Here is a 225,714-nt window from a genome sequence, read left to right as displayed (position 1 = left end):
AATTACGGCAACTGACACAACGGCCTATGGGGCGAAATCCCATGTTACCGTAACCGCCAATTTCAATGACGGCACCCAGCAGGTAATACTGGATACCTTCCTCTGATTATATTCAATTTTTTCAGGTGTAAGAAATCCCGGTTCGGAGAATTTCCCCGACAGCACGTTTACACTGACGGTTCTCTTCTCTCAATTGTTCATTCCGGTAGTATAACGGATCGCACCCATCACAAGGGTTTTTCCGGTTCGGGATAATAGCCGATTTCACAAAAATATAATCAGTGTGGTTTCCTCATCCGGTATGCGAACTCCTGATGTTACATAGATACGGGGTTGTTCAATCCAGGCTTGTAAATAGGATCGGTTATCCGTCGTAGGGGAATTTTATTTGATAGAGTAATATAAAAAATTCCAACAATTAAAAAAACCAAAAAAATACACCGATTTTTCATACGGATTCATTTGTAAAGCATAGTTAACATCTCCATTCAATTACAAACCTTAATATACATGCATTACAATTAGGTTAATTGTACATTGTCATGTCCGGATAGGGACATTTATTAGGTGTTTGACAAAATGACGTTTACAAAAAAGAATGACGAGGCAGTATCACCGGTCATTGGTGTGATCTTGATGGTCGCAATCACGGTGATCCTCGCGGCCGTTATCGCCGCGTTCGTGTTCGGCATGGCAGGAAACATCAGCAAGACCAAGGTTATCGCGGCAACGGCACAGAAACCGACTGCGACGGTAATTTCTGTCACCTACCAGGGTGGACAGGATGCAACATCATTCATGGGTGCCAACGTCACGGTAACTGATTCGGCTGCTACACCAGGAACAATAACATACTCCGTTGCCAAAAACAGTATGGGTTGGTTATCGCCCTCTGTTGGCAATTCAATTACGGCAACTGACACAACGGCCTATGGGGCGAAATCCCATGTTACCGTAACCGCCAATTTCAATGACGGCACCCAGCAGGTAATACTGGATACCTTCCTCTGATTATATTCAATTTTTTTAAGAGTATTGTTCGTTTTTGTAAGATTTGACGTAATCTCACTTATTTCACGAGATGAAATCTTGTTTTTATAGCTGGAAAGATTTTTTTATAATTCACAGGAACTGAAAATTTTTTATATAGCACGTCATCAGGAACGAAATTTTTTCCTGTTCCTCAATTTTCATGAAATTTTTTTAACAACGATCAAAACCATACGTTTCCTGTATAGATTTATATATAAGTTTTTTTGTACAGAGATATATGAAGTCAGTGATGAAATACTGATTCGTGAGCAGGAATCCTCAAATGCGATCAAAGGAAACTGAGGGGGGTGTATCTCCGGTTATCGGCACGATGCTGATGCTGGCAGTCACGGTGATTCTCGCGGCCGTTATCGCCGCGTTCGTGTTCGGTATGGCAGGGGCCGTCCAGAAACAAAAATCCGTGGCAGTGACGGTTTCAAAACCAGATGGAAGTCATATTTATGTAACCTATGCCGGCGGACAGGATGCCCCACTCTGCAATGCAGTGAATGTAACCGTAACTTCGGGTTCAGGAAACCCCGTCACGTACAATCCTTCTCTTAACGGACTCGGATATATGAATTCCGGAGGAGATGTGCTTGTGGTTGGCACTGAGGTTGTTGCAACATCAAGTATGGGATTTGCCGGGAAGAATAACCGCGTAGTGGCCGTAGGAAATTTTAACGAAGGAACCCAGCAGGTGCTATTGGATACGTATGTCTGATAGTGGTGAACCCGATGCACCCATCAAAATAACCACATTTTCTGGAATGAAATGACGGTCAAATTCACAATGCTCAATATGCTTGTCCACCCTATATTTTTCTATCATGGACAAATTCAAACTCTCACCGATCCTTCAATTCCTTCTCCTGTTGATACCTGTTGATATTTATGTCATCGGGGAATGGGTTGGATCTGGCATACAATGGGTATTATTCCGGTATATCGTGGTCGATAATCAATCGGCGCTCATCGTTCTTCCGAGCGAAGTCGTTCTTGTCCTGAATGGGACAATCAATGGCCAACGAACAGTTTTTTCTGAAATATTCTGGTTTTTTGGTGCCTGCCTTCTGCTCCTGGCTTTCCTTAGTATAGCGTTTTCTTATGTAAAACGAGAAAATAAACTCTTGAAACAAGGGGCTTTAATCGATGCGGGTGCCGGTATCTTTTTTCTGATCGCCCTCTTCATTCAGTATGGTTTTGCCCTTCACGGACCTGCCGGTTTTGTAATCCCGATCGGGTTGCCCATCCTTTTCATTATCGCATACTGGCTCTACCGGGAATCGGGTCGCAGTGATGATGAAGAAACCGCTCATGAAAAAGAATCGGAAATGATATCATAGAATGATTTTCACCGTTTTACCTCCATTCTTGCATTACCCGGCTCGACCCGGTAGAAATCCAAATTAACCTTTTTATAACCGGACTCTTGCCCGAAAAACAGACAAGCGTCTCCTTCAATCCCAACTTCTATGAGTTTTGACACCTAACGGGATCTGATCCTCCTATGCCCGACAGAAAGAATGAACCCCTCGCAGGCCGGGTCCTCGACCCGAAAGAGCTCATTGCCTACCAGGACGGCTCAGTGGTCAGCCGCATGCTCGTCTACAAAAAGACCGGCATCATCACGCTCTTTGCCTTCGATGCCGGTGAAGGCCTTTCCGAACACACGGCCCCGTTCGATGCGATTGCCACCATCATCGACGGGGAAGCAGAGATCACCATTGATAAAAATACGTTCGTGCTCAACGAGGGCCAGCTGATCATCATGCCCGCGAATATCCCCCACGCACTCAAGGCGGGGAAACGGTTCAAGATGATCCTGACCATGATTCACGAGTAACGATGCGTGGAGCAGGATTCGAACCTGCGAACGCCTGCGCGACGGGACCCTAAATCCCGCTCCTTTGGCCGGTCTCGGATATCCACGCCCACTATCACTGGGAGCGGGTACCATATTTTCTTTGTGCAGATGTCAGGCAGGGCAGAATATCCGGCATGTGCTGGGGGAGACTCAGGGATAGTAAAGAATCATCATCCGGAGGTGAAGGAACAGGTTCGTGCCCGTTTCTCCGGAACAATTGTTTATATCCCGGACCGTGAGCAGATCTTCCGTGGGGAATAAACACCCCGGGATCACATATCCACGCGTGTCACGACGCCGTGGATCTTGTCCGAGGGGAGTTTGTAGAACTGGACCATCGAAGGCGACACCCGCTTGAGGACAGCAAACAGCCGCCAGATGAAATGTGTGGTGACAATATCCTCCATGCCATAGAAGATGGTCTTCTCATCGATCTCGGCCTCTTTTAAGATGTTCCCGATATCGACAATCTCCATGTACCCGAGATAGATCTCGAAGATAGAGAGACCTTTTGTCAACTCCCGCGTCACGCCCCACGTCACCCCGAAGGGCTGCTCCGTCCGGATGATGGAGATGATGATGTTATCATCATAGACGATAGTGTTCGTGAACATGATCCGCGGGATATACTGGGGGAGACGCCGGAAATCCCGGGCAAAGAACAGGGCCGAGCCCGATATGCGGTTGGTCGAGGCATACACTTCGTTGAACTTCGGGAGGAAGTCTTCGAGCGGGATCGGTCTTAACGCATTGGCGAGTTTCTTCTGGCCATTGACATAGATCATGATGATACAGAACGGGATGAACGCGATAAGGAGAGAGATGTACCCGCCATAGGGGATCTTGTGAAGGTTGGCGATAAGGAAGACGAAATTCACCAGCAACACTACCGCGGCAATAAGACTCTTGACAATGGACCCCCGGAGGAGGAAGATCCACAGGATCATGATGCCGGTGATGGCCATCGTCCCGCTGACCGCAAGGCCATAGGCATGGGTAAGGTTATTGGACGACCTGAATATGATGATGATCATGAGGACCGCGAACAGCAGACACCAGTTCACGATATCGATATAGATCTGTGAACGGAGTTGCGGCGAGGTATATTCAACGCGGAAGAGCGGCAGGATGTGGGTGGTGATCCCCTGGTAGACAATGGAAAAAATCCCGGAGATCATCGCCTGCGATGCAATAACCGATGCAGCAATACTCAGGAGCAGGAACGGGATATACAGCATCTTCATTTCAGAATACATCATTTCAAAAAGAATATTCTGGGAACCGGGGTGGGCGATCAGGAATGCACCCTGTCCGAAGTAATTGATCGCAAGTGCAATGAAGACCAGGTACCACGCCCGGATGATCGGTTCCCGGCCAAGGTGCCCCATATCAGCATAGAGTGCCTCCCCGCCGGTTGCACAGAGGATCACGGAAGAGAGGATGAGAAAACCGGCCAGACCATTATGCAGGAGGTAATCAATCCCGTACATCGGGCTCAGTGCGAAAAGCACCTGGGGAGCTTCGACGAGTGCAATACCTCCCCCGATGGCAAGAGTGAGGAACCAGATGACCATCACCGGGCCGAATGCCCATGCAACTTTCTCGGAACCCCGAGCCTGGATGGAGAAAAGAATGATCGCAATGATACCGGCAACGAGCATCAGTGAGGCCTGGGCGGTATTCTCAAATCCGGGTATCAGGAGTACACCTTCAACAGCCGAGAGGATGGTGATCGCGGGGGTGATGACACAGTCCCCGATGAAAAGCGATATACCGACAATGGCAAGAAGGGATACGAACGCGATCTGGTTACCGGATTTGAGGAGGGGCAGGAGGATCTCCTTCAGCACGATCGTCCCGCCTTCACCTTTCTTACCCAGATGCATCGCGAGGTACGTGTATTCAACCGTGACCAGGAGGGTAAGGGTCCAGATGATCAGGGAAAGGATCCCCATGACATTCCCGGGAGTGGGGGGGATGAGGAGGAAGATCGCGGTGAGCGTATAAATCGGACTTGTACCGATGTCACCGAATACCAGTCCCATCGATTTAACGATACCTGGTGTAGTAAAATAGTCCCCGAGCATTCTTCCAATACTCTCATCAGAAACAGGGATAATGTTTTCCTTTCAAAGCCGGGTTCTGAAATCCTGTCTCACGCTACTCTGCAGCGGGTGGGAAATCAGCGCGATCTTTCCGGTCCTGGATATACATCCGGTAACTGGTGATGAGGAGGACAACGAGTACGGGTCCAAGGACAAACCCGGCCAGGCCCATGGTAAGGAGCCCCCCGATGATACCGACAAACATGATGACCGGGTTGATCTTGACGCGCCGGCCGACAAGCACCGGCCGGATAAAAATCTCCGGCATGCAGGATACGACAATATACCCAAGGAAAAACAGGATCATGACGCCCGGCAGGTCACCAATGGCAAGGGCATATGCCCCGACGAGAAGGAATGCGACCGATGATCCGAGAACGGGCACAAGTTCGCAGAAGGCTGCAAAAAATGAATAAAAGAAAATATTCCCGTATCCCAGCAGGTAAAAGACCGGGATCGCGATGAAAAATGTGAGGACCGCGATGGCAACCTGGACAACATAAATCGCGTACAGCGTATCGACGGTCACATCGGTCAGCCTGTTCACGAAAAAACTGAGGTGGACCGGCATCCGGTCCATGATCCGCTTTTTCAGTTCCTCGCCGTGAAGAAGAAGCACCACGAGCGTAAAGAAAAAGATGAAGGCCTTGAAGGCAATGAGGGTCAGGTTGGTGATGAGTGTGTCCTGGTAATCGACAAAAATGGTATTCCCGGTAGTGAGGAGGCTGGTGAAACTGGCCTTATTGAGAGGTACACCGAAGGCAACCGGGGTTGTCGAGGAACTGTTGATCCAGGTGCCGATGGTGGTGAACATCCCGGAGAGGGTCGGGGCATTCGAAGAAAAAATGGTGAGGGTGAACCAGACCACGACCCCGGACGCACCGATGATCCCGGCGGTAACGAGGACCGCTGAAATAAGGGGACGGGTATGCTGCGACAGGCGGTCGTGGAGGGGGAGAAGAACGATCGCCAGGGACGCTCCCAAAAGGACCATATCCATAATAGACCAGAACAGGATAATTCCGGCTACACTCAGGATGACCATGAGGATGAACGGGAACTGGTCGTTACGGAACATATACATAAGATTACCTAATGTTCGGGGCCCGGAATTAAAAGGGTGATTGTGGTTAAAACACGGAACAATACCCATAACAATATAACAATTCTAATCAGCTTGGTTATCTGATGAAGCGGTTTGAGCACATTGCGATGATCGCGCATGATATGGGGCTCATTTTCGAGTTCCTCGGCATCGTCTCCTTCCTGCCGTTTCTTGTCCTGGTGATCTTCGGGGAATGGAACCTCATCCTGCCCATGGCAACCGCACCGGTAACATTCCTTGTCATGGGTTTTTTGATTGCTCACGTCCCTTACGAGGATCTCGAGCCCTCCTTTTCGGTGACACTTTCGGCAGTAGCCTTATCCTGGCTGGCGATTGCATTCGTCGGTGCACTCCCCTTCATATTCGGCATGCACATGTCCTCTACCGACAGCATCTTTGAGGCCATGTCCGGCTGGACAGGAACGGCGTTTTCCATGATCCCCTCCCTGGACCAGACCCCGAAAACAATCCTGTTCTGGCGCTCGTTCATGCAATGGATTGGCGGAGTAGGTATCATCGTGTTTGGGGTCTCCCTGCACAGCAAGACCCGTGTCTCCCTCTTCCGGCTCTATCGCGCAGAAGGAAGGGAGGCGGAGCTGGTATCATCGTCCGCCTCGACCAGCCGGAGGATATGGATGATTTACCTTGTCCTGACCCTGGGGTTCACCGGTCTTGTCATGCTTGCAGGAATTCCCGTATGGGATTCCCTGAATCTCGTCATGACCACGATCGCCACCGGGGGGTTCACCATCCATACCGGCGGCCTGTCCTATTACAACAACCCGGTTCTTGAAATGCTCTTAATCCCCGTCATGCTTGCCGGCGCAATCCCGTTCAAGGTCTTTTTCTTCCTGTATAGGGGGAAGATCGGCGGGATGCTCCGGGACCGGACGGTCCGGATCCTGCTCTTTATCGCATTCGTGGGGTCGGTTATTGTCTCGAGCGATCTGTTTATTTTCGGGAATCTCTCCCTGGCTTCAGCATTCCGGCAGGGAACGTTTACGGCAATTTCAGGCCTCTGCACGTGCGGGTTGCAGAATTCGGATCCCCACTACTGGGCATCCATTCCCCTTGCCATCGTGACCATGATGGTTTTTATCGGGGGTGCCATGGGGAGTACTGCCGGGGGTGTCAAGGTAAACCGCCTGGTACTCGTGTATGACGGTGTCAAATGGTGGTTCCGCAGGTTTTTTGTCAGCAGCCGTGTCCTTATTCCCCTGCGGGTTGGCGGCAGGTCGCACTCAAAAGAGATCTCTGACCTGGCAATATCGAAGAACCTGCTCGTCATCGTCATCTATGTGCTGACGATCTTTTTCGCCACCATCATCTCACTTCATATTTATATCACGTCATTCCGGTTGGACGAGGTGGTTTTCGAGATCGTTTCCGCGTTGAGTAATGCAGGACTGACCGTTGGCTTCATCAGCGGGGCAAGTCCCCTTGCCATCAAGTGGATGTTCATTATCCTGATGTGGCTTGGCCGGCTCGAGATCGTCCCGGTGATCATCATCGCCATGGGGATTGTGAAGGCGATCCGGGTTGATATCGCATCCGATCAGGATAGCGGGGGTGTGAAAAGAACCAGATAACCGGAAAAATACATCATGGCCCATGTCTGTTACGGTAAACGGACAGGCCGGCATAGACAAGTATACAGATGATGATTAAAGCGGCGAAAAGAAGGCTGTTCTTCAATGCGTTGTCAGCGACCCACTGGATCATCCCGAAGAAGATCGATACGGCCGTTGACGGGGGTTGTGCGGGTGCCTGCCGGGCTATCGCGGCGGCAGGAGTTTTTACAGCGGCCGTAGCAACGGTTTGCGCTGCGGCTTTTGAGAAAAGGGCAAAACAGCAGAAATTATTCACCTCGGCAGTAACAATCCCCGTCTTCGCATCGAAACTGCTCGGGAGATCCTGCCAGGTACCGGATGTATGATCAAATTCCCTGATGGCATATTCCCTCCCCCATTGGGCCTCCGGGACCGTGAACGAAAGGGTGATTGCCGGTGAAAACGTAGCCCCGTTGGGGCTGAGTTCGTACGCCTTCCCGGCAAAGGATACTGCCTGCCCGGCAGGCAATGACGGAACATCTGCCTGAGGGATCGAGGCAATACTGATCGAAGATACCGGGTTGCCGGTCCCGTCCTTCGCCAAAACACCCTGCCCGATCGTCACCGTGGCAAGGTTGTCGGTTGACTTCAGGTTCGTTTCCTGGGTTATCATGCCGTTTGCGTTGGAATAGAGCGATGCTGTCTTGCCGGGGTCGGGGAGTTCAGCTGGCGCCTTCATTTCGGGATTGTTCTGGTTCTGCACTGCATGCACGGCTGCACCTTTTCCGCCGCCGGTACCCGGGCTGCCTGAATCAGAAATGCTCCCGGAATTGGAAGGTGCCGAAAGAGCCTCGGGTGCCGGAGGGCTGATATAGCTGGTAATAGTGAGGGTGATCAGCTGGAACGGGTTGCCGGAACCGGAGAGCAGAGTAAGAGCGAAGGTCGAGGTTCCATGGGGGGAATCAGCCGCAAAGTAGTCCAGGTTCTTTACGGAATCATTGTACAGGAATGTTGTATTAAGGACTTCCCCGGTCGAACCACCATCAGCAATACGTTCGATAAACGTCTGGTTCCGGCCGCCCGGGCCTCCGATCCAGCTGGAGTTGACACTCATATTGATATGAGCGGTAGTGCCGGCGGGGAAACCGGTTTTCGTGATCTTTGTGGTGTACGCAAGATCGGATACCCCGAGAAAGTTCGACAGCGTCGCAATTTTCTGGAACAGCGTCATATCACTGGCAAGTGCACCCTCCCATACCCGGGTATTCACTGTTCCTCCGACCGGGTACGTCGGGGATCTGATAACATAGTTGATTACAAGAGAATCTCCCGTCCGTTTCGAAAATCCTGAAGGTTTGATATCTTCGGTCTGAAGGATCACGCCGCTGATGTTCCCCGTGATATCAGTGCCGGAAACGGTAAAACCGATGCCGTCATTGGAGAGGAACGTAATATTCTGGAAACCGTGGGATAATAATGCCGGATCAGTGCAGATGAGCGCGGTACCGGAAATACCGGAAAGGGTAGTGGTGTTAAATGTCACGAACTGCGGCCCGTACTGGCTCGAAATTGAAATTCCGTGAATGGTTGTGTCGGCATTTTTATTTGCACCGGTCAGGACCTGGATTGTTTTTTGCGCACTCGATGAACCCCAGGTGTTGTTGACATTGAGCGTCGCTGTATAGGTTCCTGCTGCAGTGTACGTATTGGTTGCATTTTTTTGCAGGGGATCGGTTGTGTTGAACCATGTCCCGTCACCGAATGACCAGTTCCAGGTAGTGGCGGAGATCGATGTATCGTTGAACTGTACCGGGAGGGGAGCAAAACCCGAGCTGACATTGGTCACGAAGGAGGGGACCGGATTGGAGCCGATACTGATCTCATACGTGGAACTGATGGGTGTTTCATTCCGGCAATAGGGATTATTTACGGTAAGCCTGACATCGTATATTCCCGGGATCGTATAGGTCCAGGAAGGGCTTGCCGGGTCAACGGACCGGTTCCCGTCGCCATATTCCCATACCCGGTGGGAAACGGGGGTTGATTCTCCTGAGGTGGCATCGGTGAAATTGATGGTATAGGGCACAGCACCTCCCTGCGAGGACATGGTGAAGTCCGCTACCGGGCAGGTCTCGGTGGCATTGATCGTATAGAGGTAAATGTCCCCCTTGCCATCTCTCCAGTCAGTCCAGACGACCCGGTTATCGTAGATGGCGGGACCAAACATGGTATAGCCGTTTGCATCAGGTACGGTAGAAATGATGGATGCATTGGTGCCGGTAAGGCGGGTATTCTGGCCAACCGAGGTGTCATTCAGGTAAAGATCATAGGGACCATTGGCCGCGCGATTTCGGCTGTCGAACCAGACTATTTTTGTGCCATATATCGCGGGACGATCTTTCTTATAATTAGTTGAACCGGAATCGATCCTCGAGTACGTCAAAGTCCTTGTATCAGTCTCATTGATAATCCCTTTGGAGGAAAGGATCTCATCCCTCCACACAACCTTTGACCCGTATATTGCTGGTTTAGACTGGCTGGATGCAAGCGTGCCCGGCGTCAGGTTATACAATGTGTTCGAAGATGTATCATTCATAAAAATGTCTGTTTTTCCTGCGGGATTGTTCCGGTAATCCTGCCACACGATGAGATTTCCGGAAATCGCAGGGTACTTTTTGTCAATGCCCGGGGCACCGGGCGAGATGAGGGTCTCTTTCGATGTTGTAAGATTACGCCGGTAGATATCAAAATACCCGTTCCGGTAATCCTGCCACACGATATTATTACCGTCAATTGCGGGGGCAGAGTGCTCGTAGGCACCCTTGGTGATCCGTTTTTCTGTATGATTCGAGAGATTGTTCAGGTAGATATCGTAATTCCCGTTCCGGTAATCCTGCCACACGACCCAATTCCCGGATATGGCGGGAACATGGGCGACAGCGCCTGCACTCGCAGGGGTAATCCGGCGTTCTTCGCCGGAACTGATATTGTACCCATAGATATCCCACCCCCCGTTCCGGGCATCCTCCCAGACGATCCAGTTGCCGTAAATTGCCGGGGCGAACTGGTTGGAGTCCGTTGTATTGAGAGTGATAAGAGTTTCCGTGCCGGCACTGACATGAGGGATAAAAACCGGAGTGATCAGGAGGATGACGAGTATCCCTGCCAGGAGTTCGGGATTCTGCAGCATGGTGTTCACGTGATCATCTCCGCTTTTCTGATATCCCCGGTCTCACCGGATAATTTCTTGTTTTTCCGCGAATCCTTGAATGAAAGGAATAAGGTAAAAATCTATACCCACCCTAAACCCCGGAAATACAGGCCGAATTTATCAAATCTCATTGCGAATACACCGTCCTGCAATATATAATTGGCAATGGGACAATTTTTGATACTGGGATCCGGTATCCACAATGGACCAAATCCGGAAATATTCAGAGTTGCATCAAGGAATTTGGCAGCGGCCATTGAATTGACAACAGTTCTTATCTGTCCCCAGGGGTTTCGCAATAAGATGTAGTTGGTACCGTTCTGGATATAAGAGCCCAGAACAGAATATGAATGGCTGGCAACGAACAGATCGCTGTTATAGGCAACACCGGAACTTTTTGGTGCAGGATACGTAAACTGGCATGGCGTCCCTTCCTGAGGTGATGTGACAAGCGGATCCTGTGTGTCATACGTGAAAGCGACGGTGGTGTATGTTGTCGGGCGGAATATATTCGGGGCATTCAACGTATAGCAATTTTTATTATATAACCAGTCCCATAATGTGCCCTGCGGGGCTGGTGCTGGCAGGGGTGTATTTACCTGGAGGAGTGTCAGGGGGGCATCATCGGCACTCCATTTAAAATTATTTATATTGTTAGCCGGATAATCGGCTGTTTTATTGGTAAATTGTTTGAAGTTGTTGTCACCTTTCAACAGGTAGAGCGCATAGAGAGGACTTCCCGGACCGAAACAAGTACAGATATTTGGTTGCACTCCCTGATCGGGTACGCTCGCCGGATAGAGCATACGCATTGCAAAAGCCCGCTCTAACATGGGTACCCACATATCAAGGTATTTCGAATGCGACCAGGCAAAATTCGTGCTGGTTGGGAGATTACCCGTTTTTAACGGGAGACCGTTATCAGGATAAATAAAGGAATTGTCCAGATTGGTTGCCGGATCGCTGTTCGGATCATCGAGGAGTACGAATATACCATCAGCATTTGTCGGCTCGAAAAATGTTCTGTCAGTCCATGCAATGGAACTCATGGCAGCAAGCAGCCAGCAGTTACTCCCTGTTCCCTGGATAGGGGCATCATACGTTGGCGGATGGTTCACCCAATTTACCTGAGATTGTACGTAATTCGGGTTCTGGTAACAGGCCTGATCCTGGGCACCGCCCGCGGTATGGACATCGGTTCCAAATGGCGGTGCATGACTTTGCACTGTTCTCCATATCGCTTTTTGGATTGCGTCTTTGGAAGCAAAAATTAACGATTTATACGCAGGATCGAAACACTGTTCAAAAGGCAATGGAGTCCCCGATGGACTCACGTTATTCGCGATCAAGGTCTTGAGTTCCCTTATTTTCATATCTGTTGTTGTCCAGTTTGTGATTACCTGATGTTGGATAGCCTGGTTCCGGTTGACAATCGCGTAAGGATTTTTTGCACCAATAATTACATCTCCGAATCTCCTCCGGTACCCGGGTTCCAGGTAGTGGCTTTGATAGGATGGCAGATCCCGCGAGAATTCTCCTGATTGTGTTTTTGTTGTGGGCTTAAACGGGGGGACTGGTTGAATACGGTCCCCCTGTTCAACGATATTCACCATATTTTCTTTAACGATCCCTGTCACCGCACTTGTTTTATCCGGTACTATTTTTTTCATCGGCATTTGCATCCACCCTCACAATGCCAGCCCAGACGGATCCTCTATGACGATCCACAATTACCGCACCAGCACTGAGTGAATACTCATATCGCTATATCATAAAGGTTATTAATCAAAGGTAAATTTAGTATTTATAATATCAATGTATCGTAAAGAGATTTAACCCGAAAATCGAAATTCCTGACAATTCACAGATAATTTTGTTCCCCATATAAAAAAGAATTTTTATTTAAAGTTATTTAAAGTAATTCATAGGTATACACAAGTGATCCTCATTAATTATGTATCCATACAGAACATGGCGGGAGAAAAGCACGGATTGCCTGCACGTCGTGGTTACCCTTAACTGCACGATTTCGATATCTTGAACGGTCAATCGCGGTTGCGCATCCTTATCGCGACCACAACCCCAACCGGAAAAATGCACAGTACCCCCCACCCCTTAATGACCCTGCAGCGCCAATACTTGGGGAACAACGGTGATGAATGGCAGAGATCAAAATAATCGGTACCGCACACGTCTCCCAATCAAGCGTGGACGAGGTCAGGACCGCAATCGATGAATATCAACCGGACGTTATAGCAATAGAACTTGACCCTTCACGTTTTGCCGCATTAAAAAAACTGGCACGCGACCCAACCGTCGACGACGTGCTTGAGATCAAGAATTTCAACACCCTTCTCGTCCAGTGGCTCCTGGCCTACCTCCAGCGCAAGATCGGGTTCGACGTGGGCGTTGAACCCGGCGCAGAGATGAAGGCCGCGATCGAAGAAGCCGACAAGCGGGGCATACCGATAGGCCTCGTAGACCGGGATATCCGGGTTACGCTCCTGCGGTTCTGGAACTCCCTGGGTTTTTTTGAAAAGATCAGGATGTTCTGGGCCCTGATCGTCTCCATCGTAGAGATCGACAGCGGGGAGGAGATCGATATCGAGGCGCTCAAGGACCAGGACGTGATCGACGTGGTCATGGAGGAGTTCCGCAGGTTCTCCCCCAATGGATCGCGGGCGCTCATCGATGAACGGGACGCCTTCATCGCACACCAGCTCGTCCTCCTCAAGGCCCAGCGTCCTGAAGGAAAGATCCTCGCGGTCATCGGTGCCGGTCACCGGAAGGGTATCTCGGCATTCCTTGAGAATCCCGCCACCCTCCCTCCCTTCGATGCGCTCACCCGGGAGCCAAAACCCTTCCCCTGGGCAAAGGTATTCGGCTTTATCGTGACGTTCCTCTTCTTCTTCCTGCTCGCCGCCATCGCGTTCTCAGGGGTCGGGTGGACTGTCCTCCTCTATGCCTTCCTCTTCTGGGTGGTCATCCACGGAGCGATTTCCGCGTTTTTCGTCCTGCTGGCCGGCGGCCACCCGTACTCGGCAGCGACCTGTTTCGGGGTGGCATGGATGACCTCCCTCAACCCGATGCTCCATGCCGGGTGGATCGGTGCGTACGTGGAAGCGCGGGTGCGCAAGCCCCCCATCTCGGACTTCCGGAAGATCTACCAGACAGAATCCCTCTCGGAGATGGCCAGGATCCCCCTCTTCAAGGTCGTGCTCGTCGCAGCGCTCGGGAATCTCGGGAGCCTGATTGGGACCGTCCTGTATTTCATCTTCGTCTTCCCGGTCCTCGGGATTGACCCGGTGGTTGTCATATCCACCGGTATCCACAATATGGGGGCATGGGTAACCGGGATCATCTGATCACCCGGTTTTCCCCTCCTCACCATCAGCGGCCATGCTGCAGGTCCGCAATTTCCTTATCAATCCAGTCCTGGACTACGAGTTTCATCCGGTCCCGGGACATGCCGTCGTGGTACCGGAAACGGATCTCTGCTTCGAGCATATCGAGAACGGGGGTCACGAGGGTAAAATAGGATGCGGTGCAGGTAAATCCGCCGGATCTCTCAAGATGGAGCATGACCAGTTCGTTCAGGTGCTCAAGTTCGCCGGTCAGGCTGATGATGCTCTCAAGCGTCATGCCGACCGGCACTTCTGAGCTGAACGCGTCCCCGTCGTCAACCGCCCCATCGGATAGGCAATACTCTTTTTCCGGCGTATCTCCGGCACTCTGGTCAGTCATGGAAACCTGCAGGGTTTAAGGGCAATGTTCTCCGTCCCTCAACAGAGGAGTGGATAAAGAGGTTCATCCCTGCCGGGATTTATGGTTTGTGCGTTGGCCGGCCAAAAAGGTTATTCAGTACCGGCACATTCTCCTCCTGTAAGCAGTGTCCTGAAGTTTCTCGTGTGGTACCATGTCAAGCACAGCACTCCTCGTTATCGAAGGCCTCTGGTGGACCCCGGAACAAAAACCGAAACGCCCCTCGGTCCTCCTGTTCCTCGAAGGCCTTGAAAATTTTCGGGGCGATTTCAATATCTATTACGCGAACTTTTACGAAAAGATCGGCTTCCGCAGGGCCCTCGAGGACGACCTGACCAACACGCGGGAAGACCGTCTCTTCCTCTATGTCGCCGCTCACGGCACCGGAAAACGGATTGGGGGCTTAAAAGCGAAGACCGGCATGAAACTGCCGGCCATGTTCAAGGTAGTGAAGAGTGCGGCAAACTACTCCAATATCGAAGGCGTGCTGATCGGCTCCTGCAGCGTGGGCAATAACATCGACGATTTCATCTCGACAACAAAAAATTCCCATATCGCATGGATCTTCGGCTATACCTGCGAGATTGGCTGGATGGCGAGTACGCTCATCGATGTCTCCATCTTCGAGCACCTGATGAAACTCAAAAAAAGCGATCTCAAAAGCAGGAAAAAGATCCTTGATGCGTTTGTCAGGGCCCTTAACCGGTTCAACGGCAATTATGTCCTCTGCAAAGAAAAAGGGAGGAATATCTTCCTGAAAAATGCGATCACTCTCGTTGTCCAGCCACGCAGCCCGGGGGCAAAAGCGCAGGACGAGACCAGATACCTGACGGAAAAACTGGGCTGGAATAAATAATCTGGTATTCAGACCGACTTGACCTTCACTTCCGGCTTGGGCAGGTAGGGGATGAGGGAAGCGGCGAGTTTTGCGATATCCATGGACTGGAGTACGACTTTTCCCGGGCCGGTGAGGGTGGTGACAAACAGCCCTTCCCCTCCCAGGAGTGCCGTCGTGATTCCCCCGGCAAGCGTGATATCGTAGCTCACCGTGTGGTCGAACCCGACGACCAGCCCGGTCTGCACTTTCACGACCTCCCCGGGCTCCAGGGTCATCTCGATGATGTCCCCGCAGCAGTGGAGAAAGGCGGTTCCCTGCCCTGCTATGCACTGGAGGATGAACCCCTCCCCGCCGAACAGCCCTGCCCGGATCCTGTCCGTAACAGCGATATCCAGCTCCACGCCCTCATCGCAGCAGAGGAACGACTCTTTCCGCGCAATGAACTCCTTGTCCGGGCCAACCATCACCGGAAAGATCTTGCCGGGCATGGTACCGGCAAAGGAGACGAACCCGGTATGGTCGCCCGCAGTGAACCGGGTCAGGAACACGCTCTCGCCGGTCACGGCGCGTTTCAGGCCGGAGATGATGCCCCCTTTCAGCTGGCTCTCCATCGTAAATGTTCCGGTCATGTTCACCATCGAGCCGGCCTCCGCAAAGATCCCTTCCCCCGGCTGGAGATCAATCTTTACCATCTGCAGGTTATTGCCAATAATCTCGTGCTTCATAGCATTCCTGACAGAAGTTTTGCGGAAGAGGAGAAATGTGTTGCGGGACGGGGGATGCGTGCCGACTGACAAGATATTATAATTCTATACTGTATAATATTCATGGTACCGCAGGAGCATTTCCTGATCTTCACTCCCGGAAACGATGCACCGGCGCTTTTTACCGCGGCACTCCGTTCCGATGGAGGAATCACCCGCTCGTTTGCTCTCGTGGAACTTGGCGTAACGTCCGACACCCCGGGCGATTCACTGGCGGAACGGGAGCAAAAACAGGGCTTCAGAACCAGTCTCTCGAGGGTGAAGGAACTCGCAGCATCGCTTGGCATCCCGCACCTCACCCTTTACATCGATCCGCCCACACCCGATACCGTTACTGCAACGGTGCTCGGCATCTGCCGGGACCATCCCGGCGCACAGTACTCAGTCCTCCTTGCCGGTGCCTCGGTTCCTGTTACCACCGGCCTGTTCCGGATGGCCGCATGGCTTGGTGCGGATATCTCCTCTGCAGGCAGGAAAGCCGCGGTGCAGCCGCTCACCCTCCCGCAGTTCCGGGTGAATGACCTCGTAGCAAACCCGAATTACGGGGCGATACTGACCCTCCTGCACAGCAAGCCAGCGGTGAAGGATGGCGCACCATCCGGTATCCCCCGCCGGCAGCTCTTCGGGTCCATGAAAGATCTGTACCTGCCTGTCCGTACCCTGGCGGGCAGGCCGGCGCACCGCGGGCTGACACCGGGCAACTTTTCACAGATGCTCGCAACACTGATCGGGTGGGGTCTTGTTGCGGAACAAAAAAATTCAGCAGGGGTCAAAGGCCGGCTGTACGGGATCACGCCCGATGGGGAGCTCGTGTTTTCCCTGCTTTCGTCCGCCTCTCGCTGACGTGAGGATGTCTGCTATGGTGCAGATATTCTGTAATGTTACAGAATTTTTGCATGGTTACGAAGGATGAAGATCGCGTTTGAAAATTTCTGGGCAGGGGCTGAGAGGGTGATTGAAAAAGCCGCTCCCAAGTGGCTGCTGAAACTGCATCGCAGTTTCAGACATTTTCAGGCAGGGTATGAGTGAATAAACCCTTCCATAGGATCCAAATTTGTCCGGGTTACGATGAACCATCGCAAGGGTCATCGACTCTCCCCCGTTAAAACAATCATTAATACCTTAATGCAACCAAACTTGTGCAGATGAACGGGACAAAACTTGCCGGTGGTCCGACCCAGGACGAGATCATGGCGGTCTCCCTCTTCAAACTGGGACTGCTCCGCACCGATACCATCCTTGAGATCGGCTGCGGTACCGGTAAGGTCTCGGTCGCGATGGCGAAGACCGTAAAAAAAGTGTACTCTCTGGATAAACGTCCGGACGCGGTCTCGCTTGCCACGGAAAACGCACGACATGCGGGAGTGCAGAACATCGAATTTTTCTGCACGGACGCGGTGGGTTTTCTCAAAGGAGACCGGGTGTTCGACTGTGCATTCCTTGGCGGTACCCAGAACCTTGCGGAGATCCTCCCGGTGCTTGCAAAGAAGGTAAAGCGGACGATCGTGATCAACGCAGTATTGGTGGGCACGCTCGAACAGGCGATGAATGCCCTGAAGGAACTCGGGATCTTTACCGAGGTCGTGCAGGTGCAGGTCTCACGGTCGCACGATATCGCCGGCAGTATCATGTTCCGGCCGATTGACCCGGTCTGGATTATCGTGGGAAGGGGCACCGCATGCTCGTAGGCCTTGGCCTCGGGCCGGGAAACCCCGAACTCCTCACGCTCCGTGCGGTCCGCCTCCTCAGGGAAGCCGATGCCGTCTTTGTCCCCGGAAGGATCGCAAAGGACCTGGTCGCCCCGTACCGCGATGCTGTCGTACTCGAATTTCCCATGACGGATGACGAGGCAAGGATCCGGCGATGCCTTGAAGAGAATGCAGAGAAGATCGCACCCGTGGCAGAGAAGGGCCTCGCCATCTTCGGGATCCTGGGCGACCCGAACTTCTTCTCGACCTTCTCGCGCCTCTGTGCCGTACTCGCAGAGGAACACCCGGCGATTGAGTGCCGGACGGAACCTGGGATCAGCGCCATCACCGCCTTCGCTGCCGCTGCCGGCATTCCGGTCAACGAAGGCTTCTGCGTTTCGGACGGCACAATGTCGGATACGAAGATCCTGCTGAAGGTACGAAAACCGAAGGAGAGGGCAGCCTCCCTGATCGCCGAGGGTTACCGGGAGTTCGTGCTGGTCGAGCGGATGTTTTTCGATGACATGAAGATCTACCGGAACAAAGAGCTCCCGGAGAAGAGCGATTACATGAGCGTGATGTATGCCCGGAAATGACGAGGCGAATGTGATCTGGTTTGTCGGTGCCGGCCCCGGCGACCCGGAGCTGATCACCGTAAAGGGCAGGGCCCTGCTCGACACAGCGGACGTGCTGGTCTATGCCGGTTCGCTCGTCAACCCCGCCTTGGTAGAGAGCAGCCCGGCAGCGGAGAAAGTGGACAGCTGGGACAGGAAACTCGACGAGATGGTCGCACTCATGATCGACCGGGCCCGCAGGGGAAAGCGCGTGGTCAGGCTCCACTCCGGAGACCCGGCAATCTACGGGTCGATCGTTGAGCAGATCGCGGAACTGGAGAAGGCCGGCCTGTCCGTTGCCATCGTCCCCGGTGTCTCATCAGCCTTTGCTGCGGCAGCCGCCCTTGGCACCGAGTTCACGCCCAAGGGGGTTTCCGACACCCTGATCATCACCCGCCCGGCCGGGAAGACCCTGGAGAAGGATTACATTACCGAGCTCTCGCAGGTACCGGCAACGATGGCATTCTTCCTCGGCAGTGAGCATTTTGCCGATATCACGGCAAAACTCTCCTGTCCCCGCGACACGCCTGCCGTGGTGATCTACCACGCCTCGTGGCCCGACCAGAAGATTGTCCGGGGCACGGTTGCCGATATCGCGGGGAAGGCTCAATCCGCCGGCATCACGCGGTCGGCCCTGCTCATCGTCGGGTATGCCGTGCTGGGAACCGCCTCTGACTACATGCGATCGCATCTCTATTCATGACCGATACCATCGTAATTGCCCTCCCGTTTTTCATGAGGGAGGCAGAACGCGTTGCCGCATTTCTTGGAGCCGAAGCGGAGGAATATTCGGCGGATCTGTTTTCCCGGGCTGTCAGTGAGAAGCACCGCATCGTTGCCCTCATGTCGATGGGCATCGTGGTCCGGAAGATCGCCCCGCTCCTGACGGACAAATGGAACGATCCGGCAATTGTTGTTATCAGCCCGGACATGCGATACGCGATCCCGCTGATCGGCGGCCACCATGGTGCGAACCAGCTGGCAAAGGAACTGGAAGGCCTGGGTCTGATTCCCGTCATCACCACGGCAACCGAATCCATGGGCCGCGACTCCGTCGAACAGATCGCGGAACGGAGTGGCACCGACATCCTGAACCGTGACTCGACCCGCAGCGTGAATGCTGCGCTGCTTGAGTCCGATCTGCCGGTCCACGCGGTACATGGACCCTCCCTTGTGATCGCGGGGCCGGATGTCTCCATTCTCGTAAAAAAGGGTGAATACTCGATCGGCATCGGGTGCCGGAAAGGTATCAATACCGATGAAGTAACAACGGCGATCGATCGTGCGCTGGAAGAAGCCAACATTGCAGAACAGGACGTGCTGGTGTACGCGACAACGGTAAAAAAGATGCATGAGTCAGGCCTGACGGATGCCGTCTCTGCACGTTCCGGGAATTTAATATTCCTTGCAGATGATACCATAAACGCACAGTCTGGCCTCTCGCCATCGCGGGCATCCCGGATCGGCCTTCGCGGTGTCGCGGAGCCCTGCGCCCTTGCCGTGTCGAAGAGAAAAGAACTGGTCGCAAAGAAGAAAGTATACGGGAGAGTCACGATTGCCATCGCACGCTGAGCCCGGAAAAGGAAGTCTTGCCATCGTCGGCCTCGGGCCGGGGCGGCGGGAGTACATGACCCCCCGCGCCCTCAAGGCAGTTGCCCATGCTGATTATGTGCTTGGCCACTCCACCTACCTCGAACCGCTGGAACCGCTCCTCAAGGGTAAGACCGTGATCAGCAGTTCCATGGGAAAAGAGGTGGACCGGGCAGAGCAGGCAATCGATCTGGCCAAAAACCACGCGGTCGCGATCGTTTCCGGAGGTGATGCCGGCGTGTACGGAATGGCAAGCATCGTCCTTGAGGTGCTGGAACACCGTGGTGTGGTGATCCCGGTTGAAGTGATACCGGGCGTGACGGCGGCCACTGCGGCGGCCTCCCGGGTCGGATCCCCCCTCTCCGGGGATTTTGCCGTGATCAGCCTCTCCGATCTTCTTACGCCGCTCGATGTGATCGAGACACGCCTCGATGCGGTCTTCGCGCTCGGGATACCGGTTGTCCTGTATAACCCGAAGAGCCGGGGCCGGCCGCACAACTTTGCCCTTGCCGTGGAGCATGCGCGGAAACATCTCGGCCAAACGACCCCCATTGCCATTGTGAAAAATGCGCTGCGCGAGGATGAAGAGACCGTCATCACGACACTGGGGGAGATCGAAGAGCATGAACCTGCCGTTGACATGCACACGACCGTGATCATCGGAGGAACGGAGAGCAGGATCTGGAGGATGGGAAACGATGTCAAAGGAATCATCACGCCACGGGGATACCACCGGAAATACCTATATTGATCCCGGTGCCGACACGAAGGAAGGCTACGCGATCTCGAAAAAGTCCCGGGCGCTCGCACGAAAAGCGCTCGGTAACGAGACCCCCGAGGACCGCGTGAAGCAGCGGTGCTCCATTGCAGTCGGTGATTTTGCAATGGCGGAGCTGATGCGGTTCCGGCATGACCCGATCCCCGCGGTCCTCGAAGCCCTGCGACAGGGTGCACCGATCATCACGGACATCCGTATGGTCCAGATCGGTATCCAGAAAAATGGGCATGCGAGCGAGGTATTGTGCGCGCTTGACTTCGGTGCCGATATCGTCCACGAGAAGGAGATAACGCGGAGCTCCGCAGGTTTCCTTGCCCTCAAAGAGAAACTGCCCGGGTCCATCGTTGTGATCGGCAATTCGCCATCGGCACTTCTCTCTCTCTGCTCGATGGTCCGGGACGGGATACGACCGGCCGCGATCATCGGTGCACCGGTCGGTTTTGTCAATGCCGCAGAGTCCAAAGTCGAGCTGCGGACGCTCGATATCCCGTCCATCTCCTCGGAAGGGACGCGGGGCGGCACACCGGTCGCCGTTGCGGCAGTCAACGAGTGCATCACCATGTATATCGAGGACCCGAACCATGCGCGATCCGGTCACCGGCTTTGAATACCCGGATACGTGGGTGGAGCGGTGCCAGGATCCCGGAAAACTGCTGCTCGCGGAAAAAGGCCTCGCCGTCCTGACTTCAACGGGAACAGTCCTCGTGCGGGGTTTTACCACCGGCACAACTGCCGCCGCGGCCTGCAAGGCAGCCGTCCTCTCGCTTGCAGGAGGAGTCGTCACGTCTGTCACGATCACGATCCCCTGCGGCCTGACCATTGAAGTTCCCGTTGATGGTGATGCCGGGCGGGCTTCTGCAAAAAAGTTTGCCGGTGATTATCCCGGCGATGTCACGGCCGGCCTCCTCTTTGCAGCACAGGCGATCCCCCGCGAAGGCGGTATTCACCTGTCCTTCGGAGACGGCATCGGCAGGTTTTCCCGTGATACCCCGCGGTTCAAGGCCGGCACGCCGGCGGTCAGCCCCCCGGCAATGGCCTGTATCCATTCGTCTGTCCAGGAAGCACTCGGAAAAACCGGTCTTGCGGGGATCGAAGTGCAGCTCCACATCCCGCAGGGGAGGGAGATTGCACAGAAGACCTTAAACCCCCGCATGGGTGTCATGGGGGGTGTCTCGATTCTTGGCACCACCGGCCTTGTCGAACCCTGGGACGATCACCTTACGGAATCCACTCTCGAACGGATCTCGGCTGCGGAACGGCCGGTCCTCACGACCGGACGTACCGGCCTCCGGTTTGCCCGGCTGATGTATCCCGACCGTGAGGTGATCCTCATCGGCGGGAAGATCGAACGGGCTGTTGCAGCGGTCCGGGGCGGGGCGATCCTTTTTGGCCTCCCCGCGCTCATCCTCCGGTATATCAACCCGCAGATCCTGGAAGGGACCGGATCTGCCACCGTGGAGGAACTGTCGGTCACCCCGGCCTTTCCCGCTATCGTGGAGAAGAACCTTGCTGCGTTCAGGCAGCAGTATCCCGCAATCAGCATCGTACTGGTGAACCGGGAAGGACAGGTCATGGGAGAGAGTGCATGAAGATCATCGGTGTCGGCTGCGGCCCGGGGCTGCTCACGGAACAGGCAATCCGGGAACTCAAAACAGCCCGGAACGTGTACGGATCGGAACGGGCGATCGAGCTGGCGCGGCCCTATCTCCCCGCGTCCTGCCGGGTTAGATCCATTGACGATTTCAAGAGCCTCAGCCGGCTCCCGCAGGACTCCGTGATCCTCTCGACCGGTGATCCCATGCTCGCCGGCCTCGGATACCTCCCGGGCGAGGTCATCCCGGGCATATCCTCGCTCCAGATCGCAACCGCCCGCCTCCATATCCCCCTGTCAAGGGTATCGGTGGTTGTTGCCCATGGGCTGGGCCATGAGAAGGGCATGACAGATACCGTCGACGAGCTAAAACGGGGGAAGATCGTCTTCCTCCTTGCGGACCCGAAATTCGATGTGGAAGAGCTGTATTCCCGGATCCAGCGGCTGTCCATTCCCCTCCGGATTGCGGTCTGCGAGAACCTCGGGTACCCGAAGGAAAAAATCGACGTCGGCCCCGTTGGATCACCCCCCGGGACCACCGCAGACCTCTATTCCCTCGTTATCGGGAATTTTTAAGCGCAGGGAGGTGCAGGAATTTTACCGGCAACCGGGTAAACGACAACAAAGCTTTTTTCCGTGCGGTCTAAATTACTGCTGGGAAGGTAGTATTTTCATGGATAAGGCAACAAAAACACAGTTCAGCATAGGGTTATTTGTCCTCGGTTTTGCCATGATCGCAGTCCAGGACTTAAAGAGGCTCGATACCATCAACCTCGGGTTTACCTGGCCGTTCGCTATCATGTTCTATCTCGGACTCATCTTCATGGCGGTCGGGTATTACCTGAAGTAGCACCGGAACCAAACCCTGCCGGAAGAGATTCATCACTTCTTTTTAGTATCAGTAACCAGCTCGCCTGCTTTCTCGATCTTGATCTCGCACTGGCGGTCGCCCGTGCACATCGTCCTGACAAAACGGGCGGAATATTTGTTATTAAGGAGCGGAACTGCCGTCAGGGTAAATGCCATGCATCGCCGGAAGACCGGGTTTCCTGCGCTGCCGGAAGTGGCTGCCTGCTCTATGAGCGGGCACTGTTTTACGAGAATCACCGACTTGTCCGGAGAAACTTTGAGGGCTTCTTTCCTGAACCCGGGACCGAACAGGATCACCATGACGATCCGCATCGTTTCTGCAAGATCCTGTGCAGTTTCCGTCGGCAGGGAAAGATCCCGTGCGATGGCAAACGCTGTGCGCGAGAGTTCCATCCAGACCTCCTGTTCGATTTCGTCATACCGTTCGCCTATGACAGGGCGGAATGCAGCATCATACAGAAAGGGCAGATATGCTGCGAAGTCCGCAGCAAACCGCCACCGGGTCTCTCCAGGAATATCCCTGATGTCCGTCATAGACGTGACTCCTTGTCCTGATCGTTGTATGGCAAACCCCACTTATCAAATGTTGGATGGTCACACCAGGACGGCCAGACCCATATCGCTGATTGCCCCCCATGGTCCACATCAGGAAACCAGCATAATCTTCTTTCCGGCCTTCCGGATAAATCCCTCTTCCTCAAGCCCGGCAAGGATCTTCAGGACACGGTCCCTGTCTTTCCCCAGTTCCCTGATGATTGCCGCAGAGGCCATCTCTCCCCGGGAAACGAGCAGTTTCAGTACCTGCCCGCGGAGCCTGCGATCCGAGCCTTCGAATGCGGACTGCTTTGTATAGTGCACGCTCCTCCGGTTCGGGTTGGGGACGCTCTTTTTCAACGAGGCGCCCAGATCCATGAGCGCCCAGTACCAGACCCGCGGGTTCTTCCGGTACAGCGCCTGATCAACGAGCGGGAGGATCTCGTCGTCCCTGACGGGATCCTTATTCCTGAAGAAATAATGGATGAAGACCCTGCGGATATTCGTCTCGATAAAGGCCACCGGAAGGTTGAAGGCAAAAGCGGCGATCGATGAGGCGGTGGCATAGCCGATGCCCGGGAATGTTGCGAGGGTGTCCACGTCCCGGGGAAGGATGCCCCCGTATTCACCGGTGACCCGGATGGCACATTTCTGCAGCGCGATCGCCCGGCGATTGTATCCCATCCCCTGCCAGACCCGGAGGATATTCGCAAGTGGTGCGCCGGCAAGGGCGGTGAAATCCGGGAAGGCGGCGATGAACTCCGGGTATTTCAGGGTAACCCGTTCTACCTGTGTCTGCTGGAGCATGATCTCCGAGACGAGGATGTGGTACGGGTCGGTGGTATGGCGCCAGGGCATGTCATGCCGGCCGGATCGTTCATAATATGAGAGTACCGTCCGCTGGAACTCAGAAATACTTGGCCGGACCATCTCTGCCGGGACATACTGTTCAGCAGACAGGATGAGCGTTTCCTGTACGGTATCTTGCTTTTTCTTATAGCCGGGCATTTTTCGTACTCACAGGTAATATGCCAAATAGTATAACTCTGAAGCTAAAGGCAACAGCGGTTCTGCGTCAATAACAAATATCAGTGACTTATGATTCAGAATGTGATGAGGGGTCTGGTACCATTGACATAACGATGAACGCCGCCGCCCCCGATGGGGCGCCCCGCGGCGGATCAGTGACTAATGACAAATTTAAAGACACTTCCTTGCCCCGCCGTGCCTCGAAGAGGCCCTGAGGCGGGGAAGCATCGCATCATCATCCCAGAACGTAGCGACGTGTGGAAGTTTATAACGGTCCTTCAGGACCGTTTAAACATCCGGAGGAGTTTATAGCGAACCATCAGGACCATTTAAACATCCGAAGGAGTTTATAAAGATCCGTCAGGATCTTTTAAACATACTGTCGAGGTCCGCTTTCGAGAACCGGATCATGGTCGGGCGGCCATGGGGGCAGGTGAAGGGGTTTTTCGTGAACCGGAGCTGGTCGGCCACACGCTGGCACTGCTCCTGTGTGCAGACCGTCCCGGCCTTGATCGCTCCACGGCACGCAACGATGCGGGTGATCCGCTCCCGGTTGTCGACCCGCTGGCCCCGTTCAGTGCTTGTCAGGTCGCTGATGATATCCTCGAGGAGCGAAGTGTCTTCGAGTTTCCCGAGGACCACCGGGATGGCACGGACAACGAACGTATCCCTGCCGAACTCCTCGATGTGAAAACCTTCATCTGCAAGCGCCGACAGGAGTTCCGACAGGATCGCGCTCTCGCGGGGTGTCCGGTGGAGGATTACGGGGGCGATCAGTTCCTGGACGCGCTTCTCACGCTCATCTTTCCGTCCCGCAAGTTCGTAGAGGATCCGCTCATGTGCGGCATGCTGGTCGATGACCATGAGTTCCCCGGTCTCCGTTGTCGCAAGGATATAGATCCCACCGAACTCCCCGATGACCCGGAGGGGAGGGATGGAACTTGCCGGAAGAGGTTCCGGTGCCAGCGCAGTCCGACGGAGCTGGCGGTCGGTGCCGACTGTGCCCATATGCGTGGGTTCGCTGACAACCCCGGGCGGGACTGCATCATGCAGGTAGGGTCGGGAGTGTCCCGGTCCAAAGGAGGTATCGACAGTGATGGCATGCGCTGGCCCCGGTGGCCGTATGTCGGGTATGAGATCGTGACCGGCAAGAGCCCGGTGCACGGCGTCGCTGACGGCCCGGGCGATCTCCGGTTCCCGGGAGAGCCGGACCAGTTTCTTGGTCGGGTGGACATTGACATCCACAAGCCCCGGATCGATATCGAGCGAGAGGAACGCCACCGGAAACCGGTCCTTCGGGAGCAGGGTACCGTATCCTTCCTTGATTGCGTTGGTGATCGCGGGAGAGGAGACATACCTCTGGTTGATCGCGATAAAGATCCGGGCATGGTCCTTGCGGGAGAGCGAGGGACGGGAGATGTGGCCCGCGATCCTCACGAGAGGGCTCTGTACTGATACCGGCACCAGGTCCCGTATCAGCCCGGCGCCATAGATCCGGGCAATGGTATCGAGCTGGGAGGTGCCCCTCTCAGTAACCAGTTGTTCCGTTCCGTTGTACGTGAGCCGGAACGCAATATGGGGGTGAGCGAGGAAGACACCTTCAAGCATATCGTGGACATGGGCGAGTTCGGTCTGCCTGCTTCTCTGGAATTTCTTCCGCGCCGGGGTGTTATAGAAGATATCCTCGACAAGCACGCTCGTCCCGCCGGGAGCACCGACAGGTACATTCTCCACGACTTCGCCACCCATGATGACGATCTTTGTTCCGGGCGCAAGGTCATCGTCCCGGGGCCGGGTGATGAGCGTGACACGGGAGACAGCCGCGATGCTAGCCAGTGCCTCGCCGCGGAAACCAAGGGTGCTGATCGTGTCCAGATCGGTGATACCGGCGATCTTGCTGGTCGCATGGGGAGTGAAGGCGAGGAGTGCATTCCCGGCGGACATGCCGGTACCGTCATCGGTGATCCGGATGGATGGTATATCAGTTCCGGACGAAAGGATCTCGATCCTGATCGTCCGTGCACCGGCATCGATCGCGTTCTCAACGAGCTCCTTGACGACCGAGGCCGGCCGCTCCACCACTTCGCCGGCCGCGATCTGGTTGACCGTTGCCTGATCGAGGAGATGAATGTCCGGGGGGGTGCTTCCGCGTTTCATCTGTTCCCCCCCCCGTTGTCCTCAAGCTTCCGCTTCAGTTCGGTAATCTTCGAGAGCGCCTGGAGGGGTGTCATCTCGTCCGGGTTCATGCTCCCCAGTTCTTCCAGCACCGGGTGGACCGTGCCGGCAGGAGCATCGACCCGTTCGTCCATGAGGAGGATCTGGGTATAGCGCTGGGGGCGGGTGCTGCCCGCGACCCGCCCGTTCATGTTCTCGTCGAGGAGGGCCTCGGCACGCTCGGTCACTCTCTTCGGGATGCCGGCTAGCCGTGCGACGTGGATACCATAACTCTTGTCCGTTGCGCCGGGTATGATCTTACGGAGAAAGATCACTTCGTCTTTTGTTTCTTTCACCGCAAAGTGGTAGTTTTTTACCCGTTTGAGGTGCTCTTCCATGGTGATGAGTTCGTGGAAATGGGTGGCAAAGAGTGTTTTTGGGCCGGCCCCGGATTTCCCGTGCAGGTATTCGAGCACGGAGCGGGCGATCGACGACCCGTCCGCAGTGCTTGTCCCCCGGCCGATCTCATCGAGGATGACCAAGCTCTTCGGGGTGACGTTGTTAAGGATATTTGCGAGCTCCAGCATCTCGACAAAGAAGGTACTCTGCCCGCTTGCCAGGTCATCGAATGCGCCGACCCGCGTGAAGATCCGGTCGAGAATGCCGACACGCGCGTGCCGGGCCGGGACAAAGCTGCCTGCCTGCGCCATAATGCAGATGAGCGCGGCGGCCCGCATGTAGGTGGACTTCCCGGCCATGTTCGCGCCCGTGATGATCATGATCTGGGTGCCGCTGCCAGAGAGTTCCGTATCGTTCGGGACAAACCCTCCCGCAACTCCCTGTTCGACCACCGGGTGCCGCCCGTCACGGATGACGATCGCATCGCTGTCATCCATCTGCGGGCGGACGTAATGCCGGACCTGTGCCACCTCCGCGAGGGTAGAGGCAACATCGAGCGCGGCAATCCCGTTTGCTATGGACTGGAATGCATGAGTACTCTCGCGCAGGGTTTCGAGGAGTTTGGTGTACATTTCCCGTTCGAGCGCGAGCACGCGTTCATCGGCATTCGTGATGAGGGCCTCTTTCTCCCGCAGCTCGGGGATCGTGTACCGTTCCCCGGTTGCTGTTGTCTGCTTGCGCTCGTACCGGGCCGGGACGAGCGGGACATTGGGCTTTGTGACCTCGATGTAATACCCGAAGATGCGGTTGTACCCGATCCTGAGCGATTTGATGCCGGTTGCTTCCCGTTCCTGTGCCTGGAGCTCGGCAATCCAGTCCTTTCCCGAGTGCAGGACGCCGCTGATTGCATCGAGTTCCGGGTTATAACCGGCGCGGATGACCCCGCCGTTCCGTGCTATGGCAGGAGGATCATCGGTGATTGCCCTCCGGATGAGATCGATGACTTCGGGCAGATCCCTTATCCCGGTCAGGGCGTCCGACACCAGGTCTGGCAGGGCACAGTGGGTTTCTGTAAGGCACTGCTTCAGCCCCGGGAGGGCAGAAAGGGTTTCCGCCAGCGCGACCAGATCGCGGGGACCGGCGTTCCCGTACGCGATCCGGGCAGCGATCCGTTCGATGTCACCACACGACCTGAGCTGGTCTCTCAGGGAGAGTCGTGCAGCGGTCTTCCCTGCAAGGAATTCCACCGCATCCAGCCGGCGATTGATCGCCGCGATGTCGTTCAGGGGTCGCGTGAGGTGGCGGTTTAAGAGCCGGCTGCCCATCGGGGTCCGCGTCAGGTCGAGCGAGGAGAAGAGGGTCGCCCCTTTGGTCCCGGCGCGGATGCTCTCCCGGACTTCAAGGTTGCGCAGGGTGACGGCATCCAGCTGCATGGACTGGGTGGAACTGCGCATCGAGAGGGAACTGATGTGGGGGAGTGCCGCATGCTGCGTCTCCTGGGCATAGGCAAGCGCAGCGCCGGCAGCACTGACCGCGCAGGAACCGTCGTCAAACCCGAACCCGGCAAGCGATGCCACATGGAAATGCCCGCAGAGGAGTTGCCGTGCACGGCCTTCATTGAATACTTCATCCCGGCAGGTTGTTACAACAACACCGGAGTCACGGATGCGCTGCCGGACCGGCTCCGGAACAGATGCAGGGACCATGCATTCGGCAGGACGGTACCGCGCAATCTCCGATCGCAATTCTTCAAGCGCGGGATCGTGTGCAATGACAGCGGCAAAGAATTCTCCCGTGGAGATGTCGAGGAGTGCAATACCCCATTCCTGCTGCTTTGCATCCGGGGAGACAGCCATCAGGTACGTGGCCGCAACCGAGGGGACGAGCGTGGAATCGATGACCGTTCCGGGGGTGATGACCCGCACGATCTCGCGTTTCACGATCCCCTTGCTGTTCTTTGCATCCCCGATCTGATCGCAGACTGCCACTTTGTAGCCTTTGCCGATCAGTTTTGCGATGTACCCGTCAGCCGCGTGATAGGGGACGCCCGCGAGAGGGATCCGGTTGTCCCCGCTCCGGGACCGGGAGGTCAGGACGATCTCCAGTTCCCGGGATACCAGTTCTGCATCCGCATCGAAGGTCTCGTAAAAATCGCCGATGCGGAAGAAGAGGATCGTATCCGGGTGCTGCTCCTTCATCTCCCGGTACTGCCGCATGACCGGCGTTGAGCGGGGGCTGTTGTCGTCTTCTGTCCTGCCATCAGGTCCGGCTTCACGCACCATGAGTGCAGATAGGTATCCCTCCGGATCCATTAATACCGATCTGATCGATCCTGAGGATACCTACGGCCGGTGGGTATATACATACCATGCCAGGGAGGGAATCGATACCACCAGCGCAATCAGGCCGAATGTGAGGCCCAGTGCAAAACCCATCCCAAGGACATTGGTTATTTCCCAGAGAATGCTCACGGCCCAGGGTATCGCGCTTATGAAGATAAGCAGCCCGCAGAGCACGATCAGGACAATGCCGATCGCCGCATTCCTGACATCCTGTGCGCTGGGGGCAACCGAGAGGACGAGGCTGAGCGTGAGGTAGAGATAGAGCAGGAACCAGGGATGGAAGTCTGCAAAGAGGTTCTGCGTGAACAGCTCGAGGATACTGGTGGCAAGGCTGTGCAGGGCTCCTGTCGAATCGATGGATACCGGGAAGGCCGGGAAGGTGCAGCCAAGGAACCGGGAGAAGCACCACATCAACCCGGTGAGGACGAGCGGTATGCAGAACAGTGGTGCCGAACTGATAATGACATCGCCGAGCACCGGGATCTTCGGACGCGTGTACGTGACCGAACCGCCATCTTTGGAGAAGAATACCATGTTCGTTATTGCCGCACCGGTGAGGAGGCAGCCGAGGATATGCGAGCATTCGTGGACGATCACGCCGGGCGCCCGTATCGCGTAATAGAAGATCCGCAGGGGCAATACCTGCGCCCAGAGATGATCCAGCATCGTGGAGATGAGCATCATGACGATGCCGGTCGCAATGACGATGAGAAAGGAAAGCGTCTCCATACCGATCAGGACTTACCCAGGATCATTTAGGCACGGGGCACATAAGCACAGCGACAGGAGATCCAGGATGCCACGTCCATCACGCTACATCCCACCCGTCCCGGTTCGTTATTGCCGGGGCCTGCTGCTGGTACGTGTGAAAGACTGATATGGTCCCACGCCTCATGTGCGGGTATGGAACGGGATCTTCCGGCCGAAACAGGAAACGGTCACACGGTGACCCGTTTTTCCAACCGGCTGATCCACGAGAAGAGCCCCTACCTGCTCCAGCACGCTGCAAACCCGGTCGACTGGTACCCGTGGGGAGAAGAGGCCTTTGACCGTGCAGCGCGTGAAGATAAGCCGGTGTTTCTCTCCATTGGATATGCGACCTGCCACTGGTGTCACGTGATGGCGCACGAGTCGTTTGAGGACCCCGACGTGGCAGACCTGCTGAACCGGGATTTCATCTCCATCAAGGTGGACCGCGAGGAACGCCCCGACATCGACAGCATCTACATGAGCGTCTGCCAGATGGTCACCGGACAGGGTGGCTGGCCACTCACCATAATCATGACTCCGGATAAAAAACCGTTCTTTGCCGCTACATACCTCCCGAAAGAACGCCGCTTCTCCATCTCTGGCCTCCTCGAGATCCTGCCCCGGATTGTACAGGCATGGCACCACCAGCGGCCCGAGCTCCTCCGGTCTTCAGAAAAGATCATCAGTGTGCTTCAGGGCCGACGACCGGACTCTCCCGGTCAGGTGCCGGATGCCACGCTTCTCGATGACGGGTACGAGGAACTGGTCCTGCGATTCGATCCCGAGTACGGGGGGTTCGGAGATGCCCCTAAATTCCCGACGCCTCATGTCCTGCTCTTCCTTCTCCGGTACTGGAAACGGACCGGGAAGAAACGGGCCCTTGAGATGGCCGTAAAAACACTGGATGCGTTGCGGGACGGCGGGATCTGCGATCAGCTCGGCGGGGGATTTCACCGGTACTCCACCGACGCACAATGGCGCGTGCCGCATTTCGAGAAGATGCTGTACGACCAGGCACTCCTCCTGATGGCGTATACCGAAGCGTTCCACGCAACGGGGTATGACCGGTACCGTCATACTGCAGAGGAGATCATTGCCTATGTCCTCCGCGATCTCCCATCACCTGAAGGTGCGTTCATTTCGGCGGAGGATGCGGATAGTCCCGGCGGGGAAGGTGCGTTTTATCTCTGGACGTATGCGGAACTGGAAGCGGTGCTCGGACCGGAAGATAGTACACTCGCCGCTCGACTCTTCAGTGTAGCGCCTTCCGGGAATTGGTCGGGCTTTGGCCACGGTGACCGCACAAACATCCTTTACCGGTCAGTGCCGCAGAGCAATCTCGCCACTTCTCTGGGTATGGTCGAGCCAGAGCTCAGTGCCCGACTGGATTCTCTACGCTCCCGGCTGTTTGCTGCACGGGAGAAACGGCCGCGCCCTTCCCGCGATGACAAGGTGCTGGCTGACGGGAACGGGCTTTTTATCGCGGCGCTGGCGAAGGCGGCACGTGTACTGGGGAATGCGCAGTACCTTTCTGCAGCTGAGAGGGCAATGACCTTCCTGCTCAGGGATATGCGCACGGGGGGAGGTAGTCTCCTGCACCGGTACCGTGACGGTGAAGCAGCAATCCCGGCCTTTGCCGATGATTATGCCTTTGTCATCCTTGGACTCATAGAATTGTACGAGACCACGTTTGATACGCATTACCTGTCGGATGCACTCGCCCTCAACATGCTCTTCCAGGCGCATTTCCTCGATCCGCAACAGGGGGGATATTTTTCCGTATCCGATAAAGCCGAGGTGCTTTTTGCCCGGAAGAAAGAGATTTATGACGGGGCCATCCCGTCGGCAAATTCGGTGTCCTGCGAAAACCTCATCCGACTCTTCCGGCTGACCGGAGACCCGGCACATGAGGAACATGCCCATTCCCTCGCACGCCATTTCGGGAGCCGGGTAACGGATAATCCCGCAGCCTATGGGTGGTTCCTTTGTGCTATCGATTGGGCATCATGGTATTCACAGGAGATCGTTATTGCCGGGGATACCGGTGCACCAGATACGGAACGCATGATCGCTGCCGTGCGTTCACGGTATCTCCCCAACTGCACGGTCCTTTTCCGCTCCACTTCAGCACCGGCAACGGCTCTTCCCACTCTTGCGCCATTCACAAAAGATCTGGTCAGGAAGGAAGGGAAAGCAACCGTTTATGTCTGCTCCGCGCATACGTGTTCCATCCCCATCACCGATGCAGATGCACTTGAAGAAGTTTTCAGCCGTTAAAAAAGTGATCAGAGGTTCTTCAGCGACACGATGTCTTTGACCCCGACAAGTTTCCAGACAATGGAACGATCCTCCTCAGCAATGGCTACCGGTGGATCGAAGGGGGAATGGCCGAGGGCGGCAAGGATGTTGCAGGAAAGGTTGCGCTCAACAATCAGGTCGACAAATTTGTCCCGAATGATCTTCTTCTCAATCGAGTCATGCACCTCTTCCAGGTATCCCTGGAGCGTGACGAACGTGTAGGATGAGAGGTCCTTGGTGAACTTCTCGATCTCAACAGACGCATAGGGGCTTTTCCGGAAATATTCGATCTTCTTGCCATATTTTGTCGAGAGGAAATAGAGGAACGAACCGTCGAAGACATACAGGAACGGGGCAATATAGGGATATTTTTCCCCCTGGAACGCGATCCGGCAGATATACCCTTTCTCGATCAGTTTGTCATATTCAACTTTGTCCACCCGCGGGATCTTTATGATATCCATAGACTCTCAAACGTGATTCCCAACAGGAGTAGATAAATCTTTTCAATTGGCGCTTATACAAAAATTATCGCTCGGTTTTGAACCCTGCCTGTTTCCACGCGGTCATCCCGCCAATGACATTCGTGATAGTGCGGTAGTTGTTGCGGGCAAGGATGCTTGCGGCCAGGCTTCCTTTGAACCCGGCATCGCAATAGACCACAACAGGCTCGTTCTTCGGGATTTCCGAAAGGTGTTGTGGGAGTTCCCCGACATAGACATGGTGCGCACCACGGATGTGGCCGACAGCGCGCCAGTTTTTGATATCCCGGACATCCAGCAGGAACGGGGATTCTTTTTCAAGACGTTCCTTCAACTGCCAGACAGAGCAGGTCTGGATGGCTGCAATCTCCTGCGCCGCTTTTGTCCATGCGGGAAAGCCCCCGGCAAGGACACCGGCAAGGTTGTCATACCCGAGCCGGATAAAATGCCGGGCAATCTGGTCGAGGTCAAGGTTGAAATCGTCAACAAGAATGACCGGTTTCTCATAGTCGAGGACCCAGCCCATGAACGAGGCAAGTCCCTCGCGCCAGATGGAGAGGCTTTCCGGGATGTGGCTGGCGCCGAAACTGGTCGGGGAGCGGATATCAACGATCTGGCATCCGGCTCTCCGGTACTCGTTTACTTCGGCAATCCTGAGGTCCTTCGGGAACGGATTACGGACAAGGAGAGGCGCCCCGTCTTTGTTGTACCTCTCCATCTGCCGGAAATAGGGGGGGAGATACGGAGATTCGGTGACCCGCTGTGCAATAAATGCATCGCGGCCCATCCTGATCAGGGGATTTGTCTGCCGTTCATACCCGATAGTCGTGAACGGGTGGTCTGCGATAGTGCCGCCGCAGATTGATCCTGCGCCATGGGCCGGGCAGACGATAACCCCGTCGCCGAGCGGGAGGATCTTTCCCGTGATGGAATCGAATATTTTACCGGCCATTTCGGCCTTTCGCTCCTGGCCGAAAAAGTCCGTGCGTGCAATATCGCCGGCAAAGAGCGTATCGCCGCAGAAGATCATATAAGGCTCGTCTGCAACCTCCCGATCCCTCACTACAAGCGTGATACTCTCCTCCGTGTGGCCGGGAGTTTCAAGCACTTCGATTCCCAGCGAGCCAAGGGTAAACTGGTCTTTGTCCTTGACAGGTTTCCCGTACAGGAACGGCATATGTGCCCCATGCCAGATCTCTGCGCCGCACTGGTTCGAGAGTTCACGAGAGCCGATCACATAATCCTCATTCCGGTGCGTTTCGAAGATGTCTCTGATGACGAGATGGTTCCGGCGCGCAATGTCGAGGTAGACCCTGCAGTCACGGCGGGGGTCGATGACTGCCCCCTCGTCACCCGATCCAATAAGGTACGAGTTATGGGCAAGGCCCTCTGCCACTATCCGTTCAAACAGCATCGGATGTTCACCTTTACGGTGGATGTATCCGGCATATCGTAAATACGTTGTGAAGGAGGACCCTGGATGGTCTGCGCTCATTCCGTATAGGGATAATTGAGGAGGATCGGTTGGGTGTTTCCGGTAGTCATGCGGTACTGGATAAGGGACCAGGTATCCGCGAGACTGACCGGTGCATACCCCGCCACTTCCGTACTGACGTTGATCCGGCGGTGTTCAAAATCGATGAACGGGTAATGGCGGAGATCGTTGTTATGGTGGTGGCCGTGTACCACCCAGCCGTCAAACGTGGCAGGGGCCATCGCAGGATCATGAATGAGAAGGAATTGCATTCCCATATATTCAATAAGGGCTGAAGAAAGGGTCGCCGGGTCAGGTGCATCGTGATTCCCGGCAATGAAGGTGATAGTTCCTTTAAGTTGTTTCCGGTATTCTTTCGCAGGAGGAACATTTTTGCCATAGCAAAGGTCCCCGAGATGGTAGATCCGTGTAGCGGGAGAGACGACGGTATTCCAGTTGGCGATCAGAACCCGGTCCATCTCGCCGGGATCGGAAACGCTGAACGGGCGTGAACAGTAGCGGATGATATTTGCATGGCCGAGATGGAGATCGGCAATAAGGAGGATGTCGCCGGCACCGTGCGGGCATGGTTCCTTACGCTCAAATCCAGCATGTTTCCGGAACCGTGCAAGAGTCTCCTGCCACGATCTGCCGTCATGCCGGTGATCTTCATAAACCCAGCGTTTTTCAAGGAGATCATACTCGGCAAGGATCTGTTCCCCGTGCATGACCGTGATCCTCAGCCCGTCCTCGTCAAGAAGGATGGGACGGATGAGATGGTCCTTTTCGGGAAAAAGGCATGTGCGGATAGGGTAGAGGATACGGGCGAGGACTCCCCGTCGCTGCGCTGGCGGATTGTCCGTGCTGTCAGGTCCCGGCAGAGCCGAGAATATCGCAGACGCCTTCGTGAGATCGAGGCGATTGGCGACCGTTATGTGAAACCATTTCTGTTCCGGCCGGGCATCCCATGCATTGTGGCTCCGGGTGATGGGCAGTAATGCCTCGGCGATCTCTGCAGCCAGCTTTTTCAGGCTGCCGGAAGGCCGGACGGAAAAGGCGATGACACCGCCATGCATGCCTTCACGTTTCTCAAAACGGTCAAGAGTGAACGGGACGGGATCATACTGTACCGCTATGGCTGCGATCGCATCGAGGACCTGCTGGTGGCTGATACCATCCTTCAGCTCCATCGGCCCGTAGAGCGTGACGTGCGGGTGCCGTTCCATATACGGTTCAATGCCGAACGTCAGGGCAATGGCGAAGATGGTCTGTTTAACCCTCCATTTGGTCCTGCCGAGCCGGATCTCGATAAGGTACACGTCATCCATAAGGAGTGATCCACACAATTACTTTTTTATTGGCGGTCTTCAGGGTTATATTTTAATCCGGTTGGTTTTGGGAAAAATGCACGGGAAAACGGAAGAAACAAGCGGGTTACCTTATTTTTTCCCGGTGCCATACCTGAGATCATCTCCCATGACCACCGAGACGACCTTATGGTTCATGGAAAAGAACACAATCCCCGGAATGATGAAAGACCCGGAGAACTTTGATACATCGCTTGTCCCATCCAAGGGACCGGACTGCCCGGAGTATGATGGCGGCTGGTGCATTCACCTTTCCCAAGGAGGATTGTAGAGGGGAAGTAACGTACAGCAACCATGATAGGAGGATCCGCTATTTATCATCGCATGAATCAACAATCATTCATCACAGGGAGATTGAAATGAGCGTTTTCCATTATGCAGACAAACACTCCGCTCCGACAATGGAACAGCGCGAGCGGTATATGATAGGGGAGATCGAAGAGCGACACTTCGGTCCCGGAGGTCAGATCGTGCTCATCGAATATCCCGAGGCCGCGTACCTCAAAGATGATAGTGATAATATCCGCATCCTCTTCACCGGGTACAAGGACAAACAGAAGGCCTATGAAGAGGTGAAACGACTGGCAGATCATTATGAGCATAAAGCACCCAACAAAATGCTCTTCATGGAGAGGCGAGAGGCTGACGATAGTGTAACGCCATCTGATCGCAAATCCCGATGATTACCCTATTCCTGTTGGCGGACCTCATGCCCGATGGGTGAATATATCCCCATGGCGAAAGGAGGGTCATGTTGGTCGAGGGTATGCGATTGCTCATTACCTCAAACGATCACATTTTAGCGAACCGGGAATGATAGTACTCTGTGACTCAAGATTCGGGGGTGGGGAGAATTTGTCAAAAACCTGTCTCTGCATTATTATTTGATATGGACAACACCCTCTTCGATCTCGTCGGTGCACAGATCGCGTCCTGCCAGGAGATCGTGCGGTTTCTCGGGTATAAAGATGGTGAGGAATTGTTCTCGTATTTCCTCAAGCCCGTGCACGGATTCGAGTCGCACGAAAATATCCGGCAGTACATGGAAGAGCGCAGCATCCCGATCGATGGCATGTATGAAAAAGCCTGCAGGATCTATGAAACGGAAAAACTCCGGCACATCTCGCCCTATCCCGGCGTTGCAGAGACCCTGAAATACCTGCATGACCGGGGATATCCGATGTGTATTGTCACTGACGCACATTCCCGGGATGCCACCCTGCGCCTTGAAAAGATCGGTCTTTTGCCCTTCTTCTCCGGCATGGTCGCATACGATATGGTGAATGTAAAGAAACCGGCTCCGGAACCATTCCTTGCAGCTCTTGAGATGATGCGGGCTCCTGCGGGTGATGCACTCCTCATTGGCGATAGCATCCGGCGTGACATCGAACCCTGCGCCCGGCTGGGCATCCGGACCGTGTATGCCCGGTATGGCGACCGGTTCGCTGCCGGCCATCAGGATTCCGGTGCGGATTTTATCATTGACGGAATGGACGAGCTTCCGGAAATTCTCGATAAGTTCAACAAGATCTGAATATTTTTATCCTTTTCCGGGTAAAAACCGACAATGTTAATGGGCGCGATCGAAAAACCTGTTGAGAAAAAGACGAGAATCCTTGTTTTTTGTCCCATAATGACAAAAAATTAAAAACGAGTCGGGTATAATAAGAGTTATGTACGTTCCGACAGAGATCTTTTTCACCAAGGGCGTTGGTGTCCATAAAGATCGTCTTGCCTCTTTTGAGCTTGCATTGCGGAAGGCTGGTATCGAGAAATGCAACCTCGTTTATGTCTCGAGCATCTTCCCCCCGAAATGCAAACAGATCACCCGTTCTGCGGGGCTCCGGAAACTCGAACCCGGCGCGATAACCTTCTGTGTCATGGCACGGAATGACACCAACGAGCCGAACCGACTCGTCTCATCGGCAATCGGGCTTGCCCTCCCGAGCGATTCGGAAGAGTACGGGTACCTGTCGGAACACCACGCGTACGGGGAGACCGAGAAGAAGACTGGTGAATATGCCGAGGATCTCGCGGCGACCATGCTCGCAACGACGCTCGGTATCGAATTCGATGTCAATGCAGCCTGGTCAGAACGTGAACAGACCTACAAGGCGAGCGGCAAGATCATCAAGACCAAGAACACCTGCCAGTCTGCGGAGGGGGACAAGAATGGTCTCTGGACGACGACAATCGCAGTGGCGATGTTCATCTGATTCTCTTCCTTTTTCTAATTAGTTTTTAGAAAAATTTTTGCAACACGTTTTTTTAAGATAATTACGATGGCTCCCTGCCTCAGGGCCCCTATGAGGCACGGCTGGCCTGATTATCTGCGTTGTTGATTATTCGTAATCGATCCGCCGCGTGGAGACAATCGTCGTATCAGCGACGATTGGCTTGAGAAGAATCCGAAAGATTCTTCGATTGCATCCCGTCGGGGGCAGCGGCACCTATCGTAATTTATCAGGAATAGTAGTTTTATGCAGTATCGTGTTTAACGATCTCATCAATTATTTTCTCGCCATCGCCCGGATCTTCACCGCAAGCTCCCGGACAGCAGTCCGGGCAGGAGATCCCTCCGGGATCAGGGATACCGGTGTTGCTGCGAGATCCGCTTTCTCTACGGCAGGATCTTCAGGGATAATAGCAATCGGCGATTCATCGCCGATATCGACCGGAGCGGTACCGGTTTTGTACTGGTTGAATACCACGTGGATCTTCTCTTTTTCAAGACCGAGCTGGGTGGCAATCTGACGGATCCGGGCAACCGTCCGCAGCCCCCGGGCGCCGGGATCGCTGACAATGAGGAGCATGTCGGGTTTCCCGATCGTGCCCCTGCTGATATGCTCCATACCGGCTTCGGTATCGATGACGATGAAATGGTAGTCGCGTTCCAGCTGAAGCATGCATTCCGAGAGGAGATCGTTGGCGAAACAGTAACACCCGCTCCCCTCCGGCCGGCCCATTGCCACCAGGTCGAACCCCTCCGCTTCGATTAACGCCTGACGGAACCGGAACCGTACGTAGTCATGCCGGTTCATGCCGGGGGGGATAGTGCGGGAGAAGGCCTCTTCCCGCATACTGCCGAGAGTTTCGTGCACGGTGACGCCCAGTGCCTCGTGGAGGTTTGCGTTCGGGTCGGCATCAACGGCAAGGACCGGTGCCTCCCCGAGCCTGATAAACGACCGTATGAGAAGGGAACTGATGGTAGTCTTACCGGTCCCGCCCTTGCCGGAGACTGCAATCGTGAACGGGTGCGCTGACATAGCCTCTTTATCCCCTATGTGTGGGCGTCTGCCTCACCGGATCGGATGCGCCGGGAGATCTCCGCGGCCGCTTCCATGATTACTAGCGACCCGTCCCGGTCGGCGAACCGGATACCGCAGCTGGGTGTAACGAGCGACTGTGCATCGAAGAGTTTTTCCGGCATACGGGAGCAGAGCTGGGAGCGTATCGCGAGATACTTACTGTAGAGCGAGTCCACGGATTCCGTGGCAAAGATCCTGTATTCGGCGGGCACGATCCCCCACGCGACAACCCCACCTTTCTCCATGTAAGGGACGATGGAATCCGCATAAAGGAGGAACTCCTTTGCCGTCGCATAGGCATCCAGGGAGATGACCGATGGGGAGAGGCCGATCACAAATTCCCAGTCCGTGTTGGAACAGCAGTGGATGCCCAGACCGCCTTCGACAAGCGACGAGATATCTTCCCATCCTGCCCGGACCGTTTCGCGGTTTACCGGGACCACCGATGATCCGAGCGAGGCAAGGTAGGGCTCGTTGAGTACGACCAGCGTTTCCGTAACCCCGGTACGCTCCCGCATTGCCTGTTCGCACCAGCAGGCCTTGAGGGCAATCATCTTCGAGAGGACATCCGCGAGCTGGGCATCGTAATAGATGGGCCGCTTGTTTGCATCCACCACCTGCATCCCGAACGTCACCGGGCCGGTCACCTGGCACTTCAGGACGCTTCTTTTGGCGATCTTCCGGGACATCATCTCGACGAATGCCGATGCATATTCCCGGTGGAGGCCATAGTCGGCAAAATTCCCCTCCACGAAATCCATGTAGACTTTTTCCATCGCGGCAGTCTGGTCACGCGTGCTGTCAAAGAGGAGCCGGTCCTCCCGGATCAGGCGGCCCGGGAGCTGTTCGGAATCGTTGAAGACGATGCCTTCGAGCTGGCTACGGTCCGGGAGGGTCGGGATGTAGGGAAAGTCCGGGAAGATGGAGAGGACGTCGTCGCAGGCCTGTTTCGGGTCCGTGTGGGGCAGTGCGCCGACGCCGGTTGCGAGCGAGTGGGGTGACGGGATCATCGTTGCCATGAGGTTCACTCCCTTCGGATCCGACACGATTCCAGCAGCTTCTGGACCATCGGGAAGAGCGAGAGGTCCGTGTGCGGCAGAAATGTGCTGCCGGTATATTCGTCCATGAAGGAACTCTCGGCATTCAGTTCAATATAAGCAATCTTGTATGCGATGTCATCGAGTTTCTTGCGCGCCCTGCGGTTGATGAGTGCGATATTTGCGCCGGCCACAGCGCCGTTCCCGATGTTCTTGATCTGCTCGATCTCAATCTCCGGGATGAGGCCAATGATGGTTGCATTTTTCTTGTCAAGGTAATTGCCGAACGCCCCCGCGAAATAGATCGTCGTGATCTCGTGGCGGGTCACTCCCGCCTCCTTCATGAGGGTGATGCAGGCCGCATGGACCGAGGCCTTGCTCATGATCAGGTTCTTGATGTCGTTTTCCGTGATGACAATGTCCTTGCCGATATCAGTCTCTTTTGCCCACGCAATGACATACTCCGGGAAGTGTGCGTTTTTACGGATCCGGGGATTGTTGATCTCCGTATTGATCCGCCCGGTCCGGTCGATTACGCAGGAGCAGAGAAGTTCGGCGAGCAGGTCGATCAGGCCTGATCCGCAGATTCCCCGGGGCCGGATCCCGTTGATGGTTGAGTACTTCGGGTTCAGGGTAACCGGGTCGATCGTGATCTCCTCGATGGCACCGGGGTTTGCCCGCATGCCGAAGAGGACCTCCCCGCCCTCCAGTGCAGGACCGGCAGCACCGGCGCAGGAGAACATCCATTCTTTGTTGCCGAGCACGACTTCGAAGTTCGTGCCGATATCGACAAGGAGCGAGATCTCCTCCTTCTCGCTCATGCCGCAGGCAAGGATGTCGGCAATAATGTCACCTCCTATGAAGTCGCTGACGGCCGGGAAAATGAACAGGCCACCGTTCGGGTTGCAGGTGATGCCGATGCGTCCGGCTGCAACGGACAGCGCCCGCCGGACGACCGGAACGTAGGGTTCGGCGATCATGTATGCGGGGTCGATGCCAAGGAGCATGTGCGTCATCACCGTATTACCTGCCACCACGACTTCGTAGATGTCCTCACGGTCAATCCCCGCCGTGTTGGATGCGGAGGTGATCGCCTGGTTGATACTTTCTGCAGCAAGGGACTGGAGCTTGGTAAGGCCGTTCTTGCGGGCAAAGTTTACCCGGGCAAGGATGTCCTCCCCGCAGCTGATCTGCTTGTTGTAATTTGAGGCAACGCTGACGACCTTGCCGGTGACGAGGTCCCAGAGGTAGACCACAATCGTTGTCGACCCGAGATCGACCGCGGCACCGAACACGCGCTTTGATGTGTCGTTCTCCTGGAGATCGAGAAGACGATATCCTCCGGGCACGAGGCCGATGGTCCCGGTTACCTTCCATTCGCTGTGGCGCAGGATCGCCGGGATCTCGCGGAGCACTTCAAGCGGGGCGTACATCTTCTCTGCCACCGGCCCGCCGCTTTTCTGGATTCCCCACAGCAGACGGGAGAGATCGGGAGAGGGATCAGCGAGGCTGGGCGGCTGGAGTTCGACATAGTATTTCCGGACAGAAGGGCGAAAATCGATCGCCTGATCCAGTCCCTCCACGAGGATCTTCTGTTCCTGGATGAGAGTGCTCTCGGGGACTAGGATATGGAGGTCGCCCTGCACCGTGGACTCACAGGCAAGGCACGCCCCCTTCTGCAGTTCGGCATCCGTGAAGAACCGGCCGTACTTCTGTTTGTCAAAGTCTACCCTTCCCGACTGGATGTAGACCACGCATTTGCCGCATTTCCCCTGGCCGCCGCAGACCACGTTCACGTTCAGACCGGCCCGCTGGGCGGCATCGAGGAGGGTTGTCCCCCGCTCCACATCGATCTTGCGGTAACTGGGAAGGAAGGTAACGGTCCGCATTTATCTCTTCCACTCCTCGTGCAGGAATTCCCCGATCTCGGCCGCGTCACGGGGACCGACGAGGACTTTCCAGCCGGTCGCCTCCTCGATCCGCCCGGAGAGCGGTGAGGCATACCCGGGGATGATCAGTTTCCGGTGCAAGACTTCATCCTCAACACCGAATTTTTTTATCGCGTCCCGAACTAAGGTCTCGCTCAGCTTACCTGCGGCAACGGCGGTCAGGACCGACAGCCCTTCGGTATCAACGATCAGCATGAAGCAGGGGACACGGCTGGATTCGAGATAGCCCTGGAGCGTGAAGAAAGTGAGCGAGAAGTTCACCGTCATCAGTACCGGTGCGTCCTTGTCCGGCGTCCCGACTCGGTACAGGCCGGGGTTCATCTGGATGGGCTTCTGGGGATCCGTATAGAGGTTCTGGCGGAGCGTGAGGGCGGCCTTTGTCGACCCGACTGACAACGGATCAGTGACAATGACCGATGCATATTTCACGATGCCCAGCGCGATCGCTGCGTCCTGCTGCCCGGTGGCGGTGGCATCAAGATAAACAGGATACCCGATCTCAGGGACTGAACGCGTGATCGCGAGCTGCCGTATCTGGGTGGAACGGGTGATGAACGCACCTAGTGTGTCCGGTGCCGGGTCAAGCACAAGATCCTGTATCCCCTCGGCTGTGCAGTCCTTCACCAGCTGGACAAGCCCGTCGAGCGTTGCAGCCCTGACAACCAGCGGGCAGCCGTACTGCCGGGCAAGCGCACACATTTCCTTATGGTTTTCCCCGGTCGCTGCATGGAGGAGCGGCCGGTAGGAGCCGCAGTGGACAAGGGCTGCCTTGAGCGCTGCAGGATCCTTTGCAATGAGCACCGGGGGCAGGTGCGCCTGTTCCTGCTCGACTGCCGCAACCGCACTGGCAAAGGTTTCCGCCGACCCGCTGGTATTCTCGATGGCAATGCCACTGAACCGGAGATCGGCTCCTACCCGGGTGAAGGTCTCGTCCCGCACCCGGAGGGTGACTGACGCAATCTCCGAAGCTGTCTGCGTATCCCTGACGCGGAAGACGATGCCCGGCGGGTGGTAAAACGTTTTCTCGTGCCGGTACAGGACCGTCTCTTCCCCGACCTTGAAGAACCGCTCGCCAACCCCGACCCTTACGAGCCGTATGGGGGGCCGCGTGCTCGCCCCGAGAATGGCTTTTGCCTCGTCGCTCAGGTACGGGCAGAGCTCGACATCCGCTTTCCCCCCGGCAAGTTTCATGGCGAACGTGAGGCAGGTCGGGTCGCCGCACTCCTTGCAGTTCTTCTTGGGGAGGAGCTTGTAGATGTCCAGTGCCTTGAGTGCCATCTTATCGCAACTCCGCGGGTGCTTTTTGTTTTTTCATGTCGGCGAATGCCTTCCTGAGAAGGGGGATGGTGCCAGGGTGGCGGATGCAGATGATCTCTGCGCCGGCCGCTGCTGCTGCGATATTGGTGTAGAACTCCCACTGGATCGCCATCTCGTCCTGCACTTTAGGTTCCGCTTCCCGCACTTCCTTGATTGTAAGCGTATCGATCGCGGAGCAGCACATCGGCATGGCGAGATCGGCATCGCCTTTGAGGGCGGAGAACCGGATCCGCTCCATGGCCGAATAGGAATATTCGAAGCCGTAGCCGAGGGCCCCGGTGTACGGGTCGATCACGATGTGGTCCCGCGGGACACCAATCTCTTTCAAGAGGATATTGAGCTGTTTTGCAAGGTTGATGTCGATAGGTGACTGTGCGATGATGGAGTGGTTGTAGGCAAGTGCGGCAGCCGCGATGCTGCGGTACCTCCCCGCCTCTGCAGTGCCGAGGAGGAGCCGCTCTCCCTGTGCCACTTCCCCGCATGTCTGGAATACCTCGCTGTCGATCTTCGGCTCATTGCTCCCATCGATGATCAGCGGGAGGCTGGATGCCAAAAGCACGTCTTGAACACATTTTCCGACCGAAGGAATGTCCGTAAAATTTCGCTGGCGCGTGCTGGTGAGGTAGAGCCGGATGAGATCGGCACCATAGGAAGCATCGGCAGCTTTTGCCCACTCGCTGACATTGTTGACCAAATCCCCGCAGTAGTTCTTAACGATCGGCGACCAGAATGCAGGATCATTGCAGATCTCAAGGGCGATGAGGGGGGAGGGGGAGTCCATACGGCTCTCGAGGAACGGAAGTGTTGTCCCGCCACCGATGCGGTACGAGAGCCTCCGTGTGCCCCCGTCTGCTTTCGTTGCGCCGAGCACTACTTCCCCGATGGTTGTGGTCCAGCCGAAATTGAGGTCGAATGCCATGGTTTTCTCACACCAGCGGTTTCATGCCCAGGGCTGGATGACCGACACGTTCAAGGAATACCATGAGGTCTTCGATCGTTGCTGCGGTTGTCTCATCCGCAATCTTTGCAAAGAAGCCGGCCAGCTTCCGTTCCTCCAGCTTCTTCTCCAGCCGCTCTTTTAATTCCTCCCTGAGCGCTGCCGGCATCCAGACCAGCCGCTCGATCCCGCCATCGCCCTGGAGGAACCGGTCTGAAAGGATGTAATTCTTGGAGATCCCGGCAAACCCGGGTGTCTGCGCCCCGCCGCCAATGGTGCCGGCGAGCGTGGAGAATGTCATACCGGAGGGGGTCATGCCCTTATACTCACGGTTGACTACCATGATCCCGTTCACTTCCGGCAGCATCAGGGCGATCGCCTCGAAACAGCCGCAGCAGGTCATCGGGAATTCCATGACACTATAGAGGGAGCAACGTTCGATCTCGCCGTGGCTGGCTTTTTTCACGAACCGGTTGACCCCCTCAAATTCACCGTTCTGGGCATTGATCACCGCCCCTTTCTCCACCGGCTGGTTGGCGCCGGAGGGGGATATCTCGCAGGCAATCTTCCCGTCAAGCCAGCTGATCGCTCCGCAGAGGGCGAGGCGCTCCGGGGTGATGATGCAGACATGGTTGGGGGCAAAGGTCTGGCAAAGCGTGCACGAGTAATAGGTACTCACGTCGCTGTCACGCATCCCCTTGATGCGGGCATCCCGCTCATCGTAGACCCGCTCCGCTTCGGCTTTTGCCTCGAGGACTTTTGTGCTGTCCGTAATCAGGGTGACTGCGACCGCGTCGAGCAGCCGGGGAAAGTCCATGCGGAACTTGCTTGCCAGGAGCTTTCCGATGTGCTCGATCCTGACTCCTTTTGCAACTGCTTCCTTCGAGATCCTCACCCAGATGAGGTCCCGTTGCGCAACATGCCAGGAACCTTCGCCGTAATTGACGAAGTTGTGGATCCGCCGCTCGAGTACCGGCTCGTAATCCTTCTTCATCGTCTTCCCGGCAACTTCGATGATGATGCCCAGCGGGTTGGCCGATCCCTCTTTCATCGATTCGATCTCGGGGCCGATGACCGTAACCTTCCCGTCCTCAATTTCTGAGGGCTGGCGCATCTTGAGCAGCTCGAAGGCCGGCGATCTGCCGCCGCCGAACTCCACGTACATCTCTTCCTTCCTTATGCTCTTTCCCTCGAATGCAGGAGAACACCCCATGGGAATCGGGATGGCGGTGACATTGACCCGGATGCCCTTTTGATCCAGCCCCTGCCGGACCACGTCTTCGGGAGTGGCATGGATCCACGTCCCCCCCTCGTATCCCCCAAGTGAAAGGATGGGGAAGCCGAGCACTCTCATGCCATCCACAAGGGCGATCTCTTCATCGGACAAACCGGGAAAGACGATCACGATGGCCTTGGCACGTTCGGCTGCATACGTGAGCAGGCGATGGGCGTCACCGGGAGTGACACCTCCAAACATCATGGCGACGCGGGCGATGATGTCAACGAAATGGATGCCGTGGAACGGTGCAGAGCCGAGGGGGATAAGACGGTATTCAAGGCCCAGCCGGACACCCGCCCCGGATAAGGAAGGGACAACCTTTCCGGCAAGAAACGTGAGCATATATTTTTCCTGCAGTTCACGGCAGATGCCTGCAGCACTCCCCTCGCTCGGGGGGGTGCCTACGACGAGTGCAAGGCCAAGGATACTTCCGTCGACAAGAGAATACCCGAGTTTGCGGATGACCGTGTCGCTGATAAAACCGGTATAGGGTACCGGCTCTTTGCCGGAGACTGCGGTCTGCTCTGCAAGGAGGCACTCGGATGCAACAATTGGGTTGTTCCCCATCTTCCCGAACACTTCCAAAGCCGCTTTCTGGTCATGGACCGCAATACCGGTCAGTGCGTAGGATATCGGAAGGTGATAGGCTGTATCTTCATAGGAAAACGACTGCCGGATGGCAGAAATTCTCGTTTTCAGCAGGTCTTCGCCATGTTTTTTGGCCAACTCAACGTCGGTCATTGTCCATTTCCCTCGCATCAAGGGTTACCCGGTAAAATAGATATAGTTTCGTTATAGGGTAAGAAGAAATCCTCTTATAACCTGCGTTTTAAGCAAAAATCTTACAATAAAGAAAATATATACGTTTAAGTTATATTCTTTATAAAGAGAGGCATAGCATGGGTAAAATACAAATCAGCAGAATTATTTCATCCCTTGTCCTGCTCGCAGCTGTTGCCATCTGTCTGCAGCCGGTTCTTGCAGAGAATAATACGTTATCCATCGCGTATCGCGGTGCCGGGGGATATTACATTGGTGATACCATTATCTTCGACGGGTACAACAGGGCGGGGAATGTTACGGTCCTGAAACTCAACGGCCCGGGACTGCCCGCTGGCGGGGTCCCGGTCTATGATCTCAACGGTAAGGAGGGGACCGGTAATCCCATTGAGGTGAAGGATGACAGCTCATGGCGATTTATCTGGTACACCTCAAATATCCAGGGAATCGACAAGATGCAGACTGCACGGTATTACATCACTGCTCTTGACTTTGGCGATCCGACACAGACTGCCACAACTTCAGTGATGATGAAAAAACCGGATTTTTACGTGGTCCCAACCCCGAACCCGCTTGAAACCGGCAATTACATCCAGCTATTAGGTACTGCTGAACAGGGGACTAAGGACATCCGCATTCAGATCAGCGATGTGAACGGGACCATCTTCCATACCTATGATACTTCAGCAACTGTATCGGGATATTTCACGTATGCTTTCCATGTGGATATGCAGCCGGGTGAATATTACGTGACTGTAACCAGTCCGTCAGTAAAAAACCCGTTCCGTACAACAATCACCGTCATCCCCCCTCAGCCTTCCCCTCCTGAGGGAAACGCCACGCCAGGTGCCGGGGGTCAATCCGGAACGACTCCGGTATTGTCATCATCACCGGTTACCGGGCTGACACAAAATCCACAGACCTCCTCCACACCAACCGGTACGTTATCCGTCTCATCAACACCATCTGGTGCACCCGTTTACGTTGATTCCGTGCCCAAGGGAATAACTCCCATTACCCTCGGAAATCTTACAACGGGCAACCACCTTGTGGAGATCAAATCTCCCGGCTATCTTACCTACTCCGTTCAGGCAACGGTACAGACCGGTGAAACGAAATCTATTTCACCGACCCTCATCAAAAACCCGCTCTCCCTTCCGGTATCACCTGTAACCGCTCTTGCGGGAGTTATCATCGCAGGAGTATTGTTCCTCGCTCTTTCAACACGACGGAAAAATACTTAATTTTTTAGTGTATCGTATCTGTCCTCGCACGTCGTCGGACATCCAAGACCATAATCTATATCGACGTCCGGGAATAATGGTGTACCCACAATCGGTGGATTATGGGGAAATATTCTTTTGTTGCTCATATGCCGGATGAACCCGGTTCACTTCACCGGGCTGCCGAGATTATTAAAAAATACAAGGGGAATATCAACCGTATCCAATTTGATCGCCGCATCGATCCCGGGACGGTTTTTTATGAGGTGACCGCATCGGAAGATGACTACCGGAAGATCACCGAAGACCTTGCCGGGATCGGATACCTGCAGACCTCGCTGAAATCGCTTGACTTCCTGAAGTTCTGCGTTTACCTCCCCCACCAGCCCGGGGCGCTCCATGAATTCCTTGGATATATTACCTCAGCCGGAGCGAACATCGCATTGATCGATTTTGATGATAATGGAAGGCATCCCGATCGTCTGACCGTCAGCCTCAACCTTGAGCAGAGCAGGGAAATTGACCGTCTGCTTGACCAACTCAAATCGCGGTACCGTCTCGAGATTGTTGAATATGACAAGACCGGAAAACATCTCGACGATACAGTCTTTTATGTCCGGTATGCTCAGGAGGTCCGCGAACTCATCGGGGAATCCGAAGATGCATTCCTGTTATCGTTCCTTGCCGATACCAACCACATCGCGCAGGAACTTATGGACCGGGGATGCAATCCTCATCAGGTTTTTGACAGTGTACTTGCGACGGGTCGTACCCTGAACACGACATTCGGAAATAATTTTTATGCATCTGTGCAGCGGTTTGCCATAACGTCCGATATCACGCTGTACTGCTTCCAGCCGCCCTGTGGTGGGAGCGTGTTCCTCATCAGAACACCGAAAGAACTGGTGATGATCGACACCGGCTATGGTATCTACCATACCGATGTCATGGCAATGGTGGCCCGGTATGGAATGGGCGGCATGAAAAACCTGTCACGTATCATCGTCACGCATGCAGATGCAGATCACTGCGGAGCAGCGGGCCACTTCTCCGTGCCCGTCTTCATGCATAAGAATACCCTTGAGATTATCCGGACCAACAACCGCGCCTACGGTTCGCGGAGCCAGGGATCGGTGCTTGAAGAGTTCTATACCAAGATGATCAACCTGTTCTCACAGTTTGCCATTCCTTCGGATATCCACTGTTTTTCAAGGCCGACAAGTGTCATGAGAGGGATCTTCCCGGTCATCGGAACGGTCACGATCGGGGGGCTGGAACTGGATGTGCTGGACGGGCTCGGGGGACATACCTGCGGGCAGGTGTTCCTCTATTCCAAGACGCACGGCCTGCTGTTTGCTGCCGACAGCGTGATCAATTTTGGAAGCCTGACAAAGGAGCGGGCGGATTACAGTTCGCTTGCGGCATTCCTCGTTACTTCAGTCAATGTCGACAGCGAACGTGCGAGACAGGAGCGTGTCGCCCTGATAGCACTCGCGGAAGAAACAGATCGTTCGCTCGCATCATCCGGCCGGCGCTGCCTTATCTGCGGAGGTCACGGAGCGGTGTCGGTTCTTGAGAACAGGAAGCTTGTTCCCGCTGGCGATCTTGAGCGGTACGAAGCCGGAACAAAAGGGTGAAAAATTCCGGTAACCGTTATATTGGAGTTTTTCAGGGATTTTGGTTTTACGCCGGTTTTATTTAATGTGGAGACAAGTAACGATAGCGGTTACTTCAGGAACAGATACCAGACTTCCACGATTACGATGCATAACACAACTCCTATCCCTATCACCGTCATATAACTGATTTCCGCTGGCTCTTCCGCCATGTGAAACTCACGACAGCGGCCAGATAGCCACGAAAATTAAGCCTCGGTCATATGCTGTATAAACGTATGCATCATCCCACTGAAACCCGCTGTCCCGGTCGCTACATTGAAAAAATCAGGGAGCAGTAAAAGCCCCTACACAATGAGAGAGATCAGGTCATGCTTGGTGATGACGCCCCGCACGACCCGTCCCTCGACTACGAGGACTGCATGGTTCTGCTGCAGGATATTGACTACGGTCTCAACATCCATATCTGGTGGCACCGTGGGAAAACCCGGTTCCATGAAATCCCGGACAAAGAACAGGTGAGTCTTGTGCAACCGCTGCTGCTCAATCGCCTTCACAATGACGGATTCGGATATGCATCCGACCGGGACGCCCCGTTCGATCACCGGCAATTGTGAAATATTATTCTTTTCGAAGATCTCGACGGCACGGCTGATCGCATCCTGGGGCTGCACTGACAGGACGGGCGTATGCATGATCTGGACTGCCCGGATCTTTCGTGGTTCCGCGCTGTTGAGGACGACAATGATCTTGTTGAGCGTGCTGACCCGCGGATCCACGTTACCCGCTTCGATCCGCGCCACCATGGACTGGCTGATCCCGGCGCGTCGGGCCAGCTCGGTCTGCTTCAGGCCGAGCGCTTCGCGGCGCGTGCGGAGTTCCTCCGGTGTTGGGATGTGCATTATTCATTACTGATAGTGATAGTAAGTTATCAACCTTATCCTAATGTCGAGTTAGGTTGATTTTTCGTCATCGCCAGTAAGTATCCTGAAGCGCTGAGAGGGAGAAAATGTTTGTGAAGGTACCCCTCTTTTATGATCGGCAGTTATTTTTTTTACAGGTTTTGTCATCTATTTTCTGCCCCAGTGCAAAATTCTTTTAAAGCTCTGATCGTATAGCTGATAACGATAATCCAATGAGCATGATGTTGGATTAGTGTTCTCTATGAATGAGTTCCCAGAAAGTGACGATGACGAAGAGAACCATCGGGTATTCTCTTCCCTTTTTACAGCACCTGATGGCATTCTCTGGCATAGGGGGAGACTGCCCTTGTATCCGACGGAAGCCGGCCATGTTCCTTCCATTACAAATATTGGGATTTCTTACCTGTTCTTCCAGTACAGGCAATACTGCGGGCTGAGTACCCCATGAACGATCGATGGGGTGAAACCCCTATTGATATGAGCCGGAAGGTTCTCGGAGACGTCCAGTCCTGTGTCCCACTTGTCCCTCATATAATACAAGATACCTCCGCAAAGACCTTACAGAATCTTCAATCCCAGAAAAAACAGAATCACCGTAGCGCGATACGGCGGGAAACCTGTATCCCCCGCGACACGCTTTTTACCGTCTGCCGCAACAACACCTATCATATTATCAGCGAGAACTATTCCTACAAGACCGAATCGTATTATTCTATCCTCCGGCATGAAATGGATGGTATCCCGGTACAGCCGTCAAGCGCTGCCGTGCTCGACGCGTATATAGTACCAGTCTGCCTGGAGCGGGCGCACCTTGCCGGCATCCCGGTTTGCGAATGGGGGATATCCCAGGGTTATGCGCCACTGCCGTCAATCCTCTACGGACTGAACTATTTTGCCACAACATCGGACTATTCAGTTGTCAGCGACAACGACATGGCAAAAGAGATCATCAAGCACATCACCAACAAGGGAAAGTATCCATTCTGCTACCAGAAACTGGACGACGGTGCAGAGATCGAGTCCTGCAGGGCAATCTTCGGGAAAACTGCGGGAAGCTGCCACAGTTCCGCGGATATTGCACGGCGTGTTTACGATCTCTTTGCTATTCCGCTTGTCACTATTAATTTCGTGAAATACAGCAACCGCTGCCTCCTCTCCTCTCTCTCTCCAACAAAATATTCCCAGCTCGCCGGAGAAGAGCGCACGCTCCTCTCGGCATACCTCTCACACCAGGAGTTCATATGAGCCGGCTCGGTATTTTCGTTGACCGTAAGACGCTCTCAAACTCGGAGCAACTCAACGCCCTGATCCGGTGCCGGGACGTGGCCGAGAACAAGGGACACGAAGTGGACTTTATTTTCCCGGTGGATATCAGGAAGATCACGAAAGTGGATGCGCTCTTCATCCGCGCCCGGACCGACCCGATGAACGTTACGTACGTGGCCGCACGGATGGCGAGTTTCCACGGTATCCCGGTGATCGACGACCCTCAGTCCATCCAGATCTGCTCGGATAAAATCAATATGTACTCGCACCTGATCAAAAACCACATCTCGCTCCCGAAAACCGTCTTCCTGTCCAAACAGGATCTGACCGTTGAAAGCGTCACCCGCCTGTTCGATGAACTGGGCTCCCCGCTCATTGTCAAGGAACCCTCAACATCGTTCTCGCTCCGTGTGGAAAAGGTGAACGATATTGCAGACTTTTTCCGGGTTGCCCATCGGTTTATCCGGCTCTCCGACTGGATCGTTGTCCAGCAGTATATCGAGAGCAAATATGACTGGAGAGTTGGCGTCCTTGACGGGAATCTCCTGTATGTCTGCAAGTATACCATCCCTTCAGTCACGTTTAAGATCCAGGCCTCGGTCAATGGACATATTGTCTATTGCGGGGTCGAGAGTGTGCCGGAAAAGGATGTCCCCCCTCACGTGGTCAGGCTCGGTATCGAAGCGGCAAACGCGATCGGAAATGGCCTGTACGGAGTGGACATAAAGAATAATAACGGCGATGCGTACGTTATTGAAGTGAATGATAACCCCTCTCTTGAAAGCGGTGAGGACACACATTACCCCCGGGTCTACGAACATATCGTTGACCACCTGTTCGCGAAGTGAGACCATGGATCAAGACTGGCTGATTCGTGCCGAGACTATCTGTTTGCGCTGCAGTGGACAGTGCTGTAACGATGCGCATCCCCCGATATCTGAACACTGTTACCGCAGGCTCCTTGCTGAAGGTGTACCGGGAGATGCCTTTGAGCGGAAGGGGTACCGCTATCTCAGGACCCGCAGGGATGGCACCTGCACGTTCCGGACGGGGGGCAAATGCGCGATCCATACCATCAAACCCGAGACCTGCCGGGCAGGTCCGTTCACGTTTGACGTAAAGGGTGATGTGATCGAAATCTTCCTGAAATTTGAGAAGATATGTCCGATTGTCCGCCTTTTCAAAGAAGTTCCTGATGCCTATGAGCAGCAGTATACCCTCGCAGTAAAAAACATCACCCATCTCGTTTCAAACCTGACCGACGAGGAAATTAATGTGATCTGCAGGATCGAAGAGCCGGAGACTGAAAAGGTAGCGGAAATCCCAAGGATATACAGTGTGTCCCATGACCATCGGGACTGAACACGAATTCTCCATCAACGACCGGCAATTCCATGCCCTACCGGTTTCCGACAAGATCCTCAGGGAGATCTGCGGGAGATACGAAAGCGAGATCCTGTTCGGGGACGTGAAACTGGGTAAGGAACTCCAGAAGACCGTGCTCGAGATGGTCCCACGCTCCCCTGCAGAGGATCTCGCGTCACTGGAGGCACAGCTGATGAAAGGGCTGGCAAAATTCAACCATGTTTTTTCTGACCGCTACTATCTTCTTGGCCTTGGCATGCACCCCACTGCCCATATAAATGAAATTCCGGTCTGGGATCACGATGAGGGGGAGTATTACGAAGTGTACGACCGGCTCTTCAACATCCACCAGCACGGCTGGCTGAATATCCAAGCCCTCCAGATCAACCTCGCTTACCAGAGCAGCAGGGAACTCGTGATCTTGTACAACAAGATTCGCACCCTCATTCCCTGGCTTGTTGCCGTGACCGCATCCTCCCCCATGGTCGAAGGTAAGCTGACCGGAACCTGTGACAACCGCCTCGTATATTACCGGGAGAACCAGAAAGAGATCCCACGTATCTGCAACAGGATCGTGCCGGAGAAGATCCGGTCGGTTGCAGATTACCACATTCAGCAGGAGGAAATTTTTTCAGAGCTCCTCTCCCGTGACGCCGGGATTCTCTGCGAGGAATGGGTCAATTCCAGCGGGGTCATCATCCGCTTCTCGCGCAGGTGCCTTGAGATCAAGGCGCTCGACGAGCAGGAATCAATCCGGTCCGATATGGCGGTGTGTGCCTTTGTCCGGTCTCTCCTGCGTTGCCGCTCCCTCCCGGTTGAAACGGACCATGAGGCACTGCTGGCACTGACGGAAGATGCCATCCGGAACGGAACCGCCGGACTAAAACAGGAACTCGGGCATCTTTACGATGCCGCATGGCAGCGTGCAACTGCGGATGAACGGTGCTACCTGCCCATCGTAAAAGAGAGGATTCACAACGGAAGTCTTGCAGAACGAATGGTTGACCGCATCTCCCACGGCGAGGAGATTACCCCGGTCGTATCTGATATGGCACGGTGCCTTAAAACGAACCGCTCCTACGGGCTTTAATCTGGAACTTCTGCTTATTATGACTCTGGAGGTAAATCGAAGAACGCTATTGCGTTCTTCTCCAGTCTGCCCTTTCTTATGGAACGGCAGACATCATTAAGAACGGTACCAGACCACACTCTCTCAGGACCGGTTGCGATGACAAGGACGTTACTTTCCGAAGCAGAAGGATATTTACTACTGGCAGGCGCCGATATTCCAGTACCGCACTATCATGTTGCCACTACGCAGGACGATGCTGCCCGTGCTGCCGATTCCATAGGATATCCGGTTGTCATGAAGGTGATCTCACCGGATATCGTCCACAAGAGTGATGCCGGAGGTGTCGTCACGGGCATACGTTCTACCGCGGAAGCACGGTTGGCATTCGATCATATTGCCCGGAATGTTCAGGCCCACAGTTCCGGCGCGAAGATCACCGGTATCATGGTAGAGCAGCAGATGGCACAAGGGCTTGAACTGATCGTCGGGGGGAAAACCGATCCGGCATTCGGCAAGGTCATCACCATCGGGTTCGGCGGGAAGATGGTCGAGCTGCTGAGGGATATCTCCATCCGCGTTCTTCCCATCGATGAGAGTGAGATCCGAACCATGGTCAGGGAGCTGAGGAGCTACCCGCTGATCGCCGGTTATCGTGACGAACCGGCGCTGGACGAAGCGTCCCTTGTGAAGATCATCGGTTCTGTTGCCGGGATGTTCCTGTCCGATCCCCGTATCAGCGAATTCGATATCAACCCCCTGATCCTGTACGAAACGGGAGGGTGCGCGGTAGATGCACGGTTTTACCGGGATGATACACCTCCGACCGTTGACACTATCGCAGCCCGGGAAATGCCCGTCAGCCTTCTCGATATTCATTCCATAGCTGTCGTAGGGGCATCGCAGGACCCGAACAAGGTCGGGTACGCGATCTGCCGGAACCTGCTCGTGTTCCCCGGTACTCTCTACCCGGTCAACCCGAAGAGCCCCACGATCCTCGGGCACACTGCATACCCGGACCTTGCATCCATACCGGAAAAGGTCGATCTCGCGGTGATTGCGATCCCGGCACCCGGCGTTCCCAAAGTTATCAACGAGGCAGGACTGAAAGGGGTGCCTCTTTCCATCATCATTTCATCAGGATTCCGTGAAAGCGGAAATGTTGGGCGGCAGCTTGAAGACGAGATCCTATCGACTGCACAGCGCCATAGCATGCGGATCATGGGCCCCAACTGCCTTGGGCTCATGCTCCCGTATCAAGGGATCAACACGACGTTTGATCCGGTCTCCCCGAAACCCGGAAGGATCGCCTTCATTTCCCAGAGCGGCGCGATCATTACGACCATCATCGACTGGAGCCTGCCGGAGGAGATCGGTTTTTCTGCGGTTATCAGTGTCGGTAACCAGTCCGATCTCACCTTTGAGGACTTCATCCGGTTTGCCGGGAGCGATCCTGCCACTCGGGCGATCATCCTCTATATCGAACAGATCCGGTCCGGCCCGCGTTTCATGGAGACTGTCCGGAAGGTATCCCCGACAAAACCGGTTGTTGCCATAAAATCCGGATCCTCGCGGATCGGACAGAAAGCCGCTTCGTCCCATACGGGCTCCCTGGCCGGGAGTTTTGAAGTATACATGGCAGCCTTCCACCAGGCCGGGGTTATCCCGGTCAGTTCCATCCGGGAAGCCTTCCAGGCAGCCGAGCTGCTCTCTTCCGAGGGATACCCGAGGGGAACCCGTGCCGTCGTCATCACCAATGCCGGGGGGTTTGCTGTCCTGTCGTCCGATTATGCCGAGAGGTTCGGAATCGAAATGATCGAATTCTCGTCCGAACTTACCGGCGAACTAAATGCCGTGCTGCCGGTAAACTGGAGCCGCGAGAACCCCATTGATATGGTTGGCGACTCCAGTGCAGACCAGTTCGCCCGCACGTTCGATATCATGATCCGTCATCAGGACATCTGGGACATCGCGTTTGTGATCGCGGTACCCACAGCCATCTCCGATCCGATCCGGGTGGCAAACGAGATCGTCCGTTTTTCCAAAAATACGCACAAAATGATCGTCGGCTGTATGATAGGCGGCGACAGCATGAAAACGCCGCTGCGCATCCTGCACGATTCACAGATCCCCAACTTCCCGGACCTCGAGGATGCCTTCAGGGCAGTAGGCAATATCTGCCGGCACAAGTGCAGTTCCGGCTTGCCGGAATGCCGGCATGAGTAAAAAAAATGCCCGGTTCAGAGAGTGATCTTTTTCAGGATCCGGCCCTCCCTGAAGACCGTAATCCCCCCGCCGCTCTGCGACACGACAATACCGACAGCATGGGTAACCTGCGTGATGGCGGCAACCGAGTTGTGGCGGGTTCCCATCCCGGGGGGAAGGGAGACGTTGCTCGTGTCCACCGTGATATAACGGCCCACAGATTCAACAAACCCGTCACCTGAGATGACGAATGCACCATCGAGCTGTGCGAGGGCCTTGATATTCTCCTTGAGATCAGGGTTTGTGACAATGCGCAGCTCCGGCCGGTGGCCCTCAAACGGGTTCAGGATAATCTGGCGGGATTTTTCCAGCACGTTCCTCGTATCCCCGATCAGGAACGTGGTGCCGACCGGTTTTCCTTCCCGGCCTTCAATCGAGATCTCGGTACAGATGTGGAAGACCGCGTCGAACACTTCCTCTTTCACATCCGTGTCCGCGACAACCATATCTTTCCAGGTATCGGTGCTGATCCGTACTTCCCCCCCGCGTTTGCGGTCCGTGATATCGTTGCCGATACAAAGGATTTCGATGATCCTGCCCTGTTCATCCCGGATCGCCTTGTTGATCCATGCGATCCAGACGCGATCGCCGTTACGCCGGACATTCTCGCTGACATTGACCGCATAGCCTTCGGCATTGAACCCGATGTCGTTTGCCATCATCGAGAGCCCGTGCTGGACGCGGGCTTTCTCGGGAACGATCGTTCCCACGACATTTTTTCCGATCACCTCTTCCGACGTGTAATCAAAAAAAGTCAGGGCATAATTGTTGAAGAATGTGATATTCCCCTGCGTATCCATCCGGATGATAATGCTCTGGGTGTTCTGCATCATGTCGCGGTATTTTGCCTCGCTCTCCCGTAGTGCATCAGTGATCTTCTGCTTTTCCGAGTTGTCGGTGACGACAAAAGTCCCGCCCTTTGTGATATCACCGGGATCAAGCGGCTGCACCTGGAGGTGGCAGGGAACGGATGAGCCGTCTTTTTTGATGAGCCGGCAGTCTGCATGCCCGAGGCCCTGGGTATCCTTCCGGATCAGGAATTCACGGCAGATCTGTTCGAACTCCTCACGAGTCTTCAGCAGCGTGCGTAACTCCCTGCCAACCAGTGCCGTTTCCGTATACCCAAGCATGGAAACAAAGGGTCGGTTCACCCATTCGAGTATGCCGTTGCGCATCTGGAATATTCCGAGAGGAGTTGCGGAAAGGATCGTTGCCAGCTGCTCGTTCTGGACCTTAAGCTCGCGCTCAGCTTTTTTCCTGAGCGTCGTCTGCTTGATCAGGTTGACCATTTCCATAAACTGCGGGCGGATATCCCCGGATTTAGGAAGAGTGATCTCCGTCCCGTTGTTCACTTCCTCAAGGGCGAGCCTGTTCGAACTTCTCCGGCAGAGGAGGATAACCGGCGTCGCATTTCCCTGGGTCTTGAGGTATTTCAGGAAATCTATCCCGTTCATATCCGGCACGAATTCGATCCCGTTCACATCGGGCATCTGCTCGTAGGAGACAATAACGTCAAAGGTCCTGCCGCGGAGTTTTTCTATTGCCTGTTTTATGGAATGGGCCTGCTCAACCCTGATCTCCCCGGTCTTCTCAAGAAACGTGCGGATCTGGGCAAGAAGATCGGTATTGTCATCAATAAACAAAACAGAGATCATCGTGCATCATCCGGTAAAACCACGTGGAATTAACTATTATCAGGTGGATGGTTGAGCGATAAATAGTTGTTGAAAACGGGATATTTTTCAAAAAACAGGGGAAAAATCAAAATATTTCAGTTCTGAGTCTGGAGGATTATTCCAGAATTTTCTGTCAAACCCAATCGAATAAACCCTCAAAAAAATCTCCGAAAAAGAATGCCAGGGCGAAAGGAGTAAAAAGAGTGCTTAGTCTTCCGTATGGGAGACGATCGCGAGTTGGTACATCCAGTCCATCAGCGGGTGACATTCCTCGACAATACATTCGAGATCGCACCCGATACAGGGTATCAACTCATCGCCAGCCATCAGGTCGGACGGGTTGACCGGCATCTGTTTTGCCCGCAGAAGATAGGTCTTGATCCCGTCTTTTTTGAACTCCTCCCGAACGATGAGCCCGCTCTCCTCCAGTTTTTTGACAATTCTGGAGCACTTCCGGCTGTCAACGCCGAGCTCCTTCCAGAGCTCGCTCTGGAGCACGCCCTCCGGTTTCGACTGAATCAGTTTCAGTCCTTCATCAGCAGGATCTCCCACAGTATCCACCTTTTATCAGATCAGATTACCGGTGCGATGGTGAGGATGTTATTCCCCCGGATCACGACGGTCCCGAGGCTTCTTCCCCGCTGGTTGTCGACGAATTCAAGGGTCTCTTCCATGTGGATGTTCAGATATTCATCCACCGCAACGAGGCGCCCCTGCAGTTTCCGGCCTTCGTCTTTGATCTCGACTGAAATTTTCGAATCCACCAGCGCAAACACTTTTTTTATTGGCAAAACAATTCCGTTAACCATCTGCCCTAATTTGGGATGTAAGATAATTAAAGTTTGCCCATACACCACAGAATTGCCACGTTCCCACTGTTTCCGGGGGACTGCCTCCATCAGTCCCGCATCCGTACAATCACAAAAGAGAAAAATTATTCCTGGGGCAGGGGTTCCCAGCGCTTTTTCAGTTCTTTCTCAACACCCGGAAGCGTGGTGTACTCCATCTCTCCAAGCGAGAGCCGGTGGGGCTCGAACGGGCCCTGGGCCCGGATTATGTCGGCAAGCTCGTTGCACCGGTTACGGACGCGATCGAAAGCCGGGTCATCGAACATATCCGCAGGGCCGATCAGTTCGCCGTTGCAGAGCTGGAACCCGAAGCAGATGACCCTTGGGGGTCCGTCAAACCGGGTGCAGTTCGCTTCGGAAAGGCCGACCGGCATGAACGGGCCGTGATGGGAGCCGCGCATCCAGCCGGCAACCAGTACCGGTATACAGAACGGTTCGATCACTTCTCCGACCGCTGGGAAACCGCTCTGGGACCTGACGATCATCACCGGGTCGTCCTTGCCGACATATTTACCTGCCAAGAGGCTCAGCCGCTGGGTGCTGGTCGAGGCAGCGATCTCCCCGTCCCGCTTGAAGACATGCTTGATCACGTACCGCGACGGTGCACCGATGTAGACCAGCAGGCTGTAAATCTCCTCGGGGCAGTTGAACAGAATTTTGCGCTTCTCGACGAGGTCATGGACTTCGAAGACGAACCCCTTATGCATCGAGGGGTCGATGACGAGGCCCGCGGTATTGAACGGGTCGGCAAAGATCTTGTACAGGAAGAAGTTCCAGGCTCCTGGCTCGGTCTTGTCCGCCATGAAGACGAGAATAGGATCCGACCCTCGCTCCTCGAACTCCATCTCGGCAACGCCAGGGCCCATCCCCTTGACATTGCCAGAGAAGGCGTCGGCGAGCATATCCTGACCGGCACCGTAAAGCTTGAGGCCCTTTGCAATCTTCGTGCACTCCATGAAGACATCCCAGGCAAGTTTGTGGACCTTGGTATTATCCACGCCATGGGTATGGGTCATGATCAGTTCGAGATCGTCACCGCAGTGCGTGACGAAGGAGTCGATCAGGAGTTTACCTTCCTGTTCCTTGAGAAGCTTCTGTGCCTTCTCCAGAAGTTTCGGGTGGATGCGGGAGTGTCCAGGGTAACTTCCCACATCCGCCTTAATCACGGAAATCGTGGTTTTCGGCATGAGACTTCACAGTATGAGATCTCTTTCGGATACTAAAAGATTGCGGGGGTTATTATTTGAGGGATTTCCGCACGAGCGATGCCGATCCGTATGCACCGAATGCCCGGAAGAAGACGAGGCTTTCGGCATATGCCATCGACTGTATCGCGTGCTCGGTCCCTTCTTCAAGGGAATAGAGGTCTTTGAAGAATTCCTTTATTGCCATCTTGCAGTTCCCGTCGAATATCTGGCGGTCGGATTTCCCGGGGTTTGCGGGCCGGTATTTCTCCAGCGTCCAGTCCTGGATGCTCTTGTAGAGCGAGGGTTCGTACACTTTCAGGGTGCTGAACACTACATCCTGCCAGAAGGTGCCGACATTACCCTTGATGATATCCCCCTTCGGGAAATGGAGGTTGATCAGGTCCCGGGGAGTGCCGGTGATCCCGTGCTGCGCGATCCCGACCTTAAGCTTGTTGTCCCGTAGGGCTTTTGCGATCGCCTTCGTCTGGGGGATATCGATGGAGAGCTGTTCGACAACATTCCCGTTTGCATCGTACACATGGCCGTGCGTGCTGCCGTTTGCTATGGCGAGCACGTGGGGAAACACATCATTCTCATTGAGCGCCCGGATGAACGTAACGGCCTCCTCGGGTTTTGTCAGGACAAGCCCACTTCCGTCCTTTCTGCCGATCTCTCCCACTTCAACTTCGAGACCATACTCCCTTCCATTCATTCCTTTTTTGATATAATGGGCGAGGTCAGAGGTAATCCGGATATTCGGGTCAAGCTCGTCCTGGACATTCTTTCCTTCGAAGTTGAAGAGGTGGGAGGCGTCGATCGCAAATGAGGTATAGCCGGCAGCAATCTGTGCATCGATCAGCTGTTTGGTGCTGTCAACCTCCCCGGCATCACCTTTCTTGATGGTGATGTGATCCGCGTGGAGGGCCCACGCGTCAAACCCGATGGCTTGTGCGGCCTCGTTCATCCTTTTTGAGAAATCCTGCGGGGTGAGTCCTGTATATCCACCCTTGAGGTCGCACTCCGACCGGGCAAGTTCCATGAAGACTGCTGAGTCTGTATCTTTGGCTGCCCTGAAAATGCCTTGTGCTACCGATGCTATCCGGACGTTCGCCGCCATGACAATCGCCTTGTGGCCGGAGACTGCGTTGAGGATTGTCGAGCCGGGGATAGGACCAAAATCATTCTTCTTCATACTGCATCAATCCTGTTTATTCACCCTTCATGCATAAATTTTTCAATCAGTGCGATCTCTTTTTTGCCGCCTACATAGATAGGTGTGATCTCATCGATGGCACGGGGGGTAATGTCGAGAATATCAGTGTTCCCATTGCTGATCGCCCCGCCGGCCTCGTGGATGATCTTTCCCATCGGATTTGCCTCGTAGAGAAGGCGCAGTTTTCCCCTCTCTTTTCCCTTGAATCCGGGGTAGGAGAAGACGCCCCCCTTGTGGAGAATCTGGTGCACATCGGCGACAAAACAGCCGCTGAACCGGAGTTTGTATCCTGCCTGCTCGAGATCCCCGATCCACCGGGCATGGGCGGGGAGATAATCCTTTCGGAGGGCGCCGGGGGCATAGATCCTTCCTTCCGGGATCCTGATGTCCCGGTGCCTCAGGACGAATTCGCCGGACTCGTCCATGACAAATTCGTGGACTCCCTTTCCCGTCGTGAAGGCCATGATGGTGAGCGGGCCGTAGAGCATGTACAGGGCGGCAACCATCGTTGCACCCTTGCCAAGCACATGCCCCGGATAGATCCCGATGATGGATCCGGTGCAGAGATTTACGTCAATGAGCGAGGACCCGTCAAGCGGGTCGATGACGACCCCGAAGTCGTTCTTCGGGTTCTCAACCTCGATGACCTGCTCCTGTTCTTCAGTTGCGATATACCTTACGAGACGAGAAGATTTGAGTCCTGAAATGAACACCCCGTCAGCATACTTGTCAAGGGGCATCTGCTCTTCGCCATATACGTTCCGGGTTTTCTCATCCACCGAATCTTTCATGCAGGTGCAGAGAAAACCCTTCCTGACACCATGGGCCTGGTCGCTCAGGAAGAGAATTAACTCCGCCAGGTTCTTTTCTGTTCCCTCGCTGACAAGGAAATCTTTGAGTTTCATGTCTTACCACTTTCCTCTACCACAAAGAGCATGCAACCATGGGATATCCACCCGGATGTGAGTAGTTGTTTGATGCCGATGTTTATCAGGATTATTATCTTGTTGTACCGGCTTACCTGCCTCAGTTTGGGTCAAAGGGAGGAGCCATCAACACACATGTTCCGATCTCCCGTTTCAGCAGATCTGGCAGGTGTCATAGGAATGACTGAAAATTTTTTCCCGGACCGTGATCCCATTTTTTGGAGAAACACAAATCCGCTCTAAAAAATCCTGTCGAGAGAGAAAATCATCAGAATTTTTCGTGTGTGTCCATTCAGGAACGGCGGCGTTCATCGTAACTGGGGGTATGATCGACAAGGATAAAAAAAGAAAATTCAGTTCGTGCCAGGAACCGTTGTACCAGCCGGAAGGTTCCCGAAGGTCACTTCCAGTATACCATTTTTGAACGATCTCTGCATCGATCCCGCATCCACCAAGGGCAGAGATGCAGTCGTGTGGTAGTGATGATCCGCATCCCTTGCATCGATGACGAGCGTGCTTCCCGTTATCTCAAGCTGTATCATGTCATCCTTTGCTCCGGGAAGTTCGATAATCACTTTGATCTCATTCCCGATCTGATGGACTTCGGTAACGGGTTCCCGGGTGGCTCGGGGCGGGATAGCCGGGATTTCTGCCATCCCGGCGGATGTTCCGCCGTTGCGGAAGACGATCCGGTAACCGTAAACCTGCGGGGTACCGGGCGAACATATCGTCCATCTGTTCAAACATATCCATAGAGTCTTCAGTCATTGTCATCACCTCGTTTTCGGTATTATGCTTTCCCCAGTTTCTTTTCCAGAGACTCTGTCAGCGTTGTGATCTCTGCAAAGTCCTTATTTCGTGCATGGACCGCTGAACGGAGCTTGCCGGCCAGCTTATCATCGATCTTCTTGTGAGCCATGCCGGCCCGGGAGATCAGCAGCGAAGCCTTGTCAAGGATGGTACGCTGCTCTTGGTTGTACAGCATCTCCCATGCATGCCGTTCGGACTGATCGATCGCATCCTGGTCAAGAGATCCCTTCGCTTTGAGCAGAGCTGCATTGAAGTGGGCCTTTGTCAGCATCACGTTATTGATCGCGTCCTTGCGCTCCTGTTCGTTCCTGCCGCCCATCTGGATGATGAAGTTACGCATCGCCTCCATCTTTGCCTCGCGGACAAGCGCCTCGATATCTGCGCCAACATAACCATCGGTCTGTTTCACCAGTACATCGACATCGACATCCTCTGCAAGGATGTTACCGGTCTCACCACCGAGGTAGACCTCGAAGATCTTCTTCCTGCTCTCCTCGTCGGGCGCAGGTACGTAGATGTGGCGTTCGAGGCGGCCCGGACGGAGCAGGGCATCGTCCAGCATGTCCGGCCGGTTGGTAGCCGCAAGGATGGTAACATTTTTAAGTTCTTCAATCCCGTCAAGCTCGGTAAGGATCTGGGAGACCACGCTTTCCGTTACATGGGATGACCCCTGGAAGCTGCCCCGCTTGGGCACCAGCGCATCGATCTCGTCGAAGAATATGATCGAAGGGGATGCCTGCCGGGCCTTACGGAAGATCTCCCGGATACCCTTTTCTGATTCTCCGACCCACTTTGAGAGCAGTTCGGGTCCTTTCACCGCGATGAAGTTACACTCGCTCTCGTTGGCCACGGCCTTTGCGAGCAGCGTCTTACCGGTACCGGGAGGGCCGAACATCAGGATCCCCTTGGGGGCCTTGGTCTGGAGCCGTTCGAACACATCCGGATATTTGAGCGGCCACTCCACGGCTTCCCTGAGTTCCTGTTTCACATCCTCAAGCCCACCGACCTGCTTCCAGGTGATATCCGGCATCTCGACGAGCACCTCGCGCATGGCAGAAGGTTCGACATTCCTGCGCGCCTCAGAAAAGTCGTCGTTGGTCACCCTGAGTTTGTCGAGCACCTCGGAAGGGATCTCCTCGTCGATCTTGATCTGCGGGATCACCTTGCGGAGCGCATGCATCGCCGCCTCCTTGACCAGCAGCGCAATGTCTGCCCCGACAAAGCCGTGGGTGATGTTAGCGAACTCCTCGATCTTCACATCGTCCGCCAGAGGTACCCCCCGGGTGTGCACCTGGAAGATCTCCAACCGGCCTTTCTTGTCCGGAATACCGATCTCGATCTCCCGGTCGAACCGCCCGCCGCGCCGGAGTGCGGGGTCTAGGGAGTCCGGCAGGTTGGTCGCCGCGATGACGATGACCTGCCCGCGTCCCTTGAGGCCGTCCATGAGGGCCAGGAGCTGGGCGACGATGCGCCGCTCGACTTCCCCCTGCACTTCCGCACGCTTCGGCGCGATTGAATCGATCTCGTCGATGAAGATGATCGCGGGTGCATTCTGCTCCGCCTCTTCGAACTTCACGCGGAGTCCCTTCTCGCTTTCACCGTAATACTTGCTCATGATCTCGGGGCCGGAGAGCGAGATGAAGTGGGCATCCACCTCGTTTGCCACCGCTTTTGCAATCAGGGTTTTGCCGGTGCCCGGGGGGCCGTAGAGCAGTACCCCCTTGGGCGGCTGGATCCCGAGGCGCTCGAAGATCTCCGGGTGGCGGAGCGGGAGCTCGATCATCTCTCGCACGAGCTGCAGTTCTCGGCCAAGACCCCCGATATCCTCGTAATGGATATCGGACAATTCGGGTTTGCCCTCTTCGGCTTTGTAGGCCTCTTCCTTCAGTTCGATGTCGGTGTCATCGGTGACGATCACCATGCCCTTGGGGGCCACCTTCGTAATTATGAGGGTAATGGAGTTGCCGATCACATCGACACGGACAGACTGTCCTTCGATCACAGGCCGCCCACGCAATACCCGGGAAAGATACTGTTCACCCCCGACAAGGCGTATCGGCTGGGTAGGCTGGACCACGATCTTCTTGGCATATTCGGCCTCAGATTTTCGGATCCTGACCTTCTCATCAATACCGGTGCCCGCATTCCCCCGGATGTTCCCATCAATGAGGAGCGTGGCAAACCCGGTATCCTGGGCAAACCCCGGCCAGATGATTGCAGCGGCCTTCTTCTTGCCCTGGATCTCGATTACATCTCCGGAGACCAGGCCGAGTTTTTTCATCACCTCGATACTGAGCCGTGCAATACCCCGGCCGGCATCGTCGTGGGCTGCTTCCTTTACCGTAACTTCAAAATAATCCTTTTCTTTCATCGTAAAACACCTCGTACATTGAAGGTTTACCATTAGTTAGTGCTACACACTATATAAATACTCTGCCATTATCAAACCCCCCTTTTGCCGGGCAATACGAGGGAGTATCCACATTCATGATAGAAAGCGGCGATTTTTAACACAAAAAATTCTGTGTTATTCCAATTCAACTTTACTTGTTAACTTAACAAGCCAGATTTAGTCCAGAATTGAAAAACCGAGCCTTTATCTGGTCTTTACTGCTACCTGTATGGTATGAGTATTGTCGCAGATGCCAAGCGCGGCATCGTAACTGAAGAGATGAGAGAAGTCGCCGCACAGGAAGGAGTCACCGAAGACTTCGTCCGCCGCGGGGTTGCCGAAGGGCATATCGTTATCCCGGTCTCCCCCTATCGCAAGGTGAAGATCTGTGGGATCGGGGAAGGGCTCCGCACCAAGGTGAATGCCTCGATCGGAACATCCACGGACATTGTGGATATTGGCATGGAGATCGAAAAGGCAAAACAAGCCGAGCTCGCCGGGGCAGACACGCTCATGGAGCTCTCGACCGGCGGAGACTTTATGGAGATCCGCCGGCAGATCATCGCCAATACCAAACTCAGTGTCGGGTGTGTCCCCCTGTACCAGGCATTCATTGAAGCGGCGATAAAGGACGGGGCAGTCGTGAACATGAAAGAGGATGACCTGTTCAGGATCACGGCCGAACAGGCAAAACTCGGCACTAACTTCATGGCCATCCATACCGGCATCAACTTTGAGACAGTAAAGCGCCTGAAAAACCAGGGCCGTCACTGCGGACTCGTCTCCCGGGGCGGGGCATTCATGACCGCGTGGATGCTCCATAACGAGAAGGAGAACCCTCTCTACTCGGAGTTTGACTACCTGCTTGAGATCATGAAGGAGCACGAGGTCACGCTCTCGATGGGAAACGGCATGCGGGCTGGCGCTATCCACGATGCTACAGACCGGGCGGGTATCCAGGAACTGCTCATCAATGCGGAACTCGCGGACAAGGCGCATGCGCAGGACGTCCAAGTGATCGTTGAAGGTCCGGGCCATGTACCGATTGATGAGATCGCGACTAATGTCCAGCTTATGAAGAGAGTCACCAACAACAAACCATTCTACATGCTCGGCCCCATCGTCACCGACATTGCCCCGGGCTACGATGACCGCGTTGCCGCTATCGGTGCCGCCATCTCCTCATCGCTTGGAGCGGACTTTATCTGCTATGTAACCCCGGCCGAGCACCTCGCCCTCCCGACCCCTGAAGAGGTGTACGAAGGCGTGATCAGCTCGCGGATCGCCGCCCATGTCGGGGATATGATCAAACTCAAGAAGACCCGGGACCTGGACCTCGAGATGGGCCATGCCCGCCGCGATCTTGACTGGGAGCGCCAGTTTGCCGTAGCCATGAACCCGAAGCGGGCACGGGATATACGGAAAGAGCGCATGCCCGCTGATACCGACGGGTGCACGATGTGCGGCGATTACTGTGCAATCAAGATCGTCAACCGCCATTTCAAATTCTGATCCTGCACCCTCTTTTTTGCCACGCACTTTTTTTGATGTTATCTCAAGAATTATGGAATACGGACATCGTCCACTGCAGAAAGGATCCCGTTGGTTGCTGGTTCTTAACTCAAATACACTCAAATAACCACGGGAATAAAATAATCCGGCACGGTGATCCTATCAGACTGAACTTTGGGGGCTTTATCCCCATCTCGACGATCGATTGGCGTGGGAGGGCGGTTTGTACGCTGTTTTTGCGGGGGTGCCCCCTGCGGTGTTCCTACTGCCAGAACGAGGGTATCCAGTCCGGAGAGGATTACCGGGATCTCGAAGAGATTACGGAAATGATAAAAACTTCATCACCCTTCATCAGCGGAGTTGTTATTTCCGGCGGGGAACCCACGCTCCAGAAAGAGGCCCTTATAGAGCTTGCCGGCTATGCAAAAAAAATGGGACTGGTGGTTGGGATCCAGACCAACGGCCTTTTTCCAGGTACGCTGGAAACTCTCATTCAGCAAAACCTGGTGGACAGGATCGCCATTGATTACAAAACACAGTGGGAAGGGTTTTCCGGCCTGCCGGGAGGCTACAGCGCAGTGCCTGCCGATAATTATGAGAAGAACCTGCAGAGATCTATAAGCATCTGTAAAAAGGCATCCCGGGAAAATATCCTAGCAGAATTCGAGATTGTCATCACCGTTTTTTACGAGAACGCGGATTATATCGGGAAAATTTCTGCAGAGATCGGCAATGCCCCTCTCGTGCTCCAGCAGGGTGAGCACAAGATCGTCCGGATGCGCGAAACAGCACCTGATATGACCAATGGGGAATATATCTGTAAACGACGAACCCTTCAGGAGAACCATCCACCCCTGACACTGGCAGAGTTGAAAACGATCGCAGATGACCTGGGAAGGACAGTCCGGATACGGACACGGGAGATTGGAGAGATATCCTATGAAAGTGATTGGCGTCGTCGGCATGCCCGCAAGCGGAAAAGGTGAATTCTCCCGCATCGCGCAGGAGATGGGTATTCCGGTCATTGTCATGGGCGACATGGTACGGAAAGCCGTGCGGGAAGCGGGGCTTGAGCCGAACGACACGAATTTTGGTGCAACTGCAAACCGGCTCCGGGCTGAACAGGGCATGGACGCGATTGCCCGGCTCTGCGTTCCCGAGATCCAGCACCAGTCCGCCCCCCTCGTCCTCGTGGATGGAATTCGGGGAGATACGGAAGTATCCCTCTTCCGGCGGAATTTTCCGGGTTTTACCCTGATCAGCATCGAGTCCTCATTTGAAAAACGCCTCGCACGGATAGCCGTACGGGCGCGATCGGATGATTTCATGACTGCCGATGCCCTGCACAACCGGGACGAGCGGGAACGGGGCTGGGGCCTCGGCAATGCCCTGCGCGAGGCGGATATCCATCTGAAGAACGAAGGGACACTGGCAGATTTCTCCGATGCCGTCCAGCTCCTTCTGGCACAGTTGCGGGGAGACCCATGAGCCTCTCTCCCTATTTCTCCTCTTCGGCAAAGGTATGGGACGACATCGCATGGGTCTATGGTATAGAGGAGGCCGGGTATGCCGGATGGGAGATCGTAAGTGACGGAAATTACCGCTTGGAGAACCCGGACTGCTTCCACAAGGTTGAGGATATGCTCGCGACTACCCGGCTCGGTGCTTCCGTACATGCGCCGTACGGCGACCTGAATATCGCCACCCTCAACGATCCCATCTGGAGGGAATCGATCCGCCAGCTCTGCAGTTGTATTGAACATGCCGCACCGCTGACCGATCGGATCACCATCCACCCGGGCTACATATCACCTGTTGGCAAGATGATGCCCCAGAAAGTCTGGGAACTTCAGAAAGAGGCGCTCCGGCAGATCGGCAGGTGTGCATCCGAACACGGGGTGCTTGCCTGTCTCGAGAATATGATCAGTTTCAAGGAGTTCCTCTGCCGTCTCCCGGAAGAATTGATTGGTATGACTGAAGGCATTGACGGTATCGGAATGACGTTCGATTTCGGGCACGCGAATACCATCGGCAAAGTCGGTGAATTCCTTCGGTATGTCCACAAGGCCAATCACATCCATATCCATGATAACCACGGCGTCTCGGATGAACACCTCCCGCTCGGTGAGGGCACAATCGCGTGGGAGACGGTGGGAAGGGAAGTTGCTTCCCGGTACACAGGAGGACGGATCGTGATTGAAGGACGCTCGGTAGAAGAGGCAAAGAAGAGCCTTGCCGTATTCCGAAGGAATTTCATATGAACCGTGAGCGAGAACGAACCGATAGAGCAGCATCCCGGGGGGATTGTGCATGAACGACGAGGATAAGCGAGGAGTTGTAGGAAAATCACGGAGTGATTTTCCGTGAGCGGCGAGACTCTGCATGTCTATTTCCTTGGTACCGCAGGTGCCCTCCCCACACCGACACGCAACCCGCCCTGCATCATGATCCGCAGGGGATCCGATACCCTGCTGTTCGACTGCGGTGAAGGTGCACAGCAGCAGATGATGCGGGCACGGTGCGGGTTCACCATCAATGCGATCTTTGTCTCCCACTGGCATGCCGACCATTTCCTGGGCATATTCGGCCTAGTCCAGACCATGTCATTCAATGGCCGTACAGAACTCCTCACGATATACGGCCCAGAATGGGTGCACGAGTTTGTCGACACGCTCCGGCACGTTGCCCGGTTCAACCTGAAATTCCCCATGGAATCCGTGGAACTCTCCCACGGATCGTGGGTACGGTTTGACGGTTATACGGTAACGGCATTTAGCGCAAACCACGGTCTTCCGTCTCTTGGATTTATTCTTGAAGAGGACCCACGCCCGGGACGGTTCAACCGCGAACAGGCAGTTGCTCTCGGCGTCCCCGCCGGCCCGCTGTTTGGCAGGCTCCAGCGGGGAGAGACCGTGACGGTTGGTATCGGGGATGCAAGTGTCACGATCGGGCCGGAACAGGTCATGGGACACCCCCGGCCAGGACGCAAGATCGTCTATACTGGTGATACCCGCACCGTCCACCCCTCAATCATGGATATTGCTCACGATGCAGACCTCCTGATCCACGATGCAACCTACGATGAGTCAGAAGCTGCCCGTGCAGCAGAATTCTACCATGCAACAGCGTCACAAGCGGGAGAAGCCGCAACTGCGCTCAATGCGGGGACCCTCGTTCTCGTTCATACCAGTTCGCGCTACACGGATGTCCAGGCACACGTCAGCGATGCACAAAAGAAATATTCCGGCCGGATTCTCGTTCCGAATGACCTGGATATGGTGGAATTGGCATTCCGTGACTAAAGTCACTGAACAGATACGGATGCTCCCCCCTTTTGCAGATAACAAGTAAATTAAACATTCAGGCACCCATTGATGATCATACAGAGCATCGTATATCCGCGGAGCGTTGACGATACCAGATACTATATCGCAACAATATCCCGTACGCTGTGTGTGGTGAGAGAGAAATATGCAGAATACCAGTGAAGATGATGTCCTCGTCTACCGGCTTGGTACAGGGTGTGACCTTGCTGACATCGAGGAAGGGAATGTATATCAGGGAAAGGTACAGGGTTTTGCCAATTTCGGGATGTTTGTCCAGCTGAACGACCGGATCAAGGGCCTTGTCCACAAAAGCAACATCAAGGCCGATCACAAGGAACGTGATTCGATTCTCGTGCGGGTCCGGCAGATCCGGCCGAACGGTAACATCGATCTCGAAGAGATCCAGATACAGGTCTACCAGGTGCAGAACATTGAACGGAAGTCAACAACCGTACGAATCGCTGATCTGAGCACCAAAGTGGGAAAAACGGTAGCCATCGAAGGGGAAGTCGCCCAGATCAAGCAGACCAGCGGTCCGACTATCTTTACGGTTGTTGACGAGACCGGTACCCAGAACGCTGCCGCCTTTGTCGAGGCGGGCGTTCGGGCGTACCCGGAAGTCGAGTTGGAAAATATCGTCAAGGTCATTGGCGAAGTGATGATGCGCAACAACCAGCTCCAGATCGAGGTCGATGCGATAACCGTGATGACAGGAGATGATTCGGTCGCAGTCAAGGCAAGGATCGAGAAAGCCCTTGATGCCCGTTCCGAGCCGGAGGACATCCCCCTCCTTGTTAAAAGCGAGGTCATGGAGAAACTCCGTCCCGAGATGAAGAAGGTCGCGAAGATCATCAGGAAAGCGGTCTTCACGTCTCAGCCCATCATCCTCCGCCACCATGCAGATGCCGACGGCATCTGTTCCGCTGTCGCCATCGAACAGGCAGTTGTGTCCCTGATCCGGGAATCGGGAGGGGACTTCGATGCAGATTACTACCTCTTTAAGCGTGCGCCCTCGAAAGCCCCGTTCTATGAGATCGAGGATATCACCCGCGACCTCGATTTTTCACTTAAGGACCATATCCGGTTCGGGCAGAAGATGCCTCTTGTCATCCTCACCGACAATGGTTCCACCGAGGAGGATGAACCCTCGTACAAGATCGCGAGTGTTTACGACATTCCCTTTATTGTCATCGACCACCACCACCCTGATGCAACCATCGACAAGTACCTGCTCGCCCATGTCAACCCCTATCATGTCGGAGGCGATTTCGGGATCACTGCCGGCATGCTCGGCACGGAGGTTGCCCGTCTGATCAATCCCAAGGTCGAATCTCTGATCCGCCACCTGCCGGCCGTTGCCGGTGTCGGGGACCGGAGCGAGGCACCGGAACGTGCCCTCTTCCTGTCCCTTGTCCGGGATCAATTTGCGGAAGAGGCCTGCAAGGATATTGCCCTCGCTCTCGACTACGAACAATTCTGGCTCCGGTTTAATGACGGCCGCGAGATCATTAAGGATATCCTGAACTTGACCGGAAAACCCGAACGCCATAAAAAATTGGTGGCGCTGCTGGTGGACGGCGCCAATACCATGATCGAGGACCAGATGAGCGCCTGCATGCCCCATGTCGTTCCCCGTGTCCTTGCCAACGATGCACTTCTCTTCCTTATCGATGTGGAGATCCATGCCCATAAGTTTACGTTCCCGCCTCCCGGCAAGACAAGTGGCGAAGTTCACGACCGTCTCTGCCGCCAGAATGCAGGAAAACCGGTAGTCACTATCGGGTTTGGCCCGGATTTTGCCGTCCTGAGGTCACGGGGTGTACTCATGAATATCCCCCGTATGGTCCGGGAACTCCGGGTCGAGATCCCGGGTGGCGGGATCAGTGGCGGCGGCCACCTTGTTGTTGGCAGCATAAAATTCGTGGAAGGCATGCGCGATGTGGTGCTCGAAGCCCTCATCAAAAAGATTGCCGATGCTCAGGTTCAGCAGCAGAATTAAACCAAAAAAATTTCCGAATTCCGCTGATTTCGACCCGGAAACGCCCGGAACACATGGTAATTATGTTCATGGAAAACTACGCATCCGGTGGGCGAGATATAATTTTTCTGGTCGAAATATCGGCCGGGAAAAAAAAATAAGACTGGATTTTTCGCAGGATTATTAGATATTTATATATAGCAGTTGATCTATATGAGTTTTTAATGCTGAGGCACAACATGTCAACAACTAAAAAATTACGTGAGACGTACAATGAGACCCAGCACAAGATCGTTTTGTATCTCAATTCTGGCATAACCAAGGGCAAGCACTATTTCAAATCCAAATATATTGCAAAAGACCTTGGTCTCTCGCCAAAAGAGGTGGGAACAAACATGGCAATTCTTGCCGAGATCTGTAAGGAACTGGATATTATCCGGTGGAGTTATTCGAACAGCACAACGTGGATGGTCACCCCGCGTGCCATCTGAATATCCCCACAGCCATTCTTCTTTTTATCATGACGAAAGTTCTGGAATTTGAATCAGAGGTAGAATTTGTTGCAAACATCAACGACCACAAGGACTGCCTGATGTCACAGGATCCCACACAGGATCATCCGGAAGCACTCTGGTTTAATATCGACATCCCGAAAGGTCATAACCTGAAAGCCGGTGACCGAGTACGCGTCACCATTGAAAAACTCTAGCCCTGAATACGGTTCCGGGACAGGGCACACTGTTACCGGGCCCCGAACAACCGGAATTACGAGGCACTGCTCATGAACACATCACACATGTTCCTGCCGGTTTTCCGGGAGATTTAAACGAATCCGACAGTTGCATTGGACTGCGGATCGCAATCACAACAAGAACCTTTTTCCCAGTCTGTGCTAAAAAACCGCCAATATTAAGGCAGGATGTCATTTTACCCGGACTTCCCTCATGATGGGAAAAAGCAATGACCGTTATGCTATCACATGAAGGCGAATTTAATGAGCGATGGTATGATCGGGTATGTTTTGTTTTCGGGATTGCATTATTGGGTTTTTGGAATAATATGCCTGGATTATTCTTCTTTTTTATGCAGGAACCCCGGGATTGTTGCCAACCTGCATGGATTTATGAAAGTGCAGGCAGAAATGGCAATAGATGGCTGGAACGTTTTCGTCCATAGAGACTCGTCAACTAAAACACAAACAGGAGAGTTTCCCAACAGGATTTTATGGTTGCACGGTTTTACATCTGGTTAATGTCCCAAGCTGTGTATCCGGTCTTTGCCGGTGTACTGGTGCTGGTCATGATCTCCTTCTGTACCGGATGCATTTCTACCGGTGTGGGGAATACATGGTACAGCAGCAATTCCGTCATGGTGAATATCAGCCATACTGGTGATCCAGCTGATGTCGGTGTTCAGGTAACGGTATACCGGATAGCAAACCTGACGCAGGAAAGGTATACCATAGTGAATACTCCAGCAACGCTCGTAAATGGGCAAAATATCGTCGCTGTCCCTGTCAGGCTTGAACCCGGCAGTTACAAACTGTATATCTATGTGCTCAGCAATAATGACCGTAAGACCGCAGTGATCCGCGATATTGTAGTGTGATTTTTTTATGGCCCATTTCTCAAAAACAATGATAGATGCAGCCAGGGGGCTGGAACCGGCGGATGTGGTCTTTGAGAATGCTTCCGTCTTCAACCCGTTCACCTGTTTATGGGATGAAGGGTCGCTAGCGATTAAGAACGGGCATGTTCTCGGTATCGGGGATTATTCCGGGAAAATGGTGCAGGATTGTACCGGCCAGTATATTGTGCCGGGCCTGATTGATGCCCATGTCCACATCGAAAGTTCGCTACTCACGCCCACCGAATATGCCCGCCTCGTTGCCCTTCACGGGACGACAACGGTAATCGCCGACCCCCACGAGATCGCCAACGTTGCCGGCTCTACCGGGATGGCATACATGCTCACTGCACATGAGAGGGCCGCAATTGATATCCTGTACCTGCTCCCGTCCTGTGTGCCCGCGACACCGGCAGATGTCGGAGGGGCCGTGCTCGAGGCTGATGACCTGCGCCGTTTTAACGGGGATGATGGGATCCTCGGGCTCGGCGAGATGATGAATGTGCCGGGTGTGCTTGCGGCGGACCCCGGCATTGCAGCAAAACTCCATCTCTCATGCATACGCGACGGGCACGCCCCGGGTCTTACCGGCAAGGACCTCAATGCCTACATCCTCGCCGGTCTCCAGAGCGATCACGAATGTACCACGTTTGCTGAGGCGGAAGAGAAGCTGAAAAAAGGGATGTATATTTTCATCCGCGAGGGTTCCACGGAACAGAATATTGAGGAACTCATCCCGCTTGTCACGCCCGCAACGGTGTCCCGATGCTGCTTTGCCACCGACGACTGCCATGCCGATTTGCTGATGGACGCGGGGCACATCGACCGCTGTATCCGGAGGGCTGTTGCTCATGGGCTTTCACCGGAACTTGCCATACGCATGGCCACACTCTCCCCGGCTGAACGGTTCGGCCTTAGTGACAGGGGCGCACTCGCTCCCGGGCGGAGGGCGGACTTCTGTATTGTCGACGACCCGGAGACGTTCGTTGTCCGGCAGGTCTTCCGCAACGGGACTGAGATAAAAGCATCATCACATGTACCGCAGGTCCCGTTCCCTCCCTCTGTTCACTGCTCTGTCCCGTCACGGGAAGCCATCAGTATCTCCGGCAACGGGAGCGCCCGGGTAATCGGCCTTGTCCCGGACCAGATCGTGACCACATCACTCCGCTATGACTGCTCTGCAGAGGACATACCTGATCTGGACCGGGATATCCTGAAGGTAGTAGTCTGCAACCGGTACCGTGATGCTCCCTGCGGCATCGGGCTCGCCCATGGCTTTGCATTCCGGGAAGGTTCCATCGCGTGCAGCATCTCACACGATGCCCACAATATTATTGCTGTCGGGACGAGCGATGACGCGATCCTCCAGGCCATTCACCAGGTAATCCGTGCACAGGGGGCCATGGTAGCGGTTCTCGGCATGGAAACCGTCATACTGCCACTCGATTGTGCCGGCCTTATGTCGACCCTGCCCTACCCGGAAGTTGCCCGACGGTTGAAAGTCCTGCATGATGTCGCAAGAAAGATGGGGGGGATCGAAAACCCTTTCATGTACCTCTCGTTCCTCGCACTGACAGTAATCCCGTCGCTGCGTGTCACCGATAGGGGCGTCTTTGATGGTGAAAGCTTCCGGGACGTGCCATTGTTCCTGGACTGATTGTGAAATGATGCGGGCATTGACGGTCTTTATGGGTATTATGTGAGGGGCAGGATAAGGACGACACCGAATACCATCAGGACTGCACCGGATATGCGTCGCAGGATCTCTTTTTCCCGGGGATCTCCCGAAGTGTCCCAAATCCTTGTGAGACAGACTGCCCGATCCCCAGATAATCCGGAATACGGAGATTGGTCCTGAATTTTCCCAGGAATACCATCACATTTTCGCAATCGATCTGTTCCCGTCTGAACCGGACATGTGCCGTGCAGGAGAGAGGTTCAGCGGGAGTATAATCGAGGGATTTTGCAAGCGTATTCAGGTGGGCGGTCAGGATCTTCTGCATGAATCCGTCCCGTGCAGGTTTTCCGTGCAGGTCATAGAATTTTTTTGCATGCTGCTGGTTCAGGGCAAGCCATGGTGTGAGAAATTCATATTCATGCATCCCGCCGGTTATCCCGAATTCCTCATCGCGGATTTCCCTGTCCCGCGAAGCGATGGTGCAGCGGTTGTTTCCCATCGTGATCTCCGGATCTCCTTCCGCCATCTGCAAAAGGATGCCTGCTCCCTGGAAGATGCCGATCAGCATCAGCTCGCCTTTGACCTGCTTGCACTGGATCGCAGGATAACGATAGATAAACCGTTCGGGAGGACTTCTGCGAAGTGCTGGTGCAGGATACTCCGCAAGCTGGCGGGCAAGAGACGACCGGAACTCCGTCAGGGAGAACTGCAGCGGATTTGCCGGTTTGAGGATAAGGGTGAAGATGCGAAGGATCATGGGAGTGCTCACATACAACAGAGGGGGTCTGGAGAAATAAGGGATTACCTCTTCCCACGAGTACCTCTCTCCGGAATCCGGGAGTTATGGTGACAACACGGCGAACCGCTTGATTGCAGAAACATTGCGTTCTGTGTCTGTAATCCCGATAAAAAATTCACCGGTCGCTTGGATTTCGCCCATCGCGCTCCACGTGTTGGTACCGCAGCTTCCTTCCTGCACGATGGTTGTGAAGGATCCTTCCGGGTTAATGGAGAGTGCCGGCTCCGGGGACAGGATGGAGAAGATGGTGTAATTCAGTTCGTGACCAGCCGGAAGGTTTGTGGTACCCATGATTGCGAACGGGCGGGCGACATACTGGTCGACGATTGGATCGATCTTAATCCAGGGGGTCGTGTTTGAAGCATTGTCCGTGGGGCAGGCTGTTGGGGCCAGGGTTGCGACAGGCAGTGCCCGGATCAGGATCTCGCGTTCAATCCCACAGTCGTGCACGATCCGGTAGCGGCTTGGGTCCCAGCCGGTAGTGACAAACCGGTACACCTGCGTGGACTTGCCGGGCTCCAGAGAGGATTTTGTCGTTTCATTCGGTTTTTCTGTCCCCATCCGTGTTACCCAGACCCCGTTGATTCCCTGGAATTTCACGGAGAATGACGGTGGATTGCCCGCACAGTCAAGCGTTCCCGAACCGTCATTGGTAACCGTGAATTCGACGACTTCGCCGATGTTGTAGATATCGGTGTCCATCTTTATGTAATCGGACTGAGCGACGGGTTGGTGAAGGGTGACCCGGTAGGAAGCTGCGGACTGCCCGGGGGTTTGTGAAGTGTTGACACTCAGGTTCTTTTCGTCTGTGAGGGATGTGCAGCCGGCAGTAAGTACGAGACTGATCATCAGGATGAGCAGGATGCCAGTTGTGCGGAGGATGGTCATTGGGTCACCGTGCAAATAAAACTTCCAAGAATCTGGTTGTTAATGATCAGAAAAAGTCAGTTCAATCAGGTAAATATCTTGTGAACGGTTACTGAAAACACGAATACTCATGTATACATCAGCATACATCATCATCGCACTTGGTTCTTATGAAACCGGGGAGTCATACCCGTCAGCGCCCCTCATGAAAAGATCGCACCTGCACCCTTGCTGACCCCATCAAATCCGGCTCGGGCCAGTACGTACCGGCATGCGGTTTTCCGACATAAAGTTTGACGATGCAGGAGGTCAGCAGGGACGGGGGGGTCGCCAAGGTCACGTGGCCGGGTGCGAAAGGGGGGCAAAACCCACGATCGCTTTACAGCACCTTTGTATTGGTAACCGCGGCAAGCATGAGGATGATCATTGGCTGGTGCACCAGGTAGATCACGAGCGAGTGCCGGCCAAGGAACGAGAGCGGCGCGACAATAAAGTTCGGCAGTCGCGGCGCCGTGAAGTGGCGTACCCCTTCCCCATACAGGAATTCCCCGATGCCCATACCGATCAGCACCATGCCGAACCACGGGAAGAGCGGGGTGTAGTCAACCGACCAGAACGCCGGCGCATGGATGCCGAGCGGGAGAAGGAGGAGCGGGAGGATCATCCCCGCAGTACTCCATGAGATCAGGGACGTATAATTCACCGACCACGACTCTGCTGCCTGTATTCCAAAGAACTGGAGGTATACCGGACCCATCTGGCTGATCACTAACAACCCAATCAGTATGCATACAATCCCAAGTATGATGTTGTATTTTTTAAAACGAAAAAAAAGCGGCGATAATATCACCGAGATCCCGATCAGGTGCAGGATGCCAAAGATGATAAAACCCTCGCGGAGATAGAGCCACGTGGCAAGGGTGACGAGAAGCCCGAGCGCGAAGATACCCGCACCGCGAAGGAAGAATTTTTTCGCAAGCGAAAAACCGGACAACCTCGTTGAGGCCCGGGCGTAGCTGACAACCAGCGACACTCCAACAACGAGCAGGAAGAACGTTGCGGTGGCATACGCAAAATATCTCCAGAAACCAGCCTCTACATTAACCTGCCCGATCCCAAAAAAACTGATGTCAAAGAGAGTATGGAACAGCACCATCATGAGGATCGCGATCCCACGGCAGATATCGATCTCCGTAAACCGTAAAACCTCACCCATGAAGAATTATCATCGTTGTTCAACATATGTGTTATCCCTGTTTCGCACGTACCATCTTTTACCGATATGCCATATTCCTTAAATTCCGAAAACGATAGTGTGGTACGTGAGGATACTTCATGGCGCATGACAGGGACGAACATATCATTGAAGCGATTGGCAGGTGTAGGATCGTCATCCGTAACGGAAAGGTCGTGGAAGTCGGCGAGGCACGGATAATGGACTGTCCGCTTGCCAAACGGTTTGCATACCCGATCCCGGATATCAGTGCAGACTCCGTAAAGTCGAATATCGAGCACCGGATCAGGGCATTCGGCATGTGCACTCCCGACCGGGACGTCCTTGACAACCGGGAGTTCGTCGGATTCGGTGCTTCGGAACTGTTGAGCTTTGGCCTCCACGCCGGACTCATTGACGCCGCTGTGCTTGCCTGTGACGGGGCCGGGACCGTTGTCGTGACGCGGCCTGCGATGGCCCAGGGTGTTGGTGGCAGGATGTCCGGTCTTTTCTCAACCTGTCCCTATCCACAGGTCATCGACCGGATCGAGAACGGAGGAGGGCATGTCCTTGACCGGGAACATGCCATGATCGACCAGCTGGCCGGAGTCGCGCTTGCCGCCAAGAAAGGGTTCCGGAAGATCGCGGTCACGGTGGCACGGCCGGAGACTGCCGAGACCATCCGCAGGATCCATCCGGATACCCTCATATTCGGCGTCCATGTCACCGGGCTTACGAAGGAGGAGGCAGAAAGGCTTGTGTCAGCATCCGACCTCGTGACCTCGTGTGCGTCGAAAACCATCCGGGAAGCCGCCGGTCCAAAGGCGCTTGTGCAGGCAGGTATCACCATTCCCATTTTTGCCATGACAAAAAAAGGAAAGGAACTCATCATCGAAAAGATGCGGCAGACCAGCGAACAGGTCTTAATCAAGCCAACAAAACTGCCGTCGCTGGGAGACCAGCAGCCCAAACCGCTTGTGTAGCTGCAGGAGAGATCCCTCTCGCTTTTTCGTCAGTTTTTCAAAAGGCTGTTCACTATTTGCCACACTCACCCAAACTATAATCAGTATTAACATCACCGTTCATATCAGGAGACGGGTTTTCCCGTTCCGGGTTCTGTTAAGGTGATTTCTGATGGTTGAAAAGAAAATCGGTGACGCTGAAAAGGTTCTTGAAGGCGGAATTGGTGCTCTGGGAAAGGGAACTATGGGATTTAAACAGGAATTCATGGAGTTCCTCCAGAAGTACCAGGTCATCGGTCTTGCCGTCGCAGTCGTCATAGGTACTGCTGCAACAAAACTGGTCACTTCGACCGTGGCTGACGTTATCATGCCGATTATTGCAGTTATTACCCCGAACGGTAACTGGAGGGAATCAATATTACAGGTTGGTCCGATCAAATTCCTTTTTGGAGATTTCATTGGGGCAATCATTGATTTCGTGATTATTGCACTCGTGATCTTCATAACGGTAAAGTACGTCATGAAAGGCGATGTTTCGAAGAAAATCTGATTTTTTTCTGTTATAGGATACGGTATCCTTTTACAAGTCGAAGAAAACCTTGCGGTTTTCTTCTCCTGCTCCAGGACTGATGTCCTGTCGCATCTGCAATCTTCATTTCCCTGTACAGCGAATATTTATCCACATGGAAACGGCAATTATCGATATCCTCATATTCCTTGCGGCGGGCATTTTTGCCGCCGTTGTTGTCCATTTTGTCTTCGTCTTTCTCAAGAAGCAGGCCGAAAAGACCAAAATGATAATGGATGATCTCGCGGTGCACTCCAACCAATTTCTTTAAGGTGCTGAAGAGGAAATCAGAACAGATACAAAGGGAAACATCCCCCTGCCCCGCTCTCGCGGACATCATCCCGGGTGAACCATGAAGCACCTTGCACACATCCTCCTGCTCTTTGCACTTATCGGTTTTACCATCCTGCCGGTTTCCGTAGCAGCGGACCCGGGAAATGAATCCGGGCAAGGTTACATCACTGTAACCAACCCACCGGTTGCTGATTTTTTTACCAGCACCCGCTACGGCCCTGCCCCGTTTACGGTCAGTTTCTCCGATTCGTCGCGGGGATATACCCCGATGACGTACCGGTGGGAATTCGGTGACGGGACCGGATCCGACTGGCAGAACCCTACGCACACGTACCGTTCTGACGGGGAGTACACGATCCGGCTCACGGTCACCAACCCCTACGGCTCGGACACACAGACCGCGACCGCATTCATCGGCGTAGGCAATCCCCCGGAGGCGGATTTTTCAGCAACCCTCCGCAAGGGATTGCTCCCGCTGACGGTGACGTTCGCGGACACCTCGAAGAACAAGCCGATCTCATGGCACTGGGACTTCGGTGACGGCACATCTTCAACGGAACAGAACCCGTCGCATACCTACACGCAGCCCGGCACCTATTCAGTCAGGCTGAAAGTGACCAGCCATTTCGGCAGCGATGCCCTCATGCAGACCAGTTTCATTAATGCGAGCAGCCCAACCCCGTTCCCTGCAACGGTACCGTCGATCCCGGTTAAAGAGCGGCCCGAAGGCATCATCGGCCTGATACAGGAAGCAAAAGGAACAACTGAAAAGAACCTGCCGACAACCGCGTTCATCCCGCCGCAGTTCATGGCGCTTGCCGCGATACTGACGAGTCTCGGCGTCGTCGTTCTCCAGATCCTGATCGCCAATATCGGTGCGCTCTCGCAGCTCGGGTTCAAGGCCGCAAAGTTCCTCGCCGATCTCGTTGGCGGGCATGCGGTCGAGAAGATCAGCGAGAAAGAGATTGAGGCGCGGGGCATCGCGGCCCGGAAGATGGAGCAGCATTTCTTCGGCCTGTCCGCAAGCGAGGTGCTCATTGTTGAAGCCGCCGTGATCATGGTGGCACTCGCGTTCCTGCTTGCGGACCGGGCCGAACTTACCCTGCAAATGGTGCTCATCTATATGCTCGTCGGGGCGGTCTCGGTCGTACTCCACGATTTCGCGCACCGGTATTTTGCCACGAAACACGGCTATGACACCGATATCCAGTTCTGGAGCCTTGGGACAGTCATCATGTTCCTGACCGCGTGGCTCTATGGCAATGCGTTTGCACAGCCCTATCGGAACCTCGTGAACCGCGAGGATGGATCGGACGATGTCCGTGAGATGGGCACCGAGATGATCGCCGGCCCGATCGTGAGTATCATCCTCATGGTACTCTTCCTTGCCATGGTGCAGTTCGGAGGGCTCTGGGCAGTTGCCGGCGGTGTCGGGTTTACCATCAATATCATCACTGCAGTCTACAGCCTGATGCCCATCTCGACCATGGACGGCGGGGCGATCTGGAAATGGAACCGCACGATATACCTCGCACTGTTTATCCCGATGATCGCGTTCTATATCTTCACATTCATGCTGGTATAAGCTGCCCGTCTTCATTTTTCCTTCAATGCCCGGGTCTCTGGAATAATTTCTAATGGACCACATCTCATAAAAACGGTTTCATCCAGATAATGAACCCCGGAAGAGAACGCTGGAAAGGAAAAATTACCAGAAAACAGAATGCGAGGAGCCGGATTCGAACCGGCGAACCCCTGCGGGAATAGGCCCTGAACCTATCGCCTTTGACCTGGCTCGGCGATCCTCGCGCTTTTATAGATTACCCGCCCGATTAAATAAATGTAAGGTAAAAGAGAGACTCACGCCTTCTTTCCGTTACTCATCTCATTTTTGAAATTTTTCAGCTCATGGTCGCGTAACTCATTGCGCCGGATCTTGCCGGAGATGGTCTTAGGGAGGGTTTCCACGAACTCGATAGCACGCGGGTACTTATAGGGAGCCGTAACCTTCTTGACATGGTTCTGGATCTCGCGGACGAGCCCTTCAGAGGGTTTGACATCCGGCTTGAGGATGATGAATGCCTTGACAATAAGCCCACGGATATCATCCGGTGAACCGACCACCGCGGCTTCCTGCACTGCCGGGTGCTCCAACAGGGCGCTTTCGACTTCAAACGGCCCGATCCGGTATCCTGATGACTTGATCACGTCATCGTCCCTCCCGATGAACCAGAAGTAGCCATCCTCATCCTGGTATGCCTTGTCACCAGTGTAATACCAGTCACCGACAAAGGATTTTTTATTCTCCTCCGCGTTGTTGAGGTACTCACGAAGCATGCCGACCGGGCGAGGATTTGTTTTGATTGCAATCCTGCCTTCTTCATGCAAAGCTACGTTCTTGCCATGATCGTCATGTAACTCGATCTGCCAGCCGGGCGATGGTTTCCCCATGGAACCGAACTTGGGTTGCATGCCAGGGAATGTCCCTATACAGAGCACGGTCTCAGTCTGCCCGTACCCTTCATAAATGGTCAGACCGGTCGCATCCTTCCAGGCTTTGATCACTTCAGGGTTGAGTGGTTCGCCGGCACTCACACAGTGCCGCAGTTCGGAGAAATCGAACTTGTCGAGATCCGCGAGGATAAGCATCCGGTAGATGGTCGGAGGTACGCAGAACGTGTTGATGCCGTATTTCTCGATGAGCGGCAGGATCTCTGTGGCATTGAACCTGCTCCGGATATCGTATACGAAGATTGCGGCCCCTTCTATCCACTGGCCGTAGAACTTACCCCACGCGCTCTTGGCCCACCCGGTATCGGATTGCGTGTAGTGGAGGTCGGTTGTCCGGATGTCATGCCAGAACCGCGCCGTAACGATATGTCCCAGGGGGTAACTGTGCTCATGGAGCACCATCTTGGGTTCACCCGTAGTACCGGAGGTGAAGAAGATCACGAGGGGGTCGGTGCTCCGGGTCTTCTTCATCCCCGGAAGGTTGACGAGTTTTGCCGAGACCGGGGCTGGGTAGTCCAACTCCACCGGGTAACTGATCCAGCCTTCGCGCTTGCCGTCAACCAGCATCCTGCAGCTCAGGGATGGGCACTCCTTTGCGATTGCATCGATCTTGCCGGCATGCTCCTTATTGGTGATCACCATCTTGATTTCGGCAAGGTTGATCCGGTATTTCAGGTCTTTTTCCGTGAGCATAGTAGGAGCAGGGCAATAGACTGCACCACGCTTGATCAGGCCGATTGTGAACGTCCACCATTCAGGAACGCGGGGGAGCATGATCAGGACGCGATCTCCCTTGTTAACCCCATACTTGATCAGCATGTTCACGATCTGGTTGGAGAGTCGCATCAGGTCCCAGAACGTGAATTTTTTCTCCACGCCTTCCTGGTTCAACCAGATCATCGCCAGTTTGTTCCGGTCCTTATGCGCCCAGGCATCGATAACGTCAAATCCGAAATTGAAATACTCGGGAACATCGATATGGAAATTACGATATACGGTATCGTAGTCCTCCATATTGTGATGATCCGGCCCGAACACAGGCCCTGCTGACGGAAGGGTTGTCGTGCTGACCGGGCCTGCAGTAGGAGATGATGAGAGCCGGGTCGCACACGCCTCACTGATCCATTCGGATCGGGACATGTTTTTCTTTTCGGCAGACTTATCGATCGTTTCTGCCAGAGTTTTATCCATTGTAACGGAGTATCGCACCATAGAGATCCATTTAGTGGTGCACTTATTACATTTTTCGATTGCTTGTGCACCACATCACAGTTGCTGTATGCATGTAATACCAACCGTTTCCGGTGAGAGTCGCCGTGTGGTGCACAAGGTTTGATAAGCCTGAAAAAATGAGGTGCAGTTATTTAGGGCCGAGATATTTTTTCAGTTCGGCAGCCCGTAGATCGCTGCGTTTGATCTTGCCGGAGATGGTCTTGGGAAGCTCTTTGACAAATTCAATTTCACGGGGATATTTATACGGTGCGGTGATACGTTTGACATACGTCTTGATCTCCCGGACAAGCGATTCCGACGGGTCGTACCCGTTATTCAGAACAACAAACGCCTTGACGATCACGCCACGGATACGATCGGGTGATCCGACCACTGCCGCTTCCTGCACCGCGGGGTGCTCCAGCAGGGCACTCTCGACTTCAAACGGGCCGATCCGGTAACCGGAACTCTTGATCACGTCATCGTCACGCCCGACAAACCAGAAATACCCGTCATCATCGTAGTAGACCTTGTCACCGGTATAATACCAGCCGTTCACAAACGATTTTTTGTTCTCTTCAGGATTATCGAGGTATTCAACGAACAGGCCGGGAGGACGGGGTTTGCAGCTGATAGCGAGCCGGCCCTCCTCATGGACGCCCACCGGTTTCCCGTTGTCATCATGCACCTGGATCTTCCATCCCGGGGAGGGTTTTCCCATCGAGCCGGGCCGTGGTTCGATCATCGGGAATGCGGCAACACAGCAGGCGGTTTCAGATTGTCCATATCCTTCACAGATGGTGAGACCGGTCCCTTCCTTCCAGACCCGGATCACCTCGGGATTGAGAGGTTCCCCGGCACTGGTGCAGTGGCGCAGGGAGGACAGGTCGAATTTCTCCAGATCGGCCAGGATCAGCATCCGGTAGATTGTAGGCGGGCAGCAGAAGGTGGTGATCTGGTATTTTTCCAGCAGGGGGAGGACTTCGGTTGCCTGGAATTTCCCGGTGAAATTGTAGACAAAGATACAGGCCCCTTCGATCCACTGGCCGAAGATCTTGCCCCATGCACATTTCGCCCAGCCGGTATCGGAAACCGTGAAATGCAGGTCATTGTGCCGGATATCCTGCCAAAGACGAGCGGTCACGATATGCCCCAGCGGGTACCCGTGGTTGTGCAGCACCATCTTGGGCTCACCGGTGGTACCGGAGGTAAAATAGATCAGCATCGGGTCGGTGCTTTTTGTTTTCAGGTCATCCGGGATGCTTACTGAGCGGTGGGAGACCGGTGCCGGGTAGAGCAGCTCGTAGGGAAAACTCGCCCATCCCGCCAGTTCGCCATCAGCAAGGAAGCGCGAGGTTAAGGTCGGGCACTCGTTGCAGATCTCCTCCACTTTTGAGGAATTATCCAGGTCCGTGATGATCATCCGGAACTTTCCCTTGTTGACCCGGTACTTGATGTCACGGGGAGTGAGCATGGTCGGGCAGGGTGCGAATACCGCCCCGAGCTTGATTAATGCGATGGCAAAGATCCACCACTCCGGGATCCGCGGGAGCATGACAAGGACCCGGTCTCCCTTGTTGATGCCGTATTTCAGGAGGATATTTGCCGCCTTGTTGGAGAGGTTGGCAAGGTCAAGAAAACTGTATTTCTTCTCTTTACCCTGCTGGTTTACCCAGATCAGTGCGAGTTTGTTGCGATCCTTCTTTGCCCACGCGTCAATCACATCAAACCCGAAGTTGTAATATTCCGGGACCTCGATAGCGAAACGTTCGCACATCTTCTCGTAACTGTCCGTCCCATACACGGTCTTTTTCATAGAATCGGAAACAATGTTTTATCCGGACCTTTTTCAATCTGCGCTTTTTGTCCGGCCCGTCCCATTTTATCCAGACGTGAGCTGCAGGAAGTTGCAAGAGGGCGTCAGATCCGTCCGCAGGAATATAGGGGACTGCACGGTTTCATGAAGGGTATTCCGTCGGAATAGGGGGCGGGAGCGTGGGAACATAAAGGTTCTCCATTAGTATTATGATTCAGGGCACAGCATAGTATAGTGGATGGCTGATAAAAAGTACGCTTCATTAAAAATTGAGAACATCGTAGCTTCCGGCGTCATCGCCAATTCCATTAACCTTGCTGATGTATCCAGCAAGATAAAGAGCTGCGAACTCAACACAAAACGGTTTCCGGGAGCGGTCTACCGCATCGAGAACCCGAAGATCGCATCCCTGATCTTTTCATCGGGTAAGGTTGTGCTGACCGGTATCCGTGATAAGAAGGCGCTCGCTGACGGCCTTGCGATCATCATCAAGTCCCTCAAGGGAGCCGGTGTGGACACCCTCAAGGAGCCCAAAGTGGCAGTCACCAATATTGTCTGTTCGTACGATATCGGCAAATACATCAACCTCAACAAGGTGGTTATCACCCTGAATCTTGAGAACATCGAATACGAGCCGGAACAATTCCCGGGCCTTGTCTACCGCATCAAGGACCCCAAGATCGTCGCACTTCTCTTCTCTTCCGGAAAGATCATCCTCACGGGTGGCAAGACCGTTGAGGATATCAAGAAAGGCCTCGACTTTCTCGAGCAGAAGCTCGAGAGTATAATGTAATCCCCATCCGGATTTTTCTTTTTTGTCAGCATTCCCCCAAGATCTCTAAGCCCAGTAGCGGTGGGTCTGGACAAAGGTCCGTTCGGCCTTGAGGATCTCGCGATAGAACGCATCCCCTTCGGTCAGCGTGGCAAGGATGCGCGAGGCGTTCTCGGGCCCGACACCACGGGCCGAGAGAGCAATAACTGCCTTCTTCCCGCTCGACAGCACAATATTGGCGTTGCGCAGGAGACGCTGCTCGATCGCCCGCTCCCCTGCAGTCTTCCGCTGTTTTTTCATGAGTGCATACTGCTCCTCTTCATAAGGTTTAAGAGCCGCGATAAGACGCGCACCGCACTTCGGGCACTGCGGGTGCTCATCCACCCGCGAGACGACCGTCCGGCTCTTCCAGTTCCGGCAGTTCATGCAGGCCAATAGCACATCATCCTGGTTGAGCCTGCGTTTCAGGGTGGCAAGCACTGCTCCGTCCGCTGTCGGGGGCGGGATCTGGTCACGGGAGGAGAGGAGACCTCCTGCCCCGATCAGTGAGTGCGGGCCAAGTGCCACATGGATGGTCCCTTTGCGGATGAGGCTGACAATCGCCGCGGCAGTATCGATATCCATATATTCCGAGAGTAGTTCCCGGTATGCCTCATGCTGGACAACGGTGTTGTCAAAGAACTCAAGCAGGCGCTGGATACTGATCCTTTCGTAATCGGCATCCGGATCGATTGCCCCGAACTTCTTTGCGATCTGGACCAGTTTCCACTTAAAAAGCGCCGTCCGTTTAAGGGCAAGACGGAGAACGCCGGGCATGCAGGCGGGGTCAAGCGAGAGGAGGATGTCCCTCACGTCCGCAGCACGGATGGATGATGGGAGGCGCAGGAACATGCGGTAGGCATCCAGTTCGAGCCCGACCGTTGTCCCGTAGCGGGCGGAGATGAGGATCGAGAGGACACGCCCAAGCGCTTCGTTCGCCTTGTGGCCGGCACAGACATTGCAGACAACACCGTCTTTAATATTTTCGAGCGTGATGAGCTCATCGGTGGGAACGAGAGCACGGTTCTTGTCCATTTCACGGAGAAATGTTTCGGCGTACGTGATGCTGACCTTTTCATGAGTATAATCAGCGATGGTCCGTGTCCTGCGCATCCCGCCGACTTCCCGTGCAACGGAAAACGGCACCGGGATCTGCTCCCCTTCCCAGGAGGGAAGTTCACCGACTGCCTTTTTCGCAGGCTCAACTGTGAGCCGGCCATCAGCAATCTCCAGGACACGCCAGAGCTGACCCTTGGTGATGAAGACAACACCGGTGTGCACCCAGCCCACGACAAAGGATTCATCGAGCGTGCCGACGTTGCGCCGGGAGACCATGTCAAAGATCGGCACCTTTCGCTCATCATGGATCATCGAGAGGTTCCCGGCCAGGTAACGACGTGCGCGTGCGGTTGTGATGATCCGGCTCCCGTCGATACGTATCAGGCGGTGTTCCTCCAGCTGGTGGCAGACATCGTCAAGGAGCGCACCACAGGCAGGAAACAACGATGTCCGCTCGCAGATCTCCTGTATCTTTGTCCGTTCGATCTCCCCATATTCAACCGCAATTGCCGCCACCTGGTTCGCAAGGACATCCGCTGCATGCCGGTGAGGAACAACACGCTCGATCTCGTTGGCACGGGCCTTTCTTGCGATGACGAGCGATTCAAGGAGGTCATCGAACCCGGTGGCGAGGATAGTGCCCCGGGAGATCGTATTCAGCTGGTGACCAGCCCGGCCCACCCGCTGGACAAGGCGTGCAACCTCCCGGGGGGAGCCAAACTGGATGACGTGATCGACCCGGCCGATATCAATGCCCAGTTCCATCGATGAAGTACAGATAAGGGTCCGGATCTCTCCGCGCTTGAAGCGCTCTTCCGCATCGATCCTGACTTCCTTCGACAGCGACCCGTGGTGCACCTCAACATCCCCGTGTGAGAAGAGAGCGTGCCCCAGTGCTTCAGCCGTCACGCGGGTGTTGACAAAGACGAGGGTTGATCCTTTTCGTTTCAGGAGTCTTGCGAGGACTTCGGTCTGGTGCCGGAAGTCGTCCCCGACATACTGGACTGATAACTCCAGCTGTTTTGCCACCGGGACCTGCACGATGGCAAACGGCCGGGACCCGCAGAGGTACGCCGCGATATCTTCCGGGTTTCCCACGGTTGCAGAGAGGCCGATCCTCTGGAAATCGCCTGCGTAAACATGGAGCCGCTCCAGCCCGACCGCGAGCTGAGCGCCGCGCTTGCTGCCGGCAAGTTCATGGATCTCATCGACAATAACGTACCGTACATGGGCAAGATGCTTGCGGAGCCGTTTTCCCATGAACAATGCCTGGAAGGTTTCGGGCGTCGTGATCAGGAGGTCCGGAGGGGACAAGGCCTGTTTCCGCCGTTCAGCCATTGAAGTGTCTCCATGCCGTACGCCCACCGTAAGACCGAGTTCAGCGCACCACCACTGCATACGGGAGAGAATGTCACGGTTCAGCGATCGGAGGGGCGTGATGTAGATCGCCTTGAAACCGCCCCCGGCCGGGAGTGAGAGCAGGCCATTGAAGACCGGAAACATCGCACTCTCGGTCTTGCCGGTACCTGTCGGCGCGATGAGGATGATATGGTTCCCTCCAAGGAGGAGGGGAATCGCCTGTTGCTGGGCATCGGACAGCGCTGTAAACCCGCGCTTCCTGATACATGCCCTGACCCGGGGATCGAGGAGTTCAATCGTCTTCATCGTGATCGAGTGAGCTCAGGGGGCCGATATACGTCCCGTCGGCAAGGATGATCTCTGCTTCTTCCGCATTCATGTACCGCGAGAGGGGTGAAAAGGGGTTTTTGACAATCTGAGTGATGTCATACCCGGCCAGTTCGTTGAATGCCGGCATGAACAATAACCGGGTAGAGCCTTCCGGCGCCGGGGATTCCTGCGTCACCCGTGCTCCGCTGTCCAGACCGGCCCGGATGTATGCCGGTTCCTGCAGTGCGCATCCGACTTCGTCCCTGAGGGAGAGGAGGGGGTGGTGGTGCCCGATGACGATGAGATGCCCGTAGAGGTCCGGTGAGGGATACATATGCCCGTGCAGGTAGCCTACCCCATCGATAACTGCTCCGTCCCGGGGCCGGAGTTCGGAAGCACGGACAAAACGCTCAATACCGACGTCATGATTCCCGGGAAAAACAATAAGGGGCACCCGGGATCGCAGGGTTTCAATGATGCCGGGCATTTCATAATACTCCTGGCGGGTGAGCGACGGGATACTGTGCTTGATATCCCCCAGAAGAACGAGCGCGTCCGGGTCGGCACCCTCAATAACTCTCATCAGCCGTTCAAGTCGTTCCGCGCTACGGCTCCTGAAATGCAGCCCGTGGGCAGCAAGGTCCGCCTCGATCCCGAAATGCAGGTCGGCAACGATGAGCAGGCGCTGTTTCCCTTCAATCACGAACGCCGGGCCATCACGAATGAATTCCAGGTTCATAATGGCTTGACATATCCTTTCTGGGGCTGGTAGCACTCGTCATCGCGGATGAGCGATTCAAGTGCCGCAAGTACGTCTTCCTTCCGCAGGCCCCTGATCGACAACAGTTCGATAATCTCCTCGATTGCAACTCCCCGTGGTCCGCTCGCATTCTGCAAATGTTCCAGCACAACAGAGCGCACATCCGGTTTTTCCGCAGGTAACGGGGACTCCTGAGAGCGGACGCTCTGCACCGCACCTTCCACCATGCGGGCAAGTTCAAGGACCCGCGGTTTGGTCATTGAGTAATGACGGGTGGCGCGGAGGATCTGGTTGTCTGAACAGGCACCCTCAAGAGCAAGGCGTACCTGCTCAAGGCGGCGCAGGGTGTATTCAGCGGCAATGAGGACTATTTGATCGCGAACTGCCCGATCCAGTACCTGCACATGCTCCGGGCGAACAGAGAGCACCACGCTCCCGTTTTTCCGGTACATCTGGGCATATCCGTTAATTCCTACAAATGAAGGAACAGGAATTTTCCGGAATGTTTGTACAAGTGTGGCATTCCTGCCACCTGCCACAACATCGAATGCACCGGTGGGATCGGCGATCCGGCAGCGGAGCATGTCCCCGTTCTCCACGGTCTCGGTCAATGCGCCGGCAAGATACATCTGCCGGCACCAGGCTCCACCGGGAGTGACCACATATCCCGGAGTACCGGGTTCTTCTGCAGCAACTAAGAGCGTAGACTGGCCAAATTCCCCGGCAAACACCCTGGCTGCACCTTCCATGATCCTTTATACAATTGTTAAGTGGAGATATTCAAGATATAGTCAGGAACAAAAAGGGATCTCATCCGCAGGTTGTCCGGAATTGAGTGTGCACCGCCGGATACAGGAACCGGCTGGCAGGTTCTTCATTAAAGATGAGAACCGTGAAAATGATTTGAAATTTATTTTTTCCTGAAACCGGCAAAGAGACCGATGACAGTTCCCAGTGCTGCAAGCACCGGCAGGATGGAAAGCGGGGACTTCGTTGTGGGTGAAACAGGGATATCTCCACTCAGATCCGGTGGGACGAGGGTATTGTCAAGTGAGTGGGCGTTGTCATAGGCAGTTTTAGCTTCGCTGATTCTCCCAAGGGCCCTGAGTGCATTGCCTTTATTGTACCACGCAATGGAATGAACGGTCGTCAGGTTCCCTTCCACGGCGATCGCGGCATCGGCGGCGGTGATCGCCTCGTTATTGCGGTTCAGCATCACGAGGATTCCCGCGCGGTTGGACTGGATGAGACCGGTCAACGACGTGACGTTCATTGCAAGGGCTTCGTCCGTGGCATTGAGGGCTTCCTGGTATTTTCCCTCATTTGCCAGATCAACGCTTTTCGTGTATAACGCACCGGCTGAATTGATCGGCTCGGTGGAGTCCGCAGCAAGGGCCGGCAGGACGAGTATGAGCATAATGAACAATAATGCAAGAATTCTGCGGAATTTCATACAGATCTCCAGACTTGATATGCGGCTCTTTCCCTATAAAACGGTGTGAAAAAAGAGTACGATTAAAGGAGATTACGATCTCGATCGTGCAACACAGATCAGGGCAATCAACAGACCAATGACGGCGATCCATTCCGGCAGTGGCGCGTATGTCGTCTTAGTGGCAACGGGTGCAGTTGTCGGCATGGTTGATACTGATTCGGTCACTGAAGGTTGGGCGGTTATCGGTAAGGTTGTGACGTTTCCCTGCTGGAGCGTTGGTGCCGGAGTCAATACTGGCGGCGGCAGGAACATGACGCTTGCCGATGAGGTAGTCTTTCCGTTAGAACCGCTGACACCAGCCGATGTATACGAATCCTGCATGTGATCGAGGTTCTGGGTTAGAGTGAATGTATAGATTCCTGGCGGATAGAGAAAACTGCCGCTGGCATCACGGGAAAGGTGGTTCCAGTCATTCATGTTTTTCCCGAGATAGGTCGGAGTAGTGATGAACGGAGTGCTGTCAAAGATGAGGATCTGCGTACTTGCCGCACCGACACTGCTGGTATAAATATTAGAGATCTGTTTGCCGTAGGGATCCGTCAGCTGGATGGTAAAAAAGCCATCGGCAGGAGTCAGGTCCGTCCGATTATAATAGCCCAATGCCTGGTACAGATTCGTATCAACCCGATACGTCACATTTGTCGAAACAGGCACAGAAAGTCCGCTGACATCCTTGTTATTATCGACATCCCACACTTTGATAGATAGTTGAGGTTCAAGTACCGTTAAAACAACAAAGGTTGGTTTCTTGTCCTCACAGTACCAGTTGCCGGTGTAACCGTCAAAGATCTGGGGGCTGACATTGAAGTGAGTGATCAGGTCATTCGCTTCGTTCAACCGTTTGACCGTTAGGTTTGTTGCTGCAGGTCCGGACATATTGCCCTCATCGGGCCACCAGGCAATCACATGACAGTCACCTATTGCCGATGCGATATTGAGGTTGTTCTCACCGACAAAGACCGGAGCACCGGCGGCAATCTTGTTGGTTATAGCCGCCGCGGGCATGCAGACCAGAAGAATTACGACAAAAGCGGATAAAATATATTTTCCTTGCATGAAAAGTAATTTCAGAACCATTATGATAAACGTTATGACATTCATTAGTCAAAGCAGATAATTCTGGCTGTACGTACAAGAGTTCTCATGGTTATGGAGACCAATACTATCCACACAAGAATAAGAATCCTCTCTGGCATCGGGATGATAAAACATGGATGAGACCCACACGATCTGGATCGAGAAATACCGGCCGCAAAAACTTGCTGATATCGTTGGACAGGACGAGATAGTCGAAAGGTTGTCATCCTATGTCAGAAGCGGCAATCTCCCCCACCTCCTTTTTACCGGCAGTGCCGGGGTAGGCAAGACCACTGCCGCAGTAACCCTTGCCCGTGAATTCTTTAAGGATTCCTGGCAGATGAATTTCCGCGAGCTGAACGCCTCGGACGAGCGGGGGATTGACGTGGTGCGCAACCAGATCAAGCAGTTTGCCCGGACGACGCCTCTCGGGGATGCAACGTTCAAGATCCTCTTCCTCGATGAAGCAGATGCCCTCACTACAGACGCACAGGCTGCACTCCGGCGCACGATGGAAAGCTATGCACAGACCTGCCGGTTCATCCTTTCCTGCAATTATTCCTCAAAAATTATTGATCCCATCCAGAGCCGGTGTGCCATATACCGGTTCAAGCCTCTTGGGCCGGATGCAATCAGGGAAGAGATCCGCCGCATCGCAAACCGGGAAGGGCTCACGATCACCAATGAAGCCATGGAGGCGATTGTCTACATCGCGCAGGGTGATATGCGCAAGGCAATCAACGCAGTGCAGGGTGCTGCCATTATCAGTCCCACCATTGACGAGAAGAGAGTCTATTCGATCACCTCTACTGCACGACCTGACGAGATCAATGAACTGCTCTCCCTGTCACTCAAAGGAGATTTTGACGGGGCTGAATTTCTCCTCACGCACCTCCTCCATGAGCGGGGGATCGCTCCCAACGAGCTGATCAACCAGTGTTACCGTGCTCTCGTAAAACGGGATATGGAGCGAGGGCTTAAGGTGAAACTGATCGATCATCTGGGAGAAGCGGATTTCCGGCTTTCAGAAGGGGCGAACAGCGATATCCAGATGGAAGCACTGATCGCACGGTTTGTGCTCTCCTCGCAGAATGACCGGTAACGGGGGGGAACATGGACACGGGATCTGATCTTCATGAGAGTGACAAGACCGGGGACTGGAGCCGGTTGCTCAAAAGCAAATATAAAAAAGAACTGGGGGAACTGTCCCGTGAATACCCCCACAAGCGATCGCTCTACATCGACTACCGGGATGTCGAGCGGTTCGGTAAGGCAGGTATCGCGCTTGCCGACGAGCTCCTGGAAAACCCCGGAAAGGTGCTTGAGGATGTCTGGGACGCGGTAAAGAACAGCCAGCTGGTCCGGACCAAGGACGGGAAAGAACCCAGGGGCATCAACATCCGGTTTACCAATCTCCCACGGAAGACCGGGATCCGCAATATCAGGTCTGAGGATATGAACCAGTTCGTTTCCGTGGAGGGCATCCTCCGTAAGACAACGGAAGTCAGGCCCCGGATCGTGGACGCGGTGTTCCGCTGTCCTGCAGGCCACTTTACCGTAAAACAGCAGAAGTACGGGAAATTCATCGAACCGGACGGATGTGCTACGGATGGCTGCACCTTCAAGAAGCTTGATCTCATGCCCAAGAGATCAAAATTCGTGGATTCGCAGAAACTGAGGATACAGGAGTCCCCGGAGGGCCTGCGCGGGGGCGAGCAGCCACAGACGCTTGATATCGATGTTACTGACGACCTTTCCGGCAAGGTGGCACCCGGTGACCGCGTCATCATCAATGGCATTCTGCGCTCGATGCAGCGGATCGTCAAAGGCGAGAAGAGCACCGTTTTTGACATTTTCCTTGAATGCAATTCTATTGAGATAGCAGAGAAGGAATTCGAGGAGGTCGAGATCGATGAGAAGGCAGAGGACGAGATCCGGAGACTGAGCAAAGACCCGATGATCTACCGGATGATCACCCATTCGATCGCCCCCACCATTTACGGCAGCGAGGATGTGAAGCAGGCAATCGCGCTGCAGCTGTTCGGCGGGATTTCAAAAGAGATGCCGGACGGCACTCACCTCAGGGGCGATATCCACGTCCTGCTTATAGGGGACCCGGGTATCGCAAAAAGCCAGTTGCTGCGGTATGTCGTGAAACTCTCCCCCCGTGCGATCTATACGAGCGGCCAGTCTTCGACCGCTGCCGGGCTGACCGCTACCGCAGTCAAGGACGAGTTCGGGGAAGGCCGGTGGACACTCGAAGCCGGTGCGCTTGTTCTCGCCGACATGGGAGTTGCGGCGGTTGACGAGATGGACAAGATGGAGAAAGGGGACCGGTCCGCCCTGCACGAAGCAATGGAACAACAATCGATCAGCGTTGCAAAGGCGGGGATCACGGCGACCCTCAAGTCAAGGTGCGCCCTGCTCGGCGCGGCAAACCCGAAGTACGGCCGGTTTGACATGTTCGGGGACATCTCCGACCAGATCAACATGCCCCCCTCGCTGCTCTCGCGGTTTGACCTGATCTTCATCATGACCGACCAGCCGGAACAGAAACGGGACCTGGCCATCGCGGAGCACATCCTCAAGGCGCACAGCACGGGGGAACTGATCGCGCAGCACAAGAAGACCCCCAGTCCCGGCGTTACGGACGAATATATCCAGCAACAGCTCGCACCGGTCATGCCGGATATCGATCCCAGCCTCTTCCGGAAATACGTGGCGTATGCAAAACGTTCCTGTTTCCCGATGCTTTCTTCAGAAGCGAGGGAAGCAATTGTCGGGTATTACCTGAAACTCAGAGGTATTGCAGCGCCCAACAAACCGGTGCCGGTGACCGCCCGTCAGCTCGAAGCACTCGTCCGGCTCGCGGAGGCAAGTGCGCGTATCCGCCTCTCGGATACGATCGAGGTCAGCGATGCGGAGCGTGTTATCCATATTGTCGATGCCTGCCTGCGGCAGATTGCGTACGATGCAAAGACCGGCACCTTCGATATCGACAAGGTCGTCACCGGCATCTCCAAGGAGAAACGCGATATCGTGCGGGTCATCAAGGATGCGATCCGGGATATCGGCGGGGAAGGCCGCCGGGCCGGCATTGACCAGGTGATCGATGCAGTCAGCGCAAAAGGGTTCGCGCGGGACAAGGTAAAAGAAGGGGTCGACATGCTCCTCCGTCACGGGGAAGCCATGGAACCGAAATCGGGGATCATCCAGTTGATCTAGGTAGGGGATTATGACAAGCGACCGGGAACAGGTAGTGTTTGAAGCCGGGATCAAGCTCGGTGCACTCTACCACCAGTGGGTGGGGACTCCCATCTCCCGGGTATCCGCGGGGAGTGTCGAGACGGCAATTGAGCGGGCGGTCATCCTCCAGCCGTTCGTTGAAGAGATCACCGTCAGGTTTGATCGCAGCCTGATGACGGAGAACAGGTTCGGGTACAGCGAACTGTCCGGCATGATGTTCGATGTGGAGATCGTGACCCGGGTCGGGTTTGCCTACTGCCGGGCGCGCCTCGCACCGGAACAGGGATACCCCCTGATGAAAATTGTGGAATGCCATGAAATCCAGAACCTATCCCGTGACCGATGATCATATCCATATCGATCCGGTCAACGGCCGCGGCATCGAAGCCGTAAAGGACTTTTCCCGGGCCGGGGGCACGCATCTGTTCCTGGTTTCAAAACCGTCCTGGTCATTGTCCGTCAACCCTTCATCCGGTGCAGATTATGCCAAGGTATTCGACGAGACGATCCGTATCGCCGCGCTGATCGCGGAGACGGGGGTAGTCGCATTTCCCGTGCTTGGCGTCCATCCCGCCGAGATTACCCGGCTTACGGAACGCATGCCGCTCATGGATGCTGTCGAGATTATGAAAGGCGGAATCGATTGTGCCGCCCGGTATGTCCAGGAAGGAAAAGCCGTTGCCCTGAAAAGCGGGCGGCCGCATTATGACGTGAGTCCGGCACTGCTGGCCGCATCGAACGACATACTCATGCATGCCCTCACCCGTGCCGCAGACTGCGGGTGCGCCCTCCAGGTGCATGCCGAGACCGGGCCCTGCAGTGACATTGCAGACATGGCCCGTCATGCCAAAGTCCCGGTTGAAAGGGTCGTCAAACACTACGGGTCTCCTGATACGCCGCTGCACCCGTCGCTGATTGCACGGCATGAAGCAATCCCGGATCTGGTGCGCAGGGGAAGACCCTTCACCATGGAGAGTGACTACATGGATGAAAATACCCGGCCGGGTGCCGTGATCGGCCCGAAATCAGTGCCCCGGTATACCAACAAGCTCGTTTTATCCGGCCGGATTACTGAACAAGACTGCTTCCGGATCCACGCAGAGACCATCCAGAAAGTCTATGGCGTAACAATCACACTCTTCTGATTTGTATACTGGTACAGACTCACCTTTTTTTATTCCTGCCCGCCAATGAGTGATCAATGTTTCTGAAGATTCACCGTTCCCCGGGCTCGGGGGATGTCGTGGCAGTCTGCGATCGCGAGCTGATCAATACGACGATAAGCCATGAAAAGATCACGGTCACTATCACCGACGCGTTCTATGGCAGCTCCCCTGCAACAGAAGCAGATGTCAGGGCGGCGCTGAAAAATGCCGGAAATATCAACCTGATGGGAGAACGGAGCGTTAACCTCGCTCTCGACATGGGGCTTGTTGAACGATCCAACTGCATTATGATTGGAAAAATTCCCCACGTACAGATCTACCGGTTATGAGTATTCGTGATAATTTCTGTCCGAAATGCGGGAAGCCCTCCGATACAGAGGGGCTCTGCATGCAGTGCAGGATCGGGAGTACCCCGTGGTTCACCTGCGACGGCCGCATCAAGAACGTCCAGTGCCCCAGCTGCGGCGCAACAAAACAGGTCAACACGTGGACCGACAGCACACGCAGCCGGGACGAACTGGGACCGGAACTTGCAAAGTCGGCCGTGCATTTCCACCCGGATGTCAAAAAGCCGGTGATCGACGTAACCGTTCAGGACGTGACCGTGAACCGGTCGCGTGCCTCCCTTGTCATCCACGGTACCCTGTACAAAACACCGGTCGAGGGGACCTGCACGGTCGAGATCATCTGGAACAAGGAGCAGTGCGATCGCTGCAACCGGATCAGCGGGAGCTATTATGAAGGAGTGGTGCAGGTCCGCGCGGATGACAGGATCCCCAGCACCTATGAAGTCCAGATGTCGGCATCGATCGCGCAGCAGATCGAGGATACCCTGCAGGCCGGGGGGGAACGCCTCTCGTTCATATCCGACATGAACGAGATCCATGACGGCCTTGATATCATCATCGGTTCCCAGCATATCGGCCTGATGATATCGCAGGGAATTGTCGCCCAGCTCGGGGGACGGTATACGACACACCCGAAACTGATGGGAGAGAAGAACGGCCGGCAGCTGTTCCGGATCACCTACTCGGTGCGCCTTCCCCGTTTCCAGAAACATGATGTCGTCGTTGTCAGGAACCGCTATTACGAGATCGAACGCGTGGAATCCCACCATGTGCGTGCCTTGGATCTCAAAGATGGCACATCGAAGTCATTGCGGGACGATGACATTGAACGCATCATCGGGAATTCCCGGAATGCGGAGTCTGCGCTTGTGGCATTTTCCGACAGTTCCGGCATCGGCATCCTCGACCCGCTTTCAAGCAGGACGATCGATTTCGGAAAACCTGCATGGATGGACATCCGGGCCGGCGAACAGGTCAACATCCTGCGGGACGGTGACCAGCTCATTATCGTCAGGTAAACGATGCAGGCAAGGAAGATCGCAAAGGAACACCTCAGCACAATCAACGACGCAGAATGGGTCGATCATTCACGGAGCCCGTATGTGGAAGGCGATGCTGCGTGGGTACCGGTTAAACCGCACGAGCCATATGATGCGGAGATCCGTAAACGTCCGCGATACACGGGCAGGCGCTATTTTATGATGGGTGACGTTGCCGTCATGCATGGAGAGAAACCATCAGCTGCTGCGCTTGAAGAACTCATCCGGTTCCGCCACCCGCGCGGCATCGTCTGGATTGAATCCTTTCTGGATGTAACCCGGACACCACAGACGGAGATCCTTTGGGGTACGGCAGGAGAGGTGCACCATAAAGAAAGCGGGTATACATACATCCTTGACCCGCAGAAGGTCATGTTCTCGATGGGCAACCGGAACGAGAAGATGCGTATTGCCGGCATGATCCATGCCGGTGCCGAGTGCGAGCGCGTGGCGGACATGTTTGCCGGTATCGGATACTTTACCATACCTATGGCAGGTGCAGGCGCCCGGGTTCACGCTATGGAGATCAATCCCGTGGCATTCGGGTACCTGGAGCGGAACATCAGCGGGAACCGGCTCTCCGATCAAGTTACTGCCACACTCGGGGATTGCCGCACATCACTGGCCGGTACGTACGATCGGATTGTGATGGGGCATTTCGATGCAGTTGACATGCTATCCGCTTCCCTTGAACATGTTAAAACCGGCAGTATCATCCACCTCCACAGTATTGGCACGGCAGAGGATCAGATCCGGGAACAGGTTGAAGGCGCAGGTTTTTCTGCTACCATCCAGGTACATAAAGTGAAGAAATACCGGCCGCATGCATGGCATGTGGTGCAGGACGTGACCATTACATGACACCCGTACAGACCCTTGCCGGAAAACAGGTGGTTGTTGCTGTAACGGGAAGTATCGCTGCCGTGGAGGCAGTGAAACTTATCCACGCATTGCGGAGGCGGGGGGCCGTTGTGCAGGTAGTAATGAGCAATGCTGCGACCGGCATCATTACCCCCGATGCCCTTACTTATGCCAGCGGCAGGCCGGTCATCACCCGCATTTCCGGCCTCGTCGAGCACGTGACATACTGCGGGGATGGCGGAAGTGCCGACCTCCTGCTAATAGCTCCCTGTACGGCAAATACCCTGAGCAAGATTGCCTGCGGGATTGACGATACCCCCGTGACGACATGTGCCACCACGGCGCTCGGGAGCGGTATTCCCGTGCTTATCGTCCCGGCAATGCACCACAGCATGTTCCGGCACCCTGCACTGGTTGAAAACATCACGAAACTCAGGGGTTGGGGGTGCGGGATCCTGGCTCCCCGCATTGAAGAGGGCAAGGCAAAAATTGCCGATATTGATGAGATTCTTCTCTGGTCTGAGCGGGCAGTAATGGGAAGGCCACTGAAAGGAAAACGTGTACTCATCACCAGCGGTCCCTGCCGCGAACCGGTTGACGATGTCAGGGTCCTGACAACCCGGTCCAGCGGACAGATGGGGAGAGAACTTGCCCTGCAGGCATTCCGGCTTGGCGCAGCAGTCACGGTTGTTCACCGGGATATTTTCCCCTGCATCGACAACCTCTCTGCGGATACGGCTGACGAAATGCGAGATGCTGTACTCCAGCACCTTGCAAAACACGGAGGCACTGATATATACGTCAGCGCAGCCGCAATCTCGGATTTTGCCCCTCGTAAAAAAGAGGGCAAGATCTCCAGCGGAAAACCCGTCAGCCTTGAATTGTTACCACTCCCGAAACTGCTGGATAATGTGGTGAAATCCTACGCGCCATTCACGGTTGCCTTTAAAATAGAGAGGAGCCCGGAAACAAAGGCAAAGTCCCTGATCCGCCAGGGTGCTTCGATAGTCCTGATGAATGATCCCAAAACCATGGGGAGCCGCGATGGGGAGTATGAACTGCTCCGTAAAGGAGGTTCTTTCCGGATTGCCGGAACCAAAGAGGAAATTGCCGAAAAAATCTGGAAGGAGGTAGTACTCACCTTTGAGCGTACTTCCTAAGGTATTTTTTAAAGCCTCAAATCCTGATGAGGTAATGCCCATTTTACATTTTTTGTCGAGATTTTGGATATCCACCATGATGGAATCCCCGGAATCCTTTGGAAATTTTTATATGGTGTATTTGTAAATACTGATCCATGCCAACCATGAAGAGAACGGAAGGAACAGTATCGCAGGGCGGCTTTTCTTTTCAGATACCCATTTTTTACAAGCTGATGGTGAGTATGCTCTTTGTTGCCACGATACCGATGATCCTCCTTGGTATCGTCTCCATGGGAGGAACAACGAGCATTATTGCCAACATCGGTCTCTCAAACAGCATCTTTATCATCACGCTGATCACCCTGTCCGTTGTGGTCATGTGGAGTTTCTTCCTTGCAAATAGTATTACCAACCCCATTGTCAGGCTCTCCAAGATCGCGACCAGCATGAGTACCGGGGAACTCAAGGATCCTGAAATCGAACTGCTCAGCAACGATGAAATCGGGGAGCTCCAGACTGCGTTCAACCGGATGGTCAACACCTACAAGATCCTCGACACCCTGGCAAAAGAAGACAATGAATAAACCTGCCGATTCGCAGAGAACCGAGTCCGGTGCAGGTTATTATCACGAGACAGATTCGTTCACCGGTAAGGACGCGATGATCAAGGCAGCAGCGGGAAAGCAGGATCGTATGCAGGCAAAGCTACAAGAACCGGATAATCACGGGGGTTATGGATGCTCAAAGAAATCCTGAATAAATTCCTCATCATCAAAGACGTCCTCGCGGCAGTTGTCATAGAGGAAAATGGCGAGATCATCGAGAGTATTAAATCCGGTATCGTCATTGATAAAAACCTTGAAGACGTTATTTCCACGGTCATGCTTGATTCCAAAACAACAGCTGCACATTTGGGTAACGCCGCACTCTCCATGGTATTTGTTGAATATTCCGACAACTTCCTCATCCTCGGACCCCTTGCAGAAGAATTCTTCCTGATCATTATCGCGAAAAACAGTGTAAACATCGGTCAGATCACGTACGAGATGAAAAAGAATCAGGATGCTATTGTCTCATGCCTATGATCGAACTCATACCTGATGGAAAAAGTATCGGCTGGATGCAGGCTCCCCCACAGTGGATATTTACCCATACGGTACGGTTTATCGGCGTGGTTCGCGTGGTGATTAAGGATGGGGAAGGATTCATCCTGATCAGGAAAGGAAAACCCCTTTCCTATTATTTCAGGCATGGCCGGATTGAACTCAAGGGACATGCAGCTCTTGACTATTTCAATTCGCAATCGACAATTGAATTCAACCTCTGCAAGTACACGCCGGAAGAATTTGCCCAGGCACTGAAAATCTGTAACGTTGAGGATCAGGTACCGGATAATACCGCAGGATCTGCATTGCCTGCACCAGATAAATCTCCCTTTGCCGGGGTATCCACACCTTTTCCGGAACCAGCCCCGGTTGCGGAAGAACCAGGAGCACAACGCGTACCCAGGCCAGTCGTTGCCAGACCGAAAACCAGCGTACACACTGAAAGAGATCCCGTGATCCCCCCCCAGATAATTCTTGATGAAAAAGATATCAGAATTATCGGCCAGATCAAAAAATTAAACGGGATCGTTGCAATATCCGTCTTTGACGAAGAACAGAATATCATCCTGATGGGAGATGTGGAGATTGAACCCCTCTTAAAAATTGCGAGAAGCCTGCTTTCGACAACAGATAAGATTACTCCTCTCCTTGAATGGGGCTCCTTTGTACATATGACCCTTCAGATTCCCGAGGGCAATATCATTATCGCACCCTACAACGACTACTACCTCTGCCTGCTCACCACCCGCACCATCAATATCGGACATATTCGCAGGATCCTGCGGGATCTCCAGCAGGACGGAGAACATGTCTGATTACTCATTTTCCCATGGATAATTCTGTCGTGAGAGCAGTGCTTTTCATCAGGATTCCTTAAAAACCGGAAACACCCAACTGGTATTGGACAATGGGGCATCCATGAAACCTGGTACGGTCACTGCTTTTTGCCCGGGTCACATATCCGGCTATTTCAGGCGCGTCAACGGTACAACGAGGGCCGGTACCGGCAGTATCGGAGCGGGTATTGTCATAGACAAAGGTGTCACTGCAACCGTAACAAGGGCTGACAGGACTACGATCTGTGTAAACCGCGTAGATGCATGGGGAAAAAAAAGAGAACAGTATCACGATTCGCCGCCATTATCAACGGTCATGGGCCGACTTGGCGTTACCGCATCGGTTGTCACGGAATGCGTTCTCCCGATCGGAGCCGGGTTCGGTCTTTCTGCCGCAGCCCTCCTGGCTGCGATGACTGCTCTGAACCGGTTATATGGCCTGGATATGACGGAACACGATATCGCCCTGTACGCTCATGAAGCAGAGGTTATGCACCGTACGGGCCTCGGGGATGTCGCCGCATGCCAGGCCGGGGGACGCGTTGTCCGCAAAGGCCCGGGTATTGATGCTGTGATAGAGAGGCGGTATGATCTTACCCAGCCGTTATACGCAGTCAGTTTCGGGCCGATCCACACACCCTCCGTCCTTGGATCGCAGCAACAGATGGAGCGTGTGTCCTCTGCATTTCCCCGCACATCCCCAAAGAACGTGGAGGATTTTTTCCGGCTCTCCCAACAATTTGCTTTTGCCAGCGGGCTTGTTACACCTGAAGTCCGGCAGGTATTGCGTCACTGTACTGCGCATCAGGTCCCCGCGAGCATGACCATGCTGGGAAATGGCGTTTTTGCCTATGGACGGGACGCCCGCGACCTGCTGGGGCACTTCGGTGAAGTGTATGAATGTGGCATGGCCCGCATGGGTGCCCGGATAACAGGAGAGAAGCGATGATCCCTCCTGACCACCCCCGGTACCGATCCCTTGTTACCCGCGAGCGCCTTGCGGGATGTGCAAAAAAAGGGATTGTTGCCATGGAAGGCCTTACCGCGCACGGGCGGGGGGAGGCCTTTGATTACCTGATTGGCGAACGGACGACAATAAGTGGCCTCCTTGCCGAACAGACAGCGGCAGCGATGCTCATATCAGCCCGCCACCCGGTGATCTCAGTAAACGGTAATACGGCAGCACTTGCAGCACATGAAATCGCGGCCCTCCAGGAAGCCTGCGGTGCGCTTGTGGAAGTCAACCTTTTCCACAGGACAGAAAAACGCGTTGCCCAGATCGAGGATCTTCTCAGGAATGCCGGGGCTGATGTTTATTCAGGAGAGGCCGAGCGACTTCTCCCCCTTTCCCACGACCGTGCCTGGTGCCGCAGGGGGGGAATGTTCTCTGCTGATGTCGTCCTTGTTCCTCTCGAAGATGGAGACCGGTGTGAGGCGCTGGTTTCCTTGGGAAAGACCGTCATCGCAATCGACCTCAATCCTCTCTCCCGCACAGCACGACACGCCACTCTCACCATTGTTGACGAACTTACCCGCGCTCTTCCCGCAATCTCCCGTGCCTGCCGGGAACTTTCGGCTGCCGACCGGGACCGGCTTCTTTCGACGGTTGATAATCATTATCTTTTGTCAGAGGCAATACATGAGATGACTGCGAGGCTCTCCCATGCTCTGGATTGAGAAATACCGGCCCGGTTCATCACAGGAAATTGTAGGGCAGGATCCGGTGATCCGCCACCTCACCTCATTTGCCGGATCCGGAACCGTACCTCACCTGATTCTCACCGGACCGCATGGCACGGGAAAAAGTGTTGCGATAGAATGTTTTGCAAAGGACCTGTACAAGGAGAACTGGGAACAGAACACCACGGTTTTTCAGACCGCCGATATCTTCCTCCAGGGCAAAACCATGCTCGAGCAGGACGAGCGGTATGCTCACCTGTACCAGAAAAACCAGTCGCTCATCACCAATTTCAAGTATATCATCAAGTGGTACGCCTCGCTGCGCCCTCTTGATGCGGAGTTCAAGCTCCTGGTTTTTGAGGATGCACATGCACTGACCCGCGAGGCCCAGCAGGCGCTGCGGCGGATCATGGAGCGGACCAGCAGCACCTGCCGTTTCATTTTTTCCACTACCAACCAGAGTGCGATCATCCCCGCGATCACGTCGCGCTGCCTGCCGTTGTTCTTTGCACCGGTAGAACAGGGGGTCATGCTCAGATACCTCCGGATGATAATGGAGCATGAAAAGCCGGACAGCAGTTCATGCAGCGATGACGACCTGGACCTGATTGTGCAGACTGCGTCAGGGGACATGCGGCGTGCAATCCTGCTGATGCAGGTTGCACTTGTTACAGGAAGATGCCAGGATCTTTTTGGTATCGCACAATCGGACACAGCAACTATTGCTGCATCTGCCATCACCGCACTCAAAGAGGGAGATGTGAGAAGTGCCACCCGTCGCTTTGAATCGCTGATGATCGATTACGGTCTTTCCGGCAGCGAGGTCCTTTTCGAGATCCGCACGATCCTGCAGCGCGAATACAATCACCCGGCACTCGCCATCGCCATTGCTGATGCAGAATACCGCATGCGGCATGCACATAACGAGTACGTCCAGATGGGGGCACTGACCGCAGAGATACAGGAAATTTTTACATGACGAGCACCCAACAGGAGAAGATCCGCCAGCATTACGATACTGTTGCAGATACCTACGATCACCATTACGATCACTACCGTGGCAGGAACTACCATACCCACATCAGCAATTTTCTGATCAAGGCCCTTCCGGAAAAAGGAGAACTGCTTGATATCGGGTGCGGGACCGGCCTCTTTGTCGAGAAGTATATCAGGCACGGGGGGAAAGCGGCCGGTCTTGATATCAGTCAGAAGATGGTGGAACAGGCACGCCGCCGGTGTCCCGGATGCGAATTTACCGTTGGCAATGGAGAGAATCTCCCCTTTTGCGACAATTCATTTGATTCCGTATCCAGTCTCCTGGTATTCAGTTATGTCAAACAGCCGGAAACCATGCTGAGAGAAACATACCGGGTGCTGAGACCCGGGGGCGCAATTGCCATCTGCACCCTGGGAAAGAAACTCCTGACACGGGGCATCCCTGCATTGTACCAGATCAGCGAGAAGATGAAGGTAAAGCACGTGGTCATGAAGGATTTCGGGGAATACTATTACGACGAGGATGAGATGCAGGTCCTTTTCAGCAATGCAGGGTTTACCGATATCGCGATCAAGTGGTGCTCGTTTGCCCATATCGACATGATCGATCCGCTGTTTAATCTCGCCAGCAAGATCGAACCATTTGTGGAAAAAAGGGTTCCCCAACTGGCCTATAATATCGTCGTGAGCGCCCGGAAACCGGAGTGAAGTGGAAAACATTTTTCGACTATAATCGAGTGGCGGTTTGACGCTCTTGGGGGCTCCGAAATCGAAGAATTCTGACAAAAATACACAATCAACTCTGAATATCAAAAAATTTAATTTTTATTCTTCGAATTTTGGGAAAAAAGAAGGTCATATTGTGGTATCCATAATAACTTCGGTTTCCCCGCCAGTAAAATGCCCGGTTACAACGATATGATTACTATTATCGTTTAAATTTGTTACATAGAATGTCTTAGATGTTCCAACGGGCAATGAGGTTTGCCCATTTTCAGGACGGATATCCCCTAGATTAACACCATTGAATGATACTGCAAGAAATTGTAAATATGCGGCATCTAGACCGCCCTGATATATAATAATAAGCATCGGAGAAGGATTGCTAGGTACAGTACAGACACCGTTAACATAATTAGCACAACTGTAACCCCCTCCGGATAACTGTGCCGTAGTTGCAATTACGTAAGTTCTCTCTGGGGTTTCTGATTGGGGGGATTATAATTCTGCGCGGGATTGGAATTTGTCATTACTTTAGTAGGTGATTCTGATGGAACTTCATTTCCTATTTGTCCGGGGGTTTGTACAGGAGTACCCGGATTTGGAACGCGGACCTCAATCCAATACGATTTAACATTCCTTGCATTGATTGTGAACTGGTAATCATTCCCTCCTTCATAATATTTCTGAATCCATGGACGGGGATCTCCCGAGCGCTGCCAGAGCGTCGCATCCAATCCGCCCGGAGGTTCCACGGTATCGAGAACGTTACCGTATTTCATATCGGTAATCGTGATGGACATGGCGGGAAATACTGCAGAATTCGAACCTGACGCCGAATGAGAATCTTGTCCCCCCACATTCAATGGATCGGCAGTATACCAGAGTTCCCAGTAGCCGGAGGGGATGGTGATGATCTTTGAGCTCGCACCCGATCCACCGACAATCGTTCCGATGGTTGTTAAACGTGGGTCCTCGCGAATAGGTCCAACTGTCTTTACCGGTAGAGGGGTTACCTTGGCAGTTGGAATAACCGTTGGGACTGACGACACCTGTGGTGCGCTCCATTCCATAGGTTTCATTCCGAAAAGAGCAAGGATCGTATTTGAATATGCGACCAGCCTATTCGCGCACTCATTGAGCCAGCTCTGGTATTCATACATCGATTCCTTTGACCCCAGTACAGCTGTGCCTGTTGTCGGGATTTCGAGCGGAACCTGCGAAATATTTTTTAAAAGTCCCTGATTGATTTCATCTGCCGCAACCGGCATGCAACAACTCATGAGAATTGCCAAGACGATAAAAAGAAAAACGAGTCTCATCTACCCCTCATCTATACAAGATGAATCATCATGATGAGAGGATAATCTGTTAATAAGATTAAATCTTCTTAATTAAAGTTCTGTTGCGTTAGAATCTCGAATCTTTGTGAGATTTTTTAAAAATGGCGTTTAGTCACTGATCCGCCGCGGGGGCGCCCCGCCGGGGGCGGCGGGGTCCATCACAATTTCCTCCGGAGATTTCCGATTCCAATAAAAGAGGGGTAGCTATCCCACCTGCTAAGGGAGGGGTCTCCGGGTAACCCCCCCCTCCACGTTCCGGCTTGATGGGGGGTATCCCCTCCCAAAAACCAAAGAGGCAGGGGGGGTATGCCGGATACCCCCCTCCTCAAAAATGAGAACTGTGCAATATTGCACGTGTCCCGGGCCTGTCAACCGCATAAGGTTTCAGACGGAGCAGCCATTTCCGGAGGCAACTCATTTCTGATAAGGGGGGGGTCTGATCCGGCCAAAGGGGGGGAGGGGTCTGCCGGATACCTCCCCCCCATGGGGGTGGGGGGGTCTCCACAAAATAAAAATAAATCGGTAGGGGGGTATGCCGGATACCCCCCCTTCCGCGGATCCCCGAAAATATTTTTTTAAATTACTTCTTCCCCCTCAGCCGCTTAAGCACCCTCTCCTTCTTCTGTATCGCTGCCTCCGATGCCCGGAGCACCCCTTCTTTCATCTCCTCAAAGTCCCGCATCTCCGTATCCGCCACCTTTTTCACCGGAGTGTAGGCCGATTCACGGAACCTAGGGGTAAAGTCATGCTCCTTCCCGTCTTTTACCAGCACGGATTCAGACTTTCCTTTCTCCACATGCCCGATCTGTTTCATGACCACGTCCGCAGACCTGACCACCCGGCAGATTTCATCCGCAGCTTCACGCGGTGCGACGACAAGAAGGGCATCAAGGGAAACGCCGAGGTAGTCAATCTGCAACTTCCCGAGCATGGCCATGACGTGCGGTTCGACCAGGCTGCCGATGGCGGATTCATCGATCAATATCCTGCAGCCGGCGGTCTCGGCCATCTCGAATGCATCGCCCCGGAGTCCCCCGTTCGTCACATCGGTCATGGCATGGATCTGCGGGAACACCCCGCTCTTCATCAGGGTCTCGCACGCCATCAGGAAATTCAGGTTGATGGTCTGTTCGACGACTTCCGGAAATCCCGAATAGATCGCGGCAGTCGCAATCGTGCCTCCTCCGGCACCTTCCGTCATCAACAGGACATCCCCGGGCTGCGTGGATTTCCGGGCGGTAAGGTGTTCGGCCACTCCTACAGCGCCAACGCATCCGGTAAGGCGGCTGCCCAGTACCATGTCGCCGCCGATACGCAGCGTCGATCCGGTGACAAGGGGCACGTCCATCGCTTCGCCAACCGTCGTGATACCGGCAGTGTAATCGAAGATCTTCGCAACATCCCCGTCATCAGCAACATGGATATCCGAAAAGAGCATGACGGGTTTTGCGCCCATCACATACACGTCACGGAGCGTCGCACGGGTTACATGAAACCCTGCAAGATACGGGTAATCGGAAAGGCGCGAGTGCATACCGTCGACCGTGCAGATGATGTACTTTCCCCCGGCACAGACTGCACCGGCATCATCCATCTCATCGACTCCAACGGAAGCAGAGGTCTTCCCGATGATGCGGGCAATCTGGCGGTGGGCAAAAAAATCCCCTTTTCCCCTTGAGCCGACACCAAACTCACCCATCCGGACACCGGCCGGAACGAAGGTAAAAAAGTCACCGGACAGCCCCTGGGTATTCTTTACTTCTTCTATCACTGCGCGGGCGAACGCGGATGCATAGGAGGGGCTGGTGTTTTTCATCCGGACAATATGATCAGCAAGGTTTTTTTGCAGGGTTTTCTCATCGGTTCCTTCCGCAATTCCCCTGCGGGCATACTCCTCAACATCCATAATTTCCTGTACGTGAAACAGGCATAAAAAGGCGGAGTATCCATTCGGCCGTGCGCCCGGCTCGGCAGTTACCTGAGCAGGACGCCGAAGACATCGGAAAAGCAGCGGAGGGCATCATCAAATTTCCCGATTTTCAGAAGCGACATACCTTTGACCACACGCGTGCGGACATCTTTCACATCAATGTAATATGCCTTGTCGAAGGCACGTGCAGATTCTTCGAGCTTTCCGATCATGAAGCATGAATTGCTCATCACTACCCATGCATCTGCAATAGAGGGATCAATCTCAAGGGCATTCTCGAGACAGCGGATTGCCTCGGGATGCCTTCCCAGCACAGAGAGTGCAAGACCTTTCCGATAGAGCGCTTTTGCGTTTTCGGGTTCAATCGCGAGCGCACGGTCCAGCACCTCGATGGCCTCATCATACTCTTTCAGGTGGATCAATGCGATTCCCTTTTTAATCAGGGCAGACTGGAAAAACGGGTAAATCCTGAGTGCACGGTCATAACATGCGATCTCATCTTCGTACCGTTTGAGCTTCCCGCCTGCAAATCCTTTGTTTACCCACGCGGAGAGGTACCGTGGCCGGATTTCAAGGGCACGGTCGCAACAGCGGATCTCCGCTTCAAATTTCCCGAGCATCCCCAGGGCAACGCCCTTGTTGTTCCAGGCCGTTGCATTCTCCGGATCGATCTGCAATGCCCGTTCACAACACTTGACTTTGTCCTCGAACAGGTCGAGCATACCAAAGGCAAATCCCTTGTTATTCCAGGCATCAACGCAATAGGGATCGAGCTGGATTGCCTTGTCACAGCATTCGATCTCTTCTTCATACCGGCCCAGTTTTCCTAAAGCAAAACCCCTGCCTACCCAGGCAAGGGCGAAATTGGGATCGACCGCCAGGGCAAGGGAAAAAGAAGTGAGCGCGTCCTCATGCCTGCCCTCCCGTCCAAGTGCAAGACCTTCAAGATATATCTCCCTGCCTTTATGGCGGGAATCAGTACTTTCTGGCATGTCCGACGTTAAGACCATTGGATGCAATCCCGGAGATATGGCGATAATTCTAACCAGTGCTTAGTGCGCGTGATATTTATGTTAACGGATTTTGCACAATGGTGAAAAAATCCCGACGGCCGGTATCAAAAATGGATCGATGAGGCAGTCTTCAGTATAAAGGTTATGTGCATTTTTGTTTTTAGATAAAATAACTAATATTATATATATTAAAAATAACATCTTATTTATTGTCCCCTCATTCGAAGGATTGCGCGAACTCTAACACGATGGGGGTCATGTTAGTGCTCGCGATCACCATCGTCCTTGCAACACTTGTACTGCTCATGGTCCTCCAGCTGCCGAACCTGTGGTATGATCCGATAGTACCGACAGTTTTTGAGATCACGAAAATCAGGGATACAAATAAAAATGGCGTGCTTGATTACGATAGTTACATGGTAGTAAAAAACAGTGGAAAAATCCCTTACGATAACAGAAATTTATATGCAAAAACCTACAGGAACGGAGTTCCCCTTCCCTGCGATATTCCAACCATGAACGGAAATGATTTTCTCCCAACACACCATGACGGAATCCAGACCTTGGGAGGATTTGGTTCTCACGATTTTTTATGGTACCCTGAAGCGACGATTTCCATTAATTACGCAAAGGGAACCTTCCATCCCGGTGACATCGTGCAATTCGAAGTATATGACAAGGCAACCAGCCAGATCATCTCGCGCGATACCTGGCCGCACACCGATGGAATTCAGGAAAGATGCATGAAAATGTATCTCAATCATTGAGACGCCTGAACACGCCTTTCTTCACTTTGAGGATCTTGCATTCGGGACAACGCCAGGTATCCGGAAGATCCTCAAATGCGGTCCCGGGCGGGATACCGTTTTTGGGATCGCCTTTTGCGGGATCGTAGATGTAGTGGCATTCAAGACATACCCATCGTGCAAGTTTAACAACCTGTGTCAATATAAAACAACTCCGTAAATCCGGGATATAAATGCAGTGATCACATTTTTCCTGTCGTTATATGAAATCACCGTTCCGGGCAATACTCCGCCCGGTCTCGTGTGCTGCCCGGGGGGTGAGTGAAACCGGAAATATTCCGGGCACAGAGCCGGGCCACCCGAAGGGGTTCGGGAATCCTGCCTTCAAGGGTGAAATCATCGCAGAAGCGCGCCGCGTCATCGTGAGGAAGTCCCCAGGCCCGGATATAGATCGTCTGGCCGGTATGCAGCCGGGCAGGAATGCGTTCACCCAGCTGCTGGTATGCAGTAATGCGGGCAGTATCATCCGGGAAATGATGGCGGATATCCTCGGTAAGTCCGTCAGAATCCTCATACGTGACGCAGATGACCGGGATACCGGATTCCTTCCTGATCCGTGAAGGATCGATCACGTTGAACCAGGCAATCACGCAGCCCGAGAGCAGGATGGCATTCAGGTCCCTGCGCTGCAGATCCTGTATCATCCGCAGGATTGTTTCCGTTCCATCCATCCCGCCAACGGTCACCGTCCCGGACGTGAACCCGTCGATGCGGAGGTCTTTTCTCATCACAACCCCGGCAAGGGTCGAACGCGTCCTGCCGGTATAACTTTCCGCAATGCCAAGTGCCCGCAGCCCTTTTTTGGGCAGATGCATAGAAGCACTTATGATAACCGATTAAAAATACTATACCAATGAAATTCAACAAGGATGAGGTCTGCATCTTAATCCCTACGCTGAACGAAGGCCCGACGATTGGCAATGTTGTCAAAGAGTTCAAGGCCCTCGGCTATAACCATATGCTCGTCGTTGACGGTAAGAGTACTGACAATACCGTTAAAATTGCCCGCGAGGCCGGTGCCAATGTCCGGACGCAGTCCGGAAAAGGGAAGGGGAATGCGATCATCGAGGCATTTGAGGTGATCGAGCAGCAGTATATCCTCATGCTCGATGGTGATGGCACGTATTCGGCTAAAGACGCAGAGAAAATGCTGACTCCCCTGTTCCTCGGGTTCGACCAGGTGATCGGTGACCGCCTCATCAATGCAGAGGAGGGATCATTCTCCCGGTTGAATCTCTTCGGCAACCATATGCTCAACCTCCTCTTCAAGGTTGCCCATAGCAGAGACCTGCACGATATCCTTTCCGGGTACCGCGCATTCACAAAGCTTGCTGTCCATCAGCTGCTCCTGAAAGAGACAGGGTTTGAGATCGAGACGGAGATCTCCGTTGAGGCAGTACGGAATGGCCAGCGGATCATGGTTGTCCCCATCAGGTATTCCCGAAGGCCGGGAACTGCCACGAAGTTGTCACCATTCCACGATGGGATCAAGATCGTCAGCACCATCTACCGGCTCGCCCGGGTAAATAACCCGATGTTCTACTTCGGCATGATGGGCATTTTTACGTCGATACTTGGGATGCTCACCGGCGTCTATGTTCTCCTTGAATGGCTCCACCACGTCGATCACATCCCGCTTACCATCCTCACCGTGCTCCTCATTGTTGTGGGTATCGAGATCTTCATGTTCGGCATGGTCAGCGATATGCTGCTTGTCTTCCACCGGGAGATTATCCGGGAGATCCAGCTCCTGCAACCGCCGAGACCACCGAAGTAATCTTTTCTGCCGTGACCTGAAAATTTTTTTTAATATCGCACTGTTGACGGTACATACCTTGAGAAATAACCGGAATGATGGTAAGGCCGGGCTGAACCCACCTGTCCCGTATGGAGCGCGTGGGAACCAGGAATATAAAAAGCAACACAGGTGAAAAAATTCATCGGCTGCATCCTTCCTGCACGCCCTTATCCATACCGGAGAGCGCCGGTTATGCGGGATAAAGCGAGGGGATTTTAATGTGGTCGTTTTTCAGAGAGAGGAAAGAACAATTTCCGAATCAGGATTTTTTCCGAAAACCTTTTTCATGTATTTCCTCAAGAATTACTTATGCAGTCGATAGATGGGTATATCGGGTATACGCGTCGGGAATATTGTAATGATGTGAGGTGCCCGATACAATTGCTCCTGAATAACGAAGCAGAAAAATCTCCCAGATATGAAGAAATCCGGGCGATTTGTGCATCCAATTGTCTCCACAGCACCCATGAATTTCACCACTGGCTGACAGGGAAGGGGTACCTCGTTGTCAGACCGGAGCATAAATAACCCCAGTTTTTTATACAAGCGTGTATCACTTATTCTCGTGAAGTGTCCCCATGGTAAATGCATATCTTGATACTGGAATCCAGAGCCGGATGAACCGGATAATCAATCCGAAAGATAACCGGGTAGTGATGCTTGCGATAGACCATCCCTATTTCCAGGGACCGACAACCGGCCTGCGCACCATGAGTAACACCATAACAACACTCCTCCCCTATTGCGATTGCCTGATGACGACACGCGGGGCAGTGCGGAGCAATATTGCGCCCGAAAATGTCGGGACAAAACCCATCATGTTACGGGTTACCGGGGGAAACAGCATCTTAAATGAAGAATTGAGTGATGAAAAGCTCACGGTTACGATGAAAGAAGCCATCCGGATGGATGCAGCCGGTGTCGCGGTCAGTGTGTATATAGGCTCTGCCAACCAGCAACAGACGATTCTCAATCTCACCGACATGATCAACCAGGCCGGCGAATACGGAATTCCCGTTCTGGCAGTAACAGCCGTGGGGAAAAACATGGCCCGGGATTTGCGCTATCTGGCGCTTGCATCCCGTATCTGCCAGGATGCCGGGGCCCGGATTATCAAGACCTATTATTGTGAGGAATTTTCCAAACTGGTCGACTGGGTTTCCCCGACTGCTGTCGTGGTTGCAGGAGGGAAGTATTCAAGTCCTCCTGACGCTCTCCAGATGGCCTTCGACTCTGTCCAGGCCGGTGCCATGGGAGTTGATTTCGGACGAAATATTTTCCAGGATGACAACCCTGTCGGCATGATCAAAGCCATTGGGTCAATTGTCCATGGGAATCATACCGTAAAGGAGGCCCTGGATATCTACAATGCGTGCTTACCCGGTGCATGCAAGCTCGACTGATTTTTTTTATCCCGTATACAGTTACTCTCCATTCGTGAACAGGAATGAAAGCAGCAGTCTATTATAAGAACAGTGACATCCGCACCGAGGATGTTGAAGATCCAACTGTCGGACCGGGAGAGATCAAGGTCAGGATAATGGCGTGCGGGGTGTGTGGGTCGGATGTCATGGAATGGTACCGGATCAAGCGTGCGGGAAGGCCCGGCGGGATCGGGGCCTTCGGGCATGAATGCACGGGAATCATTGCAGAAACCGGTTCTAACGTGGATCCGAAATGGAAGGTGGGAGACCGGGTCGTGGTCACCCATCATGTACCATGCAATACGTGTAATGCCTGTATACGCGGGCATACGACCGCATGTGACACGCTGCAAAAAACCAAATTCAAGAATGCGTACGGGGCGTTTGCGGAATATGTGGTGCTACCCGCAATCAACGTGGACCGGGGTATGTTACGCCTTCCCGGATCGGTCTCTTTTGATGCGGGAACCTTTGTCGAACCCCTGGGATGTGTGGTGCGCGGGCAGCAACTGGCTCCGACCTCGGATGGCCGGTCGATCCTGATCATCGGCGCCGGGATCACCGGACTGCTGCATGTCCAGGCGGCCCGGCTGAACGGTGCGGGATTTATTGCTGTTTCCAACCCGAGTCCCGATCGGTTAAAGGCCGCCCGGAAATTCGGTGCCGATGCAACCATTTCCGCTACGGAAGATGTTCCCGGAAGGTTTAAAGAATTAAATGGCGGCCGGGGCGCAGATACCGTCATCATGACCGCACCGGTTCCCGTCTGCGTGAAACAGTCGCTTGACGCAGTCGGACCCGGGGGTACAATCTTATTTTTTGCCCCCACAAATCCTGAGATCCAGTCCGAAATCAATCTCTGGAGCCTGTGGCAGAAGGAGGTTACGATCACCCATTCCTATGCTGCCGATCTCCATAACCTGACAACGGCCCTGAAATGGATCCAGTATGACAGGATCAATGTGGCCGATATGATAACCCATGTCTTTCCCCTAAAAGAAACGGCTGAAGGTTTTCTCTTAACTGCCCGGCACCAGGACGGGAGCCTGAAAGTTATCATTCACCCGCAGGAATAAGATTTTAGTAATTGTAAAACATCCGCCCCCAAAAAGATAATGGGAAAATCCAATACTCGATCAATTGAAGTTAAAAGATTCAAAAGCATGAAGAATTCGCTTTCGGGGGCTGTCGCCCCCGCCGCTCGGGCCCCCCCTTGCGATAGTGCTGTATTACCTGTTCTGGTGCTATCACAATGCGCCCCGTCCCCCGGGGGGACTGGTGGCGTAAGAGGGAGGCTACAAGGACACTCAAAAACGCTTTTCTACCGAGTAAAATATACAATTTTCACCACATTGGGCGCTGATTGTTGATGATCACCCTTTTTAATAATACCCTGTTGACCGGGGATTCATCGAGATCAAAATGAGTTTTAGAGTATCTTCTTCCCGGCATCGGCGCCGGGCTTCACGTGGTAGACCTCGGCGACATTCATGACGACCGCGGACTTCGGTGCGAGGTGGGGCCTGACTTCCTTCATCCACGCCACATCCTGCCGGAAGATCTCGTCGTTTGTGTGGAGGGTCACCGGCCCCTTGATCTGGAAGCCGCCCTTCTCTCCCCACCAGGAGAGGGCCACCACCGGGTTCTCCGCCAGGTTCTGCAGGGTCTTCTGGAAGTACTGGTCCGATATGAGCAGGGTTTCGCCGTCGAGGAGCTTGAATGCCCCGATCGGGACGACATTCGGCACGCGGTTCTTCGATGACGTGGCCAGGAACACGGTCTTTGTGCCGGCCAGCGACTCCCGGATCTCCGTTGTCAGTGCGACCATTGCTATCTTCTCCGGATAAGTATTCCTCGACAAGGGGTATTAAGAATTGCAGTATTCTTTCTGGAACGAACCAGATACTTGTGGATAAACAGGTCTAACTTTTTTAAAAAATCCAGTTATCAGATGTCGGAACGACCCTGTTGTGCAACGAAATTCTGTTTCATGGCAAGCACCTGGCAGGAATGCTCTGCAAGCGACGTATACACGTATGCTTCATCAAGGGTCCTGCCGGCAGCAAAGGTACCGTGGCCCCGCACGATGACCAGGTTTGAAGACGAGAGTGCACGGGCCACATTATCCGCGATCTCCTGGGAACCCGGCATACCGCCGACGACCGGAATACGCGGACAGAACATCGTCCCCTCGCTGTCCTCCGGCACGATAGTGTCCATGACGAGCGAGGCTGCAATCGCCGCGGGAGGATGGGCATGGACAACTGCCCTGTACGGGGTGTTCCGGTAAATCTCCCGGTGGACACGGAACTCGCTCGAGGCATGTTCCGGAACAGGGCCGTCGAGTGGCACGAAGAGCGGTTCTGACAGAACATCGAGACATTCCCCGGTCAGCGTGACGAAAAAACCCTCGTCACCCTTCCGCACACTGATATTGCCGAAGTTGCCCCCCACGAGATGCTCGGCAAAGAGCCGTTTTCCTATCCGTTCGAATTCATGAGCATACATGCATCGCACCTCTTCCTTCCACAGAACTCTTTTGCATATTCAACGATATGTGCATGGGTCTGGCGGCAGGCCTCGTTATCCTCCGGGAGCACGGATTCGAACAACTGCTTCAGCCGGTTGCGGGGTTCGGGCACACCGGCGCAGCGGACTATCCGCTCGGTGTAGGCGTCGATGACAAAACTCGGGCGGGAAAACGCGTAACAGAGGATACTGTCGGCAGTCTCCTCGCCGATCCCGTGCACTCCCAGCAGGCCGGCGCGGAGCGTGCCGGTAGGGATATCCTTCATCCGTTGCACGCCCCCGCAGGTCTCTTCCACAAACGCTGCAAGGGCTTTCAGCCTTCCCGCCTTGATCCGGTAAAAACCGGTACACCGTATCGCCTCTTCAATGTCCCGTACATCCGCAAGCCGGATCGCCGACATGCTGCAGAGCCCTCTCCGGCGAAGGTCCGCAAGGGCCCGTTCGACATTCTCCCACCGGGTCTGCTGCGTGAGGATCGCACCGATCATCACCTCATCGCAGTCCCCGGGCCACCATGGGATCCTGCCGTATTTCTTTGCCAGGGCCCGGACAATGCGCCGTATTTTAACGGAACTGGATGCCGACATCCTTCATCTTGTTGTACCGCGCGATATTGAGCAGGAGCGGGGTCAGTGCTTCGACCATGCAGGAGACTGAGAGAGGACCGGCATCGAAGGCCTGGAGCCGGGACACCTTGTTGACAATCGCCATGACCTCTTTTTTTGCCTCTGCATCATCACTGCAGACCGGCACGGAGTAATCGAGTTCTTCGTCAAGGGCTTTCCATTTGTTCGCGGCAATCGTATTGAACGCCGAGCAGATCCGGGCTTCTTTCGGCAGCATCCGTTTGATCATGAGCGCTGCCGATCCTTCGACGGGTGGCACGAAGACGAAATGATCCTGTTTCTCCATCGGGTTGACCGGACTGACCACAATCTTATCTTCAAAGCCATGAAGGGTCTCAAGCGTACCGACAAGGTGCCTGAAGGGAATCGCGAGGATCACGATATCCGCTGCATCGATTGCTGCCTGGTTGGAAACGCCGGTCAGCGAGCATTCCTTTCCCCGTTTTTTCAGCAGTTCGCGGCTCATGGTGCAGGTCGCTTCAGCCTTGTCCTGCTCCCGTGATCCCACGACCACATCAAACAACGGTGAAAGGCGCATTGCCATGCCTTCTCCGATGTCACCGGTCCCGCCCACAATACCGATCTTCACTTAACCCACCAGCGGCGTTAAGAGCTTTTCAAGCGTGGCTGCATCCGTGACGCCTTCCAGGGACTGGACAATCTTCCCGTCCTTCTCGATGATCAGGGTCGGGACAACACGGATCCCGTATTTTTCCGCAAGATCCATATGCTGGTCCACATCAATCTTCCGGATCTCAACGGAATCCCCCATTTTTTTTGCCAGTTCCTCAACAATGGGGGTCTGCATTTTACACGGACCGCACCAGGTGGCAAAAAAATCAAACAAAACCGGTTTGCTCATTCGAACGTACCCGGTAGAGTTGTCGATGAAAAAAAAGATAAATCTATGGTATTGTTACTTGGAGAGGGTTTCCATGATGATCTTACCGTACGCCGGCCGGGTTATGATGACACCGACAAGGACACCGAGGATGGTAATGATGGCAAAGCCCTTGAGCGTGGATAAGTCCATCAGGGCCAACGGCAGCATCGCGATAACGACAGTGGCCGCGGCGATAACGATAATCCCCAGGGCCCGGGCGAGCCGCTTGAGATAGAGATTTGGCGAAGGCACCCTTCCTTCGTGTAAGATCTCATCAGTGATGATCACCAGCTGGTCGATACCAGTCCCCATGACTGCAATCAGACCGGCAATCGTTGGCAGATCCATCTGGAACTTGATGAGGGCAATGAATCCCAGCAGGATCAGAACCTCCGATGCATTGATCAGGATCATCGGGAGGACAATGCTGGGTTCCCGGTACCGGTAATAAATAACGAACCCGACCGTGATCAGGGCAATGATCCCGGCAAGAAGGGCCATTTCCTTGTACCGTTCCCCAAGGGGTGCAGAAGTCCCGCCGGAACCGGCAACACTGACATCAACGGGTAATGCCCCGGCATGGAGATGGATTTCGAGGTTTGTTGCCTGCTGGGACCCGGATGTTCCGGATCCGGTCGTTGCAACCAGCTGGGTGACCGGCTGGGTCTTAAGCGACGTGGCGAGGGCCGTACTCAGAGGTGCGGAATAGACGGTCTTGTTATCAAGGAGCATGATCAGGTAGTGTTTGTCTGGATCGTCCGTGGCGCCATACTTGATCGCAGCATCCTGGAATGCTGTTGCACCTGCCTGGCTCATGGTAAACTGAACACCCCAGATATTGCTTCCTGCCGGGACCTGCGTGGGCGTCTGGACACTGGTGATATCGTCGCCAAAAATAACGTGCTCCGTCGCGTTGCCCGTGGTCTGTACCCGGATCTCGAACTTGCCCTGCTTGCCGACAATCTGCTGGGCCTCGTTCATGTCAACACCGGCAAGCTCGACGCGGACATACCGTGCCACATTGTTCAGGCCCGTGAGGGTATTGACCTTGGCATCCTTTGTGCCGAGCGTATTGATCTTGTTTTCAAGGATGGATTTAACATCATCGGCAGTGGTCTTGGAGACACCCTGCTGGTAATTGGTGAGCGTTCCGCCGGCATCGCTGAACTTCGTTTCCAGTTCCTGCTGGGTAAAGGATTTCCGGATCTCAAGATGGTTTGCATCAACCTGTTCAACGTTCGTATCAAGGCTCTGGGACAGGTTGCTGATGAAGTCGCTGACTGGCCGATCGGTGGTAAAACCGACCACTTCAGCATGGAGTTCGAGCTGGATCCATGCGCCCTGCTGGAGGTCAAGCCCGTACTGCAGGTTGGTGGCAACGTGGCCGTTCTGGTCGATGTGAGGATATATCGCTATAACAGACAGGACTATGAGGATAATGAGGGCGGCAACTCTCCAGTCCGTAACGAGGGCTTTTATCTCCTTGGCGTTCATTTCCCGCCTCCTTTAAGGACATACCACTTGAGAATTCCGACATTGGTGAGCCAGGTGTTGATGATATCGGCAACGAGCCCGATGAGGAGCACTGCGGAAATTTCGATGAGGATCTGGATCGACCCGAACCACGACACGATGAACAGTGCAGTTGCGGCAGCAAAGGTTGTGGAGGTCATGATGATACCGGTATGGAACGCCCCGGTAAGTTTGTCATTCAGTTTTCCCTGGCGTTTCAGTACGCGGTTGGTGAGCAGGATATCGCTGTCCACCGAATAACCGATGAGCATGAGGAGTGCCGCGGTCGTTCCCAGGGTGAGGGTTATTCCGATAATATTCATCACCGCGGCAGTCATGACCATGTCTGCAAATGCTGACAATACGACGGCGATGGAGGGGACAAAGGTACGGAATGATAAAAAGATCACAATCGCCATGCCGATAAAGGAGAAGATCATGGCGATGATGGCCTGGTATTGCAGCGATTTCCCGAATGTTTCGCTGATCTGGCTGATACTTGCATCCGGATATTTCTGGCTGACCAGGGTGGACAGCGACCGGTATTTGGCATCATCCATGGTGCCGAATTTTAAAAATTTTGCGTCATTCATATCGCTGATATCGCTCAGCGGATAATCGGCAAATACGGTCTGCAGCTGTTCATGACTGTCGGTTGTCCTGATGGTGACCGCAGTACCTCCTGAAAAATCCAGGCCGGGTGTGACCGGCATCCCCGTTGTCGCCATATTGAGAGCAAGCAGAACCAGGGAGATTACAAGAAGTACGAGCGGGATTACTACCAACTGTTGCGGCGAGTACTTCTCGATATTATAGTTGATCAATCCCATAACGTATTCATCTGTCAATGTACGATTAAATAGTTATCAGACCGTGGTTTTTCCACGATGCAATCGGTGCCGCCGGGATCGGATACGCGCAGGAGGGGATTTTCCGGGTTTCGCAGAAAATTTTTCTTCCTTTTTTAAATGGCCGAATTTTCCATTGGGGATTTAAAATCGCACAAAATCAAAAAATATATATACAGAGACCTTTGACACTAAACGTATGAGATCTCCTTCAGAGATCAGGAGAGTCGTTGAGGGTCGGTTACGATTGTACCTGTCGCGCGACAGGACCGGAATCCGGCGCGAAGTTCTCAGACTCTTTGTAAAGACCAAATCGATCACGATCGCTGAACTGGTGGCAGAACTGCAGAAACAGTTCACCGTTACCTTTCACGCGATTGCCTCCATGGTCGGTATCATTGCTTCCCGGATCGGCATCCTCCGTGCGACACGGAATACCGATGGGGTGAACAAGTACGAGCTCAAGGAAAAGTATGTCGACATTGTGATCCGGATCGTCGGGGCTGCATAATACAGCCCCCTTTTCCTGATCCATAACGGTTTTTACTCCATCATTCCTATGATATTAGCATCATGTACACTCATCCTCATGGCAGCGCTGACTTAAGCGATGTCACCATTGATCCCGAAGTGATCGCATATATCAATAAACGTGACTGTGATTTCAGGATCTGTACTTCCTGCGGTGGCCCGATATTATTGCCTCTCCGCGTCAAACTCCCGAAAAAGACTGACCTCCTCTTAAAAGCCGGCAACCATACCATCTACGTTTCCATCCACCAGGCCCGGTTCCTCAACAGTATCCATATGGATATGATCCCGTTTTTTGACGACAACGATCTGATCGGGTACGAACACGGATGAGTTTTACGGAATTGCCCCACACGGCAGATGTGAAGATCCGGGCACGTGCCCCAACCCTTGAGGCCCTCTTTTCCGAGGCATTCAATGCATTGATGCAGGTCATGTACGGGAAAGACCGGAAGGGCAGGGTCTCACGGGAACTTACCCTTGAATCCGCCGATAACGAAGCACTCCTTACCGATTTCCTCTCCGAAGTACTGTTTATCTCTGAAGTTGACGGGCTGGTCTTTTCCCATGCGAGTATCAGGATCAACGATGGCACACTGCATGCGGTTCTTGAAGGGGAACCGTTCGATCAGGGACGACACGCGAGCGGCAGTGAAGTGAAAGGGATCTCCTATTCAGGCATGTCCATTACGCACGATACGAACGGATATATGCTGGACATCATATTTGATGTATAAAAGAAACAGGGCAGGGTGAGCAGATGATTGATGGCGTAAAACGGATCGGTGAAAACGAATGGGAGGTGCCGGAGGGATTTGTTCCCGGCATGCGGGTCCCGGCAAGGTTTTTTCTTTCGGAGTCACTTGGCCGCAGCCTCGAACCCGGTGCACTGCAGCAACTTGCCAATGTCGCCACGATGCCGGGCATAATAAAAAATGCACTCGCCATGCCGGATATCCACTGGGGATACGGGTTCCCCATCGGGGGAGTTGCTGCATTCTCATTAGAGAACGGGGTCATCTCGCCCGGGGGCGTGGGCTTTGATATCAACTGCGGCGTGAGACTGATCTCGACTCCCCTTTCCCTCAAGGATATCAGCGGCCGGCGGGACCTGATCGATCTGCTGTTCAATGCGGTACCGACCGGGGTTGGTGCAAAAAGCTCCCGGAAGATGTCATCGCGTTCTGTCGATGAGATGATGGTAAAAGGTGCACGCTGGGCAGTCGAGAACGGGTACGGCGTTGCCCGGGATCTCGTCCGTTGTGAAGAAAGCGGTTGCATGAAAGGTGCCGATACCAGAACCGTATCGGCAAAAGCACGGCAACGGGGCATACCGCAGGGGGGTACCCTTGGATCCGGGAATCACTTCCTCGAAATGCAGGTGGTCCGGGAGATCTATGACCCGGTTGCAGCGGAGGCATTTGGGATCCGGGAAGGCCAGGTATGCTGCATGATCCACTGCGGTTCGCGCGGACTCGGTCACCAGGTATGTACCGATCACCTGAAACTCCTGGAAGCCGCGACAAAAAAATACCAGATCACGCTTCCCGATCGCCAGCTCGCCTGCGCACCGCTCACGTCTCCGGAGGGGAAAGCGTATCTCAGTGCCATGGCAGCGTCGGCAAATTATGCCTGGGCAAACCGGCAGATGATTACGCACACGACCCGGCAGGTGCTTTCAAAGATGTTCGGGATCGATTACGAGGATATGCCGCTGGTCTATGATGTCGCCCACAATGTGGCAAAGATTGAAGACCACATTATCGATGGAAAGCACATGAGGGTCTGTGTCCATCGCAAGGGAGCCACCCGGGCATTCGGGCCGGGTTCGGCAGATATTCCCTCAGACCTCTCCTCCATCGGCCAGCCGGTGATCATTCCCGGCAGCATGGGAACCTCGTCCTATGTACTCCGCGGGACCGCGACTGCCATGGAGAGGACATTCGGCAGTACCTGTCATGGGGCAGGACGGATCATGAGCCGCTCCCAGGCAAAGAAGAGATTGAACGGGAAGGAAGTTACGGAGAACCTGTTGAAGCAGGGGATCATTGTCCGAGCTCCCCATGATAATGCGATCGCCGATGAAGCCCCGGAAGTCTACAAGCCCAGCGACGAGGTAGTCAGGGTTGTGCATGATGTCGGCATCTCACGGCTCGTGGCGCGTCTCGCTCCTGTCGGAGTGATCAAGGGATGAGTTGCCGTGCAGGATTTGTCTGGGACTCCCCCCAGTACTTCAGCCGCCTGATCGAGGACTGCGGGATTGCCTGCGAAATTGTCACTCCCCAGATGCTTGCAGCCCCGTTTTTCCGGGGTTTGTTCAACTGCCTGATCGTGCCGACCGGGTTCGGCAACCCCCGCTATTCGAACCTGCTCCCCGCACTCCGTGCTTCTTCATCGAGAATTGAAAAATTCGTAGAACAGGGAGGAAATCTCCTGGTCTTCGGAGCCGCAGACAACAGAACCGATGCCTACGACTGGCTTCCGTTTCCGGTAATCTACCGGCATGACTGCCATCCACGGAGTATCACCTGTTCTGGCGGATCTGTTGCCACGACGATTCTCGATGATTATGATCCCGGGAACATTGAATGTGACGGCTCGTTCCCGACCCATGAGGGAATGTGCATCGGGGCAGCTGAATCCTCTGATGTCATCATTGAACATACCTGTGGAAAGGGTACGATTGTCGTGACAAGTGTTCATGAGTTCCCGTCGCGGAACTTCCTCAAAAAATTCTGCTGCGAAGGGGAGCAGGTAACGTTTTGAGATTCTGGTATGATGACGGAGGGGACAGTGCCTGTCCCCCCGGACCGCCCCTGCGCATTGCGATGATGCGGGTATTACCTTTCCGTACATCTCGCTACGATGCACGCCGCCGCCCCCGATGGGGCGCTCCCGCGGCGGATCAATAACTAAAAAATATTCTCTAAAGAAAACCTCCTGCCCCGCCGTGACTCGAAGTTCATTCAACCTTCTCGACCTCCTTCGTCGGTCCCCATAGGGGCCCTGATACGGGGAGCCCTCATAAAATATTCACTAACAATTTGCGCCAGTTATTCGTAAGAATACATTTCGCGGTGATTGGCCGTCATGGTTTTGCCAGCCGAAGCAGAGCCTCTGTTCCGAACGTAATCTTCTTCTAGATAAAGAATGACCAGAGTATTGAGGTAATTCCTTGGACCAGTATATGTTATCCTGCAGTGCAGAGGCACACGATCTCGAACCCATTGTCCTCGCAGTCCATGAACTGATCCACCGCCTTCCGGTAACGGCAAAATCCCGGGACAGGGACGGGATCCGGGTAGAGGACGGCAGGATCATCGATCGCCACTACAACGGTCCGATTCTTCTCGAGGCGATCGCTAAAAACCAGCAGATACAGGTGACGCCATCAACCGGGCCATACAAGGGAGTCCCGGTGAGAGTCACTCCCTTACGCGATGGTCGCGGAAATGCAATCGGGGCCATTGGTATTGTCGATATCACGGGTATATTTGATCTCGCTACGCTCATGGAACACCAGTCCGCGATCCTCAAGCAGGTGTGCGGCAAAGACCCCTGCCCCCTTGAATCAGAGCAGATCGATTCCAAGCGGTGATACCATGCCGGATTCTGCATTTAAAGTACTTGAGATTCTCGAACGTGCACAGGGCCCCCTCTCCGGTGAGACGATCAGCAATGAGCTGGGGATTACCCGCTCTGCAGTATGGAAACACATCAACGAACTCCGCATGATGGGGTATGACATCTCATCATCCCAGAAACAGGGATACCGGCTCACCCATCCCAGCAACAAACTGCTTCCCTATGAAATTCACAAGAAACTCCAGACCCGGTTTATCGGCAAGAAGATACGGTACCTGGAAAACACCCCCTCGACCATCTGGGTCGGGAAGCAGCTCTGTTCAGATGGCGATGTGGAGAAGATGCACGGCATGGTCATCATTGCTGAAGAGCAGACCGGAGGGATCGGCAGGATGGGACGGGCATGGGTCTCTCCCAGCGGGGGGATCTGGATCACCATCGTCCTCAAACCCCATGTCCCTGTCGATCATGTCTTCATGATCACGATGGCCGGTTCGATCGCGGTAGCGCGGGCCATCCGGAAAGAGTTCAACCTCGGGGCCCTGATCAAATGGCCCAATGACATCTTCATTGGCAACAAAAAAGTGGCAGGGCTGCTGCTCGAACTTTCGGCAGAATCGGATGTTGTGCATCACAGTCTCCTCTCCATCGGCATTGACGTAAACGTGTCTATCACCAATTTTTCACCGGATCTCCGGAACCAGATCACCTCTATCTGTGCCGAAGTGGGCCATACGGTTGACCGCGCCTCATTCCTTGCACGCATTCTCAAGGAGTTCGAGAGCAGGTATCTGCTGATTGAAAGCGGTGAGTACGACTCGATCATCCAGGAATGGAAGAGCATCTCCTGCACTCTCGACAACCGGGTCCAGATCCGGACCCTTAAAAACAGTTTTGAAGGGGAAGCCGTAGACATCGATGAATTTGGCGCACTGATCATACGAAAGGACAACGGGAAACTCGAACGCGTTATCGCCGGCGATTGTTATCACCAGTGACAGGGTACATTTTTATCGTCAACCATCGTTTTTTTAATGGTTGACGATGTTTGGCGACCTGCAACGATCAAGACTGATTGCATACTCTGCCGCATTTATTGGTCTCATTTCCTTGGGAAGCTGGATCTCCATTCCCTGTATCCCGGTACCATTCACCCTCCAGACCCTCTTTGTATTACTCGCCGGGACAGTAATGAGAAGGCAGGCAGTTATTCCGGTTACAGCCTTCATCGTAATGGGGGCACTCGGTCTCCCGGTATTCCACAATGGCATGGCTGGGCCGGGCGTGCTTCTGGGCCCAACGGGCGGTTATCTCATCGGGTTTGTCTTCGCGGCTCTTGTTGTCGGTCTGGCGTATGAGAGAAAATCCCGGTATTTCCATATTGGCGGGCTTGTTGCCGGGACGGTAATCATCTGGCTCTTTGGAATGGCATGGCTGATGTATTCCCTTGGGATGGGGCGTGTCCCCGCATTTTCTGCCGGCGTCCTGCCATTTATGATCGGCGACGCGATCAAGGCCGGTGCGGCTTACGCGATCGCCGGGCGACTCGTATGATCTCGATACGCTACCTCCGTCATCAGGTGCTCGATATCGGTTCACTGGACATTCTGCCGGGGATTACTTCGATCATCGGCCCGAATGGCAGCGGAAAAACGACCCTCTTGAAGATCTGTGCCGGGATCACCGAACCGGATGCGGGAACGGTGCTGGTTGATGACCTGCCCCCGCGCAAAACGGAGATTGGATGGGTGAATGAATTCCCTGACCGTAACATCCTTTTCGATACAGTCGTGGATGAGATTGCCTCCCCCCTGCGCTTCCAACGCATTCCCTGTCGTGAGATTTCTGATCGTGTCGACAGCCATCTGGAGTTTATGGGCATCATGCCCCTGCGGGACAGGGGGATGCGGGAACTCTCCGGGGGAGAGAAGATCCTTGTTGCTCTCGCTGCATCACTTATCCATCACCCGCAGGTGCTCGTTCTCGATGAATATGACTCGCATCTCGATGAAACCCGGGCCATGGAGATTGATCACCTGGTCAGAAAGAGCGGTGTTCCCTACGTGATCCGGTGCACCCAGCAGATGGAATCCGCCACACGTGGGGACAGGCTTATCTGGCTCGAAAACGGCAGGGCCGGGTATAACGGTTCCCCCCGGGAGGTCTTTGCCGCCCTGTCCGGCACCCCGTTCTACCCCCTTTCTTTGAGGTGCGGGATATGAGGGTTACTCTCAATGCCACCTGCATAACCCGGGAAAAATGGTCATTGTCTGCCCACGGCAGATTCACGGAAGGCATCCACCTGGTCAGCGGCGATATCGGCAGCGGGAAGACAACACTTGCACTTATCCTCGCAGGTTTGTTGCAGCCTTCCGCAGGTACAGTTGACCGTGAACACGTTTCTTCCCTGATGGTCTCGTTCCAGTTTCCGGAATACCATGTCACGGGTTCTACCGTCATGGACGAATGTACCTCGTGGGGTATTGATCCCTCTGCAACGGTGAAGGCAGCGAATCTTTCCGGCAAAGAAGACCTCTCACCCCTGCGGTTGAGCAGGGGCGAGTTGAAGCGTCTCCATCTCGCCTGTGTTATGGCCAGAGATTACGATCTTCTGGTACTTGATGAACCCTTCAGTTCCCTTGACTGCCGGGAAAAAGAGCGTTATTGTGCGGATATCTCCCGGCGCACAAAGGGGATAACGGTCATCTTCACGCATGAGCAGATGATATTCCCGCGCGTGGATTTTATCTGGGAGATCTCGGGCGGCGTACTTCATTGCCGGGGACGCGTTCCGGAGGCACTTGCGGGATGGGAACACGCGCCACAGCTGGTAAAACAGCTCCTTGCCCGGGGAAAAATTCCCCACAACATCACGCCAGCCGATCTCCTGGAGGCCGCATGCAGGACATAAGGTTGCGCACCGGGACTGCAGTCCTTCTCTGTATCTCGGCTTTCATCAGTATCCCGGGAGCGGCGGCGGCATGCATATGGTGGATCGTATTTACCGGCCGTTTCTCCCGGGCACAAATCCGGGTGATTATTCCCGTTGCAGCCATGATCGCATTTTTCAGTATCGTCCTTGCGTTGACCGGAGGCGACGGGGTCTCCTATTTTATTCGTATGATGGTAATAATTCTCATCGGGTTCTGGATGTATGCCGAGCAGAAGAGCGGAGAATTCCTCAAACTCGGCGTATGGCTCATGGGAGACCGTGTGGGATTCGAACTCGGCATGCTTGCCGATATGGGGTTGCAGACGATGCACCTGCTGGTCAGCGATTTCAACCAGATCCGGATTGCAGAAACACTTAAAGGTATACGACCGGGGTGGAAGACGCTTGTTCCCGCCGGTTTCGTCCTGGTGAATGGTGCACTCTCCCGGGCGGAAAATACTGCGGAACTCATGGCTGTGCGGGGGTACCGTGACGGGGGTATGCTCTGCCCTGAGTTTACGACACCGGGAAGGGATATACTCTCCAGCCTGTCTGCACTATGCGTGCTCATCATCGCTTTCATTCCTGTTAGTGAATTTTTTATACTATACCGATGAAGTTTTGAGAGGCTGAATATCATCCTGCTGCCCGGCAGAGGTCTCCTTCATGCACGCCGCGTCCACAAAAAAAGTCCTGATCACCGATACCACCCTCCGTGACGCCCACCAGTCACTCATTGCCACACGTCTCCGGACGGAAGACATGCTTCCTCTCGCACGTGAGATCGATCACTGCGGTTTTTTTTCCGTTGAAGCATGGGGCGGTGCAACGTTTGATACCTGCATACGGTTTTTAAATGACGATCCATGGGACCGGCTGAAGGCACTCAAGGAAGAACTCACGCATACCCCCATCCAGATGCTCCTGAGGGGACAGAACCTGGTCGGGTACCGCCATTACCCGGACGATGTGGTCGACAGGTTTGTCGATGCCTCGCACAAGAACGGAGTCGATATCTTCCGCGTCTTCGATGCGCTGAACGATATCAGGAATATGAAGAGGTCGATGCAGCGGGTCAAAGCCGTGGGGGCCCACCTGCAGAGCACAATATGCTATACTACCAGCCCCGTCCACAGCACCCGGACATTCATCGAGATGGCAAAAGAGCTGTACGCACTCGATTGCGATTCCATCTGCATCAAGGATATGGCCGGCCTCATCATGCCGGAAGCGGCACGGGAACTGATCACCGGCATTAAAAAGGCAGTCGACGTCAAGGTCTGCCTTCACAGCCACTCCACGAGTGGGATCGCGCCCATGAGTTACCAGGCGGCCATTGAAGCCGGGGTGGACATTCTCGATACTGCGATGTCCCCCTTTTCCATGGGGACATCCCAGCCGCCGACAGAAAGTATTGTCGCGTCCCTGATCGGTACACCCCGCGATACCGGTATCGATTTAATCAAACTCAGGGCCGTCCGCAACCTGTGCCTGCAGATCCGGGAAAAATACGGCGGGCTGCTCAACCCGATATCAGAACGGGTGGACAGCGATGTCCTCATCTACCAGCTGCCCGGGGGCATGATCTCCAATATCGTATCGCAGCTGCAGGAACAGGATGCTCTCGACCGCTGGGATGAAGTGCTTGCGGAGATCCCACGGGTACGAAAGGATCTCGGCTACCCGCCCCTCGTAACACCTACAAGCCAGATTGTCGGGACCCAGGCCGTGCTCAACGTACTGGTAAACGGCCAGCGGTACCGGAATGTGACGAAGGAAGTCAAGGATTATGTGCGGGGCCTCTATGGCAAATCCCCCGGCCCGGTAAGCGATGAGATCCGGACACTGATCATCGGTGATGAGGAAGTGATCACGGTCAGGCCAGCCGATCTCCTCGAACCTGCCTACGAGAACATGAGGGAAGAGGCAATAAAGGCCGGGCTCGTAAAAAAAGAGGAGGACGTCCTGACCTATATCCTCTATCCCGCCATCGCACCCTCCTTCCTCAGGGGAGAACGGACCATGGAAGATATCCCGAAAAAGCAATCGGCCCCGAAACCGTCCGGCGACATCCCCAGCCAGATGGAGGTCGAAGTCGACGGGGAAGTCTTCTCGGTCAAGATCGTCTCCGTCGGGGGAAGCAAAGTCGAAGTGACCGGTGTCGCACCCCGAAAGGCCCCCCGCGGTGAATTTGCCGGAGGTATCAAGAGCAATATGCAGGGCATGGTCCTCCAGGTGCTCGTCAGCCGGGGTTCGGTGGTAAAGAAAGGTGATACCCTTATCGTCCTTGAAGCGATGAAGATGGAGAACCCCATCCACAGTCCCTCAGATGGAAAGGTCACCGAGATCTTTGTTGATACCGGCGATGTCGTCCAGAACGGCGATGTCCTGCTGGTGGTGCAATGAAATTTTTTGAAAAACTCCTGATCGCCAACCGCGGCGAAATTGCCATCCGGGTGATGCGGGCATGCCGCGAGCTCGACATCGAGACCGTGGCCATCTATTCTGATGCGGACAGGAATGCCCTCCATGTGAAATACGCGGACGAGGCATTCCATGTCGGCGAGGCGCCCCCCTCCAGAAGTTATCTCAACATGGAACGCATCATCGACATTGCCAAAAAGAGCGGCGCGGAGGCTATTCATCCCGGGTATGGGTTCCTTGCAGAGAACTACCGTTTTGCCAAACTCTGTCTTGACGAAAATGTCATTTTTATTGGCCCGCGATGGAAGACCATCAAGGCGATGGGCTCCAAGATCGGCAGCAAGCAGATGATGAAAGAAGCCGGAGTCCCTGTTATTCCGGGCACTGACAGTGGCATCACGAATATCGATGATGCAAAAGAAGTTGCTGCCGGGATCGGCTACCCGGTCATCGTCAAGGCAAGTGCCGGTGGCGGTGGCATCGGCATGCAGATCGTTGACAGTGAGAACTCTCTCGAAGAAGCAATCACGGCGAGCCAGCGTATTGCCCAGTCCGCGTTCGGAGACGCGACGGTCTTCATCGAGAAATATCTCATCAAACCGCGGCATATCGAGTTCCAGGTGCTGGCCGATGAACAGGGGAATGCAGTTCACTTGTACGATCGCGAGTGCTCCATCCAGCGCCGCCACCAGAAACTTATCGAGGAGGCACCCTGCCCGATCATGACACCCGAACTGCGGGAGAGAATGTCGCAATCCGCGCTGATGGTCACGAAAGCCTCGGATTATTCCAATGCCGGGTCTGTCGAGTTCCTGTACAGCCAGGGAAATTATTACTTCATGGAGATGAATACCCGTCTCCAGGTCGAACATACGATCACGGAGATTATTACGGGAATTGATCTGGTCAAACAGCAGATTGCCATTGCAGCCGGTGAATCGCTCCCGTTCGGACAGGAGGATCTCTCCATCCGCGGGCATGCGATCGAATGCCGTATCAATGCCGAAGACCCACTCAATAATTTCGCCGCCGATCCGGGTAAGATCATACGGTACCGCTCCCCGGGCGGTCCCGGCATACGGGTCGACAGCGGCATCCATATGGGATATACAATCCCTGCAAATTACGATTCGATGATCGCAAAACTCTGTGCCTGGGACAGCACCCGCATCGAGGCGATCAAGCGGATGCGGCGGGCCATCTCTGAATATATCATACTCGGTATCAGGACAACAATACCGCTCCATTATGCGATCATGAACAACCAGCAGTTCATGGAGGGAAATACTCATACGCACTTTTTACAGGAAGAGCATATCCTGAGCACGCTCGACCGGTACACACGCGACGAAGAGGCCCGCATGCAGACGCTTGCAGGGTCCTTTGACCAGGGAAAAAAAGTCGCAGCAATCACCGCAGCGGTCAACATGTACCTCCAGCAGAAAAAGGACTGACGCGGGTTATAAGAACCTTTAATAGTTTTTACGGCGTTTTTATTATGCACTTTTGTGCTGCGGTGGCCTAGCTGGTTAGGGCGCCAGACTCATAGGGTTGTTGAACTCATCTTCGCGGCTTCGAGAGATCTGGAGATCGGGGGATCGTAACCCTCCCGCAGCATTTTTCTGATTTTTTCCTGATTTCAGGAATGGATTTTTTTAAATTTTTGAGTGGGAGATTTGACGCTCTTGGGGGTGTCGAATCTCATCAGAGATGAGACAGGAGAAGAGCCATCGGGCTCTTCGACTTTGGTACTCCGCAGTCGAAGAATCCTTACGGATTCTTCTCCAGTCAATCCTCCCTGTGTGACGAAGGAACACGAGAAGAGAGCCATAAGGCTCTCTTCGCTGATGCGACGATTGCCTCCCCGCCACGTGGGCATCCCCGCATTGCGATGCTGCGGGAATTACCTGTCCGGGAGTTGTCACTTCCAAGTTTACCCCGTCATCAGGATTGTGACAAAAAACTGATTTTTTAAATAAAACGCATTGCCCCGCCGTACTTCGAAGAACCTGATGGTTCTTCTCGATTTCGTGGTTCTGATGAACCACTCAATCCCCGGAGAGGCCCTGATGCGGGGAGACCTCATAAAAGATATTGATAACTTTTACGATTAAAGCGGAAGATTGAACAGTCGCCGTTATACCCCGTTCTGATTGATCGTCCAAATCAGGCTGGCAAACCCTTCCATCTCCATGGCGAGCACCTGGTCGCGGGTCATCCCCATACTGGTCTCGGCATCGGCAGTCAGCTGCTCAGGCCCCCGGATCACAACACGATCGATACCATCGCGTGACAGGATCTCCTGCGCCTCAGCATCGTGCACGAAAACCCGGCCGGGAATGATGACAACCGGTTCGAGCGCCCTGAGATCGAGACTACGGAGATCATCAGCAGTGATCAGACAGGCGATCTCCTTCTTTACCGGGACGACCGGCACCTCCGAACCGCAGGCAGAGAGTATTGTGTCAATGAATGGCGTGGCGATGCTCCCGCTGATCACGCTCGCCCGTTTTGTGACCCGGGGGAGTTTTGCGAGCAGGTCCGGTTCGTAGCGGATAACGAATGGCGACCCAATCTCCGGGTCCCAGAGCGGCGTGCCGGAAATTTTCATCGCGAACTTCTTACTCAGGTCCGTGATCAGGTCGCGGAACGATTCCACGCTCTGGATCTTCTGCTTTCCCATGACCGGGCCGTTGCCGAGGATGAGACCCTGGTCGGCATTGTTTGCAAACCGCATCAGGATCAGGCCTTTTGCCCCCCGGTCTTGAAGCCACTGGCAGGTCTCCTCCAGCACCTTGCCGTCATTCACGCCCGGGAGGACGACCGTTGCGGCATATACATCAACCGCACCGCAGAGCTTTTCGAGGATCGCGAGCGAGGCCTCCGGGGTCGGGTCGTGCATGTACTTCTTCCGGAGTTTCGGGTCGGTGGCAAAGACCGTGAAGGAGATCTCGGAAAGCCCGTTCTCGATCAGGAGGTCGGCGATTGCCGGGTCGTCCCACCCCTTCCCGCTCGTGTACCCGATATGGAGCGGGGCTTGTGTGCTGCCGAGCAGCTCGATGAGGTCCGCAAACTGCGGGTAACAGCTCGGATCACCCCCACCGCTGATCGTAATCCGCTCGACATCACCCTGCTTTGACTGGAGGGCTGCGAGCGTCTCGTCCGCGATGCTCCGGAGATCCTTGAACCCGGCGTACTCCTCCTTCACACCCCGGGTGCAGTAGTCGCAGCCCTTCTTGAACGGCAGGCAGTAACGGCATCCGAGGGGCTGAACCCCCCGGACTTTCTTGAAATAACAGTATTCGCAGAAACCGCGGCAGCCGACACCCGGGCTGCCCCCGATATCCACGGTCAGTTGGGCCATCTGTATAACTACGTCTGTGCCGGTGGGTATAAGGCATTTGCATTATTTCTTGTACTTCCGGATTCTGCCGGTAATTCACTTTCCTGCGGGTTACTGTCGGGCCGGGCACCATCTTTTTTACTATCCAGCGTCAAAATACTATAGCGCCTCAGTGGCTTAGTTGGCAGAGCGGCTGACTTGTAATCAGCAGGTCCCGTGTTCAAATCACGGCTGAGGCTTGGGCTCAAATTTGAGTTATTTTTTGATTTAGAGCTTATTTTAAGGTTTTTCTTGGCATTTATGGCTTTTTAGAGATTTGAACATTAATTATCTATTTAAAACGTCAGGACACGCATTAAGAGAGTTGTCATGCAGTCGTGAGTCACTTAGATTTCACCACTACATAACGATTAGCATTTCGCTTAGGGCACCGTTGGCACCGGATCATCGCGACAAGGAAGGAACGTCATCGTACCAAAAAGGGCGATCCCGCGAAAGCAAGGGTGAATATGTGAGCGAGCAGAATAGAGGAAAGTGTAGCGAGCGGGAATGCCGCGGAAACGGTTTGCCACCGACCGCGTCGCATTCTTCGTACAGCTCCGCCGTGCTCGCCCCTGCTCCGCGACCGTCTTATATCGTAGTTTCAGAGCAGCCGGGAATCTTTTCCTTTGCCGGTCGTTAACATCTTTACCACCATCACCCGGAACACCGCTTTGCTTTCATTTATCCAGGTATGAGCAATCATGGCGGGACTCTCAACCACGGAATCCTTACCGACAGTCTGCCGTTCGTCACCAATTTCGACAATTCCGGTTCCTTCGAGTACATAGAAAAAAACATTGACAGGCGTAACATGTTTCTTGAGTGATTCACCGGGTTTAAGGGTAATTACAACAGCAGCGGTATCCGGGGATTCGAAAATCTTACGCACATCAACATTGTGCGGATTCTTGATTGACGCTATTTTTGCAACTTCAGTAATCTTCATACTCATTTCACCTTTTCAAGAGGAATGTATGGAATCAGCGAAAGCAATTCCGATTTCACCAAGTCAATACCAATGCGTTCTATGAAGCGAGCGGTTCGTTCGTGCGGTTTTGCATGGCTCCCGTAATACTGGGCAAGACGCTGCGCACAATCCACCACCTCGTCGGCAGAGAGATCCCGTGCGATGAGATCTCCGAACCGGGGCCGGGTACCAGCGTTCCCTCCGAAAAAGACGGTCCAGCCATTTGGGGTTGCTACAATTCCAATATCCCGCGTATGACTTTCACTACAACAGCGCGGGCAGCCTGAGACCCCAATCTTAATCTTTGCCGGGAAGGTCTGGTCTTTGAACTTTTCATCAATGGCGCGGGCAAGCCCGATTGAGTCCTGTTTGCCGTACTTGCACCAGTCAGTACCAAGGCATGCCTGGACAAACTTAACGCAGGGAGCACACTCGGGTTTTGCAAGCGGACCCAGATCATTGATGATGTTCTGCATATCTTCGGGCTCAAGACCAGCAAACAGAACACGCTGGCCTGAAGTAATCTTCAGAATCGGAACATTGAACTTCCTCCCTACTCTGGCAATTGTTTCCAGTTGATCCGGCGTAATAATACCGGCAGGTATTCGCGTAGTGACCGCATATGTCCGGCCGTCCCGCTGGAGAATTGCTCCTTCTGTGGAATTTGTCATAGTCCTCACGACTCCTTAGTTGAACGTTTTCGATGAGATTTTTTTCCGGTCTTGTTTGTGCTTTCCCTTGTGCTCTCCACGTTGCCGGTAATTTCATGCGCTTCTTCGATCATTCGGGAGAACAAAATGCTCTGGACACAGGTAATAAAGGGGAGCGTGATAATGACCGCCATTCGTTTCCCGTTCTGTGAGTAGATAAGCATTGATTCCTGATCATCGGCAATAAAAATACACTCAAGTTCGAAGAGTGCACCTTCTCTGCGAATTGGTGCGGAGAATATTTTTCCGAAAACATTCACACCAAAGAAATCCTTGAGGATTCCGGCTTCAAAGTACCTGACGCCATCCAGGGGTGCGATCCCCTCTGCAGAACCTTCCGGGAACAGGATTTTTGCCGCATGATCCTTTGCGATAGACAAGATAGGCTCCTGGAATTTTACCAGTGTCTCCTTGTTGAAACAAAGAATGATGAGTTCACGGGTAACCCCTTCAACCAGCACCTCAAGATTCCGCTGGATAGTCCAGTCTGAATGAACATACCATATCGGCGAATAATCCTGCTGGGCATCGAGCGAGAGAGCCTCCAGGGTCTTTACACTTTCCGATGCAGCAGTATCGAGATCTTTTTTTAAGAAAGATACGACAATATCCGGCCGGACCGCATAATACATCAACGGACTTCCCTGCCGTATCTCGATGAATCCCTTTTCATCGAGTGCATGAAGAACATCGTACACGCGGGGGCGCGGGACACCACTAACTTCATGGATTCTGCGGACATTTGTTTCACCAAGGCCGACGAGAGCGACATAGATCTTGGCCTCATATTCTTTGAGTCCCAGCTGGACTAGGTTTTCCACTGCTGAATCCATTTGTTACTTTGTTAGGGACAACAAAATTATATAGTTATCTGCCAAGCATACTGCATGACTCAGACACGAACAGAGAATGCAAATATCGCAATTGTCCGGAAATTTTTCGAGGTGGGACCGTCAAAAGGCGACCTTGCGACAGCCGGCGCACTGCTTCATCCCGAATTTTCCCTGCACACACCGCTGCCGACACCCGGACCCGGCATAGAGGAGATGAACAATGTGATCACAACCTGCCGGGCTGCCTTTGCCGGATTGTATGTGACCATTGACGACATCATGGCTGACGGGGATCGGGTAATTGCCCGTTTCACGGCACGCGGCACACACAACGGGGAATTCATGGGCGTTCCACCTACGGGAAAAGCAATTACCCTGACGGCCATTGAGATTTTTCGTATCAAGGACGGGAAGATCGCCGAGTTGTGGGGCGAGGTCAACCTGATGGGACTGATGCAGCAGCTGGGCATGTTGCCCGGTTCAGCATAACCAGGAAGAGATAAGGGGGGATTGTATGGTGGAATTCAAATTAGAAAATCCGGATAAGCACGACAAGAAGCGCGAGGAACTGAAAGGAAAGATCATCACTCTTCCGGAGCTTGTGGACTATGCGGAGGGCACGGTCGCGAGCCGGATGATCATCAACAACAAGGCAGGGAGTATCACCGTCTTTTCCTTCGATGAGAATGAGGGACTCTCCGAGCACACGGCCCCGTATGACGCTGTGGTTACTATCCTCGAAGGTGAGTGTGAGGTTTGGGTTGCCGGTGCTACCCTCCAGATGAAAGCGGGCCAGACCATCATCTTTCCGGCAAATGCTCCCCACGCACTTAGTGCCATCACGAAATTCAAGATGACGCTGACCATGATACGGGGGTAACAAATGGGCGGGAATGATCAGGACGGATACTATTGCACCATCTGCGGAGGTATCCCCCCGGACAAGATTAACATCAAACAGATTCTCGTAGACGGGAAAGGAACGGGAATTGACAAACTGGACTGGATTATCGCAGAGGTAAGGAAACTGAATCTTTCCGATGACACCGTCATTACCGAGGAACTGCTCACACGGACGAAGGCGCTCAACTATGTCCCTACTAAAAAAACAAAGGAGTATGGCGAAGCGTTGTTGTTGGAATATAAAAAACCAGGAGGGTAACCGGTGCTTGACCATTGTCCCGGAGCTGCCAACCTCAGGACCCCAACGCTCTCGATAAAAAAGTGCCCGCAGTGCGGTAACGAAGTCGAGATCTTCTCAAATGATGTCAAAGTGGCCTGTGACAACTGCGGCTTTATCATCTATAACGATATTCTCTCGTGTGTCCAGTGGTGTAGTATGCAAAGGAGTGTGTGGGTGAGGAGACGTATCGGAAACTCATAGAGATGAAAGAGGGATGATGGGAAGTTCACAATATCAGGTGAAGTTCTCTGACCAGAAAATAATCAACACCGGTCGAATAAAGAGCCAAACGCTCTGCTCAGAAATTTGAATGAAACTAAATAAAAGTGAAAGTCTATGCCACCACATTGCGATACAAGAGATGGGCCCGTTGTGAAAGCTGCGATGAAAGCGCTGGAAACGGGGAATCTTAATTATGTACTGATCTGGATACCGAAAGAGTCCGAGACAGAACTCAAAGGTATCTTCGAGAAAACCCTGCGTACGAGGAAAGCCGGAAAGGATGCGATGGAAGTTGCCGATGACTGGTTCTTCGAAAATACTATCCGGCTCCACCGCGCCGGTGAGGGAGCAGCATATACCGGCATGAAACCCGCCGGTCTCAGCGAAGGTCCGGTTGTCCCAAGAGCGGAGAAAGCCATCGAGACCGGGGATCCCAAGGAATCGATCGGGTTTATTCTCAAGACCGTTGAAGACGATCTGACCCATCGCTTCCATCACGTTATGGCAAAGAAAAAGTATGACGTGAACGATGTGGCTGCCGGCCGGGAATACATAGAGGCATTCATCGGCTGGGTCGTTTATTCCCATCATCTCTGGCAGTCAGTGACAACTGCAGCCGGACATGGTGAGAAGCATGAGGAGAAAGCCGGGTGCGGGCACCATTGACACACTAACTCAAGAGAAAATATGGCGACAGAAATAACAGCTCATATGGCGTCTTACGAGTGTCTGGTTTGCGGATATATCTATGACCCGAAGAAAGGAGATCCCAAAGCGGGAATTCAACCCGGTATGGAATTTAATGCATTACCAGATGATTGGATCTGCCCGGAGTGTGGGGTAGAAAAAGATCAGTTTGCGAAAGTACAATAATAATTCAGTAACATCGGGTTGAGAATAATACCTACTGACCGTAGCCGGATATCAAATTCAGGGAACTTCACTATGTCTCAGGATACTGAAAAAACAATCAAAAGAATGACTACTCAGTTATTTCGGTATCCTATCGATGATTATCTGTCATCGGGAAATATTTCAGAGTTCTGCAGGGAACATGATTTGAGCGATGCCTGGAAAGAAAAACTGGAATCTTCCCGGGACCGGCCGGATTTATACGGTCGCGATGTGATGAAAAACGCTTTGGTTTTATTTTTGCACCATATTTCTCATTGCCGGCCGGATGAATTCCTTGCATTGTTCACCCGGATTCTGGCGGGGTTCTCTCAGGCGGGTTCTCTGATATTACCTCTCGATGACCTGAAAAGGGAGTTACTGTTGCTTGGGTATTCCGATGATGACATAGATCACGAATTTACAAACCTGAAGACGAGCCGAGTGAAGTAATGCAAGCAGTATTACAGAATCCCTGTCGAACCTATGACCAGAATCAATAGGGAAGAGGCGGAGAAATGTCGTGAAAGTAATAATTGATCGTTCGACATGCGTCAGTTGCGGATCCTGCTGGGATACCTGCCCGGGCTTTTTCGAACAGAATCCCGATGATTCGTTCAGCTAGGTAATTGAGAAATTCAGGCTCAACGGGGATATTGCACAGGGTACGCCTCCGGCGGATCTGAACGATTGCGCGCGGGATGCTGCGGATCTTTGCCCTGTGCAGATCATCAGGATTGAGGAAAACTGAAGGGATTCAAGGGGAGATCTGCTCCGCGACCGGCTTCCAGGAATATGTCCGATCAAGTGGGGAAGCCCACGCGGCAAGGGGCCTGGACCCCGTTGAGCGTAACCCCCGAAATCAAGATTTTTCCGACGAAAATCTGTGCGTCACTTTTGGGTGCTTTACAGAAATGAGCGAATTTTTAAAGAGGAATAACCAATTACTTCTCAGTAAGAGCATAATTCCAAAAATTTTCTAAAAAGTCTGAAAAAATGATAGAATCGAACATAAAGTCTCGGTTCTTGGCTGAGGCTTACTTTTTTAGTTTATTTTCAGACATCATCATATCAGCATCATCCCCTCACCCCATCGTCACCTTTTTCCCCAACCACTAACACCGGTACAAGAGATGACAACCAGGATTGTATATTTCTCGTGGAAAGGGCATACGGAAAAAACTGCTACCGCCCTTGCGAAACTGCTGGATGCGGAACTGGTCCGGATCGAGCCGGCCCAAGATGTTCGCGTGGCTGGGGGTGCGATGAAGGCGTTCTTTGGAATGAAATCGTCCATCAAACCCACGAAGTCCGATCTCACCGGCATCGACACGCTCGTCATCGCAAGCCCGGTCTGGGCCGGGAAGGTTCCGCCGTACGTGAACGCGTACCTCGACTCGGTGATGGGCGGCGCCGGGAAACCGTTCCACGTGCTGATCGAGATGGGCGGCCGGGGCGACAAGTCTGCTGTCGCGGTTGTGAGGAAAGCGCTGGAGAACAAGGGAATGACGTTCGTCTCGTCCGCATCGACCATCGAGAAAGATGTTGAGAGTGGATCCTTCACCGGAACTCTGGAAAATTTTGCAGCCGGGATCCGGAAACAATAAGCTCGAAAGTATGAGAACTTTTCCCGATTATTTCCGGAAAATTCTCGGAGTTATGGCAGTGCATATCCCTAGTAACATGAGCTTGCCGGATATTCTGTGTATCCCATTAATGTGGAGACTTCATCCCCTTCAGGGTTAAAATAAGCCTGTATAGGGCTCCGTTTGCCGGTGCCGGATTCTGGTGAACACCGGATCCGGAGGCGGATGTCCACCACCCGGAAACATTTCAGGATATTCGGAGAGAATTCCTCAGGACCGGAACAGAATAGTGTTCCCCTTTGGTGGTGTTCCGGAAGACCTGTTTTTGGCACAATTTACACCTTGTAGAACGGCCAAACCCCGTACTGGACGAGGCTATGACAGAATTTTTCGGCATTGCGGGGCAAAAAATGATGATTATCGGTAAGTTCTCATCACCGGTAATAAAGAAGATCCAGACGGTTCCCGTTTTGTTCCGGCCGGGATCTGAAAAATTTGCTCCATAGAAATTCTCAGAAAATTTTCTTAACGCTGCTATGGATATCTGATATCCATGAGTCCCTGTTACCAGATAGTGATGAATACTCTTGGGGGCTCACTCTTTAACAGAGAAGCTGCTTTTAATTTTCAATCTCTCTCCAGAATGTAAGGTTTTCAATAAACTGAAAATAATTCATTTTTCGTTCGGTTCAATTATCTGACTATCCTGTTTCGCTATTTGTTATTACTAGTCGACCTGTTGTACCGATTATACCAGGAATCCTGCGATGGCAGGAACATTTCTCCCGGCCCGTTCACATCCGCCAGTAAAAACGCCAGACCAAAATAATTTAACGGCATAACAGCAAATTAACTGAAAAACCGGAGTAAAATCTTGAGATATCTGCTTGTGGGCTTGGGAAGCATCGGGAAAAGACACTTGGCAAATATCAGGAAAACCGATCCACAGGGATCCGTCACGATCTGGCATACCCATACGCAAAAAAGCGGAAGCAGCGACGGGAGCACTGCCGGAGCACGGGTCGTTTATTCATTTGATGAGGCCATACAGCCGAGACCGGACATCGCTCTCATCACGAGCCCTTCCTCAACGCATATCCCGATTGCAAAAAAGTTTGTCTCTGAAAAGATCGATCTCTTTATCGAGAAACCGCTCTCCATTGACCTTGACGGCACAAGCGAACTCCTGGCGCTTGCAACAGCAAATGACGTCAGGATCATCGTGGGATACAATTTCCGGTACCACCGCCCCCTCCAGATCCTGAAGCAGTGCATTGACGAGGGAAAAATCGGGAGAATTATCAGTATTCACGCGGAAGTCGGTCAGTATCTTCCCGAATGGCGCCCGGGAACGGATTACCGCACATCGGTGAGTGCCCGGAGGGCACTGGGCGGCGGTGCAGTGCTGGAACTCAGCCATGAACTTGATTACGTCCGCTGGTTTGCCGGAGAGGTGACAACGGTCACGGCCGTGACGGACCATATCAGCAGTCTTGAGATCGATGTCGAGGACACCGCTGAGATCATCCTCCGGTTCGAAAACGGGGCGATGGGGAGCGTTCACCTGGACATGGTCCAGCGTGTTCCCCACCGGCACTGCCGCGTGATCGGCTCGAAGGGGACCATCACGTGGGACGGCAACACCGATGCGGTGATGCTCTATACGGCAGCCGAAGGGAAATGGACAGCGGTCCACCAAACAGAGAAGCTCGACAGGAACGTGATGTATATCGAAGAACTGCAGCAGGCGGTCCGCTGTGTCCGGGAACGGGGCACTCCGGTTGTCAGCGGCGAAGACGGGAGACGCGTCCTCGAGATCGCCCTTGCCGCGCTGCAGTCGTCCCGTGAACAGAGGTGTATCCAGTTATGAGCACCGATGCCGTAGGATTCGTTTTCGCCCGCGGGGGATCCAAAGGTGTCCCGCGAAAGAACATCCGCATACTTGCAGGAAAACCCCTGATCGCCTGGTCAATCGAGACCGCCAGGAAGAGCAGGTTCATCCGCCGGGTCGTCATCTCAACCGATGATAAAGAGATCGCGGATGTTGCACAGCGGTTCGGGGCGGATGTCCCCTTCATGCGGCCCGCGGAACTCGCCACGGACAAGGCATCCGAATGGCTCGCGTGGCAGCACGCGATCACCGAAGTGCAGAAACATGATACCGGGGCGTTCGATGTCTTTGTCAGCATCCCGGCAACATCCCCCCTGCGATCCACTGCCGATGTTGACGCGTGCATCACACGGCTGCTGGGGACGGATGCGGATATCGTCATCACGGTGAGAAAATCGGACCGCAGCCCCTATTTCAACATGGTGAAGCTGGATGACAAGGGGTACGCGAGCATCGTCATCAGCAACGTTGGCAATGTACCGGTACGGCGCCAGGACGTCCCGCAGGTCTATGACGTCACGACCGTTGCATACGCCGCACGGCCGGACTTCATCCTGCACGCACGCGGGCTCTTCGAGGGGAAGGTCCAGGTCGTGGAGATCCCTCCCGAGCGGGCCCTCGATATCGACACCGAGCTGGACTTCCGGGTAGCGGAATGCCTCATGAAAGAGAGGGAGAAACAGAAATAAGCAGGTGAACCTATGAGAAAGACAAAAGAACTGATGGACTTAAAAGACCGTGTCGCCATTGTCACCGGCGGGGCAGGACACATTGGATCGACAATCTGCGATACCTGTGCCGAACATGGCGCACGCGTCGTGATCATCGATTTCAACAAGGAGGCATGTGACGAGCGGTGCGAAGCGATCTCGCAGGAGTACGGAACGGATGCGTTCCCGATCGTCATGGACCTGACCGATGAGAAGAAGCTGCGGAAAGTCCCGGATAAAGTGTTGAAAAAATTCGGATCGATTGACATCCTCGTGAACAGTGCGATGCTCATCGAGAGGGAGCCCCTGAAAGGGTGGTGCGTGGACTTCGTGGACCAGAACTCCGGCACCTGGCGGCGGGAACTGGAGATCAACCTCACGGTCCCGTTCATTCTGGCGCAGGTCTGCACAAACGCCCTGGTTGAATCGCATCACGGCTCGGTGATTAACATCAGTTCGATCTACGGGATCTGCGGCCCGGACCTACGGCTCTACGAAGGGACGGAGATGGGAAACTCCGCCGCCTATGCCGCAAGCAAGGGAGGGCTCGTCCAGCTTACCCGCTGGATGGCGACCGTCCTTGCACCCCGGGTAAGGGTCAATGCGATCACGCTCGGCGGGGTCGAGCGGGGACAGCCCGAGTCGTTCCATACGAGATACGTATACAAGACCCCCATGCAGCGGATGGCAACGGAAGAGGATGTCAAGGGCGCAGCGCTCTTCCTAGCAAGTGATCTGTCCGCTTACGTGACCGGCCATAACCTCGTCGTGGATGGTGGGTTTTCCACTTGGTAATACCGGCACAGATCCCGGCGGTCTGCGATGGCGGGTACGCAAATCCTTTATTTTATCAGGGAGATAGTGGGTACGAGAATGCGCAATTGCGGTTTATTTATTGAGGTAATCTGAAAAACGGGTGTTTTTTATGTCAGATGTTCACGCATGTAGGGTACAGGTAGGACCGGAAAAACCCTGTTTCATCATTGCTGAAGCCGGGGTAAACCATAACGGGGATATCAGTCTCGCGAAAAAACTCATCGATGTCGCCAGCGAAGCGGGTGCCAGTGCAGTAAAATTCCAGACATTTATTGCGGAAAATGTCGTCACCCGGGTTGCTGAAAAGGCAGCATACCAGAAGGTTACCACTGGGGAAGAGGAATCCCAGTATTCCATGATCAAGAAACTCGAGTTATCATTCGATCAGTTCCGGGAACTGAAAAAATATGCCGAAAAACGCAATATTCTCTTTTTATCCACGCCGGCCGATAACGAGTGTGCGGATTTCCTGGACCGGCTGGGCGTACCGCTCTTCAAGATCTCATCGGGAGAGGTCACCAACTATCCGCTGCTGAAACACCTGGCTGCCAAAAAGAAGCCTGTGATCCTCTCCACCGGGATGTCAACGCTGGGGGAGATCGAAGAGGCCGTGCGGATCCTTGAATCGGGAGGCATAACCAACATCACCATCCTCCACTGCATCACGAACTACCCGTCACGCATAGAAGATGCGAACCTGAGGGTTATGGATACGCTCCGGTCGGCATTCAAATACCCGGTGGGTTTTTCCGATCACACCGAGGGGATCATCACGTCCCTTGCGGCGGTCGCTATGGGTGCATGCGTGGTTGAGAAGCATTTCACGCTCGATAAATCCCTGCCGGGACCGGATCACAGCGCATCGCTCGACCCGGGCGAACTGAAGGAGCTCGTCAAAGGCATACGCCAGATCGAATCGGCCATGGGCACGGGCGAGAGGAGATTGTCACCTGCCGAGGCAGAGATCAAAAAGGTTGCCCGGAGGAGTATTATTGCCGGCAAGGATATCCCAAAAGGCACCATGATTACGGAAGATATGCTGGTGCTAAAGAGACCGGGGACCGGGCTGCACCCGGATTTCCTGCCGCATATTATCGGGTCGAGGAGCAGGGCTGCCGTCAGGAGAGACCAGCTTATCCGGCTGAACGACATTGATTTCAGTGATCACAGGTAAGGGGGATACCGGATGTCATGGAATACAGACTGGGACGACATTTTCGAGAAGAACGAATGGGGGAAATATCCGCCGGAAGATCTGATCCGCTTCGTCGCAAGGAATTATTACAAGGCAAAGGACCGGGGCCAGGTCCGGATCCTTGAGGTAGGGTGCGGGCCGGGTGCAAACGTCTGGTACATGGCGCAGGAAGGCTTTTCCGCTTACGGTATCGACGGGAGCAGGGTTGCAATAGATCGGGCAAAACAGCGTTTTGCAAAAGAGCACCTCACAGGCCATTTTACTGTCGGGGATATCCTGTCCCTTCCCTTTGAGGATAGTTTCTTTGATGCCGTCATCGACATCGAGTGCATCTACACCAACTCCCTTGCGGATACAAGGAAGATCTTCAGCGAGATCATCAGGGTCCTAAAACCTAACGGAAAATTCTATAGCAAGGCCTTCATGGTCGGTACTGCCGGGGAGGGGAAGGGTTCCGAAGGTACCGGCGAGCCGAACACCTACCGGAATATCCGGGACGGCCCCCTGAGTAATTTTGCGGGCACCCAACGGTTTATTTCAAAAGAGGATATCTATCGCCTTTACTCCCCGTTCACCATCGACAGCATCGATTACGTCATCCGGAGCGACAACAACGGGCAGCACGAGATCCGGGAACACCTGATCTGCTGCAGCAAAAAGAGGGGTTAGGCGGGGAGTCCCAAATGGAATTCGGGGGATTTTACGAACTGCCGGAATTCCCGTGCTGCGACAGCACGAGGTCTGCATTTTCCTGGCTCACCTCCGGGGACAAAGGTACTGCGGTTTTTGTCAATGACGGTAGGACCGCGATAAAGGCGGTGCTGGAGAACCTTGAGGAGAAGTACCGCAGGGAGGTCCATGTCCCGTCATACCTCTGTTATGCGGTCCTCCAGCCGTTCGAGGAACTCCTCCTTCCCATCACCCTGTATCCCCATGAACATCCCCTGAAGCCCGTGATACCCGGCACGCTCCGGAAAGCGATCATCCTTATTATCGATTATTTCGGGGCGGAACCGGTCTCCAATGAACAGATTGCGGAGTACCTGGATCAGGACAACATCGTCATCGTCGACAACACGCACTCGCTGTTCAGTCCTGACCGGTTCCGCATACAGCATGAAAATTTCTTCCTGATCGCAAGCCTCCGGAAGATGTTCCCGATTCCTGACGGGGGGATCGTGTATCACCACCGGAGCCAATTTGCGATCCGGTACGTACCTGACGGGAGCCCCCACCCCATGCCGGAGGCGATGATCCTCAAGAGAATGTATCTTGACTGCAAAAAAAAGCGTCCGGACCCGGGGCTGCAGCACATCAAGGACCATTTTCTGCAGATCTACCGCCGCCACGATGATGGAAAAGCCGGGCTGGAGATCCGGATCCGTGACATCCCGTTCATCGCAAAAGAGATGCTGAAACAGATCGACATCTCCCGACTGATCCGGAGACGAGAGGCCAACCTGGATTTCTGTTACCGCCATATGACCCGTCGTGATCTCTTCCTTTTCCCCCGCAATGAGATCCATTCTCCCTTCATGCTCCCTCTCATTTTCAAGGACGAGGCACAGAGAGATGCCGTGCGGCAGGCGCTGATCGAGAAGGAGATCTATCCCCCGGTCCACTGGGACATCGCCCGCGTGATACCGGAGAAGTTCGAGTACGAGCATGACCTCTCCCGGAAAATATTGTCGATACCGGTCGATCAGCGATATGATGAGAAGAATATGTCAACGGTTGTTACCATTCTTAACAAGGTGATCTCATGAAAAAAGTTGTGTACGTGTCAGGAGCCAGGTCGGATTACTCGCTGATGAAACGGACGCTGAAACTGCTCAGCACGAAAGTCGAGCTGACTATTATTGCAACATGCATGCATCTGAGCCCGAAATACGGGAACACCCTCCGTGAAATCGAGAGCGACGGGCATAAAATCCGGAAAGTGGACATGCTGCTCGAGAGCGGCGATCCCGGGTCCATGGCAAAATCCTTCGGGCTCGGTGCGTACGGGATCACCCAAGTCCTCGAAGAGATCGGGCCGGACCTGATGCTTCTGGAGGGTGACCGGGGCGAGAGCCTGGCTGCGGCTGTTGCAGGAGGGTACCTGAACATACCGATCATGCACCATGGCGGCGGGGACACCAGCGGATCGGTCGATAACAAGATCCGGGATGCGATCACCGCTTTTTCCCTATACCACCTGGTCGGCAACGAGCGGAGTTATGAGAAACTGATCCGTTCGGGAATCCCCCCGGACCGGGTGTATTGCGTGGGAGAGCCGGGACTCGATGATATCTTCCTGAAAGCGTATACCCCCCGGGATGAGATTATCCAGAAGTACGGGATTCGCAAGGGTGAGCCGCTGATCCTGCTGGTCCAGCACCCCAACACGGAAGAGTACGACGAGACCGAACAACAGATTAACGCAACGCTGGCCGCAATTGCCGGATCCAGAATCCAGACCATTGCCGTTTTTTCCAATGCCGATGCCGGCGGTAAGATCATCAATGCCAGGCTGGGTGAGATGAGTGAAAAAAATCCATCATTCACCGTATTCCCGAATATCCCGAGAGCCGATTTTCTCGGGCTGATGAATGTATGCGACTGCATGCTCGGGAATTCCAGTTCAGGACTGGTCGAACTTGCCTCGTTTTCGAAACCATTCGTCTGCATTGGCACCCGGCAACATGACAGGCTTCTTCCGGCACATGTAATTGAGGTGCCGTACGACCAGAAGGCAATCGGGACGGCAATAAAAAAGGCTGTATCCGATAAAAAATACCTGCAGTCCCTTAAAAATCTGAGCAACCCGTACGCGAAAGGAAATGCCTCGGAGAACATCGTGGATATTATCATGAAACATGCATAGGTGCTCACGTCAGGTAGTGGAATGTTTTTATCGGTAAAGGGGAAACATAAGAGTAACAATAATATCCCGGTTGTCACATCAACAGATGTCTAAAAAAACGTGTGAAAATACCGTGTTTTGATATGCGGCATTTTTCATGACTTATGTGAACAGGACAATCGTGAATCCTAAAACAACCCCTGAAAATTTTACCGGGATCGTTTCATTATCATAAAAAGATTGGCGGGGCAGTAGTATGGCAAGGATTGCATTCATCCAGGAAGAGGAGAGAACCAGGTTCGGGATAATGATCTTATCCGCTGTACTGAAGAGCGCCGGTCACCAGTGCGAAGTGTTCATCGACGAGAAGTCCGAGGACATTGTCAACGAGGTACTCCAGTACCGGCCGGATCTCATCTCACTTTCGACCATGACTCCCGGGATCACGTTTGCCCTCGACATGGCAAGGAAATTCCGCGGCAGGTCTGATGCATTGATCGTCATGGGGGGTCCGCACCCGACATTTTACCCGGAAGTGATTGAAGAAGACTGCCTGGATGTCATCTGCATTGGCGAAGGTGAAGATGCATTACGGGACCTGGCAGACGCCCTCGATGCAAAAACGGATTTTACCGGGATACAGAATCTCTGGGTGAAAAAAGGCGGGAATATTTATAAAAATGAAGTGCGGGATCTGGTTGATGTCAACAAGCTCCCCCCGTACGACCGGGATCTGTACTATGCGAAATTTCCGGAACTGCGGGATGCCCTGACGAAACAGATCTTTATCACGCGGGGATGCCCGTTCAGCTGCACGTATTGCTTCAATCACAGTATGAAGAAGATCTACAAGGATAAAGGACCGTTCGTGCGGTACCAGTCCGTGGGAAAAGCGATCGCGGAGATCAAGGACCTGAATGACCGGTACGGGATGACATGGCTCCAGATCATCGGGGATACGATCAACACTGACAAAAAATGGTTCATTGAGTTCCTGACAGAATACAAAAAAACCTTTACCATGCCCTTCCTGCTGAACGTGCGGGTGGACCTCGTTGACGAAGAGATGGTCCGGCTGATGAAGGAGGCCGGGTGCGAACGGGTCGATTACGCCATAGAGAACGGAGACGAATGGATCCGCAGGAACATCCTGAAACGGATGATGAGCAACGAGGTGATTATCAGGAACGGGAAACTGTTCAATAAATACCACATACGCGTCCACACCTCCAATATCATCGGGGTCCCCCACGAGACCATTGAAACCGTATTCAGTACGATTGAAGTGAACCGCCAGGTACAGCCGGAGCACGCCAACTGTTTCATCCTGCAGCCGTATCCCAAGACCGAGATCAACGAGTATGCCCTGAAGAACGGTTTCCTGGACGAACATTATGATTACTCAAAATCTGTCATGGGTTTCCAGGTCGACTTTGCCGGCAGCACAGACTTTATCCCCCTGAAAATGGAGCACCAGCGGGAGATGGTGAACCTTCTCTACTTCTTTAACTGCCTTATCCACTATCCATGGACCGACTCCGTTGTGAGACAACTGGTTAAACTCCCGCCGAACCGGTTCTTCAAGGCCGTCTATATTTACCCGACGATCCGACAGGACATCAAATATACCAACTCATGGAGAAGGAAGTGCAAATCGGCAGGACGACTCTTCCAGCTCCTTATCCTGGGAAGATGAGATCCCCCGGACTTTTTTTCGTGAGCCTGACAACCCGGCGTGACCTTGCGGGGATTGCAAAAAAAATTATCGCCGGTAGTAAGGGAAATACTCAGTCGCAACGGGTGTTATTCCGTTCTTCCGGTCGTATGCATCCCGTGCCAGTGAAAGCATGTCATAGGCCGACTGGTCGTGGATCGTTTTGTATACATAAAAGTCTGCAGTGGTTTTGGAAAAGGTTGATTTAAACCGGAATATACCGTCATCCGGGCTGTGACCGCCCTGCAATGAAAAGATCTTGTACCCGGCCTGTTTTGCCCAGAGGATTTTTTTATGGACGATCAGGTTGTTCGGAACCAGTTTTGAAAAATCGGTATTAAAAGCCCGCAGATAATCGTGGGAATAATTTCCCTTGCCTATGAGGATCGACCCGGAAATAATTTCCCCTTGGTATTTCGCAAGGAACAGCTGGGCGCCGTCACCCAGGTTTTTGAAGAGGTTGCTGATAAATTCCAAGGAGAAGAAATAGGCATTGTCCGCCCCGAGCCGGATCATGGCCCTGGTGTAGAGCTTGTGGAAAGCCGTGATATCGGCAGGTGTTTTCGAGACTTCGACCTCGACACCGTTCCGGACTGCCCGGTTGATCGATTTCCTGTTCTCCTGCTTGTAATTCTCCCAGATCACCGCCTCATCGGGGGTCAGGTCGACATAGACGATCTGGTTCACGAAATCCGTCTTGGCATACAGGGAAACGAGGGCCTGGTTTTTCAGCAGCGGGTGCAGCCGGGTGAACTCGGACACGATCGCATGTTCCCTGCAGTATTCATTCATTGCGGCAAAAAATCCTTTAACCAGGGACTCTTTTTTGGTTTCATCGGACATGTGCAGGAGGGGCCCGCCGTAATACCACGGGGACACCGCATCGGAATAGTTTCCTGCATCGCCATCTTCGCGCCCGGAATCAAACCAAGGGAAGGAATTGAGGGATTTCAGGAGAATCGGATGGACGATATAATTATCTTCATCGCCATAACAGATCAGCCGTGGATCCTGGCCGAACCGTCCGGAGATGCTGGGGTTCGTCCCGTCGAACAGCGAGAGGTATTGAGGATAAAAATAGATATCACCTTCGATGGTATGTAACAAGTCAGTCCACCGATCGGCATCCCTGCCGGTGGCAGTTAAAACTGAAAGATTGAAGTCCATGGATTATGTCCTTTGCAGTGTAATATTGGCATCCGGATTAAATAATGACGATGGGCCCGGCATCCCGGGAAACGGGATAAATTGCTGAACGGCACGGTTCCTGCGCCCGTTTTGCCGGGCATCGTTTTTCCCGTAAAAAAAAGTTCTGGTTTTTTAAGGTAAGGATACCGGAATCCCGGATCTGACAAAAACGAATTCCTCGGGAGTAATTCCCCGCTAAATTCATTATTAACAACAAGTATTTCTCTCGTCAGGGAGAAAAACTACAAGAAACTGGTACGATACGTGGCACCTATGTGGAACATACCTCTCTTCAAAATGTTCTGGGATCAGGACGATATCGATACGGTCAATGCGGCGCTGAGCTCGGGCATGAACTGGGCTGTCGGGGCGAATGTGGCGGAGTTCGAGAATAAACTCGCAGAATATACCGGGACAAAATACTGCCTCACGTTCAACTCCGGGACCTCGGCGCTCCATGCGGGTCTTATCGCACACGGTATCGGCAGCGGTGACGAGGTGATCGTGCCCTCTTTCACCTTCATCGCAACGGCGAATGCACCGAAGTTTGTCAATGCAAAACCGGTCTTCGCCGATATCGAAGAGAAGACCCTTGGCCTGGACCCGAAGAGTGTGATCAAACAGATCACCAAAAAGACGAAAGCGATTATTCCGGTCCATTACGGAGGCTGCCCCTGCAGGATCAGGGAACTGAGGGAAATTGCCGATGACCACGGTCTGATTCTCATGGAGGATGCGGCGGAGGCATTCGGTGCAACCGTAAACGGAAAGATGGTCGGATCCTACGGTGATTCCGCCATGCTCAGTTTCTGCCAGAACAAGGTGATTACTACCGGAGAGGGAGGCGCACTCATCACCGACTCACGCGATGTATATGAAAAAGCCAAGCTCGTGCGTTCCCATGGCCGGCTGGAGACCGCGGACTACTTTTCCACGCACGAGACGATGGATTACGTCACGCTGGGATACAATTTCAGGCTCTCGAATATTTCAGCATCCCTGGGGCTCGCCCAGATAAGGAAGGTGGACCCGATGATCGCGATGAGGACGCAGATTGCAGAGAGGTACACCTCGCTGCTCCGGAAGGAAGTGCCCGCCGCCAAACCCATGAGCGTCCCGGAAGCGTACAAACACGTGTTTCAGTTATACTCGGTCCGGGTTCCCAGGAGGGATCAGCTGATGCAGTACCTGACAGGAAAGGGTATCATGACCAAGATCTATTTCGCACCGGTGCATCTCACCCATTACTATCGCAAGGAACTCGGATACCGGGTATCGCTGCCGGTCACGGAACGCGTTGCCAGCGATATTGTCAGCCTGCCCATTTACCCGGGCATGCCAGCTGATGATATCGAAGGAGTTGTCCGGGCGATGTCGGATTATTACAGGATGAACTGATATGGATCTGAAGAGTTATTACCACAAAAAGACGGTCCTTGTTACGGGCGGCGTGGGATCGATCGGAAGTTTTCTTGTCCGGGAACTTCTTAGATATGCACCTAACAGCGTCCGGATCTTCGATAATAACGAGAGCGGTCTTTTCGATCTCGAGCAGGATCTCTCTTCCGATAAGATCCGCTCATTTATCGGGGATATACGGGATAAGGAGCGACTTACGATGGCGATGGAAGGCGTGGATATCGTCTTCCATGCAGCAGCGCTCAAACATGTCCCGCTCTGTGAGTACAGCCCATTCGATGCGGTAAAGACCAATGTTCTCGGGACACAGAACGTGCTGGATGCGGCTTTTGTCCAGGGAGTTCAGAAAGTAGTCACCATAAGCACGGACAAGGCAGTAAATCCCGCAAATGTCATGGGTGCCACAAAACTCCTTGCAGAGCGGCTTACCATCTCTGCAAACAGTTACCGGGGGCATAAGAAGACCGCCTTTTCCTGTGTACGTTTCGGGAATGTCCTGAATTCACGCGGGTCCGTTATTCCGCTCTTTGCAAAACAGATCAAAAAGAAGGGCCCGGTTACCGTTACGCATCCGGATATGAGACGCTTTTTTATGGATATACCGTCAGCAACGCACCTGATCCTGACCGCAGGGATGCTTTCATGCGGGAATGAAATTTTCATCCTGAAGATGCCGGCGATGAAGATCATGGATCTTGCGGAAGTCATGCGGGATGAACTCGCACCCCGGTTCGGATTCGACCCGGAGACCATCCCGATTACAGTCATCGGTTTGAGAGGGGGAGAAAAGATCGATGAAGTACTGATGACCCTGGACGAGACAACCTGTGCGTTTGAGAATAAGGAGATGTACATTGTCCTGCCCAAGAACCTCCCGTACACGGAGTATTCACCGTCGGACACCGTGCCGCCGGGCTTCCACACGGCAAAGGTGAAATCATACTCATCGGAAGATGCACCGATGATCACAAAAGAAGATATCCGTACTCTCCTGGGCGATCTTGACCTGTAAGCATGGCAGGATGCCGGGATAAAACGACCTTTTTACGCTATCGGGTACGACTCAGGAACGTTGTATCCCCTTCAGATAATCTGCCACGAGCTGCCAGAGATAATCGTCACGGGATCTAGCGGTCTTGATATAATTTTCTTTGAAACACTGGTATTTTGCAGGGTCCACAGAATAGACAGCAGACGGATCCAGCACCACCGGTTCGGCCACATTCAGCAGTTCTTTTCCCAGTTCATCCGCTACTGAATCGATATACGGCTTCACATTTGAATTATTCAGCTCGTTTGTTGTAATGAAGAGGACGGGTTTATTGAAGAGGACTGCAAAATTCGTGGCAGTACTGGCATGCACGATCACAAGATCCGACTGTTGGATCAGCCCCGCGGTATCACCCGGTAGTACTTCCCGTCCCTCAAAAAAAACAGAGTACCGGGCAATATCCGGCACCCTGGGATGAGCAGCAATCACAACCCGGCACTTCAGCTGCTCTTCAAGACGCGTGAAGAACCGGCATAATGACGGGTAGTATCGGTCAGGGTCACATACCTGGGTATCGTTATTGTAGGATACATCCTGGAACGGGAGATACTGATCGATGAATACAGCAAATGGACGGTCTGGCTTCTCCATGTTGTCCTTTTTATTGAGGAAGATATCATAATCGAACGCATGCCCCCAGAAAAGCCGGGTTTTACCATCTATGGGAAACGGGATACCTTTTTCACACTCCTTCCCGCCAAGCAGGCAAAGATTGGCTGCCTTTACACCCAGCACCCTGTACCACCGGAGAATAAAGTTATCCAGAGCTGATTCGACGAACCGTAACTTTGGATAGAGAAAAAATTTCTTTAAAAAATCCTTGAACGATACCAGTGATTTTTCACGGATACTCCGGCATGCGGAAGTCGGAACGACATTGAGAAACAGCACTATATAATACAGAGATCTTTTCGAAATGGCCCGGTACAGGCCGTATGAACGATTGGTGAGGGTGAACAGCAGGACGATTGCCGACCCGCTGGGGTCGAGCCGGTCCAGAGACCGGAATAACTTGTTCTTATCAGAGAAGACCCGGGGCGGGATCATCGGCGCCGGAAGAGGGTGATCGGTATAGGGTACGCGGGGATGTACTACCTGGGTGACATCCCATATTTCAACGGAGAGACCATTTTTTTTTAGCAGCTCGATACCCAGTCGCTGGTAATCCCATGCAGAAAACGGGGTATCCTTTATCAAGACCACGCTTCGCAGGGAGTGGTGCGCTGTTTCACCCATAATCACTAACGTATGTGCCTGTCAGGATATAAATTCACGACAACTGGCAGGTTTTCGTGAAGGATCATCACCCTGGTACCTGAATCCGGGAAAGCTGGCGATCCATACGTGAGCTAATTACCGGGAACGGGATTTTTCGAAAAATTCTATTTTTAAAGGCTATATCTAAATTAAAGGAAGTTGAATAAATGGTATGGATCTCATCCCAGTTTCCCGTCCCTCACTCGGAGAAGAGGAACTCGCATCAGTAAAATCAGTCTTTGAATCCGGCTGGCTGGGGCTCGGAGCGCAAGTATTTGAATTCGAGCAGGATCTCCAGAAATTTCTCGGCGCAAAACATGTTGTCTGTACCAACACGGGCACCACGGCCCTTCACCTTTCCCTCGATGCACTTGGTATCGGAAAAGGCGATGAGATTGTTGTTCCGTCATTCACCTACGTAGCCACAATCCAGGCCATCACCGCGACAGGAGCAACACCGGTGTTCTGTGATATTCATGCAGATAACCTGAATATCGATACGGCAGATATGAAACGAAAAATAACCGAAAAGACCAAAGCCATTCTTCCGGTTCATTATCGGGGATTTCCCTGTGAAATGGATGAGATCAGCAAATGTGCGCAGGAACGGGACCTTTTTGTCATCGAAGATGCGGCACACGCCTTTGGCTCGTCCTACAAAGGAAAGAAGATTGGATCGTTTGGTGATATCGCCTGCTTCAGTTTTGATCCGATAAAGAATATCACCTGCGGCGAAGGGGGCGCCGTGGTTTTCCAGGATGATTCTCTCCTTGAAAAAGTTCAGCAGAAACGGATCCTCGGCATCGATAAGGACACATGGAGCAGGTACCGCAACGAGCGGAGCTGGTTCTACGATGTGGTAACCCAGGGCTACCGGTACCATATGAGCAACATCAGTGCAGCAGTCGGATTAGTCCAGCTGAAAAAGTATGACCGGATGAACCGGAGAAAGATCGAGGTCGCAAAGCGATACGATGCCGCGTTTAAAGGGGTGAACGGTATTACCCTCCTGCGGAACGACGGGTACAAAGATATCGGTCTTTTTGTCTATATTCTCAAGATCAAGGCGCGAAGGAATGAACTCATGGATACGCTCTCAAAGAAGGGCGTTGGAAGCGGCATCCATTACATCCCCAGCCATATCTTTTCTTTTTACAAGAAAGAAAGGGTCCATCTCCCCGTGACTGAACAGATATACGATGAGATTCTCACCCTCCCGTTATTCCCGGACATCACGGATACCCAAGTGGAACGGGTCATCGATGCGGTCGCTTCGGGAATGGCCGGAAAATAACCGGAGATCTTCTTTTCCTGACCATGGACACCATACAGCAAAAAAACCCGGTCGTGAGCGTGATTATCCCGGTATACAACGGGGAGCGCTATCTCGCAGAGACCATCGAATCGGTCATTGCCCAGACAGAACCTGACTGGGAACTCATTGCCGTGAACGACGGGTCTCCCGACAACAGCCAGGCAGTGCTCACCGGGTACGCAGAAAAGATGCCGGACAAGATCAGGGTAATCACGGTGGAGAACGGGGGTGTCAGCAGGGCACGGAACACCGGGGTTGCCACCGCCCGGGGCACCTATGTAGCATTTCTCGACCAGGACGATCTCTGGGCGCCCGCCAAGCTCCGGCGCCAGCTGGAGATGTTCTCCCGGGATAAGGACCTGGGGATCGCATTCACCAACGAGGCGGTGATCGATGGGAACGGAAAGGTACTGCAGGGGAATGTCCTGAAACTGGGGAGTGAACACCGGGGACGGGTGTTCGAAACCCTGGTATTTGATAACTTTATCCCGATCTCATCAGTAATGCTCAGGAAGGAACTGTTCGACAGGACCGGCGGGTTCAGCCCGGCATATGCCCTTGCGGAAGATCTGGATTTCCTGCTGAGGGCAGCCCGGGATGTCCGCGTCGATTATATTGATGAGCCATTGCTCCTTTACCGCGTGCACGGCGGGAGCGGGACCCGCACAAGAATCGACCGGATAAACGCAGAGGCACGGTCCATCATCGCGCAGTGGAAACGGGAAAACCCAGGAGTTTTCCGGAGACACTACGGTAAATACCTGCTTTTCCAGCTGAAACTGGCCGTGCTGAAGATCAAAGTGTCTGCCGGCCTGGCCTGACCCGGCGGATAATCGCGTGCCTGTTCCTTCCCTTCAGGGAACCGGGATGGGGTAATCACCGGTTTTCGAGGACTGCCACGTAATTATAATCTCCAATAGTGGTCTCTTCCCGGAGGGTCCAGCCGGCTCTTTGATAGAGCGCCCGGAAATCGTTTCGGGTCCTCTGGAACCCGTGGAACTTCCCCCGGTCTTTGCCAGTAAGGGAGCATTTTATTTCGCCAAGGATCACGCGGGGGAGCATAGAGTATGGTACCAGCGTGGGCGTCAGGTCGATCACCATGCGGACATTGTTGTTTTTCAGCTGGCTCAGGAGGCGGATGTGCTCTTCGTCATCCATGACGTAGGAGGATCCCATGAAGACGGCAATGTCAAACGTGGTGCCTGCAGCATCACAGATGGTTTTGACATCGTCGCGGAAAAAATCGAATTGCACCGCAATGAGGTCAGGGAAGAACTGCCGTGCAGTATCGATAAGATAACTGTTAAAATCGGCTGCTGCAACAACGGAGCCTTCCGGCAGGGCCTGCAGGAGGAGTTCCTCGATCACGCACATTCCTGCACCGAGGGAGAGGATCTTCCGTGCATCATGCCGGTAGGCAAACCGGATCAGGTACGCAAGGGTCACCAGTTTCGAAGAATTGGTCGAGAGAAACAGGCGCACGAGTGCTTCACGGGAGGTGGCCTGGCCGGAATATACCTGCCGGACCATCGTGGCGTGCTCGTCCGCCGTAAAACGCCGGGACTTGTCGGTTGCTTCCAATATCTCGGGATTTTGACTTTTCGTGAATATCCTGAATTTCAAACACTCACATCCGGGACCGCTGGATGGCCAGATTCGACAGTCCTATATATGTCCCTGAACGCTTAAAATGCCGGCACATAACGGCGGCGGTGACGCGCCCGTCAGCCAAAAAAGGGATTACCCTGCCGTCAGGAACGGCCGGCAAGCACCAGGGGTTTCCACCACCATGAATTCTTAACATACCACTCAACCGTCCTCGCCATAGCCTCATCGAAGGGATGTGACGGGCTCCAGCCGAGACTCCGGATCTTTTCAGATGAAATGGAATAGCGGAAATCATGCCCTGCACGATCCTGGATGAAAGTGATCAGATCCTCGGATTTGTGGAGCACGGAAAGAATGATCTTTGCGATCTCGAGATTTGTCCGTTCATTGCCAGCCCCGAGATTGTATATCTCTCCCGGGATTCCCCGCGAATATGCCGCATCGATTCCCGTGCAGTTGTCCCCGACATACAGCCAGTCCCGCACATTCAGCCCGGTCCCATAGATGGGCAGGGGCTGGTCCGAGAGCGCTTTCAGAATCAGCACGGGGATCAGTTTTTCAGGATACTGGTAAGGGCCAAAATTATTGGAACTGCGGGTAGTGATCACGGGAAGGTCATATGTCCTGAAATAGGAATGTGCCAGGTGCTCGGCGGCAGCTTTACTCGCCGAATAGGGGGATGATGGATCAAGGATATCCGTCTCGTGAAACGATCCGCTCCGGATGCTTCCATACACCTCATCCGTACTGATCTGGATGTAGCGCGAAATATCGTGTTCCCTTGCATAATTCAGGAGTGCACAGGTTCCAAGGACATCCGTCTTTACAAACAGATCCGGTCCCGTGATTGACCGGTCAACATGGGTTTCTGCAGCAAAATTGAAGATGACGTCACATGCCCCGGCCTTCTTTATATCGCCCTCTCGGCAGATGTCTCCCTTGATAAAGGTGATTTTTTTCCTGACATCGGCCAGGTTCTCCTGCCGTCCCGCATAGGTGAGTTTGTCCAGGACAACGATTTCCGTATCCGGGTATTTTTCAACGAGGTACCTGACGAAATTGGAGCCAATGAAACCCGCTCCACCGGTAACAAGAAATCGCATGATGGTTATCCGTGTTTTTTGCCGGGGGTCAGTATCCAGTCATAGGGGATATCAGGTGAATCCGGGGGGAGCCGGTACTCGTCCGGGTGCTGGTAATCATAGGGTTCCGTGGGGATGCTGATGATCAGCGATTCTTCCGCAGAGATGCACTTCCATCCATGGTAGACACCGGGAGGAATCGAGAGGAGGAGAGGATTATGCTCCCCCATAAAAAATTCTGTCAGTTCCCGCTGGGTCGGGGAGTCCGGACGTGCATCGTACAGCACTGCCTTGATCATTCCTTTAAGGCAGCAGATCATATCGGTCTGTTTTTTATGAAAATGCCATGCCTTCACCACGCCGGGATAATTCGTAGTGAGATACACCTGCCCGAACTTCTGGAAGACCGGCTCATCGCACCGCATGATCTCCATCAGGCGTCCCCGCTCGTCTGAAATATTCTTCAGGGTCTTAATTTTCACTCCGTCAATCATAACATTACCTGCGAGCTGTCCCCAAGAACGAATGTTTTTCTCTCATGCGAAGCATCATCCTTTTTCAGGATCACATTTTTACCGATAAGGCTGTCTGTGATCTGATGAATCCGGTCAATACGGGCCCCCTCCATGACGATGGAATTGCTGATGGAGGTGGAGTGGATTTCAGATGAATCCCCGATGCTGGTGTACGGCCCGATAGTACTTGCAGACACGATACAATCATTCCCGATAATGGCCGGGCCGTTAATGGCACTTCCCTCGCGGATTACCGAGTTCTTCCCGATCTTTACCTTCCCGGTTATTGTCGCGGACTGGACCGATCCGTTATTTTCATTCTCGATGGTATCAAGGATGAGCCGGTTTGCATCCAGGATATCCTCGGTCTTCCCGGTGTCTTTCCACCATCCCTGGACCATGCCGTACCTGACATTGCAGCCATTCTCGATCAGCCAGTGCAGTGCATCGGTGATCTCGAGTTCTCCCCGCCAGGAGGGTTTGATATGATCGATTGCCTCAAAGATCCGGGGCGTCAGGCCGTATATACCCACAATGGAGAGGTTGCTTTGGGGATTTTTTGGTTTCTCTACCAGTTTTACAATAATCTTTTTCTGTTCGTCGACAAGGGCCACACCGTACTGGCGGGGGTCTTCCACCTCGGTCAGCAGGAGACTGGCATCAACCTTTGAATCCGAGAAGTCCCTGATAAAATCCGCGCTTCCCCCTTTGAGGAGATTGTCGCCAAGGTACATGATGAAATTGTCATCGCCAACAAAATCACGGGAAATTTTTACTGCATGGGCAAGTCCCCGGGGTGCGTCCTGAAAAATAAATGAGATCCGTGCATCCCATTCCACGGCCCGGACCGTCTCCATGACCTGCTCTTTGTTCGGACCCACAATTATTGCGATATCATGAATTCCTGCATTGATAAGATCCTCGATGCAGTAAAACAGGATGGGTTTATTTGCAACCGGGATGAGCTGCTTCTGCTGCGAATAGGTGATCGGACGAAGACGGGTGCCGTGACCACCGGATAGAATCAAGCCTTTCATCAAAAATAATATGTGAGTGTGTGGGTATAAATATACGTAAAACGGGGTCCCAGAAGATTTTTGCGAACTATTATTTCACGTCACTACCACTTTATACCAGGATACCGTGGAGCTGAAGAGAACTTGGAAAATTGTCAGCTGATCATTGCAATCTCACCGGACACTATTCCAGATCGATGGTTTCATCCTGTGGACCGCCCGGTACGCTGGGTATATTTTGGAAAGAACGTTCTCACCGGGATCAGACTGCACAAAAACCTTGACAGCAATTTTTCGGAACAGGATATTTCCCGGCCCCTTGAAGAGGTTGCAGATAAGATCCGGTCAGAACATGTCACATGGATTGATACGATAAACCAGAAATACGGGGACGATATCGGGTGGTGGTTCGGGAACGTCTCATCGCGAAACATCTACTCAAGCGACCTGTTCCAGTATTGTTGTTATCTGGTGATCCTGGAGCAGCTATGGGAAAGCCCGCACGCAAAACCCTCACTCATCATCGTCGATTCCCCGGGTCTTGCTTCAGCAATTTACCAGTGGGCGCAGAAAAAGAAGATTCAGGTTTCGGTCAGGGGATGGTATAAACAATATACCAAAAAAATGGCCGGCACCGCCAGATTCGGTATGAGATGGCTGGACTTCATCGTCACAACATCTATGCGCAAACTCGCCTCGGTCACTATCAGAACAAAGGATATAACGAAAAAACCCCAGGATTGCGACATGGTGATGATCAGCACCTTTGTGCATGATTCAAGTTTATCGGAAGAGGGGGATTTTAAGGATCGGTATTTTCCCGGCCTCTATGAATATCTCGGAAAAAATAATAAAACGATACTGGTACACCCGGTTTTTCATGGAGTTGGGTATAATTTTTTCCCGGTATTCAAGCGGATTTCCCGGAGTACCACGGATTTTATTATCCAGGAAAAATATCTTAACACCCAGGATTACCTTCGCACTTGGCTCTATCCCATCCACCAGCTGACACAAAAAATCAGAGCCCCCGTTTTTCACGGATTTGATCTGAACACGATTATCCGGGAAGACCAGATAAACGGTGACCTCCAGAACACTCTTCAGGCATTATTGACATTTTATCTCGTGCATAGGCTGAAAAACAGGGGTCTGGGAGTGCACTCGCTTATCGACTGGTATGAGAATCAGGTACTGGACAGGGCAATTGTTGCTGGAATGCGGAATGCTTATCCGGAAACGAAAACAATCGGTGCACAGATATTCCTGCATTACCCCAACTCCCTGAGCTTATTTCCCTCTCGTTCAGAAGTCGAAGCCGGAATAGTGCCTGATGTCCTTCTTGCAACGAGCCGGTACCAGTGCGGACTATCCCGGACGTTTGCTCCCTCTCTTCACTGTGTACCTGCAGCTGCACTCCGGTATACCCATGTGTTTGGCGATGAACATCCTCATGAATGCGGGAAAGCCACTCCTCAGAAACGCGTGCTTGTGCTCACCTCCGGCATTTGGGATGAAACCCTGGAACTCCTGATACTGACGCTGGATATCACGAAACGGCTCGGAAAAGACGTAGGGATTCACGTTCAACTCCACCCGGACATCAGGATTGAAGAGATTCTGAAAATGATACCGGAAATCCGGACGGACAGCCGCATCGAGATCGTCCAGGGATCACTGGCTGACGAAATCCGAGAGGCCTCAGTTGTCCTATCCAAGAGTTCGGGATCCATTGTGGAAGCCATTGCAAAAGGGACGCCGACCATATTTGTTGCGAACCGGAACAAACTGAATCTGAATCCTATGGCCGGCATCGTCACGCCACTGCTTACTGAATGCTATTCCGTCAATGAAGTTGTCGATGCAGCACAGAAATATCTCGATGCCCCGGATACGGACCGGCAGAAATACCGCGATCTGGGCAGGTCAATCCGCGACCTGTTTTTCTTACCGGTGAATGAAGACACACTTTCTCCCTTTTTGATACCCTAAAAACATTTCATCTATAAACGAGAATGTAGAACTAAGGATTCCCTGATGCCAAAACTACAATCTCTCTTATATCTCCTTCAACTCCTCAAATCGCCCTATCTGATTGGATTTTACCGGGGTCATAATCACCTGTCCGACGCGGACGTCAGCAGAATATCGGAACTTCTTTCTTCTGATGACACGGAATTCCGGAACCGGGTAGTCAGGCACTATGAAGATAACTTTGCATCCCTGGTAGGCAGGGGATACGGGAGTAGTTTCGCTTCCGGGAGAATGGCTTTTTTTTCCCTGATGAAGTCACTGAGAATCGGTAAAGGGGACGAGGTGATCATACCGGGATTCACTTGTTCCGTAGTAGCCAATGCCGTCTTCAGGACGGGGGCCAGGCCAATATATTCGGATATCGATCCTGATACCCTTGGATCGGATGCGTCAGCCATTGCCCGGTGCATCACACCGCAAACCAGGCTGATCGTTGCCCAGCATTCGTTCGGCATTCCCTGCACGATTGATGAAATCGCAGATCTTGCGAAATCGAAAGGAATCTTCCTGGTCGAGGACTCGGCCCTTGCACTGGATTCCCGGCTTCATGGCAAATCCGTGGGTACCTGGGGCGATGCGGCATTTTTTTCAACGGATCACAGCAAGCCCCTGAACACGATCATCGGGGGGATGCTGTATACCCCGCACAAGGACATTTTTGAAAACGTGAAAAAAGTTGTGGGAAATATACCCGATCTCTCGAAAGAGCACCAGAGCAGACTTTACCGGCGTTTCATCTACGAGAGGAAAAATTACCTCCCTGCCCGGTACCCACGATCAATATTCCGGGAGACGCTCCAAGACGTGATGCGGAGATATTCCGGGAAACCCCCGGTCTTTCTTGAAAATGACTATACCAGCCAGTCTTCCGGACCCGCTGCCTATCCATATCCCGCAAAGATGCCTGCATTCCTTGCACAGTTGGGACTTTTCGAAATAGAACGATGGGGCGGCGAAAAAAGAAGAAGGCAGGCATTGCTTTTGGAATATCTGAGAGTGTATGAGGAGGCATACGGCGGGATTCGGATACCAGGTGCATATCAGGATACCGAGAAAGAGATTGTTCCTCTCCGGTTTATTTTCAGGTCGCCGGAAGCAACGATCATGAGGGGACGGCTTGGGAAGTACATTGATGCAAAGGCGATGTGGTTCCTCGATCCGGTTGTATGCAGCCCGGGGGGGCCTCAGGCGCTGGGATACGACAAGGGAAACTGTGCCAATTCCGAGGCAGTCTGTTCGGATATCCTGAACATGCCCTGCGTGCTGCCTGAAGGGTGGGACAACCGGGCTGTGTCGATCTTCCGTGATATCGTCGCCGGCAGCCGATAACTGGTACCGGCCTCTGGATTTATCATGAGAGAACTTTCAGCAGGAAGGCTGGCCAGGGTTTGTCATAACCAGTGGGCGAACAACCTGATCGGCAATTTTTATCCCGAAGCCCGTCACATATTGAAAAAGGGTAATCCGATACCGGCAATATTTTCCCCTGCCAGAGAACGGCCCTGCAGAATTCCCCCGTTCCCTGATTTGCAAATGATTATAAATGTACAAAAAAATGGCATATTGAGAACGATTGTTAAAAAATGACAATACGCGATGGTCTCTATGGATATTGAGGAACTAAAAGGCATTGTTAAAAAATTTGATCAGATCCGTATTCTTGTGATAGGGGACCTGATGCTGGATACATTCATACGGGGGAATCTCGTGCGCATATCCGATGAAGCACCCGTGCCAGTACTGGATTTCTCAACGGAGATTGTCCGTCCGGGGGGAGCGGCAAATGCCATGAGCAATATCATCTCTCTCGACGGCAAAGTTATTGCTGTAGGTGTCATGGGCAATGATGCTGCAGGAAAACGACTGCACCAGTTATTTTCCGACCGCGGCATCGATACGGAAGGAGTCGTCATCAGCGATAAAAGAAGGACGGTTGAAAAAACGCGGATCATTGCTGAAAAATTCCAGCAGAATGTGCTGCGGATCGATAAAACCAATGACACCGAGATTGGCGCCGAAGAAACGGAACTATTACTTGAATTTGTCCAAAAAACGATCGATTCGGTCGATACGGTCCTTGTATCGGATTATAACGATGGCATCATTACCAAAGAGCTGCTCGAAAAAGTGATTCCCCTGGCAAAATCCAGGAAAAAGACCATTGTGATCGATTCAAAGAGAGCGCATCTCCTGGACTACCGCAACGTCGATGTATTCAAAGTCAGTCTTCAGGTGGCAAGCGAGATCACGGGAGTCGGGCAGATAAATGAAACCAGTATCCGGAATATCGGGCAGTGGATGCTCACCCAGCTGGAATCGGAGTACGTGCTGATCACCGAGGGCAGGAACGGTATGACGTTATTTGAAAAAAATGGCAACGTCACCCACATCCCATCCGTTTCAAAAGAACCCGGAGAAGTCACCGGTGTAGCGGATACCGTCGGGGCAGTACTTGCATTATCCCTCGGGGTTGATCAGTCAAAGGTAGCGGCGGCAGCCGTTCTTGCAAATACTGCTGCAGGAATCAAAGTAGGAAAAATTGGATCCGCAACCGTCACAAGAGACGAGCTGACCGCAAAACTCGGAGTATTAAACAGCGATTCTCTCATGCATAAAATTACCAGGTAACCGGGGAGACCACGTGAACGATAATCAGGATTTTTCAGAGATCGATGACAGGGTGAGAAAGATCCGCAGACAGATCATCACCATGATTCATAAGGCTGGTTCGGGGCACCCGGGGGGCTCCCTGTCCTGTGTTGAAATATTAACGGTCCTGTACAGCCGGATACTCCGTCACGACCCAAAAAACCCGGACTGTGAAGGTCGGGACCGGTTTATTTTATCCAAGGGGCATGCAGCACCGGCGTTATATGCAGTCCTTGCAGAAGGGGGATATATCCAGGACAAAGAACTGGCTTTGCTGAGAAAAACAGGGAGCCTGTTGCAGGGACACCCGGATAAGAAGATCCCCGGGGTGGAAGTATCCACGGGTTCTCTCGGGCAGGGCCTCTCCATTGCATCCGGCATTGCCCTGAGCGCAAAGATCGACTCCCGGCCATTCAGGACATTTGTCCTTATGGGTGACGGTGAATGCGATGAGGGGCAGGTCTGGGAAGCTGCAATGCTGGCCTCGCATTACAAACTCGACAATCTGGTGGCGGTAATCGACAGAAATGGTCTCCAGATTGACGGACTTACCGAAAAAATCATGCGCCTTGAACCCCTTTCAAAGAAATGGACGGCATTCGGTTGGCATGTGCTTGAAGTTGACGGGCATAACGTAAATGAGATCCATGCGGCCTTTAAATCCGCTGAAAACGCAAAAGGTCAGCCAACGGTGATTATCGCTCATACATTCAAGGGAAAAGGCGTGTCCTTTATGGAATGGATTGGTGCGTTCCATGGAAAATCCCTGACAGAACAGGAACTTGAACTGGCCCTCAAAGAATTAGCATAAAGGAATTTTTATGGAACTGAAATCAACTCGTGACGCGTACGGTGAAACGCTGAAAAAAGTTGGGGGCAACAAGGACATCGTCGTACTCGATGCCGATCTCTCGGTTTCCACCAAAACAAACATTTTCTCCAAACACTTCCCGGAACGGTTTATCGATGTCGGCTGCGCCGAACAGAACCTTTTCGGTGTCGCTGCAGGACTGGCATTGTCAGGTAAGACCGTCTTTGCCAGTACCTATGCGATCTTTGCTTCCCGCGGTCTCGAGCAGATACGAAACACGATCGCCCATGACAAACTGAATGTAAAAATTGTCGTCACCCACGCCGGATTGACGAATGCTCCCGATGGCGCTTCGCATCAGGCATTGGAAGATATTGCGATCATGAGGGCGATCCCCCATATGCGGGTGATCGTCCCTGCTGATGCCATAGAAGCGGAACAGGCAATCACGGAAGAAATTCACTCAGAAGGACCGGCATATATCCGGCTGAACCGTGCCGAATCCCCATTCCTGTTTGATCCCGGTTACCGGTATGATATCGGCAGAGCCGAGGTCCTCAGGGAAGGACAAGACGTGGCATTATTTGCCACCGGGACAATGGTTTCCCCGGCCCTTGAAGCAGCGGATCAGATGAAAAAAGCATCGATCGATGCCTGTGTGGTCGATGTGCACACGATCAAACCGCTTGATACGGTCACCATAAACCAAATTGCATGGCAATGCGGGTCTGCAGTAAGTATTGAAGAGCACAGTGTCATCGGGGGGCTTGGCAGCGCCATTGCCGAATGTATTGTCGGACAGCACCCCGTTCCCATGAAAATAATTGGAGTCGGGGACACATTCGGGCAATCCGGGGAATACAACGAGTTGCTGGAACTGTATGGCCTGACAACAAGAAATATCGTGGCATCGGCAAAAAGGATCATGAAGGTGCAGAAATGAAATTTTTTATCGACACCGCAAATATCAGCGAGATCAAAAAAGCTCACGAGTGGGGAATCATCGATGGGGTTACCACAAACCCTTCTCTTGTGGCAAAGGAAAAGAAAGATTTCCGGAACCTGATTGCGGAGATCCTGAAAATAATCGACGGGCCGGTAAGCGTGGAGGTCGTGAGCCCCGATGCGGCAGAGATGGTCAGAGAGGCAGAGGTCTTTGCGAAATGGTCGGATAACGTGGTAGTAAAGCTCCCTATGACTCCCGAAGGAATCAAAGCAACCGGCATCCTGAAGACGAAGAAGATCAAGACCAACGTAACCCTTGTTTTTTCTGCAAACCAGGCACTTCTTGCTGCAAAGGCCGGTGCAACCTACGTGAGCCCGTTCATCGGCCGCCTGGATGATACCGGGGCGGATGGAATGCAGCTCGTGAAGGATATCCGCTGCATATATGAAAATTATTCATTTGATACCCAGATTATCGTCGCAAGCGTCAGACACCCCCTCCATGTCACAGAAGCAGCAAAAGCCGGTGCGGACGTGGCCACCGTTCCCTATGCGATCCTGGAGAAATTATTCCTCCACCCGCTCACGGAACGGGGACTGGCGATCTTTGAAAATGACTGGAAAAAAGCAGGATTGCGCTGAGCCGGGAGGGACCGGGTAACTTCATCAGCCAGAGGTAATATATCTCCGGTCACCAGCAGGGATGGAATCCTACAACAAAGTTCGACGCATGAGCACAGAGTATATGTGGTTTTAAAGATCACCTTGTGGTAATCTGCCGCGATCCGGGGCGCCAATATCATGGGTAAAAAAATAAATGTCGGAATTATCGGGCTTGGTAAGGTTGGTCTCCTAAGAAAAACACTCATACAGAAACATCCTTTCCTCCATCTGCAGGCAGTATGTGATATCACTAAACCGGACGTTTCGGCCATGGCTGGCTGCCGGTATTTTGAAAGATACCAGGATCTTCTGGATGCGGATATTGACGCTGTTTTTGTTGCAACCCCGAACAGGTTCACTCCGGAAATTGTCATTGCTGCGCTGAACCATCACAAACATGTTTTCTGTGAAAAACCTCCTGGCAGAACGGTAAAGGATATCGAGCTTATCAGGGCAGCAGAGAAAACAAGCAACGGATGCGTGCTCAAATTCGGGTTTAACCACCGGTATCATGGCGCGGTGATGGAAGCAAAAAAGATCATCGACAGCGGGATATACGGCAGGATCCTGTGGATCCGGGGAGTCTATGGAAAATCCGGAGGGCTCAATTTTACGAAGGAGTGGAGAAGCAACCGGGAATCGTCCGGCGGGGGAATACTTCTTGACCAGGGGATTCACATGCTGGACCTTTTCCGGTATTTTCTCGGGAATTTTTCAGAGATCAAGAGCTTCGTGAATACGTCCTACTGGGATATCGATGTCGAGGACAATGCCTTCGCGCTGATGAGAAACAAGAACAACCAGGTGGCCTTCATCCATTCCTCATCCACACAATGGAAGCATACCTTCAACATGGAGATCGGTCTTGAAGGGGGTTATGTGAACATTCACGGAATCCTGTCGTCTACCCGCAGTTATGGCCAGGGAGAGAGACTGGTCGTTGCAAAAAAGCAGTTTGAGGATGAGACCCAGGCCTTAGGCAATCCCCGTGAATCCATCACCTTTTTCGATCGGGATCGTTCCTGGGAACTTGAGATTGAAGAATTCGTCAACTGCATCGAAAAGCACATGCCGGTATCACAGGGCACATCCACGGATGCACTCGAGGTCATGAAACTTGTTCATGATATTTATAACAACGACCGGCCGAAATCGATAGCGGGCAACAGAGGGTTATGAACGATTCCGGGACAGTACCGGGTTTCCCCGTATTTTCAAAAAGAGGTGGAACGATGAATGAGAAAGTTTTGATCTGCACATCAAAATTCGCGGAATCCGGTAGCGAATCTCTGAAAATTTTCGAAGAACACAAGGTCACATTTCTTTTAAATCCCTATAAACGGACACTGACCGAAGATGAAGTCATCGCGCTTGGAAAGGGGTGCACGGGAATTATCTCCGGTTCAGAGCCCCTCAACAGGAGGGTGCTTGAAGCTCTCCCGGAGCTCCGGTGTATAAGCCGCGTCGGGGTCGGTGTTGATAATATCGATCTCGCTTTCGCGGAAAAACGGGGGATCTGCGTAAAAAATACCCCTGATGCACCCACCCGGGCGGTTGCTGAGCTGACCGTGGGCCTCATTCTTGACCTGGTCCGGGGGATCTCGATGCATGACCGCGAGATCAGGAAGGGAAACTGGAACAAGAGACTCGGCTGTCAGATAAAGGATAAGAACGTGGGAGTTATCGGTTTGGGAAGGATTGGCCGTACAGTTGCCGAACTGCTCACCGGTCTCGGGGCCCGCGTCTCGGGCTATGACCTGTATCCAGACCGGGCCTGGGCCAGACAGTATTCCGTTGAGATAAAGGACTTTTCCGCAATTCTTGCGGAGAGTGATATTGTCACCATCCATATCCCGTTCTCAAAAGGGAATGCTCCCCTGATCGGGGAAGCAGAGATCGGAAAAATGAGACCGGGGGCATTTTTACTGAACCTGTCCCGCGGGGGTATCGTTGATGAGACGGCACTGTATCATGCCCTGAAAGAGCACCGCCTCGCCGGTGCGGCGGTCGATACGTTCGAGAAAGAACCCTACCATGGGCCGCTCACCGGGCTTGGTACGATCATACTCACGCCCCACATGGGATCGTATACTGCGGAATCGCGGTCAGCCATGGAACTGGAAGCGGTAAAAAACCTTGTTGAAGCGCTCGATGGCAGCAAAGATACCCTTTAATGCATGGGTCTTTAACCTATAATCCGGAGCATACCATGCATAAATTTGAAGAAATTCTTCAAAAGAACAAATCTCCTGAAGCATTCACTTCAGAATACGTTTCCTACCTTTCTTCAATCCTTGCCCGGCTGGACAGACCGGTATTTGCACAGGTGTTCCGGATTCTCGAACAGGCGCGGGAACAGAAGAATACCATTTTTATCTGCGGCAACGGGGGCAGTGCCGCAACTGCATCGCATATCGCCGAGGATCTGGCACTGGGACCAAAGAAATACGGGCACGCTGCGTTCCGGACGATCAGCCTGACCGACAACGCCGCAAGTATCACCGCCATCGGGAATGACAACGGGTATGACGAGATCTTTGTCATGCAACTGGAAAACCTGTTCCGCAAAGGTGACATCGTCATGGGAATCTCAGCGAGCGGGAACTCCCCCAATGTCATCAAAGCGCTGGAGTATGCGAATGCCAACGGGGGAATTTCTCTCGCAGTCACCGGGTTTGACGGAGGAACGATGAAAAAAATCAGCCAGTACGGCATTCATGTTCATGCCGGGCCAAGCGAATACGAGCCGGTTGAGGATGCCCACCTGATTATCGGCCACATTCTCACATCCTACTTCAAATACCAGCCTCAGGAACATGGGTTACCCACTAAAAACTAAAGACGTGATCAAGAATGACCGACGATTTTTCCGGCAAGATGGCGATTGTGACCGGGGGGACCCGGGGGATCGGGAAATGCATTGTCCAGTTGCTTTCCCAACAGGGCTGCGATGTGATCTACACCGGTACGAAGAGATCATCGGATCAGGATCTCCGGGGAGCCCGGTTCGAACAACTGGATTTATCCGATGAAGTAAGTATCAACCGGTTTGTAAAAGGGATCATCGAACTCCATCCCGGGATCGATATCTTGGTGAATAATGCAGGTATCAATAAAATCGAGCCGATCGATGAAATATCTGATGAAGACTGGGAAAAGATCCTTACTGTTAATCTTACCGGCGCAATGCGCATGACACGGGCAGTGTCAAAAAATATGAAAAAAAATAAGAAATCCGGCAGGATTCTCAATATCAGTTCGATCTTTGGCGTGGTATCAAAATCCCGGCGCAATGCCTATTCGGCAAGCAAGACCGGCCTGATCGGCCTCACCCGGGCGAGTGCGCTTGACCTTGCACCGGATAATATTCTTGTCAATGCATTATGCCCGGGTTTTACGATGACGGAGTTGACGCAGTCCGTTCTCTCCAAAAAAGATATGGAGGAACTGCGCCGGGAAGTTCCCCTCGGCAGGTTTGCCGAAGTGAATGAAATTGCCCGTGCTGCATTGTTTTTGTGTTCAGGTTCGAACACCTATATCACCGGCCAGACGCTACTGGTTGACGGCGGATTTACGATCCGGTAATTTCGGGATCACTGCAGAAAACAACATTTTTTCCTCTCGTGAAAACGTCAGTTTATTCCATTCCTCTTGCGCCACCAGTCCCCCGAGGGGGGACGTGGCGCTTTGCACTGGAATGCAAAAGGGTTTTATGAAAACACCTCACTGCCCCGCCATGCCTCGGAGAGGCCCTGAGGCGGGGAACCCTCGTTTCTGGCTATCTTTTTCCATTTTCATGATTTGACTGTGAATGTATGTTCATATCCATTTTGCCAGTTCGAGTATCTTACCGTTTCATAAGAGGATGGTACCCGCCCGAAAGGACTTCTCGGTGGGTGTCTGAATATTGTTCTGTTGATTCCTATGAGAACGTGGTGATACGCTCAAACCTCTCCGCACAATAGCCACCGCTGCATATTCATTAAGTATGTTCGAATTTTAATATGAGTAAGGAAGAGGGCATATCGGCGATGATGAAGATCCGGTCAAAGATCAAGAATTATGAGGTCGGAATGATAGATGATCTCCTCTCAAAAAAAGGAGAGGTCTTCAAAAATTTTTCTTATGACCGCCTCTTTTTCTTTATCGATAAGAATGTGTACGAAAAATATGAGAACCAACTCGCCCCTTTTATCAGCAATGATCGTTTCTTCCTGATCGATGCCCTTGAATCAAACAAGGAATACTCGCATCTCGTAGAATACTATGATCTCCTGATCGAGAACCGTTTTACACGTAACGATATCCTGATCGCCATCGGAGGGGGGATCATCCAGGATATCAGCGGGTTCATCGCATCGACACTGTACCGCGGGATCCACTGGATATTCATCCCGACAACTCTCCTTGCTCAGGCCGACAGCTGCATCGGGTCCAAGACATCGATCAACTTCGGCAGCCGGAAAAACCTGATCGGGACCTTTTACCCCCCGGATGCGATCTTCATCGACACAGGATTTTGTGAGACCCTGACGCCGGAATATTTCAACAGCGGTCTTGGCGAGATCATCAAGTTCCATCTTCAGGCCGACCAAAAACAGTACGAAGTTCTGAAAAAATTCCTGGCCCTAAAAGATCCGCATTCCCCTCAGGCATTGAAGAAGATCATCTGGTCGACGCTGAAGATCAAGAGATCCTACTTTGAGAAAGACGAATTTGATTCAGCCCGCCGCAACCTTCTCAACTACGGCCATTGCTTTGGTCATGCACTGGAATCTGCATCAGATTTTACAGTAAACCACGGTGAGGCCGTGATCGTGGGAATGGGATTTGCTAATCTCGTATCAGCACGACGCGGCCTGATGGATCCGGAAAAATATGCGGAGTTTGAAGCGCTGCTGAAACGGTACTATCCCCGGTTCGATCTCTCGGAGATCGCGGTCGATGACATCATTTCCTACCTGAAGCAGGACAAAAAAAGGGTGGGAAAAGGACTGACCATGATCCTCTCCGAGGATATCGGGAGACAGTGCAAATATAACGATCTCACCGAGCAGGAGGTCCGTGACACATTCTGGGAATTCCTGACGATATACCCGCATGCCGCACCAGCAGGTCTAGAGTCCGGAAAAAAAAGGACCAGAAAAAGGTGAAGCCATGATAACAAAAAATCCGTTGAAATCACAATTGAAGAAAAACGCACTCACCATCGGGAGCTGGCTCCAGCTCAACAGCCCCAGTGCTGCAGAGATCATGTCGCAATCAGGTTTTGAATGGCTGACGGTAGACATGGAACATAGTGTCACTTCGCTGGAAACCATGCAGCATCTCCTCCAGATCATCGAGGGGCACAACATTGTCCCGCTCGTGAGAGTGGGGGAAAATAATCCCGATCTCATCAAGCGGGTGATGGACGCCGGCGCATACGGGATCATCGTACCGATGATCAATTCAGCAGACGATGCCAAAAAAGCGGTGAATGCGGTGAAATACCCCCCTCAGGGTACCCGGGGAGTCGGGATTGCCCGTGCACAAGGGTACGGGAGGAATTTTGAAGAGTATGCTTCGGTCATCAACCGGGAGTCCGTGGTCATTGTTCAAATCGAGCATATCAACGCCGTCAACAATCTTGAAGAGATCATCTCGGTCGATGGCGTTGACGGGTGTTTCATCGGGCCGTACGATCTCTCCGGCTCGCTCGGTATACCGGGCAATCTTACTCACATAGATGTGCTCGCCGCAGTCAGCGAAGTGGAGCGAATCTGCAGGGAGCGAAAGATGCCGCTCGGCATCCATGTGGTTGATCCGGATATATCCCTCATGAACAAATATATCCAGGCCGGTTACACGCTGCTTGCATTTAGCTCCGATATGCTCCTGCTGGAAAAGATCTGCAGGGAAAAAATGGCCGCACTTGCACAGGTCAGGAACAAATAGGATCGCGATACTACAGCAGAGTGACAAAGACATTTTATTATGATACCATCCAACATTCAGAAAGAGCTCCCAACATATTTTTTTGAAGGTGTATCACGATGAAGACGATTGGCATAATTCCGGCACGAATGGCATCCACCCGTTTCCCGGGCAAACCTCTTGCACCTATCTGCGGTATCCCCATGGTGGGACATATTCTCATGCGCAGCAGGATGTCCAAAGCGCTTGATGACGTGTACGTTGCGACCTGCGATACATCCGTCGTTAACTATGTAGCAACGCTGGGCGGCAAAGCCGTGATGACCTTGGACACGCATGAGCGTGCAACCGACCGCACTGCGGAAGCGATGCTGAAGATTGAGAAGGATACCGGGACGACCGTCGATATCGTTGTCATGATCCAGGGTGACGAGCCACTCGTCACACCCGCCTTGATCGATGCGCTTGTCCGCCCGATGCAGGATGATGCCTCCATTCAGATCACGAACCTGATCTCCACCATCAATAACGATGAAGAGTTTCACAGCCCGAATACGGTAAAGATTGTCATGGATGAGGCAGGGTATGCCCTGTATTTTTCACGGGAACCGATTCCCTCTGCAAAAAAATACCATGGAACGATACCCCGGTTCAAGCAGCTGGGGATCATTGCCTTCCGCAGGTCATTCCTCTTGAAATTCAATAATCTGGCGCCGACGCCCCTGGAAAAAATTGAATCGGTCGATATGCTGCGCGTCCTGGAGCACGGGTTGAAGATTAAACTAGTCATGTCACCGGACAACATCTATGGCGTAGACACACCTGAAGATCGAAAACACGTTGAGGAAATTATGGAGCATGATCCAATATTTGCAAAGTATGCAGGGACAAAATGATATTTTTCTGTTATGACAGAAATTTATCGGTTTTACATAAGTGGGAATCCGAGTTGCGTGATACATCATGAAGGAAGAATCGATCAGGCCGGAAAAAATTTTTAAGAAATATCTGGCTCTGGCAAAAAAAGACGCAATCGCCTACTTCAAGGATATTCCCTTCACCCGCCATCTCTGTCCTGCCTGTAAAAGTATAAAGAGTACATTTGCCTTCAGGAAACTGGGATTTGATTACGAGGAATGCAATGACTGCGGCACACTCTATGTCAATCCCCGTCCTTCCGCAGATGCCTTTTGCCGTTATTATTCCGATGCGCCGTCTGTCGTGTACTGGGCGACCCATTTTTACAAAGTGACGGAAGATGCACGCCGGGAAAAATTGATCAGGCCCAAGGCGGTTGCTGTCAGCAGGCTGATAGAGAAATATTACGGGCCGTTCCCGAAGAGAGCATGTGTCGCGGATGCCGGTGCCGGTTACGGGGTTTTTTGCGAAGAGCTGAGTGCATTACTCCCGCGCGGTATTCCGACAATCGCCATCGAACCGTCACCCTCCCTGATACAGATATGCAAAGACAAGAACATTGAGACAATTCCAAAATTTCTTGAAGATGTCACCAAAGCAGATTTCAAGAATAAAACAGTTGTAGCGATCGTATCGTTTGAACTTCTGGAACACCTGCATTCTCCCGACGATTTTATCCAAACCTGCAGCGATCTTCTTGATTCCGGGGGATTGCTCATTCTCACCACCCTGAACTGGCAGGGGTTCGATCTGCAAATCCTCCGGGAACATTCAAACAGCATCCATCCCCCCCACCACATCAATTTTTTTAACACCGCGTCCATCCAGGTACTCCTGCAACGGCACGGGTTTGAGATATGCGAAGTGACGACGCCGGGAAAACTTGACGTGGATATTGTCTCAAAACAGTTGCAGGATGTTACCTGTCCTTTCATCCGGGAGCTTCTTTCCTTGAGCGATGATGCCGTAAGGGAGAAACTCCAGGCAATACTCCAGGAGACCAGAACCAGCTCTCACCTGATGATCGTTGCGAGAAAAAAGTGAAGGTAGCGGTACATAAGAGATTCAGGTAACAGATAAAGGGGGAAATGATGTCCGATCGCACGAGAAACCAATTTCAGAATTTTTTACGGTTACCACTTAGGGTAAAACTGCAGTTTATTTCGTATTATTTCTTCAATGCACTCCACCTCTCGTTTTACGCGATCGTCCACTTCTATAATATTGCCCGGCTCGGATTGGCCGGCGTCAGGACCGGCAAAAATTTCTCAAGCCATGGTGCAATGATTATTAATATCTATCCGGGAAGTGAGGTCATTCTCGGTCAGAACGTATCTGCGATCAGTGATTCGCGCAGGTCCAATGCTTCTGCTCTTGCATTTCCGGTGAAGATCAGGACGTTTTCACCAAGTTCAAAAATACTGATCGGGGATAATGTCGGGCTGAACGGTACTTCGATCACATCACGCAGCAGGCCGATCATCATCGGATCCGGGACCATGATCGCACCGAACGTGATCATCGTCGACAGCGATTTCCATAAACCATGGCCTCCCAAACAGCGACTGAATTATCCCGGGAATGAGCTGGATCGTGAGGTGATCATCGGTAAAAACAGTTGGATTGGTATGAATACCATAATCCTGAAAGGAGTCACTATTGGGGATAATTGCATTATCGGGGCAGGAAGTGTTGTTGTGCACGATATCCCCGGGAATTCTCTTGCTGCCGGCAGTCCTGCACGCGTTATTAAAGTATATAATCAGGGATCAACGACATCCCCGGCGGATATTTGATGGAGAAGATAGATACGGTTTCAGATATTTTTCCGTACGTATTCCTCGCTGGCTGATACTGTTTCATGCGGGATCATATCGAAATGGAGCATACAATAACGAGTTTTTGCCAGTGAAAAAACAAGAGTCGTCCGATAGATTTTAAGAGGCCCGTAATTGCATTGGTATCGACGGGTGAATGCCAAGAGAGTAAAACACCTGTGCGGGCGCAGGGAGGTGTACAATACCGGATATTGAATGGTTCTCCGGACAGGTAGGTATTTTGTTTTAGGGGAACATAGTATCATTACAACGCATGTCATTCCGGGGCTTTATATCCGAATGTTACGAGCACTGGATAACACACGGTCCGTCAAATCAGCTGTTCTCAAAATTACGATGGAAATTTTATAACAAACGTCTCGTGCAGGGATCGGGATATTTCACGAGCCTCACGGGATTGTGGATACCATACCCGGAAACCGTTTTTATCGGGGATCAGGTCAGCATCAACCGGTACGTCATCATCGATTCGTCTGGTGCAGGCCGGATCAACATAGGAAATAACTGTCTGATCGGACCGTATGTGCTCATCCGTTCGGCAGATCATAAGTTCAGCAATCCCGATGCATCCATCCAGTGTCAGGGGCATGACGGGGGAGAGATCATGATCGAAGACAATTGCTGGATCGGGGGGCATGTGACCATTACACACAGCGTGACGATCGGCACCGGCTCTGTCATCGGAGCCAACAGTGTAGTAACCAAAGATATTCCACCTCATTCCCTAGCTGCCGGAAATCCGGCCAAAGTAATCCGTTCCCTCCCATGAAGATGCGGACCCTAGTGAACTATGATTGAGACCATCATCTTCGATTTTGATGGCGTCATTCTCGAATCGGTAACGGTAAAAACTGAGGCGTTCCGCGAACTTTTTTCATCAGAACCGGATTGCCCGGATGAGATCGTTGAATTCCATAAAAGAAACGGGGGTATGTCGCGCTACGACAAATTCAGGTATGTCTACTGCAGGCCGGATGAGTTCCCTTATGAGGATCGTTGCAAGAAAACGAGAAACCGTATGATCTCCCCCATCATTACTGATGGTGATACTACCCCCGGATGATGTGCTTTACCGGATCGTCGGAGATCCGTGGGATGCATCACCGGAAACGGCATACCATGTACCGGCATCTTTTCCGCCCCATCGCTGATTACATTGATTCAGCCGTATGTCAGCATTTCAGGTACTAGGACCTATCATCTGCAGCCAGCCCATGTGGGGACAGGTTACCGCGCTTTTAATAAAGATAATAACAAGAATTTTATCAATATTTACAATAAGGGACCTGTCGCGGCCACAATGGCGCAGTATCAGGGAGGTTTATTGATTGATGAATGTTTTACTGATTAACGTCCCCTCGCGTCGGGATACACATGGTGGAACGATGCCACCGTTAGGTTTGCTCTATGCCGGATCCATATTCGAGCGTCTGGGACACCGTGCAAAGATCTATGATCCATATCTTTCAAACACTAACTTTGAGATATTTGATGCGGGGGATTATTCCGAACTCGATAGCATTATCAGGGATTTCCATCCGGACATCGTTGGTTTCGGGGGAATTGCATCCTCGTATGGCCGTACAAAAAAACTTTCTGCATTTATCAAAAAAAAATATCCGGGTGTATTCCAGATTGCCGGGGGGCCCCTTGCATCGGTCTATGAATTACTGCTAACAAAAACCAAGGTGGATTTGGTATTCCACGGGGAAACAGAGCGCACACTGCCAATATTCCTGGAACGGTTCAGTACGAAATCGTCTTTTTCTGATATCCCAGGTGTTTCAACGATCACCCAAGGCAGAATTACCCGGAACCCCCTGGCCCCGCAGATTGAAAACCTGGATGATATCCCGATTCCGGCATATCATCTCATCGATATAAAAGCGTATAACCCGGATAAGGTTGATGTTCTCTCATCCCGCGGATGCACCAATAAATGCAGTTTCTGCTATCGCCATATGAAAGGGCACAGGCAGCACAGCATACCATACCTTATCAACCATATCAAATTCCTGATCAACACCTATGGTTACCGGAAGTTTGATATTTCTGACGAACTTTTCAATGCCAATCGTCAATGGGTACTTAATTTCTGTGACGCGCTTGAACGTCAGAATCTGCAAATTTCCTTTAAAACATCAATGCGGGCAGATAAGGTTGATGTCCCCATGTTGAAAAGACTGAAATCTACCGGGTGCGTCCAGATCAATTACGGCCATGAATCCGGGTCGGAGGTAATATTAAAAGAGTACCGTAAAGGTGTGGATGCAAAGACCAATACTGCAGTCACCATCATGACAAGGGAATGCGGTATAGACTGCCCGGTCCAGGTTGTCATCGGTTCCCCTTCGGAAACCCCGGAAACTATCCGCGAGACTACGGATTTCCTGATTGCGGTCGGTGGGGCAGATCCATCCATAAACTATCTTATCCCGTTCCCGGAAACACCGGTATGGGAACATGTGAAAAAACACAATTTAATTCCCGATGTTGAAAAATTTCTGGATGACATCGCCCGCTGGGGGGGCTCTCCGGTTGTCAACCTGACAGCCATCCCGGATAATGTATGGAGGACATGGAGTTACCGGATAAAAGCAGACATTAAACTTGCATCCCTGAAAAAAGAGGGGAAAATTCTGCACTATACGGGCATGAGAATTATTTTCAGGGTAATTGAACTCGGGTATATCTACGCCCCCAGAGCAGTCATTCAGATGGTCAGGAACAGAAGAACTTATGGATAACAAACGTTTCTGTCTGGTACTGTATATCAGAAACTGTATTATCGTTAACAATTCATCAGTTTATCATGGAGAATGATCAAACAATCTTTGGCATAATGCCCTGTGCCGGGGTGTACTTGTGATCATTCCGCTCTCCTACCCGTTTTCCCCCGGGTCCCCCCTGTATCCGAACACTCCCCCGCCCTCAGTACACCCGCTGCAATCCATGCGGCGGGGGGCGACGGCGAACACAAGCACCATAACATTCTCAACACATTCCGGAACGCACGTGGATGCGCCGCGGCATTTCTGCGGGCAGGGTAAGACTATCGCGGATTGTCTGGCCGTGGTAACAGTATTCTATCCGGTGTATTGTATAGATGTACCAAAAGGGGCAGCTGAAGAGATCATGGTTTCTGATCTGGAAAACCGGATTTCCCATGTCCAGGATGCCGAGGCTATCCTGATCAGGACCGGCTGGCACAGAGTACGTTCAGGCAATCCGGAGCGATACTGTACCGACCACCCGTGGGTGTCTCCGGATGTTTCCCGGTTCCTGCGGGAGCAGTGCCCGGGATTGCGCCTGTTCGGGCTGGACCAGATCTCTATATCTTCCCCTCTGCAACGGGAGACTGGGCATGCATGTCACAGGGCATTTCTCTGCGGAGAGAGGCCAGTCCTTTTACTGGAGGATCTCGACCTTTCAAACGATCGGGTAACCAAGAGATTCAGGATGCATATTTTCCCGGTCTTCATTGATGATATCGACGGGATTCCCGTAACGGTGATAGCGGAGATCCCGTGAGAGCATAACCGGGCAACTGATGCAAGGAGTGCAGGGAAAACTCATCGGGCCCTTTTCGGGCCCTTTGTTCCGGGACCAAGAGAGCGGCACATACGTACTATGCATCATAACGTAAGAGGAATTACATAGAATGGTATTTGAAATATTATCCGGTTCCTGGGAGTGAAAAATGTCTGACAAAGAGATCGAAGTCCAGCGACACGGGATCATGTTTCTGCTCTCTTCTGCAGGCATCACCCTCATCGGGTTTCTTGCAACTATGTTCTATGCCCACTGGGTTGGGCCGGGTGTGCTGGGTATATATTTTGTGTTTTTATCCGGGCTTGCAATACTAAGTTTTTTTTCCGACTTTGGTATAGGATCGGCTGCTACCCAGCGTATCAGTTCGGGCATCGACCAGAACGAATTATTTACCGTCAGCCTCACCATCCGGATGATTTTGTATGGTATTGTCTGCCTCGTAATACTTGTTTTTGGGCAATATTTCACGGAACTGAACAACTCGGGATTGTTGCTCGTCCTGCTTATCGTATTCGGCATATCCACGTTCGATGCCTGTATCAGTATCGCTATCGGTGCCAGCAACCGCCTTGGGCTTTCCGCATCCGTCAGCCTCCTCAACAATGTCACACGGATCTGCGTTCAGGTATTGGCAGTTTTTGCCGGATTCCAGGTATACGGGCTCATCGGGGGACTTGTCGCTGGGCTGCTGGTGGAGATAATAATCCAGTTGAAATACATGGATTATCACATCAAAAAATTCAACTGGTCGCATGTAAAGAGTATCTGGTCTTTTTCGAGCTGGGCGTTCCTTTCAACATTCTCCACTATCCTCTTCGACAATACGAACCCGCTCATCATTGCATTTTTTATGCCTATCTCGGATGTAGGAATTTTCGGGGTATGCTGGACGTTCTCTATTTTCGCCCTGTTTGTCAGCACTGCGCTCTGCAATACGCTGTTTGTGAAGGTGAGCCGGTGGAGAGCTACCGGGGACTGGGACGCGATTACTATTGCCCTCTCGCGGGCAACGTCTTATGCGCTTGTTCTTGCCATACCAATGCTGATTGGGGGCGCGATTCTTGGAGAATCGCTGCTGTATTACCTGTACGGTGCATCGTTTGCGGCGGGGGCAACTGCACTCGTGATCATCATCGCTGCCCGGATCGTGCAATCGGTACTGCAGCTCTATTCAAATTTTTTAATGGCAACGGACCATGTGAAAGATCAGTTCTTCGGCCTCCTGGCAGGAATCGTGGTCAATATCGTTCTTTCTCTCCTCCTTATTCCGCTATGGGGACTGCCCGGGGCTGCCATCGCATCGCTTGCGAATGTCAGCATAAGCACGATCCTCTGCAGGCATTACCTGGGCATGATCATCCCGATACATGTCGATATTAATACGATAAAGGATATTCTCATCTCTGCCGGAATCATGACCGTTGTCATCCTGCCAATATCGGTTCTCCTTGACCGTACGCTCCTGACAACGATGATACTGGTCTGTGCCGGGGCCGGGGTATATGGGATTGCCCTGTTACAGCGTAATGGGCAGATACGCGAAGACATCCTGAACATACTGAAGATCCGGTGGATATGATATACTGAATGTGAGGGAAGATGATACCATCATTGTTACCATGGACATACAACGATGGTTTAAGAGATATTACCGTGACCAGCAATGACAAATGAATATCAGGAGAATCCCATAATCCTTCTTCTCATCGCTGACAGCCGCAGCATTCATACCCAGCGCTGGGCGGAATACTTCGCGCAGCGCGGTCACGTGGTCCACCTCATCACGTACGATCCGATGAACCGCACGATCCCCGGCGTCACCGAATACGTGCTCACCTCCCGCTGGAACAACCTCTACCTTGCCTTCATCCCCCGCCATCTTGCCATAAAAAAACTGGTAAGGCAGATCAACCCCGACCTCATCCATGCCCATTTTATCGCCAAGTACGGGTTTCACCTGTCCGGCCCGATGCGATGCCCCACGATTGTATCGGCATGGGGGGACGATATTCTCATCCTCCCGAAGAAAAGCCGCCTGATCGCGTATTATACAAAAAAAGTACTGGATGGTGCAGACCTTATTTATGCAATCTCGAAAAACATCAAAGACCACATCATGAGCGATTTTGCCATCCCGGAAACAAAGGTCCGCTATCTCCCGTTCGGTATTGACACGGATCTCTTCTCGCCACTACCCGGCCTCAGAAGAGAAGACTCCCCGTCCATCGAGATCTTCTCGAACAGGGGTTTTTTCCCCGTGTATGACAACGAGACCCTGATCCTCGGATTTGCCCTTGCGTACCAAAAGAACCCGGCCCTCCGGCTGACGCTTAAAGGTGACGGCCCTCTTGAACGGGTCTCGCGGGAACTAGTCTCTTCGCTCGGGTTACCGGATGTTATCACGTTCCGGCAAAAGACTGCTTATGCCGATGTCCCGAATGACTACCGCAGGGCAGATATCTTCATCACCACCTCCGTGTCGGACGGTACGCCCGTCTCCATCCTCGAGGCCATGGCCAGCGGCCTTCCCTGCATTGCCACAACGGTGGGCGGGATCCCGGAATGGATCGAGAACAACAAAACCGGGCTCCTGATCCCGCCCCGTTCCCCGGAAGCAGTGGCATCAGCAATCCTTTCGCTTGCTGCCGATCCTGCACTGCGTTCCCATCTGGGCTCTGCGGCCCGGGAAATGATCGTGAAGAACGGGCAATGGAACTCCCTGATGGCGCAGGCAGAGAAAGATTATCTGGCACTCCTTGAAACATATAGACAGGATACACCATGAGATGGCAGGACAGGCAGGTACTGGTGACGGGCGCCGGGGGTTTTATCGGCAGCCACCTTGTTGACGAACTGCTGCACAGGGGGGCGGATGTGACCGCGTTCGTGCATTACAATGCCCGGAACGACTGGGGTATGCTGGAAGGGCGTTACACGGACGCAACCCCCCACCTCAACGTTATCGCCGGCGATGTAACAGATGCCCTCTTTGTAAAGAAGGCAGTTGCCGAAAAAGAGTATGTCTTCCACCTTGCAGCGCTCATCGGCATTCCCTATTCTTACGTAGCACCCGAATCGTACGTTAATACTAACATAAAAGGGGCCCTCAACGTGATGCAGGCGTGCATTGACGAAGGTGTCACCCGGGTTATCCATACATCCACGAGCGAGGTCTACGGGACCGCACAGTACACCCCCATCGATGAGAAACACCCCCTCCAGGGACAGTCACCGTATTCCGCTAGCAAGATCGGTGCTGACAAGATTGCCGAATCCTTTTATTGTTCGTTCGGCCTGCCGGTCACGACAATCCGGCCATTCAATACGTTTGGTCCCCGGCAATCCACCCGTGCCGTGATCCCCACGATCATCACCCAAGCACTCACCTCCAGCAAGGTCAAGCTCGGTTCGCTGACACCGGTCCGTGACCTGACGTATGTCGCAGATACCGTATCAGGTTTCATTAAATTCGCGGAAAGCAGAAAGACCGTTGGCAGAACGGTCAACACGGGGTCCGGGCGTGGCGTGACTATCGGCGAACTTGCGGATATTATTATCAGAAAAGTAAACCCGAAGGCCAAGATCGTCTGCGAGCAGAAGCGGGTCCGGCCGGAGAAGAGCGAGGTCATGCAGCTCCTGTGCGACAACCGGTTGGCCAAAGATCTCGCGGGGTGGCAGCCGACATATACGCTCGAAGACGGTCTTGACCTGACCATCGGATGGATGAAAGAACATATTGCTTCGTACAAAACCGGAGTATACACCGTTTAGGAGATACCCATGCAAGCGATCATACTGGCGGGGGGGAAAGGCCGTCGGCTCATGCCCTATACCACGGTGCTTCCCAAACCCCTGATGCCTATTGGCGACTACCCCATCCTCGAGGTGATCCTCCGGCAGCTCAAACATTGCGGATTCAGGAGAGTGACGATCAGTACCGGGTACCTCCACGAACTCATCCACGCGTACCTTGACAGTAACAAGAAGATTGGCCTTGAGATCAGCTATGTCCATGAGGATACCCCGCTCGGTACCATCGGCCCGCTCAGGCTGATTGACCATCTCGATGACACGTTCCTCGTCATGAACGGGGACATCCTGACCGATATCAGCTATCGCGACCTCATTGCCAGCCACAAGAAAAACAAGGCGATCGCAACAGTCGCAACTTACCAGCGGGATGTGAACATCGACTTCGGTGTGCTTGAAAAGGACGGGGACCGGAAGATCACGGCATTCAAAGAAAAACCCACGTTCCATTTCGATGTCAGCATGGGCGTCTACGTATTCTCGAAGAAGATCCTGGACTATGTGCCGGCAGGAGAGCCGTTTGGGTTCGACCAGCTGATGTATGCCCTCACCGCAAAGAAGGAAGCGGTGTACAGTTTTCCCCATACCGGGTACTGGCTGGATATCGGGAGACCGGATGATTATGCCCGCTCGATCGAAGAGTTCGAGCGTTACAAGGACAGATTCCTCCCATGAGAGTGCTTGTTACCGGTGCTGCAGGGTTTACGGGCACCTGCATGATGCAGTTCCTGTCGCACGAGACCGGCGTGGAACTGACGGGGCTTGTCCGGAATACTTCCCAAAGGAGCCTTCTCGCGCACACACCCTGCATCGTTGCCGACCTGCTTGAACGCGAGCATCTGATCACCACCGTAGATGAGATCTGCCCGGATGCCATCATCCATCTCGGAGGCCTGACGCGTGGGGATCTTGGGGACCTGCTCCGCGTGAACGTCGTCGGGACAAAGAATATCCTTGATGCCGGATACAAAGCGAACTCCGATTGCAGGATGCTCGTTATCAGTTCATCGGCGGTCTACGGGTATCCGGGCACAACACCGATTGCTGAATCAGCCCCCCTGCAACCGCTCAGCGAGTACGGGATCAGCAAGATGGCGCAGGAGGCACTTGCCCTTATGCACCAGACACAGAGTGGTGCTCTGATCTCCATTGCCCGACCATTCAACCTTGCCGGGCCGGGCCAGCCGGCATCGTTTGTCTGCGGGAGGCTGGTACAACAGGTTGCCGATATCGAACAGCAGAAAAAAAAGGCCCTCGAACTCTTGGAGACCTCATCCTCGCGGGACCTCATTGATGTCCGTGATGTTGTGCGTGGTTACTGGGCACTCGTATCCCACCCGGACTTTTCCGGGAAATGCAGCGGAATGGCGTTCAATCTTGGATCCGGAAATGCCTATTCCGTCTCAACGATCATCACGATGATTGAAGAGATAACAAACCGGCATTATGACGTGAACCTGCCGGAAGCGATCTCCCGGGCTGCCATCCCTTCACAGCAGAGCGACAACTCGCGGATTACCGCGCTGACCGGGTGGAAACCTGAGATCTCATTGTCTGAAACGCTTCGGGATATGCTCGCGGTCGAAATGGATGAAACATCGGGAAAAAAATGGCCCGCGTTAAACAAACATGATCCAATTGAGTTCATACCCAAAACATAAAAAAATGTGAGGTCCCCCCACCTCAGGGCCTCTCCGGGGCACGGCGGGGCAGGGAGAGTTTTTTTAAAATTTGCTGGTGGTCATTGATCCGCCGCGGGGGCGCCCCGTCGGGGGCGGCGGCGTCCATCCCAACAGGGAGGGGAGCATCCCCCTGACCCCCCTGTTTTTCACATGTTTTTCATCAACCTTCTGAGGGCTATCGCACTATGGGGATGCCCGGGCGGCGGGGGCGGAACCCTACGATGAAACCAATGATTTCTTGAGGGCAAAAAACAGCGTATAAAAGAATCCATAACAGATTTCAGATAATCCCCATCTCACTCAGCCGCGTCGGTAAATACTTCTTCGTTACGAAATCCAGCCCGTGAGCGGCAAACGCCTGCTGTTCTGACTTGAGCCCCAGTTCGAGCTGCAGGTTGATCTCCTTTCTCCAGAAATCAGTGGCAAACCGCGGGTCGGTGAGTTCAGAGTTGAGCGCTTCGCTATCCTTCTCCGTCAGTTTATCTGATGGCAGGTTGTATTCCCGGATATCGCTTGGCCGCAACCCTAGGAACTGGGCTTTTGGCGTAGCAAGCAGTTCCGACATGTGGGCGCTCTTGATCGCACCGTATGCAACCGAGCCGTAGATCCGGTAGGACCAGGGGTCGCCATCTGTAAAGACCAGGATCGGGAGGTTCCAAGTATTGCTGATCTTGTTGAGCATCCTCCGTGTAGAACGCGCCGGCTGGCCTTTGAGGTGGACGAGGATCGCATTGTGCTCCTCGTCAAACCCGTTCTCGATCAGCCGGTCATACATACCACCAGTCTCTATCGCGATGACAAATTTTGCATCGTGATCAACGAACTCAATGTTCTCCACATTGTTCGGGATCGTATATCCTGCCTGTCCGACATCGTCCTGGCAGTGGATCGTCTTCATCCCCCGACGGGTCTCTTCCCGGATCCGCATCGGGCCGTAGATCGAGGCGCCATTCTCCTCGGGGTGGAGGTGGAACCCTTCCCGGGGGACTTCGGAGAGGATCTCAAGGTCCTCGATTAAGAAGTTGCTCTCGTCCTGTGCACCGAACTTCGCACGCTTCCAGCCTTCAGAGATGTAATACATCTCTCTCAGCGTTGACGAGCGGTTCTCGATGAGCTGCTGCTTGATAAAACCGATAACATACGCCATCTTCAGCAGGTGGGTCGCGCTCTTTGCTGATGCGGCAGTCCGCATGCTCTCCTTGTCCCCATACTTCCAAACCTCGCTCGAATCATCATATTCGATATTGTATTTCGTCCGCGTGGGCAGGGAGATGGAGGGGATCTCGCCGGACTTCATCTGGTCATACCACGCACTCGCGATATTGAGGAGCGAGATCATCGCCTTCTTTTCCAGGTCTTCCTTAGACATCGAGGTCCACCACCATCTTCTTGTTGTCGTCTATTCCCCGGATCTCAATGATTCCCCCGCCTTTGCCGGTATACACGACATGCCAGACGGATTTTGCAGGAATTGTCATCTTCCAGACCTTGGTGAACTGCCCGTCCATCTCACTCACGAAGTCAGCCTTTGGCACCGCATCTGCAGCATTGTCGGCAGAGATATCGTATACGGAAATCTCCCCTTCGTACCCGCTGTAGTTGGCGAGTTCGATGGTGACTTTCCCACCGCGGGTCCACTTCTTCGCGATCAGTTTCCTCATGAGCTTGCCTTCGATGGGGGAAGTATCGACCAGCGGTTTTTCCACGATCTCGCTCACTTTGACCGCAATCTCCGGGATGATCGCGCAGACAGCCCGCGCCCGGTCTTCGGCAATCTTGTTCTTGTCCCTGCGGGAGACGAAATTCTTCAGTTCGCGGCCGAGATCCTGCAGGGCGAGGACGATCTCCTTCTCGATCTCCGGGATGCTCGCGATCGCGTCCTTGCTCTCGCTCGTGAAGGGGACATTGGTGGAAGCAACGTGGACAAGGATGAGGACAGGCCCCATCGGGAGTCCCTGCTGGGAGATGTTGTAGGCTTTCCAGTTCACGTTCGTCACGCATTCCGTGATGGCGCAGGCTCCCTGTTGGTACATCAGCGGAACACGATTGGCAAACCGGAGGATGACTGCATTCCCTTCCGAGGCCAGCTTCCCCCCGTATCCGATCGCTGCCTCGACCATGAACGGGTGGCCGGAGAAGACGGAGCTCGGCCGCGTGCGGGCGGCGACAAAGTCCATCTGGAACTCCTTGTCGAGCCCGCGCCGGATCAACTCCTCGCCAATGGGCGAGAGGCACTGGGTGATAGGGGGTGCAGGAACTGCGACTTCCTGCATGGCAGCGAGCAGTACTTTCTGCTGATCGGGTGACAATCCCCTTACCTTGACCGTGACCTTCAGCCCGGCCAGTTCGCACATATCCTGCGCGGTCTTCTTCCCGACCCGGCTGAAGTTCTCCACAAGGAAATCGAGAAGTTTCTGGTCGCTTGCAGCCACCATGCGTTTGAACTGCCCCAGTTCGATCCCGTGCGGGTGGGGCTGGATGGCAACCGGGCAGGCAATCACTTCCTGGCTGACGCGCTCGAACGTGAATGCTTCATCATCGAGTTCCACCCGGAACCGCGCATGGGGATTGACGACCGAGGTGTACCGGAGATATTCAAGCAGTTTCTTCTTTGCCGACATCGTGCTCCTGAACTCGATCTGCACCCGTGTCCCGTGGATCCGGTCCCACTCGAAGGGCTGCTGTGAGATGATGTCCGGTTCGTTGGTCTCGATCTTGATCTGGATCTCAAACCGGTGGGCCGGTTCTTTTGCACCGGTGCGGGAGATCACAAGGGTCGGCAGGCCGCTCGTGAGCTGGGCATACAAAACTGCTGCGGAGATCCCAATGCCCTGCTGCCCGCGCGTCTGCCGGATCTGGTGGAACCGGGAGCCGTAGAGCAGTTTCCCGAAGACGAACGGTATCTGGGCAGGGACAATCCCGGGCCCGTTGTCCTCGACGATGATACGGTAGAGATCGTTGCCGGTCTTCTTGATGCTGATAAAAATGTCGGGGAGCACCTGCGCTTCCTCGCAGGCATCCAGCGCGTTGTCGACCGCTTCCTTGATGGTCGTGATCACGCCGCGCGTGGGGGAATCGAAGCCAAGCAGGTGTTTGTTCTTCTCGAAAAACTCTGCGACACTGATACTGCGCTGCTGTTTGGCCAGTTCATCCGCGAGAACCAAACGCGCCCACCTCGGTTACCGCGGCTTCAAGCCCGACCATTTTCTGTTCCCCGCTCTGCAGGTTCTTCAGTGTCACTTCACCGGAGGCCGCTTCGCGCTGGCCGATGATCACGGCAAAGTCCGCAGACTTCGCGGCATGTGCCAGTTGCGCGCCAAACCCCCGTTCCATGAGATCCATCTCGGTGCGTATGCCCGCTCCCCGGAACGCGCGGGCCACTTCGAGCGCGCGGTTCCTCCCTTCGATGGTGCAGATGATCGCAGCAACCGTATCTTTTCTGCCGGTGGTCTCCCCAAGGGAGACCATCACCCGGTCGAACCCGATCGCAAAACCGCAGGATGCCACATCGTCCCCGCCAAAGAGGTGGGCAAGCCGGTATACTCCCCCGCCAAGGATCTGGTCCTCCGCCCCGAGGTTGTCGGCGAACCCTTCGAACACGATGCCGGTATAATAATCAAGCCCGCGCGCAATGCCGAGGTTCAGGGAGTAATGGATATTCGCTGCATCGAGATACCCGATCGTCCGCTCGATCCGTTCCCGCTCCGGGATCGCCCCGGCAATCTCAAATGCCTCCTGAAGATCCTGACATGCGACAAGGGACGTGAGGGTCTCCGCGAGCCCGGATTTGTTCATGCCTTCAAGAGTCGTGTTCAGGCCCTCGTAGTCTTTCTTGTCGAGGTGCGCCATGATCCTGCGCCGTGATGCAGGTTCCAGATCCTGCAGGAGGTTTTTTACAAATGATAGGTGCCCGACTTTCAGCTCGTACTTCACGCCCGTCGCATCCAGCATCTCCGATGCCAGCATGATCACTTCGGCATCGGCAATGGCGGTATCTGCTCCGATCAGCTCAACACCAAACTGCCAGAACTGGCGGTACCGCCCTTTCTGCGGCCGCTCGTACCGGAAACAGTCGGCATAGTAACACCACCGGAGGGGCTTGGGGGCCACCTTCGCCTCGTTGATGTACATCCGTATGACTGCGGCCGTAATCTCCGGACGCAGGGCCAGCTTCCGCCCACCCTTGTCCTCGAAGACATACATCTCTTCAATGATCCCTTCACCAGAGCGCATGGTGAAGAGTTCGAGATCCTCAAATTCCGGGGTGCAGACCTCACGATAACCCCAGCACCGCGCAACCTCCCTCAGGCGCCATTCGACCGCACGCCGGGCTTCCATCTCGTCCGGCAAAAAATCCCTTGTTCCTCGTGGTTTCTGGAGCATGGTGAAAAATCCCTTATTCAGTACTGTTCGTATCACATTATTTCTTATTCGCCCTGTTTAAGGGCACGCTGCCAAGGAGGCGTTCCATGGTTCCCTCGTTCTTCCAGACCTTCTCCTTCTCCCGGTTTGCCTGCAGGTAAAGAGTGCCGAGTATGAGACCCAGTCCCAGGATCTCGTAATCCGGCATTAACCAGGCAATCTGGAAACCCAGCGAGGCAAGCGTGCCATAGGCAACACCCCAGTAGGCAGCCTTCCGGTATCCCGGGAGTCCGGTCCTGAAAAAGATCCTCGCATCGCGCAGCCAGAGAAAGATCACGGCCACGGTCCCGAAAACGGCTACATACGTGAGGTACGACATGGCAATGAACTAACTTATTATGCGCCGTTCCATATCTGTATTATCACAATCATGCCGGCAAACCCGCAGTTACAGGATCTCCTCGAACAGTACAGGAACGGCCGGATCTCACTCGATGCTGCCGCGGAAGCAATCGAGGGGCTGCGCCTTGAACGTATCGGCGATTTTGCCTGCATCGATCTCGGGCGGAACGTCCGCTGCGGCATGCCCGAGGTCGTCCTTGCCGAGGGAAAAGACCCCGCCCATCTTGCAGAGATCACGATCCGCCATGCTGAAACAGCGGGGCGTTGTGTGGTAACGCGGGTAAATCCGGATCAGGCAGCCCGGATCCGGGAGCAGGCCGATAAAGCCGGTATAGCAGTCGAATACCGGGAAACGGGGCACGTCCTTGTTGCCGGTAACGGCCCTGCCCCGAAACGTACAGGGGGAATTGTAGCCGTCATCACCGCAGGGACATCGGATATACGGGTCGCTGAGGAGGCCCGGATCATCGCCGAGGAGATGGGGTGCGAGGTCCGGACTGCATACGATGTCGGTGCTGCCGGTATCCACCGCCTGTTCCCGGCACTCAAGCCTCTTCTCGGCGCCCATGTATTTGTCGTCTGTGCGGGGCGTGAAGGGACGCTGCCAGCAGTAGTCGCGGGGCTCGTTGACAAACCGGTGATTGGCATCCCCGTCAGCGTGGGTTATGGATACATGGGGGAGGGCCGGGCGGCACTGGCGAGCATGCTCCAGTCCTGCTCGGTTATTGCTGTCGTCAACATCGATGCCGGCTTCACGGGCGGTGCCTTTGCCGCACGGATTGCAAACATGGGAGCACGCACATGAAACGCGGATTTTATATCGGAAGGTTCCAGCCATACCACAACGGGCATCAGTCCGTGCTCGAACATATTGCTGATAAGGTCGATGAGATCATTATCGGTATCGGCAGCGCGCAGTTGTCACACCAGGTAGACAACCCGTTCACTTCAGGAGAACGGGTACTTATGATTACGCGCGCACTGACCTCGCTCGGATGCCCCTATTATGTCATCCCCATCGAGGACGTCCGGCGCAATGCCCTCTGGGTGGCCCATGTAAGGTCCATGGCCCCTCCGTTTGATATCTGCTATTCCTCAAACCCGCTCGTTGTCCGGCTCTTCCGGGAGGCCGGAGTCAACGTCCAGTCACCGGCAATGTATGAACGGGAGACCCTCAGCGGTACGGAGATCCGCAGGAGAATGCTGCATGGTGAGCCCTGGAAAAAACTCGTTCCCCCTGCTGTCGCACAGGTACTCAAAGAGATCGATGGTGTCGGGCGACTGCGCCAGATTGCCCGGGACGATTAGCAGGCACATGCACCTGGTTTCTCCTTCACTCGTGTGACAATCAGAGGATGTACATGCATAACTTCATAAAAAAAATCTTTGGCAGGAACGAGCAGGTATCAAGGAGCATGGCTCTCGAAGCCGTACCGGCATGGCTGGCGGAACGGGAGATGACAGCGAAAGCAACTCTCGTTTCCGGCACCGGGGAGCCGATGACTGATATCAGGAATGCTGTAGCACAACTCCAGATTATTGTCAATGACATCACCGGAGCCGAACATGATCCGGTCCTCCACCCAAAACTTAAGGCGATTGCGAAAAATTCCCTGCCGTTGTTTGTCAAAGCCATGAACGTGTCCCTGACAAAAGAACTCCCTGAGGATACTGAGAAATTTTATGCTGCTGCGGCAGAGTGCATGAAAAACTGCATCAACAGTTCACACGGCCAGGGCCGGTACCTCCAGGCAATATTCCCGGAAGAAATGAAAGGGGTCCGCAAGGGTATTGACGCGATCGGGCACGGAATCAATACGATTAACCCGCTGCTTTCCGCATACCGGAAAGAAATGGCAGATGTTGCCGCAGTGCGGGCACTCTGCGATGCCATCGCTGATCTCAAAACAGATTTTGGCAGATCGGAAAAAAAAGTCGAGCGTATCCTCGCACGGATCACTGAAATCACGGAGCGGAGTGCTGCGATAGAGAAAGAGCATGAGGCTGTCCTCCATGACCCCCGTATGAAGGAGATTGATGAGCAGAAAGCTGCCCTCCTGATCCTCTCCCAGAAACGTGATGAGGCGGCCCGTACCTATTCAACGCTTTCGATGACGGCTTCCCACGTCTTTCGCAAAGCGGAAAAGATTGCCACACGGCAGCACCACCCGACAGAGATTGCCGTCCTCCACCCGGCCATGGAGATCCTCTCGGACCATGACCTTCCCGACCGGGACAGGTTGAACGAAGTACTCACTGCGGCCTGTCCTGTTGCAGAACGGATGATCGCGAGCGGTGAAATCCTCCTGAAAAACAAAGAAGAGCGCTCCATCTTTTCCGACACGCCCAGGTTCCGCTCAGATATCTGCACGGCCTGCATGGCGCTCCGTACTCACGAAGCAGCCGTCCAGCAGGCCGAAGACACGCTCTCCTCCCATCCGCTTCTCATGAAACAGAATTCTCTTGAACGGGAGAAGACGCAGCTCAAAACCATGCTCACCAAGGAGAAACTCACCTTGAATGAACTCGAAGAGTGGCGATCAAAAACGGAGAGACGTATACCGGAGCTCGTTGAAGAACTCCGTAAAAAAATTGCGATTATGAGTGGGGATAACGTGCAACTTCAGATGATCGACCAGACGCCTTCGTGAGGGTAACAGGAAGGCAGATTGGTTTTTTGATCAGGTTTCATTCTCCGATTCCTCAATCTCCAGAAACATCTCATCAACATGCCCGATAAGCCAGTTGAGCTTTTCCCTGCTGATATCTTCCGTTTCCAGCATATTCATGGAACCCGACACCTTTGTTCCGGCACTGTGCACCAGAATATTCCCGGGAGACTGCCCGTTGCTTCACCGGGACGGTATCTCGATGAAATCTTCCAGTTCCCGCTGGTTGGCAGGAAAATCATCCGACCAGCCATAACAGTCGTGGAGCATTTGTGCTATGACGTCAGAAAACGTCATGTTCCCCCGTTTCAGCGTGAGAAGCGCCTCATACACTTCAGGATCAATCCGTATCGAACGTCCCTCGCCTGCACGAGGCATATTTACCACTTTGTGGTCACGCGATATAAATATATCGTAAAAAATGTGAAAATACGTGTCTGACTTTATATACAGTGAACAAATGAGACGTAATTTACCGAGATCAAAAAAATTTTACGTCAAAAAAGCAGATTCCTGACGGGTATGAATACCATGATTCTCAGGCATCTGTCAGCAACCGGATAAATGAGAAGGTCAAAAAATCAGTATACGCGAACTCCGGTATGTATCCATGGCAGCCGCCGACACGGAAAATAGTCGGGCAGTCAAGAGGGACACGGGAGACTTCAAGGCTGGTCTCAAACTGGCCATTGCTCATCTTGATGGGGGCGAAATCCAGCTGCTGTTCAATGATACCATCCGCGGTCTTCCGGCAACAGATATGTTCGTGCTGGTGACCGCAGCACATGTGCGTCAGCCCGCGCTGCGCCAGTGCGTCGAATGCCATCGCTGCCGTATAGTGGTAACCGGTAAAAAAATCCCCGCTCTCGTGGGAGAGACGCTGCCAGCACTTGAGCCGGAGCGTCTGGTCGCCCAGATCCAGCGGGCCGCCGTGGACAAACAGCATTCCCCGGTCTACCCATTCCATGGGCATGCCTTCGAAAATGGAGAGGAGCGGTGAGTCCCGGAGCTGTTCGTGCCGGTATGTGCTCGCCGCATCGCTGCCGCTCACAAGAATGCCGTGAAGGAATGCATGGTCATGATTCCCCAGAACAGATACCAGCCGGAACTCCTGTGACAGGGTATGGATCTTCTCGAGAGTCTCCTTGGGCCGGCTTCCCCGGTGGAGCAGGTCCCCCATGTTGACGAGGACATCGACAGGGCCAAACGTCTGCCTGAATGCCGGCGACCGTATGCAGGACGCAAAAGATCCTACCGCATCTGCGTCAGCGTGCACATCAGAAAAAATTACTGCACCCATACCGTTGGGTGGAATATTGGTGTTTCTCTTTCATATATACCATTGATATCCGGGGTTCTACTTATCCACAGGGATACGTTCATGAGACAATGGTTCAAATAATTATCCAGAGATCGGGTCCTTCAGGAATCGCATGATCCCCGCGTTGTGATATACCCCAAGCAATCATGGGAGGATGCGAACTCACCATGAACAGGAGCACTGCCGCTATGGAAAAATATCTTGATACCTACATCGGACGCATGAGAACGCACTATTCCCGTTTCCCGCCAGGAACTGCCCATGAGGTTGCATCCGCGTTCCTCGCATTCAAATTCGGCCTGTACGAGAACGCGGCCCGCGAATGCACGCAGGCCATATCTCTCATTCCCGACAGCACCCCCAATGCTGCGTTGAAAAAAGCCCTCGCGATTGTCCGGGCGAATGCCGATGACCGGAACAATGCACAGGTCACCGCAGACCTTTCCGTGACATTTTCTCCTGATGAGCATACCTATACCGCAATCAACCTTCCCCCTGAAAAAATTGATGACCCGGGAACCCTCGAACTCGACAATGCCCTCATCCTCATCTACGTTGTCGCTCTCATCACTTCGCCTGATGATGAAGATACACTGGACGAGCACCACAAAACAATTATCCGGCTCCTGACGGATTACAAGAAAGCGATGGGCATGGAGTAAGTGGGATCCGTGCAGGGTTTTTTGAAAAATATTTTGCCTGCAGATCCTGCATGCCGTATGTTTACGATTGAAAATAACAATTTCCGGGTAACGGGTGTGTATGCGGTAACGGTGGTGTATGCTACTTAAGTCTCAATGATAAGCGGAAACGTGGTTTGCCGCAATCTTCATCACCAATCGGAGAATATGGATTGAACAGGGAAATGGATATGAGCGGAGATTCGGCAAAAAAACAGGGAATGCCGTATTTTCTGATAGTAAAATATGTTCTCGCAATCATAGTTTTCTCTGCGCTCCTGTTCATCGTCTCGAGCGCTCTGAACCTGGCAGAGGGCCTCTTTCAGCTTCTTCAGAAATACGCATCGCTTCATCTGAGTGAACTGATCATCGTCAGTATATTTCTTGTCTTTGCCCTTGCCGTTCTTGCCGGCCGGTTGTGGCATGAACTGAAGAAGGAGTTGCAGGATCGGAAGTTCACGGAAACGTCCCTCGACCGGGCCACGACCAGACTCGCGTTTCTCAACAGCATCACCAGCCAGGATATCTTAAACCAGCTAACGGAACTCTCCGGCGAGCTGGAACGCGATGGCCAGAGAACCGATATCGTCAAGGTAAAGACGGCGATCACCAGAATCCACCGGCAGATCAAGTTTATCAAGGAATACCAGGACATCGGGGCCAGCCCATCGGAATGGCAGAATGTTCCCGATACCATCATGCGGGCACGGGTTGGCGTGAACATGGGAAAGGTCACGGTCGATGTCGAGATGAAAAATGTGGAGATTTTCGCCGACCGTCTCCTGGAAAAGGCATTTTATTACATGATCGACAATGCGCTGAAGCATGGCGGTGAAAAACTGTCCCGGATACGGTTCTCCGATCGTACCTTAGATAAAACGCTTATCATTGTCTGCGAGGATGACGGCATTGGCATACCTCCCGATAAAAGGGGATCCCTGTTTCCGGATACGTATGGCAGGCATATCGGGTACGGACTCTTCTTTATTAAAGAGATCCTTGCCACCACCGGTATCAGCATCAGAGAGACCGGCATACCGGGGAAAGGAGCTCGGTTTGAAATCAATGTTCCCTATGGGGCACACCGGTGAACAGGTATCCTGACCAAAACTATGCTCATTACGCAGGGTCAGGCCCCCCGGATTTTTTCGCGTTTCAACTTAATTAAAAAGAAGAGTGGAATCTCTCCTCATTTTCGAAACGCCCCGACAGTACCTTAACTTAAAAAATTCATCAGACCCTGGTTGAAAAATTTTATCCGAACCTTGGATGGAAAAATTTAATCGCGATCATAACCCTGCTTGAAAAACTGATCCGGATCGATCAGACCTTGCCTGAAAAAAGTGGGTACAACGTCGAATCGACTCTGATACCCACTTGCTGGAATTGCTTCGTAGTGTCCAGCATTTTTAAGCAGACTCTGGTCGTAAAAAGTTAACTGGTTGTACACTATCCGAACGGGAATGAAACCTGACGCGCAAAACGCCGTACGGGTTTTACGCCACTCACTTTACCTGTCTTCAAAACCGATCCAGAACCTTGCCCTCGCTCATGAAGATGTCACAAAAAAGAAAATTGCCGGGCAGCCCGGTTACAGACTGTCCATGCTGATCCCGGTGAAGTCCTGCGCAACTTCCCGGATATCCTTGACGCCGAAGGCAGTCTGGACGCTGGTGAGTTCGAGCTGGTTTGCGGCATCGCACATGTAGTCCAGGATGTCTACGGACAGTTCTTTCCTGACCTTGCTCTTTTTCAGCTGGTCGACCAGTGCCGCCATCTTCTCGGGGGATTCCATGCGGAGTTTTGCAAGGCTCATGACACACATGTAGATCCGTGTCAGGTTCCGGTCGGTGCCGGTGATGCAGTCAAAGAAATTCCTGATCACCTGGGCCTGATAGATTTCTCCTCCAATATGCTCCACCTCCTGCCCTCTCTTCGGTAAATGGACTGTTCACATTATCCCTTTATAAACTTTCCGGGAAAATCACCATTTTTGCACAAAAAAACCGATAAAGAAGAGAGATTTCAGCAAAGTGCGGCAGGATTGTCTGACGATTGCATGACAATCGTCATACACCGCCGGGTACCCCCGCACATACTGCACCTACTTTGCGGCACTCACGATCTTGATGATATCCCCGTTCTTAAGAAGGTGGTTCTCCTTGATCCGCATCTTCGAGCGGGCGTCTACAGCGTAGAGGAACCCCTTCCCGATATCCGTATGGACCTGGAACGCGAGGTCGCGGGGGGTCGAACCTTTCTTCATCAGGAACGCGTCGGGCAGCATGTCCCCCTGTTTATTACAATAGTGGTTCTCATCCTCCACCGGATACACAACAATCCTGTCGAGCAGTTCGAAGACTGCCCGGTTGATGGCCTGCTGGACACCTGTGCCCTTGCACTGCTTCATCACGGCCGAGATCTTCGCGAGGCCGGCCTTCTGGGCAGGGGTGAGCGTGCCCTCGTTCGCAATCCTGAACTCTTCGTCTCCGGGCAGGTACGCGATCACATTGGCTGCCGCAGCATTGCGCAGCGCCAGCTCTGATGCCGCACTCGCGAAGAAGACCTTCTCTGCCGCCAGTCTTGCACGGAGCGCTTCCGGTACCTCATCGAACTTGTTGCCAACGATCAGCATCGGTTTTGAGATCTTCACGATCTCCGCGCAAAGGGGGACAAGATCTTCCATGGTGGCATGAACGAGATCAAGTTTGAGCTTCAGCTCCACATCGCGCACGTCATCGGTCGTGATGCCAAGGCCGGTGAACGTCTCGGCAATGCTCTGCTGGATCGCGGCACCCTTTCCCTGCGACTGGCGGTTGATCCGTGTCCAGTGCTTATCGAGGATGCCATAGACCCACATCGTCATCTCGAAACCGAGAAACTTCACGTCATCTGTCGGATCATGGTTGCCGACACCGACGGGGTTCCCTTCGCTGTCGGTCCCGCCGCTCGCGTCAATGATATGGAGGATCGCATCCGCCTGACGAAGGTGATCGAGAAACTGGTTGCCGAGGCCCTTGCCTTTATGGGCATCGGGAACGAGCCCGGCGACATCGATCAGGTTCACGGCGACGAACCGGTTGCCGTCAACACAGTGGGTGCACCGGGTCTTTAAGTCCGTGCAGGCGCATTTCGTCCGCACGTATCCGACACCGAAGTTCGGGTTGATGGTGGTGAACGGGTAGTTGGCAATCTCGGCATTTGCCATGGTGGCAGCCTTGAAAAAGGTGGATTTCCCGCAATTGGGTTTTCCTGCAAGTGCAAGCGTGAGCATGGTTATGTTCCTCAAGTATGCTGAACCAAATTATTCACGGAAGACGGTCCGCACAGAATCTGACAAAGTTTTTCCCTGCGGCTTATTAAAAGGTACTTATGACGTTCGCTCAGAAGAAATGCTACTATTTTGACAAACCGGGAGAGGCAAACACGGGGGATGCCGCACGGTTTTCCATCGAACGGGCAAAAGAACTGGGGCTGAAGACCATCGTTGTGGCCAGCACATCAGGTACGACCGCGCAGACATTCTTTGCTGCGATGAAGGGATCCGGACTCCGGCTCGTTGTTGTCACCCACGTTATCGGGTTCGCAAAACCCGGGGAGTGGGAATTTTCAGCTGATGTTGCAGAAAAACTGAAGACGAATGGCGTGAAGATCGTCACCGGGACCCATGCACTCTCCGGGCTGGAGCGGGCACTTTCCCGCTCACCGAAAGTAGGGGGCGGATCCCGTACTGAGGCAATTGCAGAAGCGCTCCGGCGCATTGTTGCCGTTGGTCTCAAGGTCGCCGTGGAATGCGTGCTGATCGCGGCAGACCAGGGGGCAATCGGCATTAACGATGAAGTGATCGCTGTCGGGGGAACTGCAAGCGGGGCGGACACGGTCTGCGTCATCCGCCCGGCCCACACGTCAAATTTCTTTGATCTCCAGGTGCGCGAGATCGTTGCCATGCCGAGGGTTCGTTAATAATGGCGATGGCAGAACTCAGTGAGGCAGTACGGCTTCTTGTGCGGATGCCCCTTCTCTGGATACCGGGCATAGTCGGAGGTATTTTTGCAGCGGTCCTCTGGTTGATCTTCAGTTTTTCCGGGACGTTCTTTGCCGGCCGGATCCTGGTGATCTGTGGTCTTGTGCTGCTCTTCTTCATCGCGGGTATGCTCTGCCTGATCAAGAATGACAGCGGGGATATCCGGGCGATGATCAGGGAAGGGGGCAACTATTATTTCCGCGTGCTCCTTCCCCAACTCGTTATTATCTTCATGATTCTGCTGGTCTTCGTGCTCGTCCTGCTGACCCTTACGCTTGTCGGGACAACTCCTGACCCTGCCCTGATCGTATTCCTGTCATTTGGCGTTATGCTACCCAGCATCATCCTCACGTTCTTTTCCGACACTGCCGCAGTCTTCGAGAACAGGAAGGTGTTTGACTCTATCCAAAGGAGCATTGAGCTGGTGAGCATGAATATTTCCCAGGTAATCGCGTTCTTCGTTACCTGTGCAGTTGTCGGTTTCGGCATTCTCTTCGGCCTGATGGTCGTATGGGAAGCCTTCCTGTATGATAAACTGGAGCCGGTTACTCACTATTCCGAGGTACAGTTGCAGGCATTTACCCCGGACCAGCTGCTTGCGATGATCGGAACCCAGGGGGTCTGGATCACGGCCGGGATGCTCTTCATCGCCGGGCTCGTGCTCATCCCCGTCCTCTTCAGCTACAAAGCGTGTTTCTTCAGGAAAATGGCAGGCAAAACGGTGGTTATCCAGCAGACGACCGGTGAATATGACAGCAAGGGGCGCTGGTATAAGTATTGAAAATGGGGTCTGGAGAAGAGATCGGGAAAATCTTTGTTTTTTAAAAAATTAAAAGTAAAAGCCAGTAAACTTTGTCTTTTTGTATTCACGTCAGAAGGAGCGCATCTAATAGTATTTTTTTAAAACAAGGATTTCTACTGAGCCTTATTTTAATAACACACAATTGATTGTGAATTTGCAAAAAAGGCATTTTTCAATTCAACTGCATCATATAAGAATAGTCATACTCTAATTCGAAATTATCTGTACCTTCTACTTATATTCGTTAAATTTGTACCATCTGTTTATATCTCTCAATTTTTTTCCTTATCTCGTTAAGATGCCAAGCATAGCCAAAGAAGAACAACGATATGAGTAGCATAATACCACTAAATGAAGGTAGTTGGAAGGATAAAGCCGAAATACAACCGAATAGGAGAAACACACCTATAATAGCATATATGTAAACAGCTGAAGCTCCAGGGTCATTTGTCCAATAAATCAGATTTGTGGTTCTATTATACAATACGTAGACGTTCAATTCACCGGATCCCTCCCCCATAACGGTAACACTGTCGCCATTACTAATATTGAGAGTTCCTTGCCAAGAGCAGGGGCGATTGTCGACGCGAAATGATGTCGTGTGCGTTGTTTGTATGGATCCACTAACATTTCCATTATTTTGTGTACTTACGGATCCGTGTGTTGAGCTCGTTCTATTGATGTTATTAATAATACCCGATAACTTTGTAGCATTTCCCATCTCTGTCTTAGAATTGTTTGCCATCAGAGAATTTTTCTTTTTTAGTAAGAATTCCCTATTATTCTTAGCTAATGTATTATTCGAATCGATGGAGATAGCTTTGTCATACGCCTCCAATGCTTCCTGATACCTGCATAGTTTTTCAAAAGCGACTCCTTTATTGTTCCATGCATAAGAATGATTTGGATTAATGGAGATGGCTTTTTCAGAGGCTTCTAACGCTTCCTGATTCCTGTTCAAATTTTGAAGAGCGGTTCCTTTACAAAACCACCCATCAATAATATTTGGATTAATGGAGATGGCTTTTTCAGAGGCTTCTAACGTTTCCTGATACCTGCCCAGTTTGATAAGAATGACTCCTTTATTGTTCCATGCCCAAAAAAAATTTGAATTTAAAGAAATAGCTTTGTTAAATGCATCCAATGCATCTTGATTTTTGTTAGATTTCTCATATTGAAGTCCCCTATCGAGCCACGTCTGAGCTTCATTTGACTCTTCCATTTTTTATTAGTATGATTTAAAGGTTATAATTATTTTGTTTTGTTAATATATTATCGAGTAACAATTGATACTCCACTCAAAATTTTAAGAGATTTGCCTTTCAATGTTTTCTCTTCTATTGTATTGAAGGCGTGGTAATAAGACTTGTAAAAAAATCCGCAGCAGCAACTGAACCGGATCGCCCTTTTTTATAATTTCAGGAATAGCAAGAGTGCAACAGCCACGACGCCCCCGCCGATCGTGGCGATCAGGTTCGTTCCCGCGTTGCCAATGAAACCCCGGTTCTCCAGCGTAGCACCGACAAAGCTGTCGATGTTGGTGCCGATAAAGCCGGCAAGCGTGCAGACCAGGACCATCGGGAGGGTGATGACCCCGAGGAGAAATGCTGCAACCGAGACAACCAGGCCGCCAAGCAGTGCCACCGTCTCACCGACCAGTGTCACCCCGCCGTTCGTACCGATCGGGACCTTCTTCAGGGTGGTGATCATGGTAGGGATCCCCCCGGTCACACCGATCTCGCTTGCAAGGGTATCCGCTGCCGCGGTTGCAACACAGCCGACATACATGACGATGAAGACCGGCTGCTGGAAGACGCCGAAAAGGATCGCTGCCGCGGTTGCAGCAATCCCGTTTGCAAAGACGTTGCGGTATCCCCGCGCCCCGCCCCGGCCCTGCTCGACCCCGATCCGCTTCTTGTACTCGAACTTGTATTTCGTGGCCGCCGATCCCAGGATGAAGAAGACGAGCATGACCAGAAACCACCGGGGACCGGCAAAGACGAGCAGGATGATACCGACCAGCGCCGATGAGAAGAGACCCGAGAGGTCCGCCGTCTTTGAGCGGTAGGCAAAATACGCAAACGTAAACCCGACAATGACCGCCGCCACTACCATCTGGAGATCAGCCTGGTAATTGAGTTCCTGGATCAGCAGCATTGTCATCGCGGTGCCAACTCCTTCGATGATCAGCGAGTCCTCGTATTTCAGGAGGATCACCTTGAGGAGAACCGCCGCAATAATCCCGAAGATAATGGTCAGGATCGAGGTCTCGTGGAGGTACGCCATGACGAGAACACCGGCCCATGCAGTCGAGATAATGTAGTACAGGTACGTGTTCAGGTCGTCAGCGCCGGTCTGGAATACCAGTTCCCCAAGGACGAGCATCGCAAGTGTAGCGGCAAGGACAAAAAATGGCAGGAGCCCGATACCATAGAGCACGGCAAGCACGCACATGGTATAGGTGAGGTATTTTGTATCGAAAAATCTCCAGAGGATGAGGGCGCAGAGGATGACGACAAGCCCCATCAGCCATGCAGGTTTGAGGTAGGGGCCGACAAGGGTGGCACCCGCCACCAGTGTTGCCGCATACCCCAGTCCCCGTTGTCGTTGCATTGGTCAGTCATTTGTCTTCAAGCAAAAAGAGTTTTATTGTGCCCCTACCGGGCGATGCGATCACTATATTTTATTTCACGACCAACCTTCTCCCGAATGGTGTCATCTGATCAACTGCCGAAAAACTATGATTTCGCCGAAGTGGAGGAGCGCTGGCGAAAAACCTGGCGCGATGAGGATCATTATTTTGACCGGGACTCGAAAAAACCGCAGTTCGTCATCGATACACCCCCCCCGTATCCCACGGGGAATTTCCATATCGGCAATGCACTGAACTGGTGCTACATCGACTTCTTCGCCCGCTACAAGCGGATGAAAGGGTTCAATGTGATGTTCCCGCAGGGCTGGGACTGCCATGGGCTTCCCACGGAAGTGAAGGTGGAAGAACTCAACCATATCACGAAGAACGATGTGTCCCGGGAAGAGTTCCGGCGGATGTGCCGCGAACTGACAGAAAAAAACATCGCGGCGATGCGCCTCACGCTCCGGAAGATGGCATTCTCCACGGACTGGAGCAACGAGTACATCACGATGTCGCCGAAGTATTACAGCAAGACGCAGCTCTCGTTCCTGCGCATGCTGGCTTCCGGCTACATCTATCAGAGCGAACACCCGGTAAACTACTGTACCCGCTGCGAGACCGCAATCGCATTTGCGGAAGTCTCCTACGATGACCGCGAGACCCAGCTCAACTACTTTGATTTCGACGGTGTGGAGATCGCGACCACCCGTCCCGAGCTCCTCGCTGCCTGTGTCGCTGTCGCCGTCCACCCTGATGACGAGCGCTACCACGAACTCAAAGGCAGGACCATGAAGGTCCCGCTCTTCGGCCACGATGTCCCGGTCGTGCAGGACGAGGCAGTGGATCCTGCGTTCGGGTCGGGAGCAGTCATGATCTGTACGTTCGGCGACAAGCAGGACGTCCACTGGTGGAAGCAGCACAACCTTGCGCTCCGGAAGGCCATCGACCGGCAGGGAAAGATGACCGCCATCGCCGGCAAGTACCAGGGCCTGAACACCACCGAATGCCGTGCTGCAATCGTCGCTGACATGAAGGCAAAGAATATCCTGATGAGACAGGAGAAACTCGCCCAGCGTGTCGGTACCTGCTGGCGCTGCAAGACACCGATCGAGATCCTGTCCGAGCGCCAGTGGTTCGTGAAGATCAAACCGGATGAGATCCAGAAAGCTGCCCACCAGATCACGTGGTATCCCGAGCACATGCTCCGCCGGATGGAGAACTGGGTGGACCAGATGGAATGGGACTGGTGCATCTCGCGGCAGCGGATCTTCGCCACCCCCATTCCGATCTGGTTCTGCACGAAGTGCGGCGAGATGACCGTGCCGGACGAGAAAGATCTCCCGGTCGATCCCATGGTTGTACAGCCCGGTCATCCCTGCAAAAAGTGCGGCGGCACCTCGTTTAACGGGGAAGTGGACGTGCTCGATACCTGGATGGACTCGTCGATCTCGGTCCTGAACGTGACCGGCTGGGACGGCAGCGGCAAGCCGAAGATCTTCCCCGCCCAGATCCGGCCTCAGGGCCATGACATCATCCGCACCTGGGCGTTCTACACGATCCTGAGGTCTGTCGCCCTCACCGGTTCAAAGCCATGGGAGGAGATCCTTGTCAACGGCATGGTGCTGGGCGAGGACGGGTTCAAGATGAGCAAGAGCCGGGGCAACATCATCGTCCCGGAGGAGATCCTTGTCAAGTACGGCGCCGACGCCCTCCGGCAGTGGGGCGCGATGGGCGCTGCGACCGGTTCCGACATCATGTTCAACTGGAACGACGTCGTCGCCGCGTCCCGGTTCCAGACCAAGATGTGGAACATCACCAAGTTCGCCCTGCTCCAGCTGGGGAAGGATGGCTTCGACAAGGACGCGCCGGTCACTGCCCTGGCCGACCGCTGGCTGCTCGTCCGGCTCTCGGACACTATCCAGCAGGTGAGCGAGGCAATGGAAGCCTACCAGTTCGATGTCGCGCTCAAGGCAATCCGCGAGTTCGCGTGGGACGTGCTTGCCGACAATTACATCGAGCTCGTCAAGGGCCGACTCTACCAGCAGGACGCCTCACGGGCCAGTGCCTGCCTCGTCCTCCACACCGCGTTCGACGCCCTCTGCCGGATGCTCGCACCGTTCACCCCTTATTTCGCCGAGGAGTGCTACTCCTACCTCAAGGGCGAGAGCGTCCACAGGCAGCCGTGGGTTTCATTCACGTTCGAGGACGAAGCGGCACGGAAGGAAGGCGATCTTCTCGTGCAGGTGGTAGCTGAAGTGCGGAAGTACAAGCACGATGCCGGTCTCGCACTCAATGCCCCGCTCGGGAAAGTGACCATCTATGCCCCGCACACGGTCAATGACGAAGGGGATACCGGGCGGACGCTCAATGCCGACGTCCACTGGCGCACCGATGCAGCAAAACTCGACCGGGTTGTAACCGACATCGAGTTCAACCGGGGTGTGGTTGGGCCTACGTTCCGGAAACAGGCGCAGGTATTCATGACTGCAGTCCGGGCGCTCTCACCGGAGCAGCTGGCCAACCCGCCGAAGACTATTGTTCTTGAAGGTACGGAAGTTGCTGTACCGGAGAACGCGTTCACCCCGAAATACTCCTACATGGAAGAGGGAGCGAAGGTGGACGTGATCACGGTTGGCGACGTGATCGTGACGATTGCGAAGAAGTGAGTGAGAAAATTTAATTTTATCTTTTTTAACGAGTATATCATCTAAATTATGTTTTTTCCGAGGTTTATTTGGTCGATAGGATGTTTCCCCCCCCCCTTATGGGGGTCGGCACGACGCCTCGTCGGGTCGCGCCTGGGCAAGGTAGTTAATAAGGCCGTTCGAGTTGTTTCCTATTCTTGTGAATCACTTTTTCCCAGATTGCATGAGTCACAAAGTGTTTGAAGGTTTTCCAAAGTGCTTTTTCCACCTTTGGAGAATGGGATAATATGATCTATATGCAATTTTGTTCCGAAATCCGTAGAAGGATTTTTTCCGCAAAATACACACTTGAAATGATCTCGGTTCAAAACTTTATATCTCAAACTAAGTGAAACATTTCTTGAATTTTCTTTGGAATATCTTACCTTCCCATTTTTCTCATGTACTACAAAATCCTCTTCTTTGGACCGGACAAAAGTATCAGATAAAATATCTCCCCCTATTTGAAATTCAATAAATTTTTGACATGCATTAGTCCAGCTACCAAAGCGCTTCTTGTATGCGCCTATGCTAATTTTTGGATCTGATGCTTCCCATTCAGTTCTAGATGGTCTTTGTCCTACTTTTTGCCATATCCGACCCATTTCGTCAAACAGGTCCTTATCGGAATAAATTCGTTGTGGGGCATAAGGACGCGGGGATAAGTTTAATCCTTTTTGTTGAAGATGTTTTTTTAATGCCGCAAGACCTTTTTTCCAGCTACCAAAATGTGTCTTGATTGCACTTGCACTGATTGTTGATACTTTGTTAAAATCTCTCCATGAAAATTCAATGTAATTAAAATGTTTTGCAGCGTTTTCAAGTGCTTCGATTTTTTTATCTTCGGGTATTGTATCTATTCGCCTTCGCTGGAAATTGAAGTCCATAATTATTTCATTGAACGCGTCACGGATATTTGAATAAATCTTTTTTGCTTTTTTCTATCGACAGGTATTGAACCGCAGCGGGGGGGCCCCGTCGGGGCTCAATTACCTTCAACCAATATTGCAGGTGATCTGCCCACGTGGAATCCGACTAGTCGTCGCGCCGACTCCTAGCATACTCCTCCGCCGTAAACCCCCTCCTCCGCCGTAAGAATACCTTAGAATAACGCCCCATTCCCCAAACGGGGCTCAAATTGAGCCGCATATAATGCCCTCCGGAGCCTCATAGCAGCGTTTGGCGGGCATCTTTTTTGCTCGCCCGCCTTTCAAGTCAAACAAACGATTTTATGCGAAAACTCACCCAGCTCCTGAAAAGGTCAATGCTACCCCCACCTGGCATTCCGGGCCCGAATTATACCCCGGTGGAATCCGGGCATTTTACGCGGTTTTCCAAAAATGCCCGGTTCGGCAAACCGGGGATTTTGCGGGGTTTTCTGTATCTCATATGTCCCTAGATTGTATAGCCCCGGCCGATGAAGAATCGTGATGATCTGCCGGACCCTATGTTCATGCGAATCCACCAGGAGTTTTACCCCAAACAGGGGGGTGGCGGATCCCAATCGGAGCCCGATTTGAGCCCGGTTCCGGAATTTTGGGGAAACGGAGCCCGTAGAGGGCCCGGATTGGGAAGGTTGTCTGTCCTGAAAATGAGGATCCCGGAAGGATGCTTTGGGGGGCGGTTTCCGACGCTGTGAGCAGGGACCGGGGACCGGATTTTTGTCCGGGCCGGAAATTTTTTTAAAAAATTTTTCTGAAATTTTTTTGAAAAGAAAAGATCAAAAATTTTTTTCGGGAAAATTTTCCGTGAAAAAAATTAAAAAAATTTTCCAAATCACCGGGATTTCATGAAGACTCCGGAATTATTTTGCCGGAGGCTCATGAAAATGTCTGGAAAAATTATTTCTTCCTTTTCTTTTTCCCGGATTTCAGGTCCTGCCTGATCGCCCCCGCGACAAACTCCGCGATCGCTTCCTTTTCAAGCATCGCATCCACAACCACAAACCGCGACGGCTCATTCCGGGCGTACGCAAGATAATTATTCTGCACCTTCTCCAGCACCTCGCGTTTCTCGAAATGCTCCCGCGCACCGGCAGGTTTGAGCCGGGTCAGGGCTTCATCGATGGGCAGCACGCAGAGGAACGTCCGGTCCGGTATGATCGACCAGCCGTTGTGCATGGCCCGCAGCCACTGTTCCGGTTCCGGGATGATTCCCTGCAGCGTCACGGACTGGTAGGCATACCGGCTGTCGCTGTACCGGTCGGAGATGACCAGTTTTCCTTCTGCCAGCGCCGGGCGGACAACTGTTGCAAGATGCGCGGCATGGTCGGCTACGAACAGTGTCGCTTCCGTTACCGGATCGATCTGCTCCGCGATCGCCCGCCGCACGGCATCTCCCACCCATGTTGCACCGGGCTCCCGCGTGAAGACGGGGTCGAGATCCGCAAGCAGTTCCCTGAGCGCAGCATGAAGTGTGCTCTTCCCGCTCCCGTCAATACCCTCAAGCGTGACTAGCAACAGCTTCCCCTCCGTATCCATGCACGCGGGACTGCCCCGTGGTGCAGTGCCGTGGCAATGATCGCCCCGTCAATGTCCGCATCGCTGAGCGCCTGCAGGTCGGCAACGGTTGCAACGCCCCCGCCATAGAAGAGCTTCCGGTGATAGGCGACTCGCATTTTTTTGAGCATGTCCCTGTTGATACCCGTCTCCGTCCCCACGGCACCGATATTGAGGATGATGCACCCGTCAAACTTCCAGCCGTTTGCCTGCCGGAGTACCTCCTCAGGGTCGCGGTTGAATGGTATGACAGATCCGTCTTTGATGTCAAGGCTTAAAAATCCGCCACGGTATTGCGAGAGGTCGTCTCCCCCGGTCTCGGTACCGACAATATTCACAATATGATAACCCTCGAGCAGATCGTCCGGCGCCCTGCACCCGCGGTCGACATAACAGCGGCCGGCATGCGATGCGCACTGCCGGATGATCGTGTCGTGTGAACCGGTCCCCTCGATGCGATCAAGGTCTGCGATGTAGATGGATTGTGGCCTGATCGCTTTGACAAAACCCACGGGTTCTGCCGTCGGGGAGCATCCCCAGTCAAGCGGTTTGTAGCTCTCACGCAGCCCGGATTTACCGTGTACGACCATATTATGCCGCAAATCCATTGCAAGAACCAATTCCATACGAGAACGAAACCTCTTTTTAATAATTATCTAATCATGTATTATTAGGCAAATCCTGGCATACCAAACCGGCTGTCGATTTGGTCTTTGATGGCAGTCATACGGCTTCTGTGCTTCGTATGTTACTGGGAATTAATCATTTATTCATTTTATCTATCCTCTTCCATTTTTCAAAAGGATACACAGGTGCAACAAAGAATGGGATATCTGGAAAAAAATAAAAAAAATGACTGTGGGAGGTATGTGTTTAACGCGCTGCTCTGGATGTATGGCTGGCGGCTTATCCAAACGTCGCGCGGGCTCTTCAAAGTAATGCGATACTACAGACATGATACGGCAGATGAATGTCAAAATCCAACTTTAAAATCGGGATCATGAAATCATGTTTTCGGAACCCTGACCTCAATCACATATGAATTCAGATGTCTTGCCGTTATATCGAAGGTATATTCCTTATTCCCCTCGTAAAATTTCGTTGACCAGGGACGGGGATCTCCGGATCGTTGCCAGAGGTAAATATCAAGTCCGCCGGGGGGCTCGACCGTCTCGATCTCTTCTCCACGTGCAGCATCACTGATGACCACTGACAATGAAGGGAATACCGCCGAGTTAGTACCGGTTGCCGAATGCGAATCCTGTCCTCCGGTAACGATAGGGTCTGCCGTATACCACATCTCCCAGTAACCATAAGGAACAGTGACATTCACCGATTGCCTGCCGGATTCTCCGGTAATGGTTGTAACCGTCATCAGTTTCGAACTCTCCCCAAGAGGATCAGGAGTCTGCACCGTGGCAATAGGTATTTGAACAGTTTGCGGTATTGTGGTTTGAGTTATTGCCGATGTAATTATTGTCGATTGAGTCACTGTTGTCGGTGGAAGAGAAAGTGGTGAGATGGTGGTTTGAATATCCGATTCTTTAACAGAATCTGAAGTGCAACCAGCGAGAAATACTGAAACGATCATGGCAATCCCCAAAATAAAAATAAAATGTCGCATAATTTTCTTATTTGAATCTTAAATGATAATATATCATTTCGATAAACGATGGTAGAATTTTTGAAATTAAAACCGAAGGAAAAAGTATTATTCCCTCAATCTAATACAGTGAGGAAAGGAGGATGCATCCATTTATCCCAAAGGTGCTCTGAAAGGATACTTTCACGCAATCACTATGAGGATAAAAGATCATTAAACTGTATGCAATTGTTGGTCAGCCCAAGCTCTATTGACGAGGCAAGGCATGCCGCTGCCGCTGACATCATCGACGTCAAGAAACCCTCCGAAGGCTCGCTCGGCGCCAACTTCCCCTGGGTAATCCGTGAGATCAAGGAGTTTGCACAAAAACCGGTAAGTGCCGCGATCGGTGATTTCGATTACAAACCGGGAGGGGCCTCTCTTGCCGCGTACGGCGCTGCCTGTGCCGGGGCTGACTATGTGAAGATCGGGCTCGCGTTTGAAGGGCATGACCGGGCTCGCGATCTCATCGCCGCAGTTGTCCGGGCAGTAAAAGAAGAGTTCCCGAAAAAATATGTTGTGATCGCCGCATACTCGGACTATGCCCGCATGCATTCGATCTCGCCCTTTGACATGGCCCCGATCGCGGCGGAGTGCGGGGCCGATGTTGCGATGATCGATACCGGTATCAAGGACCGCCAGAGCACCTTTGCCTTCATGGACGAAGATGCGCTCCGTGCCTTCACGGACGCGAACAGGAAACTCGGCCTCGGGACTGCGCTTGCCGGGGCCTTTAAATTCGAGGACATCGATGCGCTCAAGCGGATCAAGCCGGATATTATCGGCGTCAGGGGCATGGTGTGCGGCGGGGACCGGAATGCAACTGTCAGGGAAGATTTGATCAAGACCGCGCTTGCGATGATCAGGTGACCTATGTTTGTCGAAAAACTGGATGTACCACTCTCATTAACCTTTGATGATGTCCTGCTCGAACCGCTGGCATCATTGCTCGAACCGGCCGAGGCCGATACGCGCTCATGGTTCTCGAAAAATATCAGGGTGAATATCCCGCTGGTATCAGCGGCCATGGATACCGTAACCGAGGCGACGATGGCGATCGCACTCGCACGTGAGGGAGGGATCGGGGTTATCCACCGCAACATGACGCCCGAACACGAGCTCCAGGAGATCATTGTCGTCAAGCAGGCAGAGGAACTGATCGAGCGCAATGTCCTTTATGTCGAGGACACTGCCTCGGTCTCGGACGCGGAGCGCCTGATGCACCAGTACAGTATCGGCGGCGTACCGGTCGTCAACAAGGGCAAAATCATCGGGATCGTCAGCCGCCGGGATGTGCGGGCGATCGTCTCCAAGCGCGGCGATGAGAAGATCAATACGATCATGACAAGGAAGCCGATCATTGCGAACGAGGATATTACCTCGGAAAAAGCGCTCGAGATTATGTATACGAACAAGGTCGAACGCCTTCCCGTGGTGAACAAGAAAGGGAAACTGATCGGCATCATCACGATGCAGGACATCCTGGAAAAGCGCCAGTATCCTCTCGCAAGCCGCGATGCAAAAGGCAACCTGCGCGTGGCCGCGGCAGTCGGCCCGTTCGACTTCTCCCGTGCCGAACTCCTCGACCAGAACGGCGTGGATGCGCTGGTCGTTGACTGTGCCCACGGCCACAACATGAAAGTGGTAGCAGCGGTCAAGGAGATCAAGGGGAGTGTAAAGGCCGATGTCGTGGCGGGCAATATCGCGACAAAGGAAGCGGCTGAGGCGCTGCTGAATGCGGGGGTCGATGGTATCAAGGTCGGTATCGGGCCGGGTTCCATCTGCACGACCCGTATCGTTGCCGGCACCGGTGTCCCGCAGATTACGGCAGTCTCCCAGGTCGCAGATGTGGCAAAGGACGCGGATATCCCGATCATCTCCGATGGCGGCATCCGATATAGCGGCGATGTGGCAAAGGCGATCGCGGCCGGGGCAGACACGGTGATGATGGGCAGCATGTTTGCCGGCACGGATGAATCCCCGGGCAAGGTGATCACAATGAAAGGCCGGCGGTACAAGCAGTACCGCGGCATGGGATCGCTGGGTGTCATGAGCAGCGGGCAGTCCAGCGACCGGTACTTCCAGAAGAAGGATATCGGCAGCACGAAGTTCGTGCCTGAAGGAGTTGAGGGAGTCACCCCGTACGTGGGACATGTCGGGGAGGTCATCTACCAGCTTGTCGGCGGGCTTAAGTCCGCGATGGGATACACGGGTTCAAAGACGATCCCGGAGATGCACACGAAGGCACGGTTCGTCCGGATCACCAATGCCGGCATGACCGAGAGCCATCCCCACAACATCCTGATCACGGACGAAGCGCCCAACTACCGGCTCTTCGAATAACTCCCTTTTTTCACAATCTTTATCCCTCCACCGTGCGTCAGTCCCTGTGTGGACGTCTTCATCTTACGGCACGGGAAGGCAGAAGATGCCGGGCCGGGCGGAAGCGATGCGGACCGGCAGCTGACGAAGAAAGGGCGCGACGAGATCCTTGCAGTCGCGCACTGGATCACTGCACAGGATATCCGGTTCGATCTTATTGCCGCAAGCCCGCTTGCCCGGGCACAGGAGTCCGCAGCGATCGTAGCGGACGTGCTTGGCGTGCTGGAAAATCTCGTCACGTGGAACGTGCTGGAGCCGGGCGGGAACCCGGATGCGGTCTGCCGGGAGATCGGCAGGCACCCGGATGGTTTTTCAGTCCTGCTGGTGGGCCACGAGCCATTGCTGTCATCGCTCATCAGCCGGATTATTTCCGGGGATGACCATGCAGGGATCGTGATGACCAAGGGCGGGCTTGCGAAGATCCGAAATTATTCGTACACCGAGCATCCTTCCGGGGAACTGCACTGGCTCCTGACAGCAAAGCAGATGGCCGGGCGGAAGTGATCGGGGACTGCGCCTGTTCCTGCGTTTCCCGTCACGATCGTTCCATGATTGAACCACATGGTACGATCCCGTTACCCGGCATATTTTATGATTATAAGTGCTGCAACACCAGATTCTCTGATCAGAGTGCCTCGTCCCTAATGACCGGGACGTGAAACACTCGTATCCGTAAATACCCGCATGCGGCCCCGTGAGGTATCCGCCGGCTCACTTTCCCCGGTGGATCCTCCCGTGCGGCCATTGTTGCCGGTGCGGATAGCAAGGAGACATTCGGATCGCATGCAGCACGACATTCATCTATGTCGTGCAAGCCTGCGTCCAGGAGACCATGCCATGACCACGAACGACCATGCTCCGGGATTCGGATCTCATCATGCCCGGAACGGATCGAATCCCGGCACCCGTGCGCGCCCGCACAGGATGCCGGCAGGGGGATGGATCCGGGACATTGCAATGAGCGAGAACTGGCGCACGACAACGATTGTCCAGCGCCACCGTGACCGCGCTGCAAGACCTGCATCCATCTGAACCGATCCTTTTGCACAGGGGACCGGACGTTTCACCTCATCCACACCCTTGCCGGGTGACCAGCCCGGCATGCATACCTCTTTTCGAACATTGATCGGTCCCGCGCCAATGACCAGAGACAGATTGTTTTCAGCAAATGACCGGCGTTGAGGATTCAACGAGGATGATCTCGCAGCCCGCTGGATAGGAATCGTTCCGTACGGTGCTCGTATCGATGAGATACTGGGAACCGGGTGAAGCCCCCCGGATATCGACCAGTTTGCCCTTGATGATCAGGCAGCTGCCGGCCTGCGCTCTCTTCACTTCACTCTCCAGCGTCGAATTCAGGAAAACAAGGTGGTTGTTGCTGATGTGCTCATCGATATATTCCTCCGTGAGCCCGGTGTAAGCAGGGACATCGTAACTGTATTTGAGCGTGTGATCACCCATCGTGAACTTGAAATACGAGAGAATATCCGGCCTGATCAGGTCACCATTCACCACCGCAAGATCGAGTGGGATGATCCCGTCGGGCATTGCAGCGGGGTACTCGTGCCTCCCGACAACCTTGCCGGCAAGTGTGTACGCGTAGTGTGACGTGAGGGTAAACTGCCATTCGCCCGCTGTCTTGCTATACTGTTGCGGCGCGGGGAGGGGGCTCTGGAAGAAGCCGCCATTGCCGTCGGGAAGTCCGGAGGACCCGTTAGTGGGCATGCCGGCTCCGGAGACAAAATGGAAGACCAGGAACCCGATGATGAAGAGCGGGACGAGGATGAGAAGCCATTCCAGGAGAGTGCGAAGGCGGGACATGGGGAAAAAGGGTTACAGGGTCCACTCGGTCAGTACCCAGTCTTTTTACCGGATCTTCGTCCCCGGCTCCACCGGTTTCAGCGGCATAAGCAGCGAGGCCGCATCCCCCGCGGCGAGGATCATCCCGTTGCTCTCGACACCGAAGATCTTTGCCGGTGCAAGGTTCGTGAGCACGACGACATTCTGCCCTACCAGTTCTTCCGGCTTGTAGAACGGAGCGATGCCACTCACGATCTGGCGGGTCTCGCCGCCAACGTCCACCTGCAACTTCAGTAATTTGCCCGATTTCGGAATCGTTTCGGCCGCAAGGACAATACCTGTCTTCATCTCAACTTTTGCAAATTCTTCAATGGATATAGCGGGTGTCTTTTCCATCTTCCTGTTCGCCTCCGCGACGCGTTTCTGGAGCAGGGCATCGAGCTCTGCGATCTGTTTATCCTCCATCTTCACAAAGAGGGGGGAAGGGGGCTTGATGCATGCCTCGGGCACCGGGTGCGTGGCATCGCTGACCGGGTGCTTTGCCACGCTATCGTAGTATCCGAGCTGCTTCCAGCACCGTTCGGCTGCATCCGGCATCACCGGTTCGATGAGGAGGGCGAGGGCTTTTGCGATCTGGACAGAGTTCTTGATCACCTGCGCCGCTGCCGCCCGGTCGGTCTTGATCAGCTTCCACGGGGCACTGGTCTGGATGTAGGTGTTCCCGAACGCGGCAAGCGCCATGATCGCATCGACTGCTCCCTTGAACTCGTAGTCCCGCATGAGTTGATCAACAGTCGCGAGGCTCTTTTCGATCTCGGCCGTGATCGCCGGATCGACCGGGCCGGGCGGGATCCCCTCGAACTCCTTCTGGGCAAAGTAGAGCGTGCGGTACACAAAGTTGCCGAAGATGTTGACCACCTCGTTGTTGATCCGCTCTCCGAACACTTTCCATGAGAAGTTCAGTTCCTTGGTGTGGCTCGTGTACGCAAGCAGGTAGTAACGGAGGTAATCGGCGGGCAGTCCCTTATCGAGATAATCGTCGTTGGTCCAGACCACGTAACCCCGCGACTTGGAGAACTTGTGGTCATCGACCTTCACCATCCCGCTGGCAACGATCGCATGCGGGACACCATATCCTGCACCTTTGAGCAGCGCCGGCCAGAAAATAGCGTGGTGGTAGATGATGTCGCCACCGATAAAATGCGTGACCCGGTTCTCGCCGCACCAGTAGCGCTTCCAGTCCTTGCCGTTCTTCTGTGCCCATTCCTCGGTGAACGCGATGTAGCCGATCGGGGCATCGACCCAGACATAGACCACGAGGTCGTCGCGGCCCGGGAACTTCACGCCCCATTCGAGCGTGCGGGTAATGCACCAGTCGTGGAGGTCTTCCCTGATCCAGCCGATCGCGTAATTCTTCGCATTGCTCGTGCCACGAACGTTGTCGAGAAACGACAGGAGGAAGTCCCTGAACTCCGAGAGCTTGAAGAAATAGTGCTCCTGGTCCCGGAACTCGGCCCTGGTCCCGCAGACCTTGCAGACCGGGTCCTTGATCTCGCCGGGTTCAAGGTGTTTGCCGCACCCCTGGTCGCACTCGTCTCCCCGGGCCGTCATGCCGCAGTGGGGGCAGATGCCCTCCACGTACCGGTCGGGCAGGAACCGCTTGCACTTCGTGCAGTAGGCCTGGTGGACGACCTGCTTGTAGATGTAGCCGTTCTTCTCGAGTTCCAGGACGATCGCCTGGGTCCGGTGATGGGTCGCCGGGTCGTCGGTCATCCCGAACCGGTCGAACATGACACCCATCCGCTGGAAGGTCTCGTCGAAATGTTTGTGGTACCGCTCCGAGAGCGCCCGGGGGGAGATCCCGGCTTCCTCGGCCGAGACCACGATCGGCGTCCCGTGGTTGTCCGAACCGCAGACGAAGAGGACTTCTTCGCCTGCCCGTCGCATGTAGCGGACGTACGCGTCGGCAGGGACATACGTTCGCAGATGACCTAAATGGCAGGGGCCGTTGGTGTACGGCAGCCCGCAGGTGACGAGCAGCGGCTTTTGATTCATCAGTACTTTTTAGATGCTTATGAGTAATAAGATCTCTACAATGGTAAAACGGCTCAAACTGGCAACGCGGGCATTCGGGGCGGAGCCCGGGCAGCCGGAGGTAGCCGCACTCGTAGAATGGATAGCGGATCACCGGGGCAGGGCTGCGGATATCATCACGTACCTGCTGGAACAATCGCTCGCCCCGCAGGTTTCAGCAGAGATCCAGCTCTCTTGTGCCGGCGGTACATTTTATGCCGGTCGTATACGGGACTGTCTCCTCGGGATCAAAAGCAGCCGGATCACGGACGACCTCAGCCTCGATCCGGGCCCCATTGTTGAGGATGCCGCCGGGATCGTGGTGCAGAAAAAAGGTGCGTGGTGTGCCCTCCCGGCTCCCCATGATCTTGGCCTCACTGACCGGTATTACCAAGATGATGACGAGTACCACGACGCAATCCATTCCGTATATAACACCCTCATGCGTACTATGCGGGACACCGGGGTTGCGGGGCATGTCCTGATCGCGGAATCGATCGATGAACCGGAGGTGCAGGCACTTGCCCGGAAAAATGTGTTCTTCTTCCAGCCGTCTCCCACGAGAAAGGATCTCGCGATCCTCCTTGAGCGCCAGCGGCAGGTTGCGATCAGCAGGGAGATGCTCCCCACCCTCTTCGAGCTGAAGGGCGAATATGATTTTTCACGGATCTTTCTCATGGACCCGGACCGGGGATCAGTGCGGCTCGCCCTGTCCCATCTTGATCCGGACCAGATCAGTGCCGGGGGATATTGTAAACAGGACTGCGGCGATTACTGGAAAGACCTTGTCGCAGCTGCTGTATACGAACGCTGATCTTTTTTCGCGGTAACTGTCCCTTGGGTTTGCAGATATGCGGGGATAAAAAAGAGATGGATGGCAGGAGTAATGATAATCCATTGTTGTGATCGTGGCAGGGCAGGATGAAGCCGGTCTGCTTATCAGGAGGCTTCTCTCATAAAACGTGATCTTCAGAATCGACAAAGCACTGTTTGTCAATATGCTTCGGCAACCTTCACGAGCTCGTCAAAATGCCGGCTCTTCTTGAAGAGCCACCACGTGAACCGTTCCACTACGGAAAAATTGAACGAGCCGCCGGCAGCGCCCGGGTGCCCCCCCCCGCCGAACTCGCGGGCGATGAGATGGCTGATGGGCGGGACCGAACGGATTGAGAATTTGCCGTCCTTTCCGATGATCACCTCTATCTCGGTATTTTTCTCGTCGCGGATGAAGTGGGCGGTCTCGCTCGGGTACCCGTACATCGGTGCAAAGGCGATGCGGTATTTCGTGCCGGTGAAGGTAGCGTGCTTTAAGCTCTTCCGCATCATCGCCTCCATCTCGGCCTTGATCTCCTTGTACTCGTGCTCGATCCGTTCGTCCGAGAATACTCCTCTGACAAGAGAGTCCCGCACATACTCCCGGTTCGCTTTTCTCTGGAGCACCTGGCCAAGTACTGCCGAACGGGGATCGGCATGTTTCCAGAGATCGTAATCGCAGACGACCCGGGCGACTTCGCTGGCCACAGGATCCTCCGGCAGGAGGTCCCGGGCGACAATGCCGGTACCGCAGACCGACGTATCGATCCGGAGCAGCGACACCGCTTTTTCGGTTTTTTTGATCTCCTCTTCACGCCAGCGGTGGTGGTCTCGCCATTCAACCATCCAGCCGTTCTTCCGTGCCTTTCCTGCAATGGCTTCCGCATCCTGATGGAATCCGAGATCCGAGATGGAGAGAAGGTCCCCCCTGCCCTCACAGGAAGCGACAAGGGAGAAGAGCGCGGGAAATTTTCCCACGGAGCTCCAGATGGTGAATACGCCATCAGTGCCAAACTTCATCCTGTGCACGGCATCCGCTCCCACGGCATCCAGATCGTTGTGGGTCAGGTGGACGACATGCGCAGCGCGGCTTTTTACTGCATTCGCAAGACCTGAGTCCTGGCCGCTGGTGTTTGGGAGCCCCATTGGTTAATACTGCCATTCCGGCGTATAAAAAAGAACGGTACTCTATCCATAGGATTGATCAAAAGATATTATGGCAACTCACCGGAAGGCTTTATCTGGAGAGAACATACCGGCACATCATGAGATGATGCTCAATTAACCAGATTCATATCATATAACCTTCACATTTTCGTCTTAAGATAAAATCAGTAACAATATACGTTTAGACTTCCGAAATGAGATATTATCGGAGTCCGGCGACTGAGTTTGGGTTGTTACAGAACTCAACAGATACATGCCGGCACCATACCGGCCATTCACACTATCCTGCAGGAAGTGTTCCAGGAGGGCGTGCAAGGACTGCCACAGTCAGGTCTCTGATCAGGTATTAAATACCGCAGGGGATATGAGACGTGAACGTGCACAGTGATTTATACGGATACAGTCAGCCTTTCGGAGCCCTGTTGACCTTTGCAGCACTAGCTGCTGAATGGACAATGGCTGACAGAATTGCTGATATCGACGGGACGGGAAATGCAGGTGTAATTACCAGATCCGGTGCAGTCAGAAAGAAAGGAAGCATTTTTTGGTCCAGCGGGGAGCGCTGGTCACCATGAAGCCGATACGACTCGCCTGCACCGGGATCCTGATCCTGATTTTACTCTGCGGTATCGCCAGTGCGGAGATCGTTCCCGATTTCTCTGCAATCCCGACATCGGGTCACGCGCCATTGGACGTCCAGTTCACCGATGCCTCAACCGGCGGCCCCACCGGCTGGGCCTGGTATTTCGGCGATGAGAATTACACTGCGCCCTGGACATTGCTGAACGCGAGTTCCGAGTGGGCAGGAAGAGACTGGCACAGCAGTGTGGCGACACCGGACGGCAGCATTGTGCTGACCGGTGGTTGGGACACGAATAACAAGGGTGATGTGTGGCGGTCAACGAATTACGGCACTACGTGGGCGCTGGTGAACGCGAGTCCCGGGTGGGCGGCAAGACATGCTCACAGCAGCGTGGTGATGCCCGACGGCACCATCGTGCTGACCGGTGGTTACAGCGGCGGCCTGGGCCAGAATGACACATGGCTGTCGACGGATAATGGCGATACGTGGACAGAAGTGAACGCGAGTTCCGGATGGTCGGCACGGGGATATCACAGCAGTGTCGCGATGCGGGATGGCAGTATCGTGCTGACCGGGGGTCGCGACAGTGATGGCAACCGCCTGAATGATACCTGGCGGTCGACGGATTATGGCGCAACGTGGACGTTAGTGAATGCAAGTTCCGGGTGGGCGGCACGATCCCATCACAGCACCGTGATGACACCGGATGGCACCATCGTGCTGACGGGGGGGTATAACGGAAGCAAAGATTTTAATGACACATGGCGTTCTACGGACAACGGTACCACGTGGAAACGGGTGAATGCGAGTTCCGGATGGTCGGCACGGGATGGTCACAGCACCGTGGTGATGCCGGACGGCAGCATCGTGCTGACGGGTGGCGGGTCTGGTGCTGATATTAAGAATGATACGTGGCGATCAACAGACAGGGGTGCAACATGGACGTTAGTGAATGCAAGTTCCGGGTGGGTGGCACGAGGATATCACAGTAGTGTCGCGATGCGGGATGGCCGCATCGTGCAGATGGGAGGCTATGACGGCAGCACCTTTTTGAATGACACGTGGCAGCTTATGCCCGCCGGGTCATCAGCACAGAACCCTTCGCATACCTATACCACACCGGGGAACTACAAGGTCGCGCTGCAGGCATACAACAGCGCCGGTTACAACAGCACGCGGAAATCTGCGTATGTCACTGTGAATGGTGGAACCTTCAATATCTCCGGCACGGTCTATTATGCCGGGGCCAAAACCGGGCCGATTCTCGTTGAAGCTTTTACACCCCTTATCAACGGGACATTCAACTCGGTGGGAAGTACCGTGATAAGCTCGCCGGGTCCCTATTCGATTGCAGTGCCGAATGGAACCTGCTGGCTGCTTGCAACCATGGATAACCAGACCGGTATTCAGCCTACCGGATCGCCGATCAACAAATCTGTATACTACCGGCCTGACCAGCTGAATGTGCAGAATAACCTGACCGGCATTGATATCACGCTGTTCGAGATCCCGGTAACGGACAATGCAACCTTCGTGATTGTCGAGAACCGGCAGGCCCACACGCAGGGCGATTCCCTGATGCACGGCACCCAGCCCAAGCCGCTCAACATCACTGAGGACCTGCATGTTGAAAATACAGGAGATACAAGTGTGCTCATCCTCGATACTATGACGGTCGGGGTTGAAGGCTCGGATATAGCTGATGTCGGGGATCCAAACACTGTCTGGGACTCAGGCCACATTGTCTGGGATTACCCGGACCGGTATGCAATCCAGCCAGACAGCAACATGGGCTTCGCGTGGAAGACGGATATGACGGTCACGGACAGTCTCCCGTTTACTCTCAACCGCAGCGTTAACCAGTCGGTGTTCACCGCCCCGGCGTACCAGTTGCTTACCTTTAACGCAAGCTTTGACACGATGACCTGTGACTGGATCTATGGCAACATCGCGGTGTATGCCAACAGCTCAGCTCCGGTGAACGCAACGATACTCAACAGCACGTTCCAGACGGATGCCCCGCTCCTAGGATTCCACCCGGTCACCGATCAGATGCTCGAGTTTAACCTCGATGAACAGAATATGCAGGCCGACCGGATCTATAACTTCTCGGTTGTACTGCTTGTAGACCCGTCACAGGCTCACGGCCAGCCCGTGAACTATAAACCGCAGATCCTTCTGGCACAGGGCACGAATACCGGTTCTCGCGGGGGGGCAATGAATGATACCGCCGTCATGCCGGCGGATATGCTGCCTGCCACGGTTACTCATGCCTATCTCAGCAACTACTTCCCCACAAACTGGAGTTATGGGAATGCTACAAGCAAACAGGCAGTACTGAAAGAAGTGATCAGTATTGCAAGCCATCAAGCAATTGATTTCACAGCAAACGTGACCTCCGGCGCTGCCCCGCTCACTGTCCAGTTTACCGATGCCTCAACCGGCAGCCCCACCGGCTGGGCCTGGTATTTCGGTGACGAGAATTACACGGCGCCATGGATGCAGGTGAACGCAAGTGCCGGGTGGTCGGCAAGAACCGATGATAGCAGTGTGTCAATGCCCGATGGCAGCATCGTCGTCATGGGCGGGTACAATGGCACAGGCTCGCAGCTGAATGATGTGTGGCGGTCAGCTGATGATGGCGCAACATGGACGGAGATGACTGCACATGCCATATGGTCGGGGAGATGGGGTCAAAGTAGCGTTGCAATGCCGGACGGCAGCATCGTCCTCATGGGCGGTGATGACGGTAGCGCTAATAGGAATGATGTGTTGAGGTCAACGGATAACGGCGCTGCGTGGACGGAGATGAACGCAAGTCCCGGGTGGGACGGAAGATACCACCACACCAGCGTTGCGATGCCGGACGGCAGCATCGTCCTCATGGGTGGTTACACCTCATCCGGCGATATTAATGACGTGTGGCGGTCGACGGACAATGGCGCCACCTGGACTCAGCAGACTGCAAGTGCCGGATGGTCGCCAAGAGAAAGGCCAGTCAGCGTTGTAATGCCGGACGGCAGCATCATCCTGATGGGTGGTGCTGAAAGCAGTGGCGTCCTAAAGAATGACACATGGCGGTCAACGGACAATGGCGCTACCTGGACACAACTGACAGCGAGTGCCGGGTGGTCACCGCGAGTCAGTTTCACCAGCCTGGCGATGCCGGACGGCAGCATCGTCCTCATGGGTGGTCAGGGTTACGGTGGCATCTTAACGAATGACACGTGGCGGTCAACGGATAATGGCGCCACCTGGAAACAACTGACAGCGAGTGCCGGGTGGTCGCAAAGGGACGATCAGACCAGCGTTGCGATGCCGGACGGCAGCATCGTGCTGATGGGTGGTCAGGGTTACGGTGGCACGACAAACGACGTGTGGCGGCTCATGCCCGCCGGATCATCGGCACAGAACCCGTCGCATATCTATACAACCCCGGGGAGCTACAAGGTCGCGCTGCAGGCATACAATGCCGGCGGATACAACAGCACGCGGAAAGCCGGGTATATCGCGGTCACGGGAAACAATACGATCATCAACATGTCTGCCACCATCTTCATCGGTGAAGAGGGTCTTAACGTCACCCATGCCCTGAACCAGGCACAGGGCGCTCCCCTTGACGGAATACCCCCATTGACCACCATCGGGTGGTGGGAATCGGGTCATGATATCAGCACTACGGGACCCACCAGGACAATCGATCTTGCTGCCGGACAACAGTATAACAACTTCTTAGTTTCCCCGGCAAATTTTGTCGGATATTCCGGCTACTGGTACGTTGTCGGTTCTGGTGGGACCGCAGAGACCGGGGCGCCGGTATTCAATGTCCAAGACCCCGTCCTTGACCTCAGAATCTGGGATTTTGATCACAGTTCTGATGTAACCGGTACGACAGTCCCCATGGGAACCCGGCTCGGTTTCCGCGTCGACACCAACATGTATATGGCCGTAATAAACCCTGATAACCGGGGCCCGATCAATCCTGCGACTGACGGTTACATAAATATCATCGTGAAGAACCAATCCGGCACGACAGTCCCGGCCTTATATAACGATTCCTTCAGTGCCGGTCCCGTTGCCGGTCCGATTTCCGTAAAAGCGAATTTCGTGAACGTCCAGCCATGGTACTGGGGCTCACCGACTGCATCGTGGCAAACAGGTGCACGTGACGGCACCGGCAATCACGCCACCCCGCCAGGCACGTATACCGTCATGGCTGTCTCAACGCTCAACCACATGAGGGATAATTACCTGAATGTCGGGGCAGACTACACGGGAAAGACGGTTTCAGCGGCACGGACAATTACTCTAAAAGGGACTCCCGTCAACTTCACTGCGAACATCACTACGGGGGTTACCCCGCTCACCGTCCGGTTCAACATTACACAGACGGTCATAAGTCCAACCAAATGGAACTGGACGTTCGGTGACGGCGGTAACTTCATCACTACGGTAAGCACTCAGCGCAATGCAACTCACACGTATTCGACATCGGGATGGTATACCGTAAACCTCACGGTTACCAATGCAACCGGGTCTTACATGGCGTTAAAACCCGCGTATATCAACGTCACTACCCCGGCCCTTCCACAGGCAGAGTTCCGCATCAGCCGCGATATGGTAGTTCAAAGCAACAGCAATTCCCTGTCCAGCGGCATCCATAACATCTCCGTTATGAATACTCTGGTCATCAGACATCTGGCTGACGGGACGGGAACCAGCTTTGGCAACCTGAGGTATTCAATCCAGACGAACAACATTACCTGGGTTCAGGCAGATCAGTCTGCACAATGGAACGATACTTCTGCAACCTGGCAATTCCCGGGAGAGTTTACGATCCCTGAGAATTCAAATTTCGGGCCTTCAGATGCAACTTCGGAAACGAGCTTTCAGCTTACGAACATAAGCCTGAACCGGGGGTTCAACCAGACCAGATTCAACAGTACCGGTTACCAGTTTGTCGGCGGAAACATGACATTGACAGATATGACCGGTATCACGTCTGCGCAACTGGTTATCAACATGCCCTTCCCCAGTGACTATGTCAACGCTACGATCGTTCCCGGCTCATTCTTTACTGATGCCCCGGTATTATCGACAGGGTACTCAAACGACATGATCGCGGTATCGTTGGACACGTCTGCTATGGAACCGGGTACAGTCTATAATTTCTCATCGGTATACAGGGTTGAACCTAACGGAACTACGATCCGGTATAAGCCGGAGGTGAGCGTGACCCTTGGGACTTACTATAACAGTTCGGCAGGTACGCCGGGATATGGTGCAGATATGCCGTCCTATCTGCTTCCGGAAAATGTGACTGCGGCATCCGTTGGAACGGATACAGTCATATCATGGCACCTCGGAGAAGAGCATACCCTTGTAGCCAGGCTGAACAACAGAGTTGATCCGCTCCCGGCCGCCAACTTTACCGCAAATAGTACCTACAGTCATGTACCGATGGTGGTCAGATTTAATGACATTTCGACGGGATCACCGACAGCCTGGAACTGGAGTTTCGGCGATGGTGACTATTCCGAACTCCAGAATCCCGTACACACCTATACGTATGGCGGTAACTTCACGGTATCCCTAAACGCATCAAACTCAAACGGTTTCGATATCGCGACAAAACCGGGTTATATTGCTGCTGAACCGCCATCAACAGATCCCATCCGCGTCATTTCTGCGGGCGGGAATGTATTCATCGGTGAATCAGATCTCAACATTACTCAGAGTATGGGCACGAACACTACGATAGCGTGGTTCGCTCCCGTTGCACTTGATTCTTCAACCGTTCCAAACTGGACCATCGATGTGTCGGGACACGAACATGCATTTACCATAGACCCTGTCAATTTCGTCGGGCGTAATGGCACGTGGTACAGCTGGACTGGCGGCAGCACGCTCGGCGGGTCACCGATCGCATTCAATGTCACTGATCCGTCCATTGAGATCGCCGTCATGGACGTAACGACCGGCGCTGATCCGGACGGGAAGACCATCCCGGCAGGGGACCAAATCTCATTCCAGTTGAATACCACGATAGCAGACGGAACAACCGCGCCGGGAGTTCCGCTGAGAATCGTGGTCAAAAGACCGGATGGCACCACCTATACCACCCTCGTGAACAGTTCCGGGGGAGCCACTCCGCTCAGTATCCTGACAAATGAATCCGTGTATGCCACCGGCCCGATCTGGGATACCGGGAACGGTCTCTATCCCATGGGCAAGTACAACATCACGGCAATCTATGACTTTAACGAGATGACAGAAACCTACCCGGTGGTCGGCAGGACGATTGCGCAGTTCCGTACCATCAACCTGTCGTTGTCAGCACCCGCGCCGATCCAGCCGCTCCCGGCAGTAAAAACAGCGTCTCCGAGCACGGGATTCAACGCAAGCACGATCAGTTTCACGCTGACGGGAACGGATTTCCAGCCGGGACCCGGCAACACCACCGTGCAGTTCCGGAACCAGACCGATATTCTTGTCCCGACGCTCACGAATGTCACGGCTACCCATATTGACGGGACGCTCGTGATCCCGGAGGATGCAACCGTCGGACCCTGGAATATCCGGGTTGTTACGGACGGAGGAGAGAATACGCTGGTCGGCAAGTTTGCCATCATACAGCTGATGAAACCGACGATTACCGGCAGCATCACGCCCCTTACCGGTGTGCGGACAGACCTCGTCAGGTTCACGCTCGGAGGTACCAACTTCCAGCCCGGTGCCGGGAACACCAATGTCACGCTCTTCAACACGACGTATGGCGGCATCATCACGGCCCAACTGGGCAGCGTGACACCAACCGCGATCGCCGGGAACTTCACGATACCGGCCGATGCAGCCTTCGGGAAATGGTTCGTCAACGTCACCACGGTCAGCGGCGGCACCAGTACCTCGCCGGTAACGTTCACGGTAGTCCAGCAGAACACGCCGAAGATCTCAACCATCACCCCGACCAGCGGGTTCCGGAACCGGACCCTCACGGTCACGCTGGCCGGCACCGGGTTCCAGGTCGGCACCGGCTCGAACGTCTCGTTCTTCAACCAGACGTATTTCACGACTAACGCGACCTCTATCTATGCGAATGTCACGGGAGTGACGTCAACCGCCATCACGGCCCGGGTCTTCTTCCCGGACGATGCACCGGTCGGCCCGAACAGCTGGCTCGTCAACGTCACCACCGTCGACGGCGGCACCAGCACCTCGCCGGTCACGTTCACGCTCCTGCAACCCGTTCCGACCATCACCGGCAGCATAACACCCCTCAACGGAGTACGGACGGACCTCGTCACGTTCACGCTCTCCGGCACCAACTTCCAGCCCGGTGCCGGGAACACCACGGTCACGCTCTTCAATTCAACGTATCCCGGGGTCATCACAGCCCAACTGGGCAGTGTGACGCCGACCGCGATCACCGGGAACTTCACGATACCGGCCGATGCAGCCTTCGGGAAATGGTTTGCGAACGTGACCACCACTGACGGCGGTACCAGCACCTCGCTGGTCCCGTTCACGGTCACGCAGCAGCTGAAACCGGCAATCACGTCGATTACACCAGCGACCGGGTTCCGGAACCGGACCCTCACGGTCTCGCTGGCCGGCACCGGGTTCCAGGTCGGCACCGGCTCGAACGTCTCGTTCTTCAACCAGACGTATTTCACGACTAACGCGACCTCTATCTATGCGAATATCACAAGCGTAACATCGACTTCAATCACGGCCCGGGTGCTCTTCCCGGACGATGCACCGGTCGGATCAAACAGCTGGATCGTCAACGTCACCACGGTCGACGGCGGCACCAGCACCACGAACTGCTGGTTCACACTCCTGAAACCCGTGCCGACGATTACCGGCAGCATCACGCCCCTGACCGGCGTGCGGACAAGCACCGTCACGTTCGCGCTCGCCGGCACCAACTTCCAGCCCGGCCCGGGTAACACCACGGTCACGCTCTTCAACACGACGTATCCCGGGGTCATAACGGCCCAACTGGGCAGCGTGACGTCGACTTCGATCGCCGGGAACTTCACGATACCGGCCGATGCAGCCTTCGGGAAATGGTTTGCCAACGTCACCACGGTCGACGGCGGTACCAGCATGTCGCTCGTCCCGTTCACGGTAGTCCAGCAGAACACGCCGAAGATCTCGACCATCACGCCGACCAGCGGGTTCCGGAACCGGACCCTCACGGTCGCGCTGGCCGGTTCCAACTTCCAGGTCGGCACCGGCTCGAACGTCTCGTTCTTCAACCAGACGTATTTCACGACTAACGCGACCTCTATCTATGCGAATATCACAAGCGTAACATCGACTTCAATCACGGCCCGGGTGCTCTTCCCGGACGATGCACCGGTCGGATCAAACAGCTGGATCGTCAACGTCACCACGGTCGACGGCGGCACCAGCACCACGAACTGCTGGTTCACACTCCTGAAACCCGTGCCGACAATTACCGGCAGCATCACGCCCCTCACCGGCGTGCGGACAAGCACCGTCACGTTCACGCTTGCCGGCACCAACTTCCAGCCCGGCCCGGGTAACACCACGGTCACGCTCTTCAATTCAACGTATCCCGGGGTCATCACGGCCCAACTGGGAAGTGTGACGCCGACCGCGATCGCTGGGAACTTCACGATACCGGCCGATGCAGCCTTCGGGAAATGGTTTGCGAACGTGACCACCACTGACGGCGGCACCAGCACGTCGCTCGTCCCGTTCACGGTCACGCAGCAGCTGAAACCGGCAATCACGTCGATTACACCAGCGACCGGGTTCCGGAACCGGACCCTGACGGTCGCGCTGGCCGGTTCCA

Annotated in this window: 212 protein-coding genes, 4 tRNA genes and 1 pseudogene; 135 read left to right on the top strand and 82 right to left on the bottom strand. The window is 53.6% G+C overall.

Annotated features, from left to right (window positions below):
* Window positions 1–579 precede the first annotated feature (579 nt).
* From ABSG49_RS06765 to ABSG49_RS06750, 4 genes are all read left to right on the top strand, one after another.
* Entirely contained in the window at window positions 580–1,011 is a 432-nt protein-coding gene (locus ABSG49_RS06765) for a type IV pilin domain-containing protein (protein WP_424025358.1), read from the top strand.
* A gap of 304 nt (window positions 1,012–1,315) precedes the next feature.
* Complete coding sequence (locus ABSG49_RS06760; protein ID WP_424025357.1) at window positions 1,316–1,756, top strand: type IV pilin N-terminal domain-containing protein; 441 nt, start codon at window positions 1,316–1,318, stop codon at window positions 1,754–1,756.
* 106 nt (window positions 1,757–1,862) lie between these two features.
* Window positions 1,863–2,378, top strand: a complete 516-nt coding sequence (locus ABSG49_RS06755) for a hypothetical protein (protein ID WP_424025356.1) — start codon at window positions 1,863–1,865, stop codon at window positions 2,376–2,378.
* A gap of 164 nt (window positions 2,379–2,542) precedes the next feature.
* Window positions 2,543–2,878, top strand: a complete 336-nt coding sequence (locus tag ABSG49_RS06750; protein WP_424025355.1) for a cupin domain-containing protein — start codon at window positions 2,543–2,545, stop codon at window positions 2,876–2,878.
* A 3-nt stretch (window positions 2,879–2,881) separates the two neighbouring features.
* On the opposite strand, the gene ABSG49_RS06745 is transcribed toward ABSG49_RS06750, so the two are convergent.
* The 3 genes from ABSG49_RS06745 to ABSG49_RS06735 form a co-directional block, all read right to left on the bottom strand.
* Window positions 2,882–2,966: transfer RNA gene (locus ABSG49_RS06745), tRNA-Leu, on the bottom strand.
* A 205-nt stretch (window positions 2,967–3,171) separates the two neighbouring features.
* The gene (locus ABSG49_RS06740; RefSeq protein ID WP_424025354.1) at window positions 3,172–4,986 is read right to left on the bottom strand and encodes a KUP/HAK/KT family potassium transporter; all 1,815 of its coding nucleotides are present in this window, start codon (window positions 4,984–4,986) and stop codon (window positions 3,172–3,174) included.
* 73 nt (window positions 4,987–5,059) lie between these two features.
* Window positions 5,060–6,088 (bottom strand): AI-2E family transporter, encoded by a 1,029-nt coding sequence (locus tag ABSG49_RS06735; protein WP_424025353.1) that lies wholly within the window; start codon window positions 6,086–6,088, stop codon window positions 5,060–5,062.
* 104 nt (window positions 6,089–6,192) lie between these two features.
* Here ABSG49_RS06735 and ABSG49_RS06730 point away from each other — a divergent pair, with 104 nt between their 5' ends.
* A complete protein-coding gene (locus ABSG49_RS06730) occupies window positions 6,193–7,698 on the top strand; it encodes a TrkH family potassium uptake protein (protein ID WP_424025352.1) in 1,506 nt (501 codons plus the stop codon).
* 13 nt (window positions 7,699–7,711) lie between these two features.
* On the opposite strand, the gene ABSG49_RS06725 is transcribed toward ABSG49_RS06730, so the two are convergent.
* Both ABSG49_RS06725 and ABSG49_RS06720 read right to left on the bottom strand, forming a co-directional pair.
* Complete coding sequence (locus ABSG49_RS06725; protein ID WP_424025362.1) at window positions 7,712–10,849, bottom strand: PKD domain-containing protein; 3,138 nt, start codon at window positions 10,847–10,849, stop codon at window positions 7,712–7,714.
* A gap of 101 nt (window positions 10,850–10,950) precedes the next feature.
* Window positions 10,951–12,546, bottom strand: a complete 1,596-nt coding sequence (locus ABSG49_RS06720) for a calpain family cysteine peptidase (RefSeq protein WP_424025351.1) — start codon at window positions 12,544–12,546, stop codon at window positions 10,951–10,953.
* Window positions 12,547–13,029: 483 nt separating this feature from the next.
* Between ABSG49_RS06720 and ABSG49_RS06715 the strand changes: the two genes are divergently transcribed.
* Window positions 13,030–14,235 carry a TraB/GumN family protein gene (locus ABSG49_RS06715; protein ID WP_424025350.1) on the top strand — a complete coding sequence of 402 codons (1,206 nt, stop codon included), beginning with the start codon at window positions 13,030–13,032 and terminating at the stop codon, window positions 14,233–14,235.
* A gap of 25 nt (window positions 14,236–14,260) precedes the next feature.
* On the opposite strand, the gene ABSG49_RS06710 is transcribed toward ABSG49_RS06715, so the two are convergent.
* Window positions 14,261–14,614 (bottom strand): hypothetical protein, encoded by a 354-nt coding sequence (locus ABSG49_RS06710; protein ID WP_424025349.1) that lies wholly within the window; start codon window positions 14,612–14,614, stop codon window positions 14,261–14,263.
* 172 nt (window positions 14,615–14,786) lie between these two features.
* On the opposite strand from ABSG49_RS06710, the gene ABSG49_RS06705 reads away from it, so the two are divergent.
* Complete coding sequence (locus ABSG49_RS06705) at window positions 14,787–15,488, top strand: hypothetical protein (RefSeq protein WP_424025348.1); 702 nt, start codon at window positions 14,787–14,789, stop codon at window positions 15,486–15,488.
* An 8-nt stretch (window positions 15,489–15,496) separates the two neighbouring features.
* Here the strand turns inward: ABSG49_RS06705 and ABSG49_RS06700 are convergent, their stop codons facing one another.
* Window positions 15,497–16,195 carry a TIGR00266 family protein gene (locus ABSG49_RS06700; protein ID WP_424025347.1) on the bottom strand — a complete coding sequence of 233 codons (699 nt, stop codon included), beginning with the start codon at window positions 16,193–16,195 and terminating at the stop codon, window positions 15,497–15,499.
* Window positions 16,196–16,297: 102 nt separating this feature from the next.
* Here ABSG49_RS06700 and ABSG49_RS06695 point away from each other — a divergent pair, with 102 nt between their 5' ends.
* From ABSG49_RS06695 to ABSG49_RS06650, 10 genes are all read left to right on the top strand, one after another.
* A complete protein-coding gene (locus tag ABSG49_RS06695; protein WP_424025346.1) occupies window positions 16,298–17,077 on the top strand; it encodes a hypothetical protein in 780 nt (259 codons plus the stop codon).
* Between the two features lie 302 nt (window positions 17,078–17,379).
* On the top strand, window positions 17,380–17,922 hold the full coding sequence (locus ABSG49_RS06690; protein WP_424025345.1) for a bifunctional cobalt-precorrin-7 (C(5))-methyltransferase/cobalt-precorrin-6B (C(15))-methyltransferase: 543 nt from the start codon (window positions 17,380–17,382) through the stop codon (window positions 17,920–17,922).
* Window positions 17,913–18,518: a cobalt-factor II C(20)-methyltransferase gene (locus ABSG49_RS06685; protein WP_424025344.1), complete on the top strand. Its 606-nt coding sequence runs from the start codon at window positions 17,913–17,915 to the stop codon at window positions 18,516–18,518. The genes ABSG49_RS06690 and ABSG49_RS06685 overlap by 10 nt, the downstream gene beginning before the upstream one ends.
* A complete protein-coding gene (locus ABSG49_RS06680; protein ID WP_424025343.1) occupies window positions 18,505–19,239 on the top strand; it encodes a cobalt-precorrin-4/precorrin-4 C(11)-methyltransferase in 735 nt (244 codons plus the stop codon). Before ABSG49_RS06685 ends, ABSG49_RS06680 begins: the two co-directional genes overlap by 14 nt.
* Window positions 19,236–20,108 (top strand): cobalt-precorrin 5A hydrolase, encoded by an 873-nt coding sequence (cbiG, locus tag ABSG49_RS06675; protein ID WP_424025342.1) that lies wholly within the window; start codon window positions 19,236–19,238, stop codon window positions 20,106–20,108. Before ABSG49_RS06680 ends, cbiG begins: the two co-directional genes overlap by 4 nt.
* A complete protein-coding gene (cobJ, locus tag ABSG49_RS06670) occupies window positions 20,092–20,877 on the top strand; it encodes a precorrin-3B C(17)-methyltransferase (protein WP_424025341.1) in 786 nt (261 codons plus the stop codon). Before cbiG ends, cobJ begins: the two co-directional genes overlap by 17 nt.
* Window positions 20,825–21,511 (top strand): precorrin-8X methylmutase, encoded by a 687-nt coding sequence (locus ABSG49_RS06665; protein ID WP_424025340.1) that lies wholly within the window; start codon window positions 20,825–20,827, stop codon window positions 21,509–21,511. The genes cobJ and ABSG49_RS06665 overlap by 53 nt, the downstream gene beginning before the upstream one ends.
* On the top strand, window positions 21,486–22,493 hold the full coding sequence (locus ABSG49_RS06660) for a cobalt-precorrin-5B (C(1))-methyltransferase (protein ID WP_424025339.1): 1,008 nt from the start codon (window positions 21,486–21,488) through the stop codon (window positions 22,491–22,493). The genes ABSG49_RS06665 and ABSG49_RS06660 overlap by 26 nt, the downstream gene beginning before the upstream one ends.
* Window positions 22,490–23,071, top strand: a complete 582-nt coding sequence (locus ABSG49_RS06655) for a cobalt-precorrin-7 (C(5))-methyltransferase (RefSeq protein WP_424025338.1) — start codon at window positions 22,490–22,492, stop codon at window positions 23,069–23,071. Before ABSG49_RS06660 ends, ABSG49_RS06655 begins: the two co-directional genes overlap by 4 nt.
* A 97-nt stretch (window positions 23,072–23,168) precedes the next feature.
* Window positions 23,169–23,345, top strand: a complete 177-nt coding sequence (locus ABSG49_RS06650) for a hypothetical protein (RefSeq protein ID WP_424025337.1) — start codon at window positions 23,169–23,171, stop codon at window positions 23,343–23,345.
* Window positions 23,346–23,377: 32 nt separating this feature from the next.
* Here ABSG49_RS06650 and ABSG49_RS06645 read toward each other — a convergent pair whose 3' ends face one another.
* The 5 genes from ABSG49_RS06645 to ABSG49_RS06625 all read right to left on the bottom strand — a co-directional run bounded on the left by ABSG49_RS06645 (window position 23,378) and on the right by ABSG49_RS06625 (window position 30,552).
* Window positions 23,378–23,899: a hypothetical protein gene (locus tag ABSG49_RS06645; RefSeq protein ID WP_424025336.1), complete on the bottom strand. Its 522-nt coding sequence runs from the start codon at window positions 23,897–23,899 to the stop codon at window positions 23,378–23,380.
* A gap of 111 nt (window positions 23,900–24,010) precedes the next feature.
* Complete coding sequence (locus tag ABSG49_RS06640) at window positions 24,011–24,907, bottom strand: A/G-specific adenine glycosylase (protein ID WP_424025335.1); 897 nt, start codon at window positions 24,905–24,907, stop codon at window positions 24,011–24,013.
* Between the two features lie 381 nt (window positions 24,908–25,288).
* Entirely contained in the window at window positions 25,289–27,085 is a 1,797-nt protein-coding gene (mutL, locus tag ABSG49_RS06635) for a DNA mismatch repair endonuclease MutL (RefSeq protein WP_424025334.1), read from the bottom strand.
* A complete protein-coding gene (gene mutS, locus ABSG49_RS06630) occupies window positions 27,082–29,763 on the bottom strand; it encodes a DNA mismatch repair protein MutS (protein ID WP_424025333.1) in 2,682 nt (893 codons plus the stop codon). Before mutS ends, mutL begins: the two co-directional genes overlap by 4 nt.
* A 60-nt stretch (window positions 29,764–29,823) precedes the next feature.
* Entirely contained in the window at window positions 29,824–30,552 is a 729-nt protein-coding gene (locus ABSG49_RS06625; RefSeq protein ID WP_424025332.1) for a hypothetical protein, read from the bottom strand.
* 174 nt (window positions 30,553–30,726) lie between these two features.
* On the opposite strand from ABSG49_RS06625, the gene ABSG49_RS06620 reads away from it, so the two are divergent.
* A complete protein-coding gene (locus ABSG49_RS06620; protein WP_424025331.1) occupies window positions 30,727–32,850 on the top strand; it encodes a thioredoxin domain-containing protein in 2,124 nt (707 codons plus the stop codon).
* A gap of 8 nt (window positions 32,851–32,858) precedes the next feature.
* On the opposite strand, the gene ABSG49_RS06615 is transcribed toward ABSG49_RS06620, so the two are convergent.
* The 3 genes from ABSG49_RS06615 to ABSG49_RS06605 all read right to left on the bottom strand — a co-directional run bounded on the left by ABSG49_RS06615 (window position 32,859) and on the right by ABSG49_RS06605 (window position 36,155).
* Complete coding sequence (locus ABSG49_RS06615; protein ID WP_424025330.1) at window positions 32,859–33,335, bottom strand: pyridoxamine 5'-phosphate oxidase family protein; 477 nt, start codon at window positions 33,333–33,335, stop codon at window positions 32,859–32,861.
* A gap of 64 nt (window positions 33,336–33,399) precedes the next feature.
* Entirely contained in the window at window positions 33,400–34,767 is a 1,368-nt protein-coding gene (locus ABSG49_RS06610) for an MBL fold metallo-hydrolase (protein WP_424025329.1), read from the bottom strand.
* A 77-nt stretch (window positions 34,768–34,844) separates the two neighbouring features.
* Entirely contained in the window at window positions 34,845–36,155 is a 1,311-nt protein-coding gene (locus ABSG49_RS06605) for a 2'-5' RNA ligase family protein (protein WP_424025328.1), read from the bottom strand.
* A gap of 148 nt (window positions 36,156–36,303) precedes the next feature.
* Here ABSG49_RS06605 and ABSG49_RS06600 point away from each other — a divergent pair, with 148 nt between their 5' ends.
* The 4 genes from ABSG49_RS06600 (at window position 36,304) to ABSG49_RS06585 (ending at window position 38,410) form a co-directional block, all read left to right on the top strand.
* Complete coding sequence (locus ABSG49_RS06600; protein WP_424025327.1) at window positions 36,304–36,465, top strand: hypothetical protein; 162 nt, start codon at window positions 36,304–36,306, stop codon at window positions 36,463–36,465.
* A gap of 88 nt (window positions 36,466–36,553) precedes the next feature.
* Window positions 36,554–36,877 carry a hypothetical protein gene (locus ABSG49_RS06595; protein WP_424025326.1) on the top strand — a complete coding sequence of 108 codons (324 nt, stop codon included), beginning with the start codon at window positions 36,554–36,556 and terminating at the stop codon, window positions 36,875–36,877.
* Between the two features lie 143 nt (window positions 36,878–37,020).
* The gene (locus ABSG49_RS06590; protein ID WP_424025325.1) at window positions 37,021–37,728 is read left to right on the top strand and encodes an HAD family hydrolase; all 708 of its coding nucleotides are present in this window, start codon (window positions 37,021–37,023) and stop codon (window positions 37,726–37,728) included.
* 139 nt (window positions 37,729–37,867) lie between these two features.
* Window positions 37,868–38,410: a pyruvoyl-dependent arginine decarboxylase gene (locus ABSG49_RS06585; RefSeq protein WP_424025324.1), complete on the top strand. Its 543-nt coding sequence runs from the start codon at window positions 37,868–37,870 to the stop codon at window positions 38,408–38,410.
* Window positions 38,411–38,704: 294 nt separating this feature from the next.
* On the opposite strand, the gene ABSG49_RS06580 is transcribed toward ABSG49_RS06585, so the two are convergent.
* The 6 genes from ABSG49_RS06580 to acsB are packed head-to-tail and all read right to left on the bottom strand — an operon-like array spanning window position 38,705 to window position 46,762.
* The gene (locus ABSG49_RS06580; RefSeq protein ID WP_424025323.1) at window positions 38,705–39,460 is read right to left on the bottom strand and encodes an ATP-binding protein; all 756 of its coding nucleotides are present in this window, start codon (window positions 39,458–39,460) and stop codon (window positions 38,705–38,707) included.
* A gap of 14 nt (window positions 39,461–39,474) precedes the next feature.
* Window positions 39,475–40,521 (bottom strand): uroporphyrinogen decarboxylase/cobalamine-independent methonine synthase family protein, encoded by a 1,047-nt coding sequence (locus ABSG49_RS06575; RefSeq protein WP_424025322.1) that lies wholly within the window; start codon window positions 40,519–40,521, stop codon window positions 39,475–39,477.
* A 5-nt stretch (window positions 40,522–40,526) separates the two neighbouring features.
* Window positions 40,527–42,428 (bottom strand): ASKHA domain-containing protein, encoded by a 1,902-nt coding sequence (locus tag ABSG49_RS06570; RefSeq protein ID WP_424025321.1) that lies wholly within the window; start codon window positions 42,426–42,428, stop codon window positions 40,527–40,529.
* Window positions 42,429–43,766, bottom strand: a complete 1,338-nt coding sequence (gene acsC, locus ABSG49_RS06565) for an acetyl-CoA decarbonylase/synthase complex subunit gamma (protein ID WP_424025320.1) — start codon at window positions 43,764–43,766, stop codon at window positions 42,429–42,431.
* Between the two features lies 1 nt (window position 43,767).
* On the bottom strand, window positions 43,768–44,724 hold the full coding sequence (locus ABSG49_RS06560) for an acetyl-CoA decarbonylase/synthase complex subunit delta (RefSeq protein ID WP_424025319.1): 957 nt from the start codon (window positions 44,722–44,724) through the stop codon (window positions 43,768–43,770).
* Window positions 44,725–44,731: 7 nt separating this feature from the next.
* The gene (gene acsB / locus ABSG49_RS06555; RefSeq protein WP_424025318.1) at window positions 44,732–46,762 is read right to left on the bottom strand and encodes an acetyl-CoA decarbonylase/synthase complex subunit alpha/beta; all 2,031 of its coding nucleotides are present in this window, start codon (window positions 46,760–46,762) and stop codon (window positions 44,732–44,734) included.
* Window positions 46,763–46,920: 158 nt separating this feature from the next.
* On the opposite strand from acsB, the gene ABSG49_RS06550 reads away from it, so the two are divergent.
* Together ABSG49_RS06550 and ABSG49_RS06545 are read left to right on the top strand one after the other, a co-directional pair.
* Window positions 46,921–48,045 carry a PEGA domain-containing protein gene (locus ABSG49_RS06550; protein ID WP_424025317.1) on the top strand — a complete coding sequence of 375 codons (1,125 nt, stop codon included), beginning with the start codon at window positions 46,921–46,923 and terminating at the stop codon, window positions 48,043–48,045.
* 128 nt (window positions 48,046–48,173) lie between these two features.
* On the top strand, window positions 48,174–49,661 hold the full coding sequence (locus ABSG49_RS06545) for an MBL fold metallo-hydrolase (protein WP_424025316.1): 1,488 nt from the start codon (window positions 48,174–48,176) through the stop codon (window positions 49,659–49,661).
* Between the two features lie 326 nt (window positions 49,662–49,987).
* Here ABSG49_RS06545 and ABSG49_RS06540 read toward each other — a convergent pair whose 3' ends face one another.
* Window positions 49,988–50,542 carry a CBS domain-containing protein gene (locus ABSG49_RS06540; RefSeq protein WP_424025315.1) on the bottom strand — a complete coding sequence of 185 codons (555 nt, stop codon included), beginning with the start codon at window positions 50,540–50,542 and terminating at the stop codon, window positions 49,988–49,990.
* Window positions 50,543–51,040: 498 nt separating this feature from the next.
* On the opposite strand from ABSG49_RS06540, the gene ABSG49_RS06535 reads away from it, so the two are divergent.
* The 5 genes from ABSG49_RS06535 to ABSG49_RS06515 all read left to right on the top strand — a co-directional run bounded on the left by ABSG49_RS06535 (window position 51,041) and on the right by ABSG49_RS06515 (window position 56,489).
* Window positions 51,041–51,808: a RimK-like ATPgrasp N-terminal domain-containing protein gene (locus ABSG49_RS06535; protein ID WP_424025314.1), complete on the top strand. Its 768-nt coding sequence runs from the start codon at window positions 51,041–51,043 to the stop codon at window positions 51,806–51,808.
* On the top strand, window positions 51,805–52,677 hold the full coding sequence (locus ABSG49_RS06530) for an ATP-grasp domain-containing protein (RefSeq protein WP_424025313.1): 873 nt from the start codon (window positions 51,805–51,807) through the stop codon (window positions 52,675–52,677). Before ABSG49_RS06535 ends, ABSG49_RS06530 begins: the two co-directional genes overlap by 4 nt.
* A 4-nt stretch (window positions 52,678–52,681) precedes the next feature.
* Window positions 52,682–53,191 carry a YkgJ family cysteine cluster protein gene (locus tag ABSG49_RS06525; protein ID WP_424025312.1) on the top strand — a complete coding sequence of 170 codons (510 nt, stop codon included), beginning with the start codon at window positions 52,682–52,684 and terminating at the stop codon, window positions 53,189–53,191.
* Window positions 53,175–54,284 carry a glutamate-cysteine ligase family protein gene (locus tag ABSG49_RS06520; RefSeq protein WP_424025311.1) on the top strand — a complete coding sequence of 370 codons (1,110 nt, stop codon included), beginning with the start codon at window positions 53,175–53,177 and terminating at the stop codon, window positions 54,282–54,284. The genes ABSG49_RS06525 and ABSG49_RS06520 overlap by 17 nt, the downstream gene beginning before the upstream one ends.
* Before the next feature lie 138 nt (window positions 54,285–54,422).
* Window positions 54,423–56,489, top strand: a complete 2,067-nt coding sequence (locus tag ABSG49_RS06515; protein WP_424025310.1) for an acetate--CoA ligase family protein — start codon at window positions 54,423–54,425, stop codon at window positions 56,487–56,489.
* A 14-nt stretch (window positions 56,490–56,503) separates the two neighbouring features.
* Here ABSG49_RS06515 and ABSG49_RS06510 read toward each other — a convergent pair whose 3' ends face one another.
* From ABSG49_RS06510 to ABSG49_RS06475, 8 genes are all read right to left on the bottom strand, one after another.
* The gene (locus ABSG49_RS06510; protein ID WP_424025309.1) at window positions 56,504–58,183 is read right to left on the bottom strand and encodes a PAS domain S-box protein; all 1,680 of its coding nucleotides are present in this window, start codon (window positions 58,181–58,183) and stop codon (window positions 56,504–56,506) included.
* Window positions 58,184–58,411: 228 nt separating this feature from the next.
* Window positions 58,412–58,756, bottom strand: a complete 345-nt coding sequence (locus ABSG49_RS06505; RefSeq protein ID WP_424025308.1) for a helix-turn-helix transcriptional regulator — start codon at window positions 58,754–58,756, stop codon at window positions 58,412–58,414.
* Between the two features lie 20 nt (window positions 58,757–58,776).
* Window positions 58,777–59,013, bottom strand: a complete 237-nt coding sequence (locus tag ABSG49_RS06500; protein ID WP_424025307.1) for an LSM domain-containing protein — start codon at window positions 59,011–59,013, stop codon at window positions 58,777–58,779.
* A 125-nt stretch (window positions 59,014–59,138) separates the two neighbouring features.
* On the bottom strand, window positions 59,139–60,239 hold the full coding sequence (fbp, locus tag ABSG49_RS06495) for a fructose-1,6-bisphosphate aldolase/phosphatase (protein ID WP_424025306.1): 1,101 nt from the start codon (window positions 60,237–60,239) through the stop codon (window positions 59,139–59,141).
* 52 nt (window positions 60,240–60,291) lie between these two features.
* Window positions 60,292–61,431, bottom strand: coding sequence for a class II fructose-bisphosphate aldolase (locus tag ABSG49_RS06490; RefSeq protein ID WP_424025305.1), 1,140 nt, complete (start codon window positions 61,429–61,431; stop codon window positions 60,292–60,294).
* Window positions 61,432–61,451: 20 nt separating this feature from the next.
* A complete protein-coding gene (locus ABSG49_RS06485) occupies window positions 61,452–62,357 on the bottom strand; it encodes a class 1 fructose-bisphosphatase (RefSeq protein WP_424025304.1) in 906 nt (301 codons plus the stop codon).
* A 374-nt stretch (window positions 62,358–62,731) separates the two neighbouring features.
* Window positions 62,732–63,034: an Hsp20/alpha crystallin family protein gene (locus ABSG49_RS06480; RefSeq protein WP_424025303.1), complete on the bottom strand. Its 303-nt coding sequence runs from the start codon at window positions 63,032–63,034 to the stop codon at window positions 62,732–62,734.
* Between the two features lie 134 nt (window positions 63,035–63,168).
* The gene (locus tag ABSG49_RS06475; RefSeq protein ID WP_424025302.1) at window positions 63,169–65,559 is read right to left on the bottom strand and encodes a CDC48 family AAA ATPase; all 2,391 of its coding nucleotides are present in this window, start codon (window positions 65,557–65,559) and stop codon (window positions 63,169–63,171) included.
* 255 nt (window positions 65,560–65,814) lie between these two features.
* On the opposite strand from ABSG49_RS06475, the gene thiC reads away from it, so the two are divergent.
* From thiC to ade, 10 genes are all read left to right on the top strand, one after another.
* The gene (gene thiC, locus ABSG49_RS06470; protein WP_424025301.1) at window positions 65,815–67,092 is read left to right on the top strand and encodes a phosphomethylpyrimidine synthase ThiC; all 1,278 of its coding nucleotides are present in this window, start codon (window positions 65,815–65,817) and stop codon (window positions 67,090–67,092) included.
* Between the two features lie 113 nt (window positions 67,093–67,205).
* The gene (locus ABSG49_RS06465; RefSeq protein ID WP_424025361.1) at window positions 67,206–68,078 is read left to right on the top strand and encodes an anaerobic ribonucleoside-triphosphate reductase activating protein; all 873 of its coding nucleotides are present in this window, start codon (window positions 67,206–67,208) and stop codon (window positions 68,076–68,078) included.
* Window positions 68,032–68,580, top strand: a complete 549-nt coding sequence (locus tag ABSG49_RS06460) for an AAA family ATPase (protein WP_424025300.1) — start codon at window positions 68,032–68,034, stop codon at window positions 68,578–68,580. The genes ABSG49_RS06465 and ABSG49_RS06460 overlap by 47 nt, the downstream gene beginning before the upstream one ends.
* A complete protein-coding gene (locus ABSG49_RS06455; RefSeq protein WP_424025299.1) occupies window positions 68,577–69,353 on the top strand; it encodes a sugar phosphate isomerase/epimerase family protein in 777 nt (258 codons plus the stop codon). The genes ABSG49_RS06460 and ABSG49_RS06455 overlap by 4 nt, the downstream gene beginning before the upstream one ends.
* A gap of 102 nt (window positions 69,354–69,455) precedes the next feature.
* A complete protein-coding gene (gene rnz / locus ABSG49_RS06450; RefSeq protein ID WP_424025298.1) occupies window positions 69,456–70,394 on the top strand; it encodes a ribonuclease Z in 939 nt (312 codons plus the stop codon).
* A 169-nt stretch (window positions 70,395–70,563) separates the two neighbouring features.
* Window positions 70,564–72,417, top strand: coding sequence for a DHH family phosphoesterase (locus tag ABSG49_RS06445; protein WP_424025297.1), 1,854 nt, complete (start codon window positions 70,564–70,566; stop codon window positions 72,415–72,417).
* Window positions 72,418–72,635: 218 nt separating this feature from the next.
* Window positions 72,636–72,887: a DUF7123 family protein gene (locus ABSG49_RS06440; RefSeq protein WP_424025296.1), complete on the top strand. Its 252-nt coding sequence runs from the start codon at window positions 72,636–72,638 to the stop codon at window positions 72,885–72,887.
* Between the two features lie 29 nt (window positions 72,888–72,916).
* The gene (locus ABSG49_RS06435) at window positions 72,917–73,105 is read left to right on the top strand and encodes a hypothetical protein (RefSeq protein WP_424025295.1); all 189 of its coding nucleotides are present in this window, start codon (window positions 72,917–72,919) and stop codon (window positions 73,103–73,105) included.
* Window positions 73,106–73,647: 542 nt separating this feature from the next.
* Window positions 73,648–74,004: a hypothetical protein gene (locus ABSG49_RS06430; protein ID WP_424025294.1), complete on the top strand. Its 357-nt coding sequence runs from the start codon at window positions 73,648–73,650 to the stop codon at window positions 74,002–74,004.
* Between the two features lie 28 nt (window positions 74,005–74,032).
* The gene (ade, locus tag ABSG49_RS06425) at window positions 74,033–75,679 is read left to right on the top strand and encodes an adenine deaminase (RefSeq protein WP_424025293.1); all 1,647 of its coding nucleotides are present in this window, start codon (window positions 74,033–74,035) and stop codon (window positions 75,677–75,679) included.
* Between the two features lie 76 nt (window positions 75,680–75,755).
* On the opposite strand, the gene ABSG49_RS06420 is transcribed toward ade, so the two are convergent.
* The 3 genes from ABSG49_RS06420 to ABSG49_RS06410 all read right to left on the bottom strand — a co-directional run bounded on the left by ABSG49_RS06420 (window position 75,756) and on the right by ABSG49_RS06410 (window position 78,582).
* Window positions 75,756–76,469: a CRISPR-associated endonuclease Cas6 gene (locus tag ABSG49_RS06420; protein ID WP_424025292.1), complete on the bottom strand. Its 714-nt coding sequence runs from the start codon at window positions 76,467–76,469 to the stop codon at window positions 75,756–75,758.
* A gap of 72 nt (window positions 76,470–76,541) precedes the next feature.
* Entirely contained in the window at window positions 76,542–77,387 is an 846-nt protein-coding gene (locus tag ABSG49_RS06415; protein WP_424025291.1) for a hypothetical protein, read from the bottom strand.
* Window positions 77,388–77,745: 358 nt separating this feature from the next.
* Window positions 77,746–78,582, bottom strand: coding sequence for a heparan-alpha-glucosaminide N-acetyltransferase (locus ABSG49_RS06410; protein ID WP_424025290.1), 837 nt, complete (start codon window positions 78,580–78,582; stop codon window positions 77,746–77,748).
* A 119-nt stretch (window positions 78,583–78,701) separates the two neighbouring features.
* On the opposite strand from ABSG49_RS06410, the gene ABSG49_RS06405 reads away from it, so the two are divergent.
* Both ABSG49_RS06405 and ABSG49_RS06400 read left to right on the top strand, forming a co-directional pair.
* Window positions 78,702–79,562 carry a methanogenesis marker 8 protein gene (locus ABSG49_RS06405; RefSeq protein ID WP_424025289.1) on the top strand — a complete coding sequence of 287 codons (861 nt, stop codon included), beginning with the start codon at window positions 78,702–78,704 and terminating at the stop codon, window positions 79,560–79,562.
* 151 nt (window positions 79,563–79,713) lie between these two features.
* Window positions 79,714–80,091, top strand: coding sequence for an MscL family protein (locus ABSG49_RS06400; protein ID WP_424025288.1), 378 nt, complete (start codon window positions 79,714–79,716; stop codon window positions 80,089–80,091).
* Window positions 80,092–80,101: 10 nt separating this feature from the next.
* Here the strand turns inward: ABSG49_RS06400 and ABSG49_RS06395 are convergent, their stop codons facing one another.
* A complete protein-coding gene (locus ABSG49_RS06395) occupies window positions 80,102–80,449 on the bottom strand; it encodes a hypothetical protein (RefSeq protein ID WP_424025287.1) in 348 nt (115 codons plus the stop codon).
* 12 nt (window positions 80,450–80,461) lie between these two features.
* On the opposite strand from ABSG49_RS06395, the gene ABSG49_RS06390 reads away from it, so the two are divergent.
* Complete coding sequence (locus ABSG49_RS06390) at window positions 80,462–81,988, top strand: PKD domain-containing protein (protein WP_424025286.1); 1,527 nt, start codon at window positions 80,462–80,464, stop codon at window positions 81,986–81,988.
* 139 nt (window positions 81,989–82,127) lie between these two features.
* Here ABSG49_RS06390 and ABSG49_RS06385 read toward each other — a convergent pair.
* The 3 genes from ABSG49_RS06385 to ABSG49_RS06375 all read right to left on the bottom strand — a co-directional run bounded on the left by ABSG49_RS06385 (window position 82,128) and on the right by ABSG49_RS06375 (window position 85,942).
* Window positions 82,128–82,212, bottom strand: a tRNA-Leu gene (locus ABSG49_RS06385).
* Between the two features lie 51 nt (window positions 82,213–82,263).
* Complete coding sequence (locus ABSG49_RS06380) at window positions 82,264–84,126, bottom strand: AMP-binding protein (protein ID WP_424025285.1); 1,863 nt, start codon at window positions 84,124–84,126, stop codon at window positions 82,264–82,266.
* A gap of 148 nt (window positions 84,127–84,274) precedes the next feature.
* Window positions 84,275–85,942: an AMP-binding protein gene (locus tag ABSG49_RS06375; protein WP_424025284.1), complete on the bottom strand. Its 1,668-nt coding sequence runs from the start codon at window positions 85,940–85,942 to the stop codon at window positions 84,275–84,277.
* A gap of 238 nt (window positions 85,943–86,180) precedes the next feature.
* Between ABSG49_RS06375 and ABSG49_RS06370 the strand changes: the two genes are divergently transcribed.
* The gene (locus ABSG49_RS06370) at window positions 86,181–86,735 is read left to right on the top strand and encodes a TATA-box-binding protein (protein ID WP_424025283.1); all 555 of its coding nucleotides are present in this window, start codon (window positions 86,181–86,183) and stop codon (window positions 86,733–86,735) included.
* Window positions 86,736–86,780: 45 nt separating this feature from the next.
* Here ABSG49_RS06370 and ABSG49_RS06365 read toward each other — a convergent pair whose 3' ends face one another.
* The 5 genes from ABSG49_RS06365 to ABSG49_RS06345 all read right to left on the bottom strand — a co-directional run bounded on the left by ABSG49_RS06365 (window position 86,781) and on the right by ABSG49_RS06345 (window position 92,791).
* Window positions 86,781–89,477 (bottom strand): DEAD/DEAH box helicase, encoded by a 2,697-nt coding sequence (locus ABSG49_RS06365; RefSeq protein ID WP_424025282.1) that lies wholly within the window; start codon window positions 89,475–89,477, stop codon window positions 86,781–86,783.
* Entirely contained in the window at window positions 89,464–90,219 is a 756-nt protein-coding gene (locus ABSG49_RS06360; RefSeq protein ID WP_424025281.1) for a metallophosphoesterase, read from the bottom strand. The genes ABSG49_RS06365 and ABSG49_RS06360 overlap by 14 nt, the downstream gene beginning before the upstream one ends.
* A complete protein-coding gene (locus tag ABSG49_RS06355; RefSeq protein WP_424025280.1) occupies window positions 90,216–90,989 on the bottom strand; it encodes a hypothetical protein in 774 nt (257 codons plus the stop codon). Before ABSG49_RS06355 ends, ABSG49_RS06360 begins: the two co-directional genes overlap by 4 nt.
* 161 nt (window positions 90,990–91,150) lie before the next feature.
* Window positions 91,151–91,693, bottom strand: a complete 543-nt coding sequence (locus tag ABSG49_RS06350; RefSeq protein ID WP_424025279.1) for a tetratricopeptide repeat protein — start codon at window positions 91,691–91,693, stop codon at window positions 91,151–91,153.
* 72 nt (window positions 91,694–91,765) lie between these two features.
* Window positions 91,766–92,791, bottom strand: a complete 1,026-nt coding sequence (locus ABSG49_RS06345) for a DUF3821 domain-containing protein (protein WP_424025278.1) — start codon at window positions 92,789–92,791, stop codon at window positions 91,766–91,768.
* Window positions 92,792–92,945: 154 nt separating this feature from the next.
* On the opposite strand from ABSG49_RS06345, the gene ABSG49_RS06340 reads away from it, so the two are divergent.
* The 15 genes from ABSG49_RS06340 (at window position 92,946) to ABSG49_RS06270 (ending at window position 105,940) form a co-directional block, all read left to right on the top strand.
* On the top strand, window positions 92,946–93,914 hold the full coding sequence (locus tag ABSG49_RS06340) for a replication factor C small subunit (RefSeq protein ID WP_424025277.1): 969 nt from the start codon (window positions 92,946–92,948) through the stop codon (window positions 93,912–93,914).
* A gap of 11 nt (window positions 93,915–93,925) precedes the next feature.
* Window positions 93,926–96,037, top strand: a complete 2,112-nt coding sequence (locus ABSG49_RS06335) for a minichromosome maintenance protein MCM (RefSeq protein WP_424025276.1) — start codon at window positions 93,926–93,928, stop codon at window positions 96,035–96,037.
* Between the two features lie 10 nt (window positions 96,038–96,047).
* Window positions 96,048–96,404 carry a dihydroneopterin aldolase family protein gene (locus ABSG49_RS06330; protein ID WP_424025275.1) on the top strand — a complete coding sequence of 119 codons (357 nt, stop codon included), beginning with the start codon at window positions 96,048–96,050 and terminating at the stop codon, window positions 96,402–96,404.
* The gene (locus ABSG49_RS06325; protein WP_424025274.1) at window positions 96,373–97,203 is read left to right on the top strand and encodes a TatD family hydrolase; all 831 of its coding nucleotides are present in this window, start codon (window positions 96,373–96,375) and stop codon (window positions 97,201–97,203) included. The genes ABSG49_RS06330 and ABSG49_RS06325 overlap by 32 nt, the downstream gene beginning before the upstream one ends.
* Window positions 97,204–97,259: 56 nt before the next feature.
* Window positions 97,260–97,553 (top strand): DUF424 domain-containing protein, encoded by a 294-nt coding sequence (locus tag ABSG49_RS06320; RefSeq protein WP_424025273.1) that lies wholly within the window; start codon window positions 97,260–97,262, stop codon window positions 97,551–97,553.
* Window positions 97,550–98,590: a 60S ribosomal export protein NMD3 gene (locus tag ABSG49_RS06315; RefSeq protein WP_424025272.1), complete on the top strand. Its 1,041-nt coding sequence runs from the start codon at window positions 97,550–97,552 to the stop codon at window positions 98,588–98,590. The genes ABSG49_RS06320 and ABSG49_RS06315 overlap by 4 nt, the downstream gene beginning before the upstream one ends.
* 3 nt (window positions 98,591–98,593) lie before the next feature.
* The gene (locus ABSG49_RS06310) at window positions 98,594–99,472 is read left to right on the top strand and encodes a class I SAM-dependent methyltransferase (protein ID WP_424025271.1); all 879 of its coding nucleotides are present in this window, start codon (window positions 98,594–98,596) and stop codon (window positions 99,470–99,472) included.
* A complete protein-coding gene (coaBC, locus tag ABSG49_RS06305; protein WP_424025270.1) occupies window positions 99,469–100,632 on the top strand; it encodes a bifunctional phosphopantothenoylcysteine decarboxylase/phosphopantothenate--cysteine ligase CoaBC in 1,164 nt (387 codons plus the stop codon). Before ABSG49_RS06310 ends, coaBC begins: the two co-directional genes overlap by 4 nt.
* Before the next feature lie 137 nt (window positions 100,633–100,769).
* Window positions 100,770–101,198 carry a HAMP domain-containing protein gene (locus ABSG49_RS06300; protein ID WP_424025269.1) on the top strand — a complete coding sequence of 143 codons (429 nt, stop codon included), beginning with the start codon at window positions 100,770–100,772 and terminating at the stop codon, window positions 101,196–101,198.
* Window positions 101,199–101,351: 153 nt separating this feature from the next.
* On the top strand, window positions 101,352–101,699 hold the full coding sequence (locus ABSG49_RS06295; RefSeq protein WP_424025268.1) for a roadblock/LC7 domain-containing protein: 348 nt from the start codon (window positions 101,352–101,354) through the stop codon (window positions 101,697–101,699).
* Window positions 101,690–102,535 (top strand): roadblock/LC7 domain-containing protein, encoded by an 846-nt coding sequence (locus ABSG49_RS06290; protein WP_424025267.1) that lies wholly within the window; start codon window positions 101,690–101,692, stop codon window positions 102,533–102,535. Before ABSG49_RS06295 ends, ABSG49_RS06290 begins: the two co-directional genes overlap by 10 nt.
* Before the next feature lie 103 nt (window positions 102,536–102,638).
* Window positions 102,639–103,505 (top strand): pantoate kinase, encoded by an 867-nt coding sequence (locus tag ABSG49_RS06285; protein WP_424025266.1) that lies wholly within the window; start codon window positions 102,639–102,641, stop codon window positions 103,503–103,505.
* The gene (locus ABSG49_RS06280) at window positions 103,502–104,233 is read left to right on the top strand and encodes a 4-phosphopantoate--beta-alanine ligase (RefSeq protein ID WP_424025265.1); all 732 of its coding nucleotides are present in this window, start codon (window positions 103,502–103,504) and stop codon (window positions 104,231–104,233) included. The genes ABSG49_RS06285 and ABSG49_RS06280 overlap by 4 nt, the downstream gene beginning before the upstream one ends.
* The gene (locus tag ABSG49_RS06275; RefSeq protein WP_424025264.1) at window positions 104,220–105,215 is read left to right on the top strand and encodes a DNA polymerase III delta subunit-related protein; all 996 of its coding nucleotides are present in this window, start codon (window positions 104,220–104,222) and stop codon (window positions 105,213–105,215) included. The genes ABSG49_RS06280 and ABSG49_RS06275 overlap by 14 nt, the downstream gene beginning before the upstream one ends.
* Entirely contained in the window at window positions 105,212–105,940 is a 729-nt protein-coding gene (locus ABSG49_RS06270) for a class I SAM-dependent methyltransferase (RefSeq protein ID WP_424025263.1), read from the top strand. The genes ABSG49_RS06275 and ABSG49_RS06270 overlap by 4 nt, the downstream gene beginning before the upstream one ends.
* Window positions 105,941–106,413: 473 nt before the next feature.
* Here the strand turns inward: ABSG49_RS06270 and ABSG49_RS06265 are convergent, their stop codons facing one another.
* The 3 genes from ABSG49_RS06265 to ABSG49_RS06255 form a co-directional block, all read right to left on the bottom strand.
* Entirely contained in the window at window positions 106,414–107,223 is an 810-nt protein-coding gene (locus ABSG49_RS06265) for a hypothetical protein (protein ID WP_424025262.1), read from the bottom strand.
* Between the two features lie 652 nt (window positions 107,224–107,875).
* The gene (locus ABSG49_RS06260) at window positions 107,876–109,201 is read right to left on the bottom strand and encodes an AIR synthase-related protein (RefSeq protein WP_424025261.1); all 1,326 of its coding nucleotides are present in this window, start codon (window positions 109,199–109,201) and stop codon (window positions 107,876–107,878) included.
* Window positions 109,202–109,269: 68 nt separating this feature from the next.
* A complete protein-coding gene (locus ABSG49_RS06255) occupies window positions 109,270–110,235 on the bottom strand; it encodes a tetratricopeptide repeat protein (protein WP_424025260.1) in 966 nt (321 codons plus the stop codon).
* Window positions 110,236–110,501: 266 nt separating this feature from the next.
* Between ABSG49_RS06255 and ABSG49_RS06250 the strand changes: the two genes are divergently transcribed.
* Entirely contained in the window at window positions 110,502–111,005 is a 504-nt protein-coding gene (locus ABSG49_RS06250) for a hypothetical protein (RefSeq protein ID WP_424025259.1), read from the top strand.
* On the opposite strand, the gene ABSG49_RS06245 is transcribed toward ABSG49_RS06250, so the two are convergent.
* Both ABSG49_RS06245 and ABSG49_RS06240 read right to left on the bottom strand, forming a co-directional pair.
* Window positions 110,995–111,186, bottom strand: a complete 192-nt coding sequence (locus tag ABSG49_RS06245; protein WP_424025258.1) for a rubredoxin — start codon at window positions 111,184–111,186, stop codon at window positions 110,995–110,997. The genes ABSG49_RS06250 and ABSG49_RS06245 overlap by 11 nt on opposite strands.
* 67 nt (window positions 111,187–111,253) lie before the next feature.
* Window positions 111,254–111,859, bottom strand: a complete 606-nt coding sequence (locus ABSG49_RS06240) for an endonuclease dU (RefSeq protein ID WP_424025257.1) — start codon at window positions 111,857–111,859, stop codon at window positions 111,254–111,256.
* Between the two features lie 38 nt (window positions 111,860–111,897).
* Between ABSG49_RS06240 and aglJ the strand changes: the two genes are divergently transcribed.
* The 3 genes from aglJ (at window position 111,898) to ABSG49_RS06225 (ending at window position 115,342) form a co-directional block, all read left to right on the top strand.
* Window positions 111,898–112,821: an S-layer glycoprotein N-glycosyltransferase AglJ gene (gene aglJ / locus ABSG49_RS06235; RefSeq protein ID WP_424025256.1), complete on the top strand. Its 924-nt coding sequence runs from the start codon at window positions 111,898–111,900 to the stop codon at window positions 112,819–112,821.
* A 599-nt stretch (window positions 112,822–113,420) separates the two neighbouring features.
* Entirely contained in the window at window positions 113,421–114,245 is an 825-nt protein-coding gene (gene lsrF, locus ABSG49_RS06230; protein ID WP_424025255.1) for a 3-hydroxy-5-phosphonooxypentane-2,4-dione thiolase, read from the top strand.
* 44 nt (window positions 114,246–114,289) lie between these two features.
* Window positions 114,290–115,342 (top strand): alcohol dehydrogenase catalytic domain-containing protein, encoded by a 1,053-nt coding sequence (locus ABSG49_RS06225; RefSeq protein WP_424025254.1) that lies wholly within the window; start codon window positions 114,290–114,292, stop codon window positions 115,340–115,342.
* Window positions 115,343–115,695: 353 nt separating this feature from the next.
* Here the strand turns inward: ABSG49_RS06225 and ABSG49_RS06220 are convergent, their stop codons facing one another.
* From ABSG49_RS06220 to ABSG49_RS06190, 7 genes are all read right to left on the bottom strand, one after another.
* Window positions 115,696–116,094, bottom strand: coding sequence for a pyridoxamine 5'-phosphate oxidase family protein (locus tag ABSG49_RS06220; protein ID WP_424025253.1), 399 nt, complete (start codon window positions 116,092–116,094; stop codon window positions 115,696–115,698).
* Between the two features lie 119 nt (window positions 116,095–116,213).
* A complete protein-coding gene (locus ABSG49_RS06215) occupies window positions 116,214–116,774 on the bottom strand; it encodes an aldolase (RefSeq protein WP_424025252.1) in 561 nt (186 codons plus the stop codon).
* Window positions 116,747–117,382 carry an endonuclease III domain-containing protein gene (locus tag ABSG49_RS06210; protein ID WP_424025251.1) on the bottom strand — a complete coding sequence of 212 codons (636 nt, stop codon included), beginning with the start codon at window positions 117,380–117,382 and terminating at the stop codon, window positions 116,747–116,749. Before ABSG49_RS06210 ends, ABSG49_RS06215 begins: the two co-directional genes overlap by 28 nt.
* Window positions 117,360–118,010 (bottom strand): NADPH-dependent F420 reductase, encoded by a 651-nt coding sequence (gene npdG / locus ABSG49_RS06205; RefSeq protein ID WP_424025250.1) that lies wholly within the window; start codon window positions 118,008–118,010, stop codon window positions 117,360–117,362. Before npdG ends, ABSG49_RS06210 begins: the two co-directional genes overlap by 23 nt.
* Complete coding sequence (gene trxA / locus ABSG49_RS06200) at window positions 118,011–118,283, bottom strand: thioredoxin (RefSeq protein WP_424025249.1); 273 nt, start codon at window positions 118,281–118,283, stop codon at window positions 118,011–118,013.
* Between the two features lie 54 nt (window positions 118,284–118,337).
* Entirely contained in the window at window positions 118,338–119,798 is a 1,461-nt protein-coding gene (locus ABSG49_RS06195; protein ID WP_424025248.1) for a preprotein translocase subunit SecD, read from the bottom strand.
* On the bottom strand, window positions 119,795–120,646 hold the full coding sequence (locus ABSG49_RS06190) for a protein translocase subunit SecF (RefSeq protein ID WP_424025247.1): 852 nt from the start codon (window positions 120,644–120,646) through the stop codon (window positions 119,795–119,797). Before ABSG49_RS06190 ends, ABSG49_RS06195 begins: the two co-directional genes overlap by 4 nt.
* Window positions 120,647–120,863: 217 nt before the next feature.
* Between ABSG49_RS06190 and ABSG49_RS06185 the strand changes: the two genes are divergently transcribed.
* The 14 genes from ABSG49_RS06185 (at window position 120,864) to ABSG49_RS06120 (ending at window position 131,753) form a co-directional block, all read left to right on the top strand.
* Window positions 120,864–121,175, top strand: a complete 312-nt coding sequence (locus ABSG49_RS06185) for a DUF2551 domain-containing protein (protein WP_424025246.1) — start codon at window positions 120,864–120,866, stop codon at window positions 121,173–121,175.
* 62 nt (window positions 121,176–121,237) lie between these two features.
* Window positions 121,238–121,528: a hypothetical protein gene (locus ABSG49_RS06180; protein ID WP_424025245.1), complete on the top strand. Its 291-nt coding sequence runs from the start codon at window positions 121,238–121,240 to the stop codon at window positions 121,526–121,528.
* Window positions 121,525–121,932 carry an archease gene (locus ABSG49_RS06175; RefSeq protein WP_424025244.1) on the top strand — a complete coding sequence of 136 codons (408 nt, stop codon included), beginning with the start codon at window positions 121,525–121,527 and terminating at the stop codon, window positions 121,930–121,932. Before ABSG49_RS06180 ends, ABSG49_RS06175 begins: the two co-directional genes overlap by 4 nt.
* A 23-nt stretch (window positions 121,933–121,955) precedes the next feature.
* A complete protein-coding gene (locus ABSG49_RS06170) occupies window positions 121,956–123,389 on the top strand; it encodes an RtcB family protein (RefSeq protein WP_424025243.1) in 1,434 nt (477 codons plus the stop codon).
* Window positions 123,386–123,961: a hypothetical protein gene (locus ABSG49_RS06165; protein ID WP_424025242.1), complete on the top strand. Its 576-nt coding sequence runs from the start codon at window positions 123,386–123,388 to the stop codon at window positions 123,959–123,961. Before ABSG49_RS06170 ends, ABSG49_RS06165 begins: the two co-directional genes overlap by 4 nt.
* A gap of 421 nt (window positions 123,962–124,382) precedes the next feature.
* Window positions 124,383–124,793: a DUF2111 domain-containing protein gene (locus ABSG49_RS06160; protein WP_424025241.1), complete on the top strand. Its 411-nt coding sequence runs from the start codon at window positions 124,383–124,385 to the stop codon at window positions 124,791–124,793.
* Window positions 124,794–124,797: 4 nt separating this feature from the next.
* Entirely contained in the window at window positions 124,798–125,778 is a 981-nt protein-coding gene (locus ABSG49_RS06155) for a biotin--[acetyl-CoA-carboxylase] ligase (protein WP_424025240.1), read from the top strand.
* Window positions 125,779–125,824: 46 nt separating this feature from the next.
* On the top strand, window positions 125,825–126,334 hold the full coding sequence (locus tag ABSG49_RS06150; RefSeq protein ID WP_424025239.1) for a biotin transporter BioY: 510 nt from the start codon (window positions 125,825–125,827) through the stop codon (window positions 126,332–126,334).
* On the top strand, window positions 126,331–127,002 hold the full coding sequence (locus ABSG49_RS06145; protein ID WP_424025238.1) for an ATP-binding cassette domain-containing protein: 672 nt from the start codon (window positions 126,331–126,333) through the stop codon (window positions 127,000–127,002). The genes ABSG49_RS06150 and ABSG49_RS06145 overlap by 4 nt, the downstream gene beginning before the upstream one ends.
* A complete protein-coding gene (locus ABSG49_RS06140; protein WP_424025237.1) occupies window positions 126,999–127,691 on the top strand; it encodes an ATP-binding cassette domain-containing protein in 693 nt (230 codons plus the stop codon). The genes ABSG49_RS06145 and ABSG49_RS06140 overlap by 4 nt, the downstream gene beginning before the upstream one ends.
* The gene (locus ABSG49_RS06135) at window positions 127,679–128,329 is read left to right on the top strand and encodes an energy-coupling factor transporter transmembrane component T family protein (RefSeq protein ID WP_424025236.1); all 651 of its coding nucleotides are present in this window, start codon (window positions 127,679–127,681) and stop codon (window positions 128,327–128,329) included. The genes ABSG49_RS06140 and ABSG49_RS06135 overlap by 13 nt, the downstream gene beginning before the upstream one ends.
* A gap of 49 nt (window positions 128,330–128,378) precedes the next feature.
* Window positions 128,379–130,118 (top strand): pyruvate/oxaloacetate carboxyltransferase, encoded by a 1,740-nt coding sequence (locus tag ABSG49_RS06130; protein ID WP_424025235.1) that lies wholly within the window; start codon window positions 128,379–128,381, stop codon window positions 130,116–130,118.
* The gene (locus ABSG49_RS06125) at window positions 130,115–131,590 is read left to right on the top strand and encodes an acetyl-CoA carboxylase biotin carboxylase subunit (RefSeq protein ID WP_424025234.1); all 1,476 of its coding nucleotides are present in this window, start codon (window positions 130,115–130,117) and stop codon (window positions 131,588–131,590) included. Before ABSG49_RS06130 ends, ABSG49_RS06125 begins: the two co-directional genes overlap by 4 nt.
* Window positions 131,591–131,646: 56 nt before the next feature.
* Window positions 131,647–131,753 (top strand) — tRNA-Met (locus ABSG49_RS06120).
* Between the two features lie 520 nt (window positions 131,754–132,273).
* On the opposite strand, the gene mmp10 is transcribed toward ABSG49_RS06120, so the two are convergent.
* The gene (mmp10, locus tag ABSG49_RS06115) at window positions 132,274–133,500 is read right to left on the bottom strand and encodes a methyl coenzyme M reductase-arginine methyltransferase Mmp10 (RefSeq protein ID WP_424025233.1); all 1,227 of its coding nucleotides are present in this window, start codon (window positions 133,498–133,500) and stop codon (window positions 132,274–132,276) included.
* A 145-nt stretch (window positions 133,501–133,645) separates the two neighbouring features.
* Between mmp10 and ABSG49_RS06110 the strand changes: the two genes are divergently transcribed.
* Window positions 133,646–133,718, top strand: a tRNA-Thr gene (locus ABSG49_RS06110).
* Window positions 133,719–134,122: 404 nt separating this feature from the next.
* Here the strand turns inward: ABSG49_RS06110 and ABSG49_RS06105 are convergent.
* From ABSG49_RS06105 to ABSG49_RS06095, 3 genes are read right to left on the bottom strand one after another with little or no spacing between them, the layout of a single operon-like run.
* Window positions 134,123–134,467 (bottom strand): cupin domain-containing protein, encoded by a 345-nt coding sequence (locus ABSG49_RS06105; RefSeq protein ID WP_424025232.1) that lies wholly within the window; start codon window positions 134,465–134,467, stop codon window positions 134,123–134,125.
* Between the two features lie 2 nt (window positions 134,468–134,469).
* Entirely contained in the window at window positions 134,470–135,159 is a 690-nt protein-coding gene (locus ABSG49_RS06100; protein WP_424025231.1) for a ferredoxin-like domain-containing protein, read from the bottom strand.
* 5 nt (window positions 135,160–135,164) lie between these two features.
* Complete coding sequence (locus ABSG49_RS06095; protein WP_424025230.1) at window positions 135,165–136,031, bottom strand: TrmB family transcriptional regulator; 867 nt, start codon at window positions 136,029–136,031, stop codon at window positions 135,165–135,167.
* Window positions 136,032–136,085: 54 nt separating this feature from the next.
* Between ABSG49_RS06095 and ABSG49_RS06090 the strand changes: the two genes are divergently transcribed.
* The 16 genes and pseudogenes from ABSG49_RS06090 to ABSG49_RS06015 all read left to right on the top strand — a co-directional run bounded on the left by ABSG49_RS06090 (window position 136,086) and on the right by ABSG49_RS06015 (window position 149,066).
* Window positions 136,086–136,520, top strand: coding sequence for an ester cyclase (locus ABSG49_RS06090; protein ID WP_424025229.1), 435 nt, complete (start codon window positions 136,086–136,088; stop codon window positions 136,518–136,520).
* Window positions 136,521–136,545: 25 nt separating this feature from the next.
* The gene (locus ABSG49_RS06085; protein ID WP_424025228.1) at window positions 136,546–136,911 is read left to right on the top strand and encodes a cupin domain-containing protein; all 366 of its coding nucleotides are present in this window, start codon (window positions 136,546–136,548) and stop codon (window positions 136,909–136,911) included.
* A 3-nt stretch (window positions 136,912–136,914) separates the two neighbouring features.
* On the top strand, window positions 136,915–137,193 hold the full coding sequence (locus ABSG49_RS06080; RefSeq protein ID WP_424025227.1) for an NAC family transcription factor: 279 nt from the start codon (window positions 136,915–136,917) through the stop codon (window positions 137,191–137,193).
* 357 nt (window positions 137,194–137,550) lie between these two features.
* The gene (locus tag ABSG49_RS06075) at window positions 137,551–138,102 is read left to right on the top strand and encodes a DUF6448 family protein (RefSeq protein WP_424025226.1); all 552 of its coding nucleotides are present in this window, start codon (window positions 137,551–137,553) and stop codon (window positions 138,100–138,102) included.
* A 21-nt stretch (window positions 138,103–138,123) separates the two neighbouring features.
* Window positions 138,124–138,309: a rubredoxin gene (locus ABSG49_RS06070; RefSeq protein WP_424025225.1), complete on the top strand. Its 186-nt coding sequence runs from the start codon at window positions 138,124–138,126 to the stop codon at window positions 138,307–138,309.
* Between the two features lie 72 nt (window positions 138,310–138,381).
* Window positions 138,382–138,780, top strand: a complete 399-nt coding sequence (locus tag ABSG49_RS06065) for a hypothetical protein (RefSeq protein WP_424025224.1) — start codon at window positions 138,382–138,384, stop codon at window positions 138,778–138,780.
* Between the two features lie 70 nt (window positions 138,781–138,850).
* Window positions 138,851–139,078, top strand: a pseudogene (locus ABSG49_RS06060) (ferredoxin).
* A 382-nt stretch (window positions 139,079–139,460) separates the two neighbouring features.
* Window positions 139,461–139,934 carry a flavodoxin family protein gene (locus ABSG49_RS06055; protein ID WP_424025223.1) on the top strand — a complete coding sequence of 158 codons (474 nt, stop codon included), beginning with the start codon at window positions 139,461–139,463 and terminating at the stop codon, window positions 139,932–139,934.
* A gap of 853 nt (window positions 139,935–140,787) precedes the next feature.
* A complete protein-coding gene (locus ABSG49_RS06050) occupies window positions 140,788–141,783 on the top strand; it encodes a Gfo/Idh/MocA family protein (protein ID WP_424025222.1) in 996 nt (331 codons plus the stop codon).
* Window positions 141,780–142,493 (top strand): acylneuraminate cytidylyltransferase family protein, encoded by a 714-nt coding sequence (locus ABSG49_RS06045; protein WP_424025221.1) that lies wholly within the window; start codon window positions 141,780–141,782, stop codon window positions 142,491–142,493. Before ABSG49_RS06050 ends, ABSG49_RS06045 begins: the two co-directional genes overlap by 4 nt.
* Before the next feature lie 12 nt (window positions 142,494–142,505).
* A complete protein-coding gene (locus ABSG49_RS06040; protein ID WP_424025220.1) occupies window positions 142,506–143,309 on the top strand; it encodes an SDR family oxidoreductase in 804 nt (267 codons plus the stop codon).
* 130 nt (window positions 143,310–143,439) lie between these two features.
* Window positions 143,440–144,504 (top strand): N-acetylneuraminate synthase, encoded by a 1,065-nt coding sequence (neuB, locus tag ABSG49_RS06035; RefSeq protein WP_424025219.1) that lies wholly within the window; start codon window positions 143,440–143,442, stop codon window positions 144,502–144,504.
* A gap of 12 nt (window positions 144,505–144,516) precedes the next feature.
* Window positions 144,517–145,194, top strand: coding sequence for a class I SAM-dependent methyltransferase (locus tag ABSG49_RS06030; protein WP_424025218.1), 678 nt, complete (start codon window positions 144,517–144,519; stop codon window positions 145,192–145,194).
* Between the two features lie 14 nt (window positions 145,195–145,208).
* On the top strand, window positions 145,209–146,291 hold the full coding sequence (locus tag ABSG49_RS06025; protein ID WP_424025217.1) for an aspartate aminotransferase family protein: 1,083 nt from the start codon (window positions 145,209–145,211) through the stop codon (window positions 146,289–146,291).
* Window positions 146,288–147,391: a UDP-N-acetylglucosamine 2-epimerase gene (gene neuC, locus ABSG49_RS06020; RefSeq protein ID WP_424025216.1), complete on the top strand. Its 1,104-nt coding sequence runs from the start codon at window positions 146,288–146,290 to the stop codon at window positions 147,389–147,391. The genes ABSG49_RS06025 and neuC overlap by 4 nt, the downstream gene beginning before the upstream one ends.
* Before the next feature lie 235 nt (window positions 147,392–147,626).
* Entirely contained in the window at window positions 147,627–149,066 is a 1,440-nt protein-coding gene (locus ABSG49_RS06015) for a B12-binding domain-containing radical SAM protein (RefSeq protein WP_424025215.1), read from the top strand.
* A 66-nt stretch (window positions 149,067–149,132) separates the two neighbouring features.
* Here the strand turns inward: ABSG49_RS06015 and ABSG49_RS06010 are convergent, their stop codons facing one another.
* Complete coding sequence (locus tag ABSG49_RS06010; protein ID WP_424025214.1) at window positions 149,133–150,251, bottom strand: lipid II:glycine glycyltransferase FemX; 1,119 nt, start codon at window positions 150,249–150,251, stop codon at window positions 149,133–149,135.
* 318 nt (window positions 150,252–150,569) lie between these two features.
* On the opposite strand from ABSG49_RS06010, the gene ABSG49_RS06005 reads away from it, so the two are divergent.
* A complete protein-coding gene (locus ABSG49_RS06005; RefSeq protein ID WP_424025213.1) occupies window positions 150,570–151,670 on the top strand; it encodes a DegT/DnrJ/EryC1/StrS family aminotransferase in 1,101 nt (366 codons plus the stop codon).
* Window position 151,671: 1 nt separating this feature from the next.
* On the top strand, window positions 151,672–152,703 hold the full coding sequence (locus ABSG49_RS06000) for a UDP-N-acetylglucosamine 4,6-dehydratase family protein (RefSeq protein WP_424025212.1): 1,032 nt from the start codon (window positions 151,672–151,674) through the stop codon (window positions 152,701–152,703).
* Between the two features lie 51 nt (window positions 152,704–152,754).
* Here ABSG49_RS06000 and ABSG49_RS05995 read toward each other — a convergent pair whose 3' ends face one another.
* On the bottom strand, window positions 152,755–153,978 hold the full coding sequence (locus ABSG49_RS05995; RefSeq protein ID WP_424025211.1) for a hypothetical protein: 1,224 nt from the start codon (window positions 153,976–153,978) through the stop codon (window positions 152,755–152,757).
* 193 nt (window positions 153,979–154,171) lie between these two features.
* On the opposite strand from ABSG49_RS05995, the gene ABSG49_RS05990 reads away from it, so the two are divergent.
* Both ABSG49_RS05990 and ABSG49_RS05985 read left to right on the top strand, forming a co-directional pair.
* A complete protein-coding gene (locus ABSG49_RS05990) occupies window positions 154,172–155,293 on the top strand; it encodes a DegT/DnrJ/EryC1/StrS family aminotransferase (protein WP_424025210.1) in 1,122 nt (373 codons plus the stop codon).
* Between the two features lie 23 nt (window positions 155,294–155,316).
* Window positions 155,317–156,135 (top strand): glycosyltransferase family 2 protein, encoded by an 819-nt coding sequence (locus ABSG49_RS05985; RefSeq protein ID WP_424025209.1) that lies wholly within the window; start codon window positions 155,317–155,319, stop codon window positions 156,133–156,135.
* A 55-nt stretch (window positions 156,136–156,190) separates the two neighbouring features.
* Here ABSG49_RS05985 and ABSG49_RS05980 read toward each other — a convergent pair whose 3' ends face one another.
* The 4 genes from ABSG49_RS05980 to ABSG49_RS05965 all read right to left on the bottom strand — a co-directional run bounded on the left by ABSG49_RS05980 (window position 156,191) and on the right by ABSG49_RS05965 (window position 159,556).
* On the bottom strand, window positions 156,191–156,895 hold the full coding sequence (locus ABSG49_RS05980) for a hypothetical protein (RefSeq protein ID WP_424025208.1): 705 nt from the start codon (window positions 156,893–156,895) through the stop codon (window positions 156,191–156,193).
* Window positions 156,896–157,065: 170 nt separating this feature from the next.
* Window positions 157,066–158,025 (bottom strand): dTDP-glucose 4,6-dehydratase, encoded by a 960-nt coding sequence (gene rfbB, locus ABSG49_RS05975; RefSeq protein ID WP_424025207.1) that lies wholly within the window; start codon window positions 158,023–158,025, stop codon window positions 157,066–157,068.
* 5 nt (window positions 158,026–158,030) lie between these two features.
* Window positions 158,031–158,498 (bottom strand): dTDP-4-dehydrorhamnose 3,5-epimerase family protein, encoded by a 468-nt coding sequence (locus ABSG49_RS05970; RefSeq protein WP_424025206.1) that lies wholly within the window; start codon window positions 158,496–158,498, stop codon window positions 158,031–158,033.
* Entirely contained in the window at window positions 158,495–159,556 is a 1,062-nt protein-coding gene (locus tag ABSG49_RS05965; protein WP_424025205.1) for a glucose-1-phosphate thymidylyltransferase, read from the bottom strand. Before ABSG49_RS05965 ends, ABSG49_RS05970 begins: the two co-directional genes overlap by 4 nt.
* A gap of 189 nt (window positions 159,557–159,745) precedes the next feature.
* Here ABSG49_RS05965 and ABSG49_RS05960 point away from each other — a divergent pair, with 189 nt between their 5' ends.
* The 25 genes from ABSG49_RS05960 to ABSG49_RS05840 all read left to right on the top strand — a co-directional run bounded on the left by ABSG49_RS05960 (window position 159,746) and on the right by ABSG49_RS05840 (window position 184,332).
* A complete protein-coding gene (locus ABSG49_RS05960) occupies window positions 159,746–161,527 on the top strand; it encodes a hypothetical protein (RefSeq protein ID WP_424025204.1) in 1,782 nt (593 codons plus the stop codon).
* 45 nt (window positions 161,528–161,572) lie between these two features.
* Entirely contained in the window at window positions 161,573–162,898 is a 1,326-nt protein-coding gene (locus tag ABSG49_RS05955; protein WP_424025203.1) for a DegT/DnrJ/EryC1/StrS family aminotransferase, read from the top strand.
* A 24-nt stretch (window positions 162,899–162,922) separates the two neighbouring features.
* A complete protein-coding gene (locus ABSG49_RS05950; RefSeq protein ID WP_424025202.1) occupies window positions 162,923–163,156 on the top strand; it encodes a hypothetical protein in 234 nt (77 codons plus the stop codon).
* An 18-nt stretch (window positions 163,157–163,174) separates the two neighbouring features.
* A complete protein-coding gene (locus ABSG49_RS05945) occupies window positions 163,175–164,197 on the top strand; it encodes a bifunctional heptose 7-phosphate kinase/heptose 1-phosphate adenyltransferase (RefSeq protein WP_424025201.1) in 1,023 nt (340 codons plus the stop codon).
* A 13-nt stretch (window positions 164,198–164,210) separates the two neighbouring features.
* Window positions 164,211–165,029 carry a transketolase gene (locus ABSG49_RS05940; RefSeq protein WP_424025200.1) on the top strand — a complete coding sequence of 273 codons (819 nt, stop codon included), beginning with the start codon at window positions 164,211–164,213 and terminating at the stop codon, window positions 165,027–165,029.
* 10 nt (window positions 165,030–165,039) lie between these two features.
* A complete protein-coding gene (locus ABSG49_RS05935; RefSeq protein WP_424025199.1) occupies window positions 165,040–165,972 on the top strand; it encodes a transketolase family protein in 933 nt (310 codons plus the stop codon).
* Window positions 165,969–166,616, top strand: a complete 648-nt coding sequence (fsa, locus tag ABSG49_RS05930; RefSeq protein WP_424025198.1) for a fructose-6-phosphate aldolase — start codon at window positions 165,969–165,971, stop codon at window positions 166,614–166,616. The genes ABSG49_RS05935 and fsa overlap by 4 nt, the downstream gene beginning before the upstream one ends.
* Window positions 166,617–166,775: 159 nt before the next feature.
* Window positions 166,776–167,816 (top strand): Gfo/Idh/MocA family protein, encoded by a 1,041-nt coding sequence (locus ABSG49_RS05925; protein ID WP_424025197.1) that lies wholly within the window; start codon window positions 166,776–166,778, stop codon window positions 167,814–167,816.
* 53 nt (window positions 167,817–167,869) lie between these two features.
* A complete protein-coding gene (locus ABSG49_RS05920; protein WP_424025196.1) occupies window positions 167,870–168,811 on the top strand; it encodes a phosphoglycerate dehydrogenase in 942 nt (313 codons plus the stop codon).
* Between the two features lie 35 nt (window positions 168,812–168,846).
* The gene (locus tag ABSG49_RS05915) at window positions 168,847–169,476 is read left to right on the top strand and encodes a D-sedoheptulose-7-phosphate isomerase (RefSeq protein ID WP_424025195.1); all 630 of its coding nucleotides are present in this window, start codon (window positions 168,847–168,849) and stop codon (window positions 169,474–169,476) included.
* Between the two features lie 14 nt (window positions 169,477–169,490).
* Complete coding sequence (locus tag ABSG49_RS05910; protein ID WP_424025194.1) at window positions 169,491–170,222, top strand: SDR family NAD(P)-dependent oxidoreductase; 732 nt, start codon at window positions 169,491–169,493, stop codon at window positions 170,220–170,222.
* Between the two features lie 419 nt (window positions 170,223–170,641).
* A complete protein-coding gene (locus ABSG49_RS05905) occupies window positions 170,642–171,790 on the top strand; it encodes an AroB-related putative sugar phosphate phospholyase (cyclizing) (protein ID WP_424025193.1) in 1,149 nt (382 codons plus the stop codon).
* A 34-nt stretch (window positions 171,791–171,824) separates the two neighbouring features.
* Complete coding sequence (locus ABSG49_RS05900) at window positions 171,825–172,574, top strand: HpcH/HpaI aldolase family protein (protein WP_424025192.1); 750 nt, start codon at window positions 171,825–171,827, stop codon at window positions 172,572–172,574.
* Between the two features lie 98 nt (window positions 172,575–172,672).
* Window positions 172,673–173,449 (top strand): 3-deoxy-manno-octulosonate cytidylyltransferase, encoded by a 777-nt coding sequence (gene kdsB / locus ABSG49_RS05895; protein ID WP_424025191.1) that lies wholly within the window; start codon window positions 172,673–172,675, stop codon window positions 173,447–173,449.
* A gap of 67 nt (window positions 173,450–173,516) precedes the next feature.
* Complete coding sequence (locus ABSG49_RS05890) at window positions 173,517–174,515, top strand: class I SAM-dependent methyltransferase (RefSeq protein WP_424025190.1); 999 nt, start codon at window positions 173,517–173,519, stop codon at window positions 174,513–174,515.
* A 44-nt stretch (window positions 174,516–174,559) separates the two neighbouring features.
* Window positions 174,560–175,267, top strand: coding sequence for an acyltransferase (locus tag ABSG49_RS05885; RefSeq protein ID WP_424025189.1), 708 nt, complete (start codon window positions 174,560–174,562; stop codon window positions 175,265–175,267).
* A 403-nt stretch (window positions 175,268–175,670) separates the two neighbouring features.
* On the top strand, window positions 175,671–176,078 hold the full coding sequence (locus tag ABSG49_RS05880) for an acyltransferase (protein ID WP_424025188.1): 408 nt from the start codon (window positions 175,671–175,673) through the stop codon (window positions 176,076–176,078).
* A gap of 21 nt (window positions 176,079–176,099) precedes the next feature.
* Entirely contained in the window at window positions 176,100–176,372 is a 273-nt protein-coding gene (locus tag ABSG49_RS05875; protein ID WP_424025187.1) for an HAD family hydrolase, read from the top strand.
* A 268-nt stretch (window positions 176,373–176,640) separates the two neighbouring features.
* Entirely contained in the window at window positions 176,641–178,056 is a 1,416-nt protein-coding gene (locus ABSG49_RS05870; RefSeq protein ID WP_424025186.1) for a B12-binding domain-containing radical SAM protein, read from the top strand.
* Window positions 178,057–178,174: 118 nt separating this feature from the next.
* The gene (locus ABSG49_RS05865; protein WP_424025185.1) at window positions 178,175–178,840 is read left to right on the top strand and encodes a cyclase family protein; all 666 of its coding nucleotides are present in this window, start codon (window positions 178,175–178,177) and stop codon (window positions 178,838–178,840) included.
* A 169-nt stretch (window positions 178,841–179,009) separates the two neighbouring features.
* Window positions 179,010–180,440, top strand: coding sequence for an oligosaccharide flippase family protein (locus tag ABSG49_RS05860; RefSeq protein WP_424025184.1), 1,431 nt, complete (start codon window positions 179,010–179,012; stop codon window positions 180,438–180,440).
* Window positions 180,441–180,524: 84 nt separating this feature from the next.
* Entirely contained in the window at window positions 180,525–181,646 is a 1,122-nt protein-coding gene (locus ABSG49_RS05855; RefSeq protein ID WP_424025183.1) for a glycosyltransferase family 4 protein, read from the top strand.
* Complete coding sequence (locus ABSG49_RS05850) at window positions 181,643–182,632, top strand: SDR family NAD(P)-dependent oxidoreductase (protein ID WP_424025182.1); 990 nt, start codon at window positions 181,643–181,645, stop codon at window positions 182,630–182,632. The genes ABSG49_RS05855 and ABSG49_RS05850 overlap by 4 nt, the downstream gene beginning before the upstream one ends.
* 9 nt (window positions 182,633–182,641) lie before the next feature.
* Window positions 182,642–183,346 (top strand): sugar phosphate nucleotidyltransferase, encoded by a 705-nt coding sequence (locus ABSG49_RS05845; RefSeq protein WP_424025181.1) that lies wholly within the window; start codon window positions 182,642–182,644, stop codon window positions 183,344–183,346.
* Complete coding sequence (locus tag ABSG49_RS05840; RefSeq protein ID WP_424025180.1) at window positions 183,343–184,332, top strand: NAD-dependent epimerase/dehydratase family protein; 990 nt, start codon at window positions 183,343–183,345, stop codon at window positions 184,330–184,332. Before ABSG49_RS05845 ends, ABSG49_RS05840 begins: the two co-directional genes overlap by 4 nt.
* A 301-nt stretch (window positions 184,333–184,633) precedes the next feature.
* Here ABSG49_RS05840 and ABSG49_RS05835 read toward each other — a convergent pair whose 3' ends face one another.
* Genes ABSG49_RS05835 through ABSG49_RS05820 form a run of 4 tightly spaced genes read right to left on the bottom strand, consistent with a single transcriptional unit; the run spans window position 184,634 to window position 189,094 of the window.
* Complete coding sequence (locus ABSG49_RS05835; protein ID WP_424025179.1) at window positions 184,634–185,722, bottom strand: DNA topoisomerase IV subunit A; 1,089 nt, start codon at window positions 185,720–185,722, stop codon at window positions 184,634–184,636.
* The gene (locus ABSG49_RS05830) at window positions 185,715–187,517 is read right to left on the bottom strand and encodes a DNA topoisomerase VI subunit B (RefSeq protein ID WP_424025178.1); all 1,803 of its coding nucleotides are present in this window, start codon (window positions 187,515–187,517) and stop codon (window positions 185,715–185,717) included. The genes ABSG49_RS05835 and ABSG49_RS05830 overlap by 8 nt, the downstream gene beginning before the upstream one ends.
* On the bottom strand, window positions 187,501–188,736 hold the full coding sequence (hisS, locus tag ABSG49_RS05825) for a histidine--tRNA ligase (RefSeq protein ID WP_424025177.1): 1,236 nt from the start codon (window positions 188,734–188,736) through the stop codon (window positions 187,501–187,503). Before hisS ends, ABSG49_RS05830 begins: the two co-directional genes overlap by 17 nt.
* A 37-nt stretch (window positions 188,737–188,773) precedes the next feature.
* Entirely contained in the window at window positions 188,774–189,094 is a 321-nt protein-coding gene (locus ABSG49_RS05820; protein ID WP_424025176.1) for an ABC transporter permease, read from the bottom strand.
* 51 nt (window positions 189,095–189,145) lie between these two features.
* Between ABSG49_RS05820 and larB the strand changes: the two genes are divergently transcribed.
* The 3 genes from larB (at window position 189,146) to ABSG49_RS05805 (ending at window position 191,768) form a co-directional block, all read left to right on the top strand.
* Window positions 189,146–189,922, top strand: coding sequence for a nickel pincer cofactor biosynthesis protein LarB (gene larB / locus ABSG49_RS05815; protein WP_424025175.1), 777 nt, complete (start codon window positions 189,146–189,148; stop codon window positions 189,920–189,922).
* Window positions 189,919–190,425 (top strand): nicotinamide-nucleotide adenylyltransferase, encoded by a 507-nt coding sequence (locus tag ABSG49_RS05810; RefSeq protein ID WP_424025174.1) that lies wholly within the window; start codon window positions 189,919–189,921, stop codon window positions 190,423–190,425. Before larB ends, ABSG49_RS05810 begins: the two co-directional genes overlap by 4 nt.
* A gap of 107 nt (window positions 190,426–190,532) precedes the next feature.
* Window positions 190,533–191,768, top strand: a complete 1,236-nt coding sequence (locus ABSG49_RS05805) for a hypothetical protein (RefSeq protein WP_424025173.1) — start codon at window positions 190,533–190,535, stop codon at window positions 191,766–191,768.
* Between the two features lie 201 nt (window positions 191,769–191,969).
* Here the strand turns inward: ABSG49_RS05805 and ABSG49_RS05800 are convergent, their stop codons facing one another.
* Window positions 191,970–192,164, bottom strand: coding sequence for an antitoxin VapB family protein (locus ABSG49_RS05800; RefSeq protein ID WP_424025172.1), 195 nt, complete (start codon window positions 192,162–192,164; stop codon window positions 191,970–191,972).
* 160 nt (window positions 192,165–192,324) lie between these two features.
* Window positions 192,325–193,086, bottom strand: a complete 762-nt coding sequence (locus tag ABSG49_RS05795) for a metallophosphoesterase (protein ID WP_424025171.1) — start codon at window positions 193,084–193,086, stop codon at window positions 192,325–192,327.
* Window positions 193,087–193,274: 188 nt separating this feature from the next.
* Between ABSG49_RS05795 and ABSG49_RS05790 the strand changes: the two genes are divergently transcribed.
* Complete coding sequence (locus tag ABSG49_RS05790; protein ID WP_424025170.1) at window positions 193,275–193,769, top strand: hypothetical protein; 495 nt, start codon at window positions 193,275–193,277, stop codon at window positions 193,767–193,769.
* A gap of 203 nt (window positions 193,770–193,972) precedes the next feature.
* Window positions 193,973–194,878 (top strand): sensor histidine kinase, encoded by a 906-nt coding sequence (locus tag ABSG49_RS05785; protein WP_424025169.1) that lies wholly within the window; start codon window positions 193,973–193,975, stop codon window positions 194,876–194,878.
* Between the two features lie 500 nt (window positions 194,879–195,378).
* Here the strand turns inward: ABSG49_RS05785 and ABSG49_RS05780 are convergent, their stop codons facing one another.
* Window positions 195,379–195,699 carry a hypothetical protein gene (locus tag ABSG49_RS05780; protein ID WP_424025360.1) on the bottom strand — a complete coding sequence of 107 codons (321 nt, stop codon included), beginning with the start codon at window positions 195,697–195,699 and terminating at the stop codon, window positions 195,379–195,381.
* A 192-nt stretch (window positions 195,700–195,891) separates the two neighbouring features.
* Window positions 195,892–197,061: a redox-regulated ATPase YchF gene (locus ABSG49_RS05775; RefSeq protein WP_424025168.1), complete on the bottom strand. Its 1,170-nt coding sequence runs from the start codon at window positions 197,059–197,061 to the stop codon at window positions 195,892–195,894.
* A 98-nt stretch (window positions 197,062–197,159) separates the two neighbouring features.
* On the opposite strand from ABSG49_RS05775, the gene ABSG49_RS05770 reads away from it, so the two are divergent.
* Window positions 197,160–197,750 carry a pyruvate kinase alpha/beta domain-containing protein gene (locus tag ABSG49_RS05770; RefSeq protein WP_424025167.1) on the top strand — a complete coding sequence of 197 codons (591 nt, stop codon included), beginning with the start codon at window positions 197,160–197,162 and terminating at the stop codon, window positions 197,748–197,750.
* Window positions 197,751–197,758: 8 nt separating this feature from the next.
* On the top strand, window positions 197,759–198,592 hold the full coding sequence (locus ABSG49_RS05765; protein WP_424025166.1) for a DUF7847 domain-containing protein: 834 nt from the start codon (window positions 197,759–197,761) through the stop codon (window positions 198,590–198,592).
* A gap of 265 nt (window positions 198,593–198,857) precedes the next feature.
* On the opposite strand, the gene ABSG49_RS05760 is transcribed toward ABSG49_RS05765, so the two are convergent.
* Both ABSG49_RS05760 and ABSG49_RS05755 read right to left on the bottom strand, forming a co-directional pair.
* Window positions 198,858–199,835 carry a tetratricopeptide repeat protein gene (locus ABSG49_RS05760; RefSeq protein ID WP_424025165.1) on the bottom strand — a complete coding sequence of 326 codons (978 nt, stop codon included), beginning with the start codon at window positions 199,833–199,835 and terminating at the stop codon, window positions 198,858–198,860.
* Window positions 199,836–200,023: 188 nt separating this feature from the next.
* Window positions 200,024–201,226 carry a TIGR00297 family protein gene (locus tag ABSG49_RS05755; protein ID WP_424025164.1) on the bottom strand — a complete coding sequence of 401 codons (1,203 nt, stop codon included), beginning with the start codon at window positions 201,224–201,226 and terminating at the stop codon, window positions 200,024–200,026.
* A 96-nt stretch (window positions 201,227–201,322) separates the two neighbouring features.
* Here ABSG49_RS05755 and ABSG49_RS05750 point away from each other — a divergent pair, with 96 nt between their 5' ends.
* Window positions 201,323–203,914: a valine--tRNA ligase gene (locus tag ABSG49_RS05750; protein WP_424025163.1), complete on the top strand. Its 2,592-nt coding sequence runs from the start codon at window positions 201,323–201,325 to the stop codon at window positions 203,912–203,914.
* A 170-nt stretch (window positions 203,915–204,084) separates the two neighbouring features.
* Here the strand turns inward: ABSG49_RS05750 and ABSG49_RS05745 are convergent, their stop codons facing one another.
* The 4 genes from ABSG49_RS05745 to ABSG49_RS05730 form a co-directional block, all read right to left on the bottom strand.
* A complete protein-coding gene (locus ABSG49_RS05745; protein WP_424025162.1) occupies window positions 204,085–204,819 on the bottom strand; it encodes a homing endonuclease associated repeat-containing protein in 735 nt (244 codons plus the stop codon).
* 954 nt (window positions 204,820–205,773) lie between these two features.
* Window positions 205,774–206,391 (bottom strand): dTMP kinase, encoded by a 618-nt coding sequence (gene tmk, locus ABSG49_RS05740; RefSeq protein WP_424025359.1) that lies wholly within the window; start codon window positions 206,389–206,391, stop codon window positions 205,774–205,776.
* Entirely contained in the window at window positions 206,385–207,038 is a 654-nt protein-coding gene (locus tag ABSG49_RS05735) for a HisA/HisF-related TIM barrel protein (RefSeq protein ID WP_424025161.1), read from the bottom strand. Before ABSG49_RS05735 ends, tmk begins: the two co-directional genes overlap by 7 nt.
* A gap of 398 nt (window positions 207,039–207,436) precedes the next feature.
* Entirely contained in the window at window positions 207,437–208,054 is a 618-nt protein-coding gene (locus ABSG49_RS05730) for a hypothetical protein (protein WP_424025160.1), read from the bottom strand.
* Between the two features lie 201 nt (window positions 208,055–208,255).
* On the opposite strand from ABSG49_RS05730, the gene ABSG49_RS05725 reads away from it, so the two are divergent.
* From ABSG49_RS05725 to sixA, 3 genes are read left to right on the top strand one after another with little or no spacing between them, the layout of a single operon-like run.
* Window positions 208,256–208,942, top strand: coding sequence for a (5-formylfuran-3-yl)methyl phosphate synthase (locus tag ABSG49_RS05725; protein ID WP_424025159.1), 687 nt, complete (start codon window positions 208,256–208,258; stop codon window positions 208,940–208,942).
* A gap of 3 nt (window positions 208,943–208,945) precedes the next feature.
* Window positions 208,946–210,415 (top strand): IMP dehydrogenase, encoded by a 1,470-nt coding sequence (guaB, locus tag ABSG49_RS05720; RefSeq protein ID WP_424025158.1) that lies wholly within the window; start codon window positions 208,946–208,948, stop codon window positions 210,413–210,415.
* A 48-nt stretch (window positions 210,416–210,463) separates the two neighbouring features.
* Window positions 210,464–210,958: a phosphohistidine phosphatase SixA gene (gene sixA, locus ABSG49_RS05715; protein ID WP_424025157.1), complete on the top strand. Its 495-nt coding sequence runs from the start codon at window positions 210,464–210,466 to the stop codon at window positions 210,956–210,958.
* Between the two features lie 371 nt (window positions 210,959–211,329).
* On the opposite strand, the gene ABSG49_RS05710 is transcribed toward sixA, so the two are convergent.
* The 3 genes from ABSG49_RS05710 to metG are packed head-to-tail and all read right to left on the bottom strand — an operon-like array spanning window position 211,330 to window position 214,309.
* A complete protein-coding gene (locus tag ABSG49_RS05710) occupies window positions 211,330–211,557 on the bottom strand; it encodes a hypothetical protein (RefSeq protein WP_424025156.1) in 228 nt (75 codons plus the stop codon).
* A 58-nt stretch (window positions 211,558–211,615) separates the two neighbouring features.
* Window positions 211,616–212,275, bottom strand: a complete 660-nt coding sequence (locus ABSG49_RS05705) for a hypothetical protein (RefSeq protein WP_424025155.1) — start codon at window positions 212,273–212,275, stop codon at window positions 211,616–211,618.
* 45 nt (window positions 212,276–212,320) lie between these two features.
* Entirely contained in the window at window positions 212,321–214,309 is a 1,989-nt protein-coding gene (gene metG, locus ABSG49_RS05700; protein ID WP_424025154.1) for a methionine--tRNA ligase, read from the bottom strand.
* A 19-nt stretch (window positions 214,310–214,328) separates the two neighbouring features.
* Here metG and ABSG49_RS05695 point away from each other — a divergent pair, with 19 nt between their 5' ends.
* Entirely contained in the window at window positions 214,329–215,141 is an 813-nt protein-coding gene (locus ABSG49_RS05695) for a hypothetical protein (protein ID WP_424025153.1), read from the top strand.
* Between the two features lie 179 nt (window positions 215,142–215,320).
* Here the strand turns inward: ABSG49_RS05695 and ABSG49_RS05690 are convergent, their stop codons facing one another.
* Window positions 215,321–216,286, bottom strand: coding sequence for a phosphoesterase (locus ABSG49_RS05690; protein WP_424025152.1), 966 nt, complete (start codon window positions 216,284–216,286; stop codon window positions 215,321–215,323).
* 592 nt (window positions 216,287–216,878) lie between these two features.
* Between ABSG49_RS05690 and ABSG49_RS05685 the strand changes: the two genes are divergently transcribed.
* A partial coding sequence (locus ABSG49_RS05685; RefSeq protein WP_424025151.1) for a DUF3821 domain-containing protein occupies window positions 216,879–225,714 on the top strand: 8,836 nt, incomplete at its 3' end.

Origin of the sequence: Methanoregula sp. (genome assembly GCF_049510175.1) — an archaeon.
GTDB lineage: Archaea > Halobacteriota > Methanomicrobia > Methanomicrobiales > Methanospirillaceae > Methanoregula.
The sequence above is the reverse complement of the archived record's forward strand: the minus strand, read 5'-3'. Positions and strand labels throughout refer to the sequence as shown.

What these genes read in the sequence shown, in the direction of transcription:
- ABSG49_RS06765 (WP_424025358.1), top strand. Translation starts at nt 580, where the DNA reads ATGACGTTTACAAAAAAGAATGACGAGGCAGTATCACCGGTCATTGGT.
- ABSG49_RS06760 (WP_424025357.1), top strand. Translation starts at nt 1,316, where the DNA reads ATGCGATCAAAGGAAACTGAGGGGGGTGTATCTCCGGTTATCGGCACG.
- ABSG49_RS06755 (WP_424025356.1), top strand. Translation starts at nt 1,863, where the DNA reads ATGGACAAATTCAAACTCTCACCGATCCTTCAATTCCTTCTCCTGTTG.
- ABSG49_RS06750 (WP_424025355.1), top strand. Translation starts at nt 2,543, where the DNA reads ATGCCCGACAGAAAGAATGAACCCCTCGCAGGCCGGGTCCTCGACCCG.
- ABSG49_RS06740 (WP_424025354.1), bottom strand. Translation starts at nt 4,986, where the DNA reads ATGCTCGGGGACTATTTTACTACACCAGGTATCGTTAAATCGATGGGA.
- ABSG49_RS06735 (WP_424025353.1), bottom strand. Translation starts at nt 6,088, where the DNA reads ATGTATATGTTCCGTAACGACCAGTTCCCGTTCATCCTCATGGTCATC.
- ABSG49_RS06730 (WP_424025352.1), top strand. Translation starts at nt 6,193, where the DNA reads ATGAAGCGGTTTGAGCACATTGCGATGATCGCGCATGATATGGGGCTC.
- ABSG49_RS06725 (WP_424025362.1), bottom strand. Translation starts at nt 10,849, where the DNA reads ATGCTGCAGAATCCCGAACTCCTGGCAGGGATACTCGTCATCCTCCTG.
- ABSG49_RS06720 (WP_424025351.1), bottom strand. Translation starts at nt 12,546, where the DNA reads ATGCCGATGAAAAAAATAGTACCGGATAAAACAAGTGCGGTGACAGGG.
- ABSG49_RS06715 (WP_424025350.1), top strand. Translation starts at nt 13,030, where the DNA reads ATGGCAGAGATCAAAATAATCGGTACCGCACACGTCTCCCAATCAAGC.
- ABSG49_RS06710 (WP_424025349.1), bottom strand. Translation starts at nt 14,614, where the DNA reads ATGACTGACCAGAGTGCCGGAGATACGCCGGAAAAAGAGTATTGCCTA.
- ABSG49_RS06705 (WP_424025348.1), top strand. Translation starts at nt 14,787, where the DNA reads ATGTCAAGCACAGCACTCCTCGTTATCGAAGGCCTCTGGTGGACCCCG.
- ABSG49_RS06700 (WP_424025347.1), bottom strand. Translation starts at nt 16,195, where the DNA reads ATGAAGCACGAGATTATTGGCAATAACCTGCAGATGGTAAAGATTGAT.
- ABSG49_RS06695 (WP_424025346.1), top strand. Translation starts at nt 16,298, where the DNA reads ATGGTACCGCAGGAGCATTTCCTGATCTTCACTCCCGGAAACGATGCA.
- ABSG49_RS06690 (WP_424025345.1), top strand. Translation starts at nt 17,380, where the DNA reads ATGAACGGGACAAAACTTGCCGGTGGTCCGACCCAGGACGAGATCATG.
- ABSG49_RS06685 (WP_424025344.1), top strand. Translation starts at nt 17,913, where the DNA reads ATGCTCGTAGGCCTTGGCCTCGGGCCGGGAAACCCCGAACTCCTCACG.
- ABSG49_RS06680 (WP_424025343.1), top strand. Translation starts at nt 18,505, where the DNA reads ATGCCCGGAAATGACGAGGCGAATGTGATCTGGTTTGTCGGTGCCGGC.
- cbiG (WP_424025342.1), top strand. Translation starts at nt 19,236, where the DNA reads ATGACCGATACCATCGTAATTGCCCTCCCGTTTTTCATGAGGGAGGCA.
- ABSG49_RS06665 (WP_424025340.1), top strand. Translation starts at nt 20,825, where the DNA reads ATGTCAAAGGAATCATCACGCCACGGGGATACCACCGGAAATACCTAT.
- ABSG49_RS06660 (WP_424025339.1), top strand. Translation starts at nt 21,486, where the DNA reads ATGCGCGATCCGGTCACCGGCTTTGAATACCCGGATACGTGGGTGGAG.
- ABSG49_RS06655 (WP_424025338.1), top strand. Translation starts at nt 22,490, where the DNA reads ATGAAGATCATCGGTGTCGGCTGCGGCCCGGGGCTGCTCACGGAACAG.
- ABSG49_RS06650 (WP_424025337.1), top strand. Translation starts at nt 23,169, where the DNA reads ATGGATAAGGCAACAAAAACACAGTTCAGCATAGGGTTATTTGTCCTC.
- ABSG49_RS06645 (WP_424025336.1), bottom strand. Translation starts at nt 23,899, where the DNA reads ATGACGGACATCAGGGATATTCCTGGAGAGACCCGGTGGCGGTTTGCT.
- ABSG49_RS06640 (WP_424025335.1), bottom strand. Translation starts at nt 24,907, where the DNA reads ATGCCCGGCTATAAGAAAAAGCAAGATACCGTACAGGAAACGCTCATC.
- mutL (WP_424025334.1), bottom strand. Translation starts at nt 27,085, where the DNA reads ATGAAACGCGGAAGCACCCCCCCGGACATTCATCTCCTCGATCAGGCA.
- mutS (WP_424025333.1), bottom strand. Translation starts at nt 29,763, where the DNA reads ATGGTGCGTGAAGCCGGACCTGATGGCAGGACAGAAGACGACAACAGC.
- ABSG49_RS06625 (WP_424025332.1), bottom strand. Translation starts at nt 30,552, where the DNA reads ATGGAGACGCTTTCCTTTCTCATCGTCATTGCGACCGGCATCGTCATG.
- ABSG49_RS06620 (WP_424025331.1), top strand. Translation starts at nt 30,727, where the DNA reads ATGGAACGGGATCTTCCGGCCGAAACAGGAAACGGTCACACGGTGACC.
- ABSG49_RS06615 (WP_424025330.1), bottom strand. Translation starts at nt 33,335, where the DNA reads ATGGATATCATAAAGATCCCGCGGGTGGACAAAGTTGAATATGACAAA.
- ABSG49_RS06610 (WP_424025329.1), bottom strand. Translation starts at nt 34,767, where the DNA reads ATGCTGTTTGAACGGATAGTGGCAGAGGGCCTTGCCCATAACTCGTAC.
- ABSG49_RS06605 (WP_424025328.1), bottom strand. Translation starts at nt 36,155, where the DNA reads ATGGATGACGTGTACCTTATCGAGATCCGGCTCGGCAGGACCAAATGG.
- ABSG49_RS06600 (WP_424025327.1), top strand. Translation starts at nt 36,304, where the DNA reads ATGACCACCGAGACGACCTTATGGTTCATGGAAAAGAACACAATCCCC.
- ABSG49_RS06595 (WP_424025326.1), top strand. Translation starts at nt 36,554, where the DNA reads ATGAGCGTTTTCCATTATGCAGACAAACACTCCGCTCCGACAATGGAA.
- ABSG49_RS06585 (WP_424025324.1), top strand. Translation starts at nt 37,868, where the DNA reads ATGTACGTTCCGACAGAGATCTTTTTCACCAAGGGCGTTGGTGTCCAT.
- ABSG49_RS06580 (WP_424025323.1), bottom strand. Translation starts at nt 39,460, where the DNA reads ATGTCAGCGCACCCGTTCACGATTGCAGTCTCCGGCAAGGGCGGGACC.
- ABSG49_RS06575 (WP_424025322.1), bottom strand. Translation starts at nt 40,521, where the DNA reads ATGGCAACGATGATCCCGTCACCCCACTCGCTCGCAACCGGCGTCGGC.
- ABSG49_RS06570 (WP_424025321.1), bottom strand. Translation starts at nt 42,428, where the DNA reads ATGCGGACCGTTACCTTCCTTCCCAGTTACCGCAAGATCGATGTGGAG.
- acsC (WP_424025320.1), bottom strand. Translation starts at nt 43,766, where the DNA reads ATGGCACTCAAGGCACTGGACATCTACAAGCTCCTCCCCAAGAAGAAC.
- ABSG49_RS06560 (WP_424025319.1), bottom strand. Translation starts at nt 44,724, where the DNA reads ATGGCATTCGACCTCAATTTCGGCTGGACCACAACCATCGGGGAAGTA.
- acsB (WP_424025318.1), bottom strand. Translation starts at nt 46,762, where the DNA reads ATGACCGACGTTGAGTTGGCCAAAAAACATGGCGAAGACCTGCTGAAA.
- ABSG49_RS06550 (WP_424025317.1), top strand. Translation starts at nt 46,921, where the DNA reads ATGGGTAAAATACAAATCAGCAGAATTATTTCATCCCTTGTCCTGCTC.
- ABSG49_RS06545 (WP_424025316.1), top strand. Translation starts at nt 48,174, where the DNA reads ATGCCGGATGAACCCGGTTCACTTCACCGGGCTGCCGAGATTATTAAA.
- ABSG49_RS06540 (WP_424025315.1), bottom strand. Translation starts at nt 50,542, where the DNA reads ATGCACATCCCAACACCGGAGGAACTCCGCACGCGCCGCGAAGCGCTC.
- ABSG49_RS06535 (WP_424025314.1), top strand. Translation starts at nt 51,041, where the DNA reads ATGAGCCGGAAGGTTCTCGGAGACGTCCAGTCCTGTGTCCCACTTGTC.
- ABSG49_RS06530 (WP_424025313.1), top strand. Translation starts at nt 51,805, where the DNA reads ATGAGCCGGCTCGGTATTTTCGTTGACCGTAAGACGCTCTCAAACTCG.
- ABSG49_RS06525 (WP_424025312.1), top strand. Translation starts at nt 52,682, where the DNA reads ATGGATCAAGACTGGCTGATTCGTGCCGAGACTATCTGTTTGCGCTGC.
- ABSG49_RS06520 (WP_424025311.1), top strand. Translation starts at nt 53,175, where the DNA reads ATGACCATCGGGACTGAACACGAATTCTCCATCAACGACCGGCAATTC.
- ABSG49_RS06515 (WP_424025310.1), top strand. Translation starts at nt 54,423, where the DNA reads ATGACAAGGACGTTACTTTCCGAAGCAGAAGGATATTTACTACTGGCA.
- ABSG49_RS06510 (WP_424025309.1), bottom strand. Translation starts at nt 58,183, where the DNA reads ATGATCTCTGTTTTGTTTATTGATGACAATACCGATCTTCTTGCCCAG.
- ABSG49_RS06500 (WP_424025307.1), bottom strand. Translation starts at nt 59,013, where the DNA reads ATGGTTAACGGAATTGTTTTGCCAATAAAAAAAGTGTTTGCGCTGGTG.
- fbp (WP_424025306.1), bottom strand. Translation starts at nt 60,239, where the DNA reads ATGCCGAAAACCACGATTTCCGTGATTAAGGCGGATGTGGGAAGTTAC.
- ABSG49_RS06490 (WP_424025305.1), bottom strand. Translation starts at nt 61,431, where the DNA reads ATGAAGAAGAATGATTTTGGTCCTATCCCCGGCTCGACAATCCTCAAC.
- ABSG49_RS06485 (WP_424025304.1), bottom strand. Translation starts at nt 62,357, where the DNA reads ATGAAACTCAAAGATTTCCTTGTCAGCGAGGGAACAGAAAAGAACCTG.
- ABSG49_RS06480 (WP_424025303.1), bottom strand. Translation starts at nt 63,034, where the DNA reads ATGGCAGAAATCCCGGCTATCCCGCCCCGAGCCACCCGGGAACCCGTT.
- ABSG49_RS06475 (WP_424025302.1), bottom strand. Translation starts at nt 65,559, where the DNA reads ATGAAAGAAAAGGATTATTTTGAAGTTACGGTAAAGGAAGCAGCCCAC.
- thiC (WP_424025301.1), top strand. Translation starts at nt 65,815, where the DNA reads ATGAGTATTGTCGCAGATGCCAAGCGCGGCATCGTAACTGAAGAGATG.
- ABSG49_RS06460 (WP_424025300.1), top strand. Translation starts at nt 68,032, where the DNA reads ATGAAAGTGATTGGCGTCGTCGGCATGCCCGCAAGCGGAAAAGGTGAA.
- ABSG49_RS06455 (WP_424025299.1), top strand. Translation starts at nt 68,577, where the DNA reads ATGAGCCTCTCTCCCTATTTCTCCTCTTCGGCAAAGGTATGGGACGAC.
- ABSG49_RS06445 (WP_424025297.1), top strand. Translation starts at nt 70,564, where the DNA reads ATGCAGAATACCAGTGAAGATGATGTCCTCGTCTACCGGCTTGGTACA.
- ABSG49_RS06440 (WP_424025296.1), top strand. Translation starts at nt 72,636, where the DNA reads ATGTCAACAACTAAAAAATTACGTGAGACGTACAATGAGACCCAGCAC.
- ABSG49_RS06435 (WP_424025295.1), top strand. Translation starts at nt 72,917, where the DNA reads ATGACGAAAGTTCTGGAATTTGAATCAGAGGTAGAATTTGTTGCAAAC.
- ABSG49_RS06430 (WP_424025294.1), top strand. Translation starts at nt 73,648, where the DNA reads ATGTCCCAAGCTGTGTATCCGGTCTTTGCCGGTGTACTGGTGCTGGTC.
- ade (WP_424025293.1), top strand. Translation starts at nt 74,033, where the DNA reads ATGATAGATGCAGCCAGGGGGCTGGAACCGGCGGATGTGGTCTTTGAG.
- ABSG49_RS06415 (WP_424025291.1), bottom strand. Translation starts at nt 77,387, where the DNA reads ATGACCATCCTCCGCACAACTGGCATCCTGCTCATCCTGATGATCAGT.
- ABSG49_RS06410 (WP_424025290.1), bottom strand. Translation starts at nt 78,582, where the DNA reads ATGGGTGAGGTTTTACGGTTTACGGAGATCGATATCTGCCGTGGGATC.
- ABSG49_RS06405 (WP_424025289.1), top strand. Translation starts at nt 78,702, where the DNA reads ATGGCGCATGACAGGGACGAACATATCATTGAAGCGATTGGCAGGTGT.
- ABSG49_RS06400 (WP_424025288.1), top strand. Translation starts at nt 79,714, where the DNA reads ATGGTTGAAAAGAAAATCGGTGACGCTGAAAAGGTTCTTGAAGGCGGA.
- ABSG49_RS06395 (WP_424025287.1), bottom strand. Translation starts at nt 80,449, where the DNA reads ATGATGTCCGCGAGAGCGGGGCAGGGGGATGTTTCCCTTTGTATCTGT.
- ABSG49_RS06390 (WP_424025286.1), top strand. Translation starts at nt 80,462, where the DNA reads ATGAAGCACCTTGCACACATCCTCCTGCTCTTTGCACTTATCGGTTTT.
- ABSG49_RS06380 (WP_424025285.1), bottom strand. Translation starts at nt 84,126, where the DNA reads ATGGTGCGATACTCCGTTACAATGGATAAAACTCTGGCAGAAACGATC.
- ABSG49_RS06375 (WP_424025284.1), bottom strand. Translation starts at nt 85,942, where the DNA reads ATGAAAAAGACCGTGTATGGGACGGACAGTTACGAGAAGATGTGCGAA.
- ABSG49_RS06370 (WP_424025283.1), top strand. Translation starts at nt 86,181, where the DNA reads ATGGCTGATAAAAAGTACGCTTCATTAAAAATTGAGAACATCGTAGCT.
- ABSG49_RS06365 (WP_424025282.1), bottom strand. Translation starts at nt 89,477, where the DNA reads ATGAAGACGATTGAACTCCTCGATCCCCGGGTCAGGGCATGTATCAGG.
- ABSG49_RS06360 (WP_424025281.1), bottom strand. Translation starts at nt 90,219, where the DNA reads ATGAACCTGGAATTCATTCGTGATGGCCCGGCGTTCGTGATTGAAGGG.
- ABSG49_RS06355 (WP_424025280.1), bottom strand. Translation starts at nt 90,989, where the DNA reads ATGGAAGGTGCAGCCAGGGTGTTTGCCGGGGAATTTGGCCAGTCTACG.
- ABSG49_RS06350 (WP_424025279.1), bottom strand. Translation starts at nt 91,693, where the DNA reads ATGAAATTCCGCAGAATTCTTGCATTATTGTTCATTATGCTCATACTC.
- ABSG49_RS06345 (WP_424025278.1), bottom strand. Translation starts at nt 92,791, where the DNA reads ATGCAAGGAAAATATATTTTATCCGCTTTTGTCGTAATTCTTCTGGTC.
- ABSG49_RS06340 (WP_424025277.1), top strand. Translation starts at nt 92,946, where the DNA reads ATGGATGAGACCCACACGATCTGGATCGAGAAATACCGGCCGCAAAAA.
- ABSG49_RS06335 (WP_424025276.1), top strand. Translation starts at nt 93,926, where the DNA reads ATGGACACGGGATCTGATCTTCATGAGAGTGACAAGACCGGGGACTGG.
- ABSG49_RS06330 (WP_424025275.1), top strand. Translation starts at nt 96,048, where the DNA reads ATGACAAGCGACCGGGAACAGGTAGTGTTTGAAGCCGGGATCAAGCTC.
- ABSG49_RS06325 (WP_424025274.1), top strand. Translation starts at nt 96,373, where the DNA reads ATGAAATCCAGAACCTATCCCGTGACCGATGATCATATCCATATCGAT.
- ABSG49_RS06320 (WP_424025273.1), top strand. Translation starts at nt 97,260, where the DNA reads ATGTTTCTGAAGATTCACCGTTCCCCGGGCTCGGGGGATGTCGTGGCA.
- ABSG49_RS06315 (WP_424025272.1), top strand. Translation starts at nt 97,550, where the DNA reads ATGAGTATTCGTGATAATTTCTGTCCGAAATGCGGGAAGCCCTCCGAT.
- ABSG49_RS06310 (WP_424025271.1), top strand. Translation starts at nt 98,594, where the DNA reads ATGCAGGCAAGGAAGATCGCAAAGGAACACCTCAGCACAATCAACGAC.
- coaBC (WP_424025270.1), top strand. Translation starts at nt 99,469, where the DNA reads ATGACACCCGTACAGACCCTTGCCGGAAAACAGGTGGTTGTTGCTGTA.
- ABSG49_RS06300 (WP_424025269.1), top strand. Translation starts at nt 100,770, where the DNA reads ATGCCAACCATGAAGAGAACGGAAGGAACAGTATCGCAGGGCGGCTTT.
- ABSG49_RS06295 (WP_424025268.1), top strand. Translation starts at nt 101,352, where the DNA reads ATGCTCAAAGAAATCCTGAATAAATTCCTCATCATCAAAGACGTCCTC.
- ABSG49_RS06290 (WP_424025267.1), top strand. Translation starts at nt 101,690, where the DNA reads ATGCCTATGATCGAACTCATACCTGATGGAAAAAGTATCGGCTGGATG.
- ABSG49_RS06285 (WP_424025266.1), top strand. Translation starts at nt 102,639, where the DNA reads ATGAAACCTGGTACGGTCACTGCTTTTTGCCCGGGTCACATATCCGGC.
- ABSG49_RS06280 (WP_424025265.1), top strand. Translation starts at nt 103,502, where the DNA reads ATGATCCCTCCTGACCACCCCCGGTACCGATCCCTTGTTACCCGCGAG.
- ABSG49_RS06275 (WP_424025264.1), top strand. Translation starts at nt 104,220, where the DNA reads ATGCTCTGGATTGAGAAATACCGGCCCGGTTCATCACAGGAAATTGTA.
- ABSG49_RS06270 (WP_424025263.1), top strand. Translation starts at nt 105,212, where the DNA reads ATGACGAGCACCCAACAGGAGAAGATCCGCCAGCATTACGATACTGTT.
- ABSG49_RS06265 (WP_424025262.1), bottom strand. Translation starts at nt 107,223, where the DNA reads ATGCCGGTTGCGGCAGATGAAATCAATCAGGGACTTTTAAAAAATATT.
- ABSG49_RS06260 (WP_424025261.1), bottom strand. Translation starts at nt 109,201, where the DNA reads ATGGATGTTGAGGAGTATGCCCGCAGGGGAATTGCGGAAGGAACCGAT.
- ABSG49_RS06255 (WP_424025260.1), bottom strand. Translation starts at nt 110,235, where the DNA reads ATGGTCTTAACGTCGGACATGCCAGAAAGTACTGATTCCCGCCATAAA.
- ABSG49_RS06240 (WP_424025257.1), bottom strand. Translation starts at nt 111,859, where the DNA reads ATGCATCTGCCCAAAAAAGGGCTGCGGGCACTTGGCATTGCGGAAAGT.
- aglJ (WP_424025256.1), top strand. Translation starts at nt 111,898, where the DNA reads ATGAAATTCAACAAGGATGAGGTCTGCATCTTAATCCCTACGCTGAAC.
- lsrF (WP_424025255.1), top strand. Translation starts at nt 113,421, where the DNA reads ATGGTAAATGCATATCTTGATACTGGAATCCAGAGCCGGATGAACCGG.
- ABSG49_RS06225 (WP_424025254.1), top strand. Translation starts at nt 114,290, where the DNA reads ATGAAAGCAGCAGTCTATTATAAGAACAGTGACATCCGCACCGAGGAT.
- ABSG49_RS06220 (WP_424025253.1), bottom strand. Translation starts at nt 116,094, where the DNA reads ATGGTCGCACTGACAACGGAGATCCGGGAGTCGCTGGCCGGCACAAAG.
- ABSG49_RS06215 (WP_424025252.1), bottom strand. Translation starts at nt 116,774, where the DNA reads ATGTATGCTCATGAATTCGAACGGATAGGAAAACGGCTCTTTGCCGAG.
- ABSG49_RS06210 (WP_424025251.1), bottom strand. Translation starts at nt 117,382, where the DNA reads ATGTCGGCATCCAGTTCCGTTAAAATACGGCGCATTGTCCGGGCCCTG.
- trxA (WP_424025249.1), bottom strand. Translation starts at nt 118,283, where the DNA reads ATGAGCAAACCGGTTTTGTTTGATTTTTTTGCCACCTGGTGCGGTCCG.
- ABSG49_RS06195 (WP_424025248.1), bottom strand. Translation starts at nt 119,798, where the DNA reads ATGAACGCCAAGGAGATAAAAGCCCTCGTTACGGACTGGAGAGTTGCC.
- ABSG49_RS06190 (WP_424025247.1), bottom strand. Translation starts at nt 120,646, where the DNA reads ATGGGATTGATCAACTATAATATCGAGAAGTACTCGCCGCAACAGTTG.
- ABSG49_RS06185 (WP_424025246.1), top strand. Translation starts at nt 120,864, where the DNA reads ATGAGATCTCCTTCAGAGATCAGGAGAGTCGTTGAGGGTCGGTTACGA.
- ABSG49_RS06180 (WP_424025245.1), top strand. Translation starts at nt 121,238, where the DNA reads ATGTACACTCATCCTCATGGCAGCGCTGACTTAAGCGATGTCACCATT.
- ABSG49_RS06175 (WP_424025244.1), top strand. Translation starts at nt 121,525, where the DNA reads ATGAGTTTTACGGAATTGCCCCACACGGCAGATGTGAAGATCCGGGCA.
- ABSG49_RS06170 (WP_424025243.1), top strand. Translation starts at nt 121,956, where the DNA reads ATGATTGATGGCGTAAAACGGATCGGTGAAAACGAATGGGAGGTGCCG.
- ABSG49_RS06165 (WP_424025242.1), top strand. Translation starts at nt 123,386, where the DNA reads ATGAGTTGCCGTGCAGGATTTGTCTGGGACTCCCCCCAGTACTTCAGC.
- ABSG49_RS06160 (WP_424025241.1), top strand. Translation starts at nt 124,383, where the DNA reads ATGTTATCCTGCAGTGCAGAGGCACACGATCTCGAACCCATTGTCCTC.
- ABSG49_RS06155 (WP_424025240.1), top strand. Translation starts at nt 124,798, where the DNA reads ATGCCGGATTCTGCATTTAAAGTACTTGAGATTCTCGAACGTGCACAG.
- ABSG49_RS06150 (WP_424025239.1), top strand. Translation starts at nt 125,825, where the DNA reads ATGTTTGGCGACCTGCAACGATCAAGACTGATTGCATACTCTGCCGCA.
- ABSG49_RS06145 (WP_424025238.1), top strand. Translation starts at nt 126,331, where the DNA reads ATGATCTCGATACGCTACCTCCGTCATCAGGTGCTCGATATCGGTTCA.
- ABSG49_RS06140 (WP_424025237.1), top strand. Translation starts at nt 126,999, where the DNA reads ATGAGGGTTACTCTCAATGCCACCTGCATAACCCGGGAAAAATGGTCA.
- ABSG49_RS06135 (WP_424025236.1), top strand. Translation starts at nt 127,679, where the DNA reads ATGCAGGACATAAGGTTGCGCACCGGGACTGCAGTCCTTCTCTGTATC.
- ABSG49_RS06130 (WP_424025235.1), top strand. Translation starts at nt 128,379, where the DNA reads ATGCACGCCGCGTCCACAAAAAAAGTCCTGATCACCGATACCACCCTC.
- ABSG49_RS06125 (WP_424025234.1), top strand. Translation starts at nt 130,115, where the DNA reads ATGAAATTTTTTGAAAAACTCCTGATCGCCAACCGCGGCGAAATTGCC.
- mmp10 (WP_424025233.1), bottom strand. Translation starts at nt 133,500, where the DNA reads ATGGCCCAACTGACCGTGGATATCGGGGGCAGCCCGGGTGTCGGCTGC.
- ABSG49_RS06105 (WP_424025232.1), bottom strand. Translation starts at nt 134,467, where the DNA reads ATGAAGATTACTGAAGTTGCAAAAATAGCGTCAATCAAGAATCCGCAC.
- ABSG49_RS06100 (WP_424025231.1), bottom strand. Translation starts at nt 135,159, where the DNA reads ATGACAAATTCCACAGAAGGAGCAATTCTCCAGCGGGACGGCCGGACA.
- ABSG49_RS06095 (WP_424025230.1), bottom strand. Translation starts at nt 136,031, where the DNA reads ATGGATTCAGCAGTGGAAAACCTAGTCCAGCTGGGACTCAAAGAATAT.
- ABSG49_RS06090 (WP_424025229.1), top strand. Translation starts at nt 136,086, where the DNA reads ATGACTCAGACACGAACAGAGAATGCAAATATCGCAATTGTCCGGAAA.
- ABSG49_RS06085 (WP_424025228.1), top strand. Translation starts at nt 136,546, where the DNA reads ATGGTGGAATTCAAATTAGAAAATCCGGATAAGCACGACAAGAAGCGC.
- ABSG49_RS06080 (WP_424025227.1), top strand. Translation starts at nt 136,915, where the DNA reads ATGGGCGGGAATGATCAGGACGGATACTATTGCACCATCTGCGGAGGT.
- ABSG49_RS06075 (WP_424025226.1), top strand. Translation starts at nt 137,551, where the DNA reads ATGCCACCACATTGCGATACAAGAGATGGGCCCGTTGTGAAAGCTGCG.
- ABSG49_RS06070 (WP_424025225.1), top strand. Translation starts at nt 138,124, where the DNA reads ATGGCGACAGAAATAACAGCTCATATGGCGTCTTACGAGTGTCTGGTT.
- ABSG49_RS06065 (WP_424025224.1), top strand. Translation starts at nt 138,382, where the DNA reads ATGTCTCAGGATACTGAAAAAACAATCAAAAGAATGACTACTCAGTTA.
- ABSG49_RS06055 (WP_424025223.1), top strand. Translation starts at nt 139,461, where the DNA reads ATGACAACCAGGATTGTATATTTCTCGTGGAAAGGGCATACGGAAAAA.
- ABSG49_RS06045 (WP_424025221.1), top strand. Translation starts at nt 141,780, where the DNA reads ATGAGCACCGATGCCGTAGGATTCGTTTTCGCCCGCGGGGGATCCAAA.
- ABSG49_RS06040 (WP_424025220.1), top strand. Translation starts at nt 142,506, where the DNA reads ATGAGAAAGACAAAAGAACTGATGGACTTAAAAGACCGTGTCGCCATT.
- neuB (WP_424025219.1), top strand. Translation starts at nt 143,440, where the DNA reads ATGTCAGATGTTCACGCATGTAGGGTACAGGTAGGACCGGAAAAACCC.
- ABSG49_RS06030 (WP_424025218.1), top strand. Translation starts at nt 144,517, where the DNA reads ATGTCATGGAATACAGACTGGGACGACATTTTCGAGAAGAACGAATGG.
- ABSG49_RS06025 (WP_424025217.1), top strand. Translation starts at nt 145,209, where the DNA reads ATGGAATTCGGGGGATTTTACGAACTGCCGGAATTCCCGTGCTGCGAC.
- neuC (WP_424025216.1), top strand. Translation starts at nt 146,288, where the DNA reads ATGAAAAAAGTTGTGTACGTGTCAGGAGCCAGGTCGGATTACTCGCTG.
- ABSG49_RS06015 (WP_424025215.1), top strand. Translation starts at nt 147,627, where the DNA reads ATGGCAAGGATTGCATTCATCCAGGAAGAGGAGAGAACCAGGTTCGGG.
- ABSG49_RS06010 (WP_424025214.1), bottom strand. Translation starts at nt 150,251, where the DNA reads ATGGACTTCAATCTTTCAGTTTTAACTGCCACCGGCAGGGATGCCGAT.
- ABSG49_RS06005 (WP_424025213.1), top strand. Translation starts at nt 150,570, where the DNA reads ATGTTCTGGGATCAGGACGATATCGATACGGTCAATGCGGCGCTGAGC.
- ABSG49_RS06000 (WP_424025212.1), top strand. Translation starts at nt 151,672, where the DNA reads ATGGATCTGAAGAGTTATTACCACAAAAAGACGGTCCTTGTTACGGGC.
- ABSG49_RS05995 (WP_424025211.1), bottom strand. Translation starts at nt 153,978, where the DNA reads ATGGGTGAAACAGCGCACCACTCCCTGCGAAGCGTGGTCTTGATAAAG.
- ABSG49_RS05990 (WP_424025210.1), top strand. Translation starts at nt 154,172, where the DNA reads ATGGATCTCATCCCAGTTTCCCGTCCCTCACTCGGAGAAGAGGAACTC.
- ABSG49_RS05985 (WP_424025209.1), top strand. Translation starts at nt 155,317, where the DNA reads ATGGACACCATACAGCAAAAAAACCCGGTCGTGAGCGTGATTATCCCG.
- rfbB (WP_424025207.1), bottom strand. Translation starts at nt 158,025, where the DNA reads ATGCGATTTCTTGTTACCGGTGGAGCGGGTTTCATTGGCTCCAATTTC.
- ABSG49_RS05970 (WP_424025206.1), bottom strand. Translation starts at nt 158,498, where the DNA reads ATGATTGACGGAGTGAAAATTAAGACCCTGAAGAATATTTCAGACGAG.
- ABSG49_RS05965 (WP_424025205.1), bottom strand. Translation starts at nt 159,556, where the DNA reads ATGAAAGGCTTGATTCTATCCGGTGGTCACGGCACCCGTCTTCGTCCG.
- ABSG49_RS05955 (WP_424025203.1), top strand. Translation starts at nt 161,573, where the DNA reads ATGCCAAAACTACAATCTCTCTTATATCTCCTTCAACTCCTCAAATCG.
- ABSG49_RS05950 (WP_424025202.1), top strand. Translation starts at nt 162,923, where the DNA reads ATGAGAGAACTTTCAGCAGGAAGGCTGGCCAGGGTTTGTCATAACCAG.
- ABSG49_RS05945 (WP_424025201.1), top strand. Translation starts at nt 163,175, where the DNA reads ATGGATATTGAGGAACTAAAAGGCATTGTTAAAAAATTTGATCAGATC.
- ABSG49_RS05935 (WP_424025199.1), top strand. Translation starts at nt 165,040, where the DNA reads ATGGAACTGAAATCAACTCGTGACGCGTACGGTGAAACGCTGAAAAAA.
- fsa (WP_424025198.1), top strand. Translation starts at nt 165,969, where the DNA reads ATGAAATTTTTTATCGACACCGCAAATATCAGCGAGATCAAAAAAGCT.
- ABSG49_RS05925 (WP_424025197.1), top strand. Translation starts at nt 166,776, where the DNA reads ATGGGTAAAAAAATAAATGTCGGAATTATCGGGCTTGGTAAGGTTGGT.
- ABSG49_RS05920 (WP_424025196.1), top strand. Translation starts at nt 167,870, where the DNA reads ATGAATGAGAAAGTTTTGATCTGCACATCAAAATTCGCGGAATCCGGT.
- ABSG49_RS05915 (WP_424025195.1), top strand. Translation starts at nt 168,847, where the DNA reads ATGCATAAATTTGAAGAAATTCTTCAAAAGAACAAATCTCCTGAAGCA.
- ABSG49_RS05910 (WP_424025194.1), top strand. Translation starts at nt 169,491, where the DNA reads ATGACCGACGATTTTTCCGGCAAGATGGCGATTGTGACCGGGGGGACC.
- ABSG49_RS05905 (WP_424025193.1), top strand. Translation starts at nt 170,642, where the DNA reads ATGAGTAAGGAAGAGGGCATATCGGCGATGATGAAGATCCGGTCAAAG.
- kdsB (WP_424025191.1), top strand. Translation starts at nt 172,673, where the DNA reads ATGAAGACGATTGGCATAATTCCGGCACGAATGGCATCCACCCGTTTC.
- ABSG49_RS05890 (WP_424025190.1), top strand. Translation starts at nt 173,517, where the DNA reads ATGAAGGAAGAATCGATCAGGCCGGAAAAAATTTTTAAGAAATATCTG.
- ABSG49_RS05885 (WP_424025189.1), top strand. Translation starts at nt 174,560, where the DNA reads ATGATGTCCGATCGCACGAGAAACCAATTTCAGAATTTTTTACGGTTA.
- ABSG49_RS05875 (WP_424025187.1), top strand. Translation starts at nt 176,100, where the DNA reads ATGATTGAGACCATCATCTTCGATTTTGATGGCGTCATTCTCGAATCG.
- ABSG49_RS05870 (WP_424025186.1), top strand. Translation starts at nt 176,641, where the DNA reads ATGAATGTTTTACTGATTAACGTCCCCTCGCGTCGGGATACACATGGT.
- ABSG49_RS05860 (WP_424025184.1), top strand. Translation starts at nt 179,010, where the DNA reads ATGTCTGACAAAGAGATCGAAGTCCAGCGACACGGGATCATGTTTCTG.
- ABSG49_RS05855 (WP_424025183.1), top strand. Translation starts at nt 180,525, where the DNA reads ATGACAAATGAATATCAGGAGAATCCCATAATCCTTCTTCTCATCGCT.
- ABSG49_RS05850 (WP_424025182.1), top strand. Translation starts at nt 181,643, where the DNA reads ATGAGATGGCAGGACAGGCAGGTACTGGTGACGGGCGCCGGGGGTTTT.
- ABSG49_RS05845 (WP_424025181.1), top strand. Translation starts at nt 182,642, where the DNA reads ATGCAAGCGATCATACTGGCGGGGGGGAAAGGCCGTCGGCTCATGCCC.
- ABSG49_RS05840 (WP_424025180.1), top strand. Translation starts at nt 183,343, where the DNA reads ATGAGAGTGCTTGTTACCGGTGCTGCAGGGTTTACGGGCACCTGCATG.
- ABSG49_RS05835 (WP_424025179.1), bottom strand. Translation starts at nt 185,722, where the DNA reads ATGTCTAAGGAAGACCTGGAAAAGAAGGCGATGATCTCGCTCCTCAAT.
- hisS (WP_424025177.1), bottom strand. Translation starts at nt 188,736, where the DNA reads ATGCTCCAGAAACCACGAGGAACAAGGGATTTTTTGCCGGACGAGATG.
- ABSG49_RS05820 (WP_424025176.1), bottom strand. Translation starts at nt 189,094, where the DNA reads ATGTCGTACCTCACGTATGTAGCCGTTTTCGGGACCGTGGCCGTGATC.
- larB (WP_424025175.1), top strand. Translation starts at nt 189,146, where the DNA reads ATGCCGGCAAACCCGCAGTTACAGGATCTCCTCGAACAGTACAGGAAC.
- ABSG49_RS05810 (WP_424025174.1), top strand. Translation starts at nt 189,919, where the DNA reads ATGAAACGCGGATTTTATATCGGAAGGTTCCAGCCATACCACAACGGG.
- ABSG49_RS05805 (WP_424025173.1), top strand. Translation starts at nt 190,533, where the DNA reads ATGGCTCTCGAAGCCGTACCGGCATGGCTGGCGGAACGGGAGATGACA.
- ABSG49_RS05800 (WP_424025172.1), bottom strand. Translation starts at nt 192,164, where the DNA reads ATGCCTCGTGCAGGCGAGGGACGTTCGATACGGATTGATCCTGAAGTG.
- ABSG49_RS05795 (WP_424025171.1), bottom strand. Translation starts at nt 193,086, where the DNA reads ATGGGTGCAGTAATTTTTTCTGATGTGCACGCTGACGCAGATGCGGTA.
- ABSG49_RS05790 (WP_424025170.1), top strand. Translation starts at nt 193,275, where the DNA reads ATGAACAGGAGCACTGCCGCTATGGAAAAATATCTTGATACCTACATC.
- ABSG49_RS05785 (WP_424025169.1), top strand. Translation starts at nt 193,973, where the DNA reads ATGGATATGAGCGGAGATTCGGCAAAAAAACAGGGAATGCCGTATTTT.
- ABSG49_RS05775 (WP_424025168.1), bottom strand. Translation starts at nt 197,061, where the DNA reads ATGCTCACGCTTGCACTTGCAGGAAAACCCAATTGCGGGAAATCCACC.
- ABSG49_RS05770 (WP_424025167.1), top strand. Translation starts at nt 197,160, where the DNA reads ATGACGTTCGCTCAGAAGAAATGCTACTATTTTGACAAACCGGGAGAG.
- ABSG49_RS05765 (WP_424025166.1), top strand. Translation starts at nt 197,759, where the DNA reads ATGGCAGAACTCAGTGAGGCAGTACGGCTTCTTGTGCGGATGCCCCTT.
- ABSG49_RS05760 (WP_424025165.1), bottom strand. Translation starts at nt 199,835, where the DNA reads ATGGAAGAGTCAAATGAAGCTCAGACGTGGCTCGATAGGGGACTTCAA.
- ABSG49_RS05755 (WP_424025164.1), bottom strand. Translation starts at nt 201,226, where the DNA reads ATGCAACGACAACGGGGACTGGGGTATGCGGCAACACTGGTGGCGGGT.
- ABSG49_RS05750 (WP_424025163.1), top strand. Translation starts at nt 201,323, where the DNA reads ATGGTGTCATCTGATCAACTGCCGAAAAACTATGATTTCGCCGAAGTG.
- ABSG49_RS05745 (WP_424025162.1), bottom strand. Translation starts at nt 204,819, where the DNA reads ATGGACTTCAATTTCCAGCGAAGGCGAATAGATACAATACCCGAAGAT.
- ABSG49_RS05735 (WP_424025161.1), bottom strand. Translation starts at nt 207,038, where the DNA reads ATGGATTTGCGGCATAATATGGTCGTACACGGTAAATCCGGGCTGCGT.
- ABSG49_RS05730 (WP_424025160.1), bottom strand. Translation starts at nt 208,054, where the DNA reads ATGCGACATTTTATTTTTATTTTGGGGATTGCCATGATCGTTTCAGTA.
- ABSG49_RS05725 (WP_424025159.1), top strand. Translation starts at nt 208,256, where the DNA reads ATGCAATTGTTGGTCAGCCCAAGCTCTATTGACGAGGCAAGGCATGCC.
- guaB (WP_424025158.1), top strand. Translation starts at nt 208,946, where the DNA reads ATGTTTGTCGAAAAACTGGATGTACCACTCTCATTAACCTTTGATGAT.
- ABSG49_RS05710 (WP_424025156.1), bottom strand. Translation starts at nt 211,557, where the DNA reads ATGCCGGGCTGGTCACCCGGCAAGGGTGTGGATGAGGTGAAACGTCCG.
- ABSG49_RS05705 (WP_424025155.1), bottom strand. Translation starts at nt 212,275, where the DNA reads ATGTCCCGCCTTCGCACTCTCCTGGAATGGCTTCTCATCCTCGTCCCG.
- metG (WP_424025154.1), bottom strand. Translation starts at nt 214,309, where the DNA reads ATGAATCAAAAGCCGCTGCTCGTCACCTGCGGGCTGCCGTACACCAAC.
- ABSG49_RS05695 (WP_424025153.1), top strand. Translation starts at nt 214,329, where the DNA reads ATGAGTAATAAGATCTCTACAATGGTAAAACGGCTCAAACTGGCAACG.
- ABSG49_RS05690 (WP_424025152.1), bottom strand. Translation starts at nt 216,286, where the DNA reads ATGGGGCTCCCAAACACCAGCGGCCAGGACTCAGGTCTTGCGAATGCA.